At 62.8% G+C, this 230,686-nt stretch carries 198 protein-coding genes, 1 tRNA gene, 4 pseudogenes and 1 riboswitch (1 of these 204 only partly in view); of the genes and pseudogenes, 96 read left to right on the top strand and 107 right to left on the bottom strand.

Features of this window, described 5'->3' with window-relative positions; genetic code table 11:
- The 4 genes from BCA01S_RS17250 to BCA01S_RS17235 form a co-directional block, all read right to left on the bottom strand.
- A protein-coding gene (locus BCA01S_RS17250; protein WP_027777965.1) for an MFS transporter crosses the window boundary here: on the bottom strand, positions 1-1,384 show its 5' portion. Its footprint begins 98 nt before the window's first position; the window shows 1,384 of its 1,482 coding nt (coding positions 1-1,384); the start codon lies at positions 1,382-1,384; its stop codon lies beyond the left edge, outside the window.
- Positions 1,385-1,446: 62 nt separating this feature from the next.
- Complete coding sequence (locus tag BCA01S_RS17245; protein ID WP_027777964.1) at positions 1,447-2,685, bottom strand: CaiB/BaiF CoA transferase family protein; 1,239 nt, start codon at positions 2,683-2,685, stop codon at positions 1,447-1,449.
- The gene (locus BCA01S_RS17240) at positions 2,682-3,665 is read right to left on the bottom strand and encodes a hydroxymethylglutaryl-CoA lyase (protein ID WP_027777963.1); all 984 of its coding nucleotides are present in this window, start codon (positions 3,663-3,665) and stop codon (positions 2,682-2,684) included. Before BCA01S_RS17240 ends, BCA01S_RS17245 begins: the two co-directional genes overlap by 4 nt.
- A gap of 293 nt (positions 3,666-3,958) precedes the next feature.
- Positions 3,959-4,852, bottom strand: a complete 894-nt coding sequence (locus BCA01S_RS17235; protein WP_027777962.1) for a LysR family transcriptional regulator — start codon at positions 4,850-4,852, stop codon at positions 3,959-3,961.
- Between the two features lie 268 nt (positions 4,853-5,120).
- Here BCA01S_RS17235 and BCA01S_RS17230 point away from each other — a divergent pair, with 268 nt between their 5' ends.
- Entirely contained in the window at positions 5,121-5,768 is a 648-nt protein-coding gene (locus BCA01S_RS17230) for a LysE family translocator (RefSeq protein ID WP_027777961.1), read from the top strand.
- A gap of 211 nt (positions 5,769-5,979) precedes the next feature.
- Positions 5,980-6,768 (top strand): sulfite exporter TauE/SafE family protein, encoded by a 789-nt coding sequence (locus BCA01S_RS17225; RefSeq protein WP_027777960.1) that lies wholly within the window; start codon positions 5,980-5,982, stop codon positions 6,766-6,768.
- A gap of 99 nt (positions 6,769-6,867) precedes the next feature.
- Here BCA01S_RS17225 and BCA01S_RS17220 read toward each other — a convergent pair whose 3' ends face one another.
- A complete protein-coding gene (locus tag BCA01S_RS17220; protein ID WP_027777959.1) occupies positions 6,868-7,116 on the bottom strand; it encodes a hypothetical protein in 249 nt (82 codons plus the stop codon).
- Between the two features lie 376 nt (positions 7,117-7,492).
- On the bottom strand, positions 7,493-7,846 hold the full coding sequence (locus BCA01S_RS17215) for a BON domain-containing protein (RefSeq protein WP_027777958.1): 354 nt from the start codon (positions 7,844-7,846) through the stop codon (positions 7,493-7,495).
- Between the two features lie 676 nt (positions 7,847-8,522).
- Between BCA01S_RS17215 and BCA01S_RS17200 the strand changes: the two genes are divergently transcribed.
- The 3 genes from BCA01S_RS17200 to BCA01S_RS17190 all read left to right on the top strand — a co-directional run bounded on the left by BCA01S_RS17200 (position 8,523) and on the right by BCA01S_RS17190 (position 11,935).
- Positions 8,523-10,022, top strand: a complete 1,500-nt coding sequence (locus tag BCA01S_RS17200) for a TAXI family TRAP transporter solute-binding subunit (protein ID WP_027777956.1) — start codon at positions 8,523-8,525, stop codon at positions 10,020-10,022.
- Between the two features lie 99 nt (positions 10,023-10,121).
- On the top strand, positions 10,122-10,766 hold the full coding sequence (locus BCA01S_RS17195; protein ID WP_027777955.1) for a 2-hydroxychromene-2-carboxylate isomerase: 645 nt from the start codon (positions 10,122-10,124) through the stop codon (positions 10,764-10,766).
- A gap of 203 nt (positions 10,767-10,969) precedes the next feature.
- Positions 10,970-11,935 carry a LysR substrate-binding domain-containing protein gene (locus BCA01S_RS17190; RefSeq protein WP_027777954.1) on the top strand — a complete coding sequence of 322 codons (966 nt, stop codon included), beginning with the start codon at positions 10,970-10,972 and terminating at the stop codon, positions 11,933-11,935.
- 143 nt (positions 11,936-12,078) lie between these two features.
- Here the strand turns inward: BCA01S_RS17190 and xdhC are convergent, their stop codons facing one another.
- The 3 genes from xdhC to xdhA are packed head-to-tail and all read right to left on the bottom strand — an operon-like array spanning position 12,079 to position 16,632.
- Positions 12,079-12,678, bottom strand: coding sequence for a xanthine dehydrogenase accessory protein XdhC (gene xdhC, locus BCA01S_RS17185; RefSeq protein ID WP_042318832.1), 600 nt, complete (start codon positions 12,676-12,678; stop codon positions 12,079-12,081).
- A 6-nt stretch (positions 12,679-12,684) separates the two neighbouring features.
- Positions 12,685-15,048 (bottom strand): xanthine dehydrogenase molybdopterin binding subunit, encoded by a 2,364-nt coding sequence (gene xdhB / locus BCA01S_RS17180; protein WP_027777952.1) that lies wholly within the window; start codon positions 15,046-15,048, stop codon positions 12,685-12,687.
- Positions 15,049-15,078: 30 nt separating this feature from the next.
- Complete coding sequence (xdhA, locus tag BCA01S_RS17175) at positions 15,079-16,632, bottom strand: xanthine dehydrogenase small subunit (RefSeq protein WP_027777951.1); 1,554 nt, start codon at positions 16,630-16,632, stop codon at positions 15,079-15,081.
- A gap of 375 nt (positions 16,633-17,007) precedes the next feature.
- On the opposite strand from xdhA, the gene BCA01S_RS17165 reads away from it, so the two are divergent.
- Positions 17,008-18,219, top strand: a complete 1,212-nt coding sequence (locus tag BCA01S_RS17165; protein WP_027777950.1) for an MFS transporter — start codon at positions 17,008-17,010, stop codon at positions 18,217-18,219.
- A 198-nt stretch (positions 18,220-18,417) separates the two neighbouring features.
- On the opposite strand, the gene BCA01S_RS39640 is transcribed toward BCA01S_RS17165, so the two are convergent.
- Entirely contained in the window at positions 18,418-18,888 is a 471-nt protein-coding gene (locus BCA01S_RS39640) for a PAAR domain-containing protein (protein ID WP_425176532.1), read from the bottom strand.
- A gap of 144 nt (positions 18,889-19,032) precedes the next feature.
- Here BCA01S_RS39640 and BCA01S_RS17160 point away from each other — a divergent pair.
- Positions 19,033-19,317: pseudogene (locus BCA01S_RS17160) on the top strand (hypothetical protein); the annotation flags it as partial.
- Positions 19,318-19,336: 19 nt separating this feature from the next.
- Here the strand turns inward: BCA01S_RS17160 and BCA01S_RS17155 are convergent.
- The 4 genes from BCA01S_RS17155 to aspT (BCA01S_RS17140) form a co-directional block, all read right to left on the bottom strand.
- Positions 19,337-20,560, bottom strand: coding sequence for a pyridoxal-phosphate-dependent aminotransferase family protein (locus BCA01S_RS17155; protein WP_027777948.1), 1,224 nt, complete (start codon positions 20,558-20,560; stop codon positions 19,337-19,339).
- A 191-nt stretch (positions 20,561-20,751) separates the two neighbouring features.
- Positions 20,752-22,416, bottom strand: coding sequence for a bifunctional aspartate transaminase/aspartate 4-decarboxylase (locus BCA01S_RS17150; RefSeq protein WP_027777947.1), 1,665 nt, complete (start codon positions 22,414-22,416; stop codon positions 20,752-20,754).
- Positions 22,417-22,508: 92 nt separating this feature from the next.
- Complete coding sequence (aspT, locus tag BCA01S_RS17145) at positions 22,509-24,191, bottom strand: aspartate-alanine antiporter (RefSeq protein WP_027777946.1); 1,683 nt, start codon at positions 24,189-24,191, stop codon at positions 22,509-22,511.
- An 86-nt stretch (positions 24,192-24,277) separates the two neighbouring features.
- The gene (gene aspT / locus BCA01S_RS17140; RefSeq protein ID WP_027777945.1) at positions 24,278-25,960 is read right to left on the bottom strand and encodes an aspartate-alanine antiporter; all 1,683 of its coding nucleotides are present in this window, start codon (positions 25,958-25,960) and stop codon (positions 24,278-24,280) included.
- Between the two features lie 507 nt (positions 25,961-26,467).
- On the opposite strand from aspT (BCA01S_RS17140), the pseudogene BCA01S_RS37155 reads away from it, so the two are divergent.
- A pseudogene (locus BCA01S_RS37155) lies at positions 26,468-27,194 on the top strand (NAD(P)-dependent oxidoreductase); the annotation flags it as partial.
- A 36-nt stretch (positions 27,195-27,230) separates the two neighbouring features.
- Here the strand turns inward: BCA01S_RS37155 and BCA01S_RS37150 are convergent.
- A complete protein-coding gene (locus BCA01S_RS37150; RefSeq protein WP_084166872.1) occupies positions 27,231-27,845 on the bottom strand; it encodes a plasmid fertility inhibition factor family protein in 615 nt (204 codons plus the stop codon).
- Between the two features lie 97 nt (positions 27,846-27,942).
- On the opposite strand from BCA01S_RS37150, the gene BCA01S_RS17125 reads away from it, so the two are divergent.
- Both BCA01S_RS17125 and BCA01S_RS17120 read left to right on the top strand, forming a co-directional pair.
- A complete protein-coding gene (locus BCA01S_RS17125) occupies positions 27,943-28,767 on the top strand; it encodes a crotonase/enoyl-CoA hydratase family protein (protein WP_027777944.1) in 825 nt (274 codons plus the stop codon).
- A 239-nt stretch (positions 28,768-29,006) separates the two neighbouring features.
- Positions 29,007-30,173, top strand: a complete 1,167-nt coding sequence (locus BCA01S_RS17120) for an MFS transporter (protein ID WP_027777943.1) — start codon at positions 29,007-29,009, stop codon at positions 30,171-30,173.
- A gap of 67 nt (positions 30,174-30,240) precedes the next feature.
- On the opposite strand, the gene fahA is transcribed toward BCA01S_RS17120, so the two are convergent.
- From fahA to BCA01S_RS17105, 3 genes are read right to left on the bottom strand one after another with little or no spacing between them, the layout of a single operon-like run.
- Positions 30,241-31,542 carry a fumarylacetoacetase gene (gene fahA / locus BCA01S_RS17115; protein ID WP_027777942.1) on the bottom strand — a complete coding sequence of 434 codons (1,302 nt, stop codon included), beginning with the start codon at positions 31,540-31,542 and terminating at the stop codon, positions 30,241-30,243.
- Positions 31,539-32,885 carry a homogentisate 1,2-dioxygenase gene (gene hmgA, locus BCA01S_RS17110; RefSeq protein ID WP_027777941.1) on the bottom strand — a complete coding sequence of 449 codons (1,347 nt, stop codon included), beginning with the start codon at positions 32,883-32,885 and terminating at the stop codon, positions 31,539-31,541. The genes fahA and hmgA overlap by 4 nt, the downstream gene beginning before the upstream one ends.
- Positions 32,886-32,916: 31 nt before the next feature.
- Positions 32,917-34,281, bottom strand: a complete 1,365-nt coding sequence (locus tag BCA01S_RS17105; RefSeq protein ID WP_027777940.1) for an MFS transporter — start codon at positions 34,279-34,281, stop codon at positions 32,917-32,919.
- Positions 34,282-34,603: 322 nt separating this feature from the next.
- Here BCA01S_RS17105 and BCA01S_RS17100 point away from each other — a divergent pair, with 322 nt between their 5' ends.
- Positions 34,604-35,437: an EAL domain-containing protein gene (locus BCA01S_RS17100; protein WP_027777939.1), complete on the top strand. Its 834-nt coding sequence runs from the start codon at positions 34,604-34,606 to the stop codon at positions 35,435-35,437.
- A 134-nt stretch (positions 35,438-35,571) separates the two neighbouring features.
- Here BCA01S_RS17100 and BCA01S_RS17095 read toward each other — a convergent pair whose 3' ends face one another.
- Positions 35,572-36,357, bottom strand: a complete 786-nt coding sequence (locus BCA01S_RS17095; protein ID WP_027777938.1) for an IclR family transcriptional regulator — start codon at positions 36,355-36,357, stop codon at positions 35,572-35,574.
- Positions 36,358-36,451: 94 nt separating this feature from the next.
- Between BCA01S_RS17095 and BCA01S_RS17090 the strand changes: the two genes are divergently transcribed.
- On the top strand, positions 36,452-37,642 hold the full coding sequence (locus BCA01S_RS17090; protein WP_006047845.1) for an acyl-CoA dehydrogenase: 1,191 nt from the start codon (positions 36,452-36,454) through the stop codon (positions 37,640-37,642).
- A gap of 170 nt (positions 37,643-37,812) precedes the next feature.
- Here BCA01S_RS17090 and BCA01S_RS17085 read toward each other — a convergent pair whose 3' ends face one another.
- Entirely contained in the window at positions 37,813-38,451 is a 639-nt protein-coding gene (locus BCA01S_RS17085) for a peroxiredoxin (protein ID WP_020069742.1), read from the bottom strand.
- Positions 38,452-38,792: 341 nt separating this feature from the next.
- Between BCA01S_RS17085 and BCA01S_RS17080 the strand changes: the two genes are divergently transcribed.
- The 3 genes from BCA01S_RS17080 (at position 38,793) to BCA01S_RS17070 (ending at position 40,259) form a co-directional block, all read left to right on the top strand.
- Entirely contained in the window at positions 38,793-39,095 is a 303-nt protein-coding gene (locus BCA01S_RS17080) for an ElaB/YgaM/YqjD family protein (protein WP_006047848.1), read from the top strand.
- Positions 39,096-39,234: 139 nt separating this feature from the next.
- Positions 39,235-39,621 carry a phage holin family protein gene (locus tag BCA01S_RS17075; RefSeq protein WP_027777937.1) on the top strand — a complete coding sequence of 129 codons (387 nt, stop codon included), beginning with the start codon at positions 39,235-39,237 and terminating at the stop codon, positions 39,619-39,621.
- A 173-nt stretch (positions 39,622-39,794) separates the two neighbouring features.
- Positions 39,795-40,259 (top strand): DUF3318 domain-containing protein, encoded by a 465-nt coding sequence (locus BCA01S_RS17070; RefSeq protein ID WP_027777936.1) that lies wholly within the window; start codon positions 39,795-39,797, stop codon positions 40,257-40,259.
- A 97-nt stretch (positions 40,260-40,356) separates the two neighbouring features.
- On the opposite strand, the gene BCA01S_RS17065 is transcribed toward BCA01S_RS17070, so the two are convergent.
- The 7 genes from BCA01S_RS17065 to glyA all read right to left on the bottom strand — a co-directional run bounded on the left by BCA01S_RS17065 (position 40,357) and on the right by glyA (position 45,189).
- Positions 40,357-40,788 (bottom strand): type IV pilin protein, encoded by a 432-nt coding sequence (locus BCA01S_RS17065; protein ID WP_027777935.1) that lies wholly within the window; start codon positions 40,786-40,788, stop codon positions 40,357-40,359.
- Between the two features lie 10 nt (positions 40,789-40,798).
- The gene (locus BCA01S_RS17060) at positions 40,799-41,272 is read right to left on the bottom strand and encodes a pilus assembly PilX family protein (protein WP_425176526.1); all 474 of its coding nucleotides are present in this window, start codon (positions 41,270-41,272) and stop codon (positions 40,799-40,801) included.
- Positions 41,273-41,427: 155 nt separating this feature from the next.
- A complete protein-coding gene (locus BCA01S_RS17055; protein ID WP_027777933.1) occupies positions 41,428-42,240 on the bottom strand; it encodes a PilW family protein in 813 nt (270 codons plus the stop codon).
- Positions 42,237-42,692 carry a type IV pilus modification PilV family protein gene (locus BCA01S_RS17050; RefSeq protein WP_042318776.1) on the bottom strand — a complete coding sequence of 152 codons (456 nt, stop codon included), beginning with the start codon at positions 42,690-42,692 and terminating at the stop codon, positions 42,237-42,239. Before BCA01S_RS17050 ends, BCA01S_RS17055 begins: the two co-directional genes overlap by 4 nt.
- Positions 42,689-43,249, bottom strand: a complete 561-nt coding sequence (locus BCA01S_RS34930) for a GspH/FimT family pseudopilin (protein ID WP_174447059.1) — start codon at positions 43,247-43,249, stop codon at positions 42,689-42,691. The genes BCA01S_RS17050 and BCA01S_RS34930 overlap by 4 nt, the downstream gene beginning before the upstream one ends.
- A gap of 203 nt (positions 43,250-43,452) precedes the next feature.
- Positions 43,453-43,935 (bottom strand): transcriptional regulator NrdR, encoded by a 483-nt coding sequence (nrdR, locus tag BCA01S_RS17040; protein WP_020069733.1) that lies wholly within the window; start codon positions 43,933-43,935, stop codon positions 43,453-43,455.
- A 6-nt stretch (positions 43,936-43,941) separates the two neighbouring features.
- Entirely contained in the window at positions 43,942-45,189 is a 1,248-nt protein-coding gene (gene glyA, locus BCA01S_RS17035) for a serine hydroxymethyltransferase (RefSeq protein ID WP_027777931.1), read from the bottom strand.
- 166 nt (positions 45,190-45,355) lie between these two features.
- Positions 45,356-45,464: riboswitch (ZMP/ZTP riboswitch) on the bottom strand.
- Positions 45,465-45,702: 238 nt separating this feature from the next.
- Between glyA and ydfG the strand changes: the two genes are divergently transcribed.
- The 11 genes from ydfG (at position 45,703) to BCA01S_RS16980 (ending at position 54,055) form a co-directional block, all read left to right on the top strand.
- Complete coding sequence (gene ydfG / locus BCA01S_RS17030) at positions 45,703-46,449, top strand: bifunctional NADP-dependent 3-hydroxy acid dehydrogenase/3-hydroxypropionate dehydrogenase YdfG (protein ID WP_027777930.1); 747 nt, start codon at positions 45,703-45,705, stop codon at positions 46,447-46,449.
- 59 nt (positions 46,450-46,508) lie between these two features.
- A complete protein-coding gene (gene ybgC / locus BCA01S_RS17025) occupies positions 46,509-46,988 on the top strand; it encodes a tol-pal system-associated acyl-CoA thioesterase (RefSeq protein ID WP_027777929.1) in 480 nt (159 codons plus the stop codon).
- Positions 46,989-47,145: 157 nt separating this feature from the next.
- A complete protein-coding gene (gene tolQ / locus BCA01S_RS17020) occupies positions 47,146-47,823 on the top strand; it encodes a protein TolQ (protein ID WP_006047860.1) in 678 nt (225 codons plus the stop codon).
- 10 nt (positions 47,824-47,833) lie between these two features.
- Positions 47,834-48,280 carry a protein TolR gene (gene tolR, locus BCA01S_RS17015; RefSeq protein ID WP_025601528.1) on the top strand — a complete coding sequence of 149 codons (447 nt, stop codon included), beginning with the start codon at positions 47,834-47,836 and terminating at the stop codon, positions 48,278-48,280.
- Positions 48,277-49,290 carry a cell envelope integrity protein TolA gene (tolA, locus tag BCA01S_RS17010; protein ID WP_027777928.1) on the top strand — a complete coding sequence of 338 codons (1,014 nt, stop codon included), beginning with the start codon at positions 48,277-48,279 and terminating at the stop codon, positions 49,288-49,290. Before tolR ends, tolA begins: the two co-directional genes overlap by 4 nt.
- Positions 49,291-49,427: 137 nt before the next feature.
- Positions 49,428-50,720, top strand: a complete 1,293-nt coding sequence (tolB, locus tag BCA01S_RS17005) for a Tol-Pal system beta propeller repeat protein TolB (RefSeq protein ID WP_027777927.1) — start codon at positions 49,428-49,430, stop codon at positions 50,718-50,720.
- Between the two features lie 31 nt (positions 50,721-50,751).
- A complete protein-coding gene (pal, locus tag BCA01S_RS17000; RefSeq protein WP_013338115.1) occupies positions 50,752-51,261 on the top strand; it encodes a peptidoglycan-associated lipoprotein Pal in 510 nt (169 codons plus the stop codon).
- A 19-nt stretch (positions 51,262-51,280) separates the two neighbouring features.
- Positions 51,281-52,030 carry a tol-pal system protein YbgF gene (gene ybgF, locus BCA01S_RS16995; protein WP_027777926.1) on the top strand — a complete coding sequence of 250 codons (750 nt, stop codon included), beginning with the start codon at positions 51,281-51,283 and terminating at the stop codon, positions 52,028-52,030.
- Between the two features lie 202 nt (positions 52,031-52,232).
- A tRNA-Lys gene (locus BCA01S_RS16990) sits at positions 52,233-52,308 on the top strand.
- Positions 52,309-52,690: 382 nt separating this feature from the next.
- Positions 52,691-53,065 carry a hypothetical protein gene (locus BCA01S_RS16985; protein ID WP_027777925.1) on the top strand — a complete coding sequence of 125 codons (375 nt, stop codon included), beginning with the start codon at positions 52,691-52,693 and terminating at the stop codon, positions 53,063-53,065.
- Between the two features lie 177 nt (positions 53,066-53,242).
- Positions 53,243-54,055, top strand: a complete 813-nt coding sequence (locus BCA01S_RS16980) for a mechanosensitive ion channel family protein (RefSeq protein ID WP_027777924.1) — start codon at positions 53,243-53,245, stop codon at positions 54,053-54,055.
- 107 nt (positions 54,056-54,162) lie between these two features.
- Here the strand turns inward: BCA01S_RS16980 and BCA01S_RS16975 are convergent, their stop codons facing one another.
- Positions 54,163-54,828 (bottom strand): VTT domain-containing protein, encoded by a 666-nt coding sequence (locus tag BCA01S_RS16975; RefSeq protein ID WP_027777923.1) that lies wholly within the window; start codon positions 54,826-54,828, stop codon positions 54,163-54,165.
- Between the two features lie 192 nt (positions 54,829-55,020).
- Between BCA01S_RS16975 and mutL the strand changes: the two genes are divergently transcribed.
- Both mutL and miaA read left to right on the top strand, forming a co-directional pair.
- Positions 55,021-57,066: a DNA mismatch repair endonuclease MutL gene (mutL, locus tag BCA01S_RS16970; protein ID WP_027777922.1), complete on the top strand. Its 2,046-nt coding sequence runs from the start codon at positions 55,021-55,023 to the stop codon at positions 57,064-57,066.
- Between the two features lie 43 nt (positions 57,067-57,109).
- Positions 57,110-58,069, top strand: coding sequence for a tRNA (adenosine(37)-N6)-dimethylallyltransferase MiaA (miaA, locus tag BCA01S_RS16965; RefSeq protein WP_027777921.1), 960 nt, complete (start codon positions 57,110-57,112; stop codon positions 58,067-58,069).
- A 163-nt stretch (positions 58,070-58,232) separates the two neighbouring features.
- Here the strand turns inward: miaA and purM are convergent, their stop codons facing one another.
- Positions 58,233-59,300: a phosphoribosylformylglycinamidine cyclo-ligase gene (gene purM / locus BCA01S_RS16960; protein ID WP_027777920.1), complete on the bottom strand. Its 1,068-nt coding sequence runs from the start codon at positions 59,298-59,300 to the stop codon at positions 58,233-58,235.
- A gap of 148 nt (positions 59,301-59,448) precedes the next feature.
- On the opposite strand from purM, the gene BCA01S_RS16955 reads away from it, so the two are divergent.
- From BCA01S_RS16955 to panB, 7 genes are all read left to right on the top strand, one after another.
- Positions 59,449-60,525 carry an AI-2E family transporter gene (locus tag BCA01S_RS16955; protein ID WP_027777919.1) on the top strand — a complete coding sequence of 359 codons (1,077 nt, stop codon included), beginning with the start codon at positions 59,449-59,451 and terminating at the stop codon, positions 60,523-60,525.
- Between the two features lie 71 nt (positions 60,526-60,596).
- Entirely contained in the window at positions 60,597-61,340 is a 744-nt protein-coding gene (gene hda / locus BCA01S_RS16950) for a DnaA regulatory inactivator Hda (protein WP_027777918.1), read from the top strand.
- Positions 61,333-62,019, top strand: coding sequence for a histidinol-phosphatase (locus BCA01S_RS16945; RefSeq protein ID WP_027777917.1), 687 nt, complete (start codon positions 61,333-61,335; stop codon positions 62,017-62,019). The genes hda and BCA01S_RS16945 overlap by 8 nt, the downstream gene beginning before the upstream one ends.
- Positions 62,016-63,614, top strand: a complete 1,599-nt coding sequence (gene pcnB / locus BCA01S_RS16940) for a polynucleotide adenylyltransferase PcnB (RefSeq protein WP_027777916.1) — start codon at positions 62,016-62,018, stop codon at positions 63,612-63,614. Before BCA01S_RS16945 ends, pcnB begins: the two co-directional genes overlap by 4 nt.
- A 48-nt stretch (positions 63,615-63,662) precedes the next feature.
- Entirely contained in the window at positions 63,663-64,196 is a 534-nt protein-coding gene (gene folK / locus BCA01S_RS16935) for a 2-amino-4-hydroxy-6-hydroxymethyldihydropteridine diphosphokinase (RefSeq protein WP_027777915.1), read from the top strand.
- Positions 64,193-64,873 carry a deoxynucleoside kinase gene (locus BCA01S_RS16930; protein WP_020069714.1) on the top strand — a complete coding sequence of 227 codons (681 nt, stop codon included), beginning with the start codon at positions 64,193-64,195 and terminating at the stop codon, positions 64,871-64,873. Before folK ends, BCA01S_RS16930 begins: the two co-directional genes overlap by 4 nt.
- A 33-nt stretch (positions 64,874-64,906) precedes the next feature.
- Entirely contained in the window at positions 64,907-65,722 is an 816-nt protein-coding gene (gene panB / locus BCA01S_RS16925) for a 3-methyl-2-oxobutanoate hydroxymethyltransferase (protein WP_027777914.1), read from the top strand.
- A 47-nt stretch (positions 65,723-65,769) separates the two neighbouring features.
- Here the strand turns inward: panB and pabB are convergent, their stop codons facing one another.
- From pabB to grpE, 5 genes are all read right to left on the bottom strand, one after another.
- Positions 65,770-67,659 carry an aminodeoxychorismate synthase component I gene (pabB, locus tag BCA01S_RS16920; RefSeq protein ID WP_027777913.1) on the bottom strand — a complete coding sequence of 630 codons (1,890 nt, stop codon included), beginning with the start codon at positions 67,657-67,659 and terminating at the stop codon, positions 65,770-65,772.
- Between the two features lie 25 nt (positions 67,660-67,684).
- Complete coding sequence (dnaJ, locus tag BCA01S_RS16915; RefSeq protein ID WP_027777912.1) at positions 67,685-68,827, bottom strand: molecular chaperone DnaJ; 1,143 nt, start codon at positions 68,825-68,827, stop codon at positions 67,685-67,687.
- Positions 68,828-69,096: 269 nt separating this feature from the next.
- On the bottom strand, positions 69,097-71,055 hold the full coding sequence (dnaK, locus tag BCA01S_RS16910) for a molecular chaperone DnaK (RefSeq protein WP_020069710.1): 1,959 nt from the start codon (positions 71,053-71,055) through the stop codon (positions 69,097-69,099).
- A 152-nt stretch (positions 71,056-71,207) separates the two neighbouring features.
- Complete coding sequence (locus BCA01S_RS34925; protein WP_042318761.1) at positions 71,208-71,648, bottom strand: thioredoxin family protein; 441 nt, start codon at positions 71,646-71,648, stop codon at positions 71,208-71,210.
- A gap of 89 nt (positions 71,649-71,737) precedes the next feature.
- A complete protein-coding gene (gene grpE / locus BCA01S_RS16900; protein WP_027777911.1) occupies positions 71,738-72,322 on the bottom strand; it encodes a nucleotide exchange factor GrpE in 585 nt (194 codons plus the stop codon).
- 377 nt (positions 72,323-72,699) lie between these two features.
- Here grpE and BCA01S_RS38535 point away from each other — a divergent pair, with 377 nt between their 5' ends.
- Positions 72,700-72,861 (top strand): hypothetical protein, encoded by a 162-nt coding sequence (locus tag BCA01S_RS38535; RefSeq protein ID WP_006047884.1) that lies wholly within the window; start codon positions 72,700-72,702, stop codon positions 72,859-72,861.
- On the opposite strand, the gene BCA01S_RS16890 is transcribed toward BCA01S_RS38535, so the two are convergent.
- From BCA01S_RS16890 to hrcA, 3 genes are all read right to left on the bottom strand, one after another.
- Entirely contained in the window at positions 72,833-73,240 is a 408-nt protein-coding gene (locus BCA01S_RS16890; protein ID WP_020069707.1) for an RNA-binding S4 domain-containing protein, read from the bottom strand. The genes BCA01S_RS38535 and BCA01S_RS16890 overlap by 29 nt on opposite strands.
- An 8-nt stretch (positions 73,241-73,248) precedes the next feature.
- Positions 73,249-74,319 (bottom strand): ferrochelatase, encoded by a 1,071-nt coding sequence (gene hemH / locus BCA01S_RS16885; RefSeq protein ID WP_027777910.1) that lies wholly within the window; start codon positions 74,317-74,319, stop codon positions 73,249-73,251.
- A 167-nt stretch (positions 74,320-74,486) separates the two neighbouring features.
- Positions 74,487-75,506, bottom strand: coding sequence for a heat-inducible transcriptional repressor HrcA (gene hrcA, locus BCA01S_RS16880; RefSeq protein WP_020069705.1), 1,020 nt, complete (start codon positions 75,504-75,506; stop codon positions 74,487-74,489).
- A gap of 318 nt (positions 75,507-75,824) precedes the next feature.
- Between hrcA and BCA01S_RS16875 the strand changes: the two genes are divergently transcribed.
- Both BCA01S_RS16875 and recN read left to right on the top strand, forming a co-directional pair.
- On the top strand, positions 75,825-76,727 hold the full coding sequence (locus tag BCA01S_RS16875; protein ID WP_027777909.1) for an NAD kinase: 903 nt from the start codon (positions 75,825-75,827) through the stop codon (positions 76,725-76,727).
- Between the two features lie 66 nt (positions 76,728-76,793).
- Positions 76,794-78,464 carry a DNA repair protein RecN gene (gene recN, locus BCA01S_RS16870; protein WP_027777908.1) on the top strand — a complete coding sequence of 557 codons (1,671 nt, stop codon included), beginning with the start codon at positions 76,794-76,796 and terminating at the stop codon, positions 78,462-78,464.
- 126 nt (positions 78,465-78,590) lie between these two features.
- Here recN and glnE read toward each other — a convergent pair whose 3' ends face one another.
- Entirely contained in the window at positions 78,591-81,389 is a 2,799-nt protein-coding gene (glnE, locus tag BCA01S_RS16865; RefSeq protein WP_027777907.1) for a bifunctional [glutamate--ammonia ligase]-adenylyl-L-tyrosine phosphorylase/[glutamate--ammonia-ligase] adenylyltransferase, read from the bottom strand.
- A 204-nt stretch (positions 81,390-81,593) separates the two neighbouring features.
- Here glnE and BCA01S_RS16860 point away from each other — a divergent pair, with 204 nt between their 5' ends.
- The 3 genes from BCA01S_RS16860 to tldD all read left to right on the top strand — a co-directional run bounded on the left by BCA01S_RS16860 (position 81,594) and on the right by tldD (position 88,410).
- Entirely contained in the window at positions 81,594-85,781 is a 4,188-nt protein-coding gene (locus BCA01S_RS16860; RefSeq protein ID WP_027777906.1) for a YhdP family protein, read from the top strand.
- Between the two features lie 175 nt (positions 85,782-85,956).
- A complete protein-coding gene (locus BCA01S_RS16855) occupies positions 85,957-86,853 on the top strand; it encodes a carbon-nitrogen hydrolase family protein (protein ID WP_027777905.1) in 897 nt (298 codons plus the stop codon).
- Positions 86,854-86,943: 90 nt separating this feature from the next.
- On the top strand, positions 86,944-88,410 hold the full coding sequence (tldD, locus tag BCA01S_RS16850) for a metalloprotease TldD (protein ID WP_027777904.1): 1,467 nt from the start codon (positions 86,944-86,946) through the stop codon (positions 88,408-88,410).
- A 105-nt stretch (positions 88,411-88,515) separates the two neighbouring features.
- On the opposite strand, the gene BCA01S_RS38530 is transcribed toward tldD, so the two are convergent.
- Positions 88,516-88,698, bottom strand: coding sequence for a hypothetical protein (locus BCA01S_RS38530; protein WP_169740531.1), 183 nt, complete (start codon positions 88,696-88,698; stop codon positions 88,516-88,518).
- 57 nt (positions 88,699-88,755) lie between these two features.
- On the opposite strand from BCA01S_RS38530, the gene aroG reads away from it, so the two are divergent.
- Positions 88,756-89,829, top strand: coding sequence for a 3-deoxy-7-phosphoheptulonate synthase AroG (gene aroG, locus BCA01S_RS16840; RefSeq protein WP_020069697.1), 1,074 nt, complete (start codon positions 88,756-88,758; stop codon positions 89,827-89,829).
- A 239-nt stretch (positions 89,830-90,068) separates the two neighbouring features.
- On the opposite strand, the gene hmpA is transcribed toward aroG, so the two are convergent.
- Both hmpA and BCA01S_RS16830 read right to left on the bottom strand, forming a co-directional pair.
- Entirely contained in the window at positions 90,069-91,274 is a 1,206-nt protein-coding gene (hmpA, locus tag BCA01S_RS16835) for an NO-inducible flavohemoprotein (RefSeq protein WP_027777903.1), read from the bottom strand.
- A gap of 105 nt (positions 91,275-91,379) precedes the next feature.
- Complete coding sequence (locus BCA01S_RS16830) at positions 91,380-91,934, bottom strand: cob(I)yrinic acid a,c-diamide adenosyltransferase (RefSeq protein WP_027777902.1); 555 nt, start codon at positions 91,932-91,934, stop codon at positions 91,380-91,382.
- 363 nt (positions 91,935-92,297) lie between these two features.
- Between BCA01S_RS16830 and BCA01S_RS16825 the strand changes: the two genes are divergently transcribed.
- The 6 genes from BCA01S_RS16825 (at position 92,298) to proC (ending at position 99,419) form a co-directional block, all read left to right on the top strand.
- The gene (locus BCA01S_RS16825) at positions 92,298-93,713 is read left to right on the top strand and encodes an FAD-linked oxidase C-terminal domain-containing protein (protein ID WP_027777901.1); all 1,416 of its coding nucleotides are present in this window, start codon (positions 92,298-92,300) and stop codon (positions 93,711-93,713) included.
- Between the two features lie 141 nt (positions 93,714-93,854).
- Positions 93,855-95,348: an FAD-linked oxidase C-terminal domain-containing protein gene (locus BCA01S_RS16820; RefSeq protein ID WP_020069693.1), complete on the top strand. Its 1,494-nt coding sequence runs from the start codon at positions 93,855-93,857 to the stop codon at positions 95,346-95,348.
- A 136-nt stretch (positions 95,349-95,484) separates the two neighbouring features.
- Complete coding sequence (glcE, locus tag BCA01S_RS16815) at positions 95,485-96,573, top strand: glycolate oxidase subunit GlcE (protein WP_027777900.1); 1,089 nt, start codon at positions 95,485-95,487, stop codon at positions 96,571-96,573.
- 7 nt (positions 96,574-96,580) lie between these two features.
- Complete coding sequence (glcF, locus tag BCA01S_RS16810) at positions 96,581-97,807, top strand: glycolate oxidase subunit GlcF (protein WP_027777899.1); 1,227 nt, start codon at positions 96,581-96,583, stop codon at positions 97,805-97,807.
- Between the two features lie 37 nt (positions 97,808-97,844).
- Positions 97,845-98,543 (top strand): YggS family pyridoxal phosphate-dependent enzyme, encoded by a 699-nt coding sequence (locus tag BCA01S_RS16805; RefSeq protein ID WP_027777898.1) that lies wholly within the window; start codon positions 97,845-97,847, stop codon positions 98,541-98,543.
- 60 nt (positions 98,544-98,603) lie between these two features.
- On the top strand, positions 98,604-99,419 hold the full coding sequence (gene proC / locus BCA01S_RS16800) for a pyrroline-5-carboxylate reductase (RefSeq protein WP_027777897.1): 816 nt from the start codon (positions 98,604-98,606) through the stop codon (positions 99,417-99,419).
- Between the two features lie 152 nt (positions 99,420-99,571).
- Here the strand turns inward: proC and ubiA are convergent, their stop codons facing one another.
- The 7 genes from ubiA to recG all read right to left on the bottom strand — a co-directional run bounded on the left by ubiA (position 99,572) and on the right by recG (position 107,054).
- On the bottom strand, positions 99,572-100,435 hold the full coding sequence (ubiA, locus tag BCA01S_RS16795) for a 4-hydroxybenzoate octaprenyltransferase (RefSeq protein WP_027777896.1): 864 nt from the start codon (positions 100,433-100,435) through the stop codon (positions 99,572-99,574).
- A gap of 294 nt (positions 100,436-100,729) precedes the next feature.
- Positions 100,730-101,218 carry a Dps family protein gene (locus tag BCA01S_RS16790; protein ID WP_027777895.1) on the bottom strand — a complete coding sequence of 163 codons (489 nt, stop codon included), beginning with the start codon at positions 101,216-101,218 and terminating at the stop codon, positions 100,730-100,732.
- 264 nt (positions 101,219-101,482) lie between these two features.
- Entirely contained in the window at positions 101,483-101,644 is a 162-nt protein-coding gene (locus BCA01S_RS38525; protein WP_169740533.1) for a hypothetical protein, read from the bottom strand.
- A 78-nt stretch (positions 101,645-101,722) separates the two neighbouring features.
- Positions 101,723-103,177: a catalase gene (locus BCA01S_RS16780; RefSeq protein WP_027777894.1), complete on the bottom strand. Its 1,455-nt coding sequence runs from the start codon at positions 103,175-103,177 to the stop codon at positions 101,723-101,725.
- A gap of 81 nt (positions 103,178-103,258) precedes the next feature.
- Positions 103,259-103,396, bottom strand: a complete 138-nt coding sequence (locus BCA01S_RS38520; RefSeq protein ID WP_167455720.1) for a hypothetical protein — start codon at positions 103,394-103,396, stop codon at positions 103,259-103,261.
- A gap of 175 nt (positions 103,397-103,571) precedes the next feature.
- Positions 103,572-104,531, bottom strand: a complete 960-nt coding sequence (locus tag BCA01S_RS16770; RefSeq protein WP_020069683.1) for a LysR substrate-binding domain-containing protein — start codon at positions 104,529-104,531, stop codon at positions 103,572-103,574.
- A gap of 147 nt (positions 104,532-104,678) precedes the next feature.
- Positions 104,679-107,054: an ATP-dependent DNA helicase RecG gene (recG, locus tag BCA01S_RS16765; protein WP_027777893.1), complete on the bottom strand. Its 2,376-nt coding sequence runs from the start codon at positions 107,052-107,054 to the stop codon at positions 104,679-104,681.
- A 167-nt stretch (positions 107,055-107,221) separates the two neighbouring features.
- Here recG and queA point away from each other — a divergent pair, with 167 nt between their 5' ends.
- From queA to secF, 5 genes are all read left to right on the top strand, one after another.
- Complete coding sequence (gene queA, locus BCA01S_RS16760) at positions 107,222-108,289, top strand: tRNA preQ1(34) S-adenosylmethionine ribosyltransferase-isomerase QueA (protein WP_027777892.1); 1,068 nt, start codon at positions 107,222-107,224, stop codon at positions 108,287-108,289.
- A gap of 103 nt (positions 108,290-108,392) precedes the next feature.
- Positions 108,393-109,583 carry a tRNA guanosine(34) transglycosylase Tgt gene (gene tgt / locus BCA01S_RS16755; protein WP_027777891.1) on the top strand — a complete coding sequence of 397 codons (1,191 nt, stop codon included), beginning with the start codon at positions 108,393-108,395 and terminating at the stop codon, positions 109,581-109,583.
- 198 nt (positions 109,584-109,781) lie between these two features.
- The gene (yajC, locus tag BCA01S_RS16750; RefSeq protein WP_020069679.1) at positions 109,782-110,111 is read left to right on the top strand and encodes a preprotein translocase subunit YajC; all 330 of its coding nucleotides are present in this window, start codon (positions 109,782-109,784) and stop codon (positions 110,109-110,111) included.
- 116 nt (positions 110,112-110,227) lie between these two features.
- A complete protein-coding gene (secD, locus tag BCA01S_RS16745; protein ID WP_027777890.1) occupies positions 110,228-112,288 on the top strand; it encodes a protein translocase subunit SecD in 2,061 nt (686 codons plus the stop codon).
- Positions 112,289-112,306: 18 nt separating this feature from the next.
- Positions 112,307-113,257, top strand: coding sequence for a protein translocase subunit SecF (gene secF, locus BCA01S_RS16740; protein WP_027777889.1), 951 nt, complete (start codon positions 112,307-112,309; stop codon positions 113,255-113,257).
- Between the two features lie 138 nt (positions 113,258-113,395).
- Here the strand turns inward: secF and BCA01S_RS16735 are convergent, their stop codons facing one another.
- The 4 genes from BCA01S_RS16735 to BCA01S_RS16715 form a co-directional block, all read right to left on the bottom strand.
- Entirely contained in the window at positions 113,396-114,673 is a 1,278-nt protein-coding gene (locus BCA01S_RS16735; RefSeq protein ID WP_027777888.1) for an MFS transporter, read from the bottom strand.
- Between the two features lie 316 nt (positions 114,674-114,989).
- Positions 114,990-115,562 (bottom strand): YceI family protein, encoded by a 573-nt coding sequence (locus BCA01S_RS16725; protein ID WP_027777887.1) that lies wholly within the window; start codon positions 115,560-115,562, stop codon positions 114,990-114,992.
- Between the two features lie 63 nt (positions 115,563-115,625).
- A complete protein-coding gene (locus BCA01S_RS16720) occupies positions 115,626-116,189 on the bottom strand; it encodes a YceI family protein (protein ID WP_027777886.1) in 564 nt (187 codons plus the stop codon).
- An 8-nt stretch (positions 116,190-116,197) separates the two neighbouring features.
- Positions 116,198-116,758, bottom strand: coding sequence for a cytochrome b (locus tag BCA01S_RS16715; RefSeq protein WP_027777885.1), 561 nt, complete (start codon positions 116,756-116,758; stop codon positions 116,198-116,200).
- Positions 116,759-117,133: 375 nt separating this feature from the next.
- Between BCA01S_RS16715 and BCA01S_RS16710 the strand changes: the two genes are divergently transcribed.
- The 4 genes from BCA01S_RS16710 to BCA01S_RS16695 are packed head-to-tail and all read left to right on the top strand — an operon-like array spanning position 117,134 to position 120,950.
- Complete coding sequence (locus BCA01S_RS16710; RefSeq protein ID WP_027777884.1) at positions 117,134-117,913, top strand: paraquat-inducible protein A; 780 nt, start codon at positions 117,134-117,136, stop codon at positions 117,911-117,913.
- A 7-nt stretch (positions 117,914-117,920) separates the two neighbouring features.
- A complete protein-coding gene (locus tag BCA01S_RS16705) occupies positions 117,921-118,571 on the top strand; it encodes a paraquat-inducible protein A (RefSeq protein ID WP_027777883.1) in 651 nt (216 codons plus the stop codon).
- Complete coding sequence (locus BCA01S_RS16700; RefSeq protein ID WP_027777882.1) at positions 118,564-120,222, top strand: PqiB family protein; 1,659 nt, start codon at positions 118,564-118,566, stop codon at positions 120,220-120,222. The genes BCA01S_RS16705 and BCA01S_RS16700 overlap by 8 nt, the downstream gene beginning before the upstream one ends.
- A complete protein-coding gene (locus BCA01S_RS16695; RefSeq protein ID WP_027777881.1) occupies positions 120,219-120,950 on the top strand; it encodes a PqiC family protein in 732 nt (243 codons plus the stop codon). The genes BCA01S_RS16700 and BCA01S_RS16695 overlap by 4 nt, the downstream gene beginning before the upstream one ends.
- A gap of 208 nt (positions 120,951-121,158) precedes the next feature.
- Here BCA01S_RS16695 and BCA01S_RS37140 read toward each other — a convergent pair.
- Positions 121,159-121,479, bottom strand: a pseudogene (locus tag BCA01S_RS37140) (Imm8 family immunity protein); the annotation flags it as partial.
- 175 nt (positions 121,480-121,654) lie between these two features.
- Positions 121,655-122,007: pseudogene (locus BCA01S_RS39510) on the bottom strand (Imm8 family immunity protein).
- Positions 122,008-122,299: 292 nt separating this feature from the next.
- On the opposite strand from BCA01S_RS39510, the gene BCA01S_RS16690 reads away from it, so the two are divergent.
- The 3 genes from BCA01S_RS16690 to BCA01S_RS16680 all read left to right on the top strand — a co-directional run bounded on the left by BCA01S_RS16690 (position 122,300) and on the right by BCA01S_RS16680 (position 125,128).
- Positions 122,300-123,589: a THUMP domain-containing class I SAM-dependent RNA methyltransferase gene (locus BCA01S_RS16690; protein ID WP_027777880.1), complete on the top strand. Its 1,290-nt coding sequence runs from the start codon at positions 122,300-122,302 to the stop codon at positions 123,587-123,589.
- A gap of 332 nt (positions 123,590-123,921) precedes the next feature.
- Positions 123,922-124,305 carry a VOC family protein gene (locus BCA01S_RS16685; protein WP_020069667.1) on the top strand — a complete coding sequence of 128 codons (384 nt, stop codon included), beginning with the start codon at positions 123,922-123,924 and terminating at the stop codon, positions 124,303-124,305.
- Between the two features lie 82 nt (positions 124,306-124,387).
- Positions 124,388-125,128, top strand: coding sequence for a helix-turn-helix transcriptional regulator (locus BCA01S_RS16680; protein ID WP_027777879.1), 741 nt, complete (start codon positions 124,388-124,390; stop codon positions 125,126-125,128).
- A 109-nt stretch (positions 125,129-125,237) separates the two neighbouring features.
- Here BCA01S_RS16680 and BCA01S_RS16675 read toward each other — a convergent pair whose 3' ends face one another.
- The 3 genes from BCA01S_RS16675 to BCA01S_RS16665 are packed head-to-tail and all read right to left on the bottom strand — an operon-like array spanning position 125,238 to position 128,190.
- Positions 125,238-126,692 (bottom strand): NAD(P)(+) transhydrogenase (Re/Si-specific) subunit beta, encoded by a 1,455-nt coding sequence (locus BCA01S_RS16675; protein ID WP_027777878.1) that lies wholly within the window; start codon positions 126,690-126,692, stop codon positions 125,238-125,240.
- A complete protein-coding gene (locus tag BCA01S_RS16670; protein WP_027777877.1) occupies positions 126,692-127,021 on the bottom strand; it encodes an NAD(P) transhydrogenase subunit alpha part 2 in 330 nt (109 codons plus the stop codon). The genes BCA01S_RS16675 and BCA01S_RS16670 overlap by 1 nt, the downstream gene beginning before the upstream one ends.
- A gap of 26 nt (positions 127,022-127,047) precedes the next feature.
- A complete protein-coding gene (locus tag BCA01S_RS16665; protein ID WP_027777876.1) occupies positions 127,048-128,190 on the bottom strand; it encodes a Re/Si-specific NAD(P)(+) transhydrogenase subunit alpha in 1,143 nt (380 codons plus the stop codon).
- Between the two features lie 293 nt (positions 128,191-128,483).
- Here BCA01S_RS16665 and BCA01S_RS16660 point away from each other — a divergent pair, with 293 nt between their 5' ends.
- The 8 genes from BCA01S_RS16660 to BCA01S_RS16625 all read left to right on the top strand — a co-directional run bounded on the left by BCA01S_RS16660 (position 128,484) and on the right by BCA01S_RS16625 (position 137,487).
- Positions 128,484-128,963, top strand: a complete 480-nt coding sequence (locus tag BCA01S_RS16660; protein WP_027777875.1) for an NUDIX hydrolase — start codon at positions 128,484-128,486, stop codon at positions 128,961-128,963.
- 70 nt (positions 128,964-129,033) lie between these two features.
- On the top strand, positions 129,034-130,179 hold the full coding sequence (mnmA, locus tag BCA01S_RS16655; RefSeq protein ID WP_027777874.1) for a tRNA 2-thiouridine(34) synthase MnmA: 1,146 nt from the start codon (positions 129,034-129,036) through the stop codon (positions 130,177-130,179).
- Positions 130,180-130,308: 129 nt separating this feature from the next.
- Positions 130,309-131,919, top strand: coding sequence for an FMN-binding glutamate synthase family protein (locus tag BCA01S_RS16650; RefSeq protein WP_027777873.1), 1,611 nt, complete (start codon positions 130,309-130,311; stop codon positions 131,917-131,919).
- 146 nt (positions 131,920-132,065) lie between these two features.
- A complete protein-coding gene (gene glyQ / locus BCA01S_RS34920; RefSeq protein WP_084166877.1) occupies positions 132,066-133,073 on the top strand; it encodes a glycine--tRNA ligase subunit alpha in 1,008 nt (335 codons plus the stop codon).
- 15 nt (positions 133,074-133,088) lie between these two features.
- Positions 133,089-135,191, top strand: a complete 2,103-nt coding sequence (gene glyS, locus BCA01S_RS16640; RefSeq protein WP_027777872.1) for a glycine--tRNA ligase subunit beta — start codon at positions 133,089-133,091, stop codon at positions 135,189-135,191.
- Between the two features lie 10 nt (positions 135,192-135,201).
- Positions 135,202-135,756, top strand: coding sequence for a D-glycero-beta-D-manno-heptose 1,7-bisphosphate 7-phosphatase (gene gmhB, locus BCA01S_RS16635; protein ID WP_027777871.1), 555 nt, complete (start codon positions 135,202-135,204; stop codon positions 135,754-135,756).
- A 40-nt stretch (positions 135,757-135,796) separates the two neighbouring features.
- Entirely contained in the window at positions 135,797-136,555 is a 759-nt protein-coding gene (locus BCA01S_RS16630; protein ID WP_027777870.1) for a lysophospholipid acyltransferase family protein, read from the top strand.
- Positions 136,556-136,599: 44 nt separating this feature from the next.
- On the top strand, positions 136,600-137,487 hold the full coding sequence (locus tag BCA01S_RS16625; RefSeq protein WP_027777869.1) for a M48 family metallopeptidase: 888 nt from the start codon (positions 136,600-136,602) through the stop codon (positions 137,485-137,487).
- A 76-nt stretch (positions 137,488-137,563) separates the two neighbouring features.
- Here BCA01S_RS16625 and BCA01S_RS16620 read toward each other — a convergent pair whose 3' ends face one another.
- The 3 genes from BCA01S_RS16620 to BCA01S_RS16610 all read right to left on the bottom strand — a co-directional run bounded on the left by BCA01S_RS16620 (position 137,564) and on the right by BCA01S_RS16610 (position 139,623).
- A complete protein-coding gene (locus BCA01S_RS16620) occupies positions 137,564-137,962 on the bottom strand; it encodes a hypothetical protein (RefSeq protein ID WP_027777868.1) in 399 nt (132 codons plus the stop codon).
- A 40-nt stretch (positions 137,963-138,002) separates the two neighbouring features.
- Positions 138,003-138,389: a lactoylglutathione lyase gene (gene gloA, locus BCA01S_RS16615; protein ID WP_027777867.1), complete on the bottom strand. Its 387-nt coding sequence runs from the start codon at positions 138,387-138,389 to the stop codon at positions 138,003-138,005.
- 121 nt (positions 138,390-138,510) lie between these two features.
- The gene (locus tag BCA01S_RS16610) at positions 138,511-139,623 is read right to left on the bottom strand and encodes a porin (RefSeq protein WP_027777866.1); all 1,113 of its coding nucleotides are present in this window, start codon (positions 139,621-139,623) and stop codon (positions 138,511-138,513) included.
- 346 nt (positions 139,624-139,969) lie between these two features.
- Between BCA01S_RS16610 and BCA01S_RS16605 the strand changes: the two genes are divergently transcribed.
- Complete coding sequence (locus tag BCA01S_RS16605) at positions 139,970-140,896, top strand: DMT family transporter (protein ID WP_027777865.1); 927 nt, start codon at positions 139,970-139,972, stop codon at positions 140,894-140,896.
- A gap of 116 nt (positions 140,897-141,012) precedes the next feature.
- Here BCA01S_RS16605 and rsmA read toward each other — a convergent pair whose 3' ends face one another.
- The 4 genes from rsmA to BCA01S_RS16585 form a co-directional block, all read right to left on the bottom strand.
- Positions 141,013-141,843 carry a 16S rRNA (adenine(1518)-N(6)/adenine(1519)-N(6))-dimethyltransferase RsmA gene (gene rsmA / locus BCA01S_RS16600; protein WP_027777864.1) on the bottom strand — a complete coding sequence of 277 codons (831 nt, stop codon included), beginning with the start codon at positions 141,841-141,843 and terminating at the stop codon, positions 141,013-141,015.
- Positions 141,844-141,911: 68 nt separating this feature from the next.
- A complete protein-coding gene (gene pdxA, locus BCA01S_RS16595; RefSeq protein WP_027777863.1) occupies positions 141,912-142,922 on the bottom strand; it encodes a 4-hydroxythreonine-4-phosphate dehydrogenase PdxA in 1,011 nt (336 codons plus the stop codon).
- 5 nt (positions 142,923-142,927) lie between these two features.
- The gene (locus BCA01S_RS16590; protein WP_027777862.1) at positions 142,928-144,292 is read right to left on the bottom strand and encodes a peptidylprolyl isomerase; all 1,365 of its coding nucleotides are present in this window, start codon (positions 144,290-144,292) and stop codon (positions 142,928-142,930) included.
- Positions 144,293-144,359: 67 nt separating this feature from the next.
- Positions 144,360-146,726: an LPS-assembly protein LptD gene (locus tag BCA01S_RS16585; RefSeq protein ID WP_027777861.1), complete on the bottom strand. Its 2,367-nt coding sequence runs from the start codon at positions 146,724-146,726 to the stop codon at positions 144,360-144,362.
- A 221-nt stretch (positions 146,727-146,947) separates the two neighbouring features.
- On the opposite strand from BCA01S_RS16585, the gene BCA01S_RS16580 reads away from it, so the two are divergent.
- Both BCA01S_RS16580 and murU read left to right on the top strand, forming a co-directional pair.
- Complete coding sequence (locus tag BCA01S_RS16580) at positions 146,948-148,060, top strand: aminoglycoside phosphotransferase family protein (RefSeq protein ID WP_027777860.1); 1,113 nt, start codon at positions 146,948-146,950, stop codon at positions 148,058-148,060.
- Between the two features lie 9 nt (positions 148,061-148,069).
- Positions 148,070-148,777: an N-acetylmuramate alpha-1-phosphate uridylyltransferase MurU gene (gene murU / locus BCA01S_RS16575; protein ID WP_027777859.1), complete on the top strand. Its 708-nt coding sequence runs from the start codon at positions 148,070-148,072 to the stop codon at positions 148,775-148,777.
- A 60-nt stretch (positions 148,778-148,837) separates the two neighbouring features.
- On the opposite strand, the gene BCA01S_RS16570 is transcribed toward murU, so the two are convergent.
- A complete protein-coding gene (locus BCA01S_RS16570) occupies positions 148,838-150,727 on the bottom strand; it encodes an ABCB family ABC transporter ATP-binding protein/permease (RefSeq protein WP_027777858.1) in 1,890 nt (629 codons plus the stop codon).
- 309 nt (positions 150,728-151,036) lie between these two features.
- Between BCA01S_RS16570 and BCA01S_RS16565 the strand changes: the two genes are divergently transcribed.
- Both BCA01S_RS16565 and BCA01S_RS16560 read left to right on the top strand, forming a co-directional pair.
- Complete coding sequence (locus BCA01S_RS16565) at positions 151,037-151,432, top strand: acyl-CoA thioesterase (protein WP_027777857.1); 396 nt, start codon at positions 151,037-151,039, stop codon at positions 151,430-151,432.
- 122 nt (positions 151,433-151,554) lie between these two features.
- Positions 151,555-152,169: a glutathione S-transferase gene (locus tag BCA01S_RS16560; RefSeq protein WP_027777856.1), complete on the top strand. Its 615-nt coding sequence runs from the start codon at positions 151,555-151,557 to the stop codon at positions 152,167-152,169.
- Between the two features lie 89 nt (positions 152,170-152,258).
- Here BCA01S_RS16560 and BCA01S_RS16555 read toward each other — a convergent pair whose 3' ends face one another.
- Positions 152,259-155,369, bottom strand: coding sequence for a sensor domain-containing protein (locus tag BCA01S_RS16555; protein WP_027777855.1), 3,111 nt, complete (start codon positions 155,367-155,369; stop codon positions 152,259-152,261).
- Between the two features lie 186 nt (positions 155,370-155,555).
- Positions 155,556-156,032: a nitrate reductase associated protein gene (locus BCA01S_RS16550; protein ID WP_027777854.1), complete on the bottom strand. Its 477-nt coding sequence runs from the start codon at positions 156,030-156,032 to the stop codon at positions 155,556-155,558.
- Between the two features lie 124 nt (positions 156,033-156,156).
- Between BCA01S_RS16550 and fdhD the strand changes: the two genes are divergently transcribed.
- Positions 156,157-156,996, top strand: coding sequence for a formate dehydrogenase accessory sulfurtransferase FdhD (gene fdhD, locus BCA01S_RS16545; RefSeq protein WP_027777853.1), 840 nt, complete (start codon positions 156,157-156,159; stop codon positions 156,994-156,996).
- A gap of 9 nt (positions 156,997-157,005) precedes the next feature.
- Here fdhD and BCA01S_RS16540 read toward each other — a convergent pair whose 3' ends face one another.
- The 18 genes from BCA01S_RS16540 to BCA01S_RS16450 form a co-directional block, all read right to left on the bottom strand.
- Complete coding sequence (locus tag BCA01S_RS16540) at positions 157,006-157,776, bottom strand: enoyl-CoA hydratase (RefSeq protein WP_027777852.1); 771 nt, start codon at positions 157,774-157,776, stop codon at positions 157,006-157,008.
- 133 nt (positions 157,777-157,909) lie between these two features.
- Positions 157,910-159,109: an acetyl-CoA C-acyltransferase gene (locus tag BCA01S_RS16535; protein WP_027777851.1), complete on the bottom strand. Its 1,200-nt coding sequence runs from the start codon at positions 159,107-159,109 to the stop codon at positions 157,910-157,912.
- Between the two features lie 76 nt (positions 159,110-159,185).
- On the bottom strand, positions 159,186-161,621 hold the full coding sequence (locus BCA01S_RS16530) for a 3-hydroxyacyl-CoA dehydrogenase/enoyl-CoA hydratase family protein (protein ID WP_027777850.1): 2,436 nt from the start codon (positions 161,619-161,621) through the stop codon (positions 159,186-159,188).
- Between the two features lie 115 nt (positions 161,622-161,736).
- Complete coding sequence (locus tag BCA01S_RS16525; RefSeq protein WP_027777849.1) at positions 161,737-163,524, bottom strand: acyl-CoA dehydrogenase C-terminal domain-containing protein; 1,788 nt, start codon at positions 163,522-163,524, stop codon at positions 161,737-161,739.
- Positions 163,525-163,631: 107 nt separating this feature from the next.
- On the bottom strand, positions 163,632-164,231 hold the full coding sequence (locus tag BCA01S_RS16520; RefSeq protein ID WP_020069634.1) for a TetR/AcrR family transcriptional regulator: 600 nt from the start codon (positions 164,229-164,231) through the stop codon (positions 163,632-163,634).
- A gap of 353 nt (positions 164,232-164,584) precedes the next feature.
- Entirely contained in the window at positions 164,585-165,844 is a 1,260-nt protein-coding gene (gene clsB / locus BCA01S_RS16510; protein ID WP_027777848.1) for a cardiolipin synthase ClsB, read from the bottom strand.
- Positions 165,841-166,326, bottom strand: coding sequence for a dihydroneopterin triphosphate diphosphatase (gene nudB, locus BCA01S_RS16505; RefSeq protein ID WP_027777847.1), 486 nt, complete (start codon positions 166,324-166,326; stop codon positions 165,841-165,843). Before nudB ends, clsB begins: the two co-directional genes overlap by 4 nt.
- Positions 166,327-166,547: 221 nt before the next feature.
- Entirely contained in the window at positions 166,548-168,347 is a 1,800-nt protein-coding gene (gene aspS / locus BCA01S_RS16500) for an aspartate--tRNA ligase (protein WP_027777846.1), read from the bottom strand.
- A gap of 76 nt (positions 168,348-168,423) precedes the next feature.
- Positions 168,424-169,077, bottom strand: coding sequence for a DUF502 domain-containing protein (locus tag BCA01S_RS16495; protein ID WP_020069630.1), 654 nt, complete (start codon positions 169,075-169,077; stop codon positions 168,424-168,426).
- Between the two features lie 72 nt (positions 169,078-169,149).
- Entirely contained in the window at positions 169,150-169,530 is a 381-nt protein-coding gene (locus tag BCA01S_RS16490) for an FmdB family zinc ribbon protein (RefSeq protein WP_027777845.1), read from the bottom strand.
- A 255-nt stretch (positions 169,531-169,785) separates the two neighbouring features.
- A complete protein-coding gene (locus BCA01S_RS16485) occupies positions 169,786-170,409 on the bottom strand; it encodes a methyltransferase domain-containing protein (RefSeq protein ID WP_027777844.1) in 624 nt (207 codons plus the stop codon).
- 19 nt (positions 170,410-170,428) lie between these two features.
- Positions 170,429-172,006, bottom strand: coding sequence for a ubiquinone biosynthesis regulatory protein kinase UbiB (gene ubiB, locus BCA01S_RS16480; RefSeq protein WP_027777843.1), 1,578 nt, complete (start codon positions 172,004-172,006; stop codon positions 170,429-170,431).
- A gap of 15 nt (positions 172,007-172,021) precedes the next feature.
- Positions 172,022-172,666 (bottom strand): ubiquinone biosynthesis accessory factor UbiJ, encoded by a 645-nt coding sequence (locus BCA01S_RS16475; RefSeq protein ID WP_027777842.1) that lies wholly within the window; start codon positions 172,664-172,666, stop codon positions 172,022-172,024.
- 165 nt (positions 172,667-172,831) lie between these two features.
- Positions 172,832-173,821 carry a Tim44 domain-containing protein gene (locus BCA01S_RS16470; protein ID WP_027777841.1) on the bottom strand — a complete coding sequence of 330 codons (990 nt, stop codon included), beginning with the start codon at positions 173,819-173,821 and terminating at the stop codon, positions 172,832-172,834.
- A gap of 37 nt (positions 173,822-173,858) precedes the next feature.
- Positions 173,859-174,590 (bottom strand): bifunctional demethylmenaquinone methyltransferase/2-methoxy-6-polyprenyl-1,4-benzoquinol methylase UbiE, encoded by a 732-nt coding sequence (ubiE, locus tag BCA01S_RS16465; protein ID WP_020069624.1) that lies wholly within the window; start codon positions 174,588-174,590, stop codon positions 173,859-173,861.
- Positions 174,591-174,657: 67 nt separating this feature from the next.
- Entirely contained in the window at positions 174,658-175,071 is a 414-nt protein-coding gene (locus tag BCA01S_RS16460) for a gamma-butyrobetaine hydroxylase family protein (RefSeq protein WP_027777840.1), read from the bottom strand.
- A gap of 78 nt (positions 175,072-175,149) precedes the next feature.
- The gene (locus BCA01S_RS16455) at positions 175,150-175,578 is read right to left on the bottom strand and encodes an HIT family protein (RefSeq protein ID WP_020069622.1); all 429 of its coding nucleotides are present in this window, start codon (positions 175,576-175,578) and stop codon (positions 175,150-175,152) included.
- A gap of 34 nt (positions 175,579-175,612) precedes the next feature.
- A complete protein-coding gene (locus BCA01S_RS16450) occupies positions 175,613-179,707 on the bottom strand; it encodes a DUF3683 domain-containing protein (protein ID WP_027777839.1) in 4,095 nt (1,364 codons plus the stop codon).
- 491 nt (positions 179,708-180,198) lie between these two features.
- Between BCA01S_RS16450 and BCA01S_RS16445 the strand changes: the two genes are divergently transcribed.
- Genes BCA01S_RS16445 through queF form a run of 6 tightly spaced genes read left to right on the top strand, consistent with a single transcriptional unit; the run spans position 180,199 to position 184,420 of the window.
- On the top strand, positions 180,199-180,420 hold the full coding sequence (locus BCA01S_RS16445) for an MARCKS-like protein (protein ID WP_244146001.1): 222 nt from the start codon (positions 180,199-180,201) through the stop codon (positions 180,418-180,420).
- A 38-nt stretch (positions 180,421-180,458) separates the two neighbouring features.
- Positions 180,459-180,635, top strand: coding sequence for a hypothetical protein (locus BCA01S_RS38515; RefSeq protein ID WP_165572790.1), 177 nt, complete (start codon positions 180,459-180,461; stop codon positions 180,633-180,635).
- A 37-nt stretch (positions 180,636-180,672) separates the two neighbouring features.
- Positions 180,673-181,044: a hypothetical protein gene (locus BCA01S_RS16435; protein WP_020069618.1), complete on the top strand. Its 372-nt coding sequence runs from the start codon at positions 180,673-180,675 to the stop codon at positions 181,042-181,044.
- Positions 180,992-182,674: a threonine ammonia-lyase, biosynthetic gene (gene ilvA / locus BCA01S_RS16430; protein WP_084166869.1), complete on the top strand. Its 1,683-nt coding sequence runs from the start codon at positions 180,992-180,994 to the stop codon at positions 182,672-182,674. Before BCA01S_RS16435 ends, ilvA begins: the two co-directional genes overlap by 53 nt.
- Before the next feature lie 22 nt (positions 182,675-182,696).
- Positions 182,697-183,599, top strand: a complete 903-nt coding sequence (locus BCA01S_RS16425) for a 5'-nucleotidase (protein ID WP_027777836.1) — start codon at positions 182,697-182,699, stop codon at positions 183,597-183,599.
- Positions 183,596-184,420 carry an NADPH-dependent 7-cyano-7-deazaguanine reductase QueF gene (queF, locus tag BCA01S_RS16420; protein ID WP_027777835.1) on the top strand — a complete coding sequence of 275 codons (825 nt, stop codon included), beginning with the start codon at positions 183,596-183,598 and terminating at the stop codon, positions 184,418-184,420. The genes BCA01S_RS16425 and queF overlap by 4 nt, the downstream gene beginning before the upstream one ends.
- Before the next feature lie 58 nt (positions 184,421-184,478).
- Here queF and BCA01S_RS16415 read toward each other — a convergent pair whose 3' ends face one another.
- From BCA01S_RS16415 to BCA01S_RS16405, 3 genes are all read right to left on the bottom strand, one after another.
- A complete protein-coding gene (locus BCA01S_RS16415; protein WP_020066927.1) occupies positions 184,479-184,865 on the bottom strand; it encodes a RidA family protein in 387 nt (128 codons plus the stop codon).
- A 73-nt stretch (positions 184,866-184,938) separates the two neighbouring features.
- The gene (locus BCA01S_RS16410; RefSeq protein WP_027777834.1) at positions 184,939-186,420 is read right to left on the bottom strand and encodes an N-acyl-D-amino-acid deacylase family protein; all 1,482 of its coding nucleotides are present in this window, start codon (positions 186,418-186,420) and stop codon (positions 184,939-184,941) included.
- Between the two features lie 3 nt (positions 186,421-186,423).
- Positions 186,424-187,314: a MurR/RpiR family transcriptional regulator gene (locus BCA01S_RS16405; RefSeq protein ID WP_027777833.1), complete on the bottom strand. Its 891-nt coding sequence runs from the start codon at positions 187,312-187,314 to the stop codon at positions 186,424-186,426.
- A 165-nt stretch (positions 187,315-187,479) separates the two neighbouring features.
- On the opposite strand from BCA01S_RS16405, the gene BCA01S_RS16400 reads away from it, so the two are divergent.
- The gene (locus BCA01S_RS16400; protein WP_027777832.1) at positions 187,480-188,757 is read left to right on the top strand and encodes an amino acid deaminase; all 1,278 of its coding nucleotides are present in this window, start codon (positions 187,480-187,482) and stop codon (positions 188,755-188,757) included.
- Between the two features lie 83 nt (positions 188,758-188,840).
- Here BCA01S_RS16400 and BCA01S_RS16395 read toward each other — a convergent pair whose 3' ends face one another.
- Both BCA01S_RS16395 and BCA01S_RS16390 read right to left on the bottom strand, forming a co-directional pair.
- Positions 188,841-189,359, bottom strand: a complete 519-nt coding sequence (locus BCA01S_RS16395) for a MarR family winged helix-turn-helix transcriptional regulator (protein WP_027777831.1) — start codon at positions 189,357-189,359, stop codon at positions 188,841-188,843.
- Positions 189,360-189,388: 29 nt separating this feature from the next.
- Entirely contained in the window at positions 189,389-190,984 is a 1,596-nt protein-coding gene (locus BCA01S_RS16390) for an MDR family MFS transporter (RefSeq protein ID WP_027777830.1), read from the bottom strand.
- Positions 190,985-191,123: 139 nt separating this feature from the next.
- Here BCA01S_RS16390 and BCA01S_RS16385 point away from each other — a divergent pair, with 139 nt between their 5' ends.
- The gene (locus tag BCA01S_RS16385) at positions 191,124-191,966 is read left to right on the top strand and encodes an EcsC family protein (protein WP_027777829.1); all 843 of its coding nucleotides are present in this window, start codon (positions 191,124-191,126) and stop codon (positions 191,964-191,966) included.
- Here BCA01S_RS16385 and BCA01S_RS16380 read toward each other — a convergent pair.
- The 8 genes from BCA01S_RS16380 to BCA01S_RS16345 form a co-directional block, all read right to left on the bottom strand.
- The gene (locus BCA01S_RS16380) at positions 191,936-192,898 is read right to left on the bottom strand and encodes an alpha/beta hydrolase (protein ID WP_027777828.1); all 963 of its coding nucleotides are present in this window, start codon (positions 192,896-192,898) and stop codon (positions 191,936-191,938) included. The two genes, BCA01S_RS16385 and BCA01S_RS16380, sit on opposite strands and share 31 nt — an antisense overlap.
- Positions 192,899-193,029: 131 nt before the next feature.
- Positions 193,030-193,464, bottom strand: coding sequence for a CHRD domain-containing protein (locus BCA01S_RS16375; protein WP_027777827.1), 435 nt, complete (start codon positions 193,462-193,464; stop codon positions 193,030-193,032).
- A gap of 352 nt (positions 193,465-193,816) precedes the next feature.
- The gene (locus tag BCA01S_RS16370) at positions 193,817-198,238 is read right to left on the bottom strand and encodes an ATP-binding protein (protein WP_425176549.1); all 4,422 of its coding nucleotides are present in this window, start codon (positions 198,236-198,238) and stop codon (positions 193,817-193,819) included.
- A 62-nt stretch (positions 198,239-198,300) separates the two neighbouring features.
- Positions 198,301-199,047, bottom strand: a complete 747-nt coding sequence (gene aqpZ, locus BCA01S_RS16365) for an aquaporin Z (protein WP_027777825.1) — start codon at positions 199,045-199,047, stop codon at positions 198,301-198,303.
- A 234-nt stretch (positions 199,048-199,281) separates the two neighbouring features.
- Positions 199,282-199,926 carry a response regulator gene (locus BCA01S_RS16360; protein WP_027777824.1) on the bottom strand — a complete coding sequence of 215 codons (645 nt, stop codon included), beginning with the start codon at positions 199,924-199,926 and terminating at the stop codon, positions 199,282-199,284.
- A gap of 110 nt (positions 199,927-200,036) precedes the next feature.
- Positions 200,037-200,726 carry a response regulator gene (locus BCA01S_RS16355; protein WP_027777823.1) on the bottom strand — a complete coding sequence of 230 codons (690 nt, stop codon included), beginning with the start codon at positions 200,724-200,726 and terminating at the stop codon, positions 200,037-200,039.
- 138 nt (positions 200,727-200,864) lie between these two features.
- A complete protein-coding gene (locus BCA01S_RS16350) occupies positions 200,865-201,626 on the bottom strand; it encodes a response regulator (protein WP_341807733.1) in 762 nt (253 codons plus the stop codon).
- A 249-nt stretch (positions 201,627-201,875) separates the two neighbouring features.
- Positions 201,876-203,318 (bottom strand): MFS transporter, encoded by a 1,443-nt coding sequence (locus BCA01S_RS16345; RefSeq protein WP_027777821.1) that lies wholly within the window; start codon positions 203,316-203,318, stop codon positions 201,876-201,878.
- A gap of 94 nt (positions 203,319-203,412) precedes the next feature.
- Here BCA01S_RS16345 and BCA01S_RS16340 point away from each other — a divergent pair, with 94 nt between their 5' ends.
- The 7 genes from BCA01S_RS16340 to BCA01S_RS16310 all read left to right on the top strand — a co-directional run bounded on the left by BCA01S_RS16340 (position 203,413) and on the right by BCA01S_RS16310 (position 209,993).
- On the top strand, positions 203,413-204,300 hold the full coding sequence (locus BCA01S_RS16340; protein WP_027777820.1) for a LysR family transcriptional regulator: 888 nt from the start codon (positions 203,413-203,415) through the stop codon (positions 204,298-204,300).
- 436 nt (positions 204,301-204,736) lie between these two features.
- Positions 204,737-205,453 (top strand): c-type cytochrome, encoded by a 717-nt coding sequence (locus BCA01S_RS34915; protein ID WP_042318745.1) that lies wholly within the window; start codon positions 204,737-204,739, stop codon positions 205,451-205,453.
- Complete coding sequence (locus tag BCA01S_RS16330) at positions 205,450-206,784, top strand: c-type cytochrome (RefSeq protein ID WP_027778029.1); 1,335 nt, start codon at positions 205,450-205,452, stop codon at positions 206,782-206,784. Before BCA01S_RS34915 ends, BCA01S_RS16330 begins: the two co-directional genes overlap by 4 nt.
- 30 nt (positions 206,785-206,814) lie before the next feature.
- Positions 206,815-206,991 (top strand): hypothetical protein, encoded by a 177-nt coding sequence (locus BCA01S_RS38510; RefSeq protein ID WP_169740532.1) that lies wholly within the window; start codon positions 206,815-206,817, stop codon positions 206,989-206,991.
- A 2-nt stretch (positions 206,992-206,993) separates the two neighbouring features.
- Positions 206,994-207,575, top strand: coding sequence for a cupredoxin domain-containing protein (locus BCA01S_RS16320; RefSeq protein WP_027777819.1), 582 nt, complete (start codon positions 206,994-206,996; stop codon positions 207,573-207,575).
- On the top strand, positions 207,562-209,187 hold the full coding sequence (locus BCA01S_RS16315) for a b(o/a)3-type cytochrome-c oxidase subunit 1 (protein WP_027777818.1): 1,626 nt from the start codon (positions 207,562-207,564) through the stop codon (positions 209,185-209,187). Before BCA01S_RS16320 ends, BCA01S_RS16315 begins: the two co-directional genes overlap by 14 nt.
- The gene (locus tag BCA01S_RS16310; protein WP_027777817.1) at positions 209,184-209,993 is read left to right on the top strand and encodes a c-type cytochrome; all 810 of its coding nucleotides are present in this window, start codon (positions 209,184-209,186) and stop codon (positions 209,991-209,993) included. Before BCA01S_RS16315 ends, BCA01S_RS16310 begins: the two co-directional genes overlap by 4 nt.
- Before the next feature lie 118 nt (positions 209,994-210,111).
- On the opposite strand, the gene BCA01S_RS16305 is transcribed toward BCA01S_RS16310, so the two are convergent.
- Positions 210,112-211,764 (bottom strand): methyl-accepting chemotaxis protein, encoded by a 1,653-nt coding sequence (locus BCA01S_RS16305; RefSeq protein ID WP_027777816.1) that lies wholly within the window; start codon positions 211,762-211,764, stop codon positions 210,112-210,114.
- A gap of 306 nt (positions 211,765-212,070) precedes the next feature.
- Here BCA01S_RS16305 and BCA01S_RS16300 point away from each other — a divergent pair, with 306 nt between their 5' ends.
- Positions 212,071-212,871: a bestrophin-like domain gene (locus BCA01S_RS16300; protein ID WP_027777815.1), complete on the top strand. Its 801-nt coding sequence runs from the start codon at positions 212,071-212,073 to the stop codon at positions 212,869-212,871.
- A gap of 68 nt (positions 212,872-212,939) precedes the next feature.
- Here the strand turns inward: BCA01S_RS16300 and BCA01S_RS16295 are convergent, their stop codons facing one another.
- A complete protein-coding gene (locus BCA01S_RS16295; protein WP_027777814.1) occupies positions 212,940-213,491 on the bottom strand; it encodes a single-stranded DNA-binding protein in 552 nt (183 codons plus the stop codon).
- A gap of 168 nt (positions 213,492-213,659) precedes the next feature.
- Complete coding sequence (locus BCA01S_RS16290) at positions 213,660-214,853, bottom strand: MFS transporter (RefSeq protein ID WP_110406003.1); 1,194 nt, start codon at positions 214,851-214,853, stop codon at positions 213,660-213,662.
- Between the two features lie 383 nt (positions 214,854-215,236).
- On the opposite strand from BCA01S_RS16290, the gene uvrA reads away from it, so the two are divergent.
- The gene (gene uvrA / locus BCA01S_RS16285; protein ID WP_020066952.1) at positions 215,237-218,110 is read left to right on the top strand and encodes an excinuclease ABC subunit UvrA; all 2,874 of its coding nucleotides are present in this window, start codon (positions 215,237-215,239) and stop codon (positions 218,108-218,110) included.
- Between the two features lie 33 nt (positions 218,111-218,143).
- Positions 218,144-219,229 carry an AI-2E family transporter gene (locus BCA01S_RS16280; protein WP_020066953.1) on the top strand — a complete coding sequence of 362 codons (1,086 nt, stop codon included), beginning with the start codon at positions 218,144-218,146 and terminating at the stop codon, positions 219,227-219,229.
- 58 nt (positions 219,230-219,287) lie between these two features.
- On the opposite strand, the gene BCA01S_RS16275 is transcribed toward BCA01S_RS16280, so the two are convergent.
- Positions 219,288-221,405, bottom strand: a complete 2,118-nt coding sequence (locus tag BCA01S_RS16275; protein WP_425176495.1) for a TonB-dependent siderophore receptor — start codon at positions 221,403-221,405, stop codon at positions 219,288-219,290.
- A 384-nt stretch (positions 221,406-221,789) separates the two neighbouring features.
- Between BCA01S_RS16275 and BCA01S_RS16270 the strand changes: the two genes are divergently transcribed.
- The gene (locus tag BCA01S_RS16270) at positions 221,790-223,055 is read left to right on the top strand and encodes a PepSY-associated TM helix domain-containing protein (RefSeq protein ID WP_027777811.1); all 1,266 of its coding nucleotides are present in this window, start codon (positions 221,790-221,792) and stop codon (positions 223,053-223,055) included.
- 113 nt (positions 223,056-223,168) lie between these two features.
- Here the strand turns inward: BCA01S_RS16270 and purU are convergent, their stop codons facing one another.
- From purU to BCA01S_RS16245, 5 genes are all read right to left on the bottom strand, one after another.
- Positions 223,169-224,038: a formyltetrahydrofolate deformylase gene (purU, locus tag BCA01S_RS16265; RefSeq protein WP_027777810.1), complete on the bottom strand. Its 870-nt coding sequence runs from the start codon at positions 224,036-224,038 to the stop codon at positions 223,169-223,171.
- Positions 224,039-224,133: 95 nt separating this feature from the next.
- The gene (locus BCA01S_RS16260) at positions 224,134-224,985 is read right to left on the bottom strand and encodes an NUDIX hydrolase (protein WP_027777809.1); all 852 of its coding nucleotides are present in this window, start codon (positions 224,983-224,985) and stop codon (positions 224,134-224,136) included.
- Between the two features lie 42 nt (positions 224,986-225,027).
- Positions 225,028-225,642: a LysE family translocator gene (locus BCA01S_RS16255; RefSeq protein ID WP_027777808.1), complete on the bottom strand. Its 615-nt coding sequence runs from the start codon at positions 225,640-225,642 to the stop codon at positions 225,028-225,030.
- A gap of 58 nt (positions 225,643-225,700) precedes the next feature.
- Positions 225,701-226,267 carry an adenine phosphoribosyltransferase gene (locus tag BCA01S_RS16250; RefSeq protein WP_027777807.1) on the bottom strand — a complete coding sequence of 189 codons (567 nt, stop codon included), beginning with the start codon at positions 226,265-226,267 and terminating at the stop codon, positions 225,701-225,703.
- A 75-nt stretch (positions 226,268-226,342) separates the two neighbouring features.
- Positions 226,343-228,346: a monovalent cation:proton antiporter family protein gene (locus tag BCA01S_RS16245; protein ID WP_027777806.1), complete on the bottom strand. Its 2,004-nt coding sequence runs from the start codon at positions 228,344-228,346 to the stop codon at positions 226,343-226,345.
- Positions 228,347-228,531: 185 nt separating this feature from the next.
- On the opposite strand from BCA01S_RS16245, the gene kdsD reads away from it, so the two are divergent.
- Genes kdsD through lptC form a run of 3 tightly spaced genes read left to right on the top strand, consistent with a single transcriptional unit; the run spans position 228,532 to position 230,671 of the window.
- Complete coding sequence (kdsD, locus tag BCA01S_RS16240; protein WP_027777805.1) at positions 228,532-229,515, top strand: arabinose 5-phosphate isomerase KdsD; 984 nt, start codon at positions 228,532-228,534, stop codon at positions 229,513-229,515.
- A complete protein-coding gene (locus BCA01S_RS16235) occupies positions 229,515-230,075 on the top strand; it encodes a KdsC family phosphatase (RefSeq protein WP_020066962.1) in 561 nt (186 codons plus the stop codon). Before kdsD ends, BCA01S_RS16235 begins: the two co-directional genes overlap by 1 nt.
- On the top strand, positions 230,072-230,671 hold the full coding sequence (gene lptC / locus BCA01S_RS16230) for an LPS export ABC transporter periplasmic protein LptC (RefSeq protein WP_020066963.1): 600 nt from the start codon (positions 230,072-230,074) through the stop codon (positions 230,669-230,671). The genes BCA01S_RS16235 and lptC overlap by 4 nt, the downstream gene beginning before the upstream one ends.
- Positions 230,672-230,686 lie beyond the last annotated feature (15 nt).

Here is a 230,686-nt window from a genome sequence, read left to right as displayed (position 1 = left end):
ACACGCCATTTACGCCGAAGCGGCTCAGGCAACCGGCAATCACGAATGCAGAGAACATTGCCGACAGCCGGCTCCACGAATAAACGAAGCCCACGGCGCGCGCCCGGATACTCGTCGGAAAGAGCTCTGCCTGATACGCGTGGTAGCTATAGGAAATGATGTTGCCCGCGAGCACGAGACACACGCCGAGGCTGACCAGCAGCACCGTCTCTCGCACCTGGCTAAACAGCAAACCGCACACCACATTCACGGCCGCCATGAAGATGATGACGGTCTTGCGCTCGAAACGGTCGGCAATCAGCAAGCCGAGCAACGGTCCGAGCGGCGCCGCCACCGCGATGATGCTTGCGTACATCAGGCTCGTCGTCACCGTAATGCCCTGCTTGATCAGCAGCGTCGGAATCCAGTTGGCGAAGCCGTAGTAGCCCATCGTCTGGAATACATGAAAGATGATGAGCATCAGCGTGCGCTTGCGATACGGCGGCACCAGCAGATCGCGGAACGCTGCGCGGGCACGAACCGGCTCGGGCAATGCGGGTTCCGGCAGCGCTCGTCCGTACTCGCGTTCGACTCGCGCTTCGAGCCGCGTCATGATCGCATCCGCTTCGTCGATCCGGCCTTTTTGCGCGAGCCACCGCGGGCTCTCCGGCAAACCGAGCCGGATCCACCACACGACGAGCGCGCCCACCACGCCGGTCAACACAACAAGACGCCAGCCGTCCAGACCAAAGTACTGATGAGGCACCAGCAGATACGAGAGAAAAGCGACGATCGGCACCGCGCAAAAACCGACTGCCTGCGAACACGCAGACGCTCGGCCGCGCACGTGCTTGGGCACGAGTTCGGAGATGTACGTGCCGATCGTCACGATCTCCACACCTATGCCGATGCCCGCAATGAAACGCCACAAGTTGAGCCCGAGCGCCGTGTCCTGAAACGCCATGATGACGTTCGCCGCCGTATACCAAAGTAGCGACCACGTGAAAATTGCGCGGCGCCCAAAGCGGTCGGCGAGAAAGCCACAAGCCGCGGTACCGATGAAGAGCCCCGCGAACAACGCGGCGATAAAGCTCGCCACGCCGCTCGTGCCGAACAGGCCATGCGTCGTCGCGGTCAGAATGCCGCTGCGCACGAGTCCCGGCGCGATATAGCCCGAGAACATCAGGTCGTACAGTTCGAAGAAGAGCCCGAGGCTCAACAACATCACCAGCTTCCAGATGGAACGCGTGGCCGGCAAGCGGTCGAGCCGCGCGGAAATGCGCGCGCCGCCCAGCGCTATTTCTTCTGCGCGGCTACCCGCCGATGCACCTGCGCCCGAAGGCAAGCCGAGGGCGCCGGCATCGCCGACCGCTGTCGCATACACCGTCTGATTCGACGACTTCATCGTCTGTCTCCTTGAATGCCGGTCTGCGCCGGATAAGCTTGATTGACCGTGTTCGCTGCTGATCACGCAGCCTCGCGTGGCGCCCGATTCGAGTCGCTGTTCAGCAGCGCGATTTGCGCCTCGTCATAACCGAGCTCGCGCAATACCGCCACCGTGTGCTCGCCGATCTTCGCGATGGGCTGACGGGGCTGCAAACGCGCACCGTCGATCGAAATAGGCAGCAGCGGCATGGCGGTTTCACTGCCGTCGTCGAGCGTGAGGCGAGCAAGGCCGCCGCTTTCCTTAAGGTGCGGGTCGTCGAACAGTTCCTCGGGCTTCGCAATCGACGCGAACGGAATATGGTCGCGCTCGAACAGCGGCACGAGCGCCGCGCCTTCGAAACGGCTCAAGGTGTCGCCCAGCGTTTGCAGCAGCCATGAGCGCGCGAGCACGCGGTCGTTGTTCGTCGCAAGGCGCGGATCGGCGAGCAGATCGCCGCGGCCGAGAATCGCGCACAATGCGCGCCATTGGCCGTCGCCGGTCGCGGCAATGAACATCTGCTCGTTGTTCGCGAGCGTGAAGACGTCGTAGACGGCCCATGCACTGATGCGCTCAGGCATCGGCGCCGGCGGCACACCGGTCGCGGCGTACTGCTGCATGTGCTGCGCGGACAGCAGCACACAGTTTTCGAAGAGCGCGCTTTGCACTTCCTTGCCGCGCCCGCTCGAATGCCGTTCGTGCAGTGCGGCGAGCACGCCGATCGCGCCGAACATGCCGCCCATGATGTCGTTGACCGAACTGCCCGCACGCAGCGGGCGGCCCACCGGACCGGTCATGTACGCGAGGCCCGCCATCATCTGCACGACTTCGTCGAGCGCGAGGCGGTGTTCGTACGGGCCATTGAGAAAGCCCTTGTGCGATACGTAGATCAGCTTCGGGTTGCGCTCGCGGAGCGACGCATAGTCGAGACCGAGCGTCGCCATGCGGCCCGGCTTGAAGTTTTCGACGAACACGTCGGCAGTATCGACAAGCTTGTGAAGTGCAGCCAGTCCCGCTTCGCTATCGAGATCGAGCGCGACGCTCTTCTTGTTGCGATTAAAGGTGCGGAAAAAACCCGCGCCGGTGCCGAGCAGGCGGCGCGTGCCGTCGCCGCGCGGCGGCTCGACCTTGATGACTTCTGCGCCGAGGTCGCCGAGAATCATCCCGCAGGTCGGACCCATCACCATATGCGACAACTCGATTACGCGAATGCCGGCAAGCGGCAACGCGCTCTGCGGCGGCGCTTCAGTGGCGGAACTGGCGATAGCGGAATGGGCGTTCATTGCAGCACCTGTGAGCAGGAAGAAGGTAAAGATTCGATCTGTCTCGAAGCGGCGAACTGCCTGGGCAAACCGGCACGCGCGAGATAGCCGTAAAGCGGCTCACCGGGCAATGCATCGGCGAGCACTGCACGCGACGCGATCAGGCGCGTGAGGTCAATGCCGGTTTCATAGCCCATGCTTTCGAGCATGAAGACGAGATCTTCGGTGTTGACGTTGCCGGTCGCGCCAGGCGCGTGCGGGCAACCGCCAAGCCCGGCGAGCGATGCGTCGAATTCGCGGATGCCATGTTGTAGTCCGACCAACGTGTTGGCGAGCGCAAGGCCTCGCGTGTCGTGCAGATGCAGCGAGCGCAGTTTGTCGCCCGCCGCGTCCCGTACGATTTCGATAATCTCGCCGACCTGGCGCGGCGTCGCTTCGCCGGTCGTATCGCCGAGTGCGATCACATCGGCACCTGCACGCACCGCGTCGCGTGCAATGGCGGCGATGTCTTCATAGGGCACCGCGCCTTGCAGCGTGCAGCCGAATACAGTCGACAAACCGGCAATCAACTCCACACGCCGCGTGCCTGCACCCGGCACGCTGTCGATCGCCTCGCGCATTGCCGCGAACACGTCGATCATTTCGGCCGGCGTCTTGCGCACGTTCGCGAGGCTGTGCGCGGTGCTCACCGAGATCGGCGCGACGATCCGATGCACGCCCGCTTCGAGCGCACGTTGCGCGCCTTTCAGGTTCGGCACGAGTGCGGTCACGATCAGATCGCCATAGCCCAGCGCGTGGGCAATGACCGCGTCGGCGTCGGCCATTTGCGGCAGCAACTTCGCCGGCACAAACGAAGCCACTTCCATGTGCCGCACGCCGGCGGCATAGGCGGCGTCGATCCAGCGGCGTTTGGATTCGGTGGGCATCGTTTGGGCGATGCTTTGCAGACCGTCGCGCATGCCGACCTCGGTCACGACGACGCGCTCCCTCATATCACTCATGTTTTGAATCCTGCGGAAAATGCGGGGAAATGAAGCACGGATCACAGCGTGCCTGCGCGAGGCCGCGTCGCAAAGTCTGCGTTGACGAAGCACTCCATCGCCGTTGACGATGGCCGGCGACACAAGCGGGACGGGCATGCGCCGTCGCAAAGGGGAAACCCTTAAGGGCTTTTCAGAGGATGCGAAGTGCCAACCTGCGCGCCCATGCGCGTCTCTTGAATCGCAGATTGCAAGCGGCCAGGCGGCCTGATTTCGCTTCGGATTGGAAGTCGGGCGCTACCTCTGCGCATGCGTCAAACCATGCGCAGCAAATGCTCCAGCAAATGCGCCGCGGCGAGCGTCAGCGCGCTGCGGTCGCGCACGCAGATCACGAAGCGCCGTTCGGCCCACGCTTCGCGCAACGGCACGGCGACGATGCCGTATTCGTCGGCGGCATGACGGGGCAGCGCCTCGCCGGGCAGAATGGCTACCGCGAGGCCGGCCTGGATAAAACGATAGGCGGCGTCGAACGTCGACACGTAGGTGCGATAGTTGAGTTCGCGTCCTTTCTCAGCCGCGATCCGCTGCATCAGCGCATTGACCGACGCATTCGACGAGAGCCCGAGGTGATCGAACGCAAGCGTCTGCTCGAAGCCGATGGCCGCCTCGCCGGCAAGTGGATGGCCACGCGGCACGATTAGCGCGAGGTGATCGGCTCGATACGGCAGCGCGTCGAGACTACCCATCGGCACCACGTCGCGGCAGATGCCGAGATCGGCCACGCCTTCTTCGAGGCCCCGAACGATTTCCGTGCTCACGCGCTCTTCGACATCCACGCGTATCTGCGGATTGGCCTTTAGAAATTCGGACAACGCCTCGGGCAAAAACTCGACCATCGACGACACGTTCGCCAGCACGCGAACATGGCCGCGCGCGCCGGCTGCATATTGGCTCAGTTCGGCCTGCATGCGTTCATGGCTGCGCATGATGAGCCGTGCATGCCGCAACAGCGCCTCGCCCGCGGCAGTGGCGCGCACACCACGCTGACTGCGCGAAAGCAACGCGACGTCGACGAGCGCCTCGAGGTCGGCGAGCCGCTTGCTGACCGCCGACGGCGCGATGAACTCGCGTTCCGCGGCGCGCGCGATCGTGCCTTCCTCGCAAACGGCAATGAACAAGCGCAACGTCACCTGATCGATCTGCCACATGCGGGATGGCTCCAAAGTAAGAGTGGGGAAAATTATGCCCGAGTAAAGCTGTGCCGGACCTGATGCCAGGGTATCCACGGTCGATTGATGCGCAGCGCTTGCGCGGTGGCTCTGCTGCTGGACCGCTGGCCGCTTGCTCGCGGCTTGCGGGCTCGTTATGCTGGGCGTTGCTCGCGGATGCCGTCGCTTTCTTTTTATGTTTTGCGATGCATGCGGCCCGCCCGGTGACTGTATCGCTACCGACCATGAAAACTTCACGGAAATCGCCATGTCCATGACCAGCCTGTTCGTTACCGCCGCCGGCGTCGGCCTTGCGATTGCCGCGCCAGTGGGGCCCATGGGTATGCTTTGCATCCGCCGCACGCTGACGGGCGGCCCGCGCGCCGGACTCGCGATCGGCCTGGGCATTGCGAGCGGCGACGCGTTCTATGGTCTGATCGCAGCGCTCGGACTCGTCGGCATTTCGCAGTTCATGCTGGCATACGACCGGCCGCTGCATCTGCTTGCCGGACTGTTTTTGCTGTATCTCGGCGTGCGCACGTTGCTGCAAAAACCTCCCGTCGACGCGGCCAACGGCGAGGCGAACGGCAATGGCAAGCTCGCGCAAGTGGGCCGCGCGGGGGCGCTGCGCGCCTACGCGAGTTCCTTGCTGCTCACGCTGACCAATCCGCAGACGGTCATCATGTTCGCCGCGTTGTTCACGACGCTGGCACCGCGCGGCGCGTTTTCGTCGACGATTGCGCTCACGACGGTCGGCGGCGTTTTCTGCGGCTCAATCGCGTGGTGGTGCTTTCTTGTGACGGTGGTATCGCTCGCGCGGCACGCTATCGGCAGCAAATTGCGGCTCGCGATCGACCGGCTCGTCGGAATCATGCTCGCGGCCTTCGGCGTCGTCGAAATTCGCCGCGCGCTTTGAGCGCTGGGGAACGCGTCAGGCCGCGCGCGGACGACTTCGGCATGTGCGTTCCGCGCCGTTCGTACGCTCGCGCGTCAGTTTTGCGACAATAGCGGCTTTCGCTGCGCCGAGCGTTGCCAGATGCCCGATTTGCCGAGCTGCGTCGGCGACGGGGACACGCGCGCCGCCCGTGCCCTAACTGTCAATCCACCGACCGCCAGCGGTCTCATCAATGGCTCTTCCCCATATCGATTTGCTGTACTCCGCCTCCGGCCTGTTCGTCGGCTTCCTGGTCGGGCTGACGGGCGTTGGCGGCGGCTCGCTGATGACGCCGATCCTGGTCCTCCTGTTCAACGTACATCCGGCGACCGCAGTCGGCACCGACCTTCTGTACGCGTCCGCCACCAAGGCGACCGGAACGCTGGTGCACGGCCTGAAAGGCTCCGTGGACTGGCAGGTGACGCTGCGGCTCGCCGCCGGTAGCGTGCCGGCCGCGACGGTCACGCTGGTGCTGCTGCACCGCTATGGGATGGACACGCCGGGCGCGAGCCGACTGATCCAGATCGTGCTCGGGGTCGCGCTTCTGGTCACGGCAGTCGCGCTCGTGTTCCGCCCGCAACTCACGGCGCTGGGCGCGCACCGTCAGCGTACGCCCAGCCAGGGACGCACGCTGGGACTCACCATGCTGACGGGCGCGGTGCTCGGTGTGCTCGTATCGCTGACTTCGGTGGGCGCGGGCGCGATCGGTGTGACTATCTTGCTGCTGCTTTACCCGATGCTGCCGACAACGCGCATCGTCGGCTCCGACATTGCGCATGCGGTACCGCTTACGCTGCTGGCAGGCGCGGGCCATTGGCTGCTCGGTTCCGTCGACTGGTCGATGCTGCTGTCGCTGCTCGTGGGCTCGCTGCCGGGCATCGCGGTGGGCAGCATGCTCTCCGCGCGCGCGCCGGATGCGCTGCTACGCAATCTGCTCGCGGCGACGCTCACGCTGGTAGGCGTGCGTCTGGTGCTGGCGTGAAGCCGCGTGACGTCGCGTGAAGCTGGCGTCACGCCGGTCTGATCTTCGCCTTGTGCCAGACTGATGACGCACGACGATGCCGGGCTCCCGCCGTCGTCGTCACCTGAAAAAGCGGCAGGTCAGATCGGCCTCGAACTGTCTGACCCATTGGCCCTGGCGGTCGTAATACGATTGAGCCCAGCCGCCACGCCGCACAGTGACGAGGCGCTCATGGGCAGCATCGGCGGGATCGGCGCAAATGCTGATGTCAAAATGCACGGGCGCAAAGCCGTGCCGCGCGCACACCAGTTCGAATGCGGCCCGGTCGGTGATAGGCAGATCGGTATAGCGCAGGAGCGTAGTTTGCATGGCGTTGACTCCAGTTCTTCATGCATACGGTACGCTTAGCGTGGCGTCGGAAATGTGTCATCCCACACATTGGACGACGGCGCCTGGCTTGCAGTGCAGCGTCTGATGAAACCGTCGTTGCCGCTATGTTGTTGCAGCTTTGCCGCTGCCGTTTCATGCACGGCGTGGCACAAAACAAAAAAGCTCCGGCATGGCTGCCGGAGCTTTCTCGTTCGCGCACATCGAAGTGGTCGAAGTGGTGCGTTACGTCGGAAAACACCCGCGCGACGCACCACCTCATAAGCCGCGCCGTGTGAGGGGCGCTAATCGCTGCGCGGCTAGGCGCCTGATCAGTGCGCCGTCACAGCGGGCTTACCGATGCGCCCGCTCGCCGCACTTACTGCTGCATCACGTTCAGCTTGTTCGACACCGACGTCACGCCGGCAACACCCTTCGCTGCCTCGCCGGCCGCGTCGATCTGACCTTGATCGGGCACCGAGCCCGTGAGCGTCACGGCGCCGCCGCGGGCGCGCACGGCGATGTTGGACACGTCGATGCCTTGCGTCTTCGAGAGCGCGGCGCGCACCTTGCGGCCCAGCTGGCTATTGGCCTTCTTGCTCGCCTTCGCGCTGGCGGCGGGAGCGGCTGTCGTGCCCGTTGCCGTTGCATCGCTTGCCTGAGCATAGACGTTGCATGCCACCACCATTGCCACCACCGAGCCCAGCGTCTTCAGAAAACCGACCGATTTCATATTGCTTCTCTCCTTAGCTTCACATTGGACCGCTTGAATAAGCGGCTTCGTTACGACTACCTGCGGCCATGCCCGAGGCGCGACGAGGCGCGCGGCGAGGCATAGCCGGCTGTGGCTGCGACACGAGATGCGAGAGGCGATGAGAGGCCGGCTGCCATGTGCCGCACGCGATGGCGAAGACGCTCATGCGATGCGGTCCGCAGACCGGCAAGCCGCGATATTCGCAGACGCGCCCGGTTCTTGTGTGTCGTGCCGGGTCGCGCCGCGCGAAATGTGTGTTCGCGGCAGCGATGCACAATTTAATCTAGCCGCGCCAGAAGCGCAAAGGGTTTAGTTATGCTCGATGCGAGCGGGTCGGGTTAAATGCGCATGTTTGCAGGCATTGATATACTGTTCACGTGCTTCCGATAAGCGCTTCGCATGCTCGAAGCACTTGTCGCCGAGGCGCTTTTTAATGGCCGCCTGCGCCCTGCTTGCCGGCGAAGCACTCGCCGCTCACTGAGCCTTCATTGCGCGCTCGCCGCTTGGCCGCTACTCCGTGGTCACTTTTTGTTACGGGTTTCTCCGCGCCCTGCCCAGTCGTCCATTCCGCCGCCGCGGCAATCTCAGGTACCATCGGCGCCACGCGCAGCGCCCCCATTCAGTTCACTCCGGACCGTAGCCGTCCTGTCATCCGATGAAGCCAGCCACCGGCCGCAAACGCCCTACCCACCTCGTTGCCCGTTTCGTCGCGATCTCGTGGCGCGATCTGGCTGTGTCGTTCGGGCCGATCGTGCTGATCGCTGTCGTCGCGATCTGGCTCGCGGTGCGCCTGATCCAGCCCGCGCCGCCCAGCACGCTCACCATTAGCGCCGGGCCGCAAGGCAGCAGCTTCTGGACGGCGGCCCAAAAGTACAAGGAGATTCTGGCGCGCAACCGCATCACGTTGAATGTTCTGCCGTCGGAAGGCTCGCTGCAAAACCTCAAACGGCTGTCAGACCCGAACTCGAACGTCGACGTGGGCTTCGTGCAGGACGGCGTCGCGCCCGGCGCAGCGAGCAACGGCCTGATGTCGCTCGGCAGCGTGTCGTATGTGCCGCTGGCGATCTTCTATCACGGGCCGACGGTCGCGCGTCTCTCCGAATTCAAGGGCCAGCGGCTCGCAGTCGGCGCCGAAGGCAGCGGCACCCGCGAACTGGCGCTCGCGCTCCTGAAGGCCAACGGCATCGAGCCGGGCGGCGCGACCAAACTGCTGCCGCTATCCGGCGACGACGCGGCGCAGGCCCTCATCTCCGGGAAGGTCGACGCGGCTTTCCTCGCCGGCGATTCCGCGCAACCCGCGGTCATGGGCAAGCTTTACCGCACGCCAAACGTGCAGTTCTACGATTTCACGCAGGCCGACGCATACACGCGCCGCTTTCCGTATCTGACGCAACTCGAATTGCCGATGGGCGCGTTCGATCTCGGCAAGAACCTGCCGTCCGCGCCGATCCACATGGTCGCGCCGACCGCCGAACTAGTGGCGCGCGACTCGCTGCACCCGGCGCTGTCGGACCTGCTGATCGAAGCCGCGCGCGAAGTGCACGGCAGGGCCAACATCATGCAGCGCGCGGGTGAATTCCCTGCCCCGCTGGCCCATGACTTCACGATCAGCGACGACGCCGCGCGCTACTACAAGTCGGGCAAGAGCTTCCTGTACCGCCTGTTGCCGTTCTGGCTCGCGAGCCTTGCCGACCGGCTGCTCGTGGTGGTCGTGCCGCTCGTCGTGCTGCTGATCCCGGCGCTGCGGCTCGTGCCGTCGCTGTATGCATGGCGCGTGAAGTCACGCATCTATCGCTGGTATGGCGCACTGATCGCTATCGAGCGCAGCGCGCTTAGCGACCATTCGCCGGCCGAGCGCGCGTCGCTTCTGCAACGGCTCGATGCGATCGAAGACTCGGTGAATGGTCTGAAGATGCCGCTCGCCTATGCCGATCAGTTCTATGTGCTGCGCGAGCACATCGGTTTTGTGCGGGCAAGGCTCATGCAAAGCCGCGAAGCGCAGCCCGAGATGTCCGAAGAAGAGCAGGACGAAGGTGCCAACCAGGACTTCGCCACGGTGACCGAAGCAGGCGACGCGGCCACCGCGCCCGGCGCGCCGGACGAAGCCGCGGTGATCGGCGAGACACGCGCCGACGAGCGCCGCAAACCAGATTGACGGTGCAAGCCGCCGCCGCACCGCGTAAGATCATTACAATTCCGACGATCTGGCAGACGCAACCGCCGATCTGTCGGACAGGCAATCCGGGAGACACATATGACCGTTGGCATCGACGCCGCGCAGCCGCTGTGGTTTTACGATTTCGTCTCGCCGTTCACGTATCTGCTGCTTGAACAACACGACAAATGGCCGGGCTTCGACTTCGCATTCACGCCGGTGGTGCTGAACGACCTGTATCGTCACTGGGGGCAACGGCCGGCTTACAGCGTGCCGGCCAAACGCACCTTCCTGTACCGCCACGCGCTCTTTCGCGCGGAGCAGCTCGGCATACCGTACAAGATGCCGCCGGCTCATCCTTTCGACTCCATGAAGCCGCTGCTCCTCGCCACCGCCGCTCAGGCGGACGTGGTCTGTGTGCGCGAAATCTTCCGCTTCATCTGGCGTGAAGGCCGCGATCCGTCGAGCGACGCGGCATTCGCCGAATTGTGCGAACGGGTGGGCATGCCGGACGGCCCCGAACTCATCAAGAGCGAAGAAGTAAAGGCGCAGTTGCAGCGCAATACTGCCGACGCGATCGGTCTCGGCGTGTACGGCGTGCCGACCTTCCGGCTGAACGACCAGTTGTTCTGGGGCGAAGATGCGTTGCCGATGGTGTTGTACTGCGCGCGCACGCCCAACTGGCTGGAATCGAGCGAAGTGAAGCGGATCAGTGCGCTGCCGTCGGGTTTGGCCAACATCTGAGCGCTCGGTGCAGTGGCATGCGTGGAGCGTGCGCGTGGAAACCGAACGCTGCTGATCCCGGGCATACCGCGCCGGCTATGGCGGCCGCAGTGCAATCGGGCCTAAGGTTATAACCTTTGCGTCACGCATAGACCGCGTGCTGATCGCCTCTCGCGCGGTGCGGATCCTTGTGACGCCCGCTCGACTTCGCCTCCCTCTTTTCCATGGACGACACCGCCGCCTCCCTCGATATCTGGCTCGTGCGCGTGCTGCGCACGCTGCTGGTCGAGCGCAGCGTCACGCAAACCGCGCTGCGCCTGAACCAGACGCAACCCGCAATCAGCACCGCGCTGCGCAAGCTTCGAGAGACGCTGAACGACCCCATCCTCGTACGCGGCAAGTCGGGCATGGTGCCGACCGAATATGGCGAGTCGCTGCTCGCATCCGCGCAACGGGTGCTGCGTGAGGTCGATTTCGTGGCCACGCCGCACGGCGACTTCGATCCCGGCCGTTCGCGCCGGACCTTTCGGGTAGCCGCGCCGGATTATCTGAACGACTTCTTCATGCCGACCGTTATCGCGCAGTTCCGCGAGGCGGCGCCGCATGCTCGGCTCGAAATCGATTCGCTGAGCCCGATGCTCGACCACACTGCCTCGCTCGATGCGGGCGAGCTCGACCTGGTAATCGGCAACTGGCCGAAGCCCGATCCGCGTTTCGAGCGCAGCGACCTGTTTTCGGACACGGTTGTGTGCCTGATGCGGGCGGATCATCCGTTGGCGCGCGCGCCGCTCACGCGCGACGCGTATCTCGCGGCGCCGCATCTTGCGCCGACTCCTTACAGCGGCGCGCGCGGTGGCGCCATCGACATCGGGTTTGCGCGCGCACGCGCCGAGCGGCGCATCGTCGCCACGCTGCCGTACTTCGGCCTCGTGCCGCAGACGCTGCTGCAATCCGATCTGATCTTCACGACGACGCGGCGCTTCGCAACGCACTACGCGAGCATTCTGCCGCTCGCGGTTGTCGAGGCGCCCATCCCGTTTCCGCGTATCAAGTGCTATCAGATGTGGCATCCGCAGCCGGATCGCCCGAGCGATCTCGGCTGGCTGCGTGCATTGATGTCACAGGTGTCGGACGGGCTGGTCGCGCAGAAGGTTCGGCGCGCGAAGCAGCCGCGGCAAGGGTCCACCTGAGGGCGAGGCAAACGCGCAAATGGAGCGATGAGGCGTCCATGTTGAGGAGACGTTAAGGAGTGTTCGGGGCTGATGTTGTTGATGCGATTGACATAGTCGACCCCTTCGCGTCGGCTAACGAGGCTAAACGCGGCCAATCCATTTCAGACGTTCGTCGCCACAGGTTGAAGCGCCGCGTGCGTTCCGTTTGCCATTGCGAGCGGAACCGCGGCTCGCCGCCCGCGGACCTGCAGCAACTCCGCGCATACCGCCACCGCGATCATGGCCGGCGCCTTGTCGACGATGCCTGGCACGCCGATCGGACATGTCATCTGCTGCAACCGTTCGAGCTCCACGCCACGCGCGAGCAGGCGCCGTTCGAACTTCACGCGTTTTGTCTTCGAACCGATCATGCCGAAGTAGCTGAAATCGCGTCGCCGCATGATGCGTTCCGCTAGCGAAAAATCGAGTGCATGGTTATGCGTCATCACCAGAAACCAGGCGCGGGGCGGTGCCGTATCGACGATCGCGTCGGGCGTGTCGGTGGCTTCGATCTGCACATTCGCAGGCGTTTCGTCGGGGAACAGTTCATCGCGCTCGTCGACCCACTGAACCACGCACGGCAGGTTGCCGAGCAATCGAATAAGCGCATGACCAACATGGCCCGCGCCGAACAGCACGATGTGCATGGGCGCGGGACGCGGTTCGTCGACCGCGCTGCGCCGGCCGATCCGAATCGAAGAACAGTGGCTGATCGCGTTCATCTTCAATCACCTCGCGGTCGACGCGGCGGCCCGCACCGCGCCGATCGCCCTGAGGATTTCCTCGCTCGTGGCAGGTGCATTGAGCGGCGGATTCACCCGATGACCGCCCACTGCCGACACCGCGTCGCGAATCGCAAAGAACACCGAGAACGGCAACAGCAGCGGCGGCTCGCCAGTCGCTTTCGAGCGATGGATGCTGTCCTCCGCATTGCGGTTCTTGAACAGACGCACGTTGAAAACCGGCGGCGTATCGTTGACAGTCGGAATCTTGTAGGTGGACGGTGCGTGCGTCATGAGCTTGCCGCCGGCGTTCCACCACAGCTCCTCGGTGGTGAGCCAGCCCATGCCCTGAATGAACGCGCCTTCCACCTGGCCGATGTCGAGCGCCGGATTCAGCGACGCGCCTACGTCATGCAGCGCATCCGCGCGCAGCACGCGCATTTCGCCGGTCAGCGTGTCGATCACCACTTCGGACACGGCCGCGCCATACGAGTAGTAGTAGAACGGCCGGCCTTGCAGCTTCGCCTGATCCCAGTAGAGCTTCGGTGTCGCGTAAAAACCATCGGACCATAGCTGGATTCGCGCAAGATATGCCTTTGCGACGACTTCTTCGAACGGCACCACTGCCTCGCCGACAATCACGCGGTCATGCGTGAAGCGCACGTCGGAAGCATTGACCTCGCCGGCGCCGAAACGCTCGGCGGCAAACGCGGCGAGCCGTTCGCGCAGCTGGCGCGCCGCGTCCTGTGCAGCCTTGCCGTTCAGATCCGAACCCGTCGAAGCCGCCGTCGCCGAAGTATTTGCGACCTTGCTGGTATCCGTTGCCGTCACGCGAATCCGGTTGAAGCCAACGCCCAGTTCATGTGCGACGACCTGTGCGACTTTCGTGTTCAAGCCCTGGCCCATTTCGGTGCCGCCGTGATTCACGAGCACCGAACCGTCGGTGTAGATATGCACCAGCGCGCCGGCCTGATTAAAGTGCGTGACGTTGAACGCAATACCGAACTTGACCGGCGTCAGTGCGAGGCCTTTCTTCAGCACCTCGTTGTTAGCGTTGAATTCGTTGATGGCCGCGCGGCGCGCGCGATATTCGCTAGTCGCTTCCAGTTCGTCTATCAGTTCGTGAATCACGTTGTCTTCGACGATCTGGCCATACGGCGTCTGATTACGCTCGGTCTTGCCATACAGATTGCGGCGGCGCACGTCGAGCGAATCCTCGCCGATCGAGCGCGCCACGTTGTCCATGATGTATTCGATCGCAAACGCACCTTGCGGACCGCCGAAGCCGCGAAACGCGGTATTCGATTGCGTGTTGGTCTTGCCGCAGAAGCCCTCGATGGTGACATCGGACAGCCAGTACGCGTTGTCGAAGTGGCACAGCGCGCGCGTCATCACCGGACCGGACAGGTCGGCCGAAAAACCGCAGCGCGAGGTCATGTCGACGGCCACACCTTCGATCACGCCCTTGTCGTCGTAGCCGACTTCATACGTGTAGTGAAAGTCGTGCCGCTTGCCCGTCACCATCATGTCGTCGTCGCGATCCGGGCGCAGCTTGACGGGGCACAGCAACTTCCAGGCAGCGAGCGCCGCGCAGCACGCGAAAAGACCCGACTGCGATTCCTTGCCGCCGAAGCCGCCACCCATTCGGCGACATTCGATCAGCACGTTATGGGACGCAATGCCCAACGCGTGAGCGACAAGATGCTGCATTTCGGTCGGATGCTGCGTCGAGCAATAGACGTGCATGCCGTCGTCGTCCTTCGGCACCGCATACGAAATCTGCCCTTCGAGATAGAACTGCTCCTGGCCGCCGAGCAGCATTTCGCCAGCCTCACGATGCGACGCGCGCGCGATCTTCGTGCCGGCCTCGCCGCGCGCGAGTTTCATCGGCGGCAGCACGTGCTGATTGGCGGCACGCGCCTGCTGCGCGGTCAGGATGGCAGGCAACTCCTCATAGACGATCTCCGCGCGGCGCGCGGCGAGCCGCGCGGTTTCGTGCGACGTCGCCACTACGATGAAGACCGGCTGTCCGACGTACTGAACGAGGCCGTCGGCGAGAATCGGGTCGTCGCCGTGGACGATCGGCGCGACGTCGTTGGCGCCGGGAATATCGTCCGCGGTAAAGACAGCGACCACGCCGGGCGTCGCGCGCACCTTGTCGAGCGATACCGACACGATTTTCGCGTGTGCTTTGCTCGACAGGCCGAGCGCGGCGTGCAGCGTGCCTGCGACCGTCGGGATGTCGTCGGTATAAGTCGCGCGGCCGCTCACGTGCAGATGCGCCGATTCATGCGGGCGCGAAACATGAACCTGCGTGAAGTCGTCGAGCGCCTGAGCGTCCTTCAGAAAGGGTTCGGCATGCTGATTCATTGTTTGTGTTCTCCGTATTCTTCGTGCGCTTCAGGCATTTGCTTCGACGCTGCCGTCGACACCGATGTCCGCAGTCGCGCACGCCGCAGCCACCGCACGCACATCGAGCGAGCTTTTCCGCAACGGATTGTTGGGGCGCGTTTCGAGCCAGAAGCGATACAGCGTGTTCTTTGCAGCTTCGAGACGATAATTGCTGGTCGCGCGCATATCGGAAAGCGGCGCGTAGTCGTTGCCGAGCGCGAACATCGCGGCTTGCGCGGTGGCTTCATGCCATTCGGCGTCGCGCAGCACGGCTTCTGCGTGCGTTGCGCGCTTCGGCGTCGCGGCCATGCCGCCGAATGCGATGCGCGGCTCGCGAATTAACTCGCCGTCGGCGACAAACGAGAACGCGGCACACACGGCGGAGATATCCGAGTCGAAGCGCTTCGACAGCTTGTAGGTGCGAAATTGCAGCTTTGAGCGCGCGCCCGTGCGAGTCGGCACCTTGAGGCCGACGACGAACTCGTGCTCGGCCATATTCTTCTTCTGATACGCGACGTACAGGTCTTCGAGCGGCATTTCGCGTTCGATGTCCCCACCTCGGACAATCACGCGCGCGCCGAGCGCGATGAGACCGGGCATCGAATCACCGATCGGCGAGCCGTTGGCGATGTTGCCGCCGAGTGTGCCCGCGTTGCGAATGGGCAGCGAAGCGAAGCGTAGCCACATTTCGGTAAGTTCGGGGTACTGCTTCGCGATCTCCGTGTAGGCGTTTTCTACCGTCACGCCCGCGCCAATTTCGATCCAGTCGGCATGCGTTTCGAGCTTCTGCAATTCGGCGATTTGCCCGACGTACACGACATTACCGAGTTCGCGCATCTGCTTGGTGACCCACAGGCCAATGTCGGTACTGCCCGCGAGAATGCGCGCGGCCGGTTCGGCCTGCTTGATCTGCGCGAGCGCTTCGACCGTGCGCGGCGCGTCAAAGCGCTGGCCGGCGTGCTCGTAATGGAACGTGTCGTCGCGTTGCAGCGTCGCGAGCGTGCCTGCGAGCGCCTCCACATTCACCGGTGCCTTGGGCGCGGGAACTTCGAACATGCGCACGGCCGCATCCACGATGGGACGATAGCCGGTGCAGCGGCACAGATTGCCTGTGAGCGCGTTGCTGATCGCTTCGCGCGAGGGCACCGTCCTGTTCGCGCAGCCATGCTCGTGACCGTGCTTTTCGTAGAGCGACCACATCGACATGACGAAGCCTGGCGTGCAGAAACCGCACTGCGAGCCGTGGCATTCGACCATCGCCTGCTGTACCGGATGCAGCGAGCCGTCGGGCTGACGCAGATCTTCGACGGTGAAGAGCGCCTTGCCGTCGAGCGTCGGCATGAACTGTATGCAGGCATTGACCGCCTTGAAGTCGACGCCGCCCTTTTCGTTGCGCTCGCCAACCACAACCGTGCACGCGCCGCAGTCGCCTTCGGCGCAACCTTCCTTGGTGCCGGTGCAGTGCGCGTCTTCACGCAGATACTGCAGGACCGTGCGGGTGACAGGCGCGTCCTTGATTTCGCGGATCGCGTTGCGATGGTAAAAGCGGATTGGCTCGGTCATGTCTTATCGCTCTCGAATGTTCTTTGTGCAGCAGGGATGGTTCGAAAACTATCACCGTCAATAAATACAACCCATAGCTCGCGTCGCATGCGGGACATATTCTCAAAGCGATATCGAGATGAAATCAGCGCGCTGTGGGCTTATGTTGGGTTGTCTGATTTTCGATGTTTTATGCTTAATTGTTTAGTTTCGGCCAGATTTGGGGCGCGGGGTGGACCATATCGCGCGTCGCCGAGAGCAAGTTGAGCGTCCGATACCCCACTATCTGGGCTTCGCGGCGGCTTAAGCCTGACCAATTATTAAGCAAATGCTGCAAGAGAATCGGTTCCATGGGAAAATCACGCCTTCCCGCCGTTTTCAAGTCTGGTTTTCCCCATGTCCACCGACACAGCGACACCCCGCAGCGAGTTTGCGACGACCATGCAGATCATTCCGGTCGTCTTTTTCACGTTTCTTTGCTATCTGACGATCGGCATTCCGCTCGCGGTGCTGCCAGGCTACGTGCACGACGACCTAGGCTACAGCGCGGTGCTCGCGGGCGCTGCGATCAGCGTGCAGTACCTGGCGACTTTGGCGTCGCGGCCGCTGGCAGGACGGTCGGCAGACACGCTGGGGCCGAAGCGCACGGTGACGATCGGCTTGCTCGGATGCGGCGCGAGCGGCGTTCTTTTGCTGCTGGCGGTTTTGTGCGGACGCTGGCCCGTGCTGAGCCTTGGCCTGCTCGTGTGCAGCCGGCTCGTGCTCGGATTCGGCGAGAGTCTGTGCGGCACCGGCGCGATTCTGTGGGGGATCGGCCGCGTGGGCACGAGCAACAACGCGCGAGTGATCTCGTGGAACGGCATCGCCACGTATGGGGCGCTGGCGGTCGGCGCGCCGCTCGGCGTTGCGATCGAGCGGACGGTCGGATTTGCGGCGCTCGGCATTCTGGTGATCCTGCTGGCGGCGCTCGGCTTCTATCTCGCCCGGCCGATGGCATCCGTGCCGATCGTGCACGGTGAACGGATGTCTTATCGAAGCGTGTTCACGCGGGTCCTGCCGCACGGCATCGGGTTAGCGCTCGGGTCGGCCGGTTTTGGATCGATTGCGACGTTCATCACATTGTTCTATGCGGCGAAGCAGTGGCCGAACGCGGCATTGTCGCTGACGGTGTTTGGCACGCTGTTCATCGGCGCGCGGCTACTGTTCGCCAACACCATCAAGACCTACGGGGGCTTCCGGGTCGCGATCGTTTCGTTTTCGTTTGAATGTGTCGGCTTGCTGATGCTGTGGCTTGCGCCTGAGCCGCATATCGCGCTCGCTGGGGCGGCGTTGACCGGATTCGGGTTTGCGTTGGTATTTCCGGCGCTCGGCGTCGAGGCAGTCGGACTCGTGCCGCCCGCGAGCCGTGGTGCGGCGCTGTCGGCTTATTCGGTGTTTCTGGATCTGTCGCTGGGAATTACTGGGCCGTTGGCGGGGTATATTGCCGGCGAGTTTGGGTATGGGTCAGTGTTTCTGTTCGCGGCAATTGCCGCTGCCGCGGCAGTGGGGCTTTCCAGTTTTCTTTATCTTCGGGATGTGAAGGTTGGGAAGATGCCTGCGGCGCTTTGAGGGTTCTTTCTGCTCAACGCACCAACTCACAATTGAGTTCCGTGGTCCCGAGCGTGCAGCAGTGCAATCACAATCAGAGCCGCGACACATTTGGACTCGATGACGAAGTGGTCGTACGTTCCGTGCGTAGAAGCCCATACTCGTGGGAAGGCTAGGCCTTTAGCCGTCCCAGTTGCGTTTCTGCAACGGCTTAAGTCGTTATCGTTGCGACAGGCTCGAAATCAATTGGCAACCCCATGTCGGACGATGTCCAGGATGAGCAACAGGAAGGTTGTCATCCATCATCGACTCATCACCCTCACCAATCAGCTTCGGCGTAATTTCCGGATGCCGGGGGCATAAGACTTCGTCGCCCATACGGGCGACCGGACGATCATCGAAGGTCACCGTCGATGACGCAATGATAGCTTCGCCATCTTGCTCGGTGACGTCACCGAATCGGATCAGTCTCACTTGTGTTTCTGCGGACGAGTTTGAGGTGTGGTGCTCGACGAGTGGGCGAAAGCCGACTGCGCAGCGGTAATCGAGGGGCGTGCTTCGAAGATCGCTCGCGTCTAGCAAATCTTCTCCCACTCGCGAGTGGTCCAGTCGCCTTTCGTGCGCAACGGTGCGCTGATTCAACGGGCTCGCCCGCTCCTCGACAGCAGCAGCGCGACGGAACGGCTTCACGGGTGCGCCAAAGCGGCCCTTCGGAAAGAAGCGCCGAGGGACTCAGGCTGATGCGCGCGATTGGTTCGCAGACGGGAACGGTATTTACTCGGGTTAGCGGCGCTTCGCTGTCGCGCGGCGCGCCTGGCGTCTTTACTTTCACATACGCCGACCATATCAGCCGATGGACCGTGGGTGCTGATGGGCATGACTCACAAGAGCAAGGTGCTGGGAACAGCGACATCCGGACGTACGCGCGTTGCGTTCAACTTCGACGGGCGCAAGGCGGTACTCGACATTGTGGGCGCGGGCAGCGTTGCCAATCCTCTGACGAGCGATGTGCTGAAGACGTTCCACTGCCCGAGTTCCATGTCGACGTTCAGTTTGACCGACAGTGGTCCGCCGCCAGGATTACCTCCGGCAGGCGGACTTTCGAGCGTGTCGCATTAGCGGAGCGGGTCCCAGCCCTCTACTTTCCTCCTGACAATCCCCGCTCCAACGCCGCGACCCCGGCGGGCAAATCGACCTTAACCCCGAGGTCGACCATCGTCCGGCCCAGCGCGTGCAGAGTGCGAAACAGATTGTGCTCGCGGCATTGCTCGCCCATTTGCCCGATCCGAACAATCGGCAATCCGAACGACCCCGAAATTTCGACCTGATGCTGCCGCGAAATATGCGCGCATACATCACCTGCACTCAGCCCGGCGGGCACCTCGATGCCCACCACCGAATTCAACCGGCAAGCAACCGGCGCATACAGCTGCAAGCCGAGCGCGGTCACGCCTTCCTGCAACGCCACCGAACACTTGAGGTGCCGCGCAAAACGCTTTTCAAGCGTCTCTGCGCACACGAGCCGCAGTGCCTCATGTAAAGCCAGCACGCCCGAGACCGGCGCCGTGTAGTGATATCCCGCGTTATGCCAGAAGTTCTCGGCGAGCGACGCGTCGAGACACCAGTGCGCATTCGGCGCGGTACGTCCTTTCACGCGCTCCCAGGCTGCATCGGAAAACGCAATCAACGAGACTCCCGGAATAGACGACAAGCCCTTCTGCCCGCCCGTGATCACAGCGTCGATGCCCCACGCGTCCATGGCGAGCGGCATGGTGCTCAATGTGCACACCGCGTCGACGATCACCAGCGCGCCCGCCGACTTCGCCAATGCGGCGATGTCCTTCAACTGGTAATTCCAGACCGTATTCGAAGTCTCGCCCTGCACCACCGTGACGATCTCCGGACGCTCACGGCGGATTGCCTCGGCGATCTCGTCGAGACTCGCCACCGCGCGGTCGGCCACTTCCAGTTCCGTCACTCGCGCGCCGACGCGGCGGCCCATCTCCGCCATGCGCCCGCTGAAAAAGCCGTTCTTGATGCTCAGCACGCGCGTGCCTTCCCACGCGAGATTCGAGATTGCCATTTCCATCGCGGCCGAACCGGGTCCCGCGACGCCCAGCACCCATTTCGAATTGGTCTGGAACACGTAGCGCGCCATCGTTTTTACCTGACCGATCACCTTCACCATGGTTGCGCCCAGATGGTTGATGACGATCGTATTGGCCTTGGCGACCGCTGCGGGAATCGGCACGGGACCGGCGCCCATCATCAGTAACGGCTCTTCGGGAAGGATGGCGTCGAGCGATTCGACAACCGGACACGGCACAGCAGTAGACGCAACGTTAGATGATGAAGTCGGCATGATCGGTACTTGAAGGAAAGCGCAAAGATGGAATGCACAGGAGCCAACGGCCTCGCCAGCTGTGACACTGGTGAGGCCGTCGTCCGATCATTCACCGATCCGCGCAATTGCGCAAGTTTTTTGACCATGCTTTGCCGGCGGCCGCTGCAAACGCGCGTAGGCGACGCGCCTGGCCGCACCGCGGCAAAACCTCACTTCACCTTGGTCTTGTCGAGCTTCTTGCCGGTTTCCGCATTGAAACGCTCGACGTATTCTTCGATCAGCCGCCGCACCGCGCGTCCGATCTGCCGGTAGTCCGACTCGTTGAGGTTGGCCAGCGACACACGCCCCGACGCATGCTGGGTGCCGAAGCCGAGCCCCGGCAACAGCACCACCCGAGCCTCGCGAGCAAGACGGAACAGCAACTCGGTAGGCTGCGTGCTCTTCAACTGCCAATCGACGAACTCGCGCCCGAACATCCGCTCGCCAAGGTACTCGGCGTCGAGAATCGTGTAGTAGTCGACCTGGTTCGGATCGCTGTCGTCGAATGCAATGCCGACCTCTTCATAAAGCGCCTGCTTGCGCTTGCGGATCAGGCGCTTCAGCGCGTTCTTGTATGCGTCGGGCGTATCCATCAGCGAGAACAGCGAAAACAGCACCATCTGCACCTGCTGCGGCGTCGACAGCCCTGCCGTGTGATTCAGCGCGACGGTGCGGCTGTCGGCCACCAGACGGTCGATGAATTTGAGCTTTTCAGGCTCTGTCGTGATCGACTCATAGCGTTCGTGCAACTGCTTCTTCACGTCTTTCGGCAGTTCCGAAATCAGCCTGTCGAGCACGTTGTCGCGATGCGTCGCGATCGTTCCGAGACGCCAGCCGGTCGCACCGAAATATTTGGAGTACGAGTACACGAGAATCGTGTTCTTCGGCGCAAGCGCGAATAGCGACACGAAGTCGTCCGCGAACGTTCCGTACACGTCGTCGGTGAGAAGAATCAGATCGGGCCGTTCCTTGACGATGTCGGCAATGTACTGAAGGCTCTCGTCGTCCATTTTCACCGAAGGCGGATTACTCGGGTTCACGAGAAAGAAGGCCTTCACTTTCGGATCGCGCAACTTGTCGAGTTCTTCTTTCGTGTACTGCCAGCCATTCTCAACACCGGCGTTCAGATTCACCACATTCAACTGGTAGTCGTTCAGCCGCGGAATCTCGATGTACGGCGTGAAGATCGGCATGCCGAGCGCGATGGTGTCCCCCGGCTTAATGAGGTGATTCTCGCGCATCGTGTTGAAGATGTACGTCATGGCCGCCGTGCCGCCCTCCACCGCGAACACGTCGAATTCGCCGACGAACGGATGCCGGCCGATCATCTCCCGGCGCAGATATTGTCCGACGATGACTTCGGATAGCTTGAGCATCCGGTCGGGCACCGGATAGTTCGATGCGAGAATCCCCTCACACATTTCATAAAGGAAGTCGCCGGAGGAAAGCCCCAGCTGATCGCGCACGTACGATACCGCGCCGCGCAAAAAGTCGATCCCCGCAACGCCTTTGTTTTCGCGCAAGAACAGGTCGAAGCGCTCTTCGAGGCCTTCGCGCCGTGGAAATCCGCCGACGCCTTCAGGCATATAAGCGAACGAGCGCTCCGACTCGCGCATGGCGAAGAGCCCAAGCTGCCAGAAGCCGTGGCGCGGGATCGTTGCGAGAAAATTCGGGTTGCCCCGACCGGCGTTCAGCATCGACGCATTGGCCGGCCGCTCGACGGCGCCGCCGCCCGCGGCCTTGATGAGTTCGTCCTTGAGCTCGAACGGGCTGAGCGCGGCAAGACCCGGCTGTGCCATGTCGCCACGTTTCCTGTCGTCCTTCTCTTTTGCCATGATGTGTTCTCCTGAGCCAGGTGAAAGACGCCGCCGGGCATTGATTTGCGCGATGCCGCGGCCGGCGCGAAGAGATCGATACAACGCGTTTGCTACACGAGTCCCACCACGAGCGGGCCCAGCAACGTCAACGCGACGTTCGCAATTGCATAGGTGATGGCGAACGGCACGGTCGGCACCGCGCTTTCCGCCTTGTCCAGCACGCCGCCAAAAGCCGGATTCGCACTACGTGAGCCCGTCAGCGCACCTGCCAGAATGGCCGCATTGTTGTAGCGAAGCACGTAGCGGCCGAACAGCATCGTGAGCAAGAGAGGGAACAGCGTGACGAACACGCCGAGCAGGAAGATCGTCATGCCGCTCTGCTTGACCGTGACCACGGCCTGCAGGCCAGAATTCAGACCGACCACGGCGACGAAGGCCGCGAGCCCGAAGTCCTTCAGCAGTTGCGAGGCTGCCGTGGGCATCACGCCGTACATGGGATGCTTGCCGCGCATCCAGCCGAACAGCAGGCCGGCGAGCAGACAGCCGCCGCCTGAGCCGAGCGTGAGCGGAATTCCACCCACGTTGATAACAATGAGCCCGATCAGCAAGCCGAGCACGAGACCGACGCCCATGTAGATGAAGTCGGTCTTGTTGCTGTACGGCAGCTCGTAACCCGCGGCTTCCACGGCCCGCTTGGTGTCTTTCGGCGAGCCATAAAACGTCAGCACGTCGCCATGTTCCAGATGGGTTTCCGGCAGCAGCGGCAGCGGCTGCCCGGCGCGCGTCACGCCCTGCAGGTAGACGCCATGGCGCATGTCACGATCCACCATTTCCCGCGCGGCCGCGATCGTCGTGTGGTTCATGCCTTTGCGGGTGAATACGCCTTCGCGCGTTTGCATGACGACGCCGACATCGCCAATGTCGGCAACTTCGCTGCCGTTCGAGCCGAACTCGACGACGGCTTCGCGACGGCCCACGACCAGCACCACATCGTCGGGGTCCAATACCAGGTCGGGCGTAGGGTCGAGCGTATGGCCGCCTCGCTTGACGCGCTCGATGGTCAGCATGTCGCGATGCAGTGTCTCGACCTGTTTCACCGTCTTGCCCGCGCTGACGTCGATCCGGTACGCGCGCCCTACCAGTTCCGGCAACGCCAGAAGCTGTCCTGGCCCGCGAGCCGGCGCGCCCGCGGTGAGCTCGCGTTCTGCTTCGATGGACGCATCGCGCAGACTCTGCCCCATGAACTTCGGCAAAATATTCACGCATACGATGATCGCGCCGAGCGAGCCGAACACGTACGTCACCGCATAGGCGATCGCAACGTCGGATTGCAGCGATTTCACCTCGTCGGCGGGCAGCCCGAGGCGCGCGATCGCGTCGCCCGCAGTGCCGATGATCGCCGACTGCGTCAGCGCGCCGCCAGCGAGCCCGGCCGCGAGTCCCTTGTTCAGGTGAAACAGCTTCGCGCAGATCACCACGGTGATCAGCGCTGTGACCGCGAGGAAAACCGCCATCGCAATTTCGCGCAGCGTCTTGCGATTCAGCGAATTGAAGAAACCCGGACCGGAGTCGTAGCCGACCGCGTAGATGAATACGGCGAACATCACCGACTTCACGCCGTTGTCGATCGTCACGCCTGCCTGACTGATCACCACCGCCGCCAGCAGCGATCCGCCGACGCCGCCCAGCTGGAACTTGCCGAAGTTGATCTGGCCGATGAAGTAACCAGCCGCGAGCGACAAAAACAGCGCGATCTCAGGTGATTTCTGGAATATGTGATGTAGCCAGTCCATCATGTCCTCGCTGAATAGTTTGCGATGCTAATTACCCGACACTGCCCGCCGCGGGTGCTCGACCCCCGCGCGGTAATTCCGACCGGCTAGCTGAGCTTGCCGGCCAGGCCGACCACGACTGGTCCCATCAACGGCAAAAAGATGTTGGAAAGCGCGTAGGTGATCGTGTAGCCGATCACCGGCGTGGAGTTGCCGGTCACACTGACGAGCGCGCTGATCGCCGGCGTGCTGCACTGCTGACCGGCGATCGCGCCGAGCAGCATCGGCGTTTCGAGCTTGAGGAACATGCGGCCAATCCACAACGACAGCAGCCCCGGCACGAGCACCATCAGAATGCCGGCCGCGGGCAGCGCGAGGCCGTACTGGCGCACCAGCTTGATGGCGTCCGGTCCCGCCGACAATCCCACCGCGGCGATGAAAGTGGCGAGCCCGAAGTCCTTGAGAATCTGCGCGGCCGCCGGAGGCAGCGAGCCGACGAGCGGATGTCGCGAGCGGATCCAGCCGAACAGCAGCCCGGACAACAAGCAGCCGCCGCCGGTGCCCAATGCGAGCGATACGCCGCCGATGCGCCCGCCCAAGTGGCCAATCGCCATGCCGACCAGCACGCCGAGGCCCAGATAGACGAAGTCGGTCTTCTGCGTTGCGACGAGCACATAGCCGAGACGCCGCGCGCCGCGCTCGACATCGGCCTTGGCGCCGACCAGCGTCAGCACGTCGCCGCGATTCAGTTCGGTGCCGGGCAGCGCGGGTATCGTCGTCTCCAGGCGCGTGACGGCCGCGATGTAGACTCCACGCGCCTCGTCTGGCGGTGCCCGCTCACGCATCTGGGCAACCGTGAGACCGTGCGCGTCGCGCCGTGTCAACACGACGTCGAGCTTCTCGGCAAGCACCTGACCGAAGCCAGCGCCGTCAACTTCATCGCCGAGATCGGGCGCCGCGGCGACGATAGCTTCGCGGCGGCCCGCGACGAGCACGACGTCGCCCGAAGCCAGCGCGAGGTGCGGATCTACCGCCACGTTCGCGCCGTTGCGCCGCACCTGCTCGATGGTGAGATTGAAGCCGTGCTGCTGCTCGATGGTGAGAACTGTCGCACCATGCGCCGCCCCGATGCGAAAAACGCGGCCCACCAGCGCCGGTGCGGCGGCATGCTGGCCCTCGCCCAATGCTCCGTCACCGCCCAGCTTGCGCCACACGCGCGCCGCCTCCTCGCGCAAATCGATGCGCAACAGCAAAGGTGCAAACTGGCTCGTAAAGAGGACGATAGTGACCAGCCCGAACAGGTAACTCACGCTGTAAGCAGTCACGATGTTGGCTTGCAGACGTAGCGTCTGCGCTTCGTCGAAACCGAGCCTGGCAATCGCCTCGGAGGCCGTGCCGATCACGGCCGACTCGGTCGCCGCGCCGGCCAGCAGACCAGCCGCAGTACCGGCATCGAGCCGCATGACGGTCACCGCGATCATGATCAGGAGGAGCACCGACACGATCTCGACCACTGACAGCAGCCCGTAGCGCCACCCCCGACCGATATTGGCGAAGAATTGCGGCCCACCGGTGAAGCCCAGCGCAAAGATGAACAATGCGAAGGCGATGTTCTTCAGATCGGGCGCGAGGCGCGCGCCTGTCTGACCAAGTAACAACGCAACGATCAATGTGCCGCAAACACCGCCCAGCTGGATAGGACCAATGCGGAAAGAGCCAATTAAATAGCCGATTGCGAGGCTCGTGAACAGAGCGATCTCCGGTTGAGTCCTCAGCAATTCACCGATCATGTTGGCTAGCCGATTTTGGAAATTATTCGCAAATTGCTAAATATCCACGCCAGCGAAATTAAGCCCGTTGGCGTTGTGGATAGTTGACTTGAATCAGCTATCCCACGGAAAAGATGGAATGGCGTCATATGGCGCAAAAAAAGCGCGCAGCAAATCACGAATGCCGCGGTGACTACTGCGTCATTAAACGAAAAACATTGCTGACCGGACTTCGCTTGATGCGCCCGGCAAGGTGAAACGCCGCAAGTGGGGTTTGTACGAAATGTCTTCACTCATGAATGGAGCGGTGATTCACGAGCTTTTTTAAATTATGAAAGTTTAGTATCCCTGTCAATGCTATTTTTTTTGCCATGAACACTTGACTTCACGGAGCGCGGACCTAAACAAACCCCATCCGCATTCGCTTTAGCGCATTGCTTCCCTTATATTCATTCGCCCAGGCAGACTTGACTCGTCGGCATTAGCCGGGAATTCGCGAGCGCCGCGAAACGTTTATCGGAGTACGCGATGCGCATCATTCTCTTCAGCAGCCGCCAATATGACATCGAAACGTTCACTGGAGCGAACAGCGGCCATGGCTATGATCTGCATTTCCAGGAATCGCATCTGGACAGCGAAACCGCTGTTCTGGCACAGGGCTACGAGGTGGTGTGCCCGTTCGTCAACGACCGGGTCGACGCGGCCGTGCTGGAGCGGCTCTACGCAGGCGGCACGCGGATGATTGCCTTGCGGTCGGCGGGCTTCAACCACGTGGACCTCGCAACGGCCGAACACCTCGGCACCTGCTCGCGCTCGGCGCGCGCTACGTCGCGCTCGACACGCTTCTGGCGGAATCGGACATCGTGAGTTGCACTGTCCGTTGGTGCCTTCCACCTACCATCTGATCGACGCCGCCGCGCTGGCCAAAATGAAGCGCGGCGCGATGCTGATCAACACGGGGCGCGGCGGACTCGTCGAAAGCAATGCGCTGGTCGGTGCACTGAAGGACGGCCAGCTTGGCCATCTGGGCCTCGACGTCTACGAGGAAGAAGGCGGTCTCTTCTTCGAAGGCCATTCGAATCTCCCGCTGCAAGACGACGTGCTCGCGCGTCTGCTGATGTCCCCGAACGTCATCGTGACCGCCCACCAGGCGTTTTTCACGCGCGAGGCGATGAACGAGATCGCGCACACCACGCTCGATAACATCGCCGCCTGGCAAACGGGTGTGCCTCGCAACACGGTCCCTGCAACGGGCCGCAGCGGGCACAGCGGGCACAGCGGGCACAACAGGCTAGACGCCGCCCGCCTTCAGCGAAACGGGGCGGATCGCGGTGCGGGCGTCGTCCGGTGCGCCGCACATCTCACGCAGCAAGGCCGCCTCGCGCTCGTGCACTTCCACCGGAAACCAGCGCGCGCCGGCATCGGCAAGATAACGCGCGCGATGCTGGCCATTGCGAAACGCCACCACACCCTCGCGCTCGAAACCGAGCCAGCCGAGTAGACCGGTTGCGCGGCGCGTGCAAATCGTCACGTAGGGCATCTGCGGAATACGAGGATTGTCCGGATCGAGAAATTCGCGAATGCCTCGTACTTTGCCCGCATGCCATTCGGCAATGGGCTTCAGAACGTAGTCGGTGTTGTCGCGATCCGCGCAGGCGAGCAGCTTGCGCACGTCGACCAGCACGACCTGATGCCGGGTGCCGTCGGCGACGAACACGCGTTTCAGGCGCACATGGTCGTACCATGAATGTTGATGCAGCGGCACGATCCAGACCGTCTCCGCGCAAGCCGGCGCAGCGGCGGACGATGAATTGGTCAGAGGCAAAGGCAGGCTCGCTGAGCCGGCGAAGATTCGCCAGCGCGTTAAGAGAGCGCTAACGCTACGAGTCGATTGTGAAAGAAGCATGTCAAGCCACGGTATTAACTGCTCTGCATGAGCGCCCGACGAGCGCGGCACAAGCGCCCGAATGGACGGGCGAACGCGGACCTTCAAGGACACGACGATGATAAGCACCCAAAATTTCAGTCAATATGTGCGCATCGAGGCTAACCAGGATAACGGCATAGCAACCATCGTGCTTGAGCGCCCGGAGCGCCGGAATGCCGTCGACCGCGCTGTCGCCGACGCTTTGAGCGCTGCGTTCCAATGCTTCGAGGCGGAATCGGCATGGCGCGCCGCAGTACTGTTCGGCGCAGGCGGCACCTTTTGCGCGGGCGCGGATCTGAGCGCGCTGGCCGACGAAAACCTCCGCAACGAGATACACGCCGACGGCCGCGGAGCTGGGCCGATGGGACCGACGCGGATGAACTTCACGAAGCCGGTCATCGCGGCCATCGCGGGCTATGCGGTGGCGGGCGGCCTGGAACTGGCTGCGATGTGCGACCTGCGTGTCGCGGAGGACGATGCGGTGCTCGGTGTGTTCTGCCGGCGCGTTGGCATTCCATTGATCGACGGTGGCACGATCCGCCTGCCGCGGCTGATCGGCATGTCGCGCGCGCTCGATCTGATTCTGACGGGACGTGCGGTGAGCGCCCAGGAGGCGCTCGGTTTTGGCCTCGTCAATCGTGTGGTCGCCAGGGGCGAGGCGCGCGTCGCGGCTGAGCAACTGGCCGCGGATCTCGCAGCATTCCCGCAGGCGGCGCTACTAGCCGACCGCCGTTCAGTGCTGGAAAACAGCATTCTCGGCGACCTGGCCGAGGCACTCCAGCGCGAAGGCGCCGGCGGATATCGGGCTGTATTCGACGAAGGCATCGACGGTGCCGCACGTTTTGCAAGAAGCGCTGGACGTCACGGCGAAACGCCTGATTCGCACGAGGGAAGCAGCTAGCGGGGCGCGGAAAAGAAGCGACCGTAGCCATCGGCACCACTGGTCGCACACACTCAAGCGGCGTGACGTCGCGCGGTGTTCAGCGAAAAACAACATGTGCATAGGCGCTCAGCACTATCGTTTTGACTTAGGTAGAATCCCTGACTGCTTTGCTTCCCGCACGGCGCATGCGCTCTCGTCCCGAAAACGCGCGCCGGCCGCGCGACGCTTCGCGCCGCGCCGATCCACAGTCTGCTGCCATGCCTTTGCCCCTGCTTGCTCTCGCCGTTGCCGCCTTTGGCATCGGCACCACCGAATTTGTCATCATGGGGCTGTTGCCCAACGTCGCCAGTGACCTGTCTGTCTCGATCCCGGCAGCGGGCATGCTGGTCTCGGCATACGCGCTTGGCGTGACCATAGGCGCACCGATCGTGGCAATCGCGGTCGCCAACATGCCGCGCAAGAAAGCGTTGATGAGCCTGATCGGCGTATTCATCGTCGGCAACCTGCTGTGCGCGGTCGCGCCTGGCTATGCGGTGCTGATGGCCGCGCGGATCGTCACGGCGTTCTGCCATGGCGCGTTTTTCGGCATCGGCTCGGTGGTCGCCGCGGGTCTCGTCGCGCCGAACCGCCGCGCGCAGGCCATCGCGCTGATGTTCACCGGCCTCACGCTTGCGAATGTGCTCGGCGTGCCGCTCGGCACCGCGCTCGGCCAGGCTGTCGGCTGGCGCGCGACCTTCTGGGCCGTGACGGCCATCGGCATTGCCGCGGCCGCCGCGCTCGCCGTGTGCCTGCCGGCGCAGATCGAGATGCAGAAGGCGAGCCTCGTGCGCGAATTCAGCGTGCTGAAAAATCCGCAGGTGTTGATGGTGCTCGGCATCAGCGTGCTCGCTTCAGCGAGCCTCTTCTCCACGTTCACGTACATCACGCCGATTCTCGAAGACGTGACCGGCTTCACGCCGCACGCGGTCACGCTCGTTCTGCTGCTGTTCGGGCTCGGCCTGACGGTTGGCAGCACGCTTGGCGGCAAGCTCGCCGACTGGCGCCTGATGCCGTCGCTGGTGGCCTTTCTGCTCGCCATCGTCGTGATTCTCGCGATCTTTGCCGGCACCATGCATGCCGAAATTCCGGCAATGATCACCGTTTTCGTTTGGGGCGTTCTGGCATTTGCAATCGTGCCGCCATTGCAGATGCTGATCGTCGATCGGGCAAGCCACGCGCCGAATCTTGCGTCGACGTTGAACCAGGGCGCGTTCAACCTCGGCAACGCAACAGGCGCATGGCTCGGCGGCATGGCGATCGGCGCGGGCGCACCGTTGACCACGCTGCCGTGGGTCGGCGTCGTGACCTCGATTGGCGCGCTCCTGCTCACGCTGTGGTCGGTGTCCATCGACCGGCGCGCGCAGCGGATGGCCGTGGCGGGCTGACAGCGGCCCGCGCGGGCTCACGCCGGTTCATGCCGGCGCGCTTCCGGCAAACGCGACCGTTTCTACCTCAGGCCTTCGCCGCCAGAATCTCGCCAACGCACGTTCCAAAACCCACGCGATAACCGTCCGCCTGGCACCAACCCGAGAGCGTCAACTCGTCGCCGTCTTCGATAAAACTGCGCGTGCCGCCCTCTTTCAATTCCAGCGGCTTCTTGCCGTTCCACGTGAGTTCGAGCAGGCTGCCGTACGAGTCTTCCGTCGGCCCGCTGATCGTACCCGAGCCCATCAGATCGCCCACTCGCGTATTGCAACCCGACACCGTGTGATGCGCGAGTTGCTGAGCCATCGTCCAGTACATGTGCCTGAAGTTGGTTCGCGCAATGGTCGTGGCTTCTTTCGCGCCTTGCGGACGTAGCTTCACTTCCAGTGCTATGTCGAATGCATGCTTGCCCTCGTGCCGCAGATACGCAAGCGGCTGCGGCTCCTGCACGGGCTGTGCAACGCGGAAAGGTTCGAGCGCGTCCAGCGTGACGATCCACGGCGAAATGGTGGTCGCGAATGTTTTTGAATTGAAGGGGCCGAGTGGCACGTATTCCCATTGCTGGATGTCGCGCGCACTCCAGTCGTTCAACAGCACCATGCCGAAGATATGCGCTTCCGCATCGGCACAGGCGATCGGCTCGCCCAATGCGTTGCCGCCGCCAATCACGAAGCCGGTCTCCAGTTCGATGTCCAGCCTCCGGCACGCGCCGAACACGGGACGCTCCTGATCGGGCAACTTCAATTGACCGTTCGGCCGACGCACCGGCGTGCCGCTCACCACGACCGACGACGCGCGTCCGTTATAGCCTATCGGCATCTCCGACCAGTTCGGCAGCAGCGCGTTCTTCGGATCGCGGAACATGGAGCCGACATTCGTTGCGTGCTCCTTCGATGAATAGAAATCCGTGTAACCGGGAATTTGCACGGGCAGATGGAGCCGCGCGTCGGCCTGACGCACCAGCGCCTTCGCACGCAACGTAGCGTCGTCGCGCAACGTCGCGGTGTCACGCGAAAGCAGATTACTCAACTGAATGCGCACACTGCGCCATGCGTCGCGGCCGAGCGCGATGAACTCGTTCAAAGTATCGCGCGCGAAAACGCCTGCCTTCGAGGGCACCCTGAGCAAGCCCGCCGCCTCCAGCGCGGCCAGATCGACGATCTCATCGCCAATTGCAACGCCCACGCGCGGCGTGTCGTCCTTGCTGTCGCTGAAAATGCCGAACGGCAAGTTCTGAATCGAAAAATCGTTGCTCGGTTCGTTGGCCGACTGCACCCAACTTTTGCGCGACGGATCGAGCGTCGCCTGAAGATCGCTCAATGCGCTCATCGTTGCTCCGGGTTGAAGTGTTTCTGAAGACCTTGCCAGCACTCGTAGTAATGCGCCTGAAGTTGCGCGGTTTCGAGCGCAAAACGTGTCGGCTTGATCAGCGTTTTGGTTTCGAACATGAACGCCATGGTGTCGCCGACCTTGACCGGCTTCGACGTATCGCTGTGCGAAGCTTTCTCGAAGGTATCCGCGTCCGGGCCGTGACCGGACATGCAGTTGTGCAGGCTCGCGCCGCCCGGCACGAAACCCTCGGCCTTCGCGTCGTAGACGCCGTGCACGAGTCCCATGAATTCGCTTGCGACATTGCGATGAAACCATGGCGGGCGGAACGTGTCTTCGGCGGCGAGCCAGCGCGGCGGGAAGATCACGAAGTCGAGTGAATCCACGCCCGGCGTGTCGCTTTGCGATTGCAACACCAGAAAGATCGACGGGTCCGGATGGTCGAAGCTAATCGAACCGATGGTGTTGAAGCGCCGCAAGTCGTATTTATACGGCGCGTAATTGCCGTGCCACGCGACCACGTCGAGTGGCGAATGTCCAATGTCCGCGCGCCACAGATTGCCGTTCATCTTCGCGACGAGCTCGAAGTCGCCTTCTCGGTCCTCGTAAGCGGCATGCGGCGTGAGGAAGTCGCGCGGATTGGCAAGACCGTTCGAGCCAATCGGCCCGAGGTCCGGCAATCGAAGCAACGCGCCGAAGTTTTCGCAGATGTAGCCGCGCGCCGTGCCGTCCGGCAGGCTGACCGCGAAGCGCACGCCGCGCGGAATCACCGCGATCTCGAACGGCTCCACTTCGAGCCGGCCCAGTTCCGTCGCGATATCGAGGCGACCTTCCTGAGGCACGATTAGCAACTCGCCGTCGGCGCTGTAGAAGAAACGGTCCGTCATCGAGCGGTTCGCTGCGTACAGGTGGATCGCGCAGCCGCTCATCGTTTCGGCGGCGCCGTTGCCCGCCATCGTGACCCAGCCGTCGACGAAATCCGTCGGCTCGGTTGGCATCGGCAACGCGTCCCAGCGCAACTGATTTGGCGGCGTGGGCGGCACTTCGGCGAAATTCGCGACGAGCCGCTCCGAAGGCAGCGGCGTGAACGGCTTATGCACTGCCGCGGGACGAATGCGGTACAGCCAGGTGCGCCGATTGTGCCCGCGCGGTGCAGTGAAAGCGGTACCGGACAACTGTTCGGCATACAAACCATAGGCCGCGCGCTGTGGCGAATTGCGCCCTTCCGGCAGCGCGCCCGGTAAAGCCTCGGTCGCGAATTCGTTGCCGAAGCCCGACTGATAGCCGGGTTCGATCTCGAGCCGCGACCTGACGGTATTCGGCTGACGTGTTGAGGTATCCATGCAAGATTCTCCGTTGACCCTAGACATCACTTCACGCGGTTTGCGGTTCGGACGGGCGACTGCGTTGCCGCGTCGCCGCGGCGAGCGCGATCACCAGCAGCGCGGAACACAGCACCGGCACCGCAGCCGCATGGAACAGCGATTCGTTCGACCAGTTCAGCGCGATCAGTTGGCCGCCGACCAGCGGTCCGATCACCGAGCCGATGCGCCCGATTCCGAGGCTCCAGCCGATGCCCGTCGATCGCAGTGCGGTCGGATAAAAGTGGCCCGCGAGCGCGTTCACGGCCGGCTGCCCGCCGACCACACAGAAGCCGCCCGCGAACACGACGATCAGCAGCCACGGCAAAGCATGCGCCACGCTGCCGATGGTGCCGACAGCGAGCGCCGCGCCCGCGAAGCACACGAACAGCACGCGCACGAAACCAAAGCGTTCGATGAACCAGCCGAGCAGCAACGTGCCCACCACGCCGCCCGTCTGCAACACCGTGCCGACAATCACCGCCGTGCCCGGCGAATAGCCGGCATCGCGCATGACGGTCGGCAACCAGTTCGACAGAAAGTACAGATCGATCAGGTTCATGAAGCTGATCGCCCACAGAATCAAGGTGACCGGAGCACGCCCCGCGCGGAACAACTCCGCGACCGGCGCACCGGCATTGCCCTTCTCGCGCACGACGACGCGTGTGTTCGCATCGATCGGCAGGCTGGGATTGAACTTCGCGAGCCAGCGCAGCGCGCGGTCGCTGCGGCCCTTCAGCACGAGAAACTGCAACGACTCGGGCAGCGCGGCGAGCATGGCGACCGCCAGCACTAGCGGCACCGCGCCGCCGACCCAGAACACCGCGCGCCAACCATAGGCCGGAATCAGCGCAGCGCTGATGAAGCCGCCCAGCGCCGCGCCCAACGTGAAGCCGCACGAAACCAGCATCATGCGCTTGACGCGATGAGCGGGCGTCGAAAATTCGCCTACGAGCGCCATTGCGTTCGGCATGATGCAACCGAGGCCGAGCCCCGTGATGAAGCGCAGCGCGATCAATGCGGGAATCGTCGAGACAAACGGCGTGGCCAGCATCGACAGCGCAAAGAAAAACGTTGCACCGATCAGCACCGGACGACGGCCGATGCGGTCCGCCAGCACCGACAGCCCCAATGCCCCGAGCAGCATGCCGAACAGGCTTGCGCTGAATACCGGGCCGAGCGCCGCCTTCGACACATGCCATTCGCCGATCACGCTCGGCGCGACGTAACCCATGGCCTGCGCGTCGAAACCGTCGATCACGAGGCAGAGTCCGCACAACGCGAGCAGCATGAACTGGAATGCCGGGTGATGCGTCTCGCCGAGCACCCGCTCGACTTCGATCACGTTGAGGGCAGCGGATGCCGGCTTGGCGCTCATGGGAATTGTCTCCACGTGTAATGGTTGGAATGTCTGCGGCTGCGGGCCTATGCGAATCACGCGGAACAGCGCGAGTCGGCTCTCGTCAGCCACACGACAATTTACGCATGGTAAAACGAATTACGTTAAGTGAAATTAACGTATACCCTGGTAGCAGAACAACAGACGCGCAGCGACGCCGCCAGGCAAGGGCTCACGGATATCGTTAGCAGCATTTTGTTCATGTGCGCGCGATGCGGACTGCTACCATCGAAGCATGCGGCGCATGAGTTCTGTCTGGAGTCTCGAGCGAACGCACCACTCACCTGACCGATTCGCTTAAATGATCCCGCCGACCATTCCCAGTCTCGTTGCCCGCGCCTCTGAGCATCCGTTCCTCGGCACACATCTGGCGATGGGACATGGCACGCACGGCGAGATTGCGCTCGCTCGGTTCCACGACCTCGAACTCACGAGCGCCTACGAACCGATCTTCGACATCAGCGTGCATGCGCTGGCGCAATCGATGTCGTCGGACGTCGAAAACGTCGACCGTTTCGGCGATGAGTTGGGTTTTCAGGCGGTCACGCAGCGGCTCGACGCCGCGCCATTCGATATGTTCGACGCGTTCGACCGCATCGCCGACGACCAGGAAGTCGTCGCGCTCGACCGCATGTCGCGTGCGCTCCACTCGGTCAATTTTTTCGGCGCGCAACGGCACGGGCTGCTATTCCTGCGCGTACACGAGCGGCTTCTGAAGAGCGTGAAATACGATCATGGGCGGCACTTTTCGAGCGTACTCACGTCGTTCGGGTTGAACCCGTCGAGGATAGTGATCGAACTGCCGGCAGCCGCGGTCGCGCATAAGACGTTTCTCGGCTATTTGACCAAGAGCTATCAGCACTACGGCTTCAAGGTGGCGGGCAACCTGTCCAACGCGGGGCAGATTCTGTCGGTGTCGGACACCGCTCGGCTGGACTTCATCAAGATGGATGCGGCGACCGCGTTGCGCGACGCGACGGTCAAGCCGCTGGTGGGGTATGCGAGCCGGCTGCGGATTCCGCTGATCTTCAATCGCGTGATGGACGAGCCGCAATTCGAAGCGTTGCAGCAATACGATGTTCGCTTCGTGCAAGGGCCGCTGTTCAATGCGCACTATCACGACCGCGCGGCTTGATTTACGGGTTGGCTTGATCTGCTCTGGGCGATTCGCCCGGCTTGATCCGGTTGATGCGGTTGACGCCCTTGATGCAATTCACTCGGCCGGTTTTGCTTTGACTGACTCGCTCCACTCGGCCCGAATGCGAATCCTCAGCCAGCGTCTCCGAGGCGCCGCGCAAGCGCTTTCAGCCGCGGCGCAACCTTCTCCCGAAACACGTCTTCTCCCATCGATGAAGCCGGCCCGCTGCAACTGAGCACCAGCCAGCGCCCTTCGCGCGGCTCGCGAAACGGCACGGCGACCGCGTTGACATCGTCGTGCCAGGCGCGGAACGAATAGCAGCAGCGCTCTTTTTCGAACGCGGCGATTTCCTTCACAGCGTCGGCCACCAGCGCCGCACCGCCCTTTCCCGCCGCTTTCCTGAGTTCCGCAAGCAACGCGGCGCGCACATCGACAGGTTGCACAGCGAGATAAGCGCGACCCATGGAACTCGTCAGCATCGACAGTTTCGAGCCGGGTGCGAGGCCGAGCGTGAGCGCGGTTTCGCTGCGTATCGTGTCGAGGTAGATCATGTCGAGGCCGTCACGGCAGCCAAGCGAAACAGCCGCGCCCACCTCGCGCGCAAACCCGCGCATGTGCGGGCGGGCGAGTTCGAGCGTGTCGGTGCCCGAGAGCAGCGCAAACCCGAGCGACAGCACGCCTGCATCAAGCGCGTACTTTCCCATTGCCTCATCAAGCCGAAGATAGCCGAGCACCGTCAGCGTGTAGGCGAGACGGTTGACAGTCGCCTTGGGCAAGCCGGTGCGTTCGACGAAGTCGCGATTGCCGAGCATCGTTTCTCCCGGCTTGAATGCGCGCAGCAAATCAAGCCCGCGTGCGAGGGCGACAACGAATTTGCGCTCGTCGAGCGGATCGGACAAAGTGGATGCGGACGTCATCGGGTGATACACTCAATCGTGGTTTGCAAAACATTGTTCTGCATAGCGGAACTCTAGTCAAGCTTGAATCAAGCGAAGAATCAGGAGATACGTCATGGCCGAGGCCGCGCAGTTTCATTGGGAAGACCCGCTGCTGCTGGATCAGCAGCTCACCGAAGACGAACGCATGGTGCGCGACGCCGCCGCGGCGTATGCGCAGGACAAGCTGCAGCCGCGCGTGCTGGAAGCGTTCCGTCACGAGAAGACCGACATCGAAATCTTCCGCGAGATGGGCGAACTGGGCCTGCTCGGTCCGACCATTCCCGAGCAATACGGCGGTCCCGGGCTGAACTACGTGGCGTATGGCTTGATCGCGCGTGAAGTGGAGCGCGTCGACTCCGGCTACCGGTCGATGATGTCGGTGCAGTCTTCGCTGGTCATGGTGCCGATCTACGAGTTCGGCTCCGAGGCACAGAAGCAGAAATACCTGCCGAAGCTCGCCACCGGCGAATGGATCGGCTGCTTCGGACTGACCGAGCCGAATCACGGCTCCGATCCGGGCAGCATGGTGACGCGGGCAAAGAAGGTCGACGGCGGCTACTCGCTGTCGGGCTCGAAAATGTGGATCACCAATTCGCCGATCGCCGACGTCTTCGTGGTGTGGGCCAAGCTCGAGGAAAACGGCAAGGACGCGATTCGCGGCTTCATCCTCGAGAAGGGCTGGAAGGGACTGTCAGCGCCGACCATTCATAGCAAGGTGGGCCTGCGCGCGTCGATCACCGGCGAGATCGTGCTCGACGAAGTGTTCGTACCGGAAGAAAACCGCTTTCCCGAAGTGAGCGGCCTGCGCGGTCCGTTCACCTGCCTGAACTCAGCCCGCTACGGCATTGCGTGGGGCGCCTTGGGCGCCGCGGAATCCTGCTGGCACACCGCGCGTCAGTACGTGCTCGACCGTAAGCAGTTCGGCCGGCCGCTCGCGGCAAACCAGTTGATCCAGAAAAAACTCGCCGATATGCAGACGGAGATCACGCTCGGGCTGCAAGGCGTGCTGCGCCTCGGTCGTATGAAAGACGAAGGCACGGCGGCCGTCGAGATCACGTCGATCATGAAACGCAATTCATGCGGCAAGGCGCTCGACATTGCGCGGCTCGCGCGGGACATGCTGGGCGGGAACGGCATCTCCGACGAGTTCGGCATCGCGCGGCATCTGGTGAATCTCGAGGTGGTCAACACCTATGAAGGCACGCACGACATTCACGCGCTGATTCTCGGACGCGCGCAAACGGGCATCCAGGCGTTTTTCTAAAGCCTTTCTGACGGCAAACCAAGGTTTGTCGCAGCGCGGTTTGTTCCTGCGTCGAAAGTAAAAGGCCGGTTCGCGACGAACCGGCCTTTGTCCGTATGTGGCGCCACTTTCGGCTCGCGGCTCGCGGCTTTCTGCTTTCGAACGCCTGTGGCCTTGCGCCGAGCCCGCGCTTACTTGTTCGGCTGCGGTGTCATGCGCAGATACGGACGCAGCGCCTTGTAGCCTTTCGGGAATTTCTGTTTGATCACCTCTTCGTCCTTCAGCGACGGCACGATCACGACGTCGTCGCCCTGCTTCCAGTTGCCGGGCGTTGCAACCGAGTGGCTATCGGTGAGCTGAAGCGAATCGATTACGCGCAGCACTTCGTCGAAGTTGCGCCCCGTGCTTGCCGGGTACGTAATGATCAGACGCACCTTCTTCTTCGGATCGATGATGAACAGCGAGCGAACCGTGAGCGTTTCATTGGCGTTCGGGTGAATCATGTCGTACAACTCGGACACTTTGCGGTCGCCATCGGCCAGAATCGGAAACCCGACGTTGGCGGCCTGCGTCTCGTTGATGTCCTTGATCCACTCCTTGTGCGACTCGGCGCTGTCGACCGACAACGCGATGGTCTTCACGTTACGCTTCTCGAATTCCTCGGCAAGCTTGGCGGTCAGGCCGAGTTCCGTGGTGCAGACCGGCGTAAAGTCGGCCGGGTGCGAGAACAGCACGCCCCAGCTGTCGCCGAGCCATTCATGAAACTTGATGCGGCCGATACTGGATTCCTGCTCGAAATCCGGTGCGGTATCGCCAAGACGTAGACTCATGTGCATCTCCTTAAGTGTTCGGACACCAGCGCGAGCATTTGCCCGCAGCGCTAGGCAAAGATAAAGCATACGGCAGCGACCGTACATGACGAACGAACATCGGCTCACTACTTTATGCCTTTTTGTAATTTTCGCCGATTTAGTGGAAACTTTGCGGGACAGATCAACTCAATCATGCACTAATATCATCTGTGAGGGTCATGCAGATGTTGTCCGGAAGTGTTTAGCCTCGCCGGGAACGGTTCGTGCGTTCGGCTCCGCAGACCGGGCAGTGCGCTCGCCAGCCGCCGTTTCTTTGGTTAGGATTCACGCGTGGCGTGAGACGAAAAGGGGAGCTGTCAATGTCGGAAGTCAACAAGGAGAGATTGATGTCGGATATCAAAACCGTCCTCGCGGACGCGGAAGACCTGCTGAAACAGGCCGCAAGCGCAACGGGCGAGCGCGCTTCGGAACTGCGCGAAACGGCGCTGTCCCGTCTGAAGCAAGCCCGGGAAAAAGCTGCCGACGTGCAAGTCGTCGTGGTTGAGAAAGGCAAGAAGGCTGCTCGCGCAACCGACGACTACGTTCACGAGCATCCGTGGGCATCCATCGGCATTGCTGCGGGCGCCGGCGTGTTGCTGGGTCTGCTGATCAACCGCAAGTAACACCATTGCACGTTGCCGGACGAACTAAGTCCGGCTTGCCAGCGAATCAAGCGGACCGGCGCATGTCCGGCCGGTCCGCTTATCTTGGCGCGCACGTTTGCACGCGCCGCTTAGGCCACCACGCGCAACGCCCACAGCCATGACGACCGACACACATTCGCAGCGCGAACAACATAGCCCGTTACGCCGCATCATCAGTTCGGTGTCTGCCATTCTGCAAACACGCCTTGAACTGGTCGGCATTGAACTGGCTGAAGAAAAAGACCGCCTTCTGGGCGTGCTCTTTCTTGGCCTTGCGGCGATGATGCTGACCACCATGGCCCTGATCGCTCTTACCGCGCTGGTCGCCATCGCGTTCTGGGACACATACCGGTGGCAGGCGCTTGCCGGCATCACACTGGTTTATGCGATTGCCGGACTGGTCTGCGCGCTAAAAGCGCGTAGTGGTCTGCGTAATGCGCCAATGGTCTTCGAGTCCACCATCGCCGAATTCGAAAAAGACCGCGACGTATTTCGTAGACCGTAGCACCGCGAGCGCACGGAGCGCGAGACGTTTTTTTCTAATTGGCAAGTTCGTGAACCGGTTGTTTAGCGTATGTGAAGCGCGCCGGTTGCACCGACTTTTTCCAAGCCGTTCTTTGCGCCGCTCGTTGTGCCGTTCCGTGCGCTGTTCCTAGCCCTCCATAATGCCGATACGCCATGAGCCAGAGCCATTCAAGTCCCGCATTCCGTAACAAGCGCCAGCCGGCGAGAGACCTTAGCGCGCCGCACTTGCGAGCGCTACGCAAGGAATTGCTGCTCGTGCGCGCGGACGTCGAGCGCATGGAATTGGCCCAGGCGACGATCGAACTGCGCGAAGCCGTCACACACTTCAGTTGGCTCAAGTTCATCGTGCCGGGTTTCGGCGGATTGCGCATGGGCACAGGCTCTAAAGCGAATTTCCTGAACGCCGGGACAATTGGCGCTCTTCTCAAACAGTATCCGCTTGTCAGCTCGATCGCCTCGCTCGTCCTCGCGAAGCCGTTGCGCGCGACCGTTGCTGCTGGCGCAAAGCCCGCGCTGAAATGGGGTGGCCTCGCGCTTGCCGCGTGGGAAGCGTACCGCGTGTGGCAGCAGATCAAGGGGGAGTCACGTGCATCGTATGGTTCGGGCGACGAGAGGTGAAGTGCCGGGTTGGCTAATTGCTTGAGCGCCCAGTGGTTGCCTGCTTTCCAGTCCGTTAACGAACGCACTGCAGCGTGTGCCGACTTCGAGGCGCTTGCTAGCCAGTGCCCCAACACTGCCCGGTGGGCGGCGCCGACCCGATCGCGACATTCTTATTACTTCGCATCCCTGTTGCGTCGAGCGTGAAAACGCCGCACGGGTCATCGCGCATCGGCCCCGATTCGTCCGGGGCCGCTTCAATTGAATAACCGCCGTTAGCATCGTCCGCCGGCAGTACATGCAGCCGGTAGACAGCCGCGCCGAATTGCGGAGCCTGATCGAGGCCCGGCGGCAGCGCGGCAATGCTGTCACTTGCCGCACCCTCGACGAACTGCGCCGCCCGAAACAGCGCCGATGCCGCGTCGACCCGATGTGTTCGCACGACGTGGTTGCGATACGACGGCACGGCAAAGACGGCCAGCACCGCGACTATCGCGAGAGTGATAATCAGCTCGAGCAAGGTGAATGCGGATACGTGCGCCCTTCTCATCTATGCCTCACTAAAATGGCCGTGCGGCGACGCGGCGCCAATGGCGTTCGATCCTGTCGCCGTCGATAACAAGTTCCATTTGCAGCCATACCTGCGAGTCCTTATTCATGCCAAAACCGCGCGATGTCAGCAGGTACGCCCGCGCGTCGGGGCGAGCCGGCAGACTCCATCCTTCGACCACGCATTGCGGCGCGCGCAGTGCCCCGGGCCACTGAGCGACAGGTGTCGCGGCCGCGGCTTCGAACGTAGCTTCGACTTTCCACTGAGTCGGCTCGCGGGCGACTGGCGGCGATGCCAATGCGCCAATGCCCGTGCCTGCAGTGACGCTGCGGGCACACAAAGTCAATGCCGAGTCGGCAGCATTGAATGCCTGCAAGTAGTCGCGCACATTGACGGCGCTACGCGCGGCCGCCACCGATGCTTCGAGCCAGGCCGCCGATGTCGCCAACAGCATCGCCGAAATCAGCAGAACGATGGGCAGCACGGCGCCGCGGCAACGCGTGCGATGCGCGCCGCGGCGTAGGCACGAAGCACGACGTCTCCGGCCGCCAGACGCCACCTGCAGCGTAGCCAGTTGCTTTGAGCTGCCGCACAGCGCATGAGCGACGCAGCGGCACGCCGTTCTGCCCGGTGTGTCAGTCACGAAATAGCCTCCACGTAGTTACGCAGCGCGATCCGACGCCAGAATGCCTGCCGCGGACGCAAGTCGCTCGCGATGCTGCTGACGCCAACGCAATCTGCATAGCGCGAGCGCTGCCCTTGGGGTGCGCCTCGCACGAGCACGCAAAGATCGACCGCGACAACGCTCGCCCACTGGTCGGGCATTACCGCCGACGCGTCGATTGCATTGACCGCGCCAGCCAGCCAATACCTGATCCGCAGCCGCTCGACGCCTCCGACCAGCGGTTGCGCGGAGCCTGTCTTGCCATTGCCTTCGCAATAGAGCTCCGGTTGGCCGGTCGAGCCGCTCGTCTTGGCGTAGAAGCGATTGACCACCGGCACGCCGCGCTCGCCAAGCGCGGCGCTGCTGCTGGTCACGGCTTGCCCGAGACAGTCCGTTGTCTGTCCCGTGGATGACGGCCACGTCGACACGCTATCGCCGACATATCGCATTGCGACGCCGTCTGATTTGCCAGGCAATGTCTCGCACGTCAGACGGCTGTCATCCGTGCCGGCGGGGTGACCACCCGAACAGCCGAACAATGGCGCCGGTGCGCGATATTGCGCGGCGTCGGCCGGCACGAAGCCCGCCATTTGCAACTGCTGCCCGACAACGGTCAGCGCCGTCCAACCGGCCTCGCGGATTCGCAGCCCATTGCTCGCTTGCTCAAAGGCAGCGCGCTGTGTCGTATAAAGTGACACCGTTCCTGCGGTCACCACGAGCCCCAGCGCAACAGCAATAACGAACTCGACCAACGTATGACCGCACGCACGATGCAAGCGCGACATCATTTGACGAACGCCAGTGCGATACACGAGAAGCCCACGGGCGCGCTCGCTCCGCCACACGGCTCGGGCTTGTCGATTACGTCGTTCGCGCGCGGCAAGTTTTGCAAAGCCGACCATGTCACGCGAGCCGCCGACACGCCACCTGTCGCGACGACCGATGCATCGCCGCGCGGCAACACTTTTGCCGCGCGCGAGTTCCACCACGCGAGCGCGGCCTCGTTGCCTGACGGCACAGACACCGCCTCAGCCACGGAATCGGCTATCCACACCGCCTGTTCTCGCATCGACATTGCTCGGGCCTCACGCGCTGTCCACAACTGCCCGGCGATCAAACCGAGTGCCGTGACCGCGAGCACTGCGACGTCCAGCATCACTTCGATCAAAGAGCTGCCGCCGCACTTGCTGCTGCAACGGTGCGATGGTGCTTGTGCCAACGATAGTTCGAACGGGCTCATGACGCCGTCCCGCACGCACCTTCTGCGATCCGCGTCCGCCCACCCGCAGCAATGCGAATGCAACGCCGCCACTTATCGCCCTGAGTCGCTTTCGATGGCGCACGCGGCGCAATGTCGAAACTGCGGAAAGTGCCGATCAACTGACCGGCGGGCGGCGTGAACGTCAGATTCGTCTGGGTACCCACGATGCTCACCGACGAAAGCGAGGGATGGGCGCGCAGCAACGAAAGAGTGCCGCCTCGATCCGCCAGTACCGCCCAGCCGCAAGACCAGTCGGTCTGGCCAGTGCCGCACGGTTGCCCGGCGGCAAGGCAGTGCCGCGCCGCATCTGTACGGCATACGGTCACGCGAGCGCCGCGACGCAAAGCCTCGCTGCGCGCATATCCGAGCGTCGACACGAGCGCCTTTGCGCGGGCGTCGACCTGATCCCGCACCTGCCACGCTACGAACGATGGAGTCGCCCACAGCACGACCACCGCCAGCAGCGCGACTACGACCAGCGTTTCGACAAGCGTAAATCCGCCGCACGGCGGCGAAGCGATTGCATGCTGTTTCATTTGCATTCCTGAATATTTCAAAGAATGCGGCCAATCTAGCGGTTCGAGGACGACTCAACAATCGGCCGAATGGCCAGGTGGCATTCAGACGCTATTGCGCGCAAAAATTCACGCGACGAACGATGACGGAGCGGGAAATGCAGAGACGCGAAGCGACGCGGCACAACACGAATAGTCGGACGCGACGCGAGGGGCGTGGGCGCTCAGCGCTTGCGCGACGGCTTGGGAGGAGAGGAAGCGTGGCGGAATTCTTCGATCACGTCTTCAAATTCAGAGACGTCTTCAAAGCGCCGGTAAACGGAGGCGAAACGAACGTAGGCAATGGTGTCGAGCGCGCGCAACTCGTTCATTACGAGTTCGCCGAGGCGCTCGCTGCGCACCTCGCGCTCGCCGCTGCCGAGCAGTTGGTACTCGATCCGGGCGACCGCCGCGTCGATCGCGTCTGCTGCAACCGGGCGCTTGCGCAGCGCCAGTTGCATGCTTGCGACAATCTTGCGGCGATCGAATTCGGTACGGCTGCCGTCTTTCTTGACGACCGACGGCAACGCCAGCTCGACCCGCTCATACGTCGTAAAACGTTTGTCGCAGGCCGGGCAGCGGCGGCGCCGGCGAATCGTCGCGCCGTCTTCGGAGACACGCGAGTCGACAACCTGCGTATCGGCGTGACGGCAGAAAGGGCAATGCATGGCGGCTTAGCCGTAGACCGGGAAACGCTGCGTCAACTCGGCGACCTGGCCGCGCACGCGTTCGATCGTGGCCGTGTCTTCCGGGTTGTCCAGCACGTCGGCGATCAGGTTACCCACCTGCTCCGCTTCCTTGGTGCCGAAGCCGCGTGTAGTCATGGCCGGCGAGCCCAGACGGATACCGCTCGTCACAAACGGCTTTTCCGGGTCGTTCGGAATCGCGTTCTTGTTGACCGTGATGTGAGCGGCGCCGAGCGCGGCTTCAGCGGCCTTGCCAGTGATCTTCTTCGCGCGCAGGTCGACCAGCATCACGTGGCTTTCAGTACGGCCCGACACGATGCGCAGACCGCGCTTGACGAGCGTCTCCGCCAGCACGCGAGCGTTCTCAACGACCTGTTGCTGGTAAGCCTTGAATTCCGGCGACAGCGCTTCCTTGAACGCAACCGCCTTGCCGGCGATCACGTGCATCAGCGGGCCGCCCTGAATGCCCGGGAAGATTGCCGAGTTGATCTGCTTCTCGAATTCGGCCTTCATCAGGATCACCCCGCCGCGCGGGCCACGCAGGCTCTTGTGCGTGGTGGTGGTGACGAAGTCTGCGTGCGGCACCGGGTTCGGATACACGCCCGCTGCGATAAGACCCGCGTAGTGGGCCATGTCGACCATGAAGTACGCGCCGACCGACTTCGCGATTTTCGACAGACGCTCGAAGTCGATGCGCAGCGCGAAGGCGGACGCACCGGCAACAATCAACTTCGGCTTGTGTTCCTGGGCGAGCTTCTCGGCAGCGTCGTAGTCAATGTCTTCGGCTTCGTTCAGGCCGTAGCTGACGACGTTGAACCACTTGCCCGACATGTTGACGGGCGAGCCGTGAGTCAGGTGGCCGCCGTGCGCGAGGCTCATGCCCATGATCGTGTCGCCCGGCTTGAGCATGGCGAAGAACACGCCCTGGTTCGCCTGCGAGCCCGAGTTCGGCTGCACGTTGGCGGCCTCGGCGCCGAACAGTTGCTTCACGCGGTCGATCGCGAGCTGTTCTGCCACGTCGACGTATTCGCAACCGCCGTAGTAGCGCTTGCCCGGGTACCCTTCGGCGTACTTGTTCGTGAGTTGCGAGCCTTGCGCAGCCATCACAGCCGGGCTCGTGTAGTTTTCCGACGCGATCAGTTCGATATGCTCTTCCTGACGACGGTTTTCCTGTTCGATCACCTTCCAGAGTTCAGGGTCGACGTTGGCGATGGTGCTTTGGGCTCTGTCAAACATACGGATTCCGTTGAGTGTGTTCAGGTTGACCGGATCGTGCGCCGAATCTTGCGTAGAGGGTACGCGGCGCTGCTGGCGGCTGGGCCAGCCCTGACGTGGCGAGAGGAGAGTCGCCGCACACGCGAGGCAGGACAGCCACCGTCAGCGCAGATTGATGCGCGCGGATCACGGCTGCCCAGGCGAACGGCAAAACGGCACCCTGCGCTTCACGGTGGGTTTTTCCACCTTGAACCCGATTGGTTGGATCGGTTCTATCGCCAGTCACGCAGGGATGAGCGCGTTAGTTTATTGGAAGAGGATCGAATAGGCAACCGGGTTTCCGCCGTCGCCCAAGGCACTGGCACGACGGCGACCGAGGGCGAGAAGCGCAGCGCACAGCCGTCCCGCAAAGGCCCGCCAGGAAGCGTGCGCGGACGTCTTGCGGCGCCATCCATCCGGCTCGCCTATCCTTGCCGCAGCGCCGCATTGGAAGTAGGCTTGGGGCCTTTGTCTTCTACCGACCAGGGAACTGTAATGATCGTGTTCGTCACCGGTGCGTCCGCAGGATTCGGCGCCGCCATCGCTCGTGCCTTCGTCAAGGGCGGCCATCGCGTCGTCGCCACGGCCCGCCGCAAAGACCGCCTGGATGAGCTCGCCACTGAACTCGGCGACGCCCTCCTGCCCTATGAACTGGACGTGCGGGACCGCGCGGCGGTGGAAGCGGTCCCAGCAGCGTTGCCGGCCGACTTCGCCGCGATCGACGTGCTCGTGAACAACGCCGGCCTCGCACTGGGCGTCGAACCGGCGCAGAAGGCGAGCCTCGACGAATGGCAGACGATGATCGAAACGAACTGCACCGGCCTTGTTCAGGTCACGCACGCGCTGTTGCCCGGCATGGTCGAGCGCAACCGCGGCCATATTTTCAACCTCGGCTCGGTCGCTGGCAGCTGGCCTTATGCGGGCGGCAATGTCTACGGCGCCACCAAGGCGTTCGTGCGCCAGTTCAGCTTGAACCTGCGCGCGGATCTGGCGGGCACCGCGCTTCGCGCGACCGACATCGAACCGGGTCTGTGCGGCGGCACCGAATTTTCGAACGTGCGCTTTCGGGGCGACGACGAAAAAGCTGGCAAGGTCTACGAAAACGTCCAGCCGCTGACGGCCGACGATATTGCCGATTCGATCTACTGGATCGCCACTCGCCCGGCACACGTCAACATCAACACGATCGAACTGATGCCGGTGGCGCAGTCGTTCGCGGGTTTGTCCGTTCATCGCGGCTAAAGGCCCGCCAGACGGCGCGCACATCTTGAAACAGACCTCGCAGTGTGCGATCCGGTAAAATGCGCCGCATGAATATGACGACCAGCCAGCCAGGCACGGAATTCGGCCATTCGTGGGGCATCCGCGTGTACTACGAAGATACCGACGCCGGCGGCATCGTGTTTTACGCGAATTACCTGAAGTTCTTTGAACGGGCGCGCACCGAATGGCTGCGCGCGTGCGGCATCGACCAGAATCGGCTCGCCGATGAAACGGGCGCGATCTTCATCGTCCGCAGCACCGCAGTCGACTATCGGGCGCCCGCGCGTCTCGACGACGTCGTCAAGGTGGTGAGCCGGATCGAGCGGCTCGGCAGAGCTTCTGTCGACTTCGCGCAGGAAGCGTGGCGCGACGGCACGTTGCTTGCTACCGGCTCGATCCGGGTCGGTTGCGTCGAGCGTACAGCGCTGCGCCCCGCCGCGATTCCGCCGCAAGTTCTGGCAGCTTTGCGGCGCGGACCATGCGTGCGCGACGGCGGCGTGTCAACGAACGCATGCTGACTCTCGTTGTTACGGGGCCAGTGAACTCGCATCGACCAGGCAGCACAAAAGCATGGTTCGGCTTGCAGTGCCGCCGATGCTTCCGTTTTGCTCACGGAAAGCTTCGTGTGGCCTTGCAAAGCCGGACGCCCCTTTCGGGACGATAAAACGAACCTTTATGAACACTACACAAGATCTGTCGATCGTTTCTCTCGTACTCAACGCGAGCCTGCTGGCGCAGGCCGTCATGGCGCTCCTGCTGTTGCTGTCACTGCTCTCGTGGACTTTCATCTTCCGCAAGTGGTTTGCGATCCGTCGCGCCCGCGCGCAGACTGAGCGTTTCGAACGCGATTTCTGGTCGGGCGGCGACCTGCAGGCGCTGTATCAGAGCGCTGCCAATAACCGTCACACCATTGGCGCGCTCGAGCGGATTTTCGAGTCGGGCATGCGCGAATTTCTCAAGGGCAAAGAGAAACGCCTGAACGACCCGGGCGCGATTCTCGACGGCGCGCGCCGTGCAATGCGTGCAGCGTTCCAGCGTGAAATGGACGTGCTCGAAGCGAACCTCGCGTTTCTGGCGTCGGTCGGTTCGGTCAGCCCTTATATCGGTTTGTTCGGCACGGTGTGGGGGATCATGAATGCGTTCCGCGGACTCGCCAACGTGCAACAGGCCACGCTCGCGAACGTGGCGCCCGGCATCGCCGAAGCGCTGACCGCAACCGCGATCGGCCTGTTCGCCGCGATCCCGGCCGTGGTCGCATACAACCGCTACGCGCACGACATCGACCGTCTGGCGATCCGCTTCGAGACCTTCATCGAAGAGTTCTCGAACATCTTGCAGCGCCAGGCGCACTAAGGAGTCCACGATGGCAGGCTCTCGCTCCTCCAGCATGCGCGGCGGCCGCTCGCGCCGCGCGATGTCAGACATCAACGTCGTGCCGTATATCGACGTGATGCTCGTGCTGCTCGTCATCTTCATGGTGACCGCGCCGCTAGTCGCGCCGTCCATCGTCAATCTGCCGACTGTCGGTGGCGCAGCGCCGCAACAGCAAACGCCGCCTGTAATCGTCAACATTCGCGCGGACGGCAACATGAGCGTCAAATACAAGGACGATTCCGGCGCGCAGCAGCAGGAGGACATGACGAAGGCGGGCCTCAACGGCTTTATCGCCGACCGCGCGCAGTCGCATCCCGATCAGCCCGTCGTGATCGCCGCCGACAAGACCGTGAAGTATGAAGCCGTGATGAACGTGATGTCCGAGCTGAAGGCACGGGGCGTCAAACGCGTTGGATTGCTCGTCAAATCGCAATGATCCGTAAGAACACCGACTATCCGCTCCAGCCACCGCGTGAACGCGGCACCGGACGCGCCTTTGCGTTCGCGCTGGTGATGCATGCGCTGCTCGGGTTCTTCCTCTATCACGGCATTCAGTGGCAGAACAGCACGCCCGAAGGCGCCGAAGCGGAACTGTGGACCGAAGTACCGGACACCGCGATCCCGCGCGTGGTGCCGCCGCCCGCGCCTGCGGTCCCTGCTCCGCCGGTGGCGGACGAACAGGCCGAGATCGCGCTGCAGGAGAAGAAACACAAGCAACAGGAAGCGGCTCGTCAGGCGCAACTCGCGGAACAACAACGTCAGGAAAAGCTGCAGGCTCAGCAGGAAGCCGAGGCGAAGCGTCAGCAGCAGTTGGCCGAACAGGCGGCGCAATTGGCGGCCCAGAAAGCGGCGGCCGCGAAGCAGAAGCAACAACAGCAGCAGGCAGAAAAGCTGAAGCAACAGCAGTTGGCCGAGCAGCAGAAGCAGCAGCAGTTGAAGGAACAGCAGCAGGAACAGCAAAAGCAGGCTGAGGCCGAAGCGCAGAAAAAGGCGGACGCGCAAAAGGCGGCGAAGGCGAAGGCACAAGCCGCACAAGCCGAAGCAGCGGCGCAAGCGAAGAAGGTCGACGCGGAACGCCGCGCGCGCCTTGCGCAGATGCAAGGCATGGCCGGGCCTCCGGGCTCGACTGGCAATGGCCTCGGCAAGAGTGGCACGGGCAGCGGCTCGGGTGGCAATGCAGCATCGCCGGGTTACGCTGACAAGGTGCGTCGCGTGGTGCGGCCGAACATTTCGTGGGGCGGTGAGACGGAGGGCCTCGAGACGGTGATCGCCGTTCGTTGTTCACCGACGGGTACCCTGTTGAGCGCAACGATCGCTCACAGCAGCGGCAATTCCGCATGGGACGACGCGGCCTTGCGAGCCGTGCAGCGCTCGGACCCAATGCCTCAGGACATCGACGGCAAGACGCCGGCGAGCTTCAGAATTACGTTGCGACCGGCAGGTTGATGAAAGCCTGACAGGAACTTGACAGTAGACCCAGCGCCCCGCCCGGCGCGGCGCGCTCGGGAACGAATTAGCCCTTTTCCGGTCTGTCTGCTGTCGCGAAGCTTTAGTAAAACCGTTTTTTGGGGAATCCATACAGCATGAGTTTGATGACCAAGCTAGGCCTGCGGACACTTGTAGCGTCGTGCCTGATCGCCGTCGGCGGTGCCGCGAACGCACAACTCAACGTCCTCGTGACGGGCGTCGGGTCCACCCAGTTCCCGATCGCAACGGCGAACTTCGCCAACGAAGCGAGCTCGCCGCAACAGGTCAGCACTATCGTGCGTCAGGACCTGCAACGCAGCGGCAAATTCACCAATATCGACGCAGGCTCGACGCCGGTTCCCGAAACGGCCTCGGTCGACCTCGGCAGCTGGAAGGCCAAAGGCGCGAATGCATTCGTAGCCGGCAGCGTGAACCGCCTGCCGAACGGCCAGTACGAAGTGCGCTTCAAGCTGTACGACACGGTCAAGGGCGAGAGCCTCGGCGGCCTCGTGCTGGTGAGCCCCGAAAGCGGCCTGCGCATGAGCGCGCACAAGGTGGCCGACTACATATACGCGAAGCTGATGGGCGGCCGCGGCGTGTTCGCGACGCGGCTGTCGTATGTCATCAAGACCGGCAACCGTTATCAGTTGCAGATCTCGGATTCGGACGGTCAGGACGCGCATATTGCGTTGTCGAGCCCCGAGCCGATCATCTCGCCGGCATGGTCGCCTGATGGCACCAAGGTGGCTTACGTATCGTTCGAAAAGAAGAAACCGATCGTCTATATCCACGATTTGCCTACGGGTCGGCGTATTGTCGTTTCGGACCAGAAAGGCAATAACAGCGCGCCAGCATGGTCGCCGGACGGGCGCACGCTCGCCGTGGCGCTCTCGCGCACCGGCAACACGCAAATCTTCGCCGTCAATGCGGACGGCACTGGCATGCGCCGTCTCACGCAAGGCAGCTCGATCGACACGGAGCCGACCTTCTCGCCAGACGGCCAGACGATCTATTTCACGAGCGACCGCGGCGGTCAACCGCAGATCTACAAGATGTCGGCGCAGGGTGAAAGCGCCGGCGCGGCACAACGGGTCACGTTCACCGGCAGCTACAACACCAGTCCGCGCGTGAGCCCGGACGGCAAGCAACTCGCGTATATTTCGCGCGTCGGCGGCGGCTTCAAGCTGTATATCCAGGACCTGCAAGGCGGAACGGCCACGGGCCTGACGGACACGACACATGACGAATCGCCGAGCTTCGCGGCGAACGGTCAGTACATTCTTTACGCCACTCAGGTGAACGGCCGTGGCGTATTGGCTGCGGTTTCGACCGACGGTCGCACCCGGCAGGTCCTGTCAGTGCAGGGCGGCAGCGTACGTGAGCCGTCCTGGGGCCCTTTCATGCAATAACGTTGATGCAATAACACAAGGAGAGTAAAAAATGATGTCTAAACTTCGCTTCGCATTCGCAGTCCTCATGGTCGGTGCACTGGCCGCATGTCACTCGGGCGTCAAGCTCGACGAAAACGCAAACAAGGGCGGCGCCGTCTCGACGCAACCGAACCCGAACGATGTCGCGCAAGTGAACGTCGACCCGCTGAACGATCCGAACAGCCCGCTCGCAAAGCGCAGCATTTACTTCGACTTCGACAGCTATTCGGTGAAGGACGACTACCAGTCGCTGCTGCAACAACACGCGCAGTATCTGAAGAGCCATCCGCAACGCCACGTGCTGATCCAGGGCAACACCGACGAGCGCGGCACGAGCGAGTACAACCTGGCACTCGGCCAGAAGCGCGCCGAAGCAGTGCGTCGTTCGCTGTCGCTGATGGGCGTGACCGACTCGCAAATGGAAGCCGTGAGCCTCGGCAAGGAAAAGCCGCAAGCTACCGGTCATGACGAATCGTCGTGGGCACAGAACCGCCGCGCCGATCTCGTGTACCAACAGTAAGTAACAGGTGATGAGCCGAATGACGCATCGTTTCTCCTGGCTGCGATTTGCCGCAGCGGCCTGCGTCGCGGGCACGGTCTTCATGGCTGTGCCGGCGCACGCCGGTATCTTCGACGACGATCAGGCCCGTCAGGCCATTCTCGATCTTCGGTCGAAGACTGACAGCCTGTCGAGCCAGTTGTCGGCAGCACAGCGCACGATCCTCGATCAGTCCAACCGTCTCGACCAGATGAATCAACAGGTCGCGACGCTGCGCGGGCAGAACGAGGACATGGCTAATCAGCTCGCCACGCTGCAAAAACAGCAGAAGGACTACTACACCGATCTGGACACGCGCCTGAAGAAATTCGAGCCGCAGCAGCAAACGGTGGATGGCGTTCAGGGCGAGGTGCAGCCGGGCGAAACGGAGTCGTTCAATGCGGCTTCACAGCAGTTCCGCAACGGCGACTTCAAGAATGCGGCGGCGTCGTTCCGCAGCTTCATCTCCAAGTATCCGAACAGCCCCTATCAGCCGACCGCGCAGTACTGGCTCGGCAACGCGCTCTATGCGTTGCGCGATTACAAGGGCTCGACGGCGACCTGGCAGGGTGTGGTGAAGAATTATCCGCAGCATCCGCGAGCGCCTGAGGCATTGATGGCAATCGCGAATAATCAGCTCGAGCAAGGTCAGAAGGCCGCGGCCAAGAAGACGCTCGAGCAGATCGTCGCGCAATACGGCGGCTCGGACGTCGCGCAGTCGGCGCAAAGCAAGCTGTCGCAGATCAAGTAGTCGCAGTAGTGTCGAGCAGTTGGCAGTAACGCGCAGTGTCCGTGAGCGCCAAAAAAGATGGTCACGCGCGCCTCTCGCTGAAAAGCCTGGGTCTTCACGCCCCGGGCTTTTCACTATCTGAACTTCACTAACGTGTACATCGGATTGCTCGGAACTGGTTGACAGTCCTCCGGGGCTATCGCTATAATTTCGCTTCTCTTTTGGGTCGTTAGCTCAGCTGGTAGAGCAGCGGACTTTTAATCCGTTGGTCACAGGTTCGAATCCCGTACGGCCTACCAAAAGATTCGAGGGCTTACACGCGTCAGCGTCGTAAGCCCTTTTCTTTTTTCGTCGCTGTCTTCTTTTCGTCGCTGTTTTTCTTTGCAGCGCGCGCTCCGCTAGTCTCCTGACAGCGCTCTTCTCGTCAAGAACAACGAGCGCAAACAACACGGCGAAGTCCACAGCGAAAACAGTCCACAACTCGCCGCGATTTCTCGTTACGCCCCCGACTTTCCTCACGCGATATTTCGCACATTCCGACAACGCTACGGACTGCGAACGTGAGCATTTATTGAGACATAAAGACGTGCAATGATCGCCGCCGTCTGCCAATCCGCCGAGAACCGACGGACGCAGACGCTCTCGCAACACCGCAACCTGCGGCGCTTTCATTCCATCGATATGACCAATTTCCTGTTCGATCTCGCTTCGAATCTTGCGTTGCTGGCGATCGTGCTCGTTGCGTGCAATGGGTGTAATCGCCTGATACCCGGCGCCGCGATAGACGGCTCTCGCGTATTTTCCGCGCTGGCGCTCGCCGCTATGCTGCTGGATGCAGCCCTCACTTTCCTTGTCTTCGCCGACGCCCGCACGCGTTATGGCCAGTTCAGCTCGCCGACGGCGTTCTTCGTACGCAGCGCCGCATATGCGCTCGCAATCGTTGCGGCAGTTGCGTGGCGCAGTCTGGGTCGTCGAAACCGACCCACCAGATCGACGTTAGGCAAGACGTTGGTCATTCCGACATCGCCCTACTCCGACTCGCACCTGCCGATGTAAAACGCGTCGCGCGAGCTTGAGGCGTCGCGGGAACGGTCCTTGCGAAGCCTCGCGCCTTCACCTATAACTTTCCAAGACCAAGCGGTATCCGGATGAGATTCGGCCACCCAGGCGCCCGCCGCAGCATCGCGTCACGTCGTAAATCAGTCAGAGCAAGTTCACCGATTGGGGAACATCTTGGATTTCGAAACCGTACGCGTTTTCATGATGACCCGCGGCATCGACCTCGGCGTCAAAGTACTCGGTGCGATCGCCTTGTGGATCGTCGGCCGCTGGGTCATTGGACTGACTACCCGCTTGCTGCGTGCGGTGCTGATGCGCAACAGCCGCGTCGACCCCACACTCGCGCATTACCTCGGCTCGATTCTCGGCGCGTTATTGAACCTGCTTCTAATCCTCGCGATCTTGCAGGTATTCGGCGTGCAGACCACTTCGTTCGCCGCGCTTCTCGCCGGGCTCGGCCTCGCGATCGGCACGGCGTGGGGCGGACTGCTCGCGCACTTCGCGGCCGGCATCTTCATGCAGGTGTTGAGGCCGTTCAAGGTCGGCGACTTCGTGACCGCGGGCGGCGTCACGGGCACCGTCTCTGAACTCGGTTTGTTCGGCACGACCATTGTCACGCCAGATAACGTAACGACGATCGTCGGCAACAACAAGATTTTCTCCGACACGATTTCCAATTACAGCGTGCTGCCGGTGCGACGGGTCGAGCTGACAGCGAAGATCGCGAACGGCGTTGACGCGACGGACGCGATGAACCGGCTGAAGGCCGCCATCGCCGAAATACCGAACGTTGCGGAAAGCCCCGCGCCCGATGTCGAAGTGCTGAGCTTCACGCCTGAAGGACCGCTGCTTTGCGTGCGACCCTATGCACACAATGAGCATTACTGGCAGGTGTACTTCGACACTAACCGCGCGATCATTCAGACATTCCGCGAGGCCGGTTACCCGACGCCGGAAACCCCGCTCGCGCCGCGTGCAGTGACGTGACCGTGCATGCAGGCGTGTGGCCGCGCACGCAAAAAAACGGCGTCGCAATTTACGCGACGCCGTTTGCTCATGCGAGTAGGTTAGCGGACTAAGCGCCCGAGCCGGCGTTAGCCAGGCTTCGACGCACTCTTGCGCATCATCTTCCAGAGCGCGCCCAGCACGACCGGCACGATTGCAGCGCCAATCCCGACGAGCACGATCACATTCAGATATTGGCGGATAAACGGAATATTGCCGAAGAAATAGCCGAGCAGAACAAGCAGCAATACCCAAAACAGCGCGCCGGCGACATTGAACAGCTGAAACCGGCTAACCGTCATCTCCGAAGCACCCGCGACAAACGGCGCAAACGTCCGCACAACCGGAATGAAGCGCGCAAGGACGATGGTCTTGCCGCCATGTTTCTCGTAGAAGTCATGTGTTTTCTGCAGCGCGCGCCGGTCGAGAAAACGCTCGAGCAGCGGAATATGCGAATTGAAAACCTTCGGCCCAATCGCTCGTCCGATCGTATAGTTGACGGTATTGCCCGTGGTCGCCGCGACGAACAGCAAGAGGATCAGTAGACCGAGACTCATCTGCCCAGACGCGCAGAAAGCCCCGCCGATAAACAGCAACGAATCGCCCGGAAGAAACGGCAGAACCACGAGCCCCGTTTCGCAGAACACAATCAGGAACAGCACCGCATAGACCCAGGCGCCGTACACGTGGATGAATTCTCCCAGGAACTTGTCGATGTGCAGCACAAGATTGGCTAGATGTAGCAGCGTGTCCAAAAAGCGTCCTTTATGAGGCAAGAGTGAACGTGGCAGGAAGGTCGGCAGCAGACCTCCGGGATAGCGGCGAGCGCTCGCTCGCCGCCCAAATTGACCGCGTCATCATACAGAAAGTGCCCGGGCGAACTTCGAAAATCTCCGGCTCGTTTCCGCCATCCGAGGACCGCCGCGCCGAATCGCTATAATTTCGCCATGTCCGAATTTTCCGAAACGCCTGTCGACGCCACGGCCGCCGCCGCTACACCGGCTGTGCGCCCGCTGCGGGCAATCCTGCCGCTGCCCGATCAGCTCATCAGCCAGATTGCCGCCGGCGAAGTGGTCGAGCGGCCCGCGTCGGTGGTGAAGGAGTTGCTTGAAAACGCCCTCGACGCGGGCGCGCAAACGCTTCGCATCATGCTGGACGAGGGCGGCGTCAAACGTATTTCGATCACCGACGACGGCTGCGGCATTCCCGAGAACGAACTTGCACTCGCGTTGATGCGCCACGCGACCAGCAAGATCCGCTCGCTCGCCGAGCTCGAGGCCGTCGCGACGCTCGGGTTTCGCGGCGAGGCGCTGGCCTCGATTGCGTCGGTCGCGCAGATGACCATCACGAGCCGCACGGCCGATGCGCCGCATGCAGTGCGCGTCGATGCACAAACCGGCGTGCTGAGCCCGGCTGCGGGCACGCAAGGCACCACCATCGAAGTGCGGGAGCTGTACTTCAACACGCCCGCGCGCCGCAAATTCCTGAAAAGCGAACAGACAGAACTCGGCCATTGTCTCGAACAGATTCGCCGTGCTGCGCTGGCGCGACCGGACGTCGCCATTTCGGTCCTGCACAACGGCAAGGCCGTCGAGCATTGGAACGCGAGCGAACCGCCTGCGCGAGTCGCGAAGATACTCGGCGAAACTTTCGCGACGGCTCATCTGCCGCTCGATGAATCCGCCGGTCCGCTCGCCGTCTACGGTTGCGCGGGTTTGCCGACCGCAAGCCGCGGACGCTCCGATCAGCAGTACTTCTTCGTCAACGGCCGTTTCGTCCGCGACAAGCTGCTGACGCACGCGGTGCGCGCCGCTTATGAAGACGTGCTGCATGGCGACCGTTATCCGTCATATGTGCTGTTTCTCGATCTGCCGCCCGAAGCGGTCGACGTGAACGTTCATCCGTCGAAGATCGAAGTTCGGTTCCGCGATTCACGCTCGATTCATCAGTTCGTTTTCCACGCGGTCCAGCGTGCGCTGGCGCGCCATGCGGGCGCGTCGCCGGAGACGACCGCAGGCGGGCATGCGGCGCATCTGCAAGCGTTGGCGGACGGAGCGGTTTCGTTGGGGACTTCACCGGGCGGCGCCGACGTTGCGGGATTCGGCGGTTCCGGTGCGGGCAGCTTTGTCGGCGGCTCGAGTTCGAACGGCACGCCGGGACCGGCGGGCGGCGGCTTCAGCGCGTCGCAAGCGGGCAATACGTGGATGCGGCAGTCCCGCATGACACAGGGCACGCTGCCGGTCGCCCAACCGCTCGCTTTCTATGACGCGTTGTTCGGCCGCAAGGACACCAGCGCCGGAACTGCGCAAGGCGCGACGCTTTTCGAAGCACGCGATTCCGCCGCCGAAGGTCCGTCTCCCTACAACTCGTCAGCGCCCTACGCACCGCCCGCGTTCAATCCCGCCGACGATCAGCCGCTCGGCTTCGCGCTCGGCCAGATTCACGGCATCTATGTGCTTGCGCAAAACGCGCATGGGCTCGTGATCGTCGATATGCACGCCGCGCACGAGCGCATTCTTTATGAGCAGTTCAAGAACGCGCTCGCCGACCGAACGATTGCCGTGCAGCCGTTGCTGATTCCGCAGACGATGCAGGCGGACCCCGTCGAAATCGGCACAGTGGAAGAAGAGCGCGACACGCTCGACGCACTCGGCTTCGACCTGGCCGTTCTGTCGCCGACCACGCTCGCCATCCGCGCGGTGCCGGCGCTGCTGAAAGACGCCGACCTGCAGGCATTGGCGCGCGCGGTGCTGGCCGATCTGCACGCTTACGGCGGCTCGCGTGTCCTGACCGAGCGTCAGCACGAACTGCTCGGCACGCTCGCCTGCCATCACGCGGTGCGCGCGAACCGGCGTCTCACGCTGGACGAAATGAACGCGCTGTTGCGTCAGATGGAAGCGACCGAGCGCGCCGACCAGTGCAACCACGGGCGTCCCACGTGGTATCAGTTGACGCTCTCCGACCTCGACCGCCTCTTCATGCGCGGACAGTGACGGTGCGTTTTTCGAGGCTCGATTGCCGAGCGCCGGCACGTTCATGAACGCACGCACCGCTACGCCCATTCCGTGCCTGCTCGGCCCGACTGCGTCGGGCAAAACCGCAGCTGCTTTGGCCCTGGCCGCGCGGCGGCCGGTGGAAATCATCAGCGTCGATTCGGCGCTCGTGTATCGCGAGATGGACATCGGCACCGCAAAGCCTACCGCCGACGAGCGGGCGGTAGCGCCACATCATCTTATCGACATCGTCGATCCCGCCGACGCCTACTCCGCCGCGGAATTTCGCGCCGACGCGCTCCGGTTGACCGCAGAGATCAGTGCGCGAGGCCGGCTGCCGCTGCTGGTCGGTGGGACGATGCTGTACTACAAGGCACTGACTCAAGGGCTCAACGACTTGCCCGCAGCCGACACGACTGTCCGCGCGCAACTCGACGCCGACGCCGCGCGCGATGGCTGGCCCGCGCTGCATGCACGCCTGGCTGCCGTCGATCCGGCGACTGCCGCGCGCCTTGCGCCCAATGATTCGCAGCGGATCCAGCGCGCGCTCGAAGTGTTCTTGCTAACGGGTCAAGCGATGTCCGCATTGCTGGCCGCGCCCGCTCGCATCGACGACGCAGCGGCGCAGTGGCGCTTCGCGCCGATCGCACTCGAGCCGTCGGACCGAAGCGTGCTGCACGCGCGCATCGAGCAGCGTTTCGATTCCATGCTTGCGAGCGGCTTTGTCGATGAAGTGGTGAAGCTGCGCGAACGCGGAGATTTATCGCCCGAGATGCCGTCGATGCGTTGCGTCGGCTACCGGCAGGTCTGGGAATATCTCGATGGAACCGTCGACTACCCGACCATGCGCGACAAAGGCGTGTTCGCGACGCGGCAATTGTGCAAACGGCAACTCACATGGCTGCGCAGCATGAACGAGCGGGTGGTGGTGGACTGTTGCGACCCAAACGCGAGCGCGCAGGTGCTTGATCTGATCGAAGCGCTGGTTTCACAACCTGTCTGATGCGCTTCGTTGAAGTAAGTTGAAGCACTTTGAAGCACGTGGAAGCACTGCGCTTTCGAGCTACCCAGACGGGAAGCTTGCTGGCGGACTGCTAGACCTCAGAAACCTTGAAACTGCGAGCCAGCGCGGCGTTTAATATTCACGCCGCGCTGGCTGCCAATCTTTACACCACGACCGTCTGTGCTTCACCCGGCGCGCTCTCGCGAATCGTGCCGATCTTCCAGACCTGCTCGCCGGCTGCGGACAACAGACCGATTGCAGCGTCCGCGTCAGCAGCCGAGACGACCACCGCCATCCCGATACCGCAGTTGAATACGCGGTGCATTTCCGCATCCGCCACGCCGCCGTGTTTTTGCAGCCACGAGAAGAGCGGCGGCAGCGGCCAGCCGCGATGATCCAGCTCGGCCGTCAGGCCTTCGCGCAGAACCCGCGGAATATTTTCGACCAACCCGCCACCGGTGATGTGCGCCATGCCCTTCACGGCGATTTGCTGCATCAGCGAGAGAAGCGGCTTAACGTAAATGTGCGTGGGCGCCATCAAAGCGTCGGCTAGCGAACGGCCGTCGAAATCCGCATTGAGATCTGGCTGCGCGCGCTCGATGATCTTGCGCACCAGCGAAAAACCGTTCGAATGAATGCCGCTCGAAGCAAGGCCCAGCACCACGTCGCCGGGAGCAATGGTGCTGCCGTCGATAATCTTGCTTTTTTCCACCGCGCCGACCGCGAAGCCCGCGAGATCGTATTCGCCGTCCGGATACATGCCCGGCATTTCAGCCGTCTCGCCGCCGATCAAGGCACAGCCCGCCAGTTCGCAGCCGTAAGCGATACCCTTGACGACCGTTGCCGCCGTGTTCACGTCCAGCTTGCCGCAGGCAAAGTAGTCGAGGAAAAAGAGCGGCTCGGCGCCTTGCACGAGAATGTCGTTCACGCTCATGGCGACCAGATCCTGGCCGACGGTGTCGTGCTTGTTCAACTCGAACGCGAGGCGCAGCTTCGTGCCCACGCCGTCCGTGCCCGATACCAGCACCGGTTCCTTGTACTTCTTCGGCACTTCGAACAGCGCGCCGAATCCGCCAATGCCGCCCAGCACGCCGTCGCGCATCGTCTTTTTGGCAAAGGGCTTGATCGCGTCGACAAGGGCGTCGCCCGCGTCGATGTCCACGCCGGCGTCGCGATACGACAGACCTTGGGCCGAACCGGTTGAATTCGGGGCGGATTTCGGTTGATTCATGGGGGAGAGCTCGAAGGTCGGTAAAATGCGATTTTACCCGATGCCGATCGAGAGTTGGCGCTTCAGCGCTTACTCTGGTCCCATACAGCGTTGCCGGCCGGCTGGCTGGAATTTGAATCATCCGTTCCGGCGACACCAGGAAACAACATTGCAACAGAACTCCTCGATACTGACTCCGGTCCAGCGCCGCGCTTCCATCTGGCTAGCCATCGCGCTCGGCGTCGGCATTCTGCTGTGGCTCTTGAGCCCCGTCCTCACGCCGTTTCTGCTCGGCGCGATTCTCGCGTACATTCTGCAGCCAGGCGTCGCGTGGATGGTGCGCCGGCGCGTGCCGCGCGCGATCGCTGCGTTGCTGATGATGCTGCTTTTCACGTTGCTGGTGACAATGCTCGCGCTGCTGGTTTTCGCCGTCATCCAGAAGGAAGGCCCGCAGCTGCGGCAGCAGGTGCCGCAATTGTTCGCCCATGTGAATGCGTGGCTGCAGCCCAAGCTCGCCATGCTGGGGCTCGCCGATTCGCTGGATTTCGCGAGCGTGCGCGATCTCGTGATGGGCCAGTTGGAAGGCAGCGCGCAGACGGTCGCGCGTTATGCATGGACCTCGATCGTGACGAGCGGCAACGTCATGATGACCGTAATCGGCAATCTCGTTCTGGTGCCGCTCGTGCTGTTCTATCTGCTGTACGACTGGAACCGCATGCTGCTGCGCGTACAGGGCGTGGTGCCGCGCCGCTGGCTCGACAAGACGCTGCAACTCGCGCGCGACATGGATCAGATGCTGTCGCAATACCTGCGCGGCCAGTTACTCGTGATGGGCGTGCTCGCGGCGTTCTATGCGGTGGCGCTCAGCATCGCCCGCTTTGAGATCGCGCTGCCGGTGGGCATTTTCACCGGGCTCGCAGTGTTCATCCCGTACATTGGCTTTGCGACCGGGCTCGCGCTGGCGCTTCTTGCAGCATTGCTGCAGTTCGGCAACTGGTATGGCTTTGGTGCGGTGGCTGTGATCTACGGCGTCGGTCAGATCGTGGAGAGCTTTTTCCTGACGCCGCGCCTCGTCGGCGAGCGGATCGGGCTGCACCCGCTCGCAGTCATTTTCGCGTTGCTCGCGTTCGGGCAACTGTTCGGCTTTTTCGGCGTGCTGCTTGCGCTGCCCGTGAGTGCGATTTTGTCCGTGGCGGTGCGCGAATTGCGGCAAAGCTATCTGGAAAGCACCCTGTACAACAATTGACCTTCTGCTCCAGTGACCCGGCTCGCCAGGACGATCGGCAGCCTCAGCCCTACTTTCGGCATTAACCTACTGTGCTTCGTCAACTGACGCTCGATCTCGGCACTCCGCCGCCATCGACATTCGACAATTTTTTCGCTGGCGCAAACGCCGAGCTGGTGACGCGCCTGCGTGAACTCGACGGCGCGCTTGCGGCCGGGCCTGTCGCCGATCGCACCTTCTATATCTGGGGCGAAGCGGGCAGCGGTCGCACTCACCTGTTGCAAGCGCTCGTGCACGAAGCGCCGCCGGGGCACGCGCGCTTCGCGGGTCCGCAAAGCGGCCTTGCCGCGTTCAGTTTCGATCCGCGCGTGGCGCTCTATGCGATCGACGATTGCGACGGCCTGTCGGCCGCGCAGCAGATCGCCGTGTTCAATCTCTTCAACGAAGTGCGCGCGCATCCGACGAGCGCGCTCGTCGCCACCGGCAACGCGGCGCCGATCGGCATGACGGTGCGCGAGGACCTGCGCACGCGGCTCGGCTGGGGTCTCGTGTTCCACCTCACGCCGCTGCCCGACGAAGGCAAGGCAGCGGTGCTGAAGCACGCAGCCCGCGAGCGCGGCATCATGCTGGCCGACGACGTGCCGGCCTATCTGCTCACGCATTTTCGTCGCGACATGCCAAGCCTGATGGCGCTTCTCGACGCGCTCGACCGTTTCTCGCTCGAACAGAAGCGCGCGGTTACATTGCCGCTTTTGCGCACGATGCTGGCTTCGCCGGGCGCGGACGGGCCCGCCGCGTCGTCCGCCGCTTCAAGTAAAATAGATCCCCATGGCTAATCTCGCACTCTTCGACCTCGATCACACGCTCATTCCCACCGACAGCGACCACGAATGGGGCCGCTTCATGGTGAAACACGGCATGGTCGACGGCGAAAATTTCGCTCGTGAAAACGACCGCTTTTATGCCGACTACAAAGCCGGCAAGCTGGACATTCACGCCTATCTGATCGCCATGCTCACGCCGCTCGCGAAATACACGCGCGCGCAACTCGCGGACTTTCACGTGCAGTACATGCACGAAGTGATCACGCCGGCCATCCTCCCGGCGGCCGTCGAACTGGTCAAGCGGCACCGCGAAGCCGGCGACCTGTGCTGCGTGGTCACCGCGACCAACGAATTCATCACCCGTCCCATCGCGAGCGCGTTCGGCGTAGACACGCTGATCGCCTGCGAAGCGGAAACCGTCGACGGCCAGCCGCACTCGGCCTACACCGGCCGCCCCACCGGCACGCCGAGCTACAAGGAAGGCAAGATCGTGCGCACCGAGGCATGGCTTGCGTCGCTCGGCAAGAGCTGGAGCGACTTCGAGCGCAGCTACTTCTACAGCGATTCGCACAACGACATTCCGCTGCTCGAAAAAGTCACCGATCCGATCGCAACGAATCCCGACGACACATTGCGCGCCCATGCGCAGGCCAAAGGCTGGCGCATCCTCGAACTCTTTCAACCCACGTGATCAAAAAACTCATCCGTAAGCTATTCGGCCAGGACACAGCGTCCGCCGACGACACCGTGCCGGCTGAAGCCGACTCAGACGAACCCGGCAGCGCACCGGCACGCAATGCAGCAGGCGCCGCGGGAACCGGCCGCGCGCGCCGCAAACCGGCCCGCAATGGCGTGCCCGCAAATACAGTGCGCGACCCGGACGTGCCGGTCATCATTCCGCACGACGTACACGGCATCGACCCCACGCTGATCTCGCGCAACGCGATTCGCGTGACCGAAGGCCTGCAACAGGCGGGGCACCGCGCGTTTATCGTCGGCGGTGCGGTGCGCGACCTGCTGCTCGGCATCAAGCCGAAAGACTTCGACGTGGCGACCGACGCCACGCCCGAACAGGTGCAGAAGCTGTTCCGCCGCGCGCGCATCATCGGCCGCAGGTTTCAGATCGTGCATGTGCAGTTCGGCCAGGAAATCATCGAAACCTCCACGTTCCGCGCGCTGGTCGATCCGCCCGCCGCTGACGCCGCGCCGCCGCGGCGCCTGAAACGCGACGAGCTGGATCGCCGCACGCACGCGGTCGACGCAAGCGGACGCGTGTTGCGCGACAACGTGTGGGGCGAGCAGCACGAAGACGCCACGCGCCGCGACTTCACGATCAACGCGATGTACTACGATCCCGCCACCGAAACCGTGCTGGACTATCACAACGGCATGGCGGACGTGCGCGCGCGCCTGCTGCGCATGATCGGCGACCCGGCCACGCGATATCGCGAAGATCCTGTGCGCATGCTGCGCGTGGTGCGTTTTGCGGCAAAGCTCGACTTCGAGATCGAAGACGCGACCCGCGCGCCGATCGTCGAAATGGCCGACCTGATCAACAACGTGCCGGCCGCGCGTCTGTTCGACGAGATGCTGAAGCTCATGCTGTCCGGCCACGCGCTCGCCTGCCTGAAGCGCCTGCGCCAGGAAGGCCTGCATCGTGGTTTGCTGCCCTTGCTCGACGTCGTGCTCGAGCAGCCCACCGGCGAGAAATTCATCACGCTCGCGCTCACCAACACGGACGCACGCGTGCGCGCCGGCAAGCCGGTGTCACCCGGCTTCCTGTTCGCCACGCTGCTCTGGCACGACGTGCAACAGCGCTGGCAGAAGTTTGAAGCGAATGGTGAATATCCGGTGCCGGCGCTGCATCGCGCGATGGACGAAGTCCTCGACATGCAGACGGAAAAGCTCGCTATTCACAAGCGCTTCTCGTCCGACATGCGCGAGATCTGGGGCTTGCAACTGCGCCTCGAAAAACGCTCGGGAAGAAGCGCGCTGAAGCTGCTGGAACACCAAAGATTTAGAGCGGGGTATGATTTCCTCCTGTTGCGCTGCGAATCGGGCGAACTCGATGAGTCGGTCGGAGCGTGGTGGACGGAGTTCATCGAAGGAGACATCGCGGCGCGTGAAACATTGCTTACGCAAGGCGGGAAGGACCGAAGCCCCAGAAAACGACGGAGACGCAGCAGTGGCGCGAGAAACCGCAAATCGGGCGACGGAATGGAGGGCGGCACGCCAGCCGAACGCACAGACGCCGAAGCGGGCCATGAAGGCCCGCACGAAGACTGACGCAGCGTTCGCTGAAGCCGTCGAACGATAGTTGCAGGAAGTTATGCCATGACGGTTGCTTATCTCGGCCTCGGCGCGAATCTCGGGGACGCGCGCCAGACCCTGAAAGACGCAGTGGTGTGCCTCGCACAACAGCACACCATCACCGTGCTCGCCAAGTCGAGCCTATATCGCACGGCCCCGATCGACGCGGGCGGTGACGACTATTTCAACTGCGTCGTAAAGATCGACACGACGCTGCCCGTGCGGCATCTGCTTGCGCTGTGCCACAAGATCGAGCATCAGTTCGGCCGGGAGCGGCCCTTTCGCAATGCACCGCGAACGCTCGATCTCGACATCCTGCTTTTCGGCGATCAATCGATCGACGAAGCCGATCTGATCGTTCCGCATCCTCGCCTCGTCGAGCGTGCTTTCGCGCTGGTGCCGCTTGTCGAAATCGACGCTGCGCTGATCATTCCGCGACATGGGCGCGCCGACGCGCTGCTCGACGCCGTGCGCGATCAGCGCATCGAGAAAGTGAAAGGACCCTGCCAGTGCCCGATGCTGAACGCAGTCGCCGCGGGCAAGGGCCGCTGCGAATGAATTCCACACCGCTTACCGTCACCGCGCCGCAATTGCGGCCTCCATTCGGCTATCTGGCGATCGAAGGACCTATTGGCGTCGGCAAGACCTCGCTCGCGCGGCGTCTTGCGCAACGCTGGTCCATGCAGGAACTGTTCGAGAGGCCGCAGGACAATCCTTTCCTCGAGCGCTTTTATCGCGACACCGCGCGTTATGCGTTGCCCGCGCAATTGCACTTCGCGTTGCAACGCGCGCAGCAGGCTCAGGAAGTGAACGCGGCGCAAGTGGCGGGCACGCCGCTCGTAGCCGATTTCATGACGCAGAAGAACGACATCTTCGCGCGCCTCACGCTGCAAGAAGACGAGTGGCATCTGTATCGCGCGCTCGCCGCACGGCTGGAAGTGAGCGCGCCGGCGCCGGACTTCGTCGTGTATCTGCAGGCGAGTCCCGAAGTTCTCTTCTCGCGCATTCAAAAGCGCGCAGTGCCGATGGAGTTGCAGATTTCCGATGCGTATTTGCATGCCCTTTGCGACGCCTACAACGAATTCTTCTATCACTACGACCGCACGCCGGTGCTGACGGTTAACGCCGAACATTTGAATCCGCTCGACTCCGACGCGGACCTTGCGCTGCTCGCCGAGCGCATCGAAACCATGCGCGGACGCAAGGAATTCTTTGTCAAGGGCACGTCGCTCTGAGCGGCGCGCGCCTCTCTCTTCAACGGATCGACCATGACCTATTTGCAGGAGACGAGCCGCAGCGCCGTCACCGTGCCAAAACTGCAGGCAATGCGCGATGCTGGCGAGAAAATCGCCATGCTCACCTGCTACGACGCAAGCTTCGCCGCGCTGCTGGATCGCGCGGGTGTCGACGTCATGCTGATCGGCGACTCGCTCGGCAATGTCCTGCAAGGACAGACCACCACACTGCCGGTTTCGCTCGCCGACATCGCCTATCACACGGCGAGCGTGGCGCGCGCGCGGCCGTCTGCGCTGATCGTCGCGGACTTGCCGTTCGGCACCTATGGCACGCCGGAACAAGCGTATGGAAGCTCCGTCGAATTGATGCGCGCGGGCGCGCAGATGGTGAAGCTCGAAGGCGGTGAATGGCTCACTGACACTGTCCGTTTCCTCGTGGAACGCTCAATTCCGGTGTGTGCGCATGTCGGGCTAACGCCGCAATCAGTGCATGCCTTTGGCGGCTTCAAGGTGCAGGGCAAGACCGAGGAAGGCGCGAACCAGTTGTTGCGCGACTCGCTCGCCATGCAAACGGCCGGCGCGCAGCTCATCGTGATGGAAGCGATTCCGACGCTGCTCGCGAGCGAAGTCACGAAGCAGTTGCGGATTCCAACCATCGGGATCGGCGCGGGCCTCGACTGCTCGGGTCAGGTGCTGGTATTGCACGACATGCTGGGCATCTTTCCCGGCAAGCGGCCGCGTTTCGTGAAGGATTTCATGGTCGGGCAGCCAAGTATTCTTGCCGCGGTGGAAGCGTATGTGCAGGCCGTGAAGGACGGGACTTTTCCTGGGCCTGAGCACTCGTTCTGAGAGTACTTTCGCGGGGACGATATCAGCGTGGCCGCGTTTCGGTGTTTCTAGCGGGCAATCCGAGCCGGCAGCGCGCCACGCAATGCATTGCAAACCAACAGCGCTTCGGCGCTCAATACGTCAGCCTCTGTCAGCACCTTTTCAGCCGCCTGCAGATTAGCGTCGTCTTCAAGCAGGATGCTTCGCATCACACCGGGCAGCACGCCCGACGCGAGCGGCGGCGTCCACCACCGCCCCGCCAGCTTCACGAATACGTTCGAGCGCCCGCCTTCCGTCAACTCGCCTCGTTCGTTGAAGAACAACGTGTCGAAGGCGCCTTTTGCCTCCGCTTCGCGCCAGCCGTGATCGTACTGCGCACGGTGCGTGGTCTTATGGCGCAGCAGTAGATCGCCGGCTTGGGTCGCCCCAAAATCGTGATCCGTTGCGAGCAGAACGTGGACCGTCGAATCGGCCAACGGCACCAACACCGCGGCCGTAATTTGCGTTACACCGCTCTTGCCTAACGCGACGCGCATGCGGTGCGGTGTGGCCGCGGGCAAAGACGCGCACCGCTCCGCGATCTGCGCGCGAATGCTTGCGGCATCGAATTGAAAGCCTAGCGTCGCGGCACTCGCCGACAGCCTCGCGAGATGGCGCGACACATGGCGCACGCCCTCTTCCCGCGTCGCGTACATGGTTTCGAACAGCTCGAAGCCGGGTTCCGCACCGGTCAGGAAGCGCGCTTTCAATCGACACTCCGCATATTCGTCTTCGGCGACGCTGTCGAGCACGATGCCCGCGCCGATGCCCATCGTGCCGCGCAATTCTCCCGCGGGCGCGGATGGCTTCAAGGTCAGCGTGCGAATCGCGACGGACATGCAGAAGTCGCCACCGCTATTTTCATTCGCCGCCAGCTCGGGCGCGGGTGCATCCAGCCAGCCGATCGCTCCGGTGTAAAGGCCGCGTGGCGTGCTCTCCAGTTCGTCGATCAACTGCATCGTGCGATGCTTCGGCGCACCGGTGATCGAGCCGCAAGGAAAGAGCGCGCGCAATATCGCGGCGAACGACGTGCCGGGCCGCAAAGCGGCTTCAACCGTCGACGTCATCTGCCAAACCGATGCATACGGCTCGACGGAAAAGAGCGCGGGCACTTTGACGGAGCCCGTCTGAGCAACGCGCGACAGATCGTTGCGCAGCAGATCGACGATCATCACGTTTTCGGCGCGATTCTTGGGGTCGTTGCCGAGAAATTCAGCGGCGCCGCGATCCGCTGACGGATCGGCTGAGCGTGGGGCGGTGCCTTTCATCGGGCGCGCGCGCAACGTTGCATTCTGCTTCTCGACGAAAAGCTCCGGCGAACATGACAGCACCCACGCGTTACCAGGCATTGCGATCAAAGCGCCGTACCGAACGGGTTGACGCGCCCGCAACCGCCGATAAAGCGCGATAGGCGGGCCAAATACGTCGAAGCCAAGCCGGTATGTGTAGTTGACCTGATAGGAATCGCCGTCGCGCAGGGCGGCATGAATTGCGCCGATGGCTGCATTGAACTGCGCGGGTTCGACACTCTCGCGCACATTGGCCGTGCCCGCCACAGACGGCTCCGCGAGATCGCCGTCATGTTTTGCGAGCCACGCGTCGACCTCGTCGCGTGAGAGTTTCTCGCAACGCTCGAACAATAAAAAACGCAGCGTGGCGTCGCCATGCTGCGTTTTGAACGACGGGTCAGATGCCCCGCCGAGAAGATGCCGGCCGAACTCGTAGTCGGCGAGCACGATGGCGTGCAGGCCGTGCCGTGCATCCAATTCGGCGGCCTCGCAAACGGCTTCGAGCTGCGCGGCGTCGGCGCATACCCGCTCATGCGCGAGACCGGTGTACAACCTGCTCGAGCGGCGCGCCGCCGACGCGTCGCAATCATCGAGCAATGCAAACACAGCACCGCGCTCATCTGCCGTCATGCGTACCGCCAACTTCTAACTGCCGTTAATCGAAGAAGCTCTTCACCCTATCGAACCAGCTCTTGCTTTGCGGGCTGTGCCGAGCGCCACCTTCCACCAAAGCTTTTTCGAACTGCTTGAGCAGATCGCGCTGCGGTTCCGTGAGCTTGACCGGCGTTTCGACCTGCACGTGCACGTACAGATCGCCGGCAATGCTCGAACGCAAGCCCTTGATACCCTTGCCGCGCAACCGGAACGTCTTGCCCGACTGCGTGCCTTCGGGCACCGTGAAGCTCGCACGGCCCGCGAGCGTGGGCACTTCGATTTCGCCACCCAGCGCCGCCGTGGTGAACGGAATCGGCATCTGGCAATGCAAATCGTCGCCGTCGCGCTCGAACACCGAATGCTGCTTGATATGGATCTCGACGTACAGATCGCCTGACGGCCCGCCGTTGATGCCGGGTTCGCCGTTGCCGGCCGAACGGATGCGCATGCCGTCGTCGATACCTGCCGGGATCTTTACTTCGAGCGTCTTGGTTTCCTTTACCTTGCCCGCGCCGTGGCAGTGAGTGCACGGCTCAGGAATATAGGTGCCGGTGCCATGACACTTCGGACAGGTTTGCTGGATGCTGAAAAAGCCCTGCGACATCCGCACCGCACCCGAACCGCTACACGTCGGGCAAGTTTCCGGCTTGGTGCCGGGCTTCGCGCCCGAACCGTGACAGACTTCGCACGAGACCCAACTCGGCACGCGAATCTGCGTGTCGTAACCATGCGCCGCCTGTTCCAGCGTGATTTCCATGCTGTAGCGCAGATCGGCGCCGCGATACACCTGCGGGCCCGCACGTCCGCCGCCGCCTCGCGCCGCGCCGCCGGCCGCCTGGCCGAAGATGTCGCCGAAAATATCGCCGAAGGCATCGGCAAAGCCGCCGAAGCCTTGCGCGCCGGCGCCGCCCATGTTCGGATCGACGCCCGCGTGACCATACTGGTCATATGCCGCACGCTTTTGCGAGTCCGAGAGCATTTCATAGGCTTCCTTCACCTCCTTGAAATGCTCTTCCGCATCCTTGTTGCCCGGATTGCGGTCGGGGTGGTGCTTCATCGCCAGCTTGCGATAAGCCTTCTTGATTTCGTCGTCGCTCGCGTTCTTTGCGACGCCCAGAACCTCGTAGTAATCCCGTTTCGCCATATCGGTTCAACGCCCCTCGCGAGAGTGCCGCGCGGTGGCTCCTCTTGAATGCTGGAGTCTCACGACTCGTCCGGTCGTGTTTCGTGCCGCCTGAATGCGGCTCAAAACAACGGCCTCCATAAAACAAATGTGCCCGGAGAGCCTAAAAGGCTCGCCAGGCGTGATAACCGCTCTTGCACGTTCCCGCGTCCAGATGCCCGCGGTGCTTCGTGCAGCCGGGCCGCACACAAAACCCGTGTGCGGCTTTACGGTCGGAATGCGACCTGGCTTTAGTCTTTCTTGACTTCCTTGAAGTCGGCGTCGACCACGTCGTCCTGCTGCTGGCTCGCGCCACCAGCCGACGGGCCCGCGCTCGCGCCCGCCGCGCCTGCTGCCGCAGCTTCGGCACCTTGCGCAGCCTGCATGTCGGCGTACATCTTTTCGCCCATCTTCTGCGAGGCAGTCGCCACCGCTTCGATCTTGGCTTCGAGTGCGGCCTTGTCGGTCGAACCGCTCTTCAGAGCGTCTTCCAGGTCCTTCAGCGCGGTTTCGATCTTTTCCTTCTCGCCGGCTTCCAGCTTGTCGCCGTACTCGGTGAGCGCCTTCTTCGTGCTGTGGACGAGCGCGTCGCCCTGGTTGCGGGCGTCGGCCAGCTCACGCAGCTTGTGATCTTCTTCCGCGTTCGCTTCGGCGTCCTTCACCATCTTCTCGATTTCGGCTTCGGACAGACCCGAGTTCGCCTTGATCGTGATGCGGTTTTCCTTGCCGGTCGCCTTGTCTTTCGCGCCGACGTGCAGAATGCCGTTCGCGTCGATGTCGAAGCTCACTTCGATCTGCGGCGTGCCGCGCGGTGCCGGCGGAATGCCTTCAAGGTTGAACTCGCCCAGCAGCTTGTTGCCCGCCGCCATTTCGCGTTCGCCCTGATACACCTTGATCGTCACGGCGCTCTGATTGTCGTCAGCCGTCGAGTAGACCTGCGAATGCTTGGTCGGGATCGTGGTGTTCTTGTTGATCATCTTCGTCATCACGCCGCCGAGCGTTTCAATGCCGAGTGACAACGGAGTCACGTCGAGCAGCAGAACGTCCTTGCGGTCGCCGGACAACACCTGGCCCTGAATCGCGGCGCCAACGGCCACGGCTTCGTCCGGGTTCACGTCGCGGCGCGGATCCTTGCCGAAGAATTCCTTAACCTTTTCCTGCACCTTCGGCATGCGGGTCATACCGCCGACCAGAATCACGTCGTCGATTTCGCCGACCTTCACGCCTGCGTCCTTGATAGCGACGCGGCACGGTTCGATCGTGCGTTCGATCAGTTCTTCAACCAGCGCTTCGAGCTTGGCGCGCGTGATCTTCAGGTTCAAGTGCTTCGGACCCGACGCGTCGGCCGTGATGTACGGCAGGTTTATTTCGGTTTGCTGGCTCGACGACAGTTCGATCTTCGCCTTCTCAGCCGATTCCTTCAGGCGCTGCAGTGCGAGCACGTCTTTCGACAGATCGACGCCCTGCTCTTTCTTGAACTCGCCGATGATGTAGTCGATGATGCGCTGGTCGAAGTCTTCACCGCCGAGGAACGTATCGCCGTTCGTGGACAGCACTTCGAACTGCTTTTCACCGTCGACATCCGCGATTTCGATGATCGACACGTCGAACGTACCGCCGCCCAGGTCATACACGGCGATCTTGCGGTCACCCTTCTCGTTCTTGTCGAGACCGAACGCGAGCGCGGCTGCGGTCGGTTCGTTGATGATGCGCTTGACTTCCAGACCGGCGATGCGGCCTGCATCTTTGGTTGCCTGACGCTGGCTGTCGTTGAAGTACGCGGGAACCGTGATCACGGCTTCGGTGACCGGCTCGCCGAGGTAGTCTTCAGCGGTCTTCTTCATCTTGCGCAGCACTTCCGCGGAGATCTGCGGCGGAGCCAGCTTCTGATCGCGTACTTCGACCCATGCGTCGCCGTTATCGGCCTTCATGATCTTGTACGGCATGAGGCCAATGTCTTTCTGAACTTCCTTCTCTTCGAACCGGCGGCCGATCAGGCGCTTAACTGCGTACAGCGTGTTCTTCGGGTTCGTGACCGACTGACGCTTGGCAGGCGCGCCGACGAGAATCTCGCCGTCTTCCATGTAGGCGATGATCGACGGCGTGGTGCGCGCACCTTCCGAGTTCTCGATCACCTTGACCGAATTGCCTTCCATGATCGCCACGCACGAGTTGGTCGTGCCGAGGTCGATACCGATGATTTTGCCCATTTTTACTAATCTCCTGACTTTGATCGCTGCGGGAATCGCCCTGTTTGCCGTCTGGCGGCAAGGCAATCCGCCCTAAATTCATACCTGCACTCAACATAAGTGCGTCCGCATCGTTTTCAAGACCTCTTTTGCGATGCGGTCTTTAATTTTTTTCAATCGACCGGACTTTTGCCCGAATCCGCTCCGTCGGCTTGCGCACCAACTGCCGCTTTGGCCGAGCGGATTTTCTCGCGCGCCGCGGCAACCGCCGCCTCGAACTGCGCGAGGCCGTGCCAGCCGGTCGCCCGACCCAGCCGTTTGCCGCGGTGGAAAAAGAACCACGTCGGCACACCATGAAGCATGAAACGCCGGCCAAGTTCGCGGTGCTCGTAGACATTGCTGTGAAACCACCGCAAGCCGAGCGCACGGATCGCGTCCGGTTGAGCGAGCATGGCCTTTTTGGCGATCTCGCAGTTGAAGCAGTCGAGTCCCCAGAAGAACACCACCGCGAGTTGGTCACCCGCTTCGGCGAGACTGGCGTCGAATGATTCGGCGCTTAGCTCCTGCATGTCAAACGCCGAAAACGCGGTTGCGTCGACGGGAATCTTGGCCATGACGATGCCTACCTGGTGCCTATCTGTTGTCTACGGCTCTGTACGGCAAACGCGAGCGGAATCCGAACCGAAAACGGAGCAAACCGGCCTTACTTCGGCGCAGCGACAGTGACGAGCGCCGGGCGCAGCACGCGATCCGCGATCACGAAGCCCTTTTGCAACACGGCGACAACCGTATTCGGCTCCTGGTCGGCCGGCACCATGGAGATAGCCTGATGGCGGTGCGGGTCGAACTTCTCGCCCACCGGATTCAGCGCGACGACGCGGCCCTTCTCCAGCGCGCCTGTGAGCTGACGCAGCGTGAGTTCGACACCTTCGCGCACTTTCTGAAGATCGTCGGTCGAGTGAGCGACGGCTGCTTCCAGACTGTCGATCACCGGCAGCAGGTGCTCCGCGAAGCTCTCGATGGCAAACTTGTGCGCCTTCGCAACGTCTTCTTGCGCGCGGCGGCGCACGTTTTCCGTCTCGGCCTTCGCGCGCAGAAAGCTTTCCTGCAATTCGGCGATCTTCGCCTGCGCTTCGGTCAATGCAGCTTCCGCACCCGTTGCCGGCGTGTCCGTGGCGACGCTCGCAGCGGCTTCCTGCTCCGGCGTGACCGCCTCGGCGGCCTGGCGCGCGGTTTCGTCCGCGGGCGTGGGATTCTGGCTCGTCGGGTTCTCTTGCGTGTTTTCCATGTCGCTAAAAGTCGTTAAAAAATTAAAAGCCAACGGCAGCAACGGCGCATGACACCAACGCGATTTGTGCGTTGCAAAATCGCGACAGTTATCCAGGCGCGCTACCACGTATCGAAATGGCAGGTTGGGCCGCAAACGCGCGTTTTCAAGCGTCTCCGCCGAAATTTTCAAACCGGCAGGCCACGCCGAAACGCGCGGTTACAACCATGAGAGCGCTGCGATCAGATTCAGATTGAGCGCGGCGTGCAAGTGACCTATGCTCCAGTTACGCGGCGGAAAACAGCGTTAACCCTAATCCGACATAAACCTTTCCGCCTTTTTGCAATTTCCACCTGGCTAGCTCGTTTCTTTTCCGCACCATCCCAAAAGGGGGTACCGTGAAACTGACCTTTGCAATCTCGGTGGTCGCACTGGTACTCGTTGCGGGCACCACGACCATCTGTATGTCTGGGGCGGTCAACGATCACACAACCGAATACGGCGGCGTGAACGCGACCATGGAACAACTGTTCAATCCCCACCTGAAAATCTGTCGATAGTCCGGCGGTCGCGCTTGGTCGGGCGGCCGTGTAGTGCCTCGGCCGGCTCGCGATACGTCTTGCGGCGCTCGTGCTCGGCCTGCCGCTTTTGCCGGCTCTCGTCCGTCTCGGCGTAAAGCGTCTGCGCGACGCTCGCTGGGCCGCGCACGTCGCACACGCCCAGCACCTGCACCTGCCATACGAACCGCTCGATTTCGATCTCGACGAGATCGCCGACCCGCACGTCCTTGGCCGGCTTCACGTTGGCTCCGCCTATGCGCACACGCCCCTTCTCGACCGCGTCGGCGGCAAGCGAGCGCGTCTTGAAGAAGCGTGCTGCCCAAAGCCACTTGTCGATGCGCAGCTTCGCGCCCGGTTCCGTCGAAATTCGGTAGTTCATATGCGTGCTCAAGCCGGAGTGTGATGCGGTACGGGAACCGCCTGCACCGGCCAGCCTTGCAGATTCTGCGCGACGATTTCGCCAAGCGCGGCAATCCACGCCTGCGACGCGTTCACGCAAGGAATGCGATGAAACTCCTTGCCGCCAGCATGCAGGAACTCGTCGCGCACTTCCATGCCGATCTCCTCGATCGTCTCGAGACAGTCGGCGGTGAAGCCGGGACAAAATACGTCAGCACGCCGCACGCCTGCCGCCCCGAGTTCCTTCAGCGTGGGTGCCGTGTACGGCTGCAACCACTCCGCCTTGCCGAAACGCGACTGGAAGGTGATCCGGCATTCCACCGGCGTCAGGCCGAGCGCCTGCATCAGCAGCGCGCCGGTCGTCTGGCACTGCTCGTGGTACGGATCGCCAAGATCGAGCGTTCGCTTGGGCACGCCATGAAAACTGAGAACGAGCTTGTCGCCGGCCGCGAAATCCGGACGACCATGGAGATGCCAATACTGGTGTACCTGCGCAGCGAGCGCTGAAATATACGCGGGATGATCGGCGTACTGGCGCACCGTGCGGATCTCGGGCTGGTTACGCATGCGCTTGAGGGCGGAGAACGCGTCGTCGAACGCGGTCGCCGTGGTCGACGACGAGTACTGCGGATACATCGGCATCAGCAGCACCCGTTCGGCACCGGCGAGCTTCAGCTGATTGAGCATGGCCGGGATGCCGGGCGTGCCGTAGCGCATTGCGTACTCGACGAGCACCGTGTAGTCATTCAATTGCAGCAGGTGGCGCAAACCTTCCACCTGCTTTTCCGTATAGACGCGCAGCGGCGAGCCTTCGGGCATCCACACGGCCGCATATTTCTTCGCGGATGCGCGGCCCCGGAACGGCAGGATCAGAAGCCGCAAAATGATTTGCCACAGCAGCGCCGGAATTTCTACCACGCGAGGATCGGACAGGAACTGCGCGAGATAGCGGCGAACCGCTCGAGGCGTTGGCGCGTCGGGCGTGCCGAGATTGATCAGCAGCACGGCAACGCGGTGCGACGTGGCGTTCTGCGAGGGCCGCTCGAGGTCGAAGCGCATAGGCAGCAGGAATAACCGCACAAGGCGGGAAGTGGAATCAGGTGGGATTCATTATAGCGGCGCGCCTCGTGGCCGCGCGCCCTGGAGACCCCTGGCCGTTCGGCCAATTGGCAGGCGGCGCCGGCTCGCGCATCATGTGCTGGATGAAACGCGGCAGCGGCGAGGCGCTACTGCTGGCTGAGGGTCAGCGAGAGCAGTCTCGCGGTGATGTCCACGATCGGGATCACGCGGTTGTAGGCCATTCGCGTGGGTCCGATCACGCCAAGTGTTCCGACGATCTTGCCATTCACCTCGTACGGCGCGGTAACGACGCTCATTTCCTCGATAGGCACGAGGTTCGACTCGCCGCCTATGAAGATCTGCACGCCAGCCGCATGACTCGACACATCCAGCAACTGAAGGAGACTGGTCTTTTGGTCGAACACATCAAAGAGCTTGCGCAAGCGCGCCATGTCCGAGGAAAGATCCGCGACCTCGAGCAGATTGCGCTCGCCCGAAATGAGCACGGTCTCGCCAGTGTCCGATTCGTCGGTGCTCGCGGTGACGGCCGCGTGCATGAGCGTGGTCATGTCGCCGCGCAACTGGTCGATCTCTTCGCGCAGGCGGCGGCGCACTTCGTCGAAAGAAAGACCGGCGAAGTGGGCGTTGATGTAGTTGGATGCTTCGACCAGTTCGGACGGCGTGAAGTCGCGCTGGGTCGCCATCATGCGGTTCTGCACGTCGCCTTCGGGCGTAACGATGATCAGCAGAATGCGCTTGTCGGACAGGCGCATGAATTCGATCTGCTTGAACACGTGGCTGCGCCGCGGCGTGAGCACGACACCGGCGAACTGCGACAGATTCGAGAGCACGCTCGCCGCCGCGGCGACGATTTTCTGTGGCTCGCCGGCCTGCAGCGTAGTCTTGACGGTACGCGTGACTGCTTCTTCGTCTGCGGCCGACTCGACAGTCAACATTGTGTCGACAAAAAGCCGGTAGCCGCGCGGCGTGGGAATGCGTCCAGCCGAAGTATGCGGGCTGATCACAAGGCCCAGATCCTCGAGATCCGACATGACGTTGCGGATGGTCGCCGGACTCAACTCCAGGCCGGAATAGCGCGACAGCGTGCGCGAGCCGACCGGCTGACCTTCGGCAATGTAGCGCTCGATCAGAGTTTTTAGGAGGGTTTGTGCGCGAGGATCTAGCATGACGGAAAATTTTAGCTCAATGGTGCGACTACCGCGAGCGCTAACGGCGCCCAACACCGGCGGATCAACCGCCGCTCGCCAGGACTGCCTCTTGCGCCGGTTTCAGCGCCCGGTGCCGCGTTCGGTCCGGGGCGCCGCCAGCCCTGTTGCTGACGGCCCCGCCCGCAGCGCGCCGTTGCAGTTTGCGGGGCGCACATGTCATCAAGGCTTCACCATTCTAACGATAATCCCTAACTGCGCTGGCGGCCCGCCCGTGCCGGCGGGCCGCCGGGTCCGCGCGCGGTTCTTTTCGGGCCTTACCTATGGTGTAATGCCGGCATGCAAGTAACCAGCCAGTTCAAGACCGTGGCGCTCGTCGGGCGCAACAACACCCCGGGTATTCGCGAGCCCCTGACGGCGCTCGCCTCCTGCATCGCGAAGCGCGGCTTCGAAGTCTTTTTCGAAGCCGACACCGCCGCGGAAATCGGCGTCACCGAGTATCCGGCGCTGCGTCCGGCCGAGATCGGCGCGCGTGCAGATGTGGCGATCGTGCTGGGCGGCGACGGCACAATGCTGGGCATCGGGCGGCAACTGGCGCCTTACCGCACTCCGCTCATCGGCATCAACCACGGCCGGCTGGGCTTCATTACCGACATCCCGATCTCGGACATGAGCGAGATCGTGCCGCAAATGCTGGCGGGCAACTTCGAACGCGAGGAGCGCGTGCTGCTGGAGGCGCGCATCATGCGCCAGGGCAGTCCGATCTACCACGCGCTTGCCTTCAACGACGTGGTGGTCAATCGCAGCGGCTTCTCCGGCATGGCGGAACTGCACGTTTCGGTGGACGGGCGCTTCATGTACAACCAGCGCTCGGACGGCCTGATCGTCGCCACGCCCACCGGCTCGACGGCTTACGCGCTGTCGTCGCAAGGGCCGATTCTTCATCCGCAGTTGCAGGGCATCGTACTCGTGCCGATCGCGCCGCACGCGCTGTCGAACCGGCCAATCGTGCTGCCGGACGACTCGAAGGTCAGTATCCAGATCGTTTCCGGGCGCGAGGTCAACGTCAATTTCGACATGCAGTCGTTTACGTCGCTCGAACTGGGCGACTCGATCGAAGTGCGCCGCTCGCGTCATACGGTGCCAATGCTGCATCCGGTCGGCTACAGCTATTACGCGACGCTGCGCAAGAAGCTGCACTGGAACGAATACCCATCGCACGAAGAAGACGACAAGCTCTGACCGGCGGAATGCCGGGATACAAGCGCCGCTAGAGAAACCCGAATATCAGGCTCACAGACCACCTTCATGCTTCGCCACCTCTCGATACGCGACTTCGTCATCGTCGCCGCGCTCGATCTCGAATTCGACAGCGGCTTTACCGTTTTTTCCGGCGAGACCGGCGCCGGCAAGTCGATCCTCATCGACGCGCTGGCGCTCGCGCTCGGCGCGCGCGCTGACGCGAGCGTCGTTCGCACCGGCGAGAGCCGCGCCGACATCACCGCGGAATTCGACACACACGCGCAGGTGGATCAGTGGCTCGACGAGCAGGCGTTCGCCGCGTCGGCAGCCGACGGCCAGAACGGCGGCACCGTGATGCTGCGCCGCGTGGTGGATGCAAATGGGCGGTCGCGCGCTTTCATCAACGGCACGGCCGCGACATTGGCGCAACTGCGCGAGGTCGGCGAAATGCTGGTGGACATTCATGGCCAGCACGCGCACCAGTTGCTGATGCGTCCCGACGCCCAACGCGAACTGTTCGATACCCACGCAGGCCTGAGCGAACTTTCCGCGGGCGTCACGCGCGCGTGGCGCACATGGCGCGAGAAGGTTCAGGCGGTCGAGCATGCGCAAACGCGCGACCGCGAGTTGCAACTGGAACGCGAGCGGCTTGCCTGGCAGCTTGCGGAGCTGGACAAGCTGTCGCCCCAGCCTGGCGAATGGGAAGAGGTTAACGCGGAGCATCGGCGGCTGTCGCATTCGGCGAACCTGATCGACGGCGTGCAGGGCGCGCTGACTGCGTTATCCGAATCGGACGAAGCAATGATCACGCATCTTGCGTCGATCGTGTCGAAGGTGCGCGATCTCGCGGAAATCGATCCGGCCTTGAACGACGTACTGGCCGCGCTCGAACCCGCAGAGATCCAGCTTCAGGAAGCTGCGTACTCGCTGAGCCATTACGCACAAAAGCTCGAACTCGATCCCGACCGGCTCGCCCAGGTCGAAAAGCGCCTCGACGCATTGCATTCGGCGGCGCGCAAGTTTCGCTTGCAGCCCGAAACGCTGCCCGATGAACATGAAACGCGCCGTGCGCAGCTTGCCGCGCTAGACGCTGCCGCCGACCTCGATAGCCTGCATGCAGCAGAAGCAAAGGCGCACGAGGCATTCGTCGCGGAAGCCAAAAAGCTGTCCAAGGCACGCGCAAAGGCCGGCAAGGCCCTCGGCGCGGCGGTCACCACCGGTATGCAGGAACTGTCGATGAAAGGCGGCAGCTTCGAAGTAGCGCTCGTGCCGCTGCCGGAGGGCGGCGCGCATGGTTTGGAGCAGGTCGAATTCCGCGTCGCCGGGCATGCAGGCGTGCCGCTGCGGCCGCTTGCCAAGGTCGCATCGGGTGGCGAACTCGCGCGGATCAGCCTTGCGCTGGCCGTGATCGCAAGCGCCGCAAGCCCGACGCCCACGCTGATCTTCGACGAAGTGGATACGGGCATTGGCGGCGGCGTCGCCGAAGTGGTCGGACGGCTACTGCATCAACTCGGAGAAGCGCGCCAGGTGCTTTGCGTGACGCATTTGCCGCAGGTCGCCGCACGGGGCGACCATCATTTCCAGGTGGCGAAGACCGGCAACGGCAAGGGCGGTACGGTAAGCAGCGTCGTTTCCCTCGACAAGGCGAGCCGCGTGGAAGAAGTCGCGCGAATGCTCGGCGGGCTCGAAATCACACCGACCACTCGCAAGCACGCGAAGGAAATGCTGGCGGCTTAGTAGTCCCAAGGCTGCGGCGAAGGCCCGGCCTTCAGCGCGGGCACAGGTCTTTACCGCCGAAGCGGCACGGGACAAAGCGCCGGCAACCCGCGCTTGGGCCGCGGCCCGCCATGACGCACGTCTCCTTCAACCCTCGCCGAACACCCGCTCCCAAAGCCCGAGCACGGCATCGCGTTCCGTCGCGACGAGAGCCGGCTCCACGCGCGCCTTCTCCATCCCATCCAGCCGCAACTTATGCTGCAACTTCCGGTACGTGCGGTAAGCCGCGCCGACCGTCTCGGCTTCGGCCTCGCTCATCAGCCCGAGGCGCGACACTTCGCGCAGCAGAGCAATGTTCCCGGTATTGCGGATCAATTCGGGATCGCGCGCCGCGTGCAGCAAGACCCAGTACTGCACGGTGAATTCGATATCCACCATGCCGCCGCGATCATGCTTGAGGTCGAACAGCGTCGTATGGTTAGGGTGCCCGGCGATCACCCGCTCGCGCATCTCGACTATCTCGGCGGCAAGCTGCCTGGCGTCGCGCGGCGTGGTCAACACCTGTTCGCGGATCGCCTCGAACTGCGCGCCGATCTGCGCGTCGCCCGCACAGTAACGCGCGCGGGTTAGTGCCTGGTGCTCCCAGACCCATGCGGTGTTGGCTGCGTCGCCCTCGCGCAGTTGATAGCGGCGGAACGCGTCCAGATCGGTGACGAGCAAACCCGACTCGCCGTTCGGCCGCAGGCGCAGGTCGATATCGAACAATGTGCCTGCGCCGGTGGCCGTGGTCAGCCAGGTAATGAGCCGGCGGGTGTACGTGGAATAGATATCGGCTGCGGCGTCGTCGGGATCGTCGTAGAGGAAAATGACGTCGAGGTCGGACGCATAGCCCAACTCTTTGCCGCCCAGCTTGCCGTATGCGATCACCGTGAAACGCGGCACCTGGCGATGGCGCTTCGGCAACTGGTTCCACACGGCTTCGAGCGTCACATCGAGCACAGCATCGGCGAGTTCGGACAGGCGGTCGCTCACATGTTCGACGCTCAGCTTGCCGGCAAGGTCGATCAGCAGAATACGGAACACTTCTGCCTGGTGCGCGTGGCGCAGCAAGTCCATTTGCTGCTCGACGCCGTCCGCGGCGGCCAGCCGCAAGCGCAACGTGCGCTTGAACTCGGACCAGTCAAATGGACTGTTGATCGCCTCGTCGTCGAGCAGTTCGTCGAGCAATTGCGGATGGCGGATCAGATAGCCGGCCGCCCAGCGCGAGGCGCCCAGCACCGACAACACCCGATGCAGCGCTTGCGGGTACTCGGTCAGCAGCGCCAGGTACGCACCGCGCCGGCTCACCGCTTCGAGCAGATCGAAAAGACGCGCGAGCGTATCGCCGCGCCGCTCGGGCGGCTCCAGCGTGCGCGCGGCTTCGAGCGCGCGCTGCGCGACGATGTCGAAACGCTGCCGGCTGCGCTCCGCGAGCCCCGCGTAACGCGACGATTGCCACACGCCGCGCAGCCGCGCGAGCAGATCGCCCGGCTCCGCCACACCCAGTTCGACGATACGCGCGCGCAACGCATCTTCCGCGCTGTCGTCCGAGAGTGCGCTGCTCCAGACCCAGGCCGCCGCGCCGTCTTCGGGGGCGCCGCAGCCATCGCGGCCGCTTACCTTGTCGGCAAATATCTGATCGAACTGCTGTTCGACAAGCTCACGGTGCGCGTCGAGCCGGGCCATCAACGTCGGATAGTCGTCGCAGCCCATGGCACGGGCGAGCGCCGCCCGGTCCTCGGGATCGACGGGCATCGCATGAGTTTGCGCGTCGTTGCGATATTGCAGCCGGTGTTCCAGTTCGCGCAGGAACCGATACGCCTGCGAAAGCTTCACGCAGACCGACGTGTCGATCAACCCATGCGTCGCGGCGTGACGCAACACGGCGAGCGTCGGACGCACACGAAAACCGGCGTCCTGACCGCCGCGGATCAACTGGAACACCTGCGCGCTGAATTCGATTTCGCGGATGCCACCGCGCCCCAGCTTGATGTCGTCGGCCTTGTCCGGGCGCATCGACGCGCGGCGCTGTGCCTCCTGGCGAATCTGCAGATGCAACGCGCGAATCGCGCTGATCACGCCGAAGTCGAGATAACGGCGATAGACGAACGGCGTGACGATCGCATCGAGCTGTTTCGAGAGACGCCGCGCCGCCTCGCTCGTGGCTTCGGAAACCAGCCGGCCCTTGATCCATGCATAGCGTTCCCACTCGCGGCCCTGCACATAGAAGTACTCTTCGAGCATGCCGAGACTGCATACGAGCGGCCCCGAATCGCCGTTCGGGCGCAAACGCATGTCGACGCGAAACACATAGCCGTCGGCGGTGACTTCGGCGAGAGCGCCGATCAGCCGCTTGCCGAGGCGCGTGAAAAAGTCCTGCGTGGCGATCGCCGCGCGCTGCCCGCCGGCGGTCTCGCCGTCCTCTTCATAAATGAAGATCAAGTCGATGTCCGACGACACGTTCAGTTCCCGACCGCCGAGCTTGCCCATGCCGACCACACCCAGCGTGAGCCGCTCGCCTTGCGGGCCGCGGGGCTCGCCAAAGAGCGCCTCGAGTTCGGCGGAAAGAACGGCGAGCGCGCGCTGGATCGTCGTCTCGGCCAGATCGGTCATCGCTCCGGTGACTTCGGCGACGTCCGCCTCGCCAGCCAGGTCGCGCTCCATCACGGCGCAAAACACCTCGGTGCGCAACCGGCGCAGAGCCCGTTTCAGTGCCTCTTCGGTCAAGGGAGCGGCAGCGCCGCCGGCGGCCTCCGCGCAGAGCGTGTCAAAGCGGGCGTCGATGCGCTCGCGGGTCAACGGCGCGGACGCAAGCTCCGCCACCTGCACGGCGAGTTTGGGATGCGCCGCGGCGGCGCGCGCCGCGTAGTGCGAATAGTCGGAACTCGGAAGAGTAGCGTGAGTCATCAAAGGTCTGGCTCGCTCGTTGCTTGGTTGTCGGGGACTGTGCGCCAGAGGCATGCCGCTTCGTCGCACCGCGACTTCCCGGACGCCGATGAGGCTCGCGCGGCGGCGTGCTGACAGGGCCTATACGAAGTCCTGCCGACGCTTTCCCGTGTGTTACATTTCGTCGTTAAATCGCAAAACTACCATACGCCCACCCGCCGCAGCATGTCCGAGCGAAACGAATCCGCCGACCCGCAGGAAACCGGGCAGGCCCGGCCTCTGAGCGGAAGCGACCACGTCGTGCTGCGCCGGACTCTTCACGTCGTTCTGGCGCTGGCGCTCGTCCTCTATTTCATCGCTGCGGGACTGTACCTCGGCTTGCGCTATGTGGTGCTGCCGCGCGCCGACGCTTTCCGCCCGCGCATCGAAGCCGCCGTCTCCGAAAAGCTGCACGCGCAGTTCACCATCGGCAAGCTCGCGCCGCATTGGAGCGGGTTCCAGCCAGGGCTCGACATCACTAATCTGGTGATTCGAGACCATGAAGGCAAACCCGCGCTCACCATACCGCACGCCACCGCGAGCTTGTCGTGGCGCTCGCTCTGGCAGTTCTATCCGACGCTCTCCAGCCTGATCGTCGATCAACCGGATGTGCTGATTGCGCGCGGCGGCGACGGGGAACTCTCGGTCGCAGGCGTGCCGGTGCCGACCCGTCACAGCGGCAACGACACGTTGTCGACGTGGCTCGTGCGACAGCAGGCGATCGTCGTGCGCGGTGGCGTGCTGCGCTGGCGCGACGTCCAGCGTGACGAACCGGAACTCGCTCTGCGCGACATCCGCATAGCGATCCTGAACGACGGCTACGATCACCGTCTTGCCCTTCAAGCGCCGCCGGATGGCCGCTTGCTACACGGCCCAATCGATTTCCGCACGCATTTCCGGCACGCGCCGCTCGCGGCGATCGGCAAGCCGATCAACTGGAAGGGACAGGCCTATGTGTCGACCGGGCCGGTCGATCTGCCGACGCTTGCGCGTTACGTCAGGTTTCCGATCGAAACGTTCGCCGGCCGCATCGACAACGCGATCTGGGTCGAGTTCGCCGACGGCCGCATGAAGTCGGCAAGCGGCCAGATGGCCGGCGCAGATGTCGCGTTACGCGTGCGGCCCACGCAGCCCAAGCTGCTTGTGCCGGTCGCCCATTTCGGGTGGCGCATGGAAGTCGATCAGGGCGACTACAAGCTTCAACTGAGTGACATGCGCGCCGAACTCGGCCAGCCGCCGCTCGAGGACGGCACGCCGCTTACGCGCACACTGACGTTCAGCACGCTCGACGGACACTATCGCAAAGCGTCGCAGCAAAACGGACAGCTCATGAGCGTGTCGGGCGACCGCGTGGACCTAGGCATTCTCGCGGAATTCAGCCGAGCGTTACCGCTGCCGCGGCCCCTTCTTAACGGTCTCGTGCGCTACAACCCGCGCGGCATCGTTGCCAACTATCTGATCGAAGTGGAACGCGGCAAGCCGGAATCGGGCGAGCCTGGCGGCGACCGTCACGCGACGGGCGCCGAGCCAGTCGAGCGTTATCGCTTCAAGGGCGACCTGCAAGGCATCAGCTTCGCCGCGCAAGAACCGCCGCCTGGACTCACCGCGCGCAATCACCCACGTGCTGGCATTCCGGGTATCGAGAATCTTTGGGGCAGTGTCGACGCCGATCAACGTCACGGTACGGCTTTGCTCGACACGTCCAACGTGGCGATCACGCTGCCAGGCGTCTTCGACGATCCGCGCCTCAAGCTCGACCATCTGCACGGTCGCGCCGACTGGACCATCGGCAAGAAAGCGCCCGGCGACAACCACCCGGCGTTCACAGTGAAACTGGCCGACTTCGGCGTCTCGAATGCAGACGTCGCGGCGAGCGCCACCGCCGACTACAGCAACCCCGGCCACGGCCGCGGCTCGCTTGACCTGAAAGCGGACTTCGAGCGCGCGCAGGTCTCGCGCATCGCCCGCTATCTTCCGACCAGCATCAGCGAAAAGCTGCGCATCTATCTCGGGCACGGCTTGCAGGCCGGCATGTCGCGCGGCGCGACGATCGAGATACATGGCGATCTGACGAAGTTTCCCTACTCGCGCGATCCCGACGCGGGCGTCTTTCACATTGTCGCGCCGTTCAAGGGCGGCAAATTCGACCCTTCGCCATACCCGCCGCGCAAGATGAGGAACGGCACGCCGAACGTGTGGCCGCCGCTCGACGGCATCGACGGCGTGTTCGAACTCAAAGAGAAGATGTTGCGCTTCGACATCGACCGCGCACGCTATAAACGCGTGGCGCTGCATGGCGTGAACGGCAGGATCGACGACCTCGGCACGCGCGAGTCGAACCTCGTGATCAAGGGCGACGGGCTCGGGCCGCTCGCCGACATGCTCGACTACGTGAACGAAAGCTCGCTCGGCATCATGGCGCGGCACCAGACCGAGAAGATCCGCGCCGAAGGGCCGGCCTCGCTCGCGTTGAAGCTGACGGTTCCGCGCACGCCCAAGCCGCATATCGGCGTGGAAGGCGCGCTGGGCTTCGAGAATAATCGACTGACGGTAGAAAACGTGCCGCCGCTGTCGCAGTTAAGGGGCAAAGTGCACTTTACCGAACGCAGCGCGCAGACCGACCGGCTCACCGCGCAGTTTCTTGGCGGCGACCTGCGGGCAAGCGGCGGACTGAAGCAGGACGGCACTTACGCTCTCGACCTGGACGGTCATCTGGCCGTCGATGCGGCGCGCGGTCTCGGCCTGCATGGTCCGGCGGCCCAGGTGCTCACGCGCATGAGCGGCAGCGCACCCTACGCGCTCAATGTGCGCGGCGCAAAAGGCAGGCTGCCGCAACTCACGGTGAACTCGGACTTGACCGGCCTCGCGCTCGACTTTCCGGCACCGTTCAACAAGCCGGTCGGCGCACCGATGCCGCTACGGCTCGCCGCCGGGCCGTCCACGGTTGCCGGCGAAAGCGGACTGGAGCGTGCGGAACTGAACTTTGGTCCAATCGCCGCGCGCTACTTGCTGGACTACAAGCCGAAAAGCCCGCCGACGGTGCTGCGCGGCGCAATCGGCGTGAACCGGCCGGCCGACCTGCCCTCGGAAGGGGTGATCGCCGCGGTCGACCTCGAAGCGTTCGATGCCGACGCATGGCGGGCGCTCGTTACACAGATGCGCAACAAGGAAGCGCCTGCTGAATCGGCCGCGCCTTCCACCCCCAACCCGACTGTCGCGCAGTTCCTGCCGAGCCGCTTTGCGCTCCACATCGGCACTTTGACGCTGCTCAAGCGCCATTGGGACAGCGTGATCGTCGGCGCTTCGCACGCGGATGCCAAATGGCAGGCGAATATCGCCTCCAATCAGGTGTCGGGTCACGTTTCGTGGCTGCCGGGCGCCGACAAGGCGTCGCCGGGCACGCTGCAGGCGCGCTTTGCACGCGTCGTGATTCCGTCGGTGGCCGACAAGGATCTGCTCGGTCAAGCTATTTCGGCTCCGGTGCAGAACATGCCGTCGATCGATCTGGTCGTCAACGAACTGATCGTGCGCGACCGCGATATCGGCCGGCTCGAAGTGCTGGCGCACAATTTCAACGAAGACGGCGTGCCCGTCTGGCAACTCGACAAGCTGGACATTGCAAATCCCTCGGCCACGCTCTCTGCGACGGCGAACTGGCGCACCTCGACCGAACTGGCCAACTCCGCCGACGACACCACGTCGCGGCGCACCGTGTTCGATTTCAAGCTCGACATCAAGGACGCGGGCGGATTGCTCCAGCGCTTCGGCCAGCCGCGCACGCTGAAGGCGGGCAGCGGCACGCTATCGGGCAAGATGGTGTGGCGCGGTGGCCCGACCGCCATCGACTACCCGACGCTAAACGGCAACATGGCCGTCGATCTTCGTCACGGCCAGATTCTCAAGGTCGATCCGGGCGTCGCCAAGCTGCTCGGCGTGCTTAGTCTGCAAAGCCTCGCGCGCTTCGCGACGCTGAGTTTTCGCGACGTGATCGGCGAAGGTCTGCCGTTCGAGCACGTCACGGGAACCGCGCAGATTCGCAACGGCATCGGCCGCACCGAAAACTTCGAGATGGTGACCGCGCCGGCCCGCGCCGAAATGAAAGGCTCCGTCGATCTGGCTCAGGAAACTCAGGATCTGCATGTCCAGATCGTGCCGACGGTGAGCGCCGGCGCAGCGGTCGTCGCGGCCGCGGTAATCAATCCATTCCTCGGCCTGGGCGCGCTGGTGGCGGATCTGGCGTTTAGCCAATCCATCTCGCACGCGTTCGCGCGGGAGTACGCGATCACCGGTTCGTGGTCGAAACCGCACATCGAGCGGGTCAAGAGCGATCGGGGTAAGATGGACGCTCCAGCTTCGACCGCGGTCGCGCAATAAGCGTCTTCAGTTGAAGCTTTGGCTCAAGCTTCAAGTCGACGGCGGGTTCGACGCTGTCGGTGGGTTACGGATCGACCGAGATTCGAACCCAGGTGCCCGAGCCAGCCACAAACGACGTATGCGGCGCGCCGGAACTTAGCGCCGCCGCCTTTGCCGGGAGTTTCTCGAAACGCTCATGAGCGAAACACACGTCTCTTCATCTTCGTCCCCTGCCTTGTCGGCCGCAGCACCTGGCGATTCACAGCTTGAGCAGGCAAGCGGCACACAAAGCACGTTTCGCGTCGCGGCGCTGCAGATGGTGAGCACGCCGGATCGCGAGCGAAATCTGGCCGACGCCGAGCGCCTGATTGCTGAAGCCGCGGCCGATGGCGCGCAGCTTGTCCTCCTGCCGGAATACTTCTGCTTCATGGGCTTCAAGGACACGGACAAGCTCGCCGTGCGCGAGGCTTACCGCGACGGCCCGATTCAGCGCTTTCTCGCGGATGCCGCGCGCCGCCACAAGCTGTGGGTGATCGGCGGCACGCTGCCGGTCACGGCGCCCGAACCGTCGCGAGTGTTGAACACCACACTCGTATTCGACCCGCAAGGACACGAGGCTGCCCGCTACGACAAGATTCATCTGTTCAACTTCGAGAAAGGCGAGGAATCGTTCGACGAGGCGCGCACCATCTGTCCCGGTGACGAGGTTCGTACTTTCCAGTCGCCCTTCGGCCGTGTCGGTCTGTCGGTCTGCTACGATCTGCGCTTTCCCGAGCTGTACCGGCGCATGGGCGATTGCGCGCTGATCGTTGTGCCATCGGCGTTCACCTACACGACCGGCCACGCGCACTGGGAGATGCTGCTGCGCGCCCGCGCCGTCGAAAACCAGTGCTATGTGCTGGCCGCGGCGCAAGGCGGCAAGCACGAGAATGGCCGCCGCACGTGGGGCCACAGCATGTTGATCGACCCGTGGGGGGAAATCGTGGCAGTGCGTGACGAAGGCGCCGGCGTGGTCGCTGGCACGCTGGAGCGCACGCGTATCGACGAAGTGCGGCAGAGCCTGCCCGCCTGGCGTCACCGGGTGCTCAGCTAGACACATTGACATTGAAACTGCGGCGCCCCTCACCCATATAGTGATGGTGGCGCTAACCGAATCCTTCGTATCGAGCAGAACATACTTCGCATGAATATCATCGAACCCGGTATCCGTAATCTCGCCACCGCCAAGGACATCCTCCTGACGCCCTACGGTCTCGACGAGTCCCTGCTCACCCGCACGCTGGCTGAGATCTTCACGCATCGCGTCGACTATGCGGACCTGTATTTCCAGGCAACCCGCAGCGAAGCATGGAGTCTGGAAGAAGGCATCGTGAAGTCGGGCAGTTTCAGCATCGACCAGGGCGTCGGCGTGCGCGCCGTGTCGGGCGACCGCACGGCTTTCGCGTATTCGGACGACCTGTCGCCCGAAGCGATCCGCCAGGCGGCAATCGCCACACGTGCAATTGCCAAGGCGGGCGGCGGCAAGCAGAAGATCAAGGTGGCGTCGTCGTTGACCGGCATTGCCGGGCGCGATCTATACCTGCCCGCCGATCCTCTGCATTCGCTCGACGCGACCGCCAAGGTCAAGCTGCTCGAGCGCATCGAACACATGGCGCGCGGTCGCGACCGGCGCATCCAGCAAGTCATGGCGGGCCTCGCCGGTGAATACGACGTCGTGCTGGTCGCGCGCAGCGACGGCGGGTTCGCGGCGGATATCCGTCCGCTCGTGCGCGTGTCGGTCACGGTGATCGCCGAGCAGAACGGACGCCGCGAGATCGGCAGCGGCGGCGGCGGTGGCCGCTTCGACTACAGCTATTTCACCGACGAAGTGCTGTCGCGCTACGTCGACGACGCGGTGCACGCAGCGCTCGTGAACCTCGAAGCGCGTCCGGCGCCGGCGGGCGCGATGACTGTCGTGCTTGGACCGGGCTGGCCCGGCGTATTGCTGCACGAAGCAATCGGCCACGGTCTGGAAGGCGACTTCAATCGCAAGGGTTCGTCGGCGTTTGCAGGACGCATCGGCGAGCAGGTCGCGGCCAAGGGCGTGACCGTCGTCGACGACGGCACGCTGCCGAACCGCCGCGGCTCGCTCAACATCGACGACGAAGGCAATCCGACGCAGTGCACGACGCTGATCGAAGACGGCATTCTCAAGGGTTATATTCAGGACACGCTCAACGCGCGTCTGATGAAAATGCCGGTCACGGGCAATGCACGCCGTGAGTCGTACGCGGCGCTGCCCATGCCGCGCATGACCAACACGTACATGCTCAACGGCGACAAGGACCCGCAGGAAATCATCGAATCCGTGAAAAACGGCTTGTACGCGGTGAATTTCGGCGGCGGCCAGGTCGACATCACCAACGGCAAGTTCGTATTCTCGACATCCGAGGCGTACATGATCGAAGACGGCAAGATCACGTACCCGGTCAAGGGCGCGACGCTGATCGGCAGCGGTCCGGAATCGCTGAAATACGTCAGCATGATCGGCAACGACATGAAGCTCGATTCAGGCGTTGGCGTGTGCGGCAAGGAAGGCCAGAGCGTGCCGGTCGGGGTCGGGCAGCCGACGTTGCGCATCGACCGGATGACGGTTGGGGGCACGGCTTAAAACTGCACTCGCCGCATGATTCGTGCATCAACTGCATGAATCATGCGGGTTTTCCGCATTTTCTCGCCCCGCTGCTTGTCAATCGAGCTTAGCCGGGTTATAAAGTCACTCACCCTTTTTGACCAGCGACTCCATTTCGCCATGTCCGCCAAGTTTTACTTTTACTTTTTCTGGTATCTCAGACCGCTGGCGGATCGAGAGGGGTGTTAGTGCACGTAGAACACCGAGAATTCCCGAAAAACCGCCAGCGAGTCTGGCGGTTTTTTTTCGCCTTCCGTCTTTGAACATTATGTTTTGCACGCACCGCCTGCGCGAACACGCTACGAACCGATTCAGGAGAACAACATGCCCCCGCACAACACCGACGATGTCCGCATTCGCGAATTGAAAGAGCTCACTCCTCCCGCGCACCTGATCCGCGAATTTGCCTGCGACGAAGCGGTGTCCGACCTGATCTACAACTCACGCACCGCCATGCATCGCATTCTGCACGGCATGGACGACCGCTTGATCGTGATCGTCGGGCCGTGCTCGATTCACGATACGAAGGCGGCGTTGGAATATGCAGGGCGCCTCGTCGAACAGCGCAAGCGCTTCGCGGGCGAACTCGAAGTCGTGATGCGCGTGTACTTCGAAAAGCCGCGCACGACGGTCGGCTGGAAGGGTCTTATCAACGACCCGCATATGGACAACAGCTTCAAGATCAACGAAGGGCTGCGCACGGCGCGCGAGCTGCTGTTGCGCATCAACGAACTGGGTCTGCCGGCCGCCACCGAGTATCTCGACATGATCAGCCCGCAGTACATCGCCGATCTGATCTCGTGGGGCGCGATCGGCGCGCGGACCACCGAGTCGCAAGTGCACCGCGAACTCGCTTCGGGCCTGTCGTGCCCGGTCGGCTTCAAGAACGGCACCGACGGCAATGTGAAGATCGCCGTCGACGCAATCAAAGCCGCGTCGCAGCCGCACCATTTCCTGTCGGTCACCAAAGGCGGCCACTCGGCGATCGTATCGACGGCGGGCAACGAGGATTGCCATATCATCCTGCGCGGCGGCAAGACGCCGAACTATGACGCGGACAGCGTCAACGCGGCGTGTTCGGACATCGGCAAGTCAGGTCTCGCCGCGCGCCTGATGATCGACGCGAGCCACGCGAACAGTTCGAAGAAGCATGAGAACCAGATTCCGGTGTGCGCGGACATCGGCCGGCAGGTTGCTTCGGGGGACGAACGAATTATCGGCGTGATGTTGGAATCGCATCTGGTGGCAGGCCGCCAGGACTTGCAGGAAGGCTGCGCGCTCACGTACGGGCAGAGCGTGACCGATGCATGCATCGGCTGGGACGAAAGCGTTGCCGTGCTCGAAGGTCTCGCCGACGCCGTTAAGCAACGGCGCGTGGCGCGCGGAAGCGGCAACTGACTGCTGTTCGATTGCGTCGTGTGACGCAGTTGGCAGATGAAAAACCCGGCTCGACGAGCCGGGTTTTTTCTGGCCAAACGGATGAATGGTGCTGGATGGACCGCCTCAGTACCGTAGCAAGTCATGGTCGGTCTCGGCACGACTTGCGTTGGGCCGAAGCCGCCGGTTACGTTGACGATGGCGTGCATGACTCGCGTCTTTTAAGCTTCATTTTGGAGCTTATCATGCACGGCTACGTTTCACTCGACCACGCCCGAACCGAAGACTTCTGTGTGAATTCGCGCCGGGTCCACGCCGAGTGCCGCCAGCGCATCGCACTGCGCGCGCATGAATGGCACGGGTCCACAGATGTAGTAGTCGGCATCCGGCACGACGACCTGCTCGGCAATTCTCGGTATGTCGAGACGACCGTCGAAATCGTAGTCGACGCCCTGCCGGTCGCCCTCACCGACCGCTTCGTAGAACACCACGCGCTTCACGTTCGAATGCGACGCGACCGTCTCGTCGAGCCACTGACGGAACGCGTGCACGCGGCCGTTGCGGCATGCGTGAACGAAAGTCACGCTCCGCTCGCTGCCGTCGGCGAGGATGGTTGACAGCATCGAGGTCATGGGCGTCACGCCCACGCCGCCGCTCATCAGCACCACAGGCGTGGTTTTCTTGCGATCGAGCGTGAAGTCGCCCATCGGCGCGCTGACATGCACGACGGTGCCCTCTTCGACATCTGCGTGCAGCAGGTTCGACACGTGGCCGGGCGCTATGTCTTCGCGGCCGTCTTCGCGCTTCACGGAGATGCGCAGCCACTTGCCATGCGGCGCGTCCGACAAGCTGTACTGACGCGGCTGATCGACACCCAGCTTGTCGACGAAACGTTTCACGCTCACGTACTGACCCGGTTCGAAGTCACACGCGGCCGAACCGTCGGCTGGCGTCAGATAGAACGACGTGATTTCGTCGCTCTCCACCTGTTTGCGCGCCACCTTGAACGGACGGAAGCCGCTCCAGGCCGCGCCTCCATACAGCTTCGCCTCGGTGCCCACGAAGATGTCCGCAAGCTGACCATACGCGACTTCCCAGGCGTCCAGCGTGGGTTGATCGACCGCGTCGCCGAGCACGTCGACGATCGCACCCAGCAGGTGGCGGCCCACAATCGGGTAATGCTCGGGCCGGATGTTCAGGCTCGCGTGCTTGTTGGCGATCCGCGAGACAGTCGGGCCGAGCGCGCCCAGATTGTCGATGTTGGCTGCGTACGCATACACCGCGCGCGCCAGCGTTTCGGGCTGATTGCCGCTTTGCTGATGCGTCTGGTTGAACAGATTCTTCAACTCCGGATGATGCGCAAACATGCGCTTGTAGAAGTGCTTCGTGATGGTCGTGCCATGTTCAGCAAGCACGGGCACCGTGGCTTTAACGCGGGCAAGCTGTTCGGCGGTCAGGGCGGTCATTTATACTTCTCCTTAAAGATGCATACACAATACATCTTTAAGCCGTGACTTGCTCCAGACAGATTGTCGCAGGCCACTGCCGATTGCTGAAAGCGGCCGTGGCGCCTAGTTTTGCGCGCGATCGTGCTGCCAGAGCACGTCCGCGCCGCCGTCAGCGCGATTGAGCACGCGCGCGAGCACAAACAGAAGGTCCGACAGACGGTTCACATACTGACGCGGCGCGGCGTTGACGGCCTCCTCGTCACCAAGGGCGACGATAGAGCGTTCCGCGCGGCGGCAAACAGTACGGCAAACGTGGGCGAAAGACGCCGCGCGTGAGCCGCCCGGCAAGATGAACTCCTTCAGCGGCGGAAGCGCAGAGTTGTAGTCGGCAAGCCAGCTGTCGAGCTGCGCGAGATGGCGGTCGGTGATCATTGTGTGGCCGGGAATGCAAAGTTCGCCGCCCAGGTCGAACAAATCGTGCTGAATCGAGACCAGCGCCGCCCGCACGTCATCAGGCAGGCGCTCGCACAACAGCACGCCAAGATTCGAATTGAGTTCGTCGACGTCGCCGATCGCCGCAATACGCGCGCTGTCCTTGCGGACGCGCCGGCCGTCGCCGAGACCGGTGGTGCCGTCGTCGCCGGTACGAGTGGCAATCTTGCTCAGACGGTTACCCATGATTTCTCCCTGCGTTCAATGATGAAGCCCGCGCCGACAGCGCATCGGTCGCCGACTAAAGTCCCGGTCTTCTTGCGCTGTGGTGGCGGCAGATCGGTTAGCGCATCATCTGCCGCGTTATCTCTGTCTTGTCACCGCGTTAACCATGTTGCGCGGAGCTAGCAGCCGCCGCCATTATAGGAGCGATAGTCGGCGCGACGCCCCAGAAGCAATGGAAGCGGCCCGCCCCCGGCAGAAAGCGATCGGCGTAAAATGAAGTGCCTGCTGCAAAAAAGCAGCTTCGCCTGACATTTACTAACAAACCTTTCCATGGGGCTGGAGCAAGTGCCAACGCGCTTCCGCCGGTCGACACAGGAGACATGCGTGAATCATTCCGTTCCGCCGGCCACGCTGCGCCGGCCATTCCCTGCCGAATTGCTGAGCGCGCTTACCAACGCCTTCGGTGAGCGCGTTTCGATCGCGCAAGCCGTGCGCGAGCACCACGGCCGCGACGAATCGCCGTTCGATCCCCAACTGCCCGACGCCGTCGTCTTCGCGCGCAACACCGAAGACGTGCAGACGGCCGTCAAGCTGTGCGGCCAGTACAACGTACCTATCATTCCGTACGGCAACGGCTCGTCGCTGGAAGGGCATCTGCTTGCGGTCCAAGGCGGCGTGTCGATCGATCTGTCGGAAATGAACCGCGTGCTGTCCATCAACGCCGAAGACCTCACGGTCACCGTCGAGCCAGGCATTTCACGCAAGCAGTTGAACGAAGCGCTACGCGACACCGGCCTCTTTTTCCCGATCGATCCGGGCGCGGACGCGAGCATCGGCGGCATGTCGGCCACGCGTGCGTCAGGTACCAACGCCGTGCGCTACGGCACGATGCGCGAGAACGTACTCGGCCTCAGCGTAGTGCTGGCCGACGGCCGCGTGATCAAGACGGGCACGCGGGCGCGCAAATCGTCCGCGGGCTACGACCTCACGCGTCTGTTCGTCGGTTCGGAAGGCACGCTCGGCGTGATCACCGAAGTCACCGTGCGCCTTTATCCGCAGCCGGAGGCCGTGTCCGCCGCTGTCTGCGCATTTCCGTCGATGGGCGACGCGGTTCGCGCCGTCATCGAAACAATTCAGATCGGCGTGCCGATTGCGCGCGTGGAATTCGTCGACGCGCTAGCAATCCGCTCGATCAACCGGCATTCGAACCTCACGCTGCGCGAGGCACCCACACTGTTCTTCGAATTCCACGGCACCGAGGCTGGCGTCAAGGAACAAGCCGAACTCGTGCAGGAAGTCGCCGCGCAGAACGGCGGCGAAGGTTTCGAATGGGCGACGCGGCCGGAAGACCGCAGCCGTCTGTGGAACGCGCGTCACAATGCCTATTTCGCCATGCTGCAACTGAAGCCCGGTTGCCGTGCCGTCACGACCGACGTCTGCGTGCCGATCTCGCGACTCGCCGAATGCGTCGTCGAAACGGAGCAGGACTTGAAGGCGTCGCCGCTGCCCTGTCCGATTGTCGGCCATGTCGGCGACGGCAATTTCCACGTCGCGATCCTGATCGATCCGAACAAACCGGAAGAACTCGCGGAAGCCGAGCGGTTGAACCATCGCATCGTGCAGCGCGCGCTGCGCATGGACGGCACCTGCACCGGCGAGCATGGAGTCGGTCTGCACAAGATGGGTTTTCTGCTGGAAGAACATGGGGACGTTGCGGTGGACACCATGCGCTCTATCAAACACGCGCTCGATCCGCACAATCTGATGAACCCCGGCAAGATTTTCAGCTGGGCCGCCTGACGCGTCGTTTCAAGGCGCGTTGTCGGGAACGATTGAGTAGGACTGAACGCGGCTGAGCGTTATCGAGCCGCGGCGGCCGCAAACGGGCCGCCACGCAAGCGCTGGATAGCGCTGGGTAAAAGACAGGAGGAGACGACTCACATGAATGCACCCGCCGAACTGTCAGCAGAGGTTCTCGCCCAGCGCCAGCGCGAAGTCGTGCAGGCGTTGATGGCGGTGTTGCCAAACCACTGTCTGCTATATCGCGACGAAGATACCGTCGCGTACGACTGCGACGGCCTCGCCGCCTATCGTCGTCTGCCGCTCGCCGTCGCGTTGCCGGAGACGGAGTCGCAAGTGCAGCGCATCGTGCAGATCTGCCATCGTCTCGGGGTGCCGATCGTGCCGCGCGGCGCGGGCACGGGCCTGTCCGGCGGTGCAATGCCGATTCGCCACGGCGTGGTGGTGTCGCTCGCACGCTTCCGGAAGATCATCGAGGTGGACTCTTACGCGCGAACCGCCACGGTGCAACCGGGCGTGCGCAATCTGTCGATTTCCGAAGCCGCCGCGCCGTACGGTTTGTACTATGCGCCCGACCCGTCGTCGCAGATCGCCTGCACGATTGGCGGCAACGTGTCGGAGAACTCGGGCGGCGTGCATTGCCTCAAGTACGGCCTCACCGTGCACAACGTGCTGCGCGTGCGCGCCGTGACAATGGAAGGCGAAATCGTCGAGTTCGGCTCGCTCGCGCCCGACGCGCCCGGCCTCGATCTGCTTGCGGTGCTGATCGGCAGCGAAGGCATGTTCGCGATCGTCACCGAGGTCACCGTCAAGTTGATTCCAAAGCCGCAAACGGCGCAGGTCATCATGGCCAGTTTCGACGACGTCGTGAAAGGCGGCGATGCGGTCGCCGGCATCGTTGCCGCGGGCATCATTCCGGCCGGCCTCGAGATGATGGACAAGCCGGCCACGCGCGCGGTCGAGGAATTCGTCCACGCGGGCTACGACCTCGACGCGGCGGCAATCTTGCTGTGCGAATCCGATGGCACACCCGAGGAAGTCGCCGACGAAATCGTCCGCATGACCGCGGTGCTGCGCGAGCACGGCGCAACCCGTATCCAGATTTCGCGCACGGAAAACGAGCGGCTGCGCTTCTGGTCCGGCCGTAAAAATGCGTTTCCGGCTGCGGGCCGGATTTCGCCGGACTACTACTGCATGGACGGAACCGTGCCGCGCCGCAGTATCGGACCGCTGCTTTCGCGCATCGAGGAGATGGAGAAGAAGTACGCGCTGCGCTGCATCAACGTCTTTCATGCGGGCGACGGCAACATGCATCCGCTGATTCTCTTCAACGGCAACGACCAGGATGAATGGCACAGAGCCGAGGCATTCGGCTGCGACATCCTCGAAGCGTGCGTCGAATTGGGCGGCACGGTGACGGGCGAGCACGGCGTCGGCATCGAGAAGATCAACTCGATGTGCGTGCAATTCTCGCCGGAAGAGCGCGATGCGTTTCACGCGGTCAAACGTGCGTTCGATCCGCCCGGTCTGCTGAACCCGGACAAGGGCATTCCCACGCGAGCGCGGTGCGCCGAGTACGGCAAGATGCATGTGCGCGGCGGTCTGTTGCCGCATCCGGAACTGCCTCGCTTCTAGCGCCAGGCAATACGCATAGCCCGCCGCGGCGGCGTTTGCCGCCATCCCACCCTGATTACCCGATGCGGGTCCGCTCCGGGTTGTCAGCGAGCCCCCGCCCGGTACAATCGATCGAAACATAACGAAGCAGGGCATCATGGAAGAGGACGACATCGTCGCCATGTGGTCGGAACGCGTGCGTTCCGCCAGCGCCGCAGGCCGCGCGTTGCGCGTTCGCGGCGGCGGTACGAAAGACTGGTACGGTCAGACGCTGGAAGGCGAGATCCTCGACACGCGCGCTTATCGCGGCATCATCGCTTACGACCCGGCGGAGCTGGTCATCACCGCGCGCGCCGGCACGCCGCTGCTCGAAATCGAGGCCGCGCTGGCCGAACACCATCAGATGCTCGCCTTCGAGCCGCCGCACTTCGGACCGCAAGCCACCTTCGGCGGCTGCATCGCTGCGGGCATCGCCGGCCCGCGCCGTCCGTCGGCCGGAGCGGCGCGCGACTTCGTACTAGGTGCGGTCGTCATGAACGGCCAGGGACAAGCGCTGCATTTCGGCGGCCAGGTGGTGAAAAACGTCGCCGGCTACGACGTCTCGCGCTTGATGGCGGGCTCGCTCGGCACGCTGGGGCTCATCCTCGAACTCTCGGTGAAGGTGCTGCCGCAGCCGCAGGCCGAAGCCACGCTCAAGTTCGACGTGAACGGCACCGACGCTGTCCGTAAGCTCAACGAATGGGGCGGCCGCCCATTGCCGATCACCGCGAGCGCGTGGCGTCACGGCACGCTTGCAGTGCGTCTCGCCGGCGCAGAGAGCGCGGTCAAGTCGGCGCGTGCGTCGCTGGGCGGCGAGGTTGTCGATGCGGTCGAGGCCGAGCGTTTTTGGGCAGGCCTGCGCGAGCAGACCGACACATTCTTCGCCGCAATTCCGCCGAAAGCCGCGCTGTGGCGGCTCGCGCTGCCATCCATCACCGAGCCGCTTCAATTGCCCGGCGCTCAATTGATGGAATGGGGCGGCGCGCAGCGCTGGTGGATCACCGACACCGACGCGCAAACCGTGCGCATCAGCGCGAAGCAAGCCGGCGGTCACGCGACCATCTTCCGCACCGGCCTCGGCTATGACCGCGGAGCCGGGGTGTTCACACCGCTGCCCGCGCCGCTGATGAAAATCCATCGCGGCCTGAAAACCGCTTTCGACCCGGCCCGCATCTTCAATCGCGGCCGTCTCTACCCCGACTTCTGAGCGCGCGATGCAAACCAATCTCGCGGACTTCATTCGCAACACGCCAGACGGCGACGAAGCCGACGCTATCCTGCGCAATTGCGTTCATTGCGGCTTCTGCACCGCCACGTGCCCGACTTATCAACTGCTCGGCGACGAACTCGACGGCCCGCGAGGCCGCATCTATCTGATCAAGCAGATGGTGGAAGGCGCCGAAGTCACGCGTAGCACGCAGGTTCACCTCGACCGCTGCCTCACGTGCCGCAATTGCGAATCGACCTGCCCGTCCGGCGTGCAGTACGGCAAGCTGGTAGAGATTGGCCGCAAGATCACCGAGAAAAAAGTGACGCGTCCGCTCGGCCAGCGTCTCACGCGCCGATTCCTTGCGAGCTTCGTGCCGAACAGCGCGCTATTCACGCCGGCCATGCGTCTCGGCCAGCATTTCCGGGCGCTGCTGCCGCGAAAATTGCGCGACAAGGTGCCCGCGCGGCAGCGTCCGCTCGAGTGGCCGAGCGCAAGACACGCGCGCAAGATGCTGATGCTCGCGGGCTGCGTGCAACCGTCGATGATGCCCAACGTCAACGTCGCCACCGCGCGGGTGCTCGATGCGCTCGGTGTGGAAACGCTCGTCGCGCCCGACGCGGGCTGCTGCGGTGCCGTGCGCCTGCACCTCGGCTACAACGACGAAGCGCTCGTCGACATGCGCGCCAACATCGACGCATGGTGGCCGTATGTCGAACAGGGCGTCGAGGCGATCGTGATGAACGCATCGGGCTGCGGCGCGACCGTCAAGGAATACGCGCACCTGTTGCGCCATGACCCGGCGTATGCGGAGAAAGCGCGCCGCATCGTCGAATTGACACGCGACATTGCCGAGATCCTGCCGGACTTCGAGGAACAACTCGCGTCGATCACGCGCCGCCGCGCGATCCACACGGTCGCTTTTCATCCGCCCTGCACGTTGCAGCACGGACAGCAGGTGCGCGGCACAGTGGAACATCTGCTGACGCGACTCGGCGTGGAAGTGCGCCTGCCCGCCGACAACCACCTTTGCTGCGGCTCGGCCGGCACTTACTCGCTCACGCAGCCGAGGCTCTCTTATGCGTTGCGCGATCAGAAGCTCGAGCGGCTGCAGGCGGAGGAGACGCAAATGATCGTGTCCGCGAACGTGGGCTGTATTTCTCACCTGCAGAGCGGCACTTCCACACCGGTCGCGCACTGGATCGAATTGGTGGAGCACATGCTGTCCGTATAATCGGGGCATCGACTTCCGTCCGTTCCCCGTTCGCTCCATGCCCGATCTGATTCATAACCTCGAAGCGGTGAAGCAGCGCATCGCAATGGCCGCACACGTGGCCGGGCGCAACGCGCGTTCCATCGCGCTGCTTGCGGTCTCGAAGACTTTCCCCGCCGAAGACGTGCGCGCGGCGCACGCCGCCGGTCAACGCGCGTTCGGTGAAAACTACGTGCAGGAAGCCCTAACGAAGATCGAAGCGCTCGCCGATTTGCGCGGCTCGCTCGAATGGCATTTCATCGGGCCGTTGCAGTCGAACAAGACCCGTCCGGTGGCCGAGCAGTTCGACTGGGTGCATTCGGTCGATCGCCTCAAGATCGCCCAGCGGCTTTCCGAACAGCGGCCCGATAATCTACCGGCGTTGAATGTCTGCCTGCAGGTCAACATTAGCGGCGAGAGCTCGAAAAGCGGCGTGAGCGTCGAGGAAGCCGCCGAAGTCGCCCGGGAAATCGCCACGCTGCCCAAGCTGAAGTTGCGCGGCCTGATGGCAATTCCCGAACCGGTCGGCAGCATCGACGAACAGCGCGTGCCGCATCGCCGGTTGCGCGAGCTGTTCGAGCGTCTGCGCGACGAAGGTCTCGCGCTCGATACGCTCTCGATCGGCATGTCGGGCGACCTGGAGGCTGCTGTGCTCGAAGGCGCGACCATCGTGCGCGTGGGCACTGCCATCTTCGGCGCGCGCGATTACTCGAACTAGCGGTTGCACACGCGGCTGCAAGCGCGGACTCATACGCTCAATCAAACCATCCGGACCATCATGAAAATTGCTTTTATCGGCGGCGGCAACATGGCTGCGGCGTTGATCGGCGGCCTTATCAAGCGTGGCGTCGCGCCCGCCGATCTCTATGCGATCGACCCGAACGAAGACGCGCGCAAGCGTAACGAAGAGCACTTCGGTATCAAAACCGGCGCCGCCGCCGACGCGGCGCTCGCTGCGTATGACGCCGTCGTGCTCGCGGTGAAGCCGCAAATCCTGAAGAGCGTCGCCGAATCGCTCGCGCCGCATCTCAAGGCGTCGCAACTGGCAATCAGCATTGTCGCCGGCATTCGCATGGACGATATGTCGCGCTGGCTGAACGGCCATACGCGGATCGTGCGCGTCATGCCGAATACGCCGGCGTTGATCGGCATGGGCGTCGCCGGATTGGCCGCAACGGCAAGTGTCGACGAAGCGGGCCGCGCGCTTGCATCGCAGGTGCTAGGCGCCGTCGGCGAGACGGTATGGTTCGACGACGAAGCGAAGATCGACGCCGTCACCGCCATTTCGGGAAGCGGCCCGGCCTACGTGTTCTATTTCATCGAAGCGCTGCAGGAAGCCGCGCGTCAGCTCGGCATGAACGAAGCGCAAGGCCGCGCGCTCGCTGTGGCGACCTTCACGGGAGCCGCGCAACTGGCGGCGAATTCGGACGAGCCGCCGAGCCTGTTGCGCGAACGCGTGACGTCGAAGGGCGGTACGACTGCCGCGGCGCTTGCCTCGTTCGATGCAAGCGGCGTGAAGGAGGCAATCGTTCGCGGGGCGCTCGCCGCCGATGCGCGCGCGAAAGAAATGGGCGACGAGTTCGGTAAGCAATAAGCGCGGCTATCGCCGGTTCGCCGGTTCGCCGGTTACTCTCTATCGCTTATTACCTGCTGCAATGAGATAAGCCGTGCGACGCGGAGTCGGATCGACCCGCTCCGCGTCCAGCGAAAAGAGACATGCGGCAAATGGGCAGACCGCGCCAACACTCAGAACGAGGCCACCGCATAATGCGCGGCAATGCCCACGAACAACGCGCCGCCCAGCCAGTTGTTGTGCCGGAACGCCGCGAAGCAGGCCATCCGCTCACGATTGCGAATGAGCGTGTAGTGATAGACCGCGCAGCCCGCCGCAGCAAGCCAGCCTAACCAGTACAGAACGCCGAAACCCAGCATCACGCCGATGCCGACGTAGATTCCAAGCGTCACCGCATAGCAGAACATGATCGCGGCCACGTCGAAGCGGCCAAAAGTGAGCGCCGAAGTACGGATGCCGATTTTGATGTCGTCGTCACGATCGACCATTGCATATTCGGTGTCGTAAGCGACCGACCAGAATACGTTCGCCAGCAGCATGACCCAGCCGAGCATCGGCACGTGGTTCTGCACGGCGGCAAACGCCATCGGAATGCCGAATCCGAATGCGATGCCCAGGTACGCCTGCGGAATCGCGAAGAAACGCTTCGTGAACGGATACGAGCCGGCGACGAAGAGCGCGGCCACCGACAACTCCTTCGTCAACGCATTGAGCGGCAGAATCAATAGAAAAGCCAGCAAGGACAAACCAGCGGCGAGCGCCACCGCTTCCCATGCTTTGACCTTGCCTGACGTGATCGGACGATTCTCGGTGCGCTTTACGTAGCGGTCGAAATCGCGATCTGCATAGTCATTGATCGCGCATCCCGCCGAGCGCATCAGCACGGTGCCTACCGTGAAGATAACGAGAAGCGGCCACGACGGACGACCCTCGGACGCGATCCACAGCGCGTTGAGCGTCGGCCACAGCAGCAGCAGACTGCCGATAGGCTTGTCCATACGCACAAGGCGCAGATAGAGCGGAAGTCGGGCAAACATGGCGGACTCTGTAAAAGCGGGCGGAATGCGGAAACAGTGCCGCCATTTTACGGGATGCAGCCGGCGTCGAGCGTCGTGCGGCCCGCGGGTTGAACGCTCATGCCGCAACAGCGGTTGCGAAAGCCGCGCCGCAAAAAACAAAGCCTCCCGCGAGGGGAGGCTTTGATATGGCCGGCTGTATCTGAGCGCGTCTGGGCGTTTTCGCCTGTGCCGGCTGATTCCGGCTCCACGAACCGGAATCAGATCGTGCCCCGGCCGTCGACGGACCGGCAAAAGAACGGCCGCAGCGCGAAATCAGGCCAGCATCGAGCGCAACATCCACGCGGTCTTTTCGTGCGTCTGCATGCGCTGCGTCAGCAGGTCGGCGGTCGGCTCGTCGTTCGCGGCTTCCGTCGACGGGAAAATTGCGCGCGCGGTACGCACCACGGCTTCCTGACCTTCCACCAGCTGGCGGATCATTTCCTCTGCAGCCGGCACGCCGTCCGCTTCGGGAATGGACGACAGCTTCGCGAACTCCTTGTAGCTGCCCGGCGCATGCACGCCAAGCGCGCGAATCCGTTCAGCGATCGAATCGACGGCGAGTGCCAGTTCGTTGTATTGCGTTTCGAACATCAGATGCAGCGTGTTGAACATCGGACCGGTCACGTTCCAGTGGAAGTTGTGGGTCTTCAGGTACAGCGTATAGGTGTCAGCGAGCAAACGCGACAGACCTTCCGCAATCTTCTTGCGGTCCTTGTCGCTGATTCCGATATTGACGTGTTGTACAGCTTCTTTTTTGGCCATGATGACTCCTTTGAAGAGTGATACGAACCGGTGGCAAAGTAACGGCGTGCTATGGACTGACTGACGACGAAGCCGGTAGAACGGGCGCTTGACAGTTTATCGTAGAAAGGTGTCGCGCTCGTGTGGCGCGTCGTCACTACGGCGGGCACAAGCGGCGCGCGGTGTTCTGCGCGGCTCGCAACGGTGGCCTACCCTGCACGCCATCACACACCGCTACGCGCCTACTCGGGCCCGCTGTTGCATGTCGTTGCCTGCCATTGCCCGCTACCCGCCAACTGCATGCTGCAGCACCTGCGCCGCGATAACCGCGAGCCCGCTCATCACGATCGCGATACCCACGGCTCTGCGCAATCCCAGCGCGTAGTGCAATTGCGCGTGATGAGCGGCTCGCGATTTGCCCGCAGTGGCTTTCATCATCTCGATCATCAACGTGCTCCTCGGTTAACGCCGTTCACTCCGTTCACCCATCGCGGGACGCCTACGCGTCCCGCTCGTGCTGCCTGGTTACTTCTTGCCGCCTTCCGCGAGTTCTGCCATTGCAGCGATCACGCCTTCGGCATAAGCGGGATCGATGCGGCGGAAATGTTCGACCGCGCGCGCAACGATGTCTTGCGGTACGCCGTTGATGTGCCGCGCGATGTTGCCGAACAACCGCTCGCGTTGCGCCGCGTCAAAGAGTGCAAACAGCATGCCCGGCTGCGTGTAATAGTCGTCGTCCGCGCGATGATCGTAGCGGTCGACCGCACCTGCTGCGAGTGCGGGCTCCAATGCGTTGGTGTCCTGCACGAAGTCGCCGAAGCGGTTCGGCTCATAGTTCACGTTGCCGCCGAGGTTGCCGTCCGTGCGCATTGCCCCGTCGCGATGGAACGAATGCGGGTTCGGCACGCGCGACGCATTCACCGGAATCTGGTGGTGATTGATGCCGAGACGATAGCGCTGCGTGTCGCCATACGAGAAGAGACGCCCCTGCAACAGCCGGTCTGGCGAGAAGCCAATGCCAGGCACCACATTGGCCGGCGTGAACGCTGCCTGCTCCACATCCGAGAAATAGTTGGCCGCGTTGCGGTTCAATTCGATCGTGCCAACGTCGATCAGCGGATAGTCTTTCTGCGACCACACCTTCGTGATATCGAACGGGTTGAAGCGATACGCTGCGGCTTCCGCCTCCGGCATTACCTGGATCGCAAAGCGCCATTTGGGGAAGTTGCCCGCGTCGATGTTGCCCACCAGATCGCGCTGCGCACTTTCACGGTCTTGCGCGACGACTTGCGACGCTTCGCCATCGGTGAAATTTTCAATGCCTTGCTGCGATTTGAAGTGGAACTTCACCCAGAAGCGCTCGTTGTTCGCGTTGATGAACGAGTACGTGTGCGAACCGAAACCGTGCATCTGACGGTAGTTTTTCGGAATGCCGCGGTCGCTCATCAAGATCGTGACCTGATGCATCGACTCCGGATGACGCGTCCAGAAATCCCACGCGGCGATGTTGCTGCGCAGGTTGGTGTATGGGTCACGCTTTTGCGTGTGGATGAAGTCCGGAAACTTCAACGGATCGCGAATGAAGAACACCGGCGTGTTGTTGCCCACCACGTCCCAGTTGCCTTCTTCGGTGTAGAACTTGATCGAGAAGCCGCGCACGTCCCGTTCCGCATCGGCCGCGCCGCGTTCGCCCGCGACCGTCGAAAACCGCATGAACAACGGCGTTTCCTTGCCCACTTCGGCGAACACTTTGGCCTTCGTGTAGCGCGAAATATCGTGGGTCACCTTCAGCGTGCCGAACGCGCCCGAGCCCTTCGCATGCACGCGGCGCTCGGGGATCACTTCGCGGTCGAAGTGAGCGAGTTTTTCGATCAGCCAGACGTCTTGCAGGACGACCGGGCCGCGCACGCCGGCCGTCATCGAATTCTGGTTATCGGCGACGGGCGCGCCGGCGGCATTGGTGAGCTTCTGTTCTGACATGCGGGACTCCTGGATGGTTTTCGTTCGAAAGGAATGTGGGGAGAAGCGCGGCAAAGCCATGCCGAAGGCTTATGCGAACAATCAGGCCGACAGAGCGCGGTCGACGAGGAGAGAAAGCGCGACCGTGCGCATCCCGAGCATGGCCGCGGCAAAACCGGTGTTGGCGCCGGCTGGGTCGGCGGCGAATGTCTGAGTTTGCGGCGAGTCTGATTGAGTCATGGTGTTCTCGGGGCTTTGGGGATCTTGCGATCCATGGAGAACACTATATCAATACTATTGGAAACGCGTATTTTATAAATTTAATCTATCCAATAGGCGCGCCTTGGCGCGCCGCCGCTGAGCGAGGCGGGCGCTGCGGCGATAAGCCGTCGGCACCCGTGCGCCCTGCCGCCGTTCAGTTCACGGCGACCGGCAGATCCAGTTTTTTAACGCCCGGCAGGTCGCAGGCGCTGATTGCGTCGCAAATCGCGTCGATGGCGGGCATCCGCGTAAAGCTCTTGCGCCACGCGAGCACGACGCGGCGGTCGGGCACCGGTTCGCCGAACGGGACGTAGGACAGCAGCCCGGAGTCGATGCCGCCCGCGTGCGGCTTCACCTCGTGCACGGACATGCGCGGCAACACGGTGATGCCCACGCCGCTTGCAACCATGTGGCGAATTGTTTCCAGCGACGATCCTTCGAACGTTTTCTGGATGCCGTCGGCGTTCTGCGAGAAACGCATCAATTCCGGACAAACGCCCAGCACATGATCGCGGAAGCAATGGCCGCTGCCGAGCAGCAGCATGGTTTCCTGCTTGAGATCGTCGGCGTCGATCTTCTGACGGTTTTCCCACGCGTGACCCGACGGCAGCGCGACGACGAACGGCTCGTCATAGAGCGGGCGCAGCATCAGTCCGGTTTCGGGAAACGGCAGCGCCATGATTGCAACGTCGATCTCGCCCTGCTTGAGCAGCTCGATCAGCTTCAGCGTGTAGTTTTCCTGCAGCATCAGCGGCATTTGCGGAACGCGCTTGATCATCTGCTTGACGAGCGTGGGCAGCAGGTACGGTCCGATCGTATAGATCACGCCGAGGCGCAGCGGCCCAACGAGCGGATCTTTGCCCTGCTTCGCGATTTCCTTGATGGCGAGCGTCTGTTCCAGCACCCGCTGAGCTTGCGTGACGATCTGCTCACCGATCGGCGTGACGCTCACTTCACTGGTGCCGCGCTCGAAAATCTGTACGTTGAGCTCGTCTTCGAGCTTCTTGATGGCCACCGACAAGGTCGGCTGGCTGACGAAACACGCTTCGGCGGCCCGGCCGAAGTGCCGCTCGCGGGCAACGGCAACGATGTACTTCAATTCGGTGAGCGTCATTGGGGGACCAATCAGTGCAGTGGATTCGATAGGTTTCAGTTATACACCCATAGGGTCGGTTCGCCAACCCGGTACGCGGGCTTTCAATATCCGCGAAACGCGCCACGGGTGCGGCACCAGACGGCGGCTGACGGTCGGTGCGTCCGGTCATGCCTTCAGATATTGCTCGCGAGCCCCCAGCCAGCGCGCCAGATGCTGCGTGACGACATCCGGATACGTCTGCAGCAAAGCAGCAGCCGCTTCGCGCGCGGGCTCGATCAGCCATTGATCGTTCTGCAGATCGGCAAAACGGAGCATCGCCGCGCCGGATTGCCGCGCGCCGAGGAACTCGCCGGGACCACGAATTTCAAGGTCGCGGCGCGCGATTTCAAAGCCGTCCGTCGTTTCGCGCATGGTCTGCAGGCGCGCGCGCGCCGTCATCGACAACGGTCCGGTGTACAGCAGCACGCACACCGACGCCGCGCTGCCGCGCCCGACACGCCCGCGCAACTGGTGCAACTGTGCGAGGCCGAAGCGCTCGGCGTGCTCGATCACCATCAGCGATGCATTAGGCACGTCGACGCCCACTTCGATCACCGTCGTCGCGACCAGCAGCTGCACTTCGTTGCGGGTAAAGGCTTCCATGACAGCCGCTTTTTCAGCCGGCGCCAGCCGGCCGTGCACGAGTCCGACGTTCAGTTCAGGCAGCGCCGCGACCAGCGTTTCGTAGGTCTCGACCGCGGTCTGCAGTTGCAGCGTTTCGCTTTCCTCGATCAGCGGGCAGACCCAGTAGACCTGACGCCCGGTCAGGGCGGCCTCGCGCACCCGGCCGATCACTTCTTCACGGCGCGCGTCGGACACGAGCTTGGTCAGGATCGGCGTGCGCCCGGGCGGCAATTCGTCGATGGTCGATACATCGAGGTCCGCGTAGTAGGTCATGGCGAGCGTGCGCGGAATCGGCGTGGCGGACATCATCAGTTGATGCGGCTGGAAATCGCGCGCGCCGTCGGCGGCGTTCTTCGCTTTTGCGCGCAACGCCAGCCGCTGCGCGACGCCAAAACGGTGCTGTTCGTCGACGATCACGAGGCCGAGGCGCGCGAACTCCACGGCGTCCTGAATGATCGCGTGCGTGCCGATCACGAGTTGGGCAGTGCCGAGCGCCGCGGCTTCGATCGCGGCGCGTTTTTCCTTGGCCTTCAGACTGCCGGCGAGCCACGCGACGTTCACGCCGAGCGGCTCCAGCCAGCCGCGCAATTTGCGTGCGTGCTGTTCAGCGAGGATTTCGGTCGGCGCCATGAGCGCTGCCTGATAACCGGCGTCGATAGCCTGCGCGGCGGCCAGCGCGGCGACAATCGTCTTGCCGCTGCCGACGTCGCCTTGCAAGAGCCGCTGCATGGGATGCGGCTGCGTCAGATCGAGCGCGATCTCGCCGCCGACGCGCTCCTGCGCGCGGGTCAACGAAAACGGCAACGCCTGGAGCAGACGCGCGACCAAGGCGGAATCGTCGCCTAGCTTGCGGCGCGGCATGGGCGGCGCGGAGCGCGTGCGGCGCTCTTCGTGCGCGCGCTTGAGCGACATCTGCTGGGCGAGCAATTCCTCGAATTTGATGCGCACCCATGCCGGATGCGTGCCGTCGATCAACGCGGTTTCATCGGATTGCGCGCCGGGATGATGCAGCGTGCGCACCGCGTCCATCAGCGAGGGCACGCCGAGCGGCTGCAACCATTCACGCGCGACGGCTTCGGGCAGCAGTTCCGGCAAAGACGTGCGCGACAGCGCGTTGTCGATCGACTTGCGCAAATACGCCTGGGTCACGCCGGCTGTACTGGGATAGACCGGCGTGAGCGCTTGCGGCAGCGGTGTGTCTTCGTCGACCACACGCACCGCCGGATGCACCATCTCCATGCCGAAGAAGCCGCCCCGCACGTCGCCGCGCACGCGCAGCCGCGCGCCGATCGCCATTTGCTTGACCTGCGAACCGTAGAAGTTCAGAAAGCGCAGCACGAGTTCGTCGCCCGCGTCGTCGCGCAATTTGACGAGCAACTGCCGACGCGGACGATAGGCGATCTCGTTGTCGAACACGACACCCTCGGTCTGCGCTATGCCGCCCGGCAGCAGGTGGCCGATCGGCGTCAACGAAGTTTCGTCTTCGTAGCGCATCGGCAGATGCAGCACCAGGTCGATGTCGCGCGTGAGGCCGAGTTTGGCGAGCTTGTCGACAGGTTTAGCGGACGCTTTCGCCGATGACTTCGCCGCCGATTTCGCCGACGCGCTCGCTTTTGCCGCCGCCTGCGGTACGGGGGCGGTCATTCCCTCTGGTGTTTGCTGACGCGCCTGCTGCGTTGTTCGCCGGGACGCTTCATCAGGCGCTTCATCAGATATCTGGTCCGCTCGCTTCAGAGCGCGCGCCGTCCGCCTGGGTTGCGCCGTGCCGCCGGCCTGCCCGCTTGCATCCGCCGCCGTGCCGCCTCGCGCGACCGGGGCTGCCGGTTCGGCGCTCACTTCATCGGTAGCAGAGGGCAATCGGCGGTCGGACAAAGGCATGGGCTGCTTCGCAAGTACAATATCGGCTGTCAAAAGTATCGAAGGGTGCGTCGCTATGTGGCTGGTGCGCAAGTACGGGCTAGCGGCACGCCGCGGCGCCCCGCAATCATAGCCGCCCGGCTCGGCCTTCGGCTCAATTCAGTCTCCATTCGCTTCCAGTCGTTCGCATGTTCAAGCTTTCCGATTTCGATTTCGATCTGCCGCCTGAGCTGATCGCGCAAGTCGCACTACCCGAGCGCAGCGCCAGTCGGCTGCTCCAGGTGGACAACGCGGCTCATGCCGACGGCGCGGCGCGCCTCGTCGACCGCCGCTTCGCCGAACTGCCCGAATGCGTTTCGGCCGGCGACCTGCTGGTCTTCAACGATACCAAAGTCCTGAAGGCGCGCTTCCTCGGCCAGAAGGCCAGTGGCGGAAAGATCGAAGTTCTGGTCGAGCGCCTCACCGGCGAGCGCACGGCGCTCGCGCAGATCCGCGCGAGCAAGAGCCCGCAGGAGGGCACGACCATTCGTCTTGCCGATTCGTTCGACGTGACCGTCGGCGAGCGCGTCGAGCCGTTCTACACGCTGCATTTCCCCGACGACTGCCTGACGCTGATCGAGCAGTTCGGGCGTTTGCCGCTGCCGCCGTACATCGAGCACGACCCCGACTCGACGGACGAAACACGCTATCAGACCGTGTTCGCGCAAAATCCCGGCGCTGTCGCGGCACCCACAGCCGGCCTTCATTTCGACGACGCGCTGCTCGCGCGGCTCGACGCCGCTGGCGTTCAGCGGGCCACACTGACGCTGCACGTCGGCGCCGGCACGTTCCAGCCGGTGCGCGTCGAGAACCTGGCCGAGCACAAGATGCACAGCGAGTGGTATCACTTGCCGCAGTCTCTAGCCGACAAAATCGCGGCGACGAAGGCGCGCGGCAACCGCGTGATAGCAGTGGGCACGACGTCGATGCGCGCGCTAGAAGCCGCCGCGCGCGACGCTGAAGCGGCCGGTCGCCCACTCGCTGCAGCGAGCACTGAGACCGATATTTTCATCACGCCGGGCTACCGGTTTCGCGTCGTCGACCGGCTCGTGACGAACTTTCATTTGCCAAAGTCGACGCTGCTGATGCTGGTGTCGGCATTCGCGGGCGTCGAGACGATTCGCGCCGCGTATCGCCATGCGATCGAGGAGCGTTACCGCTTTTTCAGTTACGGCGACGCGATGCTGTTAACGCGGCGCGACGACCGAGCCGTCTGACGCCCCGTCCACGAGTTTGCAGTTTCCTCAGCCGCCGGTCATCTTCGGCGGCGTTTCATTGTTTGCGCCGGACTGTTTTCCGGTTGCCCATGGAGTTACCTCAATGACCTCCGGTCACGACTCGCAACAGACAACCACCGAGCGCCCCGCCAACGGCCTCCACTTCGAATTGCTCGGCACCGACGGCCAGGCGCGCCGCGGCCGCGTCACGCTGAATCACGGCGTCGTCGAAACGCCGATCTTCATGCCCGTCGGCACTTACGGCACCGTGAAAGCCGTGCAGCCGCGCGAACTCGAGGAAATGCACGCGCAGATCATCCTCGGCAATACGTTTCACCTCTGGCTGCGCCCGGGGCTCGAAACGATCGGCGCACACGGCGGCCTGCACGGTTTCATGGGCTGGAAAAAGCCGATACTGACCGACTCCGGCGGCTTCCAGGTGTTTTCGCTCGGCGACCTGCGCAAGATCACCGAAGACGGCGTCACGTTCGCGTCGCCGATCAACGGCGACAAGCTGTTCCTGTCGCCGGAAGTGTCGATGCAGATCCAGAAGGTGCTGAACTCGGACATCGTCATGCAGTTCGACGAATGCACGCCCTACGCAACGAACAACGTGCCGACCTCGCACAAGGAAGCGGCCGACTCCATGCGCATGTCGATGCGCTGGGCGCAGCGCTCGATCGACGAATTCCAGCGGCTCGGCAATCCGAACGCGCTCTTCGGTATCGTCCAGGGCGGGATGTTCGAGGACCTGCGCGACGAGTCGCTCGCGGGTCTCGCGGAGAAAGACTTCCACGGCCTCGCGATCGGCGGCTTGTCGGTCGGCGAGCCGAAAGAAGACATGATGCGCGTGCTGAATCACATCGGCCCGAAGCTGCCGGCCGACAAGCCGCACTATCTGATGGGTGTCGGCACGCCCGAAGATCTGGTGGCCGGAGTGGCTGCGGGCGTCGATATGTTCGATTGCGTGATGCCTACCCGCAACGCGCGCAACGGCTGGCTCTTCACGCGCTTCGGCGACATCAAGATCCGCAACGCCACGCACAAGAATTCGCTGCGTCCGCTCGATGAGCAATGCGGTTGTTACACGTGCCGAAATTTCACTCGCGGCTACCTGCACCATCTGCATCGCGTGGGGGAAATTCTCGGCGCGCAACTGAATACGATTCACAACCTGCACTACTACCTGGAACTGATGCAGGAAATGCGCGACGCCATCGACGCGAAAATGTTCGAACCGTTCCGCAAGCGCTTTCACGAGAACCGCGCGCGCGGCATCGACGAGGCGCCTTGATCGCCTCGTTCGTCGGATTCGGCGGAAGAATCCGTCAGATGCATGCAGAAAACCTTACAATCTACTTTCGCGGACGGCGAAAAACAGCTTTAAACGATTGATCCCAAAGCCGAATCGCCGCGCCGACGCGCGCAATGCCGGTGGTAGAATAACCGGCTGATTTTTTTGATTGAATTGATCTATAACGGAGAGACCAACGTGTCGTTCATTTCCAATGCCTTCGCCCAAGGCACAGCCGCAGGCGGCATCGAATCGAACTTGATGAGCTTCCTGCCGCTGATCCTGATGTTCGGCGTGCTGTACTTCATCATGATTCGCCCGCAAATGAAGCGCCAGAAAGAACATCGCAACATGCTCGCCGCCATGGCCAAGGGCGATGAAGTTGTGACGAACGGCGGCATCGTCGGCAAGGTGACCAAGGTGGGCGAGGCTTACGTCGGCGTCGAAATCTCGGAAGGCACGGAAATCACCGTGCAGAAAGCGTCGGTCACGACGATTCTCCCGAAGGGCACGATCAAGTCGCTGTAAGGCCTGCTCTCTCGCGTCCGGCGCGGCCTCGCCGGCGGTCAGGCAAGCAGACGCCGGATCGCCCGCGCTCATCGCCGGGCGCATCGCTTTCAAGCCAACCTTCCGTTGGACTACTCATGAATCGTTACCCCCTCTGGAAATATGCAGTGATGCTGGTGGCTCTCGTCATCGGCCTCGTGTACACGCTGCCCAACCTGTTCGGCGAAGCGCCGGCGGTGCAGGTGTCGAGCGGCAAGGCAACGGTCAAGCTCGACTCGACCACGCTGTCGGCAGTCGAAGCCGCGCTCGCAGCCAATCAGATCAAAGCAGACGACGTCACGTTCGACAACACGTCGGCTAACGCAAACATTCGCGTGCGCCTGCCGGACACCGACACGCAATTGCGCGTAAAAGATCTGCTTCAGAAGTCGCTGAACAGCGACCCCACCGACCCGCAGTTCATCGTGGCGCTCAACTTGCAAAGTGCGTCGCCGCGCTGGCTGACCGCATTGCACGCGCTGCCCATGTACCTCGGTCTCGACTTGCGCGGCGGTGTGCACTTCCTGCTGCAGGTCGACATGGCGGGCGCGCTGAACAAGAAGCTCGACTCCGACGCGTCGGACGCGCGCACGCTCCTGCGCGACAACAACATTCGCGACGGCGGTGTGAACCGCGTCAACCAGACGGTGGTGATCAATTTCGCCGACCAGGCCACGGCGGACAACGCAGCGAAACAACTGAGCCGCAGTATCAGCGAGCTCCAGTGGGCGTCGCAGAATGGCACTGACGGCTCCGTGCAGCTCGTCGGCACCTTCACGCCGGCTGTGCAGAGAGCCGTGCAGGACGCCGCGCTCAAGCAGAACATCACCACGTTGCATAACCGCGTGAACGAACTCGGTGTTGCCGAGCCGGTGATCCAGCAACAGGGCGCCGACCGCATCGTGGTCGAACTGCCGGGCGTGCAGGACACGGCGAAGGCGAAGGACATCATCGGCCGCACGGCAACGCTCGAAGCGCGCCTCGCCGATCCGGTCAACACGCATCCGAATCCGTCCGACCCGGTGCCGCCGGGCGACGAGCTGTTCACGCACGGCAACCAGACGCCGGTGCTGCTCAAGAAGCAGATCATTTTCACCGGCGACCGCATTATCGACGCGTCGGCGGGCTTCGACGAACATCAGCGTCCGTCCGTCAACATTCGCCTCGACTCGGCTGGCGGCCGCGCGGTGCGCAGCGTGTCGCGCGACAACATCGGCAAGCCGATGGCAATGGTGCTGTTCGAAAAGGGCAAGGGCGAAGTGCTGACGGTCGCGACCATCCAGTCGGAACTTGGCGATCGCTTCCAGATCACTGGCCAGGCCACGCCGCAAGGCGCCGCCGACCTCGCGCTGCTGCTGCGCGCCGGTTCGCTGGCCGCGCCGATGGACATCATCGAGGAACGCACGATCGGCCCAAGCCTTGGCGCCGACAACATCAAGAAGGGCTTCCACTCGGTCGTGTGGGGCTTCGCGGCGATCGCCGTCTTCATGATCGCGTACTACATGCTGTTCGGCGTGATCTCGATGATCGGCCTGTCCGTGAACCTGTTGCTGCTGATCGCGGTGCTGTCGATGCTGCAGGCCACGCTCACGTTGCCTGGCATCGCTGCAATCGCGCTCGCGCTCGGTATGGCGATCGACGCCAACGTGCTCATTAACGAACGCGTGCGTGAAGAACTGCGCAACGGCGCGCCGCCGCAACTGGCCATCCAGAACGGCTACGCGCATGCATGGGCGACGATTCTCGACTCGAACGTCACCACGCTGATCGCCGGTATCGCGCTGCTCGCATTCGGCTCGGGCCCGGTGCGCGGTTTCGCGATCGTTCACTGTATCGGCATTCTGACCTCGATGTTTTCGGCAGTGTTCTTCTCGCGCGGCATCGTCAACCTTTGGTACGGCGGCAAGAAGAAGCTGAAGTCGCTGGCAATCGGCCAGGTGTGGCGTCCAGAAACAGCGCCTGCGGGCTCCGCTGCTTACCTCGGCACCGAGGACGCAGCTACCGACACGGCGCAGGCCATGCGTGCCGCGTCGGCCGCCGCCGTGAAGCCAAAGGCGCCGGCCGCTGCCGCGCAGTCGCGCGCGGGCAAGCCGACCGTACGCCGCCGCAATGCACAGGGCACGCCGAACACGCCGCAGAAACCGGGTTCATCCCGCTGAGTCCCGGAGAACAAGACCATGGAATTTTTCCGCTTTCGTAAAGACATTCCGTTCATGCAGCGCGCGTTGATCTTCAACGCAATTTCGCTGCTGACGTTCCTCGCCGCGGTGTTTTTTCTCGTGCACCGGGGACTGCATCTGTCGGTGGAGTTCACCGGCGGTACCGTGATCGAAGTCCAGTATCCGGGCGCCGCGCCGCTCGATCCGGTGCGTGGCACGCTGAGCAAGCTCGGCTACGCCGACGCGCAGGTGCAGAACTTCGGCACCTCACGCGACGTGCTGATCCGTTTGCCGCTCAAGCAGGGTTTGACGTCCGCGCAGCAAAGCGATCAGGTCATGAGCGCGTTGAAAACCGAAACGCCGCAGGCGCAGTTGCAGCGCGTCGAGTTCGTCGGTCCGCAAGTGGGCAAGGAACTCGCTACCGACGGCTTGCTTGCGCTCGCCTGCGTGGTCGCGGGCATCGTGATCTATCTGTCGTTCCGCTTCGAATGGAAGTACGCCGTGGCGGGCGTGATCGCGAACTTGCACGACGTCGTGATCATTCTCGGGTTTTTCGCGTTTTTCCAGTGGGAGTTCTCGCTGTCGGTGCTGGCCGCCGTGCTTGCGGTGCTCGGCTATTCGGTGAACGAATCGGTGGTTATCTTCGACCGGATTCGTGAGACGTTCCGCCGCGAGCGCAAGATGACCGTGATCGAAGTCATCAACCACGCAATCACCAGCACCATGTCGCGAACCGTCATCACCCACGGCTGTACGCAGATGATGGTGCTGTCGATGTTCCTGTTCGGCGGCCCGACACTGCACTACTTCGCTCTGGCGCTGACGGTCGGTATCCTGTTCGGTATCTACTCGTCGGTGTTCGTTGCCGCGGCGCTTGCCATGTGGTTCGGCGTGAAGCGCGACGATCTGATCAAAGACAAGAAAGAACGCGTCGATCCGAACGATCCGAACGCGGGCGCTCAGGTTTGATCGAGTTGAAGTAAGTAACGCATTGGCAACAAAAAAAGGCCGGTTCATCGCGAACCGGCCTTTTTCATTTGTGCCGTTGTCCTCAGCGCTTTACTGCCCGTCTCGCCGGGTCCGCCGGCTGACTGAAACCGTCGACATCTACCGGAAGCCCAAGTTACGCCGCGCCGCAATCAGCGCCGCGACGCTCAAAAGCGCGGCAAAAATCAGGTAGTAACTGGGCGCGGCCTTCGAACCCGTAAAGCCGATCAACCACGCGATGATGAACGGCCCAAAGCCGCCGAAAACCGTCACGGCGATGTTATAGGCAAGCGACATGCCGGTCGTGCGTGTCTGCACCGGAAACATCTCCGACAACAAACCCGGCAACGCCGCGAAATAGCCTGTCATGAGAAAGCCGAGCACCACCTGGAGTGCGATCAGCGTGCCGAAGGTTGGATGCGCGACGAGATAGACGAACGCCGGATAGATCAGCACGAGAAGCAGCACTGCTGAAATCAGCATGATCGTGGTGCGCCCATGCCGGTCCGATAGATGTCCGACCACCGGCGCAAACACCATCTGAATCAAGCCCGTCAGCGCGATGGCGGAGAACGCGACCGAAGGTGCGAGCCCCAGTTGCTTCACGCCGAACGTTGGCATGAACAGCACGAGGTAAGTGGATACGGTGCCAAGCACCACCGCGCCGATTGCGATCAGTAGCCGCAGTTTCTGACTCGTGAACGTGTCGCGCAGCGGCGTGCGCGTCGTTTCAGCAGCGAGAAACTCCGGCGTTTCATCGAGCTTCGTGCGGATGTACCAGGCGACTGGTCCGATCAGGAGCCCGAAGAAGAACGGCACGCGCCATCCCCATGACGCCATCTGGTCCGGCGTCAGATTGCCCGTCAGGGCGACGCCGAAACCGGCGGCAAGCAGCGTAGTAAGGCCCTGGCTTGCGACCTGCCAGCTTGCGAAAAAGCCGCGCCGTCCCGGCACATGCTCCGCGAGAAAGGCGGTGGCGCTGCCGAACTCACCGCCCGCCGAAAAGCCCTGCATCAATCGCGCGATGACGAGAATCACGGGCGCGGCAATGCCAATACTCCTGTAAGTCGGCAAAACCGCGATGATCAGCGTGCCGGCCATCATCAGCAGAATGGACAGCGTGAGCGCGGCCTTGCGCCCGGCGCGGTCCGCGTAGGCGCCAATCACGATCGCACCGAGCGGACGCATGAAGAACGACACGCCGAACGTGCCGAGCGTGAGCAACAGCGAAACTGTGTCGTTGCCGGCGGGAAAGAACAGCTTGGCGATGACCACGGCGAAAAAGCCGTAGACGACCAGATCGAACCACTCCAGCGCGTTGCCGATCGATGCGGCGATCACCGCCCGCCACGAATTTCGCCGGCTTCCCGCAAGGCTTGCTGCTGTCGTTGCGTTCATGCAGATCTCCAGTTTGCGCGAATATTATGGATGCGGACCCAGGCCCCATCTCGCCGTATTGGATGCGCGCACAACCAACGCGGTGCCAGCGCTCTATGTACCCGAAAAATTAAACCGAGGCGAGCGGCAAATTACGCGCCCGCGCCGCATAAGGCTCGCACGCCGCGATGCACGGGCCGCGCCATGAAAAAACCGCTTCGTCGCGGAAGCGAACGAAGCGGTCATATTCGGCGAGACGCGAAGCGCTATTTGTGCTGCGCCGCAACGGGCGCCATCGCGTCATCGTGAATCGGTGCGCATGCGCGCACCTCAGCAGTTACTGTTGTTTGATGCCTTCAGCCTGAATATGCAGCTTGGTGTCCATATTGAAGCCGTACTTTGTGCCGAAGTCGATACCGTAGTCCGCGCGGTCGAAATGACCGCTCGCTTCCACGCCGCACACTTCGCGCTTGAGCACCGGGTGCTGCATGCACTTGAACGACTCGACCTTCAGGTTCAGCGGCTTCGTCACGCCGTGTAGCGTCAAGGTGCCGATCACTTCCGACGGCTTGTCGCCGTCGAACTTGATGTCGGTGCCTTTGTAGGTCGCGGCGGGAAACTTCGACACGTCGAAGAATTCAGCCGACTTCAGATGGTCGTCGAGCTTGCCGTTTCCGGTGGCGATCGAAGCGGGATCCACGTTCACTTCGACGGTACCCGATTTTGCGGTGCGGTCCAGCGTGACCGTGCCGGAACTCTTCGTGAACTTGCCGCGCCACACGGACAGCCCGCCGAAGTGGTCCGCTTCGAAGCTCGGATAGGTGTGAGTCGGGTCGAGCTGATAAGTGTCGGCGGCTGCGAATGCGCTGAGCGAAACACAGGATGCCAATGCACCGGCGGCGATCAACATGGATGTCTTCAATTCATGCTCCCAGTCAGTTAAAAACGGCTGCACTGAACCGCGCAGCGCAAGTTATTTATGTGCGGCGACGATATGAAACTTGATGACCACGTCATCGGCAACAACCGACGTGTCTTTCCATTCGCCCGTGCCGATGTCGAATTGCGAGCGCTTGATCGGCAACGAACCGTCGAATGTTTGCGTCGCACCTTGCTGCGTCACGGTGACCGGCACCACCACCGTCTGCGATTTGCCCTTGATGGTCAGCTTGCCAGTCACTTTGTACTGGTTGCCGCCGGCCGGCGCAATGGCGCTGGAAACGAACGTGGCGCTGGGATAGGTCTTTGCGTCGAACCATTCCTTGCCGCGCACCTGATCGTTGTAGCTCTCGTCGCCGAGATCGTAGCTGCCGACGTCGATGTTCAGTTGAGCGCTGCCCTCGGCCGGCTTGGCCGAGTCGAACTTGATCTGCGCGCTGAATTTGCCGAACTTGCCTTCCACCGGCACGTTCATCTGCTTCGACGTGGCCGTCACCGAACTTTTTGCGACATCGACCTGGGCCAGCGCGCTGCCAGTTGCGGTCAGCGAAACTGCGGCAAATGCGGCGAGCATATAGCGATAAAACGAGACCTTCATGGTTGTCCTTATTTGAGGAAGGGAAGCATGCGCGACAGCAGGCCGTCGCGGTCCAGCCACTGATGCTTGAGCGCCGCCGCTACATGCAGCCCGACCAGCACCAGCAATGTGTAATTCAGCACGATATGGACGTTCTTGAGCAATTCCTTCAGATGGGGGTCCGGCGCGATCAGACGCGGCAGCGGAATCAACCCGAGATAGACAACCGGCACGTTCGCCGCCGAGCTGTACAGATAGCCGGAGACGGGAATCGCGATCATCAACACATAGAGCAGCAGATGCACGAGGTGAGCGGCGCCGCGCTGCCACGTGGGCATGCGGCGCGGCATCGCCGGGGCGCCATGCATCGCGCGCCAGAGAATGCGCACGATAGCCAGCGCAAATACCGTCACGCCAATCCATTTATGCCACGAAAAATAGCGCAGCTTGGTCGGCGTAAAGCCAGGGATGTCGGTCATCACCCAGCCGAGCGCAAAGCCGCAGACGATCAGCAATGCGACCAGCCAATGAAAGGCAATGGCAGTCCGCGTGTACGACTCCCGGCCACCGAATGAAGGGTTGTGTGCCATGACAGGTGAACGCTTGCTAAGAGAGGTTAACGGTGCGGCAGGCCCGGCTATTCCGCGCCGATGCAAAGTCTATCGGCGGATGGCCAGGCGCCGCGGCCTTCGAGACGCGCCAGGCCGCCATGCTACCCGAAGCGGAAAATGCTGGCTGCAGCGACGCGAAATTTACCGAAAGGCGACTTGGGGCGCGCCTCGCCACGCCGTTGAACAATTGGGGACGGACGCTGTCAGAGCTTTCATTCACAAGGCGCAGCGCCCACGCGCGCGCCTGCAACGCGTTTGGTACTATTGCTGCACAAATTTTTTCGAGCTGCGTTATTCGCCCACACCTGCGACCGGCATTGCACGCTTACTCACATATCGTTGGCCCGCTGCCGTATGGAAAATGACAACCTGATTGCGTGCCACGAGTGCGATACGCTATTCCGCAAGCCGCGGCTTGCCGGGCGCAAACTCGCGCGCTGTCCGCGTTGCCGGGCGACGCTTTACAGCGGCGTGTCGCGCAAGCTGGAGGGCATCAGCGCCATGACGCTCGCCGCGCTGATCACATTCCTGATCGCGCAGGGATTTCCCATCGTCGAACTCGAAACCAATGGCATTACCTCGCAGACCACGCTGTTCGGCGCGCTCGTCGCGCTCTGGAACGAGGACATGCAGATCGTCGCGGTCATGGTGTTCTGCTCGACCATTCTCTTTCCGCTCACCGAACTCGTCGCGCTGCTCTACGTTCTGATCCCGCTGCGCTCCGGCTATGTGCCTGCGGGCTTCAACCGCGTCTTGCGCGCTATCCAGTTCGTCCGTCCGTGGGGGATGATCGAAGTGTTCATGCTCGGTGTGCTGATCACCATCGTTAAGATGGTCAGTCTCGCACGCGTGATACCCGAGGCGGCGCTTTTCGCGTTCGGCGTGCTGACACTGATGTTCGCCGTGGTCGTCACCTTCGACCCGCGCATTCTGTGGGATCTCGCGGACGAGCTCGGCGCACGCAACCAGCGGCCGCTGCCGCGCAGTTCGGCCGATAGCGCGGCGCTCGCCGTCGGCGCGGTTGCAGGCCCGCCCGCTCCGCCTGCGCTGCAAGTCGATGCGGAGCCCGGCGTAGACCGCGACCAGGCCCCCGACGCAAGCCCCGGCGTGCCGCCGGCGCCGCATCGAGGGTGACCCGCGCATGAGATACATCACCGCAAGACGCGCGGGCCTCGTCGCCTGCCACGCGTGTGGACGCGTCGAACCGCGCATCCGCTCGATTACGCCGCAGCACTGCGCACGGTGTGGCTCACGCCTGCACTCACGCAATCCGGACAGCCTCATGCGCACGTGGGCGCTGCTGATCGCGGCGGCCTTGCTGTATATTCCGGCAAATTTGTTGCCGGTCATGCATACATCGTCGCTGCTGGGTTCGGAGGACGACACCATCATGAGCGGCGTCGTGTACTTCTGGACGTCCGGCGACTGGCCGCTTGCGGTAATTGTGTTCGTCGCCAGCATCATGGTGCCGATGCTTAAGCTGAGCGTGCTCGCACTCCTCACCATTACCGCGCAGCGCCGCTCGCGCTGGCGTCCGGAGCAACGCACCACGCTTTACCGGATGGTCGAACGGATCGGCCGCTGGTCGATGCTCGACGTGTTCGTGGTCACATTGACCGTCGCGCTTGTGCGCTTCAAGTCGCTTGCAGTCATCACGGCTGGACCGGGCGCGATCGCGTTCGGCTCGGTGGTGATCCTCACGATGATGGCATCCATGCAATTCGATCCACGGCTCATCTGGGACGACGTGGACGGCAGTACTCAAAAACCTCAGGATCTCGAACATGACTAGCCCGCCAGGACCGACGCCCGCCTCCGATGCGCCGCGCAACGATTCGAACGGACCGAAGCTGCCGCCCCAACTCCCAGATCCTCAAATCGAGCCACGCAGCCGCTGGCTGCCGTCGCTCGTCTGGGTGATTCCATTGATCGCGGCGCTAATCGGCGTTGCGCTCGTCATCAAGTCGGTGACGGAGAAAGGCCCGACCATCACGATCAGTTTCGTGAGCGCCGAAGGCCTCGAGCCCGGCAAAACGAAGGTCAAATACAAGGACGTCGACGTCGGCGCGGTGAAGTCGATCACCTTGTCAAAAGATCTTTCCCACGTGCTCGTGCAGGTGCAGTTGACGAAGGAAGGCGAAGACTTCGCGGTCAAGGACTCGCGCTTCTGGGTCGTGCGGCCGCGAGTGGGCGCAAGCGGCGTGTCGGGGCTCACCACCCTGCTTTCCGGCGCCTATATCGGCGCAGACGCCGGCCATTCGCCAGACAGCGAGAAAAATTTTGTCGGCCTCGAGACGCCCCCGCCTGTTACCGGCGACCAGAAGGGCCACCAGTTCATCCTGCACGGCGATTCGCTGGGCTCGATCGACATCGGCTCGCCGATTTTCTACCGTCGGGTGCAGGTCGGCCAGGTGGTCGGCTTCTCGCTCGACAAGGACGGCACCGGCGTGACGATGCAGGTGTTTGTGTCCGCACCGTTCGACCAGTACGTCGGCACCAATTCACGCTGGTGGCATGCGAGCGGCGTCGATCTGCGGCTCGATTCGAGCGGTTTCAAGCTGAATACGCAGTCGCTCGCGACGGTGATCGTCGGCGGTTTGTCGTTCCAGTCGCCGCCGGGCCAGGGTGTGGGCGCGCAGGCGCCGAACAACATGACGTTCCGCCTCGGTTCGGACGAGGGCGACGCGATGCGCGAGCCGGACGGCGAGCCGCTACGCGTCGTGATGAACTTCAACCAGTCGCTGCGCGGGCTGTCGGTCGGCGCTACGGTGGACTTCCGCGGCATCGTGCTAGGTCAGGTGACGAATATCGGCATCGACTACGATCCGAAGACGCGCAGCTTCACGATGCCCGTGACCATGAATATCTACCCGGACCGCCTCGGCAAGCGCTTCCGCGAAACGGCTCCGGCGCCGGGCAGCCTTGCTGGTCAGAACCTGTTGCAACAGCTGGTCAAACACGGTCTGCGCGGCCAGTTGCGCACGGGCAATCTGATCACGAGCCAGCTATACGTTGCGCTCGATATCTTCCCGAAGGCGCCGCCGGCCACCGTCGACGTAGCCAGCGATCCGCTCGAATTGCCGACGATCCCGAACACGCTCGACGAGTTGCAGCTTCAGGTGGCGGACATCGCGAAGAAGCTCGACAAGGTACCGTTCGACCAGATCGGCAACAACCTGAACAGCGCGCTGAAGAATGCCGATCAGCTGTTCAAGCGCCTCGACACGGAAGTCGTGCCGCAAGCCCGCGACACGCTGGCGGCGGCGAAGCAGACCTTCGGCTCGGCGGAGGCGACGTTGCAGCAGGACTCGCCGTTGCAGTCGGACGTGCATCAGGCGTTGCAGGAATTGACGCGGACGTTGCAGTCGCTGAATGCGCTGTCGGATTATCTGGAGCGCCACCCCGAATCGTTGTTGCGCGGTAAAGCAGGAGATAAACCATGATGTTTGCCCGACTCCCCCGCCTGCCGCGCGGATTCGCGCGCGGCGCAGTCCGTGCCGGCGCGCTCGCTACGGCGTTTGCACTGGCGGCGTGTTCATCGCCGAGCAGCCGGTTCTATACCTTGGGCGACGTGAGCGCGAGCGCACCGGCTGCAGCGGCGAGCGTGCGGACTTCGGCCGCGCCGGCGTGGCTGATCGAGGTTGCGCCGATCGATGTTCCGCCGCAGGTGGCGAAGAACCAGTTGGTCGTGCAAACAGGCCCGACGCAGGTGAAGGTGCTGGAAGAAGAGCGTTGGGCGTCATTGCCCGGGGATGAATTGCGCCGGGCGTTGTCGACGAGTCTCACGCAGCAGTTGAATACGATCGATGTGTACGGCACGGCTTATTCCGATACGACGCCGGTGTATCGCGTCAGCATGAATGTGCAGCGGTTCGAATCGTGGCCCGGCTCGCATGCGCTGATCGACGCGGTGTGGAGCGTGCGGGCTGTTCGGAGTACTGCTGTGATGACTTGTCGCAGTGTCGTGAGCGAGCAGGTCGGAAGTGGGTACGACTCGCTCGTCGATGGACATCGGAGGGCTTTGCAGCGGGTCTCTGCGCAAGTGGCGGGGGCTTTGCAGGCGATGGCTGCCGCTGGGCCTTTCTCTTCTGCTTCGCAGGGAGGGAAGGCGGCTGCGCGAGTTGCTGTGCCGGGTTGTCCTTCTCTAGATGCGGGTGTTGCTGCTCGCTAGCAGCTCCCGCTTGCGTCGCCGGCTTTTGTTTTTTTATCTGCTTGGCCTCTCCTCTCCGGCCGATTTTTCGTCGAGCAACAACCGCCGCTGGTGGCGCAACAGTTCGAACCCATAAGAAAGCGCGAACACTCGCGCTTTCTTCGGACAGACGATTCGTGCTCGATCTTACATCTGATAGTCTTCGAACTCCCATGCGGGCGAACCGGGCAATCTTGACGGCGATGCTTGGCCAGTCGGGTCCGACGCAATGCTGCACGATGCGCTGAAGCTGGCCGGTGATCACCACAAGGTCATACTCGCTCACGATCAGCGAATGACGGCCCCAGCGAGTACCCGCGTCTCGCTTGAGTTCCTCGGAAAGCCATTGCGGCGTACACACTAGAAGGTCGAAATTGTCGGTGCCGGGTTGACCAACAACACCTATTGAAAGACGGATCCACGTTCCGAAATTGTCCCGCTCGGCAGGTTGATAGCGGATCAGATCATCTTCTACTTCGAGAGAATAGAGCTTCCTGATTTCTGCGTTCATGGCTGCCGTGTTATTCGACCGTTATAACGGATGCCATCCGCGCAGTTCGCTGCGAATGCCGCTCGCAGTCGGATGTCGCCAGAGTGTCATCAGCAATCAGATTCATTCGCCTTGGCGTGACCGCATGTCGACCATGCAATCGGCCGGCTTATGCTGCCGGCCTCGGACAAGTCACCTAAGCCTGGTAATTCTCGAACTCCCAACTTGCGAAACGGCTGAGCTTAACGGCAAGAGTAGACCAGTTTTCTGCTGTGAGACGATTGATCCTATTCTGCAGATACGAATGAATCATTTCCCAGTTGTAGTGGAACACTATCAGCAAGTTTTGACCGAGTACCGCGGCCTTGCCGGCATTTTCCCTGCTGAGCCAGCCTGGGTGCACACAGTCATCTGGAAGAGATCGGCCGCGTCATGTCCCTCTGCTCCGATTCGTAGGGTGATCGGGAAAGAGAAACAGTTTTCGTCTTCCGGCCAATATGTTGCAAAGTCGACATCCGGAGAATCGACCGACTTGAGTTCGGCACGCATGTTTTTTCCTATGGACGTATGTTCAGATGAACATTATTTTGCCATTCACCGCTCGGGACACTCCGCGTCACCTCTTTGAAGAAGCGCCCCTGTTTCGCTTGCTTAGGTGGTTTGTACAGACTGGGGACTTAGCCGCAAAGAAAGTAAGTGCCGCCCTACACAACAGCAACACAAATAGACCACCACGAATTTAAGGAAAGGCCAACGGGGTTAAAAACAGCAGCAAACAGCGCCCACCACCCTACCGCGTACAATACGCGCTTACCCACCGCCCACCGGCTCGCCCCACCCCATGTCCTTTGATTTCTTCCTCCCCTGCCCGCGCGGCCTCGAAGCCTCGCTCGCCACTGAACTCGCCGAAATCGCCGCGAAACATCTGAACGGCGCGCCATTCTCGGCGGGCTCGCAAGTCCCCGGCGGCGTACATTTTCGCGGCGGCTGGGCGGCCGGCATGGCAGCGAATCTGCATTCACGCATCGCGAGCCGCGTGCTGCTGAAAATTGCGCATCGCCCGTATCGCAGCGAACAGGACATCTATGCGCTCGCCGTCGAACAACGTTGGGAGCAGTGGTTCTCGGCGAACGAAACTTTGCGCGTCGACGTCACCGCGATCAAGTCGCCTCTGCGCAGCCTCGAATTCACCACGCTGCGCGTAAAGGACGCCATCTGCGATCGTCTGCGCGAAGTCAGCGGCGCGCGCCCGAACATCGACACCGCGACGCCCGACGTGCGCGTATTCGCGTTTCTCACGGCGACCGACTGCACGCTTTACCTCGACACGTCCGGCGACCCGCTATTCAAACGAGGCTGGCGCCTCGACAAGGGCGCCGCGCCGTTGCGCGAGAATCTCGCGGCGGGCATTCTGCGTCTGACGGGCTGGAATGCAGGCACGCCGCTGTACGACCCGATGTGCGGCAGCGGCACGTTCCTGGCCGAAGCCGCGCAAGTCGCGCTGAACATCGCGCCCGGCGCGGAGCGCCGCTTCGGCTTCGAGAAGCTCAAGCAATACGACAGCAAAACCTGGCAAACACTGAAGGCCGCCGCGCTCGACGCCAAGCACGCCGCTCGTACCTCGCGCGCCGATCTGCAGATCTTCGGCAGCGATATTTCCGGCGACATGCTCGACAAAGCGCGTGCGAATTTCCAGCGTGCAGGCTTGCCGTCGATCCCGCTCAAACAGGTCGACGCTCGCGGCATGACGCCGCCGAGCTCCGAGCCGGGCATTCTCGTCGCAAATCCTCCGTACGGCGAGCGGATCGAAGTGCGCGGGCGCAACGCGCGCGGTGAATTGCGCGAGCCGCGCAACCGCGATAATCGCGATGACGACGGCTTCCGCCGCGCTCAGGAAGAAACGCCCGACAGCGAATTTTTCCAGTCGCTCGGCGACGCGCTCAAGCAGCGCTTCACCGGCTGGCACGCGTTCATCCTGACTTCGGATCGCAAGCTGCCTGGCCAGTTGCGTCTGCGCGAATCGACCAAGACGCCGCTTTTCAACGGCGCCCTCGAATGCCGACTGTTCCGCTTCGATCTGATCGCGGGCAGCGTGCGCCAGCGGCCGCAGAACGACGCGCCCGCCGATTGACGCTAGCCGCTCGCCACGCACCGTTTCCGGCGTAGAGGCGCGGCTTGCGCACCTCATAAACCCGAGCACGGACGGAAGCACAAGTAAAGGCAGAAGCAGGCCAAAGAAACCGCGGAACCGACTCCCGCGGTTTTTTTCGCGTCGCTGAAACCGCACGCCCCACTCCTCGCCCTGGCACCCTACTGACACCACGCTGTCAGCAGCACACCCGCACACTTCTCCTCACGCCATCCGGCGCTTTACACGGCTTATCCGCCGTCCATCCACCGAACCATCTTGCATGGGACCAGAGCAAGCGCTGAAGCACTGGCTCGGGTCAACAGGAGAGTGTCATGTCTGCATCGTCGAAAGTTGTTGCATGGTTTGAGATCCCGTCCGTCGATTTCGACCGCGCCGTCCGGTTCTACGAAACCGCGCTCGACGTCAAACTGAATCGTCAGGAAATAGGCGGGCAGCCGATTGCCGTGTTCGGCTACGAAGAACCGGCCACGGGCGGCGCGATCGTCCACAGTCCGTCGATGACGCCCAACGGCGACGGCGTGCTCGTCTATCTGAACGCGCAGCCGACCGTGGACGCCGCCCTCGCCCGCATCGAAGAAGCCGGCGGCAAGACCGACGGGCCAGTCGTCAAGCTGCCGCAGGACATCGGCTATATCGCGTTCTTCACCGATACCGAAGGCAACCGCCTCGGCCTGCACTCGCGGACCAACGGCTAGGGCGCAAAGCGGCGAACAGGGCGCACGCAGCGCAGCACGAAGCGCCACACGTGCGACGCCCGAACGCTGACCGGAGCGCGGCATGCGGCGCTATCATCGCGGGACTGTCCCCGTCCTCTTCTACAAGACGCCCACGATGACGCGCCGCGCCGACCGCCTGTTCCAGATCGCCGAACTGCTGCGCGGCCGGCGTCTGACCACCGCGCAACAACTCGCCGACTGGCTCAACATCTCGCTGCGCACGGTCTATCGTGATGTGCGCGATCTGCAATTATCAGGCGTGCCGATCGAGGGCGAGGCCGGCATTGGTTACCGTCTGAGCCGCGCGGCGAGCCTGCCGCCGCTCACCTTCACCGCCGACGAACTCGCGGCACTCGCCGCCGGCGCGCGCATGCTGGAATCGTGGGGCGGCGCCGACTTTGCAAGCGGAGCGCGCGGCGCGCTCGCCAAGATTGCCTCGGCGATGCCGGCGGACAAGCGCGCGTCGCTCGAAAGACTTGCTGTCTTCGCGCCGTCGTTTCATATCAGGAGTGATTTCTCAGCACAGCTTGACACGCTGCATCGAGCAATCGACACACGGCACGTGGTGAGCTTTTCGTACACCGATGCAAACGGCGCGGCAACCGAGCGCCGCGTGTGGCCGCTCGCGCTCGCGTATTGGGGCGCGCGCTGGACGCTAGGCGCGTGGTGTGAATTGCGCGGCGACTTCCGCAACTTTGGACTGGAGCGGATTCAGGAACTCGAAGTGCGCGAACCTTATCCGGACCAGCAAGGCAGGCGACTCGCGGACCTGTTGCGGCACGTCAACGCAAAGCCGCGCTAGCGCGGCCACGCGAGCCGAGTGTCGCGGCCGCCGGATTGAAATACAGGCTTCCGGTGTGGATCGAGTCCCGCGTTAGCGGCCAAACAATCCGCGAGACTCCCGCACGCGTCTAGTCGACCGCCTTCACCATATCTTCGATCACCTTCTTGGCATCGCCGAACACCATCATCGTCTTGTCCATGTAGAAGAGATCGTTGTCGAGGCCGGCGTAACCCGCGGCCATCGAGCGCTTGTTCACAATGACAGTACGCGCCTTGTAAGCCTCGATGATCGGCATGCCCGCAATCGGCGACTTGGGATCGTTCTTTGCGGCCGGATTCACCACGTCGTTCGCGCCGAGCACGAGCACCACGTCGACCTGGCCGAACTCGCCGTTGATGTCGTCCATCTCGAACACCATGTCGTACGGCACTTCGGCTTCGGCGAGCAGCACGTTCATATGGCCAGGCATCCGTCCGGCCACCGGGTGAATCGCGTACTTGACCTCGATGCCCTTCTCGACGAGCTTGTCGGTCAACTCCTTCAACGCATGCTGCGCGCGCGCCACCGCAAGGCCATAGCCCGGCACGATCACGACCGTCTCGGCGTTGCCGAGCATGAACGACGCATCGTCGGCGGAACCGGATTTCACCGGACGCTGCTCGGCCGAGCCGCCCGCTGCCGCCGCGCCCGCCTCGTTGCCGAAGCCGCCCAGAATCACATTGAAGAACGAGCGGTTCATCGCGCGGCACATGATGTACGACAGAATCGCACCCGACGACCCAACCAGCGAGCCCGCAATAATCAGCATCGGATTGTTGAGCGAGAAGCCGATCCCCGCCGCCGCCCAGCCGGAATACGAGTTGAGCATGGACACGACGACCGGCATATCCGCGCCACCAATCGGGATGATGATCAGCACGCCGAGCACGAACGCGATCGCCGTCATGACAATGAACGGTAGCCACGACTGCGTAAAAAAGAAAATGATGCCGAAGCCGAGCATCGCGATGGCGAGCATCAGGTTGATCAGGTGCTGGCCTGCATATACCACCGGCGCGCCTTGAAAGAGGCGAAACTTGTATTTGCCCGAGAGCTTGCCGAACGCGATCACCGAACCGCTGAAAGTAATCGCGCCGACGAACGTGCCGATAAACAGCTCGACGCGATTGCCGTAAGGCAGAAACCCCGGCACCGGATACTCGGGATCGACGAGACCGAACGCGGCCGGCTCCGACACGACCGCATACGCAATGCAGACCGCCGCGAGACCGATCAGCGAGTGCATGGCCGCGACGAGCTCCGGCATTTTGGTCATCTCGACGCGCGCGGCGACAAACGCGCCGATAGCGCCGCCGATGATCAAAGCGACCAGCAGCAGCCCAAGGCCCAAGCCAAGATTCGATCCGAGCGCGGTGGCCTGCTTGGCGATCAAGGCAATGGTCGTGAGAATCGCGATTGCCATCCCGACCATGCCGAACGTATTGCCGATGCGCGCGGTCTTCGGATTCGACAACCCCTTGAGCGCCTGAATGAAGCAGACGGACGCGATCAGATAAAGCAGCGTGACGACGTTCAGGCTCATTACGCGTTCTCCTTGCTCTTGTCGGCGATCAGCTTCTTCGGCTCTTTCTTGCGGAACATCTCCAGCATTCGCCGCGTGACGAGGAAGCCGCCGAACACATTGACCGCCGCGAGCGCGACGGCGAGCGTGCCAAAGAACTTGCCCGGCGTGCCGAGCGTGAGGCCGGCCGCGAGCATCGCGCCGACAATCACGATCGCCGAAATGGCATTCGTCACGGCCATGAGCGGCGTGTGCAGAGCCGGCGTGACGTTCCAGACCACGTGGTAGCCGACATAAATCGCCAGCACAAAAATGATCAGGTTGATGACGGTGTGGTTGAGCACTTCCATCGCCGTTTCTCCTCGGTGGATTCGTTTTATGCCTTGCGCGCGACTTCGCCGTCGCGGGCAAGCAGCGTGGCGGCGACGATGTCGTCGGCGAGGTCGATGTTGAGCGCGCCTTCCTTCGTCACGATCAGCTTGAGGAAGTCGAGCAGATTGCGCGCGTAGAGCGACGAAGCGTCGGCGGGCACCATCGAGGCCAGATTCGTGTAGCCGACAATCGTCACACCATGCTTGACGACCACCTTGTCGGCTTCGGTCAGCGGACAGTTGCCGCCGCGCTGCCCTTCATAGTCCGCACCGCGGCCCGCGGCAAGGTCAACCAGCACGGAGCCGGGTTTCATCGCCTGCACGGTTTCGACTGAGATCAGCGTCGGCGCCGCGCGGCCGGGAATCAAGGCGGTGGAGATCACCACGTCAGCCTGCTTCGCGCGCTCGTGGACGAGCGCCGACTGCCGCTGCAGCCACGAGGGCGGCATGGGCCGCGCATAGCCGCCGACGCCTTGGGCGGCTTCGCGCTCGTCGTCGGTTTCATAAGGCACGTCGAGAAACTTCGCGCCAAGCGATTCGATCTGCTCTTTCACGGCCGGACGGACGTCGGACGCTTCGATCACGGCACCGAGGCGCTTGGCCGTCGCGATTGCCTGCAACCCCGCCACGCCCGCGCCAAGAATCAGCACGCGCGCGGCTTTCACGGTGCCGGCCGCGGTCATCAGCATCGGCATGAAGCGCGGGTACAGCGTCGCCGCGAGCAGCACTGCCTTGTATCCGGCGATGTTGGCCTGCGACGACAGCACGTCGAGGCTTTGCGCGCGGGTCGTTCTGGGCGCGGCTTCGAGCGCGAAAGCGGTAACGCCGGCGGCAGCCAGTTTTAACGCATTCTCTGCGTTGAACGGATCGAGCATGCCGACCAGCACTGCGCCGCGCTTGAGGAGCGGCAGTTCGGCTTCGGTTGGAGACTGCACTTTGAGGACGAGCTCGGCGCCAAACGCGCTGGCGGCGTCGACGATTTCCGCTCCGGCGGCTGTGAAGGCGTCGTCGGGAAAGCTGGCGCCAGCTCCGGCGCCGCTCTGGATGGTGACCCGATGGCCCTGGCTCACGTACTTCTTGACCGTTTCGGGCGTCGCGGCGACGCGGGTTTCGTGCGCGCGCGTCTCGGCTGGCACTCCGATGTGCATCGTGCTTCCTCCTCGACTTACTGTTTGACGACAGATCGGCCGACGAGGCACGCCGGCTTGCAAGTGCAACGGCTAACGCCTCACTTTACCCGAAACATGGGGGGCGGCAGAAATCGGGGACAATCCGGGGGTGCCGGTGGGCTGGCGCGCGCTGGGGGCCGTGCGTTTCGGGTTCGGCGGCCATTCAGGGTCGCGTCCGAGCCGCGCACCCCGCAGCCCGCGGTCCAACCGCCCGTCGCGCCGGCCGCCCGCTTCCCGGCAGCGAGTGCCTATAAACGGTAAAATGCGCACCCATGAAACCGGAAACCTGGCTGCCGCACGTGACCGTCGCGGCCATCGTCGAGCGTGGCGGGCGCTTTCTCGTGGTCGAGGAACACACGGCGGCCGGTCTGCGCCTGAATCAGCCGGCCGGTCATCTGGAAGCCGGCGAAACGCTGCTGGAAGCAGTGGTCCGCGAAACGCTCGAAGAAACCGCGCACCCGTTCACGCCCGAGGCGCTGGTCGGCATGTACATGACGCATTTCGAGCGGCCGGGCAGCGAAGGCGTAACGTATTTGCGCTTCACTTATTGCGGCACCGGCGGCGAACGCGAGGCAACACGCGCGCTCGATCCCGACATTGTGCGAACGTTGTGGATGAGCGCCGACGAACTGCGCGCCTGCCCCGAACGGCACCGCACGCCGCTCGTCATGCAATGCATCGACGATTACCTGGCAGGCCGGCGTTTCCCGCTCGACTTCGTGCATACGCATTCGGTCGGGCCGAAGAGGTAACCGCGGATATAACCGCGCGGCAGCAGCGACCCACGATCCATGAAGTTTCGCAGTACCCAGTGAGCATCTTATGAGCAAGCAGAAAGTCGTAGTAGGCATGTCGGGCGGCGTCGATTCGTCGGTTACCGCGTGGCTGCTGAAGGAACAGGGCTACGACGTGGTCGGCCTGTTCATGAAGAACTGGGAAGACGACGACGACAGCGAATACTGCTCGACGCGCCAGGACTGGATTGACGTGGTGTCGGTCGCGGACCTGATCGGCATCGACGTGGAAGCGGTCAACTTCGCGTCCGAATACAAAGACCGCGTGTTCGCCGAGTTCCTGCGCGAATATTCCGCAGGGCGCACGCCAAACCCGGACGTGCTGTGCAACGCCGAAATCAAATTCAAGGCCTTCCTCGACCATGCAATGTCGCTCGGCGCGGAAACCATCGCGACCGGCCACTACGCGCGCGTGCGTGAGAACAATGGCCGCTTCGAACTGCTGAAGGCGTTCGACCATACGAAAGATCAGTCGTACTTTCTACATAGGTTGAACCAGGCGCAGTTGTCGAAAACGCTGTTTCCGCTCGGCGAAATTCCCAAAACGAAGGTGCGCGAAATCGCCGAACAGATCGCGCTGCCCAATGCGAAGAAGAAGGATTCAACCGGCATCTGCTTTATCGGCGAACGGCCGTTCCGCGACTTCCTGAACCGCTATCTGCCGACCAGGCCGGGCCCGATGAAAACCACCGACGGCAAAACGGTCGGCGAGCACATCGGACTTGCGTTTTACACATTCGGGCAGCGCAAGGGAATCGGTCTCGGCGGCAGCAAGGAAGGCAGCGGCGAGCCGTGGTTCGTGGCGGGCAAGGACATCGCGTCGAATACGCTGTACGTCGCGCAAGGTCACGATCATCCGTGGCTCCTGAGTCATACGCTCAGCGCGGGCAACACGAGCTGGGTCGCGGGCGAGCCGCCTGCGGAAGGCTTCGCCTGCGGCGCGAAGACCCGCTACCGGCAGGCTGATGCACGCTGCACGTTCACGACGGCGAACTACGGCGAAAGCCTCTTCGAACTCAATTTCGACGATGCGCAATGGGCTGTCACACCGGGGCAATCGGCGGTGCTCTACGATGGCGACGTGTGCCTCGGCGGCGGCATCATCGAACATGCTGCGACTGCGCAGCCAACCGCGAGCGAGCCGCAAAAAGCGGCATTGCTGAGCGTGCGTTAAAGCCGCTCGCGTCTCCCGGCAGTCCGCTTTTCCCGACGGGCAGTCGCTCGTTTTCTTTCGCGGTGGATCCGTCCGCGCCGCCGGCGCCGACGATCCCTTCGCGACGATCTTCACTGCACCGGAGTCCCAATGTTTGCTCGACGTTATCTGGCCATGTGGAGCGCAGTCGCGCTCCTCGCCGTTTGCGCGGCGCTCGCCGCGACGCATCACATGTCGTGGCTGTGGATCGTCGTGCCGCTCGCGCTCGTCGCGCTCGGCCTCTTCGATCTCGGTCAGCAGCGGCACGCAATTCTTCGCAACTATCCGCTGTGGGGTCATTTCCGCTTTCTGTTCGAGTTCATTCGCCCGGAAATCCGCCAATATTTCGTCGAAGGCGATACCGACGAAAAGCCGTTTTCGCGCGCTCAACGCAGCATCGTCTATCAGCGCGCAAAAAACGACGTCGATAGCCGCCCTTATGGAACCGAGGTCGACGTCAAGGCCGTCGCGCACGAATGGATCAGCCACTCGCTTGCGCCCACCACGCTCGATAGTCACGACTTCCGCATCGTAGTCGGCGCAGAGCGCGCGCAGCCTTACTCGATGTCGATCTTCAACGTCTCGGCAATGAGCTTCGGCTCGCTGTCCGCAAACGCGATCATGGCGCTGAACCTCGGCGCGAAGAAAGGCAACTTCGCGCACGACACCGGCGAAGGCTCGATGTCGAAGTATCACCGCGAGCACGGCGGCGACATCATCTGGCAAATCGCGTCAGGCTATTTCGGCTGCCGTAACGACGACGGCACCTTCAGCGCGGAAAAATTCGCGAAGCAGGCGGCCGAACCGCAAGTGAAAATGATTGAGGTCAAGCTGTCGCAAGGCGCCAAGCCGGGTCATGGCGGCGTGTTGCCGGCCGCGAAGATCACACCTGAAATCGCGGAGACGCGCGGCGTGCCGATGGGCCGCGACTGCATCTCGCCGGCCACGCACTCGGAGTTTTCGACGCCGCGCGGGCTGCTCGAATTCGTCGACCGCTTGCGCACGTTATCGGGCGGCAAGCCGACCGGGTTCAAGCTGTGTATCGGGCACCCGTGGGAATTTTTCGGCATTGCCAAGGCGATGCTGGAGACAGGCATTCTGCCGGACTTCATCGTCGTGGACGGTGCGGAAGGCGGCACGGGCGCAGCGCCGCTCGAGTTCACGGATCACGTCGGCGTGCCGTTGCAGGAAGGCCTGCTGCTCGTGCACAACACGCTGGTTGGCATCGGCTTGCGGCAAAGGATTCGCATCGGCGCGAGCGGCAAGATGATCACCGCGTTCGACATCACGAAGACACTCGCGATCGGCGCGGACTGGGTCAACGCGGCCCGCGGCTTCATGTTCGCGGTGGGCTGCATTCAGGCGCAAACCTGCCACACGGGACGCTGCCCGACCGGCGTCGCGACGCAAGACCCGGTGCGCCAGCGTGCGCTCGTCGTGCCGGACAAGGCCGACCGCGTGTTCAGCTTCCACCACAACACGCTGCATGCGCTGAAGGAAATCATTCAGGCCGCCGGGTTGAAGCATCCCGCCGAGTTGCGCGCGCATCACATCGTGCGCCGAGTGTCGTCGCATGAGGTGCAGTTGATGTCCGAGTTGCTCAAGTATCTCGAGCCGGACGACCTGCTCAACGGGAAATACCGCTACTCGTTGTATGAGAAGTGGTGGCCGGTCGCGCAAAGCGATTCGTTTTCGCCAAAGGTGGAATTGGCGGTGGCGTGAGAAAGCGCCGCTCGTCCTGCCAGTCCCTCCCCAAAACCGGACGCCCCCCCGCCTTTCCGTTAAAATCGCAGGTTTAGCACTTCGCTCCACGGCCGCCTCGCGCGCTCACGCGCTCGCGGCGCGGCCTCATGCCCGAAAGGCACTTCATGCTCACGTTTCAGCAAATCATTCTGACACTGCAATCCTATTGGGATAAGCAGGGTTGCGCGTTGCTCCAACCGATCGACATGGAAGTCGGCGCGGGCACCTCGCACGTCCACACTTTCCTGCGCGCGGTCGGCCCGGAACCGTGGCGCGCCGCCTACGTGCAGCCGTCGCGCCGCCCGAAAGACGGCCGCTATGGCGAGAACCCGAACCGCCTGCAGCATTACTACCAGTACCAGGTGGTGCTGAAGCCCGCGCCGGAGAACATCCTCGATCTGTATCTCGGCTCGCTGGAAGCACTCGGCTTCGACCTGAAGCAGAACGACGTGCGCTTCGTCGAAGACGACTGGGAAAATCCCACGCTCGGCGCGTGGGGACTCGGCTGGGAAGTGTGGCTGAACGGCATGGAAGTGACCCAGTTCACTTATTTCCAGCAGGTCGGCGGCCTTGACTGCAAGCCGGTGCTCGGCGAAATCACATACGGTCTCGAGCGCCTCGCGATGTATCTGCAAAAGGTCGAGAACGTCTACGACCTCGTCTGGACCGAGTGGGAGGAGCAAGGCCCGAACGGCCCGGAAACGCGTCGCCTCACTTACGGCGACGTGTACCACCAGAACGAAGTGGAACAGTCCACGTATAACTTCGAGCACGCGAACGTCGATCTTCTGTTCACGTTCTTCAACAGCTACGAAGCCGAAGCGAAGCGCATGATCGAAGCGCAGATCGCGCTGCCCGCCTATGAACTCGTGCTGAAGGCCGGCCACACATTCAATCTGCTCGACGCGCGCGGCGCGATCTCGGTCACAGAGCGCGCGGCGTACATTGGCCGGATTCGCGCGCTGTCGCGCCTGGTCGCGCAGGCCTACTACGATTCACGCGAGAAGCTCGGTTTCCCGATGCTCGGCAATCCGGTGCACGCCGTGCCCGGCCTCACCACCGACGAGCAGGACGCCGCCATGCCCGCGTGGGCGCCGCCGCTGAAAGTCGAACGCAAGATCGACGCGGACTGACGAGAACATCAAGAAATGACTCAATCCCATCAAGCTACCCTGCTGGTCGAACTGCTGACCGAGGAACTGCCGCCGAAAGCGCTTGCCCGTCTCGGCGACGCCTTCGCGGAAGGTATTGCGGAGCGCCTCGCGGCGCGCGATCTGATCGAAGGCGAGCTGTCATTCGAACGTTATGCGACGCCGCGCCGCCTCGCTGTCACGATCAAAAACGTACGCACGGTTGCGCCGGAAAAGCATGTGCGCGAAAAAGTGTTACCGGTTTCCGTCGCGCTCGATAAAGACGGCCAGCCCACCGCGCCGCTCGCGAAAAAGCTCGCCGCGCTCGGCTTCCCCGATTTTTCGGTGAACGACCTGGAGCGCGCGCAGGACGGTAAGGCTGAAGCCTTCTTCCTGCGCTACGCCGCGCCGGGCGCCACGCTGGCGGAAGGCCTGCAGGCTGCGCTCGACGAAACGCTCGCCAAGCTGCCTATTCCCAAGGTGATGACCTACCAGCGCCCGGACGGCACGAACGTGCAGTTCGTGCGGCCGGCGCATCGCCTGACCGCGCTGCATGGCGAGCAGATCGTTCCGGTCAGCGCGCTCGGCATCGACGCAGACGACACCACGCTTGGTCATCGCTTCCTGTCCGAAGGCTTCGTGCAGATCCAGCACGCGGATTCGTATGCCGACACGCTGATGCACAAAGGTCGGGTAGTACCGAACTTCGCCGACCGCAAGGAAACCATCCGCACGCATCTGCTTGCGCACGCTGACGGCGATCAGGTCGTGATGCCTGAATCGCTGCTGGACGAAGTGACGTCGCTGGTCGAATGGCCGGTGGTCTACGCATGCCGTTTCGAGGACGAATTCCTGCAAGTGCCGCAGGAATGTCTAATCCTCACCATGCAGACGAACCAGAAATACTTCGCGCTGACGGATGACAACGGCAAGCTGCGCTCGCGCTTCCTGATCGTGTCGAACATCGAAACGTCCACGCCTAGCGATATCGTCGAAGGCAATGAGCGTGTGGTGCGCCCGCGTTTGGCCGACGCGAAATTCTTCTTCGAGCAGGACAAGAAGAAGCCGCTCGCCGACCGCGTGCCGTTGCTTGCGAACGTCGTGTATCACAACAAGCTCGGCTCGGCGCTCCAACGCGTGGAGCGCGTCGAAGCGCTGGCCGGCGCGATCGCCGGCCTGATCGGCGCGGACGTGGCGCTCGCGAAGCGCGCCGCGCGTCTGGCCAAGGCCGATCTGATTACCGACATGGTCGGCGAGTTCCCCGAGCTGCAAGGCACAATGGGCACGTACTACGCGCGCCACGACGGCGAGCCGGAAGAAGTCGCGCTCGCATGCTCGGAACATTATCAGCCGCGTTTCTCCGGCGACGCGTTGCCGGGAACGGCAACCGGCACGGTCGTCGCGCTGGCCGACAAGCTCGAAACGCTGGTCGGCATCTGGGGCATCGGTCTGCAGCCCACCGGCGAGAAAGACCCGTTCGCGCTGCGCCGTCACGCGCTCGGCGTGCTGCGCATTCTGGTCGAGAAGCAACTTGCCGTGGATTTCGTCGAACTGCTGCGCACCGCTTACGCGCAATTTGCCGCAGTGCCGAACGTCGTCGATTCGACGCAAGCCATCTACGACTTCAGCATGGATCGTCTGCGTGGTTTGTTGCGCGAACGCGGTCACGCACCGGGCGAAATCGACGCGGTGCTCGCGCTCAACCCGACGCGTCTCGACGATATCGTCGCGCGCCTCGATGCAGTACGCGAGTTCGCGGCGTTGCCCGAAGCGGCATCGCTCGCGGCAGCCAACAAGCGCATCTCGAACATCCTGAAGAAGTCGGAAGGCGCTACCGCTACCGGCGGCGTGCAGGTCACGCTGCTGTTCGAGCCAGCGGAAAAGGCCTTGCATGCGCAGCTGGAGCAGGTCGCGCCGCGTGTGCAGTCGCAACTCGCCGCACGCGATTACACGGGCGCACTCACCGCGCTCGCCGCGTTGCGCGAACCGGTCGACACGTTCTTCAACGACGTGATGGTCAACGCTGAAGATCCGGCGCTGCGCGCGAATCGTCTGGCCTTGCTTGGCGCGCTGCATCAGCAGATGAATTGCGTCGCCGACATTTCCCGCCTCGCCGCCTGAGCCGCACGCCATGCCGACCAAAAAAGTGGTGATCCTCGACCGCGACGGCGTGATCAACGCCGATTCCGACGCGTTCATCAAGTCGCCCGACGAGTGGGTCGCGTTGCCGGGTTCGCTCGAAGCGATTGCGCGTCTCAGCCAGGCGGGCTATCGCGTGGCAGTCGCAACGAACCAGTCGGGCATCGGCCGGGGGCTCTTCGACATGAACGCACTCAACGCAATGCACCTCAAGATGCATCGCATGGCGGCGTCCGTGGGTGGGCGCATCGACGCGGTGTTCTTCTGCCCGCACACGGCGGAAGACCACTGCGAATGTCGCAAGCCGAAGCCCGGCATGTTGAAGATGATCAACGAGCGTTTCGAGGTCGACCCGGAAAACACGCCGGTGGTCGGCGACGCGATGCGCGACCTGCAAGCGGGCGCGGCGCTCGGCCACCCGGTTCATCTGGTGCTCACGGGCAAAGGCCGCAAAACGCTCACGGCGGGCGGCCTGCCGGATGGCACCGTCGTCCACGACGACCTGAGAGCGTTCGCGCTCGACTTCCTCGCCGACGCTCAAGAGTGATGCGTACCACGCGCGTCCCCACCCCCTACTGACCACGCCGATGCGCTTCATTCGTTCTTCGCTACTGCTGATTTACTTCATCGTGTTCACGGTGCCGTACGCGACCGCGTGCTTCATTGCGTTCCCGTTCATGCGCGCCGATAGCCGCTACTGGATGGCGGCCGGCTGGTGCCGCGCAACGCTCAACGCGGTGCGCTGGCTCAACGGCATCCGCTACACGATCGAGGGCATGGAGAACCTGCCCAACGGTCCGGCGGTGTTGTTGTCGAAGCATCAATCGGCATGGGAAACGCTGGCGTTTCCCGCCTTGATGCCTCGGCCGCTGTGCTACGTGTTCAAGCGGGAGTTGCTGTATGTGCCGTTTTTCGGCTGGGCGCTCGGCCTCCTGAAGATGGTTCATATCGACCGCAAAGAAGGCAAGTACGCGTTCGAATCGGTCATCAGGCAGGGCAAGGCGCGCATGGCGGAAGGCGCCTGGGTGATCATGTTTCCGGAGGGCACACGCACGCCGACCGGCAAGCAGGGCAAGTACAAAACCGGCGGTGCGCGCTTTGCGATTGCAACCGGCGCGCCGGTCGTCCCGATCGCGCACAACGCCGGACGCGTGTGGCCTCGCAACTCGTTTCTCAAATATGCGGGTATAGTCACAGTGTCGATCGGCAAGCCGATCGAGACGACGGGGCTCACGCCCGACGAAGTGAACACGCGCGTCGAACAGTGGATCGAAGCTGAAATGCGTCGCATCGATCCTACTGCGTATCGCGCGGCGGGAAGCAGTTCCGCCGCCGCACCTATCTGACGCGCCCACGCCCTCGAAGGCGTACTTGCGCGAAGCCGAATCCGATGCAGAAGTCTCCTACGCCGCAGCCCGCTGCGGCGCTCGATAACCGGCAACTCGATCTCCCGCTCTTCGCAGAGCCGGGGTCGACTTCGTCGTCCCCTTCACCGTCCGCGCCTTCGGCAACGCCTCGGGGTCAGCAGCCCGCGGTGCCGCTCGCACCGGACGGCAGCAAGCTGCGCAGTCTCGTCATCGGGTCGCGCACGCTGCACTACGCGCTCAAGCGTTCGGCGCGCCGCTCGATCGGCTTTGCAATCGACAGCACCGGTCTTACGATCACGGCGCCGCGCTGGGTCACGCTCGCCGATATCGAAACCGCGATCACCGAAAAACAGCGCTGGATTTTCACGAAGCTGATCGAATGGCAAACGCGCGTCGAACAGCGCGCGTTGCCGAAGGTCGACTGGAAAGACGGCGCCGAGGTGCCCTATCTCGGGCAACCGGTGCGCGTAACGCTCGGCTCGCCGCAAGGCACGCTCGCGTTTAGCGCGACCGACTCTGCCCTGCAAGTGCCGCTGCCTCTGCAAGCGGACCCGCAGCAGATCAAGGACCGCGTGCAAGGCTGGTTGCAGAACGAAGCGAAGCGTGTGTTCGGCGAGCGCCTCGTTATTTACGCGGAGAAGCTGGGCGTCAACTATCGCGCGTATGCGCTTTCTTCAGCGGCCACGCGCTGGGGCAGCTGTTCGAGTGACGGCAAGATTCGCCTGAACTGGCGGCTGATTCACTTTCCGCTTTCCATCATCGATTACGTCGTCGCGCATGAGTTGGCGCATCTGCGGGAAATGAATCACAGCCCGCGCTTCTGGCAAACGGTCGAATCGATTTTTCCGGAATTCCGCGAAGCGCGGCAGACGCTGAAGTCGCATCCGCCGGAACTGCTGCCGACGCTCTAGAGCCGGCGTTTGGTCCTGCTTGCCGCAGTGCCGTGAGAGGCCGACGCGGCGTGGACAACGATCAACGCCGCGCGACCTACTCCGTGCAAAACGTCTCATGCAGATGACGCCACGTCACCTTGCCTTGCGCGTCGACGTCCATCACTGCGGTTGAGCGCCGCACGTTCGCATTGCCAGCATTGTCCCGCTGATACTCGCGATATTTCACCACCGCGCCAGACGGATATTCGGCGACGATCACCCTGTCGCGAATGTCGATCTGCGAGCCCGGCCGCGTGCCGCGCAGCCTCGCGAACGTCTCGCGCAGTGCGGTGCGATCGAGCGCGGCGCCGGAAGGCATGATCAACGTGAACTGCGGCGCGAAGCGCGCCATGATCCGTTCGAGCGCGAGGTCGTCCGCGGAACCGTCGAACAAGGCCTCGATTTCGACGTGGATAGCATCGAGTTCGTTGAAGTAGGGATTGTTGTTGTTCATGACGTGATCGAATGAGACCTCGGCTCGCCGGCGCCGGCGTTTATTTTTTCTTCTGGATGAACTCGATTTTGTAGCCGTCCGGATCGGTGACGAATGCGATCACCGTGGTGCCGTGTTTCATCGGCCCCGCTTCGCGCACAACCGTGCCGCCTTGCGCCTTAATTTTGTCGCATGCGGCATAGGCGTCTTCCACCTCGACGGCGAGATGCCCGAAGCCGTTGCCGAGATCATAGGCCGGCGTGTCCCAGTTGTGCGTCAACTCGATGACAGTGCCGTCGCGCTCGTCCGTGTAGCCGACGAACGCCAGCGTGAATTTGCCGTCCGGATAATCTTCGCGGCGCAGTAACTTCATACCGAGCAGTTCGGTGTAGAACGCGATCGAACGGTCCAGGTTACCGACCCGGAGCATGGTGTGAAGCAGGCGCATCGTGTACTCCCTGTTGCTTGATGTCGAGAGCATAAATGTACCCGGAATCGACCGTCGTTGCAGGAACGCCGGCGCGTAGCGGGCGGCGTCGAGCGCGCCGCGCCGCCTTGTACCCGATATGTCAGAACTGATGCCGCAGCCCCGCCATCAAGCCGATTTGCGAGCCTTTCTGCGCGAGCCCGACGCCATTCACGCCTTGCAGTTGCGCGCCGATCAGATCGCCGCGATACAGCGAATAATCGCCTTCCACATAAACGTCAGTACGCTTTGACAGGTTGTAGTCCGCGACGAGCTGGTATTGCCATGCGGAACCGTCTTTGGCCGCGGTCTTGCCGTCCTGTAGCGTGCGCCAGACGTTTGCCGCGAGGTGCCAGGCGTCGCCCACCTGCTGTGTGATGCCGCCCATGAACATGCGTCGTCGCGAAAAGTCCGTGTATTTCAGCGCGGTCAGCGCGGCAGCCGTAAACGGTCCGTTCGCGAAAGTGGAGAAACCGGCGTCGGCGCGATTGACGATGTAACCCAGCGAAAAGCGCGTTTTGTCCCACGTGTACGAGCCGCCGAACGTCCACGCTTTGGCCGAGGCTCCGTTGACCGAGTCTTTCGACTCCTCGTACGCGCCGCCGACGGTGAATGGTCCTCCCGGGGGCGCATAAGCGGCCGCCGCGCCGATCTGGCTGCCGTACGAATTGCCGGCGTTGCCGCCGAACGCGTAGCCCGCCGCGAAGCTCAAGCCGTTGTACTTTGCCTGATACTGCACCTGATTACTTGTCCAGATGCCGCCCGTCATCGTCACCTCAGGCTGGAAGCTGAAGTCGTAAGGAATCCACGGATTGCTGCCATAGCCGCCTACCGTGATGCCTTCGATCATCACGTTGTACTGACGGCCCAAAATGACCTGCCCGTAGGAAGTGGAGCGCACACCGACCTGCGCTTCGTTGAAGAACGGCAAGGTCGGATCGCTCTGTCCGCTGTTGATGTACAGGCGATTTTCGAGTTTGAAGAAGGTGGACCAGCCGCCGCCAAGGTCTTCGACGCCTTTCAGCCCCCAGCGGCTTTGCGTCATGCCGCCCGTGCCCAGTCCGAGGGAAGAGTCGCCCGCTTTGTTGGCATGCGTCAGGTAGCGCACGCTCTCGTCGACCACGCCGTAAAGCGTCACGCTCGATTGAGCTTGCGCGACCGGACAACCGAACGATACCAACGCCACGACCGCCGCGCCTCTGCTGAGGGTCTTCATGCCGTTTCCTCGTACAGGCTCCGCTTTGCGCGGATAGAGTTTGTCTGCTCACGCGACGCATCGCCCGGTGGCCGGCTTCTTGCTGAAGCTACTGGAGCCCGATTCCGCGACGCAGCGCGTACGAACGTACCGACAGAACATGTCGTCGAACCTTAGCGCGAAATCATGATGGTAAGAAATAGGTGTTGCGCGGGAGTTGCGCAGGCGTCCCGAATTCTCAAATGACTTGCGACTTGTCGGAAGCACGCGTAGGCGGTGGGGTCATCGAATGGACGTGTGAGCGGGTTTGGTATCGTACGCGCTGCGCCGGACAACCCCGTCCTGCCCCTTTCGCCACCACAACGCCATGAGCACCACTGCCCTTCGCACGCGCCGCACCCCCGATGGCTTCGCCATCCTGCTGATGGTCGGCTTGTGCGCGATCTGGGGATTCCAGCAAGTGGCGATCAAAAGCGCCAACGCCGCGTTGCCACCGTTTTTTCAGGCGGGCTTGCGTTCGGCGATCGCCACGCTGCTGGTCTGGGCCTGGGCGCGCTCGCGCGGCACGCCGCTTTTCCGCGACGACGGCACGCTCAGCGCCGGTCTGCTGGCGGGCATCCTGTTCGCTGCCGAGTTCGTGTGCATCTTTCTCGGACTCACACTCACGAGTGCGTCGCGCATGGCGGTTTTTCTCTACACCGCGCCTTGCTTTACGGCGTTGGGTTTGCACTGGTTCGTCGATGGCGAGCGGATGCGGCGCATTCAATGGCTCGGCATTTTCGTGGCTTTTGCCGGCATCACGCTGGCTTTCGCGGATGGCTTCCTGCATGGCGCAACGGCGCGCAGCGCGTCGCTTGCCGCCGTGGCCGGCGACGCACTCGGCGTGCTCGCAGGCATCGCGTGGGCGGCGACGACCGTCGTGGTGCGTGCGACGCGGCTTGCGCACTCGAGCGCGAGCAAGACGCTCTTCTATCAACTGGCGGTGTCCGCCGTGGTGCTGCTTGCGCTGGCGCTTGCGTTCGGCGAGGCGCATGTAGACACGGTCACGCCGTTGGCGATCGCGAGCCTCGCGTACCAGGCGGTGGTGGTCGCGTTCGTCAGCTATCTGGTGTGGTTCTGGCTGCTCACGCGCTATGTCGCGTCGCGCCTGTCGGTGTTCTCGTTTCTCACACCGATGTTTGGGGTCACCTTCGGAGTGTTGCTCCTCGGCGAGTCATTCAGCTTGCGGTTTCTGATGGCCGCGGCACTTGTGCTGACCGGCATCGCGCTGGTCAATGCGCCGGGCAAGCGGTGAGCGGCTTGAGCTTTCGCCTGGAACTATTGCGACTGAACTCCCGGCTTAACGGCTCGGAACTCCTGCCGACGCTTCAGCCCACGAACCTCAGCGCCCCAAACCCCCGCGCCCATCGCTTAACGCTTACCCGCCACGATCTGCGCGACGCGCACGTATTCGGCCACCGGCACGTCTTCGGCGCGGCGCTGCAGGTCGAAGCCAATGGCGTCGAAGTCGACGGTGTCGCGCAACGCAGCCAACGTGTTGCGCAACATCTTGCGACGCTGGGAGAAAGCCGCCGTCACCACTTCGCCGAGTACGCGCTCGTCCACGGGCGTGATTTCGTGCGGCGCATACGGGATCATTCGCACAATTGCCGAATCGACTTTGGGCGGCGGCTGGAATGCCTCAGGCGGCACGTCCAGCTGCTTGTCGATGACGTAGCGGTATTGCAGCATCACCGAGAGACGGCTGAAGGCCTTGGTGCCTGGCTCGGCCACCATCCGCTCGACCACTTCGTTCTGCAGCATGAAGTGCTGGTCGATCACACGGTGCGCAAACGCAGAGAGATGAAACAGTAGCGGGCTCGAAATGTTGTACGGCAAGTTGCCGACAATGCGTAGCGACGGCTCGTCGCCCGGCGCGGCGAGCGAGCCGAAGTCGAACGCGAGTGCGTCGCCGGCGTGCAGCTGGAGCAGCTCGCCGAACTTGTTCTTCAGACGCCCGATCAGATCGCGGTCAAGCTCGACCGCGTGCAAGGGCGCCTCGGGCGTCGCGAGACGCTCGATCAACGGTTCGGTCAGTGCGCCGAGCCCCGGCCCGATTTCGACCATGCGCTGGCCGCGCTGCGGCCCGATCACATCGACGATCGAATCGATCACGCCCATGTCGACCAGGAAGTTCTGCCCGAAACGCTTGCGCGCGATATGACCTTGGTGCCGGCCCTGCTGCTGTCTGCTGGTGGACATCGAAGAAACGCTAAAGAAAGAAAACTGCCTGGAAATGATTACGCACGAGGCGCCGATGTGACGTTGAATCAGCCCGCGCGGCGATGTTGCGCCATGAGAACCGCCGTGTCGATCGCGGCGATCAGGCTGCCCGCATCCGCGCGGCCCGTGCCGGCAAGATCGAGCGCGGTACCGTGATCGACCGACGTGCGGATGATCGGCAAGCCAAGCGTGACGTTAATGCCTTCGCCGAACGTCGCGTACTTGAGCACCGGCAAGCCCTGATCGTGGAACATCGCGAGCACGCAGTCAGCCTCGTCCAGATAACGCGGTTGAAACAGCGTGTCCGCCGGGTACGGACCGCGCGCGTCGATACCTTCACCGTTCGCGAGCTTGAGCGCCGGCGAGATCACGTCGATTTCCTCGCGTCCAAGATAGCCGTTCTCGCCGGCATGCGGGTTCAAACCTGTGACGAGAATGCGCGGCGCGGGCAACCCGAAATGATGCCGTAAATCGTGATCGATAATGCGCAGCGTTTCGACGATGCCCTCCACCGAGAGCGCGGACGAAACGTCCTTCAGCGGCAGATGCGTGGTGGCGAGCGCAACCCGCAACGGACGCTCGCCGGTGCCCGCCAGCATCATCACCACGCGCGGCGTGCGCGTGCGCTCGGCGAGATACTCCGTGTGGCCGGTAAAGGGCACGCCCGCGTCGTTGATAGTGCTTTTTTGCAGCGGCGCGGTAACGATCGCGTCGAATGTGCCGGCCATTGCGCCGTCGATTGCGCTGTCCAGCAGATCCAGCACGTAACGTCCATTGGCCGCGTTGAGCTTGCCCGCGACAGCCGGCGCGCCGAGCGGCCGGTGCTGCACCTGAATGCGCGACGCGTCGGCCACGAGCGCCGGCCAGTCTACGCCGACTGAGCGCGCCCGTTCGGCGACAAGAGCCGCATCGCCCAGCACGGTGAACCGCGCGCCGGGCCAATGTGCCGCCGCGCCCGCAAGCGCCTGCGCGGTCAGCTCGGGACCGACGCCGGCGGGTTCACCCGTCGTGATCGCGATCTGCAACGGCAAGCTGGCTGACGGGGCGGCGGAATTCATGAGGTTTATTGAACGCGAGACAGATCGGGCTTTACTTCGACGTACGCGGTGTCGCGCAGTTCGCGCAGCCAGTCGGCGTAAGCCTGCTCTGCCTTGCGCTGACCGATGGCCTGGCGCGCAAGATCCATTTGCTGCGCGATGGAGCCTTCAGACTCGCGGCGTTCCAGCACCTGAATCAGGTGATAGCCATATTCGCTGCGCACTGGGTCGCTGATCTGACCGTCCTGCAAGGTGTTCATTGCGCGCTCGAATTCGGGCACCGTCTCGCCGGGGCTGATCCAGCCCAGGTCGCCGCCTTGCGACGAAGAACCGTCTTGCGAATACGTGTGCGCAAACTTCGCGAAGTCGCCGCCCGCAGCGATTTCCTTCTTGATTTCGAGCAGCTTCTGGCGCGCTTGCGGCTCGGACATGCCGTCGCCCACGCGCAGCAGGATGTGCCGCACGTGCGTTTGCACGAGCTTCGGCGCGTCCGAACTCGTGCCCTGACCGCTGCGACGGTCGACGAGGCGCACGACTTCAAAGCCGTCGTTGGTGCGGATCACTTCCGGATTGACCTGCCCCGGACGCAACGCCGAGGCGGCCTTGACGAATTCCGGCGGCAGCTTCGACGGCGCGGCAAAGCCCATGTCGCCGCCCTTCGATGCGTCCGGCGCCTGCGAATTCGATTTCGCGAGCTTCTCGAAGTTGGCGCCGCCCCTAGCTTCGGCGAGCAATGCCTCGGCCTTCTTCTGGGCCGCTTCGATATCCGTTTGCGGCGCGTTCAGCGGCGCCTTCAGCAAGATATGCTGCATGTGCAGGTCGCTCGTCGCGCCGGCATTCGGGCCGCGCTGACTGGCGATGTAGTTCGCGACTTCAGCGTCCGACACCGTGACCTTGCTGTCCACTTCCTTTTCACGCAGACGTGAAAGCGTGAGCTCGGTGCGCGCGTCGCTCGTGAAAGTGGCCCAAGGCACGCCTTGCGCCTCGATCCGCGAGCGGTACACGTCGAGCGACAGGTTGTTCGCCTGTGCGAGCCGCTCGAGCGTTTTCTGCACCGCTGCGTCGTCGATGTTGATGCCGTCTTCTTTCGCCTTCTGCAACTGGATGCGCTCCAGCACCATCTGGTTGAGCACCTGCTGACGCAACTGATCGGCCGGCGGAATCGGGGCGTTCTGCTGGCTCAGACGGCGGGTAATCAGGCCCACGCGCTCTTCGAGCTCGCGCCGTGTGATGACACCGTTGTTGACCACTGCGGCGATCGTGTCGACGGTCTGGCCGCCGCGGTTGCCGCCCAGCGCCTGCGCCTGTACCGGCGCAACCGACAGGAAAGACGCCGCGGCGGCAAGACCTGCCGCGAGCGTTGCCAAGCGAAGCTTTTTCATGATTGCCACAGATACTCCAATGATGTCGGGCACGCCTGGCCCGTCTTTTCGCATTCGATGAACGACCGGGCGAGCGTCATTCGTAATTGATGAACCGCGACTCGGGCGGCGGCGGAGGCGGCAGCGGCGTGTAGCCCGCCACGCTGCTGCGGAACGCGGAAATCAGCCCGTTGTCGACGCTCGACAAGCCCTTGAACGTCAACTGCGCGAGAAAACGCGTGCTCGACTGATGCTGCCCCGACGTATTCAGGCCGTTTGCGTAGCGCTGGATACCCGCGCCGAGCGTCCAGCAGTCCGCGTCGTATTGCAAGCCCACGAGCCCGTCGACGATCCGATGCCCGCCCAGATCGTAATTGAACCGCCCGACCCCGAATACCCGATGCGTGAGCGGCCATTGCCCTGACACCAGCACCTGATTGATAGGCTGGTTTTCCAGCGTGGTGTTCGCACGCGTGTAGCGATACCCGACGTTGAGCACCTTGCCGGTCGCCGGACTGAACCCGAAACCGACGCTCGTCTTGACCAGCTGATTGTTGTCGGCATTATATTGGAACGCGGTTTCCGACGCGAAACCAGCCCCGAGCTTGAGCGACGCGCCCACGATCAGGTCCGAATGCGTGGCTTGCGTGCTGGTCTGATTCGGGAGCAGCGTGACACGCTGATCCTGGAAGTAGTACTGCTGCGCGATCACGAAACGCGCGCGTTCGTCGCCCGTTGCCGGATTGATGAAGCGCGTGGTGATGGCCGCGGTCAGACGGTTCGCGTCCGCAATGCGGTCGTTGCCGACGAACGTGTTCGGCGTGAAGATTTCCGCGAGCCCGAAGTCGGATTCGGCGGTGTCGAAGAGCGGCGCCGACTCCTGATTCCGATACGGCGTGTACACGTAGTACAGGCGCGGCTCGAGCGTCTGGATGTAATCCTCGCCGAAGAGCCGGACCGAGCGGTCGAAAACGAGCCCGGTGTCGAAGCTCAGCGTCGGGATAGATTCAGTGAAATTCTTCGGCGTGCCGACCGGCACGTCGCTGCTGATGTTGCGCAGGTTATACGACGCGAAATGCCACTGCACCTTCGGCGTGACGAAGTAGCCGGGCCCGACGACCGAGTACGCAATGTACGGGTTGAACACCACCCGCTGACCTTCGGTCATGTCCGCGGTCGTAATGCGGAAGTTCGTGTAGTCCGCTTCGGCGCCGAAGTCGAACCCACCCACGTTGTACTTCGAGTACTTCACGTTCAACTGCGGCTCGCGGCCATACGGCGCGACCGACGGCGTCAGCGTCTGCCAGTGCTGCTCGCGCGCGAGCACCGACCACGGGCCGTTGTTATACGTCAACCCGGCTTCCTGTTGATACAGGAGCTGGGTGCCGTTCATGAACTGATTGACCGACGACGACAGGTCTTCCGGATAGGTGTTGTCCGAAACCTTGTTGTAGTAGATGTAGCCGCCGAACCCGTTGCCGAAGTTCTGGTTGTGCTGGATGTACAGCGCGTAGCGGTTCGTTTTGGTCAGCCGGTCGTCCGGCAGGAACTCGCCGGAGATCGACCCGGAATACGTGGGCGAAAGATAGCGGAACGTGCTCTGCAACTGCACACCGCGCTTCGAGATGATGCGCGGCGTGACCGTCAGATCGCGGTTTGGCGCGATGTTGAAGTAATACGGCACCGACAGTTCGAAGCCGTTCGTCGAACTGAGCGAAAACGTGGGCGGCAGGATACCGCTGCGCCGCTCGCCGGACAGCGGAAACGACAGCCACGGCGACGCGAAAACCGGCACGCCCTGGAAGAACAGCACGCCGTTGTGGGCCACGCCTTCGTCGGCGCCGGTGTCGAAGTCGAATTCGCTGCCCTTGATGTACCACGCCGGATCGTCCGCGCACGCGCACGCAGTGTAAGTACCCTTGGTGAACACCGAGCGCTCGTTATCGAGCAGGTCGACGCGCTCCGCACTGCCCGAGCCGCCCGTTACGTTGAAGTGATACTTCGGCGCAGTCATGAAGCCTTCGCTCGAATCCACACGCATGTGCGCTTCCGGTCCGGCGAACGTGGTGCCGTTGTTGTTCATGCGGACCTGGCCGTATGCGTCGGCCATGTCCGTGTCCTGATCGTAATGCAGCGCGTCGGCCTTGATCACGACAGTATTGCGGCGCACTTCAGCCGAGCCCTTGACGGCCATGTCCTGATCGGTCGTGCCGTTGGTCGAATCGCCGAGGACGAACGTGGCCGGCTTCTGCCCCGGCTGCAGCACATGATCTTCGAGTTGCGGGGCGAGTTGCATACCCCAGGGCGGGTCGATGGGCTGCGGCTGCGCGGCCTCGCCGGCCAGTTGGGCGTGAGCGAGCGCGGGCATGAGACCCGGAACGGCGATCAACGCCGCGACGAGCCGCCTTTTGCGCGGCACCGCGGCACAAGAGGGAATCGTTTGGGAAAGCTGTCTAGGCGGCATGTATCGTTTGGCGAATCGGCCCGTCCGTCAGCTTCTGCAGTCACGATCCACCGCCTGCACACCACGACCGTGACAGTCGGCTGCACATCAATATTTACAATCTTCGAACGGTGAGGCGGGCGGTAAAGCGGAATACGCGAAAGCTGGCGTGAGTCGCGTCAAAAAAGTCGTGGGGTATTATATGGCAAGACGTTGCCCCCCTGAATTTGCCGCCGGTTTTCATGACGCTGCCCCCTTCCCAAGACTTCACACACCTCCCCGCCGACCGCCGCCTCGAACTGCTCGAAGCCTGGCTGCAAGGCCACGCGACGCGCTATGCGCTCGATCTCGGCACGCTCGCGCCGGCTTCGTCCGACGCCAGTTTTCGCCGCTATTTCCGGCTCGCCGGTAAGGCGGCGCAAGGCGAAAGCGCCGCCACGCTGATCGCGGTCGACGCCCCTCCGCCTGAAAAGTGCCGCGAATTCGTGCAGGTCGCGCAGTTGCTGGGCAACGCCGGCGTGCACGTGCCGCGCGTGCTGGAGACCGACTTCGACGCCGGGTTCATGCTTGTCACCGACCTGGGCACCGAGTCGTACCTCGGCGCGCTCACTGCCGCGCAAAACGACAACGACCCGCGCCGCGCGCGCACGCTGATGCGCGACGCACTCGACGCGCTGATCCGCTGGCAGCTCACGTCGCGCGAAGACGTGCTGCCGCCGTTCGACGAAGCCTTCCTGCGCCGCGAGATGGAGTTGATGCCCGAGTGGTTCATCGGCCGGCACCTTGGCCGCGAAGTGGACGACAACACCCGCGGCCTGCTCGACCGCACGTTCGCATTGCTGATAGCGAGCGCGCGGGCGCAGCCGCAAGCGTTCATGCTGCGCGATTTCATGCCGCGCAATCTGATGGTCTGCGCCGCGCCGAACGCGGCGAGCGAAGCAAGTCCCAAGGCCAATCCCGGCGTGCTCGACTTCCAGGACGCGGTGTACGGCCCCATTACCTACGACGTCGCATCGTTGCTGCGCGACGCGTTCCTCAGTTGGGACGAGGAGTTCGAGCTCGATTGCTTCGTGTATTACTGGGAGCGCGCAAAAAAAGCCGGCTTGCCCGTCGATCCCGATTTCGGAGAGTTCTACCGCCAGATCGAGTGGATGGGACTGCAACGGCATATCAAGGTGCTGGGTCTGTTCTGCCGCATCAATTATCGCGACAGCAAACCGCACTACATGAAAGATCTGCCGCGCTTCATCGGCTATGCGCGCAAGGTGGCCGAGCGTTATGCGCCGCTGCGTCCGTTCGCGAAGCTGCTCGACGATCTCGAAGGCCGCTCGAACGAAGTCGGCTACACGTTCTGACCCAACACAATGTCTCTCAAGAAAGCGATGATTTTCGCCGCGGGCCGCGGCGAGCGCATGCGTCCGTTGACCGACGCGCGCCCCAAGCCTTTGCTGGAAGTAGGCGGCAAACCGCTGATCGTGTGGCAGATCGAGCGGCTCGCCCGCTCGGGCTTCGAGACGATTGTCATCAATCACGCCTGGCTCGGCGAGCAGATCGAAGCCGCGCTCGGCGACGGTTCGCGCTGGCATGTGCAGTTGCGCTATTCGCCCGAGCAGGAAGCGCTCGAGACGGCGGGCGGCATTGTCAACGCACTGCCGCTTATCGAAGATAACGGCGTGAGCGAGGTGTTCCTCGCAGTAAGCGGCGACGTGTACGCGGATTTCGACTACCGCGCATTGAATGCGCGTGCGCAGGCAATGAAGTCGCTGGCGGAGCCGGGCATGCATCTGGTGATGGTGCCGAATCCGGCGTTTCATCCGAACGGCGACTTTGCGCTCACGGGCGGCGTGTTGTCGCTCGACGCCGAGCCGCGCTTCACGTTCGGCAATATCGGGCTCTATGACACGCGCATGTTCCGCGATCTCCCGCGCGGTACACGGCGCGCGCTCAAGCCGTACTACCGCGAGACGATCGCGCGCGGTCTCGCGACTGGCGAGCTATACGAAGGCCTGTGGGAAAACGTCGGAACGCCGGCGCAGCTTCAGGCGCTGGATCAGCGGTTGGTCGAGCGCTGAGCGACGTCGCGCGAGGGCATGCTCCAGCCGCGCGGCGCCCTACGCGCGCCGCCAGCCGCGTCACGCCTCGCCATTGCCGGCCCCCACAATCTCGGCCGACTCCGGCGCCTCAAGCGCGCGTTGCTGCTGCAACGCCCACATCTGAGCGAAGAGGCCATTCGCGCGCAACAGTTCGGCGTGCGTGCCGCGCTCGACAATGCGCCCCTTGTCCATCACGATGATCTGCTGTGCGTGTACCACCGTCGAAAGCCGGTGCGCGATGATGAGTGTCGTGCGTTCGCGTGCGATCTGATCGAGCTCATGCTGGATGGCGCGCTCTGAACGCGAGTCGAGCGCCGACGTGGCTTCGTCGAACAACAGGATCGGCGGGTTCTTCAGGATGGTCCGCGCGATCGCGACACGCTGCTTCTCGCCGCCCGAGAGCTTCAGCCCACGTTCGCCGACGGGCGTGTCATATCCTTTCGGCAGTCCTTCGATGAACTCATGAATGTGCGCGGCGCGCGCCGCCGCGATCACTTCGTCGCGCGTCGCGGACGGCCGTCCATAAGCGATGTTGTAGTAGATCGAATCGTTGAACAGCACCGTGTCCTGCGGCACGATGCCGATCGAAGCACGCAGCGAAGCTTGCGCCACGTCACGAATGTCCTGACCGTCGATGGTGATCGTGCCGCCCGTCGCGCGGTCCAGGTCGTAGAAGCGGAACATGAGCCGCGCAAGCGTCGACTTGCCCGAGCCGCTATGGCCGACCACCGCCGTGGTGGTGCCGGCTGGAATCGTAAAGCTCACGTCGTGCAGAATCTGGCGCGCCGGTTCGTACGAGAAGTTCACCCGGTCAAAGCGCACTTGCGCGCCGCTCACTTGCAACGCGGGTGCGTCGGGAAGGTCCGGCACTTCCTGCGCGGCCCCGAGGAGCGTGAACATGCGGTCCATGTCGGTGAGGCTTTGCTTCAGTTCCCGATAGACCACGCCAAGAAAATTCAACGGAATATAAAGCTGCAGCATGAACGTGTTGATCAGCACGAGATCGCCGAGCGTGAGGCGTCCGGCCATCACGCCTTCGGTCGCGCGCCACAGAATGAACACGAGCCCCGTGCCGATAATCGCCTGCTGTCCAAAATTCAGCGCCGACAGCGAACGCTGCGACTTGATAGCAGCCGTGCGATAGCGCTTCAGATTTTCGTCGTAGCGGCTTGCTTCCCACTCTTCATTGCCGAAGTATTTGACGGTCTCATAGTTGAGCAGCGAATCGATTGCGCGCGAGTTCGCTTTCGAATCGAGTTCGTTCATCGTGCGGCGAAAATGCGTGCGCCACTCGGTCACCTTCACCGTGAACACGATGTACACCGCGAGAGCCACGAACGTGACCACTGCGTAATACGCTTCATATTTGACGACGAAAAACCCGAGCACGAGCCCGACTTCGACCAGCGTCGGCAGAATGCTGTACAGCGAATAGGAAATGAGCTGCGTGATGCCGCGCGTGCCGCGTTCGATGTCGCGCGACATGCCGCCCGTCTGCCGGTCCAGATGAAAGCGCAACGACAAGCCATGCAGATGCCGGAACACCTTGAGCGCAAGCTGCCGCACCGCGCTTTCCGTCACTTTCGAAAACAGGATTTCCCGCAGTTCGGTGAAGAGCGACGTGGAAAGCCGGACCACCGCATATGCGACCACCAGCAAGCCGACGCCGCCGAGCAGCACGATGCCCGGCGAATCGTGCGCGCGGCCGAGCGCGGTCAGATGCTGCACCGACGCGAGGCTGTCGACGATACGCTTCATTACGATCGGCACGCCAAGATTGGCGATCTTCGCGCCGATCAGGCAACTGAGCGCGAAGATCACGCGCCACTTGTAGGTCGCAAGGTAAGGCAGCAGCGACAGGATCGTCTGCCAGTCGTTGCGCGGTTGGGTGGAGATGGGCGAGGGTTCTGACGGAAGCGAGCGGCGCATGGATTCGGCTGGGGGAGCAGGTGGAAATGCCGGAGTTCACAGCGGTACGCCGGCCATTGTGTGCACGTGGGCACGTTGCCTGGCGGCGCAACCTCGCTGGGCGCTTTCCCGTACAATTCCTGATCTTCCTATTGTCGCAGAAGCCGGCCGGCGCCGCTTTTCGTGGGCTATCCGAGCATTCGGTCCAAGATTGACCGCGCGGGCTTGCCGTCTGGCGATGTCCGCAGCTCGCGTGGAGCGGTTGCCGCGTAGTCCACCTGCTGGTCCAGCCGACAGAGCCAAACAGATCAACGCGTTTCCAGGGTACCAATGACCGATATTCTCCAACTCCCGCAAAAGCCTTGCGCACTGCGCGTCATGCCGCAACCGTCGGACGCGAACGTTCACGGCGACGTGTTCGGCGGCTGGATCATGGCGCAAGTGGACATTGCCGGTTCGATTCCCGCGAGCCGCCGCGCGAATGGACGGGTCGCGACCATCGCGGTCAACTCGTTCGTGTTCAAGCAGCCAGTGTTCGTCGGCGATCTGCTGAGCTTTTACGCGGACATCGTCAAGACGGGCAATACGTCGGTCACCGTTTCCGTCGAGGTCTACGCGCAACGTATGAGCCTCACAGAAGAGCTCGTGAAGGTAACCGAGGCGATTCTCACCTACGTCGCTACCGACAGCGACCGCCGTCCGCGCGCGCTGCCCGCACTCGATTGAACTCGACCGGGTTCATTGAGGCTTAATCTATTGCCCTGAAGCGCGCCATGCTGCACCGGCGGCCAGATGCACGGCCACCGGAAGCGGCCGCGCATCGCGATAGAACTTCTCACGGGAGCAACATGAAACTGATCGGAATGCTGGACTCGCCTTACGTGCGCCGGGTGGCTATCTGCATGAAGATGCTGAAGCTGGATTTCGAACACGCGCCCATCTCCGTGTTCGGTACCTACGACCAGTTCGCGGCCATCAACCCGGTTGTCAAGGCGCCGACGCTCGTCGCCGACAACGGCAAGACGGTGATGGATTCGACGGTGATCCTTCAGTATCTCGCGTCGCTCGCCGGTTCCGGGCAGCGGCTATTTCCGTCCAATTCCGACGACTGCCTGCGCGCCGCGCGCCTGACGGGCCTCTCGCTCGCCGCGTGCGACAAGACGGTGCAGATCGTCTACGAACGCAATCTGCGGCCGGTGGACAAGCAGCACGAGCCGTGGATGGAGCGGGTGCGCGGGCAAGTGCTCGCCGCGTATGCCGAACTCGAACAGGAAGCCGCGGCCGCGCCGTTGCCAACCGGGGCGGAGCGCTTCGGCGCGGCGGAGGTGACGCTCGCGGTCGCATGGAACTTCACTCAGACAATGCTGCCGCAGATCGTGAGCGCCAGCGCGCATCCGCATTTGCAGGCATTTTCGGCCGCGGCGGAGCAGTTGCCGGTTTTCGCGAGCACGCCGGCAGTGTGAGACCGGCGGCGCTAACGCAGGCGTAGCTGTATCGCGGTTATATATCGCGACCGATCCAGCCGCAGCGAACGAACGCGCCGCCGCCGCATTCAAACTAGCGCGAGTTCGCGCGCCGCGCCGCCTTGCATCAAGTCGTAAATTGCATCGGTGGACAAAGGCTTCGCGAAGTAGAAGCCTTGCATCTCGTCGCAAGCACGCTCCTTCAGGAAGTCGAGTTGCGCCGACGTTTCGACGCCTTCGGCTATCACCTGCAACTTCAGCGAATGAGCGAGCGCGATGATGGCCGAGGTAATCGTCTCGTCGTCGCCGGATATGCCGATGTCGGACACGAACGAGCGGTCGATCTTCAGCCGGTCCACTGGAAAACGCTTCAGGTAGCTGAGGCTCGAATAACCCGTGCCGAAGTCGTCGATGGCAAGGCCAATGCCGAGCGCGTGCAGCTCGTTGAGCATGGACACGGCTTCTTCGGCATTGCGCATGATCGCGCTCTCAGTCAGTTCCAGTTCGAGGTATTGCGGCTCGAGGCCGGTCTCGTCGAGCACCTGCATGACGAGTTTCGCAATATCGCGCTGCTGGAACACGCGCGCCGACAGGTTGACCGACACACGCGCCGGCGGCAAGCCAAGGTCTTGCCAGGCCTTGTTTTGACGGCACGCCTCGCGTAGCACCCACTCGGACAGCGGCCCGATGAGACCGCTTTCCTCGGCAACCGGAATGAACGACGACGGCGGCACGAGCCCCACTTCAGGATCGCGCCAACGCACCAGCGCCTCGGTACCGACGATCTGTCCGCTGTCGATATCGACCTGCGGCTGATAGTGCAGCAGGAATTCGTTGTCGCGCAGCGCGCGGCGCAAGCGCCTTTCAAGATTCAGACGCGCGCCCGCGCTCGCGTTCATCTCCGGCTGATAGAACTGGAACGTGTTGCGGCCCATGTCCTTCGCGCGATACATCGCGAGGTCCGCCTTTTTCATCAGCGTTTCGGCGTCGTCGCCGTCTTGCGGGAACAGACTCGCTCCCATGCTGCACCCGACGTACAGTTCCGTGCCGTCGAGCCAGACCGGCTCCGAAATCGAAGCGCGCACGCGCTCCATCCACGCAATCAGCGATTGTTCATCGACAGTGTCCGTCATCACGATCACGAACTCGTCGCCGCCGTGACGCGCGACGGTATCGCTCGTGCGAGTGCAGCGCGCGAGCCGCTCCGCCACGACGCCGAGCAGGCGATCGCCGACGCTGTGGCCCAGGCTGTCGTTGACGTTCTTGAAACCGTCGAGGTCCATGAACACCACCGCCACGCCCTTGTGCTGCCGCTGCGCGACGATCAGCGCGTGCTGCAGACGGTCGCGCAGCAGATTGCGGTTGGGCAGGCGCGTGAGGCTGTCGTAGTTGGCCTGATATTCGAGCTGTTCCTGATAGCGCATCAGGTCGGTGACGTCATTGATCACGCCGATGTGATGCGTAATCACGCCTTCCGCGTTCGGCACGGGCGCAATGAAAAGCTGATTCCAGAACAGCGCGCCGTCCTTGCGATAGTTGCGCACCACCGCGCTCACTTCGCGATTCGCGGCGAGCGCCTTGCGGATCGACGCAACGCCTTCCTGCTCGCGATCGTCGCGTTGCAAGACCCGGCAATCGTGGCCGATCACTTCGGCGGGATCGTAGCCTGTGATCCGCATGAACGCAGGATTCACGTATTCGATCAGATTGCCCGACGGCGAGGGAGCCGTAATCAGAATTGCGTTGACGCTCGCGTCGAGCGCGCGGCTTTGCAGACGCAGAGCGAGATCGGCGCGCTTGCGCTCCGTGATGTCGGTGTATGAACCGAGCACGCCGATCACACGGCCTTCGCCGTCGGTGAACGGCAGCTTGCTCGTCACCGTCGTGCGATGCACGCCGTCGATCACCATGTCGACCTCGAAGTTCATCTTCGGCACGCCGGTGTCGATCACTTCCTTGTCGTGCGCGTTCAGCAGTTCGGCGAAGGCGCGCCACGGCATGTCTGCGTCGCTCTTGCCTACCACCTGCTCTGGATATGAGAGCCCGCCGTCACGCGCGAACGCCATGTTGCAGCCCAGATAGCGTGACTCCAGATCTTTCCAGAAAATGCGCTGCGGAATGTTGTCGATCACCGCTTCGAGCATCTGATTGGAACGCTGAGCCTCGGCTTCGGCGTTGATCTGTTCAGTGACGTCGTCGGCGAGAACGAAAAACGCGGCGCGTCCCATGAAGTTCAACGCGTGATACGAGATGTCCGCGCTGATGGTCGAGCCGTCCTTGCGCCGGTGATGCCAGATGCCCGCCATCGTGCGGCCGTGCTGCACGCTGTCAGCGCGCTGCAGGTGCGACTCGAGGCGCGCGATCTCCACATTCGGCCGGATCGCGCGAATCGTCATGTCGAGAAACTCGGCCTCCGAATAGCCGTACTGCTGAATCGCCGCAGAATTGACGGCGAGAAAGCGCAGCGTCTCGCGGTCGAAGATATACATGGGCACCGGATGATCGTCGAACAGGCTGCGAAAACGCTCGTCGTTGCGGCCAAGCGCCCGCGCGCTGTGCAGCTTCTTGCGCGCACTGCTTTCGCGGATGCCGAAAGTGAAAATGAGGAGCGCACTGCCCGCGATCATGGTCGCGACCAACATGAACATGGCGTGCTTCGCCCGTTTCGTCGAAGCCGCGAGCGACTCTTTGAACGCGCGGTTTTCGGCGTCGCGCAGCGCGGCGAGGCCCGCTTCGACACGTTGCAGCCCGAGCCCGACATGCATATACGACGCCGCCGCCCATGCGCGTGACGCGGCCGGTTCGGCGGCATCGCGGCCCAGCAGCGCGTCGTCGATGTCGCGTTGCAGCGCGCGGCTGTCGGCGTCGATCTGCGTGAGCGTGGCGAGCATGGCGGGCTCGTCGGCAAGCTCGTCGCGCAACTCGCGCTGGAGACTGGCGAGCGTAGCGCTCATCGTCGCGGCGGCGTTTCCCGGCGACGGTTCAGCGGACGCTTCGAACCGGGCGAGCGCGGCGAGACCGGCGTCGAGCGCCGTCTGGTAGGCGTCGAGACTCTGGCGAACGTGCGTTGAATGCAGCATGCGGGCGTCGGCATCGCGCTGCCCGCCGATCTGCAAATACGCGACGAACACGTTTGCGCCGAGCGCGGCGGCCACGACCGCGATATTGATCAGCAGCCGCTTCGAGATGAAATGGGTCATGGGTTCCGAACGTCGATCGTTCTTCAGGCGGGAGCGCGAGGCCGCTTCCGATGCGTCCGGCCGCATCGATGCGAATCTTTTACGCGCCAACCCATGGATAACGGCAGCGTTCGGAACAGGTTGAGGGTTGCGAGTGAAAAAAATTTCGGTGGTGGCGCCTGGCCGGCCGCGCCTAGCCGGCCGCGCCTAGCCGGCCGCGCCAAATTCCTTCATCGCCGGGATGAAGTCGTGGTTGATCTCCTGCTTGCGCGAAAGCTTGGCCAGCACGTAGCGCTTGAACGGATCGAGTTCCGCCCACAGCGCGGGGCTCGGCGCCGCCAGGCCGGCCTGTTTCGCCTGACGCACGACGCTCTCCGGCACGCCGTCCGTGCTGCGCCAGGCTGGCGCCTCGTCGGGCGTGAACCACTCCGGCTCGACGTTCGCGTGAGTGCGCAACATTTCGAACAGCGCGTGATCGAAGTTCGGCTCGATCTCCGCGTCGTCCTCGACGGGGAAACGTGCGAGCAGCTTGCGGTCTTCGAGCGGCAGCATTTGCCACTGCGCGAGCGAAATGCGCAGGCCGAAACGATCGAGATTGAAGCGAACCGACATCGGGATGTAAGTGAAATTCTCCGACGACTTCACCTCGAAGTTGAACAGCAGCGGTGCCTCGTTGAGTCCCATGACAGTGTTCCTCATTGTTGACGGGCAACGCACAAGCCCGGCTTGAGGTATTTTAGAACCTTATTCGCACACCGGCGGCGCAGTCCGGTACGGCGCGCACGCAGCATAAATGGAGTGAATCAGCTTGAACGAACTGGAAACAGCCGGCCAGCCAGGCGCGGTGGAGCGTCAGGTGCATCGCTATCGCGGTGCGGCGGTCGAAACGGTCACCGACCACGTCGGTCAGGAGTGGCCGGTCGCGCTCGTCTTCAACGGCATTTCGCATGCGGTGATGATGTGCACCCCGCGCGACCTCGAAGCGTTCGCGGTGGGCTTCGCAATCTCGGAAGGAATCGTCGGGCGTGGCAGCGACATTCAGGACATCGAGGTCGAATTGCATGACGACGGCGAATTGCCGCACGCCGAAGTGCAGTTGCAGGTCGTGCAGCAGGCGTTCGTCGCGCTGAAGGAAAAGCGCCGCGCGCTCGCTGGCCGCACCGGCTGCGGCGTGTGCGGCATCGAAAGCATCGACTTGCTCGATCTGAAACCCGAACGCGTGCCGGACACTGGCTTTTTGCAGCGGCTCGCGCCGGACGCGATTGCGCGCGCCGCTCGCGAGTTGCCGCAGCATCAGGCGCTCACGCGTCTCACGGGCGGCTTGCACGCCGCCGCATGGTGCGACGCGGCGGGCGGAATACGCTACGCGTTCGAAGACGTGGGCCGCCACAATGCGCTCGACAAACTGATCGGCCAACTCGTGCTCGATCGCGTGGATACGAAAGAGGGCTTCGTGTTCCTGTCGAGCCGCGCGAGTTACGAGCTCGTGCGCAAAGCTGCTCGCGTCGACGTGCCGATGGTCGCGACGATCTCGGCGCCCTCGTCGCTTGCAATTGCGATTGCCCGCAAGGCGGGCGTGCGGCTCGTCAGCTTCTGCCGTGAAACCAGCTACGTCGATTACGACACCGCGCAGCCGTCACAAAGCTGAGTAGCCGGTTCAGTCGAATTGCCGGAAGTCAGGCTTGCGCTTTTCGAAGAACGCCTTGAACGCCTCGCGCGCTTCGGGCGCGATTAGCATTTTGCCGAAATGCACGGCTTCTTCCGACATCTGCGTTTGCAGTTCCTGGTGGCTCGCGCGCTTCATCAGGCTCTTCGTCACCCGCAATGACGACGCCGGCAGCGCGGCCAGCTTCGCTGCTTGCGATGCCGCGAACGCATCGACTTCCGCAGCCGGCAGTACGCGGTTCACAAAGCCCATGCGCTGTGCCTCCGCGACGTCGAACGCCTCGCCAAGAAGCAGTTTTTCAGCTGCCGCCTGGTAGCCGGCGACGCGCGCGAGCAGCAGGCTCGACGCCGCTTCCGGGCACAACCCGAGTTGCGCGAACGGCAGCGAGAAGCTCGCGGAGTCGGCGGCATAGACAAGATCGCAATGCAGCAGCAGCGTCGTGCCGATGCCCACCGCCGGCCCCGCCACTGACGCGACCACCGGCTTCTCGGCTGAACTGATTGCATGCAGGAACTGGAACACCGGCGCGTTTTCGCCCATTGGCGGCGACTTCATGAAGTCTTCGAGGTCGTTGCCGGCGCTGAAGATGTTTGCGCTGCCACGAATCAAAATCGCGCGCACCGACGCGTCGCCTTGCGCCTGCACCAGCGTGTCGGCCATCGTTTGGTACATCGCGGCCGTGATTGCGTTCTTCTTGTCCGGCCGGTTGAAGGCAATCGTCAGCACGCCATTTGCGCGCTCGACCAGAATATCCGTCGTCATTTTGTCTCCTCGACTGCTGCGGAAACTGCTGGAAAACTGCTGCTGCGAATGCGAAAACGGTTCGCAAGCGGCAAGCCTGCGAACCGTTCTGCGCGCCTTAACAGGCTTGCCGCTAACACCGGCGGGGACTGTGTCACAGCCGCTCGATAATGCCGGCTGCGCCCATGCCCGTGCCCACGCACATTGTCACCATGCCGTACTTGTAGTTGCGACGGCGCAGGCCGTGTACGACTGTGGACGCACGAATCGCGCCCGTCGCGCCGAGCGGATGACCCAGCGCGATCGCGCCGCCGAGCGGGTTGATCTTCGACGGATCGAGACCGAGGTCCTGAATCACCGCGAGCGACTGCGCGGCGAACGCTTCATTCAGCTCGATCCAGTCGATGTCGTCCTGCTTGAGACCCGCAGCCATCAACGCGGCCGGGATCGCTTCCTTCGGCCCAATGCCCATGATTTCCGGCGGCACGCCTCGCACCGCGAAGCTCACGAAGCGTGCGAGCGGCGTCAGATTGAATTGCTTCAGGATCTTTTCCGACACGACAATCAGCGCGCCCGCGCCGTCCGACGTCTGCGAGCTGTTGCCCGCTGTCACTGAGCCCTTGTTCGCGAACACCGTGCGCAGCTTCGCAAGACCTTCGAGCGAGGTGTCCGCGCGCGGGCCCTCGTCGAGCGCGACTTCACGCGTTTTGACGCGCACTTCGCCGGTAGCCAGATCCGGGAAGCGTTCGGTGATCGTGTAAGCGGCGATTTCGTCGCTGAACTCGCCGGCTTGCTGCGCGGCGATCGCGCGACGATGCGATTCGACCGAGAACGCATCTTGCGCCTCGCGGCTGATCTTCCAGCGCTCGGCAACTTTCTCCGCGGTCAGGCCCATGCCGTACGCGATGCCGACGTCTTCATTGCGATCGAAGATATGCGGCGACAGCGACGGCTTGTTGCCCATCATCGGCACCATGCTCATGGATTCGCAGCCGCCCGCGATCATCGCGTCCGATTCACCCACGCGGATGCGGTCCGCGGCCATAGCCAGCGCGGTCAGACCCGACGCGCAGAAGCGGTTCACCGTGACGCCGCCGACCGAATTGGGCAAACCGGCCAGCAATGCGCCCATCCGCGCGACGTTCAACCCCTGTTCCGCTTCGGGAATCGCGCAGCCGACGATCGCGTCTTCGATCACCTTGGTGTCGAGCCCAGGCACCTGCGCAACGGCCGATCTGATCGCGTGAACCAGCAGTTCGTCCGGGCGCGTGTTCCTGAACATGCCGCGCGGCGCCTTGCCGATCGGCGTACGGCTCGCGGCGACGATGTATGCGTCTTGCAATTGCTTTGTCATTTGAAGCTCCGATGTAGGCGGCGGTGACGCTTTCGCGCTTACTCCCGCCCCATGCAAATGTATTTGCGCCAGTCGCTCAATTCCGCACCGGCTTGCCGGTCTGCAGCATGCCCATGATCCGTTCCTGGGTCTTCTGCGTGCCCAGCAGATCCACGAACGCGCGACGCTCCAGTTGCAGCAGCCATTCTTCGTCGACGAGACTGCCTGCTTCGACGTCGCCGCCGCAGACGGCTTCCGCGATACGGCTTGCGATCAGGAAGTCATGCTCGCTGATGAACCGCCCGTCGCGCATGTTCACGAGCGAAGCCTTGATCGTCGAGATCGCCGAACGTCCGGCGACCGGCACTTGCGTGACGCGCAGCGGCGGGCGATAACCCGCGCCGGCCAGCGCGCGCGCTTCCTTCTTCGCGACGTCGAGCAACTCGAACACGTTGAAGACGATCGTGTCGGACGGCTTCAGATAACCCATTGCGCGAGCATCGAGCGCGGAGGCGGAGACCTTCGCCATCGCCGCGTTTTCGAACGACTTCTGCACGAACTTCAACAGGTCGTTGGTCGCGCCGACTTGCGTCGCGGCTTCCGCTGCGCGCAGCGCCGCTTCCTTCAGGCCGCCGCCCGCGGGCACGAGACCCACGCCGACTTCCACCAGACCGATATAGCTTTCGATGTGCGCGACCCGCTTCGCGCTATGCAGCAGCAGTTCGCAGCCGCCGCCAAGCGCAATGCCCGACACCGCGGAGACGACCGGCACGCTCGCATACTTCACGCGCAGCATGCCTTGCTGGAATTTCTTCACGAACGGCTCGATGCCCTTTGCGCCGCCCATCATGAACGCGGGCATCGCTTCTTCCAGGTTGGCGCCTGCGGAGAACGGGCCGCCCGGCGTGCCGAGCTTCAGCGAAGTCGGCTGCCATACGACGAGACCTTTGTACTCTTTCTCAGCGAGTTCGATTGCCTGCGTGAGACCGTCGATCACCGACGGTCCGATCGTGTTCATCTTGCTCTTGAACGACACGATCAGCACGTCGTTTTCGCCGGCGCGGTCGTCCACCCAGGCGCGCACGGCGTCGGTTTCGAACAGCGTCTTGCCATAGGTCTTCGGGTCAGCAGCCGTTTCGCCGACGAGCGGTGCGCGAAACTCCTGCCGGTCGTACACACCGAGCGACGAACGCGGCACGAAAGTCTTCGAAGCGGGCGACCATGAACCTTCGTTCGTATGCACGCCGCCCTTCTCGGCGACCGGGCCGTCGAGCACCCACGACGGCAGAGGCACGTTCGAAAGCGCCTTGCCCGCCGAGATATCTTCCTGCACCCATTCGGCGACCTGCTTCCAGCCCGCGGTCTGCCAGCCTTCGAACGGGCCTTCGTTCCAGCCGAAGCCCCAGCGGATTGCCAGGTCGACGTCGCGCGCGTTATCGGCGATCGATTCCAGATGCACGCCGATGTAGTGGAACACGTCGCGGAAAATCGACCACAGGAACTGGGCCTGCGGATGCTGCGATTCGCGCAGCAGTTTGAGCCGCTCGGCCGGCGGGCGCTTCAGGATGCGGCCGACCAGTTCGTCCGCCTTTGCACCGCCATCCACGTAGTCGCCCGTTTTCGGGTCGAGCACCTTGATCGCCTTGCCTTCTTTCCGATAGAAGCCGCCGCCGGTCTTCTGACCGAGTGCGCCCTTCTTCACGAGTTCGGCGAGCACGGCCGGCGTTTCGTAGACGGGGAAGAACGGATCGTCCTTCAGGTTGTCCTGCATCGTCTTGATGACGTGCGCCATTGTGTCCAGACCGACCACGTCGGCGGTCCGGAACGTGGCCGACTTCGCACGGCCGAGACGCGAGCCGGTCAGATCGTCCACTTCGTCGAAACGCAGGCCGAATTTCGCGGCTTCGGTAATGACGGCGAGAATCGAGAAAATGCCGACGCGATTCGCGATGAAGTTCGGCGTGTCCTTCGCGCGCACGACGCCCTTGCCGACCACGCTCGTCAGGAACGTTTCGAGTTGATCGAGAATTTCCGGACGCGTCGTCGCGGTCGGAATCAATTCCACCAGATGCATGTAGCGTGGCGGATTGAAAAAGTGCACACCGCAAAAGCGCGCCTTCAGCTCGTCCGCGAAACCTTGCGAGAGTTCGGTGATCGACAGGCCCGACGTGTTGGTCGCGAAAATCGCGTTCGGCGCGATATGCGGCGACACCTTCTTGTACAGGTCGTGCTTCCAGTCCATGCGCTCGGCGATCGCTTCGATCACGAGGTCGCATTCTGCGAGCCTGGCGATGTCGTCGTCGTAATTCGCCGGCTGAATGTATTGCGCGTCGTCTTTCACGCCGAATGGCGCCGGCGACAGCTTCTTCAGATTCTCGATCGCCTTCAGCGCGATTGCGTTCTTTGGGCCTTCCTTGGCGGGCAGGTCGAACAGCAGCACGGGCACCTTGGCGTTGATCAGGTGCGCGGCGATCTGCGCACCCATCACGCCGGCGCCGAGCACGGCTACCTTGCGAATGATCAGATTGCTCACGTCGTTCCTCCGGGGAGTTATGCGGCGTCGCGAATGTGTCGGCTGGTTCGCGACATGTGTGGCTGGCGAACGCGCCGCGCTGTTCGAATGTGCGCGACGCGTTCCGTGAGATGGCTTAGAACAGCGCTTCTTCGACTTCCATGAGCGGCTTCGAACCGGCGCGCGCCTGACGGATCGTCATGGCCGTTTCAGGCAGCAGTTTCGCGAAATAGAAGCGCGCGGTGGCGAGCTTCGCCTTGTAGAACGGGTCGCCCGACGCTTCCTTGTCCAGCGCGATGCGCGCCATGCGCGCCCAGAAGTACGAGAACACGAGATGGCCGACAGTACGCAAGTACGGCACGGCAGCGGCGCCGACTTCGTCCGGGTTCTGCATGGCCTTCATGCCGATTTCCATGGTCAGCTTCTGCACCTTTTCGCCGATGTCGGCGAGCGGGTTGATGAATTCCTGCATTTCCGGCTTCACGCCTTCCGCTTCGATGAACTCCGTTACGAGCTTGCCGAACTTCTTCATCTTCGCGCCCATGTCGCCGAGAATCTTGCGGCCGAGCAGGTCGAGCGCCTGAATCGCGTTAGTGCCTTCGTAGATCATGTTGATACGCGCGTCGCGCACGTACTGCTCCATGCCCCACTCCGCGATGAAGCCGTGGCCGCCGTAAATCTGCATCGCGTGATTCGTGCCTTCGAACGCGTTGTCCGACAGGAACGCTTTCAGGATCGGCGTGAGCAGCGCGACGAGGTCGGCGGCTTCCTTGCGCACCGCTTCGTCGGCGTGCGACAGTTCCTTGTCGATGTGCAGCGCGGACCAGTACGAAAACGCGCGCGCGCCTTCCGCATAGGCCTTTTGCGTGAGCAGCATGCGCCGCACGTCGGGGTGCACGATGATCGGATCAGCGGCCTTCTCGGGCGCCTTCGGGCCAGTCAGCGAACGCATCTGCAGACGTTCTTTCGCGTACGTGAGCGAGTTCTGATATGCAACTTCGGTAAGGCCGAGACTTTGCATGCCGACGCCAAGGCGGGCCGCGTTCATCATCACGAACATCGCGTTCAGGCCTTTGTTCGGCTCACCGACGAGCCAGCCCTTCGCGTCGTCGAGATTGATCACGCAGGTCGCGTTGCCGTGAATGCCCATCTTGTGTTCGATGGAGCCGCACTTCACGCCATTGCGTTCGCCCGGCTCGCCGGCTTCGTTCGGAACGAACTTCGGCACGATGAAAAGCGAAATGCCTTTGGTGCCCTTGGGCGCATCCGGCAAACGTGCGAGCACGAGGTGGACGATGTTCTCCGCGAGATCGTGCTCACCGCTGGAGATGAAAATCTTCGTACCGCTGATCGAGTACGAACCGTCGCTGTTCGGCTCGGCCTTGGTGCGCAGAATGCCGAGATCGGTGCCGCAATGCGGTTCGGTCAGGCACATCGTGCCGGTCCACACGCCGGAAACGAGCTTCGGCAGATAGCGCTGCTGCAGCTCGGGCGTGCCGTGTGCGTGCAGACATTCGTATGCGCCGTGCGAGAGACCCGGATACATGGTCCACGCCTGATTCGCCGAGTTCAGCATTTCGTACAACGCGTTGTTGACGAACGCGGGCAGCCCCTGGCCGCCGTACTCCGGATCGCAGCCAAGCGCCGGCCAGCCAGCTTCCACATACTGCTGATAGGCTTCCTTGAAGCCTTTCGGCGTGGTGACGACGCCGTCGCCGACGTAGGTGCAACCTTGCTGGTCGCCGCTGTGATTGAGCGGGAACAACACTTCGGAGCAGAACTTGCCGGCCTCTTCGAGCACGGCGTTGATCGTCTCCGCGTCGAGATCCGCGTGCTTCGGCATCTGCTTGATCTCGGCTTCGACGTTGAGCAGTTCGTGCAACACGAATTGCATGTCGCGCAGCGGCGCGGCGTACTGTCCCATGACTCTCTCCAAAGTTTGACAAGAAGCCAGGCCGTTAGCGCGAGTGCGTCACGCGGATGTTGTTCGCGTTCTCGCCGCGGAACCTTGTTCAGGTTCCGCGGTTTGCACTAACGGCTTTCGCTCTGATACGAAACAATCAATTTTTCGAGCGCGGCCCACGTGAGACGCACCGCATCCGGCAGATGCAGGAAGCGCGCGTCGTGATGCAGGCCGAGCGTGAAGCTGTACAGTTCGAAGAGCATCAACTGCGGGTCCGTATCGGCACGCAAATGCCCTTCCTCTACCGCCTGCGAAATCGCGCGAGTCAGCGCCGCGCGCCAGATCGTCACGCTCGACACAAGTTGCTCGCGCACCTGGCTATCCGCGCGGTCGTCGTACTCGACGGCGCCGCTGATGTAGATGCACCCGGTCGTGACTTCCTGGATGCGCTTCTCGATCCAGCGGGAAATCATCGCTCGCAAGCGCGGCAGTCCGCGAGGTTCGCGCAGGCTCGGGAAGAACACCTCGTCTTCGAAACGACGGTGATACTCGCGCACCACTTCGACCTGCAAGTCTTCGCGCGATCCGAAATGCGCAAACACACCGCTTTTGCTCATCTGCATGCGCTCGGCCAGGAGGCCAATCGTCAGACCTTCAAGTCCGTCGCGGCTTGCGAGATCAAGTGCTGCATCGAGAATCGCGACTCGCGTCTGTTCGCCTTTTCGCATAGCTTTTTACCGTTCTAATGTGACCGAATGAAAATCGAACGGCCGTACTATTATTGAGTGGCGCCGTCCGCGAAACAAGGACTTTATTAGAAACCGGTTTCTAACCAGGTTTCAATTCTGCGGCATCTGGCAATCGGAGGAAGCTGATTTTTTAGAGGGGTTCGCCTTGAGGCAATTGTTGCTCAGGAGGACGCCCGCTTGATTGCTGCTTCCGTTGCCGTTTTCGCCGTCAGGCCGGCATGATGCCGTAGAAAGGCCGCTATCAGGAAGGGCCGGGCGCTGAGTTCGCGATGCGTCGGCATGGCATCGGCGACGTGCGCGTGCGCGACGATTGGGGCCATTGACTCCGCCCCTCAATCGTAACCGCCCACCGTGAGCAGCTTCATCACCGCCCGGTAGGTCGTGTAGGCGAGCCAGTTGAGCAGGCGCTCGCCGGCCGGACGCGCATCGTAGTGCGCTTCGTCGATACGCCGTGAGTCCTTGAAAGCGACCAGAATCGCTTCGCGAAGCGCGTCGATCGACGGATCGTTCACCAGCACGACATTAGCCTCGTTATTGAGCATCAGGCTCAGCGCGTCGAGATTCGACGAACCCACGGTCGCCCAGTTCGAGTCGACCACCGCGACCTTGCCGTGCAGCAGGGTTTTCTCGTACTCGGCGATCTGCACCCCTGCTCGAAGCAACGCGCGATAGAGAAACGGCACGGCGTAATCGAGCGCCTTGAATTCCTTGCGCCCGATGATCAGCTTCACCACCACGCCCCGCCGCGCCGCATACACCAGCGCGCGCCGCAGCTTGCGGCCCGGCATGAAGTACGGGTTCGCTAGCAGCACCTCCTCGCGAGCTTGCCCGATCGCCGTCAGATAAGCCTTTTCGATCGCCCTGCGATTGATCAGGTTGTCGCGTGCGACGAAGGCCACGCAGGGTTCGCCGCCCGCCCACAGCTCCTCGTTGCGGCGCCGGCGGCGACGTCTCAGGTTGCCGAGCGACGCTGCCGTCTTCGGAGCCAGATCCGGCTCCAACGAATCAAGCGGCCGATGACCGACGCGAATCCGGCGCCACTGCACTTCGAAGGCCTCGCGGATGTCGTTGACCACCGGCCCGTGCAATTCCACCGCGAAATCCCAGCGTCGATAGGGCAGCCTTTCGCCGTCGTTCTCGTAATCGTCGACGATGTTGATGCCGCCGCAGTACCCGAATTGATCGTCGATCACGGCGAGCTTGCGATGCGTGCGCGAAAAGCCGAAGCGTCCGAAGATATGCGGGTTGTAGATGCGATGCTCGATGCCCGCGCTCGCCCATTCGTCGAACATCGACAGGCGCGCAGTGCCGATGCCATCGGTAATCACTCGCACGCGCACGCCGCGCGCTGCCGCTCGCAGCAACGCTGCGCCGACCGACTGGCCGGCCTCGTCGTCGCAGAAGATGTAGGTTTCGAGAACGACGTCGCGCTCCGCGGCATCGATGCGCTCGATGAGCGCGCTGAAGAACTCGCCGCCCGAGCGCAGCAGCTTGACGTCGTTGCCGCTCGTGAAGCGGTAGCGCTGCCAATAGCGGCGGCCGAGCAGCGATTGCCGCAGGCGGGCGAAACGGCGTGCGCCGCCGACGCTCATCCGCGAGACTCCGAACGCTCGCGCAGCCTCTTGGGCAATTGCAGAATCGCATCCGCATTCGACGAAGAAAAACAACGCGAGGCCGCCTCTTCATATGGCAGCCAGAGAAATGCGGTGTGTTCGCGCGGCGCTAATGTCACTTCGAGTTGTTCGGGCACTTGTACGCTGAACCAATGCTCGGTGTTATGGATCACGCCTTCGCCGTAACGATGCAGGAACTGCGGATAGATCTCGTACTCGATCGAGTATTGCCAGTCGAACAAGGCGCTCTCCGGCACCAGTGCGCTGCCGATCACGATGCCGGTTTCTTCGGCCACTTCACGGATCGCCGTCTCGGCGAGCGGCTCATCGAGCCGGTCTTTAGAACCCGTCACCGATTGCCAGAAGCCCGGAATATCGGCGCGCTCGATCAACAGCACGTCGAGCGAGGGCGTATGAATGACGACAAGTACGGACTGCGGGATCTTTGGCGGTTTCGGCATGGCGTGAAAACTGGGCGCAACGCTTGCGCGGTACATGTCGGCGAGTGGTCCAATGAGCGAGCAGAAGCTGTTGCATGGACTGTAACGCAAAAAGCAAAAAAGGCGCATGACGCGCCTTTCTCGTTTTGCTATTTCATCGAGCGTATCTTGCTCGACGTTCCCTACGCTAGCTTGCGTGCTAGCCCGCGTTGCCGTTCACAGGCAGCCGCGGGTCGCCTCGATCACGCCTTCGGTTCCGGCGTACGCAAGCGGATATGCAACTCGCGCAACTGGCGCTCGTCCACTTCGCTCGGCGCTTGCGTGAGCAAGTCTTGCGCGCGCTGCGTCTTGGGGAACGCGATCACGTCGCGGATCGAGTCGGCGCCGGCCATCATCGTGACGATGCGGTCCAGACCGAACGCGATGCCGCCATGCGGAGGCGCGCCGTATTGCAGCGCGTCGAGCAGGAAGCCGAACTTGGCTTGCGCTTCTTCCGCGTTGATCTTCAGCGCGCGGAACACCTTGCTCTGCACTTCTTCACGATGGATACGCACCGAGCCGCCGCCGATTTCCCAGCCGTTCAGTACCATGTCGTAAGCCTTTGCGAGACAGCGCGCCGGGTCCGTTTCCAGATACTCGAGGTGCTCGTCTTTCGGGCTAGTGAACGGGTGATGCGCGGCGACGTAGCGGTTGTCTTCTTCGTCGTATTCGAACATCGGGAAGTCGACCACCCACAGCGGCTTCCAGCCCGATTCGACGAGGCCGTTTGCCTTGCCGAATTCGGAGTGACCGATCTTCAGGCGCAGCGCGCCGAGGCTGTCGTTCACCACCTTCGCGCGGTCCGCCGCGAAGAAAATAATGTCGCCGTCTTGCGCGCCGGTGCGCTCGATGATCGCCTTGACCGCTTCGTCGTGCAGGTTCTTGACGATCGGGCTTTGCAGGCCGTCACGGCCCTTCGCCACTTCGTTGACCTTGATCCACGCGAGACCCTTCGCACCGTAAATGCGCACGAATTCCGTGTAGCTGTCGATGTCGCCACGCGAGAGCTCGCCGCCCTTCGGCACCCGGATCGCCGCGACGCGGCCGTCTTTCGTGTTGGCCGGCGTGCTGAACACCTTGAAGTCGACGTCTTTGACCGCGTCGGTCAGGTCGGTGAACTCGAGCTTTACGCGCAGGTCCGGCTTGTCCGAACCGAAGCGGCGCATAGCTTCCGAATACTGCATAACCGGGAATTTCTCGTCCAGCTCGACGCCGATCGTTTCCTTGAACACGTGACGGATCATCGCTTCGAACAGATCGCGGATTTCCTGTTCCGACAGGAACGAGGTTTCGCAGTCGATCTGCGTGAATTCCGGCTGACGGTCGGCACGCAGGTCTTCGTCGCGGAAGCACTTGACGATCTGGTAGTAGCGATCGAAGTTCGCCACCATCAGGAGCTGCTTGAAGAGCTGCGGCGATTGCGGCAGCGCGAAGAACTGGCCGGGGTTGGTGCGCGACGGCACCAGGTAATCGCGAGCGCCTTCCGGTGTGCTCTTGGTGAGCATCGGCGTTTCAATGTCGACGAAGCCCTGCGCGTCCAGATACTTGCGCACTTCGATTGCGACGCGGTAGCGCAGACGCAGGTTGTGCTGCATCTGCGGACGGCGCAGGTCCAGCACGCGATGCGTAAGACGCGTGGTTTCCGACAGGTTGTCGTCGTCGAGCTGGAACGGCGGCGTGATCGACGCGTTCAGCACGATCAGCTCGTGGCACAGCACTTCGATCTTGCCGCTTTTCAGCGCGGCGTTCGTCGTGCCTTCCGGACGGCTGCGCACCACGCCCTTGATTTGCAGACAGAATTCGTTGCGCACGCCTTCGGCGGCCTTGAACATCTCCGCGCGGTCCGGGTCGCAGACGACCTGAACGAGGCCTTCGCGGTCGCGCAGGTCGATGAAGATAACGCCGCCATGGTCGCGGCGGCGGCTTACCCAGCCGCACAGCGAGACGGTTTGGCCCAGCAGTTCTTCGGTCACCAGACCGCAGTATTCAGATCTCATCGACATGATGTTTGACTTTCGTTTTGCATTAGTTGAACGGCGCGCCGCAGCTGAACACTGCGTGAAACGTTGCGCGCCGGCATTACAGCGGAGGCTCGACTGTCGTGCGGCGCACCGGCGCCGGCGGCGCGGACGGCGCCACCACGCCCATCGAGACGATGTACTTGAGCGCGGCGTCGACGGTCATGTCGAGTTCGATCACTTCGCTCTTCGGCACCATCAGAAAGAAGCCGGACGTTGGGTTCGGCGTAGTCGGCACGTAGACGCTGACGTGATCTTCCTTCAGGTGATTGATCACGTCGCCGCCCGGAATACCGGTGAGAAACGCGATCGTATAGGAGCCACGGCGCGGATATTCGATCAGAAGCGCCTTACGAAAGGCGTTGCCGCTGCTCGACAGCAGCGTGTCGGACACCTGCTTGACGCTCGTGTAAATCGGTCCGACCACGGGAATGTGCGCGACCACGACTTCCCACCACTTCACGAGCTTCTGCCCGACGAAGTTCTGCGTCAGCAGCCCGACGACAAAGATGAACGCCAGTGTCAGCACCGCGCCGAGACCCGGCAGGCGGAAGCCGAACACACGCTCCGGTTGCCATGCGCGCGGCAGCAGCAACAGCGTCTGGTCCATCGTGCCGATGATCAGACCGAGCACCCACAGTGTGATGGCCAAAGGCACCAGCACCAGCAGGCCAGTCAGAAACACCGATTTGAGTGTCGTTTTTTTCGTCGTCATGTGTACCGCCAGAAAGCCGCGCCGCTAAAGCGCTGCGCGGCGTGTGCGCCGCCCGCGAGGGCGGCAGTCCCACTAGGCGCTGCCCGAACTGCTAGCGCCTGTGCTAGCCGCCGGCGCCGCAGCGGGCGGGGCCGGCGTGGCGGCTGCGCTGCTGGCCGTGGCCGTGTCGGCTTGGGCGGCGCCGTTGCCGGCCGGTGCGGCAGTCCCGGCCGGGTTGCCGTTGGACGCGCCGTCCGCGTCCGCCTTCGCCGGCGCGCTCGTGCCGCTATTGCCGCCGCGGAAATCGGTCACGTACCAGCCGGAGCCCTTCAACTGGAAGCCCGCGGCCGTGACCTGTTTCCGAAAAGTGTCTTTCCCGCAATCGGGACATTGCGTCAACTGGGCGTCGCTCATCTTCTGAAGCACGTCTTTCCCGAAGCCGCATGACTCGCAACGATAAGCGTAGATCGGCATAGCCTGTTCCCTACTGAAATCTTGTAAACGCTTGCAAAGCCTTGAATTATAGCCGCAAACGATAACGCCCCCGCATTTTGGGGATAAGCGTCCGACGCGACCGCCGATGGTCCGACGCGACCGCCGATGCGCCAGATGAGGGCGGCTACCGGGAAAATCAAGGGCCGCGCTGACGCCGGAAGCGCGTTACACGTCACGCACGTAGCCGCTTCCAGTTGCCGCTATAGCCGCCCGCCGATTCCCGTCGCGCCTCGCTCACGCGCGGCGGCGCCAGGTCAGCCAGCGCTCGCGCCCGGCGAATACGGCGATCGAATCGGTCACGGGTTCGTCTTCGAGCAGTTCGAAAAACGGCGTCAGCAGCGCTTCCAGTTCGCCACGTTCGATGCCGAACGGCGGCCCCTTCGGCGTCGTGCCGATAAAAAAGAATCCGGCGAGCAACGCGCCCGCCGGCAACAGATCCGCCATTCGACGTGCATAGTCGACGCGCCGCGCCAGCGGCAACGCGCAGAGGAACGCCCGCTCGTAGATCCACGCCGGCCTGAACGGCGGCTCGTAGGCGAAGAAATCGGCTTCTTCCACCAGTTGTGCATGTTGCTCGCCTAATTGCGCCCGCGCCGCCGCAACCGCTGCCTGTGAGAAATCAATCGCCCGAACCGGGCTGCCGTGCGCCGCCAGCCAAGCGGCTTCATATGCGCTGCCGCAACCAGGAATCAGCACCGCCTCACCAGCGTGCCGGCCCGCAAACGACTGAAACGCCGACGGCACACCCGCCTGATCCCATGGCATGAAATGCTGCTCGAACCGCTCGTTCCAGAACGCCGGCGAATTCGGATCACGGTTTTCGAAATCGGGAATCGGGGATTGGGTCGTGTCGCTCATCACGCGCCTCGCAAACTCATTAGCTGCCGTAGGCCAGCGCGAGGACCACCCGCGCCAGCGCCGCGCCGACGCCGACCGCCACGCCGAACAACAGCAAGCCCTGCAGCAACCGGTTAGTACGCTTCTGTTCGAGCAGGATCTGCCGGATCATGTCGTCGTTGCCGACCCGCCCGTGATCGTGGCGCTCGGCCAGCACATGATGGATCAGCCGCGGCAACTGTGGCAGCGTCTTGCTCCATTGCGGCGCCTCGATCTTGAGCCGCTCGTACCAGCCGCGCAGGCCGATCTGCTCGTTCATCCAGCGCTCGAGATAGGGCTTTGCCGTCTTCCACAAATCCAGCTCGGGATCGAGCGATCGGCCGAGCCCTTCCACGTTGAGCATCGTCTTTTGCAACAGCACCAGTTGCGGCTGAATTTCGACGTTGAAGCGGCGCGACGTAGAAAACAGACGCATTAGCACCTGTCCGAGCGAGATGTCCTTCAGCGCGCGGTCGAAATACGGCTCGCACACCGCGCGGATGGCGCTCTCGAGTTCTTCCACGCGGGTGGTCGGCGGGACCCAGCCCGATTCCAGATGCAGCGTCGCGACGCGGTGATAGTCGCGCTTGAAAAACGCGAGGAAGTTCTGCGCGAGGTAGTTCTTGTCGAAGTCCGACAGCGCGCCAATGATCCCGAAATCCAGCGCGATATAACGGCCGAAGTGCGCCGGATCGAGGCTTACCTGAATGTTGCCGGGGTGCATGTCCGCGTGGAAAAAACCGTCGCGGAACACCTGAGTAAAGAAAATTTCGACGCCTTCGCGCGCCAGCTTCGGGATGTCCACGCCCGCCGCCCGCAATGTATCCACCTGGCTGATCGGCACGCCGACCATGCGCTCCATGACGAGCACCGTCGGCGTGCAGAACTCCCAGTACATTTCCGGCACGAGCAGCAGATCGAGCCCGGCGAAATTACGGCGCAACTGGCTGCCGTTGGCCGCCTCGAGCATCAGGTCGAGCTCGTCGTGCAGGTACTTGTCGAATTCGGCGACCACCTCGCGTGGCTTCAGGCGCTTGCCGTCCGCCCACAAACGCTCGGCCCACACGGCGATGTCGCGCAGCAACGCGAGGTCCGAATCGATAACGGGCAGCATGTTCGGACGCAGCACCTTCACAGCGACGGCTTTGCCGGCATGCTGTCCGGCCTTCACCGTTGCGAAGTGCACCTGCGCGATGGACGCGCTCGCCACGGGCACCCGCTCGAAATCGTCAAACAGCACGTCGACCGGTGCGCCTAGCGACTTCTCGACCAGCCCTATCGCCACCGCCGAATCGAACGGCGGCACCTGGTCCTGAAGCTTCGCGAGTTCGTTGGCGATATCGACCGGCAACAGGTCGCGCCGCGTCGACAATACCTGCCCGAACTTGACGAAGATTGGCCCGAGGCTTTCAAGCGCGAGCCGCAAACGCACGCCGGGCGGCGCGTCGAACTTGCGGCCGATCGTGGTAATACGCAGCAGCATGCGCACGCGCCGGTCGTTGACGCGGCCCAGCATCATCTCGTCGAGACCGAAGCGGATAACCGTGAAAAATATCTTGAGGAAACGCAGAAAACGCATGGTTGTGCCCGGTGACTAGCGCGTGCCGCGCAACGTGGCGGCGCCGCCCGGCACAACTGCGCAGTGGGCTTCGACCTTCTGTTCAAGACGCTGGATACGTTTTTCCACGCGCGCCAACGCGTCGCGGGCCTGTGCCAGCTCGGCATTGAAGTCTTCCAGCGCGGCGCGGCGCACGAGCTGGGGATTCTCGTCGAGCAGATACTCGGTGGCCGTATCGAGCAGATTGCGGCCGGTGCGCTGGACATGTTCACCGACCGTGCGCACGATCGACGCAACACGCCACGCGGGACCGTCGCCGATCAGCTTTGCAAGATCCTCCTCCGGCTCCCAGCGCAAATGCTCGGCGAGGTGGGCAATGACCGTGGCGAACTCCGCGTCGCCTTCGATCTTCACGTGTTTCATGACGGCCGCCTGGCCGCCCTGCACTAAAGCGGGCAACGCGTCGGACGGGACCGAGATGGTCACGTCGAACTGTCGGGCGTCGCTTGCGCCGAGCGTAGTCAGATAGCCGTCCGGCTGCACCAGCAGCATCAGCACGACAGGTGGCGACGACAGTCTGGCGGTCCTGCCCGCATAAGGGGCGAGGCGCTCACGGGCCCACGATTCGCGGGCGAGCAGATGATTGACAGCAGCAGCGAAAGGCTTGGCGGCGAGGGTCATTGAAAGTGGCAAGAAAAAACCCGCGCAAGCGAGTGCTCGCGCGGGTTCCTATTGTAACGTCCGTTCGCTTCGCGGCTTGCTCGGCTGAACGGCTAACTGCGGGCCGGCCGCAGGCCAACGTTGCATGCGGACGCGGGGCAAGCAGCGCCGCGAGCCCGCGCCATCTCAATGCTGCGCGAGCTGCTGAATGCCCGCCAGCAGCCAGCCTTCGCCCGGACGGTTCGCCTTCGACAGGTTCCACACTTCGACGAATGGCTGCGCCGCCGCACCCGGCGTTTCGCGAATCAGGCCGGAGAAGCGCACGCTCGCGAAGTATTCGTTCGCACGTTCTTCCACGCCCAACAGATCGGCGTTGAGCTGAACGACGTCCGTCTGGTTCGTTTCGGCGCCGCGTGAAGCGAGGTCGACGCGGATCTCCGCGAACATTTCCGGCGTGGTGAATTCGCGGATGTCGTCGATATTGCCGACGTCCCATGCGGCCTGCAGGCGCACGAAGTACACCTTTGCGTTACGCAGGAACGCTTCCGAATCGAAGCCCGCCGGCACGCTCGGCGTTGTATTGATGGACGGCGTGGTCAGCGGATTGCCCTGCGGTTCGAGATACGAGCCCGTAGGCGGCGCGCTGTAGCGCGGCTCCTGCGTGTAACCCGTGGCACCCGAATTCAGCGACGGCGACTGACCCGCGTAAGCCGGCTGCGACGTATCGCGCTTGCGGCCCATGAAGCGGCGAACCAACCAGATGCCGACCATGGCGAGCAACGCAATGACGATGATGTTGACCATTGCGCCCGCAAACGCACCACCCAGACCGAAGTGCGACAGCAGTGCTGCGATACCGAGACCGGCTGCCAGACCCGCGATCGGACCGAGCCAGCGCGAGCGGTTAGGTTGCGGGGCAGGAGCCGGCGCAGGCGCGGGCGCCGGTTGCGCGCGCTGCATGCCCTGATTGGACGGGGAAGGCTGCGACGGCGCAGCCTGTTGCTGAACGGTGTTCGACTGACGGCCAAAACTACGGCCACCGCCCATGCGGCGAGCTTCCGCATCGAGCGAGGCGACGGAGCCGGCCATGATCAGGCCGACCATCGCGATCAGTCCGATTCGTCTCGCCAGCGACCGCTTAACCTTACGGGGAGATAACACGGCTGAATCGGACATTTTGGCACTTTCCTTTAAAAACGATGGGTTAGGAACCCTAGTATTTGGTTCCCACATGTAAAGCTACCACGCCAGCTGACAAATTGTAATATTTGACGCCGTCAAGGCCGGCTTGTTCCATCATTGTCTTTAAGGTTTCCTGATCCGGATGCATCCGGATCGATTCCGCGAGGTAGCGGTAGCTTTCCGCGTCTTTCGCAAAGCGCTCGCCAAGCCACGGCAACACCTTGAACGAATAGACATCGTAGGCTTTTTTCAACGGATCCCATACCTTCGAGAACTCGAGAACTAGCAGACGGCCTGCCGGCTTCAGGACGCGACGCATTTCCGCCAGCGCAACGTCCTTATGCGTCATATTGCGCAAGCCGAATGCCACGGTCACGACGTCGAAGTAATTGTCCGGAAAAGGGATCTTCTCGGCGTCGCAAAGGAGCGCCGGCGTGATCACTCCCTTGTCGAGCAAACGGTCGCGGCCAACGCGCAGCATGGATTCGTTGATGTCCGTGTGCCAGACCTCGCCGGTTTCGCCGGCCTGCTTTGCAAACGCTTTGGACAGATCGCCCGTGCCGCCCGCGATGTCGAGCACCTTGTAGCCCGGCCGCACGTTGGCCTGGGCGATCGTGAACATCTTCCACGCCCGGTGCAATCCGCCCGACATCAGGTCGTTCATCAAGTCGTAGTTGGCGGCAACCGAGTGGAACACGCCCGCCACCTTCTGCGCTTTTTCCTGTTCGTCGACCGATTGAAAGCCGAAGTGGGTTTTGCTCATCGCGCTTGTCCTTTCGCGTATTCTGAAATGTTGCGCCGCATCAGTGCAGCGGGTCAGGCGAATCGTATCAGTGACGGTGGCCGTGCGCAGCGCCAGGTGTAGGCATTGGCGCGTCGCGGTCGACGCCCGCCGCCGCCAGCCTGTCGAGATACGCGCGCCAGAGTTCGTCCTGGCGCCGCGCCATGTCGTAGAGCAGGTCCCACGAATAGATGCCGGTGGAGTGCCCGTCGGAGAATGTCGGCTGGATCGCGTAGTTGCCCACGCCCTCGATCATCGTGATCGTGACGTCGCGCTTGCCGGTTTGCAGCGTCTCCTGGCCGGGCCCGTGGCCCTGCACTTCCGCCGACGGCGAATACACGCGCAGCAGTTCGAACGGCAGCCGATACGATTCGCCGCTTGCGTACTGCAGTTCCAGCACGCGCGACTTGGAATGCACGACGACGCCGGTCGGCACCGGTGTATCGGGAGTCAATCCGCTCATCATGGCCTCTTTAGAAAGCGCCGCCGCACCACAAGTCGCCCTTGAAACGGCGCGGCGCGAAGGAATGGTTAGTGGCGCTCAGCCAAGAGCCTGTTCGATTTCCTGCCGCACCGCTTCGCGCAACAGGGTGGCTTGTGCACGGCGTGACGACAGCATTGCCTCGGACACCGTGCGCTGACGCGGCGCCCAGATGGGCAGCGGGAAATGCGCGTCGTTCGAGAAACGCGGAATCACGTGCCAGTGCACATGCGGCACCTGGTTGCCGAGGCTCGCGAGATTCACCTTGGCCGGCTGCAGGATGCGCCGCATTGCGCGTTCCACGGCGTAGACCGCCTTCATCACGCGATCGCGGCCGGCGGCGTCGAGGTCCGAGAACTCCGCCACATGCTCATTCCAGATCACGCGGCAAAAGCCCGGGTAATCGTGTTCGTCGGCAAGGACGACGCGCAAGGTGTCGTCCTGCCAAAGCACATCGCCGCCATCTTCACGGCAAAAAACGCAGTCCATCGTCGTCCTCAGGCAAAAATCGTCAGTCGTGCCATTAAACCAGCACGCGCTCGATTCCGCCATTGTTCGCCCGCTGCACGTAGTCGACCATCCAGTCTTCTCCGAGAACGTGACGCGCCATTTCCACCACGATGTAATCCGCCTCGATGCCCGCGTCTTCGTTGTAACGCGACAAGCCTTGCAGACAGGACGGGCAGCTCGTCAGGATCTTCACGTCGGTGGCGCCCTTGGGCTGCGGACCGTCGCCAGCCTTCAGCACCGAGCCGTTCCCCGCGCCCGCCGTGCCAGCCGATGCATTGGCCGGGTTGATCGCGTTCGCGCCGGCTTCGGCGAGCAGAGGAATGCCGCGCAAGTTCGCAGCGCCCTTGCGGATTTCCTCTTCCTTGCGGAAACGCACCTGCGTCGAAATGTCAGGACGCGTGACCGCGAGCGTGCCCGACTCACCGCAGCAGCGATCGTTCTTCTCGATCTTGTAGCCGTCTTTCTCCGAACCCATCAGCGAGTTGACGAGTTTGACCGGATCCATCGTCTTGATCGGCGTGTGGCAAGGGTCGTGGTACATGTAACGCACGCCGTTCACGCCGTCGAGCTTCATGCCCTTTTCCAGCAGGAACTCATGAATGTCGATGATCCGGCAGCCCGGGAAAATCTTGTCGAATTCATAACCGGCGAGCTGGTCGTAACACGTGCCGCACGACACCACCACGGTCTTGATGTCGAGATAGTTCAGCGTATTCGCTACACGGTGAAACAGCACGCGGTTGTCGGTGACGATCTGTTCGGCCTTGTCGTACTGCCCGGAGCCGCGCTGCGGATAGCCGCAGCACAGGTAGCCCGGCGGCAACACCGTTTGCACGCCCGCTTCCCACAACATGGCCTGCGTCGCGAGGCCGACTTGCGAGAAGAGCCGCTCGGAACCGCAGCCGGGGAAGTAGAACACCGCTTCCGTGTCGGCCGTGGTCGTCTTCGGATTGCGGATGATCGGGACGATCTTGTTGTCCTCGATATCGAGCAACGCGCGCGCGGTTTTCTTCGGCAGATTGCCCGGCATCTTCTTGTTCATGAAGTGGATCACCTGCTGCGTGACCGGCGGCTTGCCGACCGTTGCGGGCGGGTGCGCCGTCTGCTTCTTCGCAAACTTTTTCAGCACGTCGTTGCCGAGGCGCTGCGCCTTGTAGCCGATACCCATCATCGCCGTACGTGCGAGGTTGATGGTCTGCGGATTCGTTGCGTTGAGGAAGAACATGCCGGCCGCGTTGCCCGGATTGAACTTCTTCTTGCCCATCTTGCGCAGCAGGTTGCGCATGTTCATGGTCACGTCGCCGAAGTCGATCTTCACCGGGCACGGCGTCACGCATTTGTGACACACGGTGCAGTGATCGGCGACGTCGTTGAACTCGTCCCAATGCTTGATCGACACGCCGCGGCGCGTCTGCTCCTCGTACAGGAACGCCTCGACCAGCAGCGAAGTCGCGAGAATCTTGTTGCGCGGGCTGTACAGCAGGTTCGCGCGCGGCACGTGCGTCGCGCACACCGGCTTGCACTTGCCGCAGCGCAGGCAGTCCTTGATGGACTCGGAAATCGCCCCGATGTCGGACTGCTGCATGATCAGCGATTCGTAGCCCATCAGGCCGAAGCTCGGCGTGTAGGCATTGCGCAGATCGGCGCCTTCGAGCAGCTTGCCTGCGTTGAAGCGGCCATGCGGATCGACGCGCTTTTTATACGCGCGGAATTCGCCGATTTCGTCGTCGGTCAGGAATTCGAGCTTGGTAATGCCGATGCCGTGCTCGCCGGAAATCACGCCGTCGAGCGAGCGGGCCAGCTTCATGATGCGCGCGACCGCAGTGTGGGCGTCCTGCAGCATCTCGTAGTTATCCGAGTTCACCGGCAGGTTCGTGTGCACGTTGCCGTCGCCCGCGTGCATGTGCAGCGCGACGAACACGCGGCCGCGCAGCACATGCTTGTGGATCGCCTGCGCTTCGTCGAGGATCGGCTTGAACTCGCCGCCATTGAAGATCTGCCGCAACTCGGCGCGAATCTCCTGCTTCCAGGACACGCGGATGGTGCGGTCCTGCGTGACGTCGAACACGGTGGCGCCGGCCTGCGTGTCGACACGGTCGGCAAATTTCTCCGCGAGCGCTTCGTAGCCCAGACCGACCAGATAGTGCTGCGCTTCACGCAACGACAGATCGAGCTTGTCGCGCAGAAATTCCCAACGCGTGCGCACGCGCTTCAGCAGATCCAGCGCCTGCTGAACGCGGTCTTCCAGCAGTTCCGCACTCGGAATTTCATTGGCGTCGTCGCTCTTGCCGAGCGGCAGCTTGCCTGCCTGGAAGAACGCTTCCAGCGCGTCGACCAGTTGGAGCTTATTCTTGATCGACAACTCGATGTTGATACGCTCGATGCCGTCCGTGTACTCGCCCATGCGGTCGAGCGGAATCACCACATCTTCGTTGATCTTGAACGCGTTCGTGTGCTTTGCGATTGCGGCGGTACGGCTGCGGTCGAGCCAGAAGCGCTTGCGCGCCTCGGCGCTCACCGCGACGAAGCCTTCGCCGCTCTTGCCGTTGGCCATCCGCACCACTTCGGACGTGGCTTGCGCGACCGCGTCCGCGTCGTTGCCGACGATGTCGCCGATTAGCACCATCTTCGGGAACGCGTTGCGCTTGCTCTTGGTCGCATAGCCGACCGCGCGCAGATAGCGCTCGTCCAGGTGTTCGAGACCGGCGAGAATCGCGCCGCCCTGCTTCGACGTTTCGAACAGGTAGTCCTTGATTTCGACGATGCTCGGAATCGCCTCGCGCGCCTGGCCGAAGAATTCCAGGCAGACGGTGCGCGTATGCGCGGGCATCTTGTGCAGCACCCAGCGTGCGGACGTGATGAGACCGTCGCAGCCTTCCTTCTGGACGCCGGGCAAGCCGGCGAGGAACTTGTCGGTGACGTCCTTGCCAAGCCCTTCCTTACGGAACACGCGACCTTTGATGTCGAGCGACTCGGTACGCAGCAGCTTCTCTCCCGGCGCATGGTTACCGTCGAACCATTTCAGTTCGAAGCGCGCGACCTCGATATCGTGAATCTTGCCCAGGTTGTGATCCAGACGCGTGACTTCGAGCCAGTTGCCTTCCGGGTCGACCATGCGCCACCAGGCGAGGTTGTCGAGCGCCGTGCCCCACAACACCGCTTTCTTGCCGCCCGCGTTCATCGCGACGTTGCCGCCGACGCAGGACGCGTCGAGCGAGGTCGGATCGACGGCGAACACGAACCCGGCCTGCTCGGCCGCCTCGGTCACGCGCCGCGTGACCACGCCTGCGCCCGAGAAAATGGTCGGCACCTTGCGGTCGACGCCCGGCAGTTCGGTCATTTCCACCGCGCCGAGCTGTTCGAGCTTTTCGGTGTTGATGACTGCGGAGAACGGCGTGAGCGGAACGGCGCCGCCCGTGTAGCCGGTGCCGCCTCCCCGCGGAATCACCGTCAGCCCGAGCTCGAAACACGCCTTGATCATGCCGGCGATCTCGGCTTCGGTATCCGGCGTGAGAACGACGAACGGATACTCGACGCGCCAGTCTGTCGCGTCGGTCACGTGCGAAACGCGGGACAAACCGTCGAACTTGATGTTGTCTTTTTCGGTGACGCGGCCCAGCACCTTCGTTGCGCGGCGGCGCAGATCGTAAGTCTTCTGGAATTCGCTTTCGAATTCGTCGACGGCGCGGCGCGCGGCCTGCACCAGCGTTTCGACACGCGCGGCACGGTCGACCCCCGCTTCATCGCCATGCTCGATCAGATCGGCGCGGCGGCGCTTCTCGATCTCCGACAGACGGTGATGCAACGCCTCGATCAGCATTGCGCGCCGTTTCGGGTTGTCGAGCAGATCGTCCTGCAAATACGGATTGCGGCGCACCACCCAGATGTCGCCGAGCACTTCGTACAGCATGCGCGCCGAGCGGCCGGTGCGGCGCTCCGCACGCAGTTCGGCAAGCGCCGCCCATGCGTCGTCGCCTAGCAGGCGGATGACGATTTCGCGGTCGGAGAACGACGTGTAGTTGTAGGGAATTTCGCGCAGGCGCGCTTCGGGATCGGCGACCACCGCAGCGGCGGCTCCGTGCGGATCGAAAACTTGAGGTGCGTTCATGTTTGGACGACTCGGTGGGTCAGTCATGCGCGCTCATGGCGAGGCGCCGGCTGACGGTGCGCGTGGGGCGCAATGCTTGGAAATCTTCTTGGGGAACGAAGCACCACCGACGGCCTGCCCACGTCGGTCGCTTCGCGGCGCTCAGATACAGCTACACGATCGTGCGTGGCGGACATGACGCTCCGCCGCGGGACAAGACTCACGCGGGGCGGGCATCAAGTGGGCGATCCGAGGCTGCCAGTGCATCTTCCGATCCTTATTCCAAAATGGAATTCTACCGCATCGGCCCGCCACGCGTTGCAGGCGGAAATGCGAGCGCGGCGGGTTCGACGGCGTCCAAGCCGCGCTGCGGCGCGGGCCGCGCGGCGTCGATGGTCCTCTATCGATCAGGCGACTTTTGTCACCATCAGCCAGTAGATGCCGACGACCGCAAAGAACGCGGCATGCGGGATGCTGATCGGCTACACGAAACCAGCGATCCATGGAGGCTCATGATGTCCGACCCCGACATGAAGAACGCCGAGCATATCGAGCAGCAACCGGTGCCCGGCCATACCGAGAACATTCCCAGCGACGGCTCGGACGAGCGGCGCGACGGGGAATCCGGGACTCAACGCTTGGAAGACGTCGCACCGGGCGCGGACCCCAACACGAAACCCGGCACGCCGCCTGGCACGCAAAGCGACGCCGACCGCACGCGCTCGCCGGATTGAGCACGACTTTCACCGATCGACACGACCAGGAGCCCATGATGACCAGCGAATCCGCCCGCCCGACGCCCCCGCGTCAAACGCCTAACGACCCGACTGCCGGCGACCGCCGTCTGTCCGACGAACAGAAGCAATCGGCCAGGAATGAACCCGCGCCGCCTAAGCCTGGTGGCGGCACGAATCTGCCCGACCCGAAGGAAGTCGGGGAAGCCGGCTGAATCACATCTGCGACGCGAAATCACAAGGAGAATCGCGATGGCAACCAAGCAACCCGCCGCGTCCGCGGCGCTTCGGGCCACGTTCAGGCTGTTCGCCAACGGCGAGCGCGTCATTGCGCAAAACCCGGACGGCAAGCTGATCGACGTCGGCGCCATGGAAACGAAAGGCGACCGCTACACCGTGCGGCTCGACGTCGATCCGCTCGATCTGCAACCGTCGCACTCGGTCGACGCGGCGTTGCGCGCCGTCTCATCGCAGCTGAACTTCGATTATCTCGATGGGCTTTTCACGAGCGAGGGCCCGGTCGAATTTCACGGCGACCTGTTCGCGCTGCCGCATGTCGAATGGCAACTCGATGAACCGCTGCCGCGCGAACTCACCGACGGCAGGCCGCCGCATATCTTCTAGACCGCGCGCGGCGGGGCGCTGCCCGACGACCGGTGAGGGCAGTGCATGCGGCGTTGGCGCTATCATTGATGCTTTTCCGCCTTCCAGAGCGCATCGCGCCACCCGCATGGCCTCCCACGACTATCTGAAGAAAACCCTCACCGCACGCGTCTACGACGTGGCGCGCGAGACCGAACTCGAACGCGCGCCGCAACTATCGGCGCGCCTGCGCAATCCGGTCTATCTGAAGCGCGAGGACAACCAGCCGGTGTTCTCGTTCAAGGTGCGCGGCGCGTACAACAAGATGGCGCATATTCCCGCCGAGGCGCTCATGCGCGGCGTGATCACCGCGTCGGCGGGCAATCATGCGCAGGGCGTCGCGCTGTCTGCCGCGCGCATGGGCGTGAAGGCGATCATCGTCGTGCCGGTCACCACGCCGCAGGTCAAGGTCGACGCGGTGCGCGCGCATGGCGGCCCGACCGTCGAGGTCGTGCAGTTCGGCGAGTCGTATAGCGATGCCTACGGCCACGCGGTGCAACTGCAGGAAGAGCGCGGGCTGACCTTCGTGCATCCGTTCGACGATCCGTATGTGATCGCCGGGCAAGGCACGGTTGCAATGGAAATCCTGAGCCAGCATCAGGGCCCGATTCATGCGATCTTCGTGCCGATCGGCGGCGGCGGACTCGCGGCCGGTGTTGCGGCGTATGTGAAATCGGTGCGTCCCGAGATCAAGGTGATCGGCGTGCAGACCGACGACTCGTGCGCGATGGCCGCATCGCTGAAAGCCGGCGAGCGCGTCACGCTAAACGAAGTCGGCCTGTTCTCCGACGGCACCGCGGTGAAGCTCGTCGGCGAAGAAACCTTCCGCCTGTGCAGCGAATATCTGGACGACGTGCTGCTCGTGAACACCGACGCGCTGTGCGCCGCGATCAAGGACGTGTTTCAGGACACCCGCAGCGTGCTTGAACCGGCGGGCTCGCTCGCTGTGGCGGGTGCCAAACAGTATGCCGAGCGCGAAGGCATCGAGAACCAGACGCTGATCGCGATCACGTCGGGCGCGAACATGAACTTCGACCGCATGCGTTTCGTGGCCGAGCGCGCGGAAGTGGGTGAGGCCCGCGAGGCGGTGTTCGCGGTGACCATTCCCGAAGAGCGCGGCAGCTTCAGGCGCTTTTGCGAACTGGTCGGCACGCGCAGCGTCACCGAATTCAATTACCGGATCGCGCAGGCCGAGTCCGCGCACATTTTCGTGGGCGTGCAGATCCGGAACCGCAGCGAATCGGCGCAGATTGCGGGCGCGTTCGAGGCGCACAACTTTGCCACCGTCGATCTGACGTTCGATGAACTCTCGAAGCAGCACATCCGTTACATGGTCGGCGGCCGCTCGCCGCTCGCACACGACGAACGCCTCTTCCGCTTCGAGTTTCCCGAGCGGCCGGGTGCGCTGATGAAGTTTCTTTCGTCGATGGCACCTGACTGGAATATCAGCCTTTTCCATTATCGTAATCAGGGCGCGGACTATAGCTCGATTCTCGTAGGCATTCAGGTGCCGCAAACGGACAACGCGGAGTTCGAGCGCTTCCTCGCCACCCTCGGTTATCCGCATTGGGAAGAGACGCACAATCCGGTGTATCGGCTGTTTCTTGCCTGAACTTCTGGATTGAAACGCGCACATGGCTCTCTCGCTTGTCGACAAACTGGTGGTGGCAATATCGTCGCGCGCACTCTTCGATTTCGAGGAAGAGAACCGCGTGTACGAAGAAGGCGATCTACAGACCTATGAAGCGCTGCAGCGCGACCGGCTGACCGTGCCCGCCAAACCCGGCGTCGCGTTTCCGCTGATCCGCAAACTGCTGGCGTTGAATACGGGCGGTCATCATGTGGAAGTGGTGATCCTGTCTCGCAGCGATCCGATCAGCGGACTGAGGGCATTTCATTCGTGTCGCGAACACGGGCTCGCCATCGAGCGCGGAGTGTTCACGCGCGGCCGTGCGCCGTTCGGATATCTGAAGCCCTTGAACGCGTCGCTGTTTCTCTCGGCTAATCAGGACGACGTGCGCGACGCGCTGGCCGCCGGTTTCCCGGCTGCACGCGTCCTGCCGGAATCGGCGAAAATGGCGAGCAAGTATCCGGACGAAATCCGCATTGCTTTCGACGGCGACGCGGTTCTGTTCTCCGACGAAGCCGAGCGCGTGTTTCAGAAGGACGGCCTGCGGGCGTTCGTCGGCCACGAGACGCACAACAAGGATTTGCCGCTCGCCGACGGGCCGCTCAAACCCTTGCTCGAAGCGCTTCACCGGCTGCAAAAACTCGCGGATCAAGCCGCGCCCATGCATATTCGTACGGCATTGGTGACGGCCCGCTCGGCGCCCGCGCACGAGCGCGCCATCCGAACCCTGATGGCCTGGAACATCGAAATCGACGAAGCGATGTTCCTCGGCGGCCTCGACAAGAGCGCATTTCTGCGCGAGTTCGAGCCGGACTTTTTCTTCGACGACCAAATTGGCCATTGCGAATCGGCCCGCGTCGTGACGGCGACCGGGCACGTGCTGAGTGGCATCGTGAATGCACCATGACACCCGAACAATCACCGCTGGGTAAGGCTTCCACTTACACCGAACAGTACGACGCCTCGCTGCTTTTTCCGATTGCGCGCAGCAACGCACGCGACGCCATCGGCATTGGCGCGCAACTGCCGTTCTTCGGCACGGACATCTGGAACGCGTATGAATTGTCGTGGCTGAATCAGCGCGGCAAACCGCAAATCGCGGTGGCGACCTTCTTCGTGCCCGCCGAGTCGCCGAACATCGTCGAGTCGAAGTCGTTCAAGCTTTATCTCGGCTCGTTCGCGCAGACCGCGTTTGAGTCGATCGACGTGGTGCGCGACACGATCAGGCGCGACGTGTCGGCGTCTTGCGGCGCGACCGTTTCGGTTCATCTGACTGCGCCGCACGATTTCGGCAAATTGCAGATGGAAGAATTCGAGGGCATGTCGCTCGACCGGCTGGACCTGGACACGGATACCTACCAGCCCGACGCCTCGCTGCTAAAAGCGGCGTTAGATGAAGCGCCTGTCGAGGAGACGCTGTTTTCGAATTTGTTGAAGTCGAATTGTCCGGTGACCGGCCAACCCGATTGGGGCAGCGTGCAGATTCACTACGTCGGCCCGCAGATCGATCACGCTGGCTTGCTGCGCTACATCATCTCGTACCGTAATCACACGGGTTTTCACGAACAGTGCGTCGAGAAAATTTTTATCGATGTGCTGAAGGCGTGCAAGCCGGTCAAGCTCGCGGTCTATGCGCGCTATACGCGGCGCGGCGGGCTCGATATCAACCCGTTCCGCACCAACTACAATCTGCCGATGCCGGACAACATGCGGCTCGCGCGTCAGTAAGCAAGCAGCGTTTCGCCGCGGGTTCTCGCAGTCATGCACCCGCGGCAAATCTGATGCTTCAAGCCGTCGGCTTCTTGTATGCGACGCAATCCACTTCAACTTTGCAGTCGATCACCATCGACGAAACGACACATGCGCGCGCCGGCGGATTGTCGCCGAAGTATTCGCGGAACACCTTGTTGAACGACGCGAAGTCGCGCGGATCGTCGAGCCACACGCCGCAGCGGACCACATGCTCCGCGCCGTAGCCCGCTTCCTTCAGAATCGCGAATACGTTCTGGATCGCCTTGTGCGATTGCTCGACAATTCCGCCGTTGATCACTTCTCCGTTTTCCATCGGCGTTTGCCCGGAAACGAACAGCCAGCCGTCGGCTTCAACTGCACGCGCAAACGGCATATGCTGACCGCCCGTTCCCTTCCCGCCTTCAACGCCATATCGCTTCATCGTCATGCTCCTTAAAAGTCGGGCGCGCGTGCTCGTTGCGGCGCGCGCCATGGTAGATCATTCGATCGGGTAATCAGAATGCGCCCTGCGCATCGCCTTTCGACGCCGCGCCGCGCGCGACGAAGTGTCCGGCGCGCTCGCCCGTTACTTCGCCGTTGCGGTAAGTCAGCACGGCGTTCACCCATACTGCGTCGATGCCGTCGGCCGCCTGTTGCGGCTTTTCGAACGTCGCCGCGTCGCGCACTCTGGCCGGGTCGAACAGCACGAGGTCGGCGTGATAGCCGATATGCACCTCACCACGTTGCGCAAGGCCGAAGCGCCGCGCCGACAGACTCGTCATCTTGCGCACCGCTTCTTCTAGCGGCAGCAACCCAGCGTCGCGCGCGTAATGGCCGAGCACGCGCGGAAACGCGCCCCACAACCGCGGATGCGGCAGCGGATCGTTCGGCAAACCGTCCGAGCCGACCATTGTCGCGGGATGCGACAGGATGCGCTGCACGTCTTCCTCGGACATGTTGTGATAGACCGCGCCCGCGGGCTGCAGGCGCTTACCCGCTTCCTGCTGCGTAACACCCCACTCGGCCGCAATCTCTTTGACGAGCTTGCCGGCCATTTCCGGATGCGGTTCCGACCACGTAATCGTGATGTCGATGTCGCCCGTGACCTGCTTCAGGTCGAGCGTCGACGAACTGCGGTTGTACGGATAGCAATCGCAACCGATAGGCTGCATGCGCCGCGCGCCTTCGAGCGAGTTCAGCACTTCGGCGCTGCGCCCCCAGTTCGATGGGCCCGCGCATTTCAGATGCGAGATGATCACCGGCACGTGCGCGTGACGGCCCACGCGATACGCTTCGTCCATCGCGTCGAGAATCGCGTCGAACTCCGTGCGCATATGTGTGGTGTACAGCGCGCCGGCGGCGGCGAGCGGTTCGGCAAGCGCCATGACTTCTTCGGTTGGCGCGGCGAACGCGGAGCCGTAGGCGAGTCCCGAACTCAACCCGAGCGCGCCGTTGGCCAGCGCTTCTTCGAGTTGCGCGCGCATGCCGTCGATCTCTTGCGGCGTGGCCGCGCGGTCGAGCCGGTCCATCTGGTTGTTTCGCAACGCGGTGTGCCCGATCAGCGCACCGACATTCACGGCCGGACGCGCCGCGTTCACGGCTTTCACGTAGTCCGCGAAGCTCGGGTACTGGAACGCGTCGCGCTCGCCGAGCAGATTCATCGGGTCGGGTGGATCGCCCTTCAGCGCAACCGGCGACGCGCTAATGCCGCAATTGCCGACGATCACCGTCGTCACGCCTTGCGTGATTTTCGGCAGCATTTGCGGCGAGCGGATCACGTGCGTGTCGTCGTGCGTGTGTACGTCGATGAAACCCGGCGCCAGCGCCCGGCCTTCGGCCTCGATCACTTCTTCGGCGAGCCAGTTCGACAGATTGCCGATCGCGACGATGCGCCCGTCGCGGACCGCGACGTCGCGCTCGACAGGCGGCGCGCCTGTGCCGTCATACAGTTGCGCGCCGACGATCAGCGTATCGGCGGCTTCGGGATGCGAGTGCATGAATCAGTCTCCTAACGGTTGTCGATCGCCGCCGCCGCGGTGCGTGTCGAGCGCGTGCTTCATGCGGCGTAGCAATTCGCGGCTCTCATCACCCTGACTGACGGCAAGTTCGGTGACGAGCACATCGAGTGCCATCATCATTGCGTAGCGCGACGACGACGGCTTGTAAATGAAGTCTGTCTCAAACGCGACGATCGGGATGACCCAGTCGGCCAGCTTCGCCAACGGCGACGCCGGGGCGGTCAGTGCGATCACCGTTGCGCCATAGCTGCGCGCGATCTTGCAGTTCTCCACCATCTCCGGCACGCGGCCCGTCGTGGACAGCGCGATCACGACGCTGTCGCGCGACACGGTACTCGCGACCATGCGCTGCAACAAGCCGTCCTGATAAGTGGCAGCGGGCCGGCCCAGCCGCACCAGTCTAAAACGCATTTCGTCGGCGAGCGCGGTCGAGCCGCCGCCCATGCCGAACACATAGATCATGCGCGCGGCCCGCAGCGCTGCTGCGGCATCCCCAAGCGGCGCCTGCCGCAAAAGTTGATGATTGTGCGCGAGCGCCGTCTGCAGTTCGTCGAACACGCGGGTTGCGATGTGCTCGGGCGCGTCGTTCGCGGTGCCCGGCTGCAAGAAGCGCTGGCCGACCGCGGCCGCTTGTGCGAGCCGCAGCTTCAACTCGCGGACGTCGCGGCAGCCCACCGCCTTGGCGAACCGCGTGACGGTCGCCACGCTCACCTGCGCCTGCTGCGCGAGCGCGCCGATGCTGGCGCGCGATGCGCTCATCAGATCGTCGAGGATCAGCGCGGCGACCTTGCGTTCAGCCGAGCGCAACCCCGGCGCACATTCGGCGATGCGCGCGACGATGTCGAAGGCCAGCGGTTCGGCGGTTGAGTTCATTACAGCCCGGGATCACCGCGCCAGGGCTCGCAACGGCTGCCGGTGAATCACAGCGCGAGTGCGGGCCTAGCTTGGTACTAAATAACATTTCTTCGCCCATCGTACTTTCGGTAACATGGTAAAGTCAACTTCGACGCAATTTAACCGGACGATGGAGCAGGAGACATGAAAGTTACAAACTATCAGGGCGCTACGATTGATCCTTATAGCAAGGGCTTGGGCATGGTTCCAGGCGCCAGCATCCAGCTCACAGATGCTGCGCGTCTAGAGTGGAATCTGCTGAACGAAGACGTGAGCCTGCCCGCCGCTGTGCTTTACGCCGACCGCGTCGAGCACAATTTGAAATGGATGCAGGCGTTCGTTGCCGAATACGGCGTCAAGCTCGCGCCGCACGGCAAGACAACAATGGCGCCGCAACTGTTCCGCCGTCAGCTGGAAACCGGCGCGTGGGGCATCACGCTCGCCACCGCGCATCAGGTTCGCGCGGCTTATCACGGCGGCGTCTCGCGCGTGTTGATGGCGAATCAGCTGGTTGGCCGCCGCAACATGATGATGGTCGCCGAGTTGCTGAGCGATCCGGACTTCGAGTTCTTTTGCCTCGTCGATTCAGTTGATGGCGTCGAGCAGTTGGGACAGTTCTTTACGTCGGTGAAAAAGCCATTGCAAGTCCTGCTCGAGCTCGGCGTGACGGGCGGCCGCACTGGCGTTCGCGACGAAGCGCAGCGTAACGCGGTGCTCGAAGCGATCGCGCGTTATCCCGATGTGCTCAAGCTCGCTGGCGTAGAGCTATACGAAGGCGTGCTGAAGGAAGAACACGAAGTACGCGAGTTTCTGCAAAGCGCGGTCGCGGTCACACGCGCGCTCCTCGACGAAGGACGTTTCGATCGCACGCCGGCTATCCTGTCGGGCGCAGGTTCCGCATGGTACGACGTGGTCGCCGAGGAATTCGTGAAGGCGTCGGAGACAGGTAAAGTCGAAGTCGTGCTGCGTCCCGGCTGCTATCTGACACATGACGTCGGCATTTACCGCAAGGCGCAGACGGATATCTTCGCGCGCAATCCGGTCGCGAAAAAGATGGGCGAAGGCTTGCTGCCCGCTTTGCAATTGTGGGCCTACGTGCAGTCGATTCCCGAACCGGATCGCGCAATCATCGGTCTCGGCAAGCGTGACTCCGCATTCGACGCGGGCCTGCCCGAACCGGCCCGCCATTACCGGCCGGGCAATCCGGCGCCGCGCGACATAGCGGCGAGCGAAGGCTGGGAGATTTTCGGCCTGATGGATCAGCACGCGTATTTGCGGATTCCCGCGGGCGCCGATGTGAAAGTCGGTGACATGATCGCGTTCGACATTTCGCACCCGTGCCTGACTTTCGATAAGTGGCGTCAGGTGCTGGTGCTTGACTCGGCTTATCGCGTTACCGAGGTGATCGAAACGTTCTTCTGATTGTTCTGGTGTTTCGCGGGCGGCGAGCGGCGGGATGGGACGCGCCGCTTGTGCTCTTAGCGCTCTGCTCGCCTCGCCAACCGTCAAGCACGTTGCTTGACGGCCAGCCGATCGACGGGCGGCTGCCTGTCGTCAGCAGTGACGTCACCGGCTGTTTCTCCGGCGTTCGCTGCGGACACCACTTCGCCAATCCTCGCCTCCAGCATTTTCAGCGCGCCGGACAGCGCGTTCAGAGCATCGTCCGGCAGCGCGGCCATTGTGTCGTGCAAAAAAGCGTTGCGGCGCGGCAAGCTCGCTTCGGTTGCGGACAAGCCCGCGTCGGTCAGGCGAACGTTGGTCACGCGGTTATCGCGCGAGTCCATGCTGCGCGCAATCCAGCCCAATCCTTCGAGCGCTTTTAACTGGCGGGTCAATGCGCCAGGATCGACCCGCAAGCGTTCCACAAGCCGCTTCTGCGACGACTCTCCCGACTGCTCATGCAGCGCGAGCATGATGCGCCAGCGCGGCAGCGGATGGCCGACTTGCGCCTCGAACGCCGACATGAACGTACGGTAAGTGCGTCCAAATTGCTGCATGACGGCTATGCGGTCCTGTTCTTCCATGGTGGTTCAGTGAAACTCAAAAGCTGAAATCAGTCGGCGTGAATCACCGGCTCCAGCTTGCGCTGAAGCTTGATCGGCGGAACACGTCGACTTTGCCATACCGACACCACGGCGATGATTGCCGCCATCGCCAGACCTAAATGAATTGCGGCTACGAGCGTTTCGCGCGCGCTTTCCAGAAGCATGGCGCCGTTATGCCCGGCTTGTGCGAGCTCGCTGAGTAAGCGTGCCTGTGCTTCGTGATTGATCAGAATCTGTGGATCGCCCAGGTCCGTGAACCATTGCGATGCGCGCTCGCTGTCAAGCGCGCTGCGCACGCCGCTCGCGTACATATGACTGACCAGCGTTCCGGTGAGCGCCGTGCCGATCATGCCGCCGATCATCCGCAGCGATTGCAGCAGCGCGGTCGCGATGCCGAGATGCTCGCGACCGGCCGTCTGCTGCGCGAAAATCGTCAGGTTCGGCATCACGAAACCGAGGCCGAGCCCGCCGAGCACCATGAACGACATGAGTAGCCACTGCGGCATGGAACGCGTTGCGACGACCACGCCCAGACACGCGAGCGCGAGCAGCGCGAAGCCGACATACAGCATCAGGTTCGGGTTGCGCACGCGCGAAATGACGCGCCCGTTGGCAATACTGCCGATCGTAATGAACACGACGAGTGGCGTGATGACGAGGCCCGCTTCCTTCGGCGACATGCCAAAGCCGCCCTGGAACAGCAGCGGCGCGTAGAAGAGCAGCGAGAACATCGTGAAGCCCCCGAGCACCGCCAGTGTAAATAGCGCTGCGAGACTCGGATTGCGGAACATGTCGACGGGAAGGATTGCCGTTGGGCAGCGTTTCTCCCATTGCCACAGTGCATATGCCGAGGCGATGCTCAGCACGAGCAACGCGCATGCGCTCAATGTGAGCCCATGCTTCGGCAGCAATTCGACGAACAGTTGCAGCGAGCCGAGCGCCACCGCGATCAGCACGGCGCCGGGCCAGTCGAGCCGCATCTTGCCTTCATGCTCCACATGTCGCAGATGCGGCAGAAAGCGCCACACGAAGAACAGCGACAGCAGGCCGACCGGCAGATTTACATAGAAGACAGAGCGCCAGCCGTAGTACTGCGTCAGGAAGCCGCCAAGCGATGGACCGATAGCGTTGGCGATGCCGAACGCCGAACTCATCAGCACCTGCCAGCGCAGACGCACGACGGAGTCCGGAAAAAGATCGGCAATACACGCGAAGGCGGTGCCGACCAGCATGCCGCCGCCGATTCCCTGCAAGCCGCGCGCGAGCACAAGAAACAGCATGTTGTTCGCGACGCCGCACAACACGGACGCGCCGGTGAACACGATGATCGACGCGATCACGAACGGCTTGCGTCCGTAATAGTCGCCGAGGCGCCCGAAAATCGGCACGGTGATCACCGAAGTGAGCAGATACGACGTCGCCACCCACGCGTATAGCTCGAAACCCTTGAGTTCGGCGACGATTGTAGGCAGCGCGGTGCCTACCACCGTTTGGTCGAGCGCGACCAGCATGGTGACAAAGGAGATGCCGAGCATCGCCAGAAGCGATTCCCGGAACGGTAAGACTTGCCCGCTCGAATGGTGGGCTGCGGTGTGAACGGCCATTTTTGATGGAGCAACAGTTGACTCGTCAAACGATTGGGAATCATACCATGCGTTCGCCCTCTAAGCAGGACGGTCCGGCGCGCCAGGCGCCGCTCCCAATCGACTGAAGAACCCACATTAAATGACGCCAGGGAGGCACATGCAGCCGAGTTCGCTCGCAACACAATTGTTGTCCGACGAGGACCTCAGCGCGCTGCGGCGCGCGAAACACGAACTGGAAAGTCCTGCGCTGGCAATGAAACTGGCAAGCATCGTCGGGGCGCCGCTAGAGAAGCTGATTTCGCGCATGCCGGCGTTTGCGAACGAAAAGGTCGCGGACGCGACCGAACTGGCGTTGCGCAAGTGTCTCTCGATTGCGATGCGCACGCTCGGCCGCCGCGACAGCGCCTCGCCCCTGCTTGTGCCGGACAAACCGAGCAACCTGCTGCACAAGTTCGCGGTGGCCACGACCGGCGCAGCCGGCGGCGCGTTTGGCCTCTTTGCGCTGCCTGTCGAGTTGCCCGTGACCACGACGTTGATGTTCCGCTCGATCTGCGATATTGCGCGCAGCGAGGGCGAGGATCTGACGGCAGTCGACACCCAACTGCAGTGTCTGACCGTGTTGGGCATGGGCGGCACATCCACCTCGGACGACGACGCCGACTTCGGCTACTTCATCATGCGCGGCGCGCTGGCGCAGGCGGTGTCGAAAGCGTCGTCGGAAATGGCAACGAAAGGATTCACCGCACACGGCTCGGCCGCCTTGCTGCGCCTGCTGCACTCGATCGCCGCGCGCTTCTCGGTGCAGGTGAGCGAACAGATCGCCGCGAAGTCCATTCCGGCGATCGGCGCGGTGCTCGGCGCGATGGTCAACACCGTGTTTATCGACCACTTCCAGCAGGTCGCGCATGGCCATTTCACCGTACGGCGGCTCGAACGGCAGTACGGCGAGCAGACGGTAAAGGCCGCCTATCAGACTATCGACGTCGCCCTGGATACCTGAGCCGCATTGGCCGCGCGGCTCGTCACGCGCCCAACGAAGGCCGCTGCGCGATCGAGCGCACGGTTTGCCTCGGGGATGAACGGCGCGAAGATCGGCCACACATGCGGCATCTTCTTCCACACCTCGATCTCACAATCCACGCCGGCCGCGCGAGCGTTAGCCGCCACGCGCCGCGAGTCGTCGAGCAGCACCTCGGTGCTGCCGGCCATCATGAACAGCGGCGGCAATCCGCGCAGGTCCGCATAAACCGGCGACGCATACGGATGGGTGGCAGGCATATCGCCCAGATAGACTTTCGCGGCTTTCGCAATTGCCGGGCCGCTGAACATGGGATCGGCGCCATCGTTGTCGACAATGCTGGCGCCTGTTGCCGCGAGGTCGGTCCACGGCGAGAACAGCACGGCGCCTGCGGGCAACGGATCGCCCGCGTCGCGCAGGGCGACCAATGTAGCGAGCGCAAGACCGCCGCCTGCTGAATCGCCGGCAATCACAATCGATTCCGGTGCCGTGCCTTCAGCTATCAGGTAACGATAGGCGGCAGTCGCATCGTCGAGTGCGGCTGGAAAGCGATGTTCAGGCGCGAGGCGGTAGTCGAGCGAAAAGACCGGCGCGTTCGCGCGCGTTGCGAGGCCGAAGACAATCGAGCGATGGGTGCGCGGCGAGCAGAAGTAATAGCCACCGCCGTGGAGATACAGCACCGTGGGTCGCGCGCCAGATGACGGCTCACCCGAGCGCTCGATCCATTCGCCACGCAGCGGTTTGCCGTCCGCGCCGTCCAGTTCCCGAAGACGCCAGCCACGCGGCACATCCGGCGACCAGGCTCGCTTCGCGGTCAATGCGCGCGCTTTCTCGACATCGATATGCGGCTTCAGGGTTTGAGGGCGAAACTGCCTGCGCAAAAACCAGCACGCGACTACGCTTTGCCAACTCATTGGGACATCCTCCCTGGAAAATGTCCCGACATGGTACGTGCGTGGCCGCCATGCCGGTGGACGGCGGCTTCTAATTTTGCTGAAGACCCCGGCGACGCTTTGGCGACGCGCCGCTTCAGGGATTCTCTTACCTAGTTGGCGGGCATCACTTGCCCACGAATTTCACCCGTCGGGTTTTGCGCGGTATGAATGTTGAAGTACCACTGGCCCGCCATCAGATCGGTTACCTGCTGCTCGGTGAGGGCGGCAGACCCTTTCATTGGACTTGCGAGCGCGCCTTTGTCGATCGGCACCTGGACCTTTGCATTTTGTCCGACCGGCGCCGGGCCGTGAAAATGCGCGGCAGTTACCGGGCCGCTAAGGCCCTCGTAGCTGACAGTCCATTGCAGGGATTTTGTCGACGTATCGAACGTTGCGTTCAGCGTGCCATGTCCGTGACTTACACGCGGCGGCACTTCGCTCGAAGGTTCGAGAGCCGCTTTTAGCGCGACCGTGTCCGCAAACCCGACACCCGCAGTTACGGCCCACAACGCCACCGCCAGCTTAAGTTTTTTTAGCGTAATCATGGTCTTCTCCGACTAGATGCGCCGCCGCGCCGACACCTCGGCCACGCGCGAAGCCATCACATACTAGTGCAAATCTTCGAAAGACGTTCATGGCGAGGAACGCGCCGGTCTGCGCATCTAAGTCGCGCCGTTGATTTCGCTTGTAACGATTTTCCAAACAATTATTTGCAGATTCTGCACTGAATCATCCGCGTTTTCCCGCGTATGCTTTGGGCTCGCGAGAAGTGACTCCTTCATCGAGGGATGTCTCCAAATCTTTAACGCGGCTTCGGCCGCGTTTTTTTTCGCCCGTCGATTGCGGCGCGGCTGCGAGCAACACTGCTTTGGGCGTTGATCCAGCTAACGCCCGCGCTCAGGCGAGCAATGCCGCCTGATGCTCGATGCCGTCAAGCATCGCGTTGCATTTGTCGATCACCGCGAGTCCGTTATGGCGCACGCGCTCGGGTGCGCCCGAGATATCGCGGCGATATTCGTCGAGCACGCTGATGAGCGGCGGGTATTGCAGTACGCTCGCCGCGCCCGCTACCCGGTGAAGCCACTCGCGCACGCGCAGAGTGTCCGCGTCTTCCAGCAACAACGACAGTGCCTGAATGTCTTCGCGGACGGAAGAAACGAACGAATCGAGCAATGCCCTGACCGTCGATTCACTGCCCCACAATTGCGTCATCTGATTCAGGTCGACCGGAACGAAGGCCGAGGTGCCCGCCGCCGGCGAGTCTGTCGCCTCCTCGGTATCAGCGTTATCTGCGGGTGTCGCCTGCCATGCGCCGTCAGTGCCGAACCAGCGGCTCAGATACTCGCGCAACGTTGCGAGGCGCGTCGGCTTGACGAGATTGTCGTCCATGCCTGCCTCGCGGCAAAGGCTCAGGTCTTCGGGCGCCGTGTTGGCGGTGATGCCCAGAATCGGCAGACGGTCTGAGCGGCCTTGCTTGCGTTCACGCTCCCGGATACGCCGCGTCAGTTCATAGCCAGATACGTTGGGCATATGGCAGTCTGTAATCAGACATCCGTAACTGGTGTGTTCGAGCGCGGCTAGCGCTTCGGCACCGTCGTTCGCGACGTCGCACGCGAAACCGAGCAACGCCAGTTGATGGCGAATGAGTTCCTGATTCACCGGGTGATCTTCGGCGACGAGAATCAGTCGGCCGCTCGCGATTGCCCGCTCCCGGTCCGGCGGCGCGGTGATGCTTTCATGCGTGCGCGGTACGCCGACCGACGGCGCCGGCGCGGGCTGAAGGCCCGTCATGGCCGCAGCACACGCAGCACCGAGTCCGCGCCACGATATCGGATTGATGCTCAGGCGAACGTTGTCTTCGAGAATGCGGTAGCCCGTAGGCTTCGGCTTTTCCGTGAGGGATATCACGCGGAGTTTGCGTCTGACGTTGGCGGGCAGCACCACGTCCTCGCTCGCGAACAGCAGATCCACGCCGCTTAGCGCGGCGCGGCAACGCAACTGCGCAAAGTCGGCCGGAACCAGGCGCAATTCCAATCCCAACGCTTTTCCGAAGTCGACGAGAGCCTGACCGACTCGCGCGTCGTTAGTCGCCACGAGACAACGCTTGCCGCGCAAACCGCTCGCCGAGTAACGCTGCGTCTCGACGGGCATGCTGAGCCGCACCGTCATGCGCGTGCCGCGGTTCAGTTCGCTGTCGAGCGTGAGCGAGCCGTTCATCAGTTCGATCAACTTGCGACAGATGGTGAGGCCAAGGCCCGTGCCGCCGAAGCGGCGCGTGGTGGACGACTCAGCCTGCACGAACGGCTCGAACAATTTCGCCTGCACGTCCGCCGCAATGCCGATGCCGGTGTCCTCGACGACCATCTCGATTGTCTGAATGTCGCCCTTTTGCGCGAGCACCGCCACGCTCACGTCTACCTGACCTTCGGGAGTGAATTTGATCGCGTTGCCGAGCAGATTGAACAGGACCTGACGCAATCTCACGCTGTCGCCTCGCAGCGTGGCCGCCACGTCCGATCCAATATTCACCCTCACTTTCAGGCCCTTCTCATGCGCGCGGCCCGCTAGCAACCCAACTGCGTTGTCGACCAGTTCGCGCAGGTCGATAGGCTCTGCTTCGATGGTCAGCCGTCCCGCGTCGATTTTCGAGTAATCGAGCAAGTCGTCGAGAATTTGCAGCAGCGCGCCCGCCGACTCGTGGATCATGCCGAGCATTTCACCCTGATCCGCGTTGAGCGGCGTGCGCTCGAGCACTTCGACAAGCCCGAGTACACCGTTCATAGGGGTTCGGATTTCGTGGCTCATCATTGCGAAGAAGTCGTCTTTCGCACGCGACGCCGCTTCAGCCGCATCTCGCGCGCGGGCAAGTTCTTCAGCGCGCGCATGTTCGATACTCGCGTCGACCCAGTAGCCGCTCCAGACGACGCTCGCGTCCGCCTCGCGACGCGGCACCAGTTCCGCTCGGGCCCACTTCACGTTCGAATGGAAGCGCATGCGGAATTCGATCAGTACCGGCGTTTCAAGACGAGCCGAGCGCTCGAGTTCTGCAATGACGAACGAACGGTCTTGCTCGTGGATACGGTCGAAGTCGACATGATCGCGGCTGCCCGCCACCGCGTTGCCGTGTCCGAGCAAAAGCTTCGCGTCCCCACCTATGTAAGGAAACGAATAAGCACTGCCTGACGTGCGGCGCAGTTGAAACACCACGGCCGGCAAGGAGCGTGTGACGTCGAAGAGCCTCCGCTCGGTGTCGCGCGCGCGCATCTCCGCACGCCGTATGTTGGTGATGTCGACCATGGTGCCGAGTACGCAGACCGGCTCCCCGTCGTTGCCGCGACAGATGCTCGTCCAGAAGAGACCGTGACGCACATCTCCGGCAGGGGACTCGAACTGGAGCTCGACCTGGGCCATGTCGCCGCCTCGCAGCAGGTCGCGGGTCATATCGGCGAGTACCCGGCTGTTGGCCTCGCCCCATGTGTGAACCTCCATCGTGCTGCGTCCGATAATCGCCTCGCGGCTTAGCCCGCACGCTCGCTCATACGCGCCGTTGATTGCGATGTAGTGGCCCTGCAGATCCTGGGCGGCGAGCGGATACGGCACCATCTGCATCATCGTTTCCTGGAAATTTAACTGCAGCGCGAGCTCGCGCTCGGTCTCCTTGCGGCGCCTGACTTCGCGTTGCAAAAGCAGATAGGCGCGCAGGGTGACGAGCAGTACCGAGGCGATGCCGATCAGCACAGGTAGCAGGCGCACTGCAGAAACGCTCCATGTACCGCCTGCCGACGCGTCGCCGGTCACCCATTTCTGCCGGATGCGCTGCTTTTCCGCTGGCGGCATTGCTAGCAACGCGCGGTCGATCAGATCGGCGAGCAGACCCAGGTCCGGACGCACAGCGAAATCGAGGGCATCGGATTTACCCACTGTGCCGACTACCTTCAGCACGCCGGCGTATTGCCGCTTGAGCACAATGTCAACGGCTGCCACGTTTTCCACAACGACATCTGCTTCGCCGGAAGCAACCATGCGCAGCGCGTCGTCAAGGCTTGGCGCTACGGCCAGGTGATCTTTCGGAATGCGCTCGAATGCGAGCGGGTCGACCCCGGCAACGTGTGAGGACACCACGATGCGCCGCGCGGCGAAATCGTTGAGTGAACGGGCGGCCGGCTCGTCGTCGCGACCCACCATTACCAGCGGATAACTTTCGTACGCATGGGTATGACGTGCCTTCTGAAGGCGCGGGTCGTTACTCGAGCCCGTGGTGAGAATCGCCAGTTCACCGCGCTGGAACGCGTCGATCGCGGACGGCCAGTCGGGCTGCCGCGCGCGGTTGAACACGACGCCAAGCGTGCGGCTCAGGTATGCGAGGTAGTCGGCGGTCACGCCGGCAGGACGCCCCGATGCGTCGAGATAGCTGAATGGCGGCCAGTTGTTGTCGAAGCCGACCTGCAGCGGCGGAAGCGAACGAAGCCACGCCCGCTCTTGCTGCGTCAGTTCGAGACGGGATGTGGCGGGCTCCGGCTTTGCATCGAAACTGCCTGAAAGCCACCGGACCCGAATCGCCGTGCCGTCAGTCTGATTCATTGAGGCTAACGCGCGGTCCAGCCGGTCACGCAAGGCCACCTGACTACGCGGCACGCCGAAGCGCAGTTCAGCGGAGCGAGTGCTTTCCTCAAATGCGACGCGCAGATTGCGGAACTCTTCTGTCGCGAGCGCATATTCGACGACTGGTGTGAAACCCATATATGCGTCCGCGTCGCCACCGGCGACGGCGGCGAGCGCCGCGTGCGTCGATGTGAACACGCTGATGCGGGCGCGCGGGAAGCGCTCGCGCAACGAGCGCTCAAGCGCAAAGCCTTTCTCTATGGCAATGGACGCGCCTGCAAGACGCGCGGGTCCTTCATACATGTCGCCGTCCCTGCGTACAACCGTTGAGGCGGACGCTCGAAAATACGGCGCGGTGAAACTGACACAGCGCTCCCGCTCCGGCGTGCGCGCGAGACTCATCAACAGATCGACGTTGCCCGCGCAGGCGGCAGCGAGTAGCTGCGGCATGTCGGGATATGCCTTCGCCTCGATCACAACACTCGGCCCGACCAGTGCACGCAGATAGTCGACGCTCAGGCCTGTGAGTTGCCCGCTTTGCAGCGCGTCGAATGGCAACCAGCTATCCGCAAGTACGCCGACGGTCAGCTTCTGTGGGAAGGCACTAACGACCCGGCTCGAGCCGGGTTCCACAAAAGGGTGGCCGGCAGCCGCAACTTGAGTCGCGGCCAATAGAGAGAGCCCTGCCAGCACGCACACCGACACGCCCCGCCGCACACGCGCTATCGCAGCGCGTTGGAACCGTGTGGCAAAGAATGAGAAAAACGTCACGGCACAACTCACGCGGCTTCGCTGTGGCCATCGGCAAGCGCGGCTGCGGACTGGTCGGACCTGCCACCGAGCAACGAGAACACGAAGCCAGCGACGACGCCGCCGGACATAGGCGCCGCCCAGAAGAGCCACAGTTGGTCTAGCGCCCAGTCGCCCACGAAAAGCGCTTGCGCCGTGGAGCGGGCCGGATTAACCGAGCCGTTCGTGACCGGAATCGACACGAGGTAGACGAGCGCGAGGCATCCGCCGACGACCATCGGTCCGCCCGGCTTCGTCTCGTACCGTGCGGCTACGAGAAGGCTCGCCATGACAAATGCAAACGACAGCACGAACTCAATAGCCAACGCCGAGTGCAACTGATAGTCGGAAGGGGAGTGATCGCCAAAGCCATTGGCCGCGAATTCGCTCGCGCCGATCTCGAAGCCCGGCCGGCCGCTCGCCACATAAACAAGAAGCGCTGCGGCAGCGACCGCGCCAACAATCTGAGCGGCAAGATACGGCAGCAGGTCTTTGACCGGGAAACGTTGCGCGGCGGTGAAACCTACCGTGACAGCGGGATTGAAGTGAGCGCCCGACATCTCGCCAAACCAGTAGCTCGCAGTGGCAAGCGCGAGACCGAACGCGAGTGATACCTCGAGCACGCCGTAGCCCTGCTGAACGGCGCCGGTATTCAATACGATGCTGCCGCAGCCGATGAACACAAGCCATGCCGTACCCACGCTCTCGACCAACAACCGCTTACCTAGCACGGCCATGCCGCCTCCCTGTCGCTATGCGAAGCGCACGGCGCTACGCAATTTCCGCGAACATCTGCTTGAACTTCCTCAGCTTTGAGCGGCGCGGTCTCAAGATATAACTGCTCTAATGAGGCCAACGTCAGCAAAAGCCGAAGCTAATTCAGAACTATGGAGTGGCAAGGTCTCCCAACCAATCAGAAGAGTCTTAATATCGGGACTGTGAGTTGCCGGTATGCGCAGCGTTGCCGAGTGTTAGATCAACCCGATCTGCCGTGCGTAGAGAATAAGATCGGACTCCGTTTCGAGGCCTAGCTTGCGCATTGCGGTACGCTTTTGAGTGCTGATGGTCTTACCGCTGCGCTGCAGCCGTTTCGCGATTTCGTGTACCGCGACACCCTGCACATAGAGCTGGAAGATCTCCCATTCGCGCGCACTCAAAACGCTGGCGCGCAGTTGCGGCGGAGTGTCAGTCGCTTCCATCGCAACGCGCACCTGCTCCGACAGATACACGCCTCCCGTCAACGCGGCCTGGATTGCGTCGATCAATGCGGCCGTCGTGTCGCGCTTATCGACTATTGCGCTGACGCCAAGATGCAGCAGGCCCGACAGCATATGCGCATGACAAATCATGGTGAGCACAACAACAGCGGGATGCGCGTGCCCTCTCAATACCCGACGCAGGAAAGGAACGGCGTTGCTCGCTCCGTCGAGGCCCGGCATGCCAATGTCGGAGATGACGACATCGCATTCGCGGACGTCGAGCAGTGCGGCAAGGTCATGCGTGTTGCAGGCCTCACCAGCAATTTCAATATGCGGCGTGGCGTGCAACAACCTCCTCACGCCGGCTCGAACGCAGTCGTGGTCGTCCGCCACGATGACGCGGATCTTGTCTGTCATGTATTTGTTGTCTTATCGATTGGCATGTCCAGTACAAGATGTACTTTCCCCGGACAACGCCAACACATCTTATGCCTGTCACGCCGGCCCGGCGCGACCTCGTGTGTTCTTCAGCGCCCTTCGACGCGGGCCTCGGTTACCACGCCGTGCTCAACCGCAAAGCGAAATAGCTCAGCGTCGCTGTGCAACGCCAGCTTGCGCATGGCGGTGCACTTTTGCGCGCTAATTGTCTTCACGCTGCGCCCCAGCCGCCCGGCAATTTCAGTGACGCCGAATCCGGACGCGTACTGCGTGAACACTTCAAGCTCGCGCCGCGACAACACCGAACGAACAAAGTCGAGCCGTTGCATCGCCGTCGCGTCCGCAATGACCGCGCGCACGGCCGGCCCGAGATAGCATTCGCCCGCGAGCGCGGTGATGATCGCCACGTGAATCAGGTCGATGCGGTCACGCTTGCTGATAAGCGCGTGAACGCCGAGCGAGATCACGCTTTGCAGCGCTGTTGCCTCGGTCTCCATGGTGAGCACGACGAGGGCCACGTCGGGGTAGCGGCTCCTGAACTGCCGCACTGCGTCGACCCCACTGCCATCTGCGCCGCCTGGCATGTAGAGGTCCATGAGCACCAGGTCACAACCGGTACGGTCGACCTCGGCAAAGAGATCGGTTGCATCGGCCGCGCGGCCGACCACCTCCATATTCTGATAACCGCCCATCAAGTTCTCGATTGCAAACAGGACGAGCGGATGATCGTCCGCGATGATCGCGCGGACCGGCGTGCTTATTTCAGCGGTGTCGCCCATCGTCCATCTCTCCTCCATATCCTGACTCGCTATCACCATCTCCCTCCCAGCCGGCCCTGCCCCATCAGCAGACATTGTGGCGACGTTAAACATAAGATCGCTCCGAAATAACTTCAATAACTCGGCCAATTAATTTACTTAGATATGCGATTCAAATTTAAGAATTTCACCGGCTCTAACGCACGAGAATAAACCAGGATCATTAGTAACGCCAAGTTTTACCATTGCTTCGCGCTTTTGCCGACTAACGGTGCGGCGATGACATCCGAGAGTGGCGGCAATTTCAGCAATAGATCGGCCGTCGACGAACATCCTGACGACCGTCTTCTGCATTACCGACAGAGGGAGCGCGAGCGGCCGTTCGCACCCGGCTTCGTGCGGCGTTGCGAGAAGTGCGGCGATCGAGTTGCCGATGTATGGCTCACTGCTTTCATGCTGCTCGATCGCACGCCACAACTCGTGCATGGATTCGGTTTTGCTGAGCAAGCTCACGGCGCGCTCGGATGCGAGGACCCGAAGCAACGCAGAATTGGTCGTCGTCGACATGACGACGATCCGCAGTCGCGGCCACTCAGCATGGATCTGCCGGATCAGGTTCAGTTCGTCTTCCACGGCGGCGCCGGGATCAGGCATCGACAGGTCGGTGACCAGCACGTCACATGGTGTGCGCCGCAGCAGTTTGATTAACGACGTCGGGCTGACGGCCTGGCCGACGATGGCGACACCGGCTCTCGTTTCGAGCATTGCTCTCACGCCAAGCAGAACGAATGGATGATCATCCGCGAGAATGATTCGGAGGTTCACTAGATTGATCTCGTTTGTTGTAGGAATAGTCGTCAGATACGCAGGACAAATCGACACGCTCCACGCCTGCGTCGACGCGCAATCGTTTTTAACCATCGCGCGTCGACGGGACCATAAAATCATCGCGGTGCGCGTAACGAAAATCGGAGTGTTCCGAATCACGTGTTGAAATTCACCGGCAATTACGGTGCACGGACAATAAAAGCCCCCAATTATTCAAAATGAATAAATTGAGAAAATCCGTGCGGCCAGGTTCGCGGGGAAAATCACGTCTGAATTAACCTTGGCCCGCGCGGCATTTCGATAAAAGTCGCGCAAAGACTGCATCGCGCACGCGGGCAATCGTCAAGCCGTGTCACAAGCGCGCGGCGCGCGTGGGCTGACCTCACGCAGTGCGCGCGGAAAAACTGGCAACGCAATCAACGCGCAGAGACTTGTAACCGCCCACACCATCGGCCATGACCCGAGCGATAGCAGCGGCGGAATCGCGAGCGGCGTCAGAAAAAGCGAGATGAAAACGCAGGTATTGCCGAGCGCCAACGCAGTGCCGGCGCGGCTCGTCCCGGCGAGCGTCGCGAGTTCGGTGAAGGCGACGCCGTGCCAGGCAGACGCGCTCACCCCGCCAAGCACGATCATCGGCATGAGAAACATCGTCATCATTGTCGTTGGGGTGTGCTGCATGCTGGCTACACCGCTCATGAGCGTGAGCGCAGCGAACAGCACCGCCGTCAGCAGACTGCAGCCGCGCATGTATGCCCGGCGATTGCCGCGCTGGTCCGTCCACCGGCCGCTCCAGACACGGGCGACGGCAGCGCCTGCCTGCACCGCGGCCATCGCGATGCTGATGGTCAGCACGCCGGCGCGCCCGAAGTCGTGCAGGAATACGGTTCCAAAGGTGATCACGGCCAATTGCGGCACGCAAAGCGCACCCGCGCCGAGCGCTACGCGCCAGATGCGGGCGTCACGCAGCGGCGAGCGGCTGCAGGCGTGTGCGCCGTTTATGTCGTTTGCACTGCCAATGCCGTTTGCACCGTTTGGGCCGTCTGCACCGCCCACACCGCCCACACTGTTCGCACCGTTCCCACCGCCCAAAGCGCCCTCACCATTCCCTCCGTGCCCACCGCCGACATACGCCGCGCGCACATCGCCACTCTCGACATGCGTCGGCTCATGCAACCAGCGCCATGCCAATCCCGCGGTTATCGCGCAACTCAGCGCCAGCAACGCATAAACACTCACGAAACCGAATCTCGTTGCAAGCGCCGGCAGCAACAGCGCGCCGAGTCCTCCACCTGCGGGAACAGCCGTCTGTCGAATGCTCATGGCCAGTCCGCGCTCGCCCTCGCGAAACCACGCCATCACCGCACGGCCGCTCGAACCGTTGACGCTGCCGCCGAGCAAACCCACGAGCAACAGCCCGAGTGCAAGCGTCGTCACGTGAGGCACATGCGACCCGGACGGTGCTGCGAACAACGCCAGGCCGGCCAGCGCCGCGGCGGTGGAAAGCAGACCCAGCAACAACACACGACGGTCGCCCCACCGGTCCGTCAGGAGTCCCCATGGCAATTCGCTCACCGCGATGCCCAGGCCGAGCATGCCCAGTACAAGCCCGAGCCCTTCATTGCCGAGGTGATAACCCGCGCGCAAGTAAACCGCCGTGGTCGGAATCCCCGAGAATGCGGCCGAAAAGCTCGCGTTGGCGGCAAAGCCCACGCCCAATACCTTCCACCGGTGGCTCGCCGCCAGGCCGCCAGTTATCCGGGCGCCTGCCCGTAATGCGTTTTCCATGTTTCCTCCGCAATGATTTCGGAGGTATGCTACGGCGGCGTCTGTTATCGGAAAAGCCGGAAATACAGATGCCATCCATCGGGAATAACGAAACATGAGCCAGCGCGGATTCGACCTCACGCAACTACGGACCTTCGTCGCCGTCGCCGAATCGGGCAGCGTTTCGGCGGGTGCGGAGCGCGTGTTCCTGTCGCAATCGTCGGTGAGCGAGCAGTTGAAAAAACTCGAGGAGCGTGCAGGCCAGCCGCTCTTCGTGCGCAGCAAGCAGGGCGTGAGCGCGACGCCCGCGGGCAGCCGCCTGCTGGAGCATGCCCGCCGCATCATCGCGATGAGCGAAGCGGCGTTCGAAGACCTCCAGGGCCGCTCGCTCGACGGCGAACTGCGCATTGCGATTACCGACTACTACCGCCCGCACGACATCGCTCGCATCCTCAAGACGTTTTCCGAGCAGCACCCGCGTCTGAAGCTGCATGTCACCGTGCTGCCGAGCGCCGTGATCGACAGTAGCGCCGGCGACGACGCATCGTTCGACATCGGTCTCTCGTTGCGGCTCGTCACGGGCAACACTCGCGCGTCCGGCGGGCGCAGCAGCGCGCAGAGCACCGTCGTGCGGCGTGAGAAATTGCTGTGGGCAAGCGCATCGGATGCGAGCCCGCGCCCGGTCGCGCCGTATCAACTGGTGCTGTTGCCGTCGAGTTGCCAGTTGCAGCGCTTCGTCGTCAAGCTTCTCGACGAAAACAAGGTGCCTTATGTCGTGTCGCACTCCGCCTCGGGCGTAGCCGGATTGCAACTGGCGTTGAAGGCTGGACTGGGCATCTCGTGCCTGAACGAATCGTCGATTGGAGCAGGTGTGGTCGCATGCCCGCCGGGCATTGGCCTACCCGCATTACCCGCTGTCGAGTTTCATTTGCTGCCCGGGCGGATCGGCGAGAGCGAACGTGTGACCAATGCGCGCACCGCGTTGATGAGGCTCTTCAATTGAGCACATCAGACCATCACATCCGTGCGCTAGCGTCCTTTTGCCTGCGGCGTGAATAGAAGTGTTGAAAGCGTTCTGAACGCCGCCTATCATGATCAGAGACGAAGTCAGCCAGCCTTATTGTTTCGTCATTGACGCTCCGAATGGATTGCTGCAGTCTGGCATATGCAGTCACACATCAACGCGTCGATCCAGCGACGGGAAAGCTGCCGTCCCTCGCGCTTACGCGTGTCAACGCGTTCTTTGACGAGCCACTGAAACGCAGGGCGAACCAACGTTTCGCCACCCACTAAAAGTGCACTTCCATTTGCAGTTCGCGCTGTCGCGATAGAGAAAAAAGGTAGACCCGCTGAGCATGGCGAACCAGGCTGGAAGTGAATCCAGCCATCAATGCGGGCGAAGCAGATCGACAAAAGAAAGTTCCCCAGCGAGGCCCGATGTGCATCGTAGACCTGTGGGATTTGCGCTTCTGTTCGTGCTTTACGTCTTATGGAACGGCACGGCGCTCGCGGCTACCAGCGCGCCCGGCCCCATGCCCTCGGCCATGGACGAACGCGTGCGCGCCTGCACCTCCTGTCATGGCGTGCAGGGTCAAGGCCTCAACAACGACTACTTCCCGCGCATCGCCGGCAAACCGGCCGAATATCTGTTCAATCAGCTAACCGCGTTTCGCGATGGCGGCCGCACCTATCCGCCGATGGGCTATCTGGTCGCGTTTCTTCCCGACGACTATCTACGCAAGATCAGCCAGTACTTCGCCGATTTGCAGCCACCCTATCCGAACGCCGATCAATCGAACGTCGCGCCCGCCGTGCTCGCCGCGGGTCAGCGACTCGTCATGCAGGGCGACCCGGCGCGCAAGATTCCCGCGTGCATCGCGTGTCACGGAGCGCGCATGACGGGCCAGCAACCTGGCATTCCCGGCCTGCTCGGTTTGCATGCGAGCTATATAGCCGGGCAGATGGGAACCTGGCGCTCCGGCACACGTCACGCGCTCGCGCCGGATTGCATGCGGTCGATCGCCGTGAAGCTGACCGACAAGGACATCACCGCCGTCTCGACGTGGCTTGCGCGGCAACCGCGTCCAGCCGACCCGCGGCCCGTGCCGGAGTCCGCGGAGCGCTTGCCTCTCGCATGCGGGAGCCAACCGCAATGAAAACGACACTTCGTTCGCTGCGCGTGCTCTCACGTAAGTTGCACCGCTCGCTCCTGCCACTGGTTGCCGCCGCAGCGCTCGTGACCGGCAGCGCGCCACTGCCCTCGCTTGTCGCCGAAGCTCGCGCCGCCGACAGCACCACACAAGCCAAGGCCAATACGTCCGTCGACAACCGCACGGACATCGTCAAGCGCGGCGAATACCTTGCGCGCGCGGGCGACTGCGTGGCCTGCCACACCGCACCGCGCGGCAAGCTGTTCGCCGGCGGCCTCGCGATGGAAACGCCGTTCGGCACGCTCTATTCGCCGAACATCACGCCGGACGCTCAATACGGCATCGGCACATGGAGCGAGGACGCGTTCTTCCGGATGATGCGCACCGGCATCACGCCCGAGGGCAAGCTGCTCTATCCCGCCATGCCGATTGCGCAGTACACGAAGGTCACGCGTGAGGACTCCAACGCGATCTTCGCTTTCCTGAAATCGGTCGAGCCGGTGCGCACGCCGAATCGCAAGCACACGCTGCGCTTCCCGTTCAATCAGCGCAAATTGTTGTATGGCTGGCGCACGCTGTATTTCCGCGAAGGCGAATTCAAGCCCGATCCGACCCGCTCCGTCGAATGGAATCGCGGTGCGTATCTCGTCGAAGGGCTCGGGCACTGCACGATGTGCCACACGAAGATCAACATGCTCGGCGGTTCGTCGCAAAGCGAGCAGTTCGCCGGCGGTCTGATTCCGGTGCAGAACTGGTACGCGCCGTCGCTGACCTCCGACAAGGACGGCGGACTCGGCGACTGGAGCATCAAGGACATCGTCGACCTGTTGCAAGCGGGCATTTCCGATCGCGGCGCAGTGTACGGCCCAATGGCCGAAGTCACTTATCACAGCCTTCAATACATGACCGACGAAGACGTCAAGGCAATGGCGGTGTACCTGAAGACGTTGCCGGACAATCGCGGCCGCAAGTCCGGGCCGACAGCGCCGACCGGCACCAACGTGTTCGCGCTCGGTGAAAAGATCTACGCCGACAAGTGCGCGCTGTGTCATGGCGCAAAAGGCGAAGGACAGTTGCAGCACTATCCGCCGCTCGCGGGCAATCAGTCGATCGAAATGAACTCCGCGGTCAATCCCATCCGCATCGTGCTGAACGGCGGCTTCCCGCCTGGCACGATGCGTAATCCGGAGCCCTACGGCATGCCGCCTTTTGCGCAGGAACTGAACGACACCGACGCGGCCGCCGTCATTACCTATATACGCACGGCGTGGGGCAATCATGGGACGCCGGTCACCGCCCGCGATGTCAACGAACTGCGCAACGCGCCGCTGCACTAGCCGCCGCACCGGCAATAGGAGAAGCCCTAGATGGAAGCGAACGATACGCGCGCCGCGCTCCCTCCCACCGACGAAGAAGTTGAACGCGTGGTCGTCGCGGGTCCGCATGGTGCGATCGCCGTCGCAGGCGTGGCCACGCTGATCGTCATGGCGATCTGGTTCGGCTTCTACTTCCTCGTGTTTCTGCCGCGCGGCGTCGTGCACTGATCATGTCTACTCATTCCCCCGACTCCCAACACCAACCGGGCAGTGGCCACACCGTCGCGCTACGCGCCGAGCGCCGCTGGGCGATCTTCGTCGGCGCGCTGATCGTGCTGATGCTGGCCGTGATCGTGTACTCGGGGCTCCATTGGGCGATGATGCCGCCATCGCGCGTGGAAACGATCGACCCGTCCCGTCTGCAACTGTCGGGCGAATTCGTCGAGGACAATCTGGGCAGCGCAGTCGAACCCGACGGCTCCGTGGTCGTGCGTTTCATCGCGCAGCAGTACTCGTTCACGCCACAGTGTCTGCTCGTGCCCGCCGACACGCCTGTCACGATCCGAACCACCAGCGCGGACGTCGTGCACGGTCTGCTCGTCACCAACACCAATATCAACACGATGGTCGTGCCAGGCTACGTGGCCACGTTGAGCACGCGCTTCGACGCGCCCGCCGATCACACCATGCCCTGTCACGAGTTCTGCGGCTTCGGCCATCAGGCCATGTGGGCGCATGTGAAAGTGGTCGACAAAGCCGCCTTCTTCGAGCAGGCCCGACAATCACGGAGGCTGAGCTGTGTTTCACGCTAAGCGACTCGTTCTCGCGCATTTCTGGCTCGCATTCATCGCGTTTATCGTCGCGCTGTTTCTCGGCGCCTGGCAGATGCTCGTGCGCAGTCCACTCGCGCCGTGGATCGGCGACCCCGAGCTGTACTACCGCTCAGTCACCGCTCACGGTTCAGTAATGGCCTACGTGCTGCCGACTCTGGTGTCGATGGGCTTCGGCTATGCAATCGTCGAGTTGGCACTCGCGCAGCGCCTCGCGGGCCTGAAGTGGGCATGGGCCGCGTTCATCATGCTGGCGGTCGGCGCGGTGATGGCGATGGTGCCCGTCGCCCTCGGCAAGGCCTCGGTGCTCTACACGTTCTATCCGCCGATGATCGGCAGTCCCTTCTATTATCTCGGCGTGGTGCTAGTGGTAGTCGGCTCGTGGATCTGGGTCGCGTTGATGCACGTGAACCTCGCCGTATGGCGGCGCGCGAACCCCGGAAAGCCGGTGCCGCTCGCGATGTTCGCCAATGTCGCCGGCGCATATCTCTGGGCATGGACGGCCGTCGGCGCGGCGCTCGAAATCCTGCTTCAGATTCTGCCGGTTGCTTTCGGCCTCACGAATACGATCGACGCCGGCCTGTCACGCGTCCTGTTCTCGTGGACGCTGCATGCCATCGTCTACTTCTGGCTGATTCCCGCCTATATCGCGTACTACACGATCGTGCCGCGAGCCATCGGCGGGCGGCTCTATAGCGATTCGATGGCGCGCGTGTCGTTCATCCTGTTCCTCGTTTTCGCCATGCCGATCGGCATCCACCATCTGTTTGCCGATCCGCAGATCGGCTCGGGTTTCAAGTTCCTGCACGCGGTATTCACGGGGATGGTGTCCGTGCCCACGTTGCTGACGGTGTTCACCATTTGCGCGTCGGTGGAAATTGCCGGCAGGCTGCGCGGCGGCAAGGGTGCGTTCGGCTGGCTCACCGCATTGCCCTGGCAGAACCCGATGATGCTCGTCGTCGCGTTTTCGTTCGTGATGCTGGGGCTCGGCGGCGCCGGCGGTCTGATCAACATGAGCTATCAGTTGAATACCACCGTGCACAACACGCAGTGGGTGACCGGACACTTCCATCTGATCTTCGGCGGCGCAATCGTCATCATGTATTTTGCGATTGCTTATGAACTGTGGCCGCAACTCACCGGCCGCGCAATCGTGTCGATGAAGCTGGTGCGCACGCAACTGTGGCTGTGGTTCATCGGCATGCTGGTGGTCACGCTGCCGTGGCATTACGTCGGCCTGCTCGGCGCACCGCGCCGCATGGCTTACTACGACTACAAGATGCCGGGCCTCGAATCGCAGGCGTTCTGGGTCGGCATGTCGGCGGTCGGCGGAGTGGTTCTCGCCATATCGGGCGCGCTCTTCATCTACGTTCTGGCGAAGTCGCAGTTCGGGCCGGCGGTTCCGCAGCAAGGCTTCCGTTTCGCGAGCGCGGTGCATCCGGTCGAACGCGTGCCCGCCGCGCTCAATAGCTTCGGCTTGTGGGTCGCGTTGATGATCGGCCTGACCGTCGTCAACTACAGCGTGCCCATCGTCCAATTGCTCAAGCTGCCGCAGACGTCCGTGCCCGCGGTGGCGGTTGGAGCACAGCGATGAATCAGGAACGCGTCTTCAGCTTGCGTAATCCGTGGTTCACGGTAAGCGTGGCCGGCACGCTCGCGCTGGCCATCGTGTCAATGCTGATAGGTTTCATCTGGCTGCCTTCGGCGAATAGCGCATTCGCGAACCGCAGCTTATGGGCGACGATCTGCAGCGCTGCGGGCGCGCCGTCGAGCTGGTACAGCGGTACCAACATCGCAGGCCGGGCACCGAGCGACGTGGTCGTCTTGCCGCCGCTGCGTCGCGTGCGGGCCGACGCCGATTCGATCGGGCGCGGCGCGACCCTCGCCACGCAGAAATGCTCGATGTGCCACGGCGTGCTCGGTACGGTGCAGGTCACGGCGCCCGCGCTGGCCGGTCAATATGCGGACGCCGTCTACAAGGAGTTGCGCGATTATCAACAGGGCGTGCGGCAAAACGCGGTAATGCAGCCGATCGTCGCCGCTCGCAGCGACCAGGACCTGCACGATCTCGCGGCTTACTACGCGTCGCTGCCACGTGGTCCCGCTGCGGAAGTCGCGCCCACCGGCAGCACGCCCGATGCCAACGCCGTGCGGCTCGCGATGCAGGGCGATCCGCAGCGCAACATCGCGCCATGTGCGGCATGTCACGGGCAGCTCGATCGCAAGGGTTCGGCGCCGTGGCTTGGCGGCCAATCGTCGATTTACCTTGTGGCGCAGATGCGGGCGTTCGCTTCGGGCGCACGCCGCAACGACATCAACGAGCAGATGCGCAATGTCACCCGGCAGATGACATCGGCGGAGATCGACAGTGTCGCGACGTACTACGCGGGCATGCAGTAGAGCGAACGATTTAAGCGCGGTGCGGGCCGGGGCGCGGCGCCCCCCCGCGGTGAGATGCAGCGTACTACCGCCTCACCGCACGCGCCACGAACCTAACGCAACGCCGCCCGCGACTGTATCAAGCGACCACCAGTTCGTCCGCGCTGTTCGCTGCACGTTTGGTTGCGGCGCTCTGACCGTTGCGCGAGCCGGCCAGACCCCGCGACGACGAACCGCCTTCCGTCTGGAACACTGCCACGGCCGATGTGAGCCTTCTCGCCTGCTCCTCCAGCGAGCTTGCCGCCGCCGCGGCTTGTTCGACCAGCGCGGCGTTCTGCTGCGTCACTTCGTCCATTTGCGCGACGGCCAGATTGACCTGGTCGATGCCGGTGCTCTGCTCGGTCGCCGCCGCGGCGATCTCGCCCATGATCGAGCTGACCCGCGAAATGGCCTGGACGATCTCGGTCATCGTCGAGCCCGATCGCTCGACCAGGTGTGAGCCGTTCTCGACGCGCGTAGTCGACGCTTCGATCAACGCCTTGATTTCCTTCGCGGCCGCGGCGCTTCGCTGGGCCAGCGAACGCACTTCGCTCGCGACGACCGCAAAGCCGCGGCCCTGCTCGCCGGCGCGCGCCGCCTCGACCGCAGCGTTCAACGCGAGGATGTTCGTCTGAAATGCGATCCCTTCGATCACGCCGACAATATCCGCGATGCGCCGCGAGTCGTCGACGATCTCGTGCATCGTGCCTACCACCTGCTCGGTCAATTCGCCGCCCTGAGCGGCAAGCGTCGACGCGCCTTGCGCGAGCGAACTCGCCTGCTTCGCGTTGTCCGCAGTCTGTTTCACCGTCGACGTGAGCTGCTCGATGCTCGCCGCCGTTTCTTCCAGCGACGCCGCCTGTTCTTCGGTACGTTGCGACAGATCCGTATTGCCCGCGGCGATTTCGCTTACGCCGCTGTCGATCGATTCGGTGCCCTGACGCACGGAATTCACCGTCGCGATCAGCGACTCCTGCATCTTGCGCAGCGCGGCGGCGAGGCGTCCCATTTCGTTGCTGCTCGTGACGACGATCTGTCCAGTCAGGTCGCCATTGGCGATCCGCTGGAACTGGGCGATGGTGGCATCGACCGGACTCACGATTGCGCGCACCAGCACCGCGCGACCGAGCAGCGAACCAAGCAGTGAGATGCCGATGCCGATCGCCACCGTCACGCAGATCGCGTAAAAGAGGGCCTGTGCGCTCTGATAGCGCTGTTCGGCGTGGTCGAGCTGCAACTGTTCGAGCGCGAGCATCGCCTTTTCGAACGAACTGTACAGAGACGGCAGCTTTTTCGCCTGCAATTGCTGGAACGCGGTCCGGTCGCCCGCCTTGAGTGCGGCCAGCGCCGGCTCGACACCCTCGCGAAGGAACGTGTCGCGCTTGTCCTGCATATCCTTGATGAGGCGCTGCTCCTCGGCCTCGGCGCTCGCGCGGCTCACATAGTGGGCGAGCCGCTCGTTCGATGCTTTCTGGTACTGATCGAAACGCTTGAGCACAGCATTTGCGCCGTCCTGGTCGTTGAGATCGACGAGCGACGCATAAGTGGCCAGGGCGAGGCGCAGACGCAACAGCTGGCCGGCGCTGCCTTCGAGATCGGCGACGGCGGGCGTGTCCACGGTGTACATCTGTTGCAGGGACGCGTTGCTCGAGCGCAGCGACAGCAGCCCGGCCGCGGCGCCCAGCAGCAGCGCGGCGGCAAAGAACGCGATCATCAGGGTAAGGCAACTGCGAATCGACAGATTTTTCAGCATCGGGCTAGTCTCCATTTGGGCCGCCTGACCGAATGTTCAGTGAAATTTGCGTCGGCCATGCATGCTGCGCCCAGCCCATTTGGCATGGTCCGCAACCGTTTTTGTCAAAAATTAAGCGAATGCCACAGATAGGGACTACGGCTGAATCGCTAAAAACTTTATGGTGGATGGCGTACGCTTTTGCGTCACATCAAATTACAAGCGGCGCGAAAGCCGTCCGAACGCCGGCGATAGCGGGACTGCCGAGTTTCAGGCGTCCTACCTAAGCCGGTTGGCAGTCGATGCAAATGTCATAGGAGCATTTCTATGTCCGAAATAGGCTCGGCTCTGGTGGTTTTCATTCTCCTGCTCGCGACCACCGGCATCGGCGTGTGGGTGCGCCCGCTCCTGCCCGAGGAGCACAAGGCACACGAGACCGTGCAACTCGTGCAACTGGTGATCGGCATGCTGGTGACGTTTGCCGCACTGGTGCTCGGCTTGATGACCGCGTCGGCGAAATCCAGCTTCGACACGGCGTCAAATGACTTGCGCACCTATGCCGCCGACATCATCGAACTGGACACGACGTTGAGGGACTACGGCAACGACACCGAACCGGCGCGCAATCTCTTGCGCGTCTACACGGCCGCGGCAATTGCATCGACGTGGCCAAACGAACCGGCTCCTACGGGCGACTATCCCACCCACCTCGGCTCCCCGGACAACTCGCAGAGGCTGGAAAACGTGCGGCTCGGCGAATTGCTGACGTCGGTAGGCCGGCAATTGCGGCAGTTGCGCGCGCATGATCCGCTGCAACAGCACTCGCTCGACGACGGCCTGACTCAATTTCGCCGCGTGGTGGACGCGCGCTGGAAGATCATCGAGGAAGCACACAGCTCCATCTCGCAGCCCTTCCTCAAGACGCTGACGTTCTGGCTTTGCGTGATATTTCTGAGTTTCGGGCTCATCGCGCCTCGCAATGCGCTGGCGCTCGTGACAATTTCGCTGGGGGCTGTGTCGATTGCGTCGGCGATCTATGTAATCGTCGATCTTGATACGCCGCTCACCGGGCCGATCATGATCTCCAGCTTGCCGATGCGAGACGCGCTGGAGCATTTGAGGCGATAACGACTGCTGAAAAGAAAAAACCCCGCTGAGGAAGCGGGGTTTTTTGCTGGTCTTGCGCTACGAGCGGATCAGAACGGAATATCGTCATCCATCTCATCAAAGCCGCCGCCGGCCGGTGCGCTCGGACGGCTGGAGCCACCACTGCCTGCGCCGCCACCGCCACCGCTGCCACCGCGCGAACCGCCACCCGACATAGCGCGTCCGCCGCCACCGCCACCGCCACCGCTGCGCTCCGACGGCTCGCCACGGCTGTAGCCGCCTTCGTCGCCGCCGCCCATGGAGCCGCCACGACCGCCCAACATTTGCATCTGCTCGGCAACGATTTCCGTCGAGTAACGGTCGGTGCCGTCCTGTGCCTGCCACTTACGGGTGCGAATGCGCCCTTCGAGGTAAACCGACGAGCCCTTCTTCAGGTATTCGGAGACGATCTCGGCGAGGCGGCCGAAGAACGACACGCGGTGCCATTCGGTCGCTTCCTTCATTTCACCGGACGCCTTGTCCTTGTACCGATCCGTCGTTGCAAGGCGGATATTCGCCACTGCGTCGCCGCTCGGAAGATAACGGACTTCCGGATCGGCTCCGAGATTGCCGACGAGAATGACCTTGTTCACGGATGCCATGAGTTTCTCCTGTTGATTCCATTTCGGGCGGCCCGGCAACACAGTTCGCCTCTCACGCCTGGCCGGCCCGAGATCAGAAGTGCGCCTCTGCCCGCCGCCGGGTGAGTTCTGGGTGATGCCGGGACACGCCCGAGTCGCCGCCTATGTGCTGCTAGTGTTCCGCGCGTGTCACGATGACGCTTTACGCGGCGGCTGTTTCATCTTTGCGGCGATTATAAGCCAGCAAAAGACGAGCCCCGAGCAAGTGAAGAAGACAGCGCTCTGACCATCCGCTTTGAGCAACCAGCCGCCGATCATGCCACCCAGCGCAAGACCGATGGATTGCGTGGTGTTGTACACGCCGGCTGCCGCGCCCTTGCGGTTGCCCGGCGCCAGTTTCGACACCAGCGAAGGCTGCGACGCCTCGAGAATGTTGAAGCCCAGAAAGTACACAAAAAGGATGGCCGCCACACTCAGAATCGTATGCGGAGCCACGCCCAATAACAACTGTCCGAACAGGATAAGAGCGATGGCGGAGAGCAGTACGATCTTCATCTTGCCGCGCTTTTCAGCGGCGATGATAGCGGGCACCATCATCACGAACGACAAGCCCATGACCGGCAAATACACCTTCCAGTGCGACGCGACCGGCAGGCCGCCGGCTTCGAGAATGCGCGGCACGACGAGGAACAACGCCGTCTGCGTGGCGTGCAGCACGAGCACGCCGAAGTTCAAACGCAGCAGTTCGACGTTGTGCAGCACTTCGGCGAACGGCGCCCGCACATGCACGGGCTTCGGCGCATCGGGCACCACCCACAGCACCACGCCGACAGCGAGAATAGAGAAGACGCCCACCAGCGTGAAAAGGCCGCTCATGCCGACCCAATGGAAAACGATCGGCGCGCCGACAATCGCCACCGCAAAGGAAATGCCGATGCTGCCGCCGACCATGGCCATCGCCTTCGTGCGATGCTCCTCGGCGGTCAGATCGGCGATGAATGCGATCACCGCGGACGACACCGCGCCCATGCCTTGAATCACGCGGCCGACGATAATCCACGTCATGTCGTGCGCCCCCGCCGCGACAAAGCTGCCGAGCGCGAAGATCAGCAGGCCCGTAGCAATGACCGGTTTGCGGCCGATCTTGTCGGAGACCCAGCCGTAGAAAATGTAGAGCATGGACTGCGTCACGCCGTAAGCGCCCAGCGCGATGCCGACGAGCAGAACGTTTTCGCCGCCGGGAATGGTCTTCGCGTAGATCGAGAACACCGGCATGATCATGAAGAGCCCGAGCATGCGCAGCGCGAAGATGGCGGCAAGCGACACGGTCGCGCGCAGTTCAGGCGCGCTCATGCGTGAAGAAGTGGCAGACGGATTGGACATCGGAAGCGTTCTTTGAATGAGCTGGGTGACGCACCGGGGCGCCACGACCGGACGGCTTTCCATGGGACGACCTGCAGACGGTGCGGCACCGCCGCTTAAGCCAACCGGGCAGCCTGCAGCGTTCCCGCTCCGCGCTGACCGCGCCCCTGACCCTTCGGCTCTAATGCCTTTGCGGCCACGGCGCGCTTCGCGGCGCCTTGTACTTGCCGGAAACGGCCCCAGTTAGACCTTTTCCCGCTAGCGCTGAACCGCGTTCTTACAGCTTGCCTGAGGCGCTGTTCGGGCCTGTTCGGGCCGTCAGGCAGCCGTAACGGCGGCCTTGAAAAGTCGTTATAGTAGCAGGTTTAGCCTCTTCCTCTTTCCGCAGTTCATGGAATAAATCCGTGGAACAAATCCGTATTCGTGGGGCTCGCACCCACAACCTGAAGAACGTCAATCTCGACCTACCACGTCACAAGCTCGTCGTAATTACCGGTCTTTCCGGCTCGGGAAAATCGTCGCTCGCGTTCGACACGCTGTATGCGGAAGGACAGCGGCGCTACGTCGAAAGCCTGTCCGCTTACGCACGCCAATTCCTGCAGTTGATGGAAAAACCCGACGTCGATCTGATCGAAGGCCTGTCGCCGGCGATCTCGATCGAGCAGAAGGCCACGTCGCACAATCCGCGCTCCACTGTGGGCACCGTCACCGAAATTCACGACTACCTGCGGCTATTGTTCGCACGGGTCGGCACGCCTTACTGTCCGGATCACGAAATCCCGCTCGAAGCGCAAAGCGTGTCGCAAATGGTCGACGCGGCGCTCGCGCTGCCGGAAGAAACCAGGCTGATGATCCTCGCGCCGGTCGTCGCCGACCGCAAGGGCGAGCACGTCGAGTTGTTTGAGGAGATGCAGGCGCAGGGTTTCATCCGGTTCCGCGTGCGCTCGGGCGGCGGCACGGCCAATGAAGGTGCGGCGAAGATCTATGAAGTCGACTCCCTGCCCAAGCTGAAGAAGAACGACAAGCACACTATCGACGTCGTGGTCGACCGCCTCAAGGTGAGGCCCGACATGAAGCAGCGCCTTGCGGAATCGTTCGAAACCGCACTGCGTCTCGCCGACGGCCGCGCGATCGCGCTCGAAATGGACACCGATAAGCAGCACCTGTTCAGTTCGAAGTTCGCGTGTCCGATCTGCTCGTATTCGCTGCAGGAACTGGAGCCGCGGCTCTTCTCGTTCAACAATCCGATGGGCGCGTGTCCGGAATGCGACGGCCTCGGCCAGATCACCTTCTTCGATCCGAAGCGGGTGGTCGCGCATCCGTCGCTGTCGCTCGCGGCAGGCGCGGTGAAGGGATGGGACCGGCGCAACCAGTTCTACTTCCAGATGCTGCAAAGCCTCGCGGCGTTTTACGACTTCGACATCGACACAGCCGTCGAAGACCTGCCTGAAAAGGTCCGCAAGATCCTGCTGTTCGGGTCCGGCAAGCAGGAAATTCCGTTCTCGTACATCAACGAGCGCGGCCGCACGTCGGTCCGCGAGCATGTGTTCGAAGGCATCATCCCGAATCTGGAGCGGCGGTATCGCGAGACGGATTCAGCCGCAGTGCGCGAAGAGCTTGCGAAGTATCAGAACAATCAGCCGTGCCCCGCGTGCGCGGGTACGCGGTTGCGCCGGGAAGCGCGCTTTGTGCGGATCGGCACGGACGGCGACGCGCGCGGCATCTATGAAATCAGCGGCTGGCCGTTGCGCGACGCGCTCGGTTATTTCCAGACGCTGCGGCTCGAAGGCTCGAAGCGCGAGATTGCCGACAAGGTCGTGAAAGAGATCGTCGCACGGCTCATGTTCCTGAACAACGTCGGGCTCGATTACCTGTCGCTGGAACGCAGTGCCGAAACGCTGTCGGGCGGCGAGGCGCAACGCATTCGCCTCGCGTCGCAGATCGGCTCGGGTCTGACCGGCGTGATGTACGTGCTCGACGAGCCGTCCATCGGCCTGCACCAGCGCGACAACGACCGCCTCATCGCCACGCTCAAGCATCTGCGCGACCTGGGCAACTCGGTGATCGTCGTCGAACACGACGAAGACATGATCCGCATGGCCGACTACGTGGTCGACATGGGCCCGGGCGCCGGCGAGCACGGCGGCATGGTGATCGCCGAGGGCACGCCCAAACAGGTGCAGGGCAACCCCGCATCCATGACGGGGCAGTACATGTCGGGCGCGCGCACCATCGAGTATCCGGACGAGCGCAAGGACCCGGACGAGCGGCATTTGCGCATCGTCGAGGCGCACGGCAACAACCTGCGGCACGTCACACTGGACCTGCCGGTCGGTCTGCTCACGTGCGTGACCGGCGTTTCGGGCTCGGGCAAGTCGACGCTCATCAACGACACGCTGTATCACGCGGTCTCGCATCATCTGTACGGCTCGTCCACGGAGCCGGCGCCGTATGAATCGATCGAGGGTCTCGAGCACTTCGACAAGGTCATCAACGTCGACCAGTCGCCGATCGGCCGCACGCCGCGCTCGAATCCGGCCACTTATACGGGTCTTTTCACGCCGATCCGCGAACTGTTCGCGGGCGTTCCCGCAGCCAAGGAACGCGGCTACGACCCGGGCCGCTTCTCGTTCAACGTGAAGGGCGGGCGCTGCGAGTCCTGCCAGGGCGACGGCGTGCTGAAGGTCGAGATGCACTTCTTGCCGGACGTCTACGTGCCGTGCGACGTCTGCCACGGCAAGCGCTACAACCGCGAAACTCTGGACGTGCAGTACAAAGGCAAGAACATCAGCGAGGTGCTCGACATGACGGTCGAGCATGCGTATGAGTTCTTCAAGCCGGTGCCGGTCGTCGCGCGCAAGCTGAAAACCTTGCTCGACGTCGGTCTCGGCTATATCCGGCTCGGCCAGTCCGCCACCACTTTGTCGGGCGGCGAGGCGCAGCGGGTCAAACTATCTTTGGAACTGAGCAAGCGCGATACGGGTCGCACGCTATACATTCTCGACGAACCCACGACCGGGTTGCACTTTCATGACATTGCGCTGCTGCTCGAAGTTATTCATCGGTTACGCGACCAGGGCAATACCGTCGTGATCATCGAGCATAATCTCGATGTAATCAAAACTGCCGACTGGGTCATCGACATGGGTCCGGAAGGCGGCGCGGGCGGTGGCCAGATCATCGCGCAGGGCACGCCCGAGCAGATCGCGAAGTCCAAAGCAAGTTTTACCGGTAGATATCTGGCGCCCCTGCTCAAGCGCGCGGCCAGTAAAAAGTAACGCTGCACAACACGGGTTGGAGACGGATAAGCCATGGCCAAGCGGAATCAGGCGCGCGAAGACGGGCAAGTTGAGGACCTACGTCCACGCCCGGTCAGGCTGACCAGCAACATGAGCCTGCCGAAGCTCTCGGCAGTCGAGATCGGCAGTTACGTGCTGATGCTGTTCGGCATGTGGGCGGTGATCGAACTCCGGCTGCTCGGCGCCCTGCTCGCCGGGCTGCTGGTGTTTCAGCTGGTGCATACGATCGCGCCACGCATCGAACGTCATATGTCCAGCAAACGGGCGCGCTGGCTCGCAGTGGTGTTTCTGTCGGCCGTGATCGTGGGCGCGCTCACGGGCCTCACGCTCGGCATCATCGAGCACTTTGAGAACGATGTGCCCAGTGTGCAGAGGCTGCTCGACCAGGCCATGCAGTTGATCGATCAGGCGCGCGGGCGGATTCCGCAATTCATCGCGAGTTCGCTGCCGGTCGACACCGAGCAGATGAAAACCAAAGCCGCCGAGTTGATGCAGACCCACGCCAACATGCTGCAGCAAAGCGGCAAGAGCGCGGCGCGCGCGTTCACGCACATTCTGATCGGCATGATCATTGGCGCGATCATCGCGGTGAGTGCGCAACAGCACATGCACCGGCTGCCGCTGTCCACCGCGTTCGTCACGCGCGTGACCCGTTTTGCCGACGCCTTCCGCCGCATCGTGTTTGCGCAGGTGAAAATTTCTGCGATCAACGCGGTGTTCACCGGCATTTTCCTGCTGCTGTTTCTGCCGATCTTCCACGATCAGCTGCCGCTTTCGAAAACGCTGGTACTCGTCACGTTCATCGTCGGCTTGCTGCCGGTCATCGGCAATCTGATCTCGAACACGATCATCGTTGCGGTGGCGCTGTCGGTGAGTTTTCCGGCGGCGGTCATGTCGCTCGCGTTTCTGATTTTGATTCACAAGCTCGAGTACTTCCTGAACGCGCGGATCGTCGGCGGGCAGATCGAGGCGCGCGCCTGGGAACTGCTCGTGGCAATGCTCGTCATGGAAGCCGCGTTCGGTCTGCCCGGCGTGGTCGCAGCGCCGATTTTCTACGCGTATATCAAGCGCGAGTTGATCTATCTCCGGCTGGTTTGAATCTGTTGCACGCAGGAGAACGCAAAGAAAAACGGCACCGCGGTGCCGTTTCTTTTACTCAGAAGTCGATGCGCGCGTTCAATGACAACGTGCGAGGATCGCCCGGCGTCACGTAGTCGGCGTATTGGTACTCCCAATAGCGGCGGTTGAGCAGATTGTCGATCGCCGCGCGGAACGTAACGTCATAGCCGGCGATGCGGGTCGCGTAGCTCGCGCCCAGATTCACCAGCAAATAGCCCGGCGCATTCAGGTTGTCCGACGGACGCACATTGGTGTTGCCCGTGAACTTCGCGTCCGCGCCGATGCGCAGCCCCGGCACGTACGGCACCGAGTAAGTCGCATGGCCGGCAACCACAAACTGCGGCGCGCCCGCCACGCGGTTGCCGTTATTGGCCGCGCCTCGCTCGTACTTCGTGTCGATCCACATCAGGTCGCCGCCCACGTTCCAGTTGCGGCCGAGACGCACATCGCCGCCCATCTCGACACCCTGGAAGATCGACTCGCCGTCTTGCGTATAGACGTTCGCGCTATTCGCGTACGCCGAGCCGCGCTCGATGCGGAACAAGGCAGCCGTCGCGCTCCAGCGTCCCTGCTCGGTTTTGACGCCCACTTCGTATTGCTTGCTGCGCAACGGCTTGAGCAGTTCGCCGCGATTCGCATACGTATCGCCGACGACGGTCCCCGCTTCGAGCGACTCGACATAGCTCGTGTACAACGTCGTGGTCGGCGCGAGCTTGAACATCAGCGCGACGGTTGGCGTCAAAACGCCGTTCTGGCTATAGGTCGAGGTCGTCGCTCCAGTCGTCGAATAGCCGTGCTGCTCGTAGTTCGTGTAACGCACGCCGCCGAGTACCGACCAGCGCTGAGTCAACTCGATAGTATCGCTGGCAAAGAGCGCCTTCTGCGTGATATCGCTGTCGCGGTAGGTGTAGTAGTTGGACGCGCCGCCGAACGTGTTGGTGTTCGGCTGGTAGATGTTGCCCGTGCCGATCTGGCCGAAGAAGCTGTTCGCACCGTAGTCGTTCGTCTGGCGCTGATAGGCTGCGCCCAATACCAGTTGATGCTGCAACGGTCCCGTCTTCACACGGCCTTCCGCCGACACCTGCCACAGACTCAGTTGATGGCCTTCCTTGCCCGCGAAGCGGCTGTCGGTGTAATCGCCCGCGCCGTTCAACAGGTAGTACGTGCTTTCGTTGCGGTCACGCGAACTCTTGCTGTAGCTGTAGCTCGCGTTGAGCGTCCAGTCGGGGCCGAGGTTGTACTGCAGGCCGGCGGTGTAAAGCTGCAGGCTGGTGTTCAGATGCTGGTCGGGCCCGGAAAGATCGCCGGTACCGCCGCTTATCGTATGCGGCAGACTAGTGCCGGTGTATTGCGCCGTCGAGATCGCGCCCGTAATGCCGGTCGAATGGCGCTCCTGATATAACGCGCCGAAGGTCGCCTTCAGGTCGCGCGTGATGCGGGCGTCGAGTGCGACTGAAACCGAATCGCGCCGCACGTTGCCGTCGTTATAGGTCTTGCCTTCCTCGTGTGTGGCGTTCAGGCGATAGCCGAACATGCCGTCCGGACCCACGCGACCGCCAAGGTCCGCGTGCTCGGTCCATACACCGTCGGTGTAGTAGCCGACGTCGACGCTGCGTACTGGCGTCGTCGACACGGGCGGCTTTTTCGTCACGTAGTTGACGACGCCGCCGGGCGCGCCGAATCCGTACATGAAGCCGGTCAACCCTTTGAGCAGCTCCACTTTTTCGAGTTGCTCGTAGGGCATCGTGATGCCGTAGCTGTTGAACGGCATGCCGTCGATCTTGAACCCCGACTGCCAATCCAGTTGCATGCCGCGCACGGTCAGATACGTGGCCCACGCGTTGTAGGCGTTGCCGTTGTCGGATACGGAGGCGTCGGTGGCAAACACGTCGCCGAGTTTGGACGGCTGGCGATCCTGCAACTCTTCACTGGTGACGACGGTCGTCGAGAACGGCGTATCGAGCTGCGAGCGGGTGCCGAGCGCGCCGCTGCCGACATCCTCTTTCAGATGCTGGGCGGTGTCGTGTGCCGCCGTGACCTTGACGGCCGGCAACGCGTTTTCACCACTTTCCGAAGACACTACTGGCACCTGCTGCGCCAGCGCGGCGTGACTTGCCGTTAATGCCAGGCACGCGGCCCAGTGCAACCGGTGCATTGTGCGAGTCTTTCGTGAACGTCCTGCCCCGCTATGTTTCTTCATTGTCGATCCCGTTTCTCTATCTCATTTCTTCAAATGAGAATCATTACTATTTGTACGGGACGGGATATTGCCCAAAAACTTCGCCAATTGTAAGGCTGAAGACGCGACATTTTGTCGCAGACGCGCTGTGAAGGTGCCTTGGCAGCCTTACTAGGCGCGGCGGCGCACGCCCACTAGTCGAGCCGCCCGAGAGGCGATCGAAGCCGCGGACCCGCCCAACTTTCAAGGAACTTGCGGCTCACGACATGCTTCGCATAAGATGCGAACAATTCCCATTTACAACTTTGGTACCGCTGTGATCCGTCGTCCGCAATTCCGCTTCGCATTTCCGGTACGCCCATGAGGCGCCAGCTCGTCCGTCTGCATCGCTGGTTTGGTGTCGCCACTGCGTTGTTCCTGTTCGTCGCGGGACTGACCGGCGCGATCATCGCGTGGGATCACGAGCTCGATGCCGCGCTCAATCCTTCGTTTTTCAAGGCAAGCACCGAGGGGCCTGCCCTGTCCGGGCTGGAACTCGCGCGACGCGTCGAAGCCGCCGATCCGCGCTTGCAAGTGACATATCTGCCGCTCGTGGTAGAGCCCGGTCATACGCTGCAGATGATGGTGCTTCCGCGCACCGATCCCGTCACGCGAGAGCCGTACAAGCTCGACTTCAACCAGATCGCCGTCGATCCCGCCACCGGCAAGATTCAGGGTCAGCGGCAGTGGGGCGCGTTTTCGCTAGCGAGGATCGACCTGATTCCGTTCATCTACAAGCTGCACTACACGCTGCATCTGCCGTTCACCGGCGGCATCGACGTGGGCGTCTGGCTGATGGGCATCGTCGGGATCATCTGGCTGTTCGATAGCGCGATTGCGCTGTGCCTGTCGTTTCCGAGCCTCAATACGTGGCGAAAGTCGTTCGCGTTTCGCTTCAGGCGCGGCGGCTACGCGCTCACGTTCGACTTGCACCGCTCAGGCGGCGTGTGGATCTGGGGACTGCTGATGATCGTCGCGGTGACGTCGGTGTCGATGAACCTCGCGTCACCCGTTGTGCGCCCCATCGTCACGATGTTTTCGACGCTCACGCCGGACCCGATCAACAACCCGGAGATTCTTCGAGCGCCGAAACCGGGCGACAGCGTGCTCACCCGCGAGCGCGTCGTGCAACTGGCGCAAGAAGCGGGAAAAAAGCAGCACCTTCAGGCGCCTCCGGGGGGAATCTATTACGCGGAATTCCGGCATGCGTACGGCGTCGGTTTCTACGAGACCGGCAACGATCACGGCGACATGGGCCTCGGCAACCCGTGGATGTACTGGGATGCGGCAACCGGCAAGCTGCTCGGCCAGCAGATTCCGGGTAGAGGCACAGCGGGCGACGTCTTCATGCAGGTGCAGTTTCCTCTGCACTCGGGACGCATCCTCGGCCTCGGGGGGCGGATCCTGATTAGCGCAGCCGGCATCGCGGTCGCCGTGCTAAGCGCGACGGGGCTGCTGATCTGGATGAAGAAGCTGAATGCGCGCCGCCGCTCATCGCAGAACGCGCAGAGAATGTACAAAGCGCCAGTGACCAGGGACGCCGGCAGAGCCCCGGCACGGTCGAAGCCAAACGTCGCGCCCGAATAAACAGATACCTGTGCGCAACGGCAGCCGAAGCGGCGCTTCAATGACGGATGCCGCTCGCTGCGAGCCTTTACCGCAGCGCCCGGCGAGCCGCTGCGGCAAGCCCTCCCCCGTTTCTAACGGAACACCACCGTCTTGCTACCGTTCAGCACCACGCGATGCTCGACGTGCCACTTCACCGCACGCGCCAGCGTCACGCATTCGACGTCGCGGCCGATCGCCGTCAACTGCTCCGGCGTCATGCTGTGGTCCACGCGCTCCACTTCCTGCTCGATGATCGGACCTTCGTCCAGATCGGTCGTCACGTAGTGCGCCGTTGCGCCGATCAGTTTGACGCCACGATCGAACGCCTGGTAATAGGGCTTCGCACCCTTGAAGCTCGGCAGAAACGAGTGATGAATGTTGATTGCGCGACCTGCAAGCGCTTCGCATAGCTTCGGCGACAGAATCTGCATGTAACGCGCGAGCACGACGAGATCTGCCTGATGCTCGTCGATCACTTCGAGCACGCGCGCTTCCTGCGCGGCCTTTGCTTCGGGCGTTCCGCCCAGCAGCGGGAAATGATGAAACGGAATGTCATAGCTCGCTGCGAGCTGATAAAACTCCTTGTGGTTCGAGATGATCGCCGGGATCTCGATATTCAGCTGACCGGTACGGTAGCGGAACAGCAGGTCGTTCAGGCAATGACCAATTTTCGAAACCATGATGACGACGCGCGGCTTCACCGATGCATCGTGCAATTCCCAGCTCATGCCGAACTGCTCGGCGAGCGCCCCGAAGGACGCACGCAGTGCCTCGAGCCCCGGATCGCCGCCCACCTGCTGAAAATGCACGCGCATGAAGAACTCGCCGGTGCGGCTGTCGCCGAACTGCGCGGAGTCGAGAATATTGCTGCCACGCTCGAACAGAAAGCCCGACACGGCGTGAACAATGCCGGGGCGATCGGCGCACGACAGTTTGAGGATAAAGCTGTGATCGGTCGACATGACCTGGGTGACTCCCTTCTTCAATGCGTGGTTTGTTCGGTGTTGCTGTATGGTGTGCGGCGCAAGGCGCTTTGGCAAGGTCCGCGGTGACGTGCTTACGCGAGCACGGGCGGTGCGAACAACGCTTCGATTCCCGTGCACGCCTCTTCGTCGATCCAGCGGCGGCGCAGCAGGCAATCCAGCGTGGCAAGACTCGCGTCGACCGTCATTGCGCCTTCCTCGATCCAGCGCGCCACTTCGTCGATGCGCGCAAGCCGGTGCTCACCGACTTCGCCGTCCTGATTGCGCGGTGCGAAGTCCGCCGGCAGCGCGAGGTCGTAGATAAAAATCTGTTCCGCCTGGGTGCCTTCGGGCAGCGATTGCAGCACATACGCTGTGCGGCCCGCCACCGCGCTCACGGCAATCTCTTCCGGAATGCCGGCTTCTTCCCAGCACTCCTTGACGATCGTCGCCTCCACGCCGAAACCCCAACCGATTCCGCCCGCCACTACGTTGTCGAGCATGCCGGGATCGGTCGCCTTCGTGTCGCTGCGGCGCGCGATCCACAATTTCGGCGCGCCGCCGTCTGCATATTCTACGACGCCGTTCAGATGCACCGCGTAGGTCAGCGTGCCGAAAAAGCGCGACGCCGCACGTTCGATGTAGGCGAGCGGCGGCGCGTCGAACGCATTGCGGATCGCATAGGTCTCGTTGCGCCAGCCGGGAATGCGGCATTCGGCGGCAAGCGCGCCGATCACCGATCCGAGCGCCGCGCTCCGCAAGTCAACGGTGTTGAACGAAGGCGCGAGGTTCACGCGCGCATCGCCGATATCGAACACGTCGGGCCAACGGGCGAGCAATCGCACATCGCTCGAACGAATCCAGCCGACCTGGTCGGCGTCGATGTAGAACGGCAGATGCGCAGCAACGTCGAAGCGGCGCGCGGCGATAAGGCAAGGCAAACTCATTCGAAACTCCAAACTGTCGGCGGCAAGCGGCGGTGAGCCAGATCAATCACGCAACGCGACTCGAATCCCGATCGCAATGAACGTGGCGCCGGCAAGACGGTCGAGCCACACGCCCACACGCGGCCGGCGCTTCAACCACCCGCCGATGATTCCTGCACACACGCCAAACAGCGAAAACACCGCCAGGGTCTGCAACATGAAAAGCGCACCGAGTTCGAGCATTTGCACGGTGACGCTTTGCGCGCCGTGCGGCTGCACGAATTGCGGCAGAAATACGATGAAGAACAGCGTCACTTTAGGATTGAGCAGATTGCCAAGCACGCTTTGGCGGAACACGGCCGTCAACGGTTGCGGCGCACGTTCGTGTGCGGTCGCGAGGCCCTGGCTGCGCAGCGCCTTGACGCCGATCCAGACGAGATACGCCGCGCCGGCCAGCTTGATCGCCGGAAAAGCGAACGGCGAGGAGCGCAGCAGCGCTGCCACCCCGAGTGCGGCGAGCGTCGTGTGAAACGTGATGCCCGTCGCAAAGCCGAGCGCGGCCACTAGACCAGCCGCACGGCCCTGCGAGATGCCGCGTGCGAGCACTTGCAGATTGTCCGGACCGGGCGCCATCGTGATCGCAATCGACGTGGCAAGGAACAACATGAAGTTTGGCATCGTTCTTACGTTCTTTATTGCACAAGATGAAGCGCGCAACGGCGAGTTTGCCGCGCGCTCAATGACCGTCGAAACTCGTCACCGTATAGAGCGACAGCCCGCCGTCGGCGAGCAGTTTCGAGCCGCCGAGTTCAGGCAAGTCGATAATCGCCGCACCTTCCACGACGATCGCGCCGAGCCGCTCGAGCAGAATCTTGCCGGCCATCATCGTGCCGCCGGTCGCGATCAGATCGTCGATGATCACCACGCGGTCGCCCGGCTTGCAAGCGTCTTCGTGAATCTCGACGGTTGCCGTGCCGTACTCCAGTTCATAAGATTGCGACGCGCGCTTGTAGGGCAGTTTGCCCTCCTTACGAATCGGAATGAAGCCCAGATTCAACTCATACGCAAGAATTGGCCCGATGATGAAACCACGCGCATCGAGCCCGGCAATGTAGTCGAGCTTCGCGTCGATATAACGCTGCACGAACAGGTCGATCAGCACCCGCAGCGACTTCGGCTCCTGAAGCAGCGGCGTGATGTCGCGGAACTGCACGCCGGCCTGGGGCCAGTCGGGCACGGTGCGAATATGGCTCTTGATGTAATCGGCCGCATCGAGCGGCGCGCTCGCGAGCGCGTTTGACATGATGTCTCCGGATGGACCTCGACAGGTCCAATGAAAAGCTGAATCGGTGCAGCCGCACGAACCGTGCAGCAATTGCTAGGCCGCGGCGGCGCCCGCGCGGCGGTGTTTCGAGAGGCGCTCCTCGGCCTGCGCCAACTGTTCGGGCAAGCCGCGCAACACGACAATGTCGCTCGCGCGCAGCTTGGTGGACGGGTCCGGCTCCACGCCGCGAATGCCGTGTCGGCGAATCGCCGTCACTTCGACACCCAGTTCGTACAGACCGAGGTCCGCGAGCGTGCGGCCAACCGCGTCGGCGTTCTGGTCGACCGGGACCGATTGTAGCCGTACCTGTTCGTGGCCGTCGTCGTCGTCCATGTCGTCGGCGCCGTGGAAATAGCCGCGCAGCAGCGCATAACGTTCGTCGCGCATTTCCTCCACACGGCGCACCACGCGGCGCATCGGTATGCCCATCACGACAAGCGTGTGCGAAGCGAGCATCAGGCTCCCCTCCACGATCTCGGGAATCACCTCCGTCGCGCCGGCGGCCAGCAGCTTTTCCAGATCGGCGTCGTCGACGGTACGAACGATCACCGGCAGCGTCGGTTCCAGCTCGTGGATGTTGTGCAGCACGCGCAATGCCGACGGCGTGTTCGCATACGTGATCGCGATCGCCGCGGCGCGATGAATGCCGGCCGCGAGCAGCGATTCGCGGCGGCCCGCGTCGCCGAACACGACCGACTCGCCCGCGGCGGCTGCCGCCTGCACGCGGTCCGGGTCGAGGTCCAGCGCGACATACGACAAACCTTCGTGTTCGAGCATGCGCGCAAGGTTCTGTCCGGCGCGCCCGTAGCCGCAGATGATCACGTGGCCGCTTTGCTTCAGGCTCTGCGTGGCGATGCGCGTCATTTGCAACGACTGCATCATCCATTCAGTCGAAGACAGCCGCAGCACGATACGGTCCGCGTTCTGGATCAGGAACGGCGCGGCGAGCATCGACAGCAGCATCGCCGCAAGAATTGCCTGCAGCAGCGTGGCGTCGACGAGATGTTTGTCGAGAATCAGATTCAGCAGCACGAAGCCGAACTCGCCCGCTTGCGCGAGGCCGATACCCGTGCGCATGGCGACGCCCGGCGACGCGCCGAACAGACGCGAAAGCCCTGTGATCATGACCGCCTTGAGCAGGATCGGACCGATCAGGAAGCCCAACACGATCAGCGGATGCTCCCAGATCACGCGCGGATTCAACAGCATGCCGGTCGTGACGAAGAAGAGCCCGAGCAGCACGTCGCGAAACGGCTTGATGTCTTCTTCCACTTGATGCCGGTACGGCGTTTCCGCGATCAACATGCCTGCGATGAATGCGCCCAGCGCGAGCGACAGCCCGAACTTGTCCGTGATGAACGCCGAGCCGAGCGTCACGAGCAGCAGATTGAGAATGAACAGTTCCTGCGAGCGACGCCGCGCGACCACATTGAACCAGCGCGTCATGAAGCGCTGTCCGACGATCAGAAGCAGCGACAAAGCGACGACGATCTTGATGGCCGCGACGCCGAGCGCGTTGACGAGGTCTTTCGAATCGCCGCCCAGCGCCGAGATAATGATCAGGAGCGGCACCACCGCGAGATCCTGGAAAAGCAGCACACCGAAGATATTGCGGCCATGCTCGGTTTCTATCTCGAGCCGCTCCGCGAGCATCTTGCTGACGATCGCCGTCGACGACATCGCCAGCGCGCCGCCAAGCGCAACGCTAGCCTGCCATTTGATATGCACCCAACGCTCGAACACGAAACCGAGCGTCACCGCGATCGCGATCGTGCCCAACACCTGCAAGAGGCCGAGACCGAATACGAGCCGGCGCATGGAGCGCAGTTTCGCGAGCGAAAACTCGAGGCCGATCGAAAACATCAGGAACACGACGCCGAACTCCGCGAGGTTCTGCGCGCCCACGGAATCGGGAACGAGACCCAACGCATTCGGCCCAACGACGATGCCGACGCTCAGATAGCCGAGCATCGGCGGAAGATTCAGAAAGCGAAAAATCACCACGCCCGCGACCGAGGCCAGCAGCAGGAAAAGCGTCATTTCGAGCGGGGAAATCATCGGCAAAAACGCATGAGTGAAGCGTCCTCGTTCGTCAGCGGAACCGCGCACGCAACACGCCGTGCGACAAGGTTGAGGGGCCGTTATAGGGGGCGATAAAGCGGCCGTTGAAGGGGCCGATGAAGGCAGCGGCTTTGCACAGCAGGCCCGGCGCGGCGAACAAGCGCCTTTGCTATACTTCGCGAATGATAGCGAAAATCAATGGCGACCGGGCACTTGCGCTCGCTCGTGACGTGCTCGACATCGAAGCGGACGCCGTGCGCGCGCTTCGCGATCAACTCGACGGCGCCTTCGTCGGCGCGGTCGAACTCATCATGGGTTGCCGCGGGCGCGTGGTTGTCTCGGGCATCGGCAAATCCGGGCATGTGGCCCGCAAGCTCGCGGCCACGTTGGCCAGCACCGGCACCCCGGCGTTCTTCGTGCATCCTGCTGAAGCGAGTCATGGCGATCTTGGCATGGTCACCGCCGACGACGTATTTCTTGCGTTGTCCAATTCTGGCGAAACCGAAGAACTCGTGGCAATCCTGCCGCTCATCAAGCGGATCGGCGCAAAGCTGATCGCAATGACCGGCCGCCCGTCGTCGAGTCTCGCGAAACTGGCCGACGTCCATCTGAATTCTGCCGTCGCCAAAGAAGCGTGTCCGATGAATCTTGCGCCTACAGCGAGCACCACAGCGGCGCTCGCGCTCGGCGACGCGCTCGCGGTCGCCGTGCTCGACGCGCGGGGCTTCGGCCGCGACGACTTCGCGCGCTCGCATCCGGGCGGCGCACTCGGCCGGCGCCTGCTTACTTATGTCAGCGACGTGATGCGCACGGGCGACCAGGTGCCAAAGGTCACGCCCGAAGCGACCGTTCGCGACGCGTTGTTCCAGTTGACGGCCAAGCGTATGGGCATGACCGCGATCGTCGATAGCGAAGACCGCGTGAAGGGCATTTTCACCGACGGCGACTTGCGCCGCGTGCTGGAGCGTGACGGCGATTTTCGCGCGCTGTCGATCGCTTCGGTGATGACCGCCGACCCGCGCACCATTGGTCCGGATCATCTCGCAGTGGAAGCCGTGGAACTGATGGAGCGCCATCGCATCAATCAGATGCTGGTCGTCGACGAAGCGTGCAAGCTCATCGGCGCACTCAACATGCACGACCTGTTCTCGAAAAAGGTGATCTGATGGCCGTCGCGCCCCCTACCGCTACCGAACGCGCAAGCCGCGTGAAGCTGATGATTTTCGACGTCGACGGCGTCCTGACCGACGGCGGGCTGCTCTTCACGGCGGAAGGCGACACGATGAAGGCTTTCAATTCCATGGACGGCCACGGCATGAAGCTGCTGCGCCAGGCCGGCATTGAAACGGCGATCATCACCGGGCGCAAGTCGGGCATCGTCGCCGCGCGCGCGAAAGAAATGCATATCACGCACGTGTATCAGGGCATCGAGAACAAGCCGCAGGCATTCGCGGAGTTGCTCCAGGCGACCGGCATGAGTGCGGAACAATGCGGCTACATGGGCGACGACTGGGTCGATCTCGGCGTGATGCTGAAGGTCGGCTTCGCGGCCGCACCGGCTAATTCGCATCCTGAAGTGATCGCGCGAGCCCACTGGGTCAGCGAGGCGCGCGGCGGCCACGGCGCGGCCCGCGAAGTGTGCGACACGCTGCTGCGCGCCCAACACAAGTACGAGGCGCTGCTCGCAGCCGCCTGTAGCGGCGAACAGCGGGGCCTCGTCGGATGAATCAGTTTCGCCTGACTTCGCTGATCCCGCTCGTCGCGATGGCCGCTCTCGCGGGCATCACGTGGTGGCTTCTGCAAGCCACGTTGCCGCGGCAAAACGAAGGCGCGGTGCGTCCGAAGGAACACACGCCCGACTACTTCGCCGACAACTTTTCGGTTTCCGAACTCGATCAGTCGGGCTCGACGCAATATCGCCTGACCGCGCAGTCGCTGGTTCACTACGAAGACGACGAACTGAGCGATCTGGTCAAGCCCGCGATGCGCGCGTTCCAGCCAGGCAAGCCGATCGTCACAGCAACCGGCGACACCGGCAAGGTCAACGGCGACGCGTCCATCGTTGACCTGTATGGCAACGCACGCATCCTGCGCGCGCCAGGCTATGGCGACCCGCAGATGCAAGCCGATTCCGAGCATTTCCGCGTGCTCGTCAACGACGATGTGATCGAGACGGAAAAGCCGGTTAAACTTCAGCGCGGCGTCTCCGTAATGACTGCCAGCGGCATGAACTACAACAACGTCACCCGGGTAATGCAGCTCTTCGGCAATGTGAAAGGCGCGATCGCCGCGTCCGACGCCGGCGGCAGCTCGCCCAAGTAACCCGGGTAAATCCAT

Source organism: Paraburkholderia caledonica NBRC 102488, from assembly GCF_000685095.1.
GTDB classification, from domain to species: Bacteria; Pseudomonadota; Gammaproteobacteria; order Burkholderiales; family Burkholderiaceae; genus Paraburkholderia; species Paraburkholderia caledonica.
This window is presented reverse-complemented; position numbering and strand designations above follow the sequence as displayed.

What these genes read in the sequence shown, in the direction of transcription:
- BCA01S_RS16375 (WP_027777827.1), bottom strand. Translation starts at nt 193,464, where the DNA reads ATGATTACGCTAAAAAAACTTAAGCTGGCGGTGGCGTTGTGGGCCGTA.
- BCA01S_RS16860 (WP_027777906.1), top strand. Translation starts at nt 81,594, where the DNA reads ATGTCCGAGCGAAACGAATCCGCCGACCCGCAGGAAACCGGGCAGGCC.
- BCA01S_RS16255 (WP_027777808.1), bottom strand. Translation starts at nt 225,642, where the DNA reads ATGCCAAACTTCATGTTGTTCCTTGCCACGTCGATTGCGATCACGATG.
- BCA01S_RS16275 (WP_425176495.1), bottom strand. Translation starts at nt 221,405, where the DNA reads ATGCACCGGTTGCACTGGGCCGCGTGCCTGGCATTAACGGCAAGTCAC.
- BCA01S_RS38510 (WP_169740532.1), top strand. Translation starts at nt 206,815, where the DNA reads ATGGAAGCGAACGATACGCGCGCCGCGCTCCCTCCCACCGACGAAGAA.
- BCA01S_RS16650 (WP_027777873.1), top strand. Translation starts at nt 130,309, where the DNA reads ATGTTTGCTCGACGTTATCTGGCCATGTGGAGCGCAGTCGCGCTCCTC.
- aroG (WP_020069697.1), top strand. Translation starts at nt 88,756, where the DNA reads ATGCCCCCGCACAACACCGACGATGTCCGCATTCGCGAATTGAAAGAG.
- BCA01S_RS38515 (WP_165572790.1), top strand. Translation starts at nt 180,459, where the DNA reads ATGACCAGCGAATCCGCCCGCCCGACGCCCCCGCGTCAAACGCCTAAC.
- BCA01S_RS16305 (WP_027777816.1), bottom strand. Translation starts at nt 211,764, where the DNA reads ATGCTGAAAAATCTGTCGATTCGCAGTTGCCTTACCCTGATGATCGCG.
- BCA01S_RS17225 (WP_027777960.1), top strand. Translation starts at nt 5,980, where the DNA reads ATGGCTCTTCCCCATATCGATTTGCTGTACTCCGCCTCCGGCCTGTTC.
- BCA01S_RS17125 (WP_027777944.1), top strand. Translation starts at nt 27,943, where the DNA reads ATGATAAGCACCCAAAATTTCAGTCAATATGTGCGCATCGAGGCTAAC.
- BCA01S_RS17220 (WP_027777959.1), bottom strand. Translation starts at nt 7,116, where the DNA reads ATGCAAACTACGCTCCTGCGCTATACCGATCTGCCTATCACCGACCGG.
- BCA01S_RS17120 (WP_027777943.1), top strand. Translation starts at nt 29,007, where the DNA reads ATGCCTTTGCCCCTGCTTGCTCTCGCCGTTGCCGCCTTTGGCATCGGC.
- BCA01S_RS16565 (WP_027777857.1), top strand. Translation starts at nt 151,037, where the DNA reads ATGACCGATATTCTCCAACTCCCGCAAAAGCCTTGCGCACTGCGCGTC.
- BCA01S_RS34925 (WP_042318761.1), bottom strand. Translation starts at nt 71,648, where the DNA reads ATGGCCAAGATTCCCGTCGACGCAACCGCGTTTTCGGCGTTTGACATG.
- folK (WP_027777915.1), top strand. Translation starts at nt 63,663, where the DNA reads ATGACGGTTGCTTATCTCGGCCTCGGCGCGAATCTCGGGGACGCGCGC.
- BCA01S_RS16390 (WP_027777830.1), bottom strand. Translation starts at nt 190,984, where the DNA reads ATGGCCGTTCACACCGCAGCCCACCATTCGAGCGGGCAAGTCTTACCG.
- BCA01S_RS16400 (WP_027777832.1), top strand. Translation starts at nt 187,480, where the DNA reads ATGAAAGTTACAAACTATCAGGGCGCTACGATTGATCCTTATAGCAAG.
- ubiA (WP_027777896.1), bottom strand. Translation starts at nt 100,435, where the DNA reads ATGTTTGCCCGACTTCCGCTCTATCTGCGCCTTGTGCGTATGGACAAG.
- BCA01S_RS16725 (WP_027777887.1), bottom strand. Translation starts at nt 115,562, where the DNA reads ATGTTGATCGCCGCCGGTGCATTGGCATCCTGTGTTTCGCTCAGCGCA.
- BCA01S_RS16875 (WP_027777909.1), top strand. Translation starts at nt 75,825, where the DNA reads ATGCAAGTAACCAGCCAGTTCAAGACCGTGGCGCTCGTCGGGCGCAAC.
- glyA (WP_027777931.1), bottom strand. Translation starts at nt 45,189, where the DNA reads ATGTTTGACAGAGCCCAAAGCACCATCGCCAACGTCGACCCTGAACTC.
- BCA01S_RS16680 (WP_027777879.1), top strand. Translation starts at nt 124,388, where the DNA reads ATGCGGCGCTATCATCGCGGGACTGTCCCCGTCCTCTTCTACAAGACG.
- BCA01S_RS16570 (WP_027777858.1), bottom strand. Translation starts at nt 150,727, where the DNA reads ATGCGCCGCTCGCTTCCGTCAGAACCCTCGCCCATCTCCACCCAACCG.
- BCA01S_RS17215 (WP_027777958.1), bottom strand. Translation starts at nt 7,846, where the DNA reads ATGAAATCGGTCGGTTTTCTGAAGACGCTGGGCTCGGTGGTGGCAATG.
- tolR (WP_025601528.1), top strand. Translation starts at nt 47,834, where the DNA reads ATGGCAGGCTCTCGCTCCTCCAGCATGCGCGGCGGCCGCTCGCGCCGC.
- BCA01S_RS16290 (WP_110406003.1), bottom strand. Translation starts at nt 214,853, where the DNA reads ATGTCCAATCCGTCTGCCACTTCTTCACGCATGAGCGCGCCTGAACTG.
- BCA01S_RS16520 (WP_020069634.1), bottom strand. Translation starts at nt 164,231, where the DNA reads ATGCGAAAAGGCGAACAGACGCGAGTCGCGATTCTCGATGCAGCACTT.
- BCA01S_RS16805 (WP_027777898.1), top strand. Translation starts at nt 97,845, where the DNA reads ATGCCCGATCTGATTCATAACCTCGAAGCGGTGAAGCAGCGCATCGCA.
- pdxA (WP_027777863.1), bottom strand. Translation starts at nt 142,922, where the DNA reads ATGAATTCCGCCGCCCCGTCAGCCAGCTTGCCGTTGCAGATCGCGATC.
- BCA01S_RS16490 (WP_027777845.1), bottom strand. Translation starts at nt 169,530, where the DNA reads ATGCCGATCTACGCTTATCGTTGCGAGTCATGCGGCTTCGGGAAAGAC.
- BCA01S_RS17075 (WP_027777937.1), top strand. Translation starts at nt 39,235, where the DNA reads ATGACGACCGACACACATTCGCAGCGCGAACAACATAGCCCGTTACGC.
- fahA (WP_027777942.1), bottom strand. Translation starts at nt 31,542, where the DNA reads ATGAGCGCATTGAGCGATCTTCAGGCGACGCTCGATCCGTCGCGCAAA.
- BCA01S_RS17230 (WP_027777961.1), top strand. Translation starts at nt 5,121, where the DNA reads ATGTCCATGACCAGCCTGTTCGTTACCGCCGCCGGCGTCGGCCTTGCG.
- tolA (WP_027777928.1), top strand. Translation starts at nt 48,277, where the DNA reads ATGATCCGTAAGAACACCGACTATCCGCTCCAGCCACCGCGTGAACGC.
- BCA01S_RS38525 (WP_169740533.1), bottom strand. Translation starts at nt 101,644, where the DNA reads ATGATCGAGATGATGAAAGCCACTGCGGGCAAATCGCGAGCCGCTCAT.
- BCA01S_RS17090 (WP_006047845.1), top strand. Translation starts at nt 36,452, where the DNA reads ATGGCCGAGGCCGCGCAGTTTCATTGGGAAGACCCGCTGCTGCTGGAT.
- BCA01S_RS16300 (WP_027777815.1), top strand. Translation starts at nt 212,071, where the DNA reads ATGTCCGAAATAGGCTCGGCTCTGGTGGTTTTCATTCTCCTGCTCGCG.
- ybgF (WP_027777926.1), top strand. Translation starts at nt 51,281, where the DNA reads ATGACGCATCGTTTCTCCTGGCTGCGATTTGCCGCAGCGGCCTGCGTC.
- hemH (WP_027777910.1), bottom strand. Translation starts at nt 74,319, where the DNA reads ATGCGCTTCGACCTCGAGCGGCCCTCGCAGAACGCCACGTCGCACCGC.
- glyS (WP_027777872.1), top strand. Translation starts at nt 133,089, where the DNA reads ATGACTCAATCCCATCAAGCTACCCTGCTGGTCGAACTGCTGACCGAG.
- BCA01S_RS16720 (WP_027777886.1), bottom strand. Translation starts at nt 116,189, where the DNA reads ATGAAGGTCTCGTTTTATCGCTATATGCTCGCCGCATTTGCCGCAGTT.
- BCA01S_RS16310 (WP_027777817.1), top strand. Translation starts at nt 209,184, where the DNA reads ATGAATCAGGAACGCGTCTTCAGCTTGCGTAATCCGTGGTTCACGGTA.
- kdsD (WP_027777805.1), top strand. Translation starts at nt 228,532, where the DNA reads ATGATAGCGAAAATCAATGGCGACCGGGCACTTGCGCTCGCTCGTGAC.
- BCA01S_RS16245 (WP_027777806.1), bottom strand. Translation starts at nt 228,346, where the DNA reads ATGATTTCCCCGCTCGAAATGACGCTTTTCCTGCTGCTGGCCTCGGTC.
- BCA01S_RS17235 (WP_027777962.1), bottom strand. Translation starts at nt 4,852, where the DNA reads ATGTGGCAGATCGATCAGGTGACGTTGCGCTTGTTCATTGCCGTTTGC.
- BCA01S_RS17195 (WP_027777955.1), top strand. Translation starts at nt 10,122, where the DNA reads ATGACCGTTGGCATCGACGCCGCGCAGCCGCTGTGGTTTTACGATTTC.
- purU (WP_027777810.1), bottom strand. Translation starts at nt 224,038, where the DNA reads ATGTCGACCGATCACAGCTTTATCCTCAAACTGTCGTGCGCCGATCGC.
- BCA01S_RS16780 (WP_027777894.1), bottom strand. Translation starts at nt 103,177, where the DNA reads ATGTCAGAACAGAAGCTCACCAATGCCGCCGGCGCGCCCGTCGCCGAT.
- BCA01S_RS17105 (WP_027777940.1), bottom strand. Translation starts at nt 34,281, where the DNA reads ATGAGCGCCAAGCCGGCATCCGCTGCCCTCAACGTGATCGAAGTCGAG.
- hrcA (WP_020069705.1), bottom strand. Translation starts at nt 75,506, where the DNA reads ATGCTAGATCCTCGCGCACAAACCCTCCTAAAAACTCTGATCGAGCGC.
- tgt (WP_027777891.1), top strand. Translation starts at nt 108,393, where the DNA reads ATGACCTCCGGTCACGACTCGCAACAGACAACCACCGAGCGCCCCGCC.
- BCA01S_RS17055 (WP_027777933.1), bottom strand. Translation starts at nt 42,240, where the DNA reads ATGATGTCGCGCTTGCATCGTGCGTGCGGTCATACGTTGGTCGAGTTC.
- BCA01S_RS16945 (WP_027777917.1), top strand. Translation starts at nt 61,333, where the DNA reads ATGGCTAATCTCGCACTCTTCGACCTCGATCACACGCTCATTCCCACC.
- BCA01S_RS16985 (WP_027777925.1), top strand. Translation starts at nt 52,691, where the DNA reads ATGACCAATTTCCTGTTCGATCTCGCTTCGAATCTTGCGTTGCTGGCG.
- BCA01S_RS17070 (WP_027777936.1), top strand. Translation starts at nt 39,795, where the DNA reads ATGAGCCAGAGCCATTCAAGTCCCGCATTCCGTAACAAGCGCCAGCCG.
- BCA01S_RS16610 (WP_027777866.1), bottom strand. Translation starts at nt 139,623, where the DNA reads ATGAAGACCCTCAGCAGAGGCGCGGCGGTCGTGGCGTTGGTATCGTTC.
- xdhC (WP_042318832.1), bottom strand. Translation starts at nt 12,678, where the DNA reads ATGAACGCGATCAGCCACTGTTCTTCGATTCGGATCGGCCGGCGCAGC.
- ubiB (WP_027777843.1), bottom strand. Translation starts at nt 172,006, where the DNA reads ATGCGTTTTCTGCGTTTCCTCAAGATATTTTTCACGGTTATCCGCTTC.
- BCA01S_RS16695 (WP_027777881.1), top strand. Translation starts at nt 120,219, where the DNA reads ATGATGTTTGCCCGACTCCCCCGCCTGCCGCGCGGATTCGCGCGCGGC.
- ubiE (WP_020069624.1), bottom strand. Translation starts at nt 174,590, where the DNA reads ATGAGCAAAACCCACTTCGGCTTTCAATCGGTCGACGAACAGGAAAAA.
- BCA01S_RS17200 (WP_027777956.1), top strand. Translation starts at nt 8,523, where the DNA reads ATGAAGCCAGCCACCGGCCGCAAACGCCCTACCCACCTCGTTGCCCGT.
- recG (WP_027777893.1), bottom strand. Translation starts at nt 107,054, where the DNA reads ATGCCTTTGTCCGACCGCCGATTGCCCTCTGCTACCGATGAAGTGAGC.
- BCA01S_RS16700 (WP_027777882.1), top strand. Translation starts at nt 118,564, where the DNA reads ATGACTAGCCCGCCAGGACCGACGCCCGCCTCCGATGCGCCGCGCAAC.
- BCA01S_RS16330 (WP_027778029.1), top strand. Translation starts at nt 205,450, where the DNA reads ATGAAAACGACACTTCGTTCGCTGCGCGTGCTCTCACGTAAGTTGCAC.
- BCA01S_RS16625 (WP_027777869.1), top strand. Translation starts at nt 136,600, where the DNA reads ATGCAGAAGTCTCCTACGCCGCAGCCCGCTGCGGCGCTCGATAACCGG.
- gloA (WP_027777867.1), bottom strand. Translation starts at nt 138,389, where the DNA reads ATGCGCCTGCTTCACACCATGCTCCGGGTCGGTAACCTGGACCGTTCG.
- ydfG (WP_027777930.1), top strand. Translation starts at nt 45,703, where the DNA reads ATGATCGTGTTCGTCACCGGTGCGTCCGCAGGATTCGGCGCCGCCATC.
- BCA01S_RS16535 (WP_027777851.1), bottom strand. Translation starts at nt 159,109, where the DNA reads ATGACAAAGCAATTGCAAGACGCATACATCGTCGCCGCGAGCCGTACG.
- BCA01S_RS16670 (WP_027777877.1), bottom strand. Translation starts at nt 127,021, where the DNA reads ATGGAAGTGCTCAACCACACCGTCATCAACCTGATCATTTTTGTGCTG.
- BCA01S_RS37150 (WP_084166872.1), bottom strand. Translation starts at nt 27,845, where the DNA reads ATGCTTCTTTCACAATCGACTCGTAGCGTTAGCGCTCTCTTAACGCGC.
- BCA01S_RS17240 (WP_027777963.1), bottom strand. Translation starts at nt 3,665, where the DNA reads ATGAGTGATATGAGGGAGCGCGTCGTCGTGACCGAGGTCGGCATGCGC.
- BCA01S_RS16485 (WP_027777844.1), bottom strand. Translation starts at nt 170,409, where the DNA reads ATGAGCGACACGACCCAATCCCCGATTCCCGATTTCGAAAACCGTGAT.
- BCA01S_RS16630 (WP_027777870.1), top strand. Translation starts at nt 135,797, where the DNA reads ATGCGCTTCATTCGTTCTTCGCTACTGCTGATTTACTTCATCGTGTTC.
- BCA01S_RS16395 (WP_027777831.1), bottom strand. Translation starts at nt 189,359, where the DNA reads ATGGAAGAACAGGACCGCATAGCCGTCATGCAGCAATTTGGACGCACT.
- dnaJ (WP_027777912.1), bottom strand. Translation starts at nt 68,827, where the DNA reads ATGGCGAAACGGGATTACTACGAGGTTCTGGGCGTCGCAAAGAACGCG.
- BCA01S_RS17050 (WP_042318776.1), bottom strand. Translation starts at nt 42,692, where the DNA reads ATGAGCCCGTTCGAACTATCGTTGGCACAAGCACCATCGCACCGTTGC.
- BCA01S_RS16770 (WP_020069683.1), bottom strand. Translation starts at nt 104,531, where the DNA reads ATGACGCTCACCGAATTGAAGTACATCGTTGCCGTTGCCCGCGAGCGG.
- mnmA (WP_027777874.1), top strand. Translation starts at nt 129,034, where the DNA reads ATGAGCAAGCAGAAAGTCGTAGTAGGCATGTCGGGCGGCGTCGATTCG.
- rsmA (WP_027777864.1), bottom strand. Translation starts at nt 141,843, where the DNA reads ATGTCCACCAGCAGACAGCAGCAGGGCCGGCACCAAGGTCATATCGCG.
- nudB (WP_027777847.1), bottom strand. Translation starts at nt 166,326, where the DNA reads ATGCCGAAACCGCCAAAGATCCCGCAGTCCGTACTTGTCGTCATTCAT.
- xdhB (WP_027777952.1), bottom strand. Translation starts at nt 15,048, where the DNA reads ATGAATCAGCATGCCGAACCCTTTCTGAAGGACGCTCAGGCGCTCGAC.
- hmpA (WP_027777903.1), bottom strand. Translation starts at nt 91,274, where the DNA reads ATGACCGCCCTGACCGCCGAACAGCTTGCCCGCGTTAAAGCCACGGTG.
- BCA01S_RS17165 (WP_027777950.1), top strand. Translation starts at nt 17,008, where the DNA reads ATGTCCACCGACACAGCGACACCCCGCAGCGAGTTTGCGACGACCATG.
- glnE (WP_027777907.1), bottom strand. Translation starts at nt 81,389, where the DNA reads ATGACTCACGCTACTCTTCCGAGTTCCGACTATTCGCACTACGCGGCG.
- BCA01S_RS17150 (WP_027777947.1), bottom strand. Translation starts at nt 22,416, where the DNA reads ATGGCAAAAGAGAAGGACGACAGGAAACGTGGCGACATGGCACAGCCG.
- BCA01S_RS38520 (WP_167455720.1), bottom strand. Translation starts at nt 103,396, where the DNA reads ATGACTCAATCAGACTCGCCGCAAACTCAGACATTCGCCGCCGACCCA.
- secF (WP_027777889.1), top strand. Translation starts at nt 112,307, where the DNA reads ATGGAATTTTTCCGCTTTCGTAAAGACATTCCGTTCATGCAGCGCGCG.
- BCA01S_RS16830 (WP_027777902.1), bottom strand. Translation starts at nt 91,934, where the DNA reads ATGGGTAACCGTCTGAGCAAGATTGCCACTCGTACCGGCGACGACGGC.
- BCA01S_RS16705 (WP_027777883.1), top strand. Translation starts at nt 117,921, where the DNA reads ATGAGATACATCACCGCAAGACGCGCGGGCCTCGTCGCCTGCCACGCG.
- aspS (WP_027777846.1), bottom strand. Translation starts at nt 168,347, where the DNA reads ATGTCGATGAGATCTGAATACTGCGGTCTGGTGACCGAAGAACTGCTG.
- lptC (WP_020066963.1), top strand. Translation starts at nt 230,072, where the DNA reads ATGAATCAGTTTCGCCTGACTTCGCTGATCCCGCTCGTCGCGATGGCC.
- BCA01S_RS16580 (WP_027777860.1), top strand. Translation starts at nt 146,948, where the DNA reads ATGACGCTGCCCCCTTCCCAAGACTTCACACACCTCCCCGCCGACCGC.
- BCA01S_RS38530 (WP_169740531.1), bottom strand. Translation starts at nt 88,698, where the DNA reads ATGTTCAAAGACGGAAGGCGAAAAAAAACCGCCAGACTCGCTGGCGGT.
- grpE (WP_027777911.1), bottom strand. Translation starts at nt 72,322, where the DNA reads ATGGAAAACACGCAAGAGAACCCGACGAGCCAGAATCCCACGCCCGCG.
- BCA01S_RS17095 (WP_027777938.1), bottom strand. Translation starts at nt 36,357, where the DNA reads ATGACGTCCGCATCCACTTTGTCCGATCCGCTCGACGAGCGCAAATTC.
- BCA01S_RS16235 (WP_020066962.1), top strand. Translation starts at nt 229,515, where the DNA reads ATGGCCGTCGCGCCCCCTACCGCTACCGAACGCGCAAGCCGCGTGAAG.
- BCA01S_RS16495 (WP_020069630.1), bottom strand. Translation starts at nt 169,077, where the DNA reads ATGACGACGAAAAAAACGACACTCAAATCGGTGTTTCTGACTGGCCTG.
- BCA01S_RS16455 (WP_020069622.1), bottom strand. Translation starts at nt 175,578, where the DNA reads ATGGACTGCGTTTTTTGCCGTGAAGATGGCGGCGATGTGCTTTGGCAG.
- clsB (WP_027777848.1), bottom strand. Translation starts at nt 165,844, where the DNA reads ATGAGCGTCGGCGGCGCACGCCGTTTCGCCCGCCTGCGGCAATCGCTG.
- queF (WP_027777835.1), top strand. Translation starts at nt 183,596, where the DNA reads ATGACACCCGAACAATCACCGCTGGGTAAGGCTTCCACTTACACCGAA.
- BCA01S_RS16660 (WP_027777875.1), top strand. Translation starts at nt 128,484, where the DNA reads ATGAAACCGGAAACCTGGCTGCCGCACGTGACCGTCGCGGCCATCGTC.
- BCA01S_RS17190 (WP_027777954.1), top strand. Translation starts at nt 10,970, where the DNA reads ATGGACGACACCGCCGCCTCCCTCGATATCTGGCTCGTGCGCGTGCTG.
- BCA01S_RS16385 (WP_027777829.1), top strand. Translation starts at nt 191,124, where the DNA reads ATGCAGCCGAGTTCGCTCGCAACACAATTGTTGTCCGACGAGGACCTC.
- BCA01S_RS16350 (WP_341807733.1), bottom strand. Translation starts at nt 201,626, where the DNA reads ATGGTTAAAAACGATTGCGCGTCGACGCAGGCGTGGAGCGTGTCGATT.
- BCA01S_RS16675 (WP_027777878.1), bottom strand. Translation starts at nt 126,692, where the DNA reads ATGAGCCTGAACGTCGTCACGCTGCTTTATCTGATCGCGTCCGTCTGC.
- pal (WP_013338115.1), top strand. Translation starts at nt 50,752, where the DNA reads ATGATGTCTAAACTTCGCTTCGCATTCGCAGTCCTCATGGTCGGTGCA.
- murU (WP_027777859.1), top strand. Translation starts at nt 148,070, where the DNA reads ATGTCTCTCAAGAAAGCGATGATTTTCGCCGCGGGCCGCGGCGAGCGC.
- ybgC (WP_027777929.1), top strand. Translation starts at nt 46,509, where the DNA reads ATGCGCCGCATGAATATGACGACCAGCCAGCCAGGCACGGAATTCGGC.
- BCA01S_RS16620 (WP_027777868.1), bottom strand. Translation starts at nt 137,962, where the DNA reads ATGAACAACAACAATCCCTACTTCAACGAACTCGATGCTATCCACGTC.
- BCA01S_RS16470 (WP_027777841.1), bottom strand. Translation starts at nt 173,821, where the DNA reads ATGTCCGATTCAGCCGTGTTATCTCCCCGTAAGGTTAAGCGGTCGCTG.
- BCA01S_RS16690 (WP_027777880.1), top strand. Translation starts at nt 122,300, where the DNA reads ATGTCCTTTGATTTCTTCCTCCCCTGCCCGCGCGGCCTCGAAGCCTCG.
- glcE (WP_027777900.1), top strand. Translation starts at nt 95,485, where the DNA reads ATGGAAGAGGACGACATCGTCGCCATGTGGTCGGAACGCGTGCGTTCC.
- BCA01S_RS16295 (WP_027777814.1), bottom strand. Translation starts at nt 213,491, where the DNA reads ATGGCATCCGTGAACAAGGTCATTCTCGTCGGCAATCTCGGAGCCGAT.
- BCA01S_RS16435 (WP_020069618.1), top strand. Translation starts at nt 180,673, where the DNA reads ATGGCAACCAAGCAACCCGCCGCGTCCGCGGCGCTTCGGGCCACGTTC.
- queA (WP_027777892.1), top strand. Translation starts at nt 107,222, where the DNA reads ATGTTCAAGCTTTCCGATTTCGATTTCGATCTGCCGCCTGAGCTGATC.
- BCA01S_RS16820 (WP_020069693.1), top strand. Translation starts at nt 93,855, where the DNA reads ATGAATGCACCCGCCGAACTGTCAGCAGAGGTTCTCGCCCAGCGCCAG.
- hmgA (WP_027777941.1), bottom strand. Translation starts at nt 32,885, where the DNA reads ATGGATACCTCAACACGTCAGCCGAATACCGTCAGGTCGCGGCTCGAG.
- BCA01S_RS16475 (WP_027777842.1), bottom strand. Translation starts at nt 172,666, where the DNA reads ATGACCCTCGCCGCCAAGCCTTTCGCTGCTGCTGTCAATCATCTGCTC.
- ilvA (WP_084166869.1), top strand. Translation starts at nt 180,992, where the DNA reads ATGAACCGCTGCCGCGCGAACTCACCGACGGCAGGCCGCCGCATATCT.
- BCA01S_RS16560 (WP_027777856.1), top strand. Translation starts at nt 151,555, where the DNA reads ATGAAACTGATCGGAATGCTGGACTCGCCTTACGTGCGCCGGGTGGCT.
- mutL (WP_027777922.1), top strand. Translation starts at nt 55,021, where the DNA reads ATGTCCGAATTTTCCGAAACGCCTGTCGACGCCACGGCCGCCGCCGCT.
- BCA01S_RS16555 (WP_027777855.1), bottom strand. Translation starts at nt 155,369, where the DNA reads ATGACCCATTTCATCTCGAAGCGGCTGCTGATCAATATCGCGGTCGTG.
- BCA01S_RS16250 (WP_027777807.1), bottom strand. Translation starts at nt 226,267, where the DNA reads ATGTCAAACGCGCTCGCGAGCGCGCCGCTCGATGCGGCCGATTACATC.
- BCA01S_RS16665 (WP_027777876.1), bottom strand. Translation starts at nt 128,190, where the DNA reads ATGCACATCGGAGTGCCAGCCGAGACGCGCGCGCACGAAACCCGCGTC.
- BCA01S_RS16450 (WP_027777839.1), bottom strand. Translation starts at nt 179,707, where the DNA reads ATGAACGCACCTCAAGTTTTCGATCCGCACGGAGCCGCCGCTGCGGTG.
- BCA01S_RS16280 (WP_020066953.1), top strand. Translation starts at nt 218,144, where the DNA reads ATGGCCAAGCGGAATCAGGCGCGCGAAGACGGGCAAGTTGAGGACCTA.
- BCA01S_RS17155 (WP_027777948.1), bottom strand. Translation starts at nt 20,560, where the DNA reads ATGCCGACTTCATCATCTAACGTTGCGTCTACTGCTGTGCCGTGTCCG.
- glyQ (WP_084166877.1), top strand. Translation starts at nt 132,066, where the DNA reads ATGCTCACGTTTCAGCAAATCATTCTGACACTGCAATCCTATTGGGAT.
- xdhA (WP_027777951.1), bottom strand. Translation starts at nt 16,632, where the DNA reads ATGACCGAGCCAATCCGCTTTTACCATCGCAACGCGATCCGCGAAATC.
- BCA01S_RS16260 (WP_027777809.1), bottom strand. Translation starts at nt 224,985, where the DNA reads ATGAGTTTGCCTTGCCTTATCGCCGCGCGCCGCTTCGACGTTGCTGCG.
- BCA01S_RS16460 (WP_027777840.1), bottom strand. Translation starts at nt 175,071, where the DNA reads ATGAGCGGATTGACTCCCGATACACCGGTGCCGACCGGCGTCGTCGTG.
- aqpZ (WP_027777825.1), bottom strand. Translation starts at nt 199,047, where the DNA reads ATGGCCGTGCTAGGTAAGCGGTTGTTGGTCGAGAGCGTGGGTACGGCA.
- BCA01S_RS16735 (WP_027777888.1), bottom strand. Translation starts at nt 114,673, where the DNA reads ATGAACGCAACGACAGCAGCAAGCCTTGCGGGAAGCCGGCGAAATTCG.
- BCA01S_RS16685 (WP_020069667.1), top strand. Translation starts at nt 123,922, where the DNA reads ATGTCTGCATCGTCGAAAGTTGTTGCATGGTTTGAGATCCCGTCCGTC.
- BCA01S_RS16405 (WP_027777833.1), bottom strand. Translation starts at nt 187,314, where the DNA reads ATGAACTCAACCGCCGAACCGCTGGCCTTCGACATCGTCGCGCGCATC.
- BCA01S_RS17065 (WP_027777935.1), bottom strand. Translation starts at nt 40,788, where the DNA reads ATGAGAAGGGCGCACGTATCCGCATTCACCTTGCTCGAGCTGATTATC.
- dnaK (WP_020069710.1), bottom strand. Translation starts at nt 71,055, where the DNA reads ATGGGCAAAATCATCGGTATCGACCTCGGCACGACCAACTCGTGCGTG.
- BCA01S_RS16605 (WP_027777865.1), top strand. Translation starts at nt 139,970, where the DNA reads ATGAGCACCACTGCCCTTCGCACGCGCCGCACCCCCGATGGCTTCGCC.
- BCA01S_RS16340 (WP_027777820.1), top strand. Translation starts at nt 203,413, where the DNA reads ATGAGCCAGCGCGGATTCGACCTCACGCAACTACGGACCTTCGTCGCC.
- BCA01S_RS17245 (WP_027777964.1), bottom strand. Translation starts at nt 2,685, where the DNA reads ATGAACGCCCATTCCGCTATCGCCAGTTCCGCCACTGAAGCGCCGCCG.
- miaA (WP_027777921.1), top strand. Translation starts at nt 57,110, where the DNA reads ATGAACGCACGCACCGCTACGCCCATTCCGTGCCTGCTCGGCCCGACT.
- aspT (WP_027777946.1), bottom strand. Translation starts at nt 24,191, where the DNA reads ATGGACTGGCTACATCACATATTCCAGAAATCACCTGAGATCGCGCTG.
- BCA01S_RS16360 (WP_027777824.1), bottom strand. Translation starts at nt 199,926, where the DNA reads ATGACAGACAAGATCCGCGTCATCGTGGCGGACGACCACGACTGCGTT.
- glcF (WP_027777899.1), top strand. Translation starts at nt 96,581, where the DNA reads ATGCAAACCAATCTCGCGGACTTCATTCGCAACACGCCAGACGGCGAC.
- BCA01S_RS17085 (WP_020069742.1), bottom strand. Translation starts at nt 38,451, where the DNA reads ATGAGTCTACGTCTTGGCGATACCGCACCGGATTTCGAGCAGGAATCC.
- panB (WP_027777914.1), top strand. Translation starts at nt 64,907, where the DNA reads ATGACCTATTTGCAGGAGACGAGCCGCAGCGCCGTCACCGTGCCAAAA.
- aspT (WP_027777945.1), bottom strand. Translation starts at nt 25,960, where the DNA reads ATGATCGGTGAATTGCTGAGGACTCAACCGGAGATCGCTCTGTTCACG.
- tldD (WP_027777904.1), top strand. Translation starts at nt 86,944, where the DNA reads ATGAATATCATCGAACCCGGTATCCGTAATCTCGCCACCGCCAAGGAC.
- recN (WP_027777908.1), top strand. Translation starts at nt 76,794, where the DNA reads ATGCTTCGCCACCTCTCGATACGCGACTTCGTCATCGTCGCCGCGCTC.
- BCA01S_RS16425 (WP_027777836.1), top strand. Translation starts at nt 182,697, where the DNA reads ATGGCTCTCTCGCTTGTCGACAAACTGGTGGTGGCAATATCGTCGCGC.
- tolQ (WP_006047860.1), top strand. Translation starts at nt 47,146, where the DNA reads ATGAACACTACACAAGATCTGTCGATCGTTTCTCTCGTACTCAACGCG.
- pabB (WP_027777913.1), bottom strand. Translation starts at nt 67,659, where the DNA reads ATGACGGCAGATGAGCGCGGTGCTGTGTTTGCATTGCTCGATGATTGC.
- purM (WP_027777920.1), bottom strand. Translation starts at nt 59,300, where the DNA reads ATGAATCAACCGAAATCCGCCCCGAATTCAACCGGTTCGGCCCAAGGT.
- BCA01S_RS17100 (WP_027777939.1), top strand. Translation starts at nt 34,604, where the DNA reads ATGATCCCGCCGACCATTCCCAGTCTCGTTGCCCGCGCCTCTGAGCAT.
- BCA01S_RS16380 (WP_027777828.1), bottom strand. Translation starts at nt 192,898, where the DNA reads ATGAGTTGGCAAAGCGTAGTCGCGTGCTGGTTTTTGCGCAGGCAGTTT.
- BCA01S_RS16445 (WP_244146001.1), top strand. Translation starts at nt 180,199, where the DNA reads ATGATGTCCGACCCCGACATGAAGAACGCCGAGCATATCGAGCAGCAA.
- BCA01S_RS16550 (WP_027777854.1), bottom strand. Translation starts at nt 156,032, where the DNA reads ATGGGACTCAACGAGGCACCGCTGCTGTTCAACTTCGAGGTGAAGTCG.
- secD (WP_027777890.1), top strand. Translation starts at nt 110,228, where the DNA reads ATGAATCGTTACCCCCTCTGGAAATATGCAGTGATGCTGGTGGCTCTC.
- BCA01S_RS16415 (WP_020066927.1), bottom strand. Translation starts at nt 184,865, where the DNA reads ATGAAGCGATATGGCGTTGAAGGCGGGAAGGGAACGGGCGGTCAGCAT.
- tolB (WP_027777927.1), top strand. Translation starts at nt 49,428, where the DNA reads ATGAGTTTGATGACCAAGCTAGGCCTGCGGACACTTGTAGCGTCGTGC.
- BCA01S_RS16715 (WP_027777885.1), bottom strand. Translation starts at nt 116,758, where the DNA reads ATGGCACACAACCCTTCATTCGGTGGCCGGGAGTCGTACACGCGGACT.
- BCA01S_RS16930 (WP_020069714.1), top strand. Translation starts at nt 64,193, where the DNA reads ATGAATTCCACACCGCTTACCGTCACCGCGCCGCAATTGCGGCCTCCA.
- BCA01S_RS16710 (WP_027777884.1), top strand. Translation starts at nt 117,134, where the DNA reads ATGGAAAATGACAACCTGATTGCGTGCCACGAGTGCGATACGCTATTC.
- BCA01S_RS16855 (WP_027777905.1), top strand. Translation starts at nt 85,957, where the DNA reads ATGAGCGAAACACACGTCTCTTCATCTTCGTCCCCTGCCTTGTCGGCC.
- BCA01S_RS16540 (WP_027777852.1), bottom strand. Translation starts at nt 157,776, where the DNA reads ATGACGACGGATATTCTGGTCGAGCGCGCAAATGGCGTGCTGACGATT.
- BCA01S_RS16525 (WP_027777849.1), bottom strand. Translation starts at nt 163,524, where the DNA reads ATGGGACAGTACGCCGCGCCGCTGCGCGACATGCAATTCGTGTTGCAC.
- gmhB (WP_027777871.1), top strand. Translation starts at nt 135,202, where the DNA reads ATGCCGACCAAAAAAGTGGTGATCCTCGACCGCGACGGCGTGATCAAC.
- proC (WP_027777897.1), top strand. Translation starts at nt 98,604, where the DNA reads ATGAAAATTGCTTTTATCGGCGGCGGCAACATGGCTGCGGCGTTGATC.
- BCA01S_RS16890 (WP_020069707.1), bottom strand. Translation starts at nt 73,240, where the DNA reads ATGAACTACCGAATTTCGACGGAACCGGGCGCGAAGCTGCGCATCGAC.
- BCA01S_RS16270 (WP_027777811.1), top strand. Translation starts at nt 221,790, where the DNA reads ATGAGGCGCCAGCTCGTCCGTCTGCATCGCTGGTTTGGTGTCGCCACT.
- nrdR (WP_020069733.1), bottom strand. Translation starts at nt 43,935, where the DNA reads ATGCATTGCCCTTTCTGCCGTCACGCCGATACGCAGGTTGTCGACTCG.
- BCA01S_RS34930 (WP_174447059.1), bottom strand. Translation starts at nt 43,249, where the DNA reads ATGAAACAGCATGCAATCGCTTCGCCGCCGTGCGGCGGATTTACGCTT.
- BCA01S_RS16355 (WP_027777823.1), bottom strand. Translation starts at nt 200,726, where the DNA reads ATGGGCGACACCGCTGAAATAAGCACGCCGGTCCGCGCGATCATCGCG.
- BCA01S_RS16585 (WP_027777861.1), bottom strand. Translation starts at nt 146,726, where the DNA reads ATGCCGCCTAGACAGCTTTCCCAAACGATTCCCTCTTGTGCCGCGGTG.
- BCA01S_RS17080 (WP_006047848.1), top strand. Translation starts at nt 38,793, where the DNA reads ATGTCGGAAGTCAACAAGGAGAGATTGATGTCGGATATCAAAACCGTC.
- BCA01S_RS16790 (WP_027777895.1), bottom strand. Translation starts at nt 101,218, where the DNA reads ATGGCCAAAAAAGAAGCTGTACAACACGTCAATATCGGAATCAGCGAC.
- BCA01S_RS16345 (WP_027777821.1), bottom strand. Translation starts at nt 203,318, where the DNA reads ATGGAAAACGCATTACGGGCAGGCGCCCGGATAACTGGCGGCCTGGCG.
- BCA01S_RS16410 (WP_027777834.1), bottom strand. Translation starts at nt 186,420, where the DNA reads ATGCACTCGCATCCCGAAGCCGCCGATACGCTGATCGTCGGCGCGCAA.
- BCA01S_RS16320 (WP_027777819.1), top strand. Translation starts at nt 206,994, where the DNA reads ATGTCTACTCATTCCCCCGACTCCCAACACCAACCGGGCAGTGGCCAC.